Source organism: Pseudomonas sp., from assembly GCF_002796985.1.
Taxonomy (GTDB): domain Bacteria; phylum Pseudomonadota; class Gammaproteobacteria; order Pseudomonadales; family Pseudomonadaceae; genus Pseudomonas.
Genome location: NZ_PEKX01000002.1, coordinates 111,181 through 340,221, shown reverse-complemented (window position 1 = coordinate 340,221; position 229,041 = coordinate 111,181). Strand labels below are relative to the sequence as shown.

Sequence of the window (229,041 nt, the reverse complement as noted above, 5' to 3'; positions counted from 1 at the left end):
ATGGCCACGTAGTCGTCGCTACGGTGGCTCATTTCCATGACCGACAGACCCTTGCCCTGCCAATCCAGCAGTTCGGCGCGGGCGCGCTCCAGCACAGCGGTGGGAAGCGCCGCGGGACCGGCGCAGAAGTTAAAGGCTCGCTTGCTCACATCCACTCTCGCTTTCAGTCTTCGCTGGCCTGCGGGGCTTCTTCCGCCGCAGCTTCGCCTGCTTCTGGGTTCTCGTCAGACACTTCGCCTTCGACGCTCTCGCCTTCGATGACGTCTTCTTCCACGACGGTAGGTTCCTGCACCCGCTCCAGGCCCACGACGGTCTCGTCGGCGGCCAGCTTGATGAGGATTACGCCCTGGGTGTTACGACCGGCGCCACGGACTTCGTCGACACGGGTACGTACCAGGGTGCCCTGGTCGGAAATCAGCATGATCTCCTCACCGTCCAGCACCTGGATGGCGCCTACCAGGTTGCCGTTACGCTCGTTGATCACCATGGCGATCACGCCCTGGCCACCACGACCGCGACGCGGGTAATCGGCCAGCGGCGTGCGCTTGCCGTAACCGCGCTCGGAGGCGCTGAGGATCTGCGCTTCGCGGCACTCGGGGATCAGCATGGAGATGATGCGCTGGCCTTCGACCAGGCGCATGCCGCGCACGCCACGGGCGTTACGGCCCATGATGCGCACCTTGCTTTCCTTGAAGCGGATCACCTTGCCGGCGTTGGAGAACATCATCACGTCCTTCGAGCCGTCGGTGATGGCGGCGGCGATCAGCGAATCGCCCTCTTCCAGCTTCAGGGCGATCAGGCCGTTGGAGCGCGGCTTGGTGAACTGGATCAGCGGAGTCTTCTTCACGGTGCCTTTCATGGTGGCCATGAAGATGTACGCGCCGGTCGGCTCGTCCTGGCTGAAGTCAGCGTCGTCGCCCTCTTCGGCCTCTTCGGCTTCCACCACTTCGGCGACCTGCTCGGCGACCACGTCGTCGTCATCGCCGTCTTCACCGGCGAACTGGGCGCGCACGGCTTCCAGGTCGATCTGCAGCATCGCGGTGATGCGCTCGCCCTCGTCCAGCGGCAGCAGGTTGACCAGCGGACGGCCACGGGCGGTGCGCGAAGCTTCCGGGATCTCGAAGGTACGCAGCCAGTAGACCTTGCCCTTGCTGGAGAACAGCAGCAGGGTGGCGTGGCTGTTGGCGACCAGCAGGTGTTCGATGTAGTCCTCGTCCTTCACGCCACTGGCCGACTTGCCCTTGCCACCGCGACGCTGGGCCTCGTAGGCGGCCAGCGGCTGGGACTTGGCGTAGCCGCCGTGGGAGATGGTCACCACGCGCTCTTCTTCGGTGATCAGGTCGGCGATGGTCAGGTCCATCTGCGACGCGACGATCTCGGTGCGGCGCGCATCGCCGAACTCGGCCTTGACCTTCTCCAGCTCCTCGCGGATGACTTCCATCAGGCGCTCGGGGCTGGTGAGGATACGGATCAGCTCGCCGATCAGGGTGAGGATTTCCTGGTACTCGGACAGGAGCTTCTCGTGCTCCAGGCCGGTCAGGCGGTGCAGGCGCAGTTCCAGGATGGCCTGGGCCTGCTCGGGCGACAGGAAGTACTTGCCGTCACGCAGGCCATACTGCGGGTCCAGGTCTTCCGGACGGCAGGCGTCGGCGCCAGCGCGTTCGACCATCGCTTCCACGGCGCTGGATTCCCAGCCGGTGGCAATCAGGCGTTCCTTGGCTTCCGCCGGGGTCGGCGAGCTCTTGATCAGCTCGATCACCGGGTCGATGTTCGACAGGGCGACGGCCTGGCCTTCGAGGATGTGGCCGCGCTCGCGAGCCTTGCGCAGCTCGTAGACGGTCCGGCGAGTCACCACTTCACGGCGGTGGCGGACGAAGACTTCGAGCATGTCCTTGAGGTTCATCGTGCGCGGCTGGCCATCGACCAGGGCCACCACGTTGATACCGAAGACGCTCTGCAGCTGGGTCTGGGCGTAGAGGTTGTTGAGGACGACTTCGCCCACTTCGCCGCGACGCAGCTCGATGACCACGCGCATGCCGTCCTTGTCGGACTCGTCGCGCAGCTCGGTGATGCCTTCGATCTTCTTCTCTTTCACCAGCTCGGCGATCTTCTCGATCAGACGAGCCTTGTTCAGCTGATAAGGCAGCTCGGTGATGATGATCTGCTGGCGATTGCCGCCTTTCTCCATGTCCTCGATGGTGGCACGGGCACGGATATAGATGCGGCCACGACCGGTGCGATAGGCCTCGATGATGCCCGCACGGCCGTTGATGATGCCTGCGGTCGGGAAGTCCGGACCGGGGATGTACTGCATCAGGTCGTCGATGGACAGCTCGGGGTTGTCCATCAGCGCCAGGCAGCCGTCGATCACCTCGGTGAGGTTATGCGGCGGAATGTTGGTCGCCATGCCCACGGCGATACCGCTGGAACCGTTGACCAGCAGGTTCGGGATCTTGGTCGGCATGACCGCCGGGATCTGCTCGGTGCCGTCGTAGTTGGGCACCCAGTCGACGGTTTCCTTGTCCAGGTCCGCCAGCAGCTCATGGGCCAGCTTGGACATGCGCACTTCGGTGTATCGCATGGCCGCGGCGTTGTCGCCGTCCACCGAACCGAAGTTGCCCTGGCCGTCGACCAGCATGTAGCGCAGCGAGAAGGGCTGGGCCATGCGGACGATGGTGTCGTACACCGCGGTGTCGCCGTGCGGGTGGTACTTACCGATCACGTCACCGACCACACGGGCGGATTTCTTGTAGGGCTTGTTCCAGTCGTTGCCCAGCTCGCTCATGGCGTACAGGACGCGGCGATGCACGGGCTTCAAGCCGTCGCGCGCATCGGGCAGGGCACGACCGACGATCACGCTCATGGCGTAATCGAGGTAGGACTGTCGGAGTTCGTCTTCGATGTTGACCGGGAGGATTTCTTTGGCCAGTTCGCCCATGAGAAGCCTGGTTCCTTTTTCAAATGGGACTCCGCCACGCTCGTCCTGAGCCCGGCGGAGCGCGGTGCGCCATCAAAGCGCCACCGACTCTCTACAAATCAACGACTTGGACGTTGATCCGCGATGCTGTGGGGGCCGAAAAAATGCCCCATCAAGAACCGTCGGAGCTTACCACAAGCCAGGGTCAAACCCTACCCTCGCCCAAGCCCCTCGATGAATTGCTGCAGGCCCCGTCAATGCAGGCGTTTGCGGCTCATCAACTGGGCCATGCGCTCGGTATCCGGGCGCTCGACAACGCCGCGCTCGGTCACGATGGCGTCGATCAGGTCGGCAGGGGTCACATCGAACACCGGATTGAAGGTTTCGACGTCAGCCGCAATACGTTTGCCGCCGATTTCCAGGAGTTCGCGACCGTCACGCTCTTCGATCGGGATGTCCTCGCCGCTCTCCAGGCCCATGTCGATGGTCGAACTGGGCGCCACCACCATGAAGCGCACGCCGTGGTGCATGGCGGTGACTGCCAACTGGTAGGTGCCGATCTTGTTGGCCACGTCGCCATTGGCGGTGATGCGGTCAGCGCCAACGATGACCCAGGTAATGCTCTGAGTCTTCATCAGGTGCGCTGCAGCGGCATCCACGTTGAGCGTCACCGGCACACCTTCGTTGGCCAGCTCCCAGGCAGTCAGGCGGGCACCCTGCAGCCAGGGGCGGGTCTCGTCGGCGTAGACGCGCTCGATCAGCCCTTCCAGGTGCGCTGCTCGCAGCACGCCCAGCGCAGTGCCAAAGCCACCGGTGGCCAAGGCGCCGGTGTTGCAGTGGGTGAGGATCTTCTGCGGGCCGCCATGGTGTTTGCGAATCAGATCCACGCCCAACTGGGCCATGGTCAGGTTCGCCTCACGGTCACTTTCGTGGATCGCCACGGCCTCGGCTTCCAGCAGCGGCAGCGGGTTGTCACCCGGTTTCAGACGCTCCAGGCGGTCGCGCATGCGATTTAGCGCCCAGAACAGGTTGACCGCGGTCGGACGCGACTCGGCCAACACGGTGAAGTCTTCCTCCAGCGCCGCACGCCAGTCACCGCCAGCCGCCACGCGGGCGCGCAAGCCCAGCACCAGGCCATAGGCAGCAGCAATGCCGATGGCGGGCGCACCGCGCACGACCATCTGGCGAATGGCGTCGGCTACGCCTTCGGCGGTTTCGTAGGACAGCCAGGTTTCCTCCAGCGGCAGCAGGCGCTGGTCCAGCAGTCGGAGTGTGCCCTTGCGCCAATCAATGGCCGTGACCCGTTCGGCCGCCAACAGTCGCTCACGCATGGAACACCTCTTCATCTCAATGGAATCGCGGGCCGCTCCGGCACCACGGAAATCCCCCCGAAACCCGGGGAAACGGCCGAGTATACCGAGCCTGAAGCCCTGGTGCTCGGCTATACTCCGGCCCTTTATCAACGCGCCCAGGATGCGCTTCATGCCGACCGAAAAAGCCCCGCTCGACCTGCTGCTCTTCCCCACCTGGATCGTCCCCGTGGAGCCCGCCGGCGTCGTCCTGCGCGATCACGGCCTGGGCATCCGCGACGGCCGCATCGCCCTGCTCGCGCCACGCACCGAAGCGCTGCGCCACCCGGCCACGGAAACCCGCGAACTGCCGGGCATGCTGCTCTCCCCCGGCCTGATCAACGCCCACGGCCACGCGGCGATGAGCCTGTTCCGCGGCCTGGCGGACGACCTGGCGCTGATGACCTGGCTGCAGGAACACATCTGGCCGGCGGAAGCCAAGTGGGTTGGCGAGGACTTCGTCCGCGACGGCACCGAGCTGGCGATTGCTGAGCAGCTCAAGGGCGGCATCACCTGTTTCTCGGACATGTACTTCTTCCCGCAGGTCGCCTGCGAGGTGGTGCACAAGACTGGCGTACGCGCGCAGATCAGCGTGCCCGTACTCGACTTCCCGGTACCCGGCTCGCGCGACGCCGACGAGGCGATCCGCCAGGGCCTGGCGCTGCGCGACGACCTCAAGCACCACCCGCGCGTCAAGGTGGCCTTCGGCCCGCACGCCCCCTACACGGTCAGCGACGACAAGCTGGAAAACATTCTGATGCTCGCCGAGGAACTGGATGCCGGCATCCACATGCACGTCCACGAGACCGCCTTCGAGGTCCAGCAGGCGCTGGAGAAGCACGGCGAGCGACCTCTGGCGCGCCTGCATCGCCTCGGCCTGCTCGGCCCGCGCTTCCAGGCCGTGCACATGACCCAGGTAAATGACGAGGACCTGGCGATGTTGGTGGAGACCAACAGCTCGGTGGTGCACTGCCCCGAATCCAACCTCAAGCTGGCCAGTGGCTTCTGCCCGGTGGAACGGCTGTGGCAAGCCGGCGTCAACGTCGCCATCGGCACCGATGGCGCGGCCAGCAACAATGACCTGGACCTGCTCGGCGAAACCCGTACTGCCGCGCTGCTGGCCAAGGCCGTTGCCGGCCAGGCCACCGCACTGGACGCCCACCGCGCCCTGCGCATGGCCACCCTGAACGGCGCCCGCGCACTGGGCATGGAGCAGGAAACCGGCAGCCTGGAACTGGGCAAAGCCGCCGACCTGACCGCTTTCGACCTCTCCGGCCTGGCCCAGCAGCCGGTCTACGAACCAGTTTCCCAGCTCATCTACGCCAGCGGCCGCGACTGCGTGCGCCACGTATGGGTCGGCGGTAAACAACTGCTGGACGACGGCAAGCTCACCCGACTGGACGAAGAGCGCCTGATCGCCGTGGCTGGCGAGTGGGGCCGCAAGATCGCTGGAGCCTGAGCTCACGCCTGGAAGAGCCCCATCCCCAGCCCTCTCCCTGAAAGGAGAGGGTTAGGGAGAGGGCACCACCCAGCGCCGATGCGCCCATGCCACCGCCGGCCGCATCAGATTCACGACCGACTGCTCCCGCATCCAGCTGACAAGCCGCAGCTGCGACAATCCGTCATGCCGCGCCCCATCCATCCCTCGAAGCTGGCATCATAGTCAGTCTTCGTTTCTAGCTTTCACAAATAGGGACACCATGAGCAACGTCGACCACGCCGAGATCGCCAAATTCGAGGCCCTCGCCCACCGCTGGTGGGACCGCGAAAGCGAGTTCAAGCCCCTGCACGACATCAACCCGCTGCGGGTCAACTGGATCGACGAGCGCGTCAGCCTCGCCGGCAAAAAAGTGCTCGACGTCGGTTGCGGCGGCGGCATTCTCAGCGAAGCCATGGCCCAGCGCGGCGCCACCGTCACCGGTATCGACATGGGCGAAGCGCCCCTGGCGGTCGCCCGGCTGCACCAGCTGGAGTCCGGCGTACCGGTGGAATACCGCCGCATCACCGCCGAAGAGCTGGCCGAGGAAATGCCCGAGCAGTTCGACGTGGTGACCTGCCTGGAGATGCTCGAACACGTCCCGGACCCGGCCTCGGTGATCCGCGCCTGCTACAAGATGGTCAAGCCCGGCGGCCAGGTGTTCTTCTCCACCATCAACCGCAACCCGAAGGCCTACCTGTTCGCCATCGTCGGTGCGGAATACGTGATGCGCCTGCTGCCGCGCGGCACCCACGACTTCAAGAAGTTCATCCGCCCCTCCGAGCTGGGCGCCTGGTCGCGCGACGCCGGCCTGGCAGTCAAGGACATCATCGGCCTGACCTACAACCCGCTGACCAAGCACTACAAGCTGGCCGACGACGTCGACGTCAACTACATGATCCAGACCCTGCGCGAGGAGTGAATCGCATGCTCAGAGCGGTTCTCTTCGACATGGACGGCACGCTGCTGGACACCGCGCCAGACTTCATCGCCGTGTGCCAGGCGATGCTCGCCGCCCATGGGCGCGCGCCGATCGATGACCAGCGCATCCAGGATGTGGTCTCCGGTGGCGCCCGCGCCATGGTTGCCGCGACCTTCGACATGGACCCGGAAGCCCCCGGCTTCGAGGCCTTGCGCCAGGAGTTCCTCGACCGCTACCAGGAGCATTGCGCCGTCTTCACCCGCCCGTACGACGGCATGGCCGAGCTGCTGGAAAGCATCGAGCAGTCGCGCCTGATCTGGGGCGTGGTGACCAACAAGCCGGTGCGTTTCGCCGCGCCGATCATGCAGCAGCTCGGCCTGGCCGAGCGCTCCGCCGTGCTGGTCTGCCCGGACCATGTGAGCAAAAGCAAGCCGGACCCGGAAATGCTCCTGCTGGCCTGCAGCCAGCTGAAGGTCGATCCGTCCGAAGTGCTGTTCATCGGTGACGACCTGCGCGACATCGAGTCGGGCCGCGCCGCCGGGACCAAGACCGCAGCCGTGCGCTACGGCTACATCCACCCGGACGACAACCCTGCGCACTGGGGCGCCGACGTCATCGTCGATGCACCCCGCGACCTGCTCGCCGTCCTCGACCGCGCCCTCTGCTCCTGCTGAGCCAAATTCCCGGGAGCCCGTCGCGCTGACGGGCTCCGCCAAGGAGAAACCATGTTCGACTATTCCGCCCGCCCCGACCTGCTCAAGGGCCGCGTGATCCTGGTGACTGGCGCCGGCCGCGGTATCGGCCGGGCCGCCTCGCTCGCCTTTGCCGCCCACGGCGCCACCGTGCTGTTGCTGGGCAAGACCGAGGACTACCTCAACGAGGTCTACGACCTGATCGTTGCCGCCGGCCACCCGCAACCGGTGGTGATTCCGCTGAACCTGGAAACCACCCTGCCGCACCAGTACGACGAGCTGGCTGCCACCATCGAAACGGAGTTCGGCAAGCTCGACGGCCTGCTGCACAACGCCTCGATCCTCGGCCTGCGCTCGCCCATCGAGCAGATCTCCACCGACAACTTCACCCGCGTCATGCAGGTGAACGTCAACGCCATGTTCAGCCTCACCCACACCCTGCTGCCGCTGCTCAAGCTCTCCGAGGACGCCTCGGTGGTCTTCACCTCCAGCAGTGTCGGCCGCAAGGGCCGCGCCTACTGGGGCGCCTACGCGGTGTCGAAGTTCGCCACCGAAGGCCTGATGCAGGTGCTGGCCGACGAGTGCGAGGACATCACCAGCGTGCGCGCCAACAGCGTCAACCCCGGCGCCACCCGCACCGCCATGCGCGCCCACGCCTACCCTGGCGAGAACGCCTTCAACAACCCGCAGCCCGAGGAGATCATGCCGGTCTACCTGTATCTGATGGGCCCGGACAGCAAAGGCGTGAACGGCCAGGCCTTCAACGCCCAGGACTGACTTCCCCCCCCGAAGACTCGGTACCGGCGTACCAGCGGCGTCGCCCTGCAGCCCAGCAACGACGCCGCTTCACGCCAATTTTCCGGCTCCCTCCCGCACACCACTCGGGCAAAGTGCCACTATTTCGCCAGACTTCTGGCGAAACCTTTATCCCCTCGGGAACCCTGACCACCATCGGTCGGTCAATACGGCGTCTTTTCAGGCCTTTCCGCGCCCTGGCACGGAAATCGCTCTGTCCCTGCAAACGCCGTATGAATGGTCACCGCCATGGTTCCTCCCAAGCCCTCCAACACCATCGATTTCGATGCAGCCAAGCTCCAGCGCGCGGCCAGCCAGGACACTCGCACACCCTCGCGGCGTCCGCTGGACCTGCTGGAGCTACGCCAGCAACTGAACCTGCAATTGCAGGTAAGCCTGGAGGCCGACCGCATCCTCGCGGTGTTCTTCCGCGAGATCCAGCAGATGCTGCCGGTGGAGTATCTGGTTTATTACCATGCCGGCGCCGATCTGCGCCTGGAGTTCGGCGAAGCGGCCAAGCACTGCGTCGACTACCGCCTGACCCACGCCAGCGAATATCTTGGCGAGATCAGCTTCCGCCGCACCCAGCGCTTCGCCGAGGCCGAGCTGGCGCAGCTGGAATCGCTGATGGCCTGCCTGCTCTACCCGCTGCGCAACGCCCTGCTCTACCGCGCCGCCGTGCAGTCCGCGCTGCGCGACGCATTGACCGGCACCGGCAATCGTATCGCCATGGACCAGACCCTGGGCCGCGAAGTCGAGGTAGCGCGGCGCCATCTGCAGCCACTGTCGATCCTCATGCTCGACCTTGACCACTTCAAGCGGATCAACGACGAGCACGGCCACAGCGTCGGTGACGACGCCCTGCGTGCCGTGGCCAAGACGCTGAAGAACAGCCTGCGCAACGTCGACATGGTGTTCCGTTTTGGTGGCGAGGAGTTCCTCGTGCTGCTCTCCAACACGCCCGACTGCGCCGCCGTGCAGGTGGGCGAACGGCTTCGCAGTGCCGTGGAGGAACTGGACCTGGCCGCCGACGGCAAGCACTTGCCGCTGTCCATCAGCCTGGGCTGCGCAACGCTCAATGGCGGCGAGTCGGTGGACGATCTGCTGCGCCGCGCCGACAACGCCCTCTATGAAGCCAAGCGCGACGGCCGCAACCGGCTGGCCTGCGCCAGCTGATTCAGCGGCTGCCGCTCCTACGCCCTGCCCCTCTCGCCGGCGAGCACAGTCTCTGTAGGAGCGAGCTTGCTCGCGAACGGATTTCCCGGCTGCTCTAGCGTCAAGCGGGTTCACGAGCAAGCTCGCTCCTACAAAAATACCGGACAATAAAAAAGGGCTCCGAGGAGCCCTTTTTCATTTACCGCTGACGCTTAGCGCTTGAAGCCCGGACGCATGCCGTCGCCGGCAGCCTGCGGACGGCGCTTGACCAGCGGCTTGCGGGCGGGCTTGCCCGGACGCTCAGCCAGGGGAGCACCTTTCTCACGAGCTGGACGGTCGCTCGGCGCCTTGCGCGGAGCACGGCTGTCGGCGGAATCGCCACGCGGGCCACGGGCCGGGCGATCAGCACCATCGCGCGGAGCGCGCGCCGGACGATCACCACCCGCATCACGCGGTTTGCGCGGTGCGCGGCTGTCAGCGCCTTCGCTGCGCGGGCCACGGGCCGGACGATCAGCGCCGTCGCGCGGAGCACGAGCCGGACGATCACCACCGGCGTCACGCGGCTTGCGCGGAGCGCGACTGTCAGCGGAATCCCCACGCGGGGCGCGTGCCGGGCGGTCACCTGCATCGCGCGGAGCGCGGGCCGGACGCTCGCCAGCACCATCACGGGAATGGCGCGGAGCACGGCTGTCAGCGGAGTCGCCACGCGGAGCGCGAGCCGGACGCTCGTCGGAATCACGCGGGCCACGAGCCGGGCGCTCGCCCGCTGCCGGACGCGGAGCACGCTGCGGACGCTCGCCACCTTCGGCGCGCTCGGTGCGGGTACGCGAGCCACGGCCCGGACGCTCGCTGGGCGCCAGCTTCTTGCCGAGCTTGCGCTCCTGGCGCTCGACCTTTTCCTTGGTCTTGGTGGAAACCGCAGGCAGCGCAACCGGCGTCAGGCCGACCTCTTCGCTGAGGATGTCCAGCTCGCGCTGGCCCATCTCGCGGTAGCGACCCATGGTCAGCTCGGAGGTCAGGAATACCGGACCAAAGCGCACGCGTTTCAGGCGGCTGACCACCACGCCCTGGGATTCCCACAGGCGACGAACCTCGCGGTTACGGCCTTCCATCACCACCACGTGGTACCAGTGGTTGAAGCCTTCGCCACCGGGCGCTTCCTGGATGTCGCTGAACTTGGCCAGGCCGTCTTCGAGCATCACGCCAGCTTTCAGGCGCTCGATCATCTCTTCGTCGACTTCGCCACGCACGCGCACGGCGTACTCGCGGTCCATCTCGTAGGACGGGTGCATCAGGCGGTTGGCCAGTTCACCGTCGGTGGTGAACATCAGCAGGCCGGTGGTGTTGATGTCCAGGCGGCCGACGTTGATCCAGCGGCCGCTGCGCAGGCGCGGCAGGCGATCGAACACGGTCGGACGGCCTTCCGGATCATCGCGGGTGCAGACTTCGCCTTCAGGCTTGTTGTAGATCAGCACGCGACGGACGTGTTCTTCGATCTTCTCGCGCTTGAGCAGACGGTCGTCGACGGCGATGGCGTCGCGGTCGCCCACGCGCTGGCCAAGGGTGGCGACTGCGCCATTGACCTTGACGCGGCCTTCTTCGATCCAGGCTTCGACGTCACGGCGCGAGCCGACGCCCATGCGTGCGAGGACTTTCTGCAGTTTCTCGCCGGCCGGGGCTGGGGTAAGTTCTTCAAGGTTTTCGTGCGTGTCGGTCATCTGGGCACCTCCCGGTGTGGCATGCAACGAATAAAAAAGGTCGCGCATCATACGCGCTCACGGTCGACAAAGCACCGTCCGCAGTCGGGAAAGACTAGCCGACTTACAGGGGGAATGAAGCCATGCAGCACGAAGACGACTTCACCGGCGCCAAACTGGCGCTGTTCCATGCCGGACAACTGGTGGTCTACAAGCGCGACGAAAAGGCCGGTATCCCCTACCCCGGCTGCTGGGACTTCCCCGGCGGCGGCCGTGAAGGCGGCGAAACGCCGGCGCAATGCGCGCTGCGCGAGCTGGAGGAAGAGTTCTCTCTGCGCCTGGACGAGCAGCGCATCGAATGGAAACGCCGCTACCCCGCCACCCACGGCCCGGCGCCCTGGGCCTGGTTCCTGGTGGCGCGGCTGGAGCAGGCCGAGTTCGAGGCCATCCGCTTCGGCGACGAAGGCCAGTACTGGCGCCTGATGCGCGTCAGCGAGTACCTCGCCCACGAGCAGGCGGTGGATTACCTGCAGGAACGCCTGCGGCATTTCCTCGCAGGGCGGCTGGACATCGCCTGAATCCGCGCCAGCGGCCGCTGATCCGTATTTGCGTGGCCTATCTGAATCTGTTTCCTGCTCCCGCATTTTCCTAGATTGCCCGCTCACCGGAGCGCGCCGGATTTGCAGTCCATCGTGCGTCCGGACGTTCTGTCACAAGCGGGAATCCAGCATGAACACGAAAAGCACGGAGCAGGCGTACAACTACAAGGTGGTCCGCCAGTTCGCCATCATGACGGTAGTCTGGGGAGTCGTCGGCATGGCCATGGGGGTACTGATCGCCTCCCAACTGGTCTGGCCACAACTGAACCTGGACCTGCCATGGACCAGTTTCGGACGCCTGCGTCCGCTGCACACCAGCCTGGTGATCTTCGCCTTCGGTGGCTGCGCGCTGTTTGCCACCAGCTATTACACGGTGCAGCGCACCTGCCAGACGCGGCTGTTCTCCGACAGCCTTGCCGCCTTCACCTTCTGGGGCTGGCAGGCGCTGATCGTGGTGATGATGATCACGCTGCCGCTGGGCTATACCACCACCAAGGAATACGCCGAGATCGAATTCACCGGCGCGGTGTGGATGGCCATCGTCTGGGTTGCTTACGCCGTGGTGTTCTTCGGCACGCTGATGAAGCGCAAGACGCCGCACATCTACGTAGGCAACTGGTTCTTCGCCGCCTTCATCCTGGTCACGGCGATGCTGCACATCGTCAACCACCTGGCCATCCCGGTGGGCTGGTTCAAGTCCTACCCGGTGTACTCCGGCGCCACCGACGCCATGGTGCAGTGGTGGTACGGGCACAACGCGGTGGGCTTCTTCCTCACCACCGGTTTCCTCGGGATGATGTATTACTTCGTGCCCAAGCAGGCCGGGCGCCCGGTGTACTCCTACCGGCTGTCCATCGTGCACTTCTGGGCGCTGATCACCCTGTACATCTGGGCCGGCCCGCACCACCTGCACTACACCGCCCTGCCCGACTGGGCGCAGAGCCTGGGCATGGTGATGTCGCTGATTCTCCTGGCACCCAGCTGGGGCGGAATGATCAACGGCATGATGACGCTCTCCGGCGCCTGGCATAAGTTGCGCACCGACCCGATCCTGCGCTTCCTCGTGGTCTCCCTGGCGTTCTACGGCATGTCGACCTTCGAGGGCCCGATGATGGCGATCAAGACCGTCAACGCCCTGTCTCACTACACTGACTGGACCATCGGCCACGTCCACGCCGGCGCACTGGGCTGGGTGGCGATGATTTCCATTGGCTCGCTCTACCACCTGATCCCCAAGGTCTTCGGTCGCGAACAGATGCACAGCATCGGCTTGATCAACGCGCACTTCTGGCTGGCCACCATCGGCACGGTCCTCTATATCGCCTCGATGTGGGTCAACGGCATCACCCAGGGCCTGATGTGGCGCGCCATCAATGCCGACGGCACGCTCACCTACTCCTTCGTCGAAGCGCTGCAGGCCAGCCACCCCGGCTTCGTGGTGCGCATGGCTGGCGGGCTGATGTTCCTCAGCGGCATGTTGCTGATGGCCTGGAACACCTGGGCGACCGTGCGCCAGGCACGGCCGGAAGCCCTTCGCGTCGCCGAGCGGATGGCCTGAGATGACGCTGTGGCTGGGGCTGGTCGGCCTGCTGGCACTGTACTTCGGCGTCAGCTGGAGCTTGCGGGCGCACCGTGAGCGCGGCATCGAAGAGGCCAGCATGTTGCCTTTCGCCGATGACGAAGAGGTCGCCCGGCGCATGGAAAAGGCCACCGGGCGCAGCCGCACTGGCTGCGCCTGCCCCGGCCGTTGCCACGGCGACTGCGAGCATTGGCGCGACTGGCAGCCCTAGCGCGCCACCTCGGACGCGCACCTGCGACAGAGCGCCGCATCACCTTCGTCAATTTTCATTAGCAAGCACATCAATTTCCCGGCGGGCGCCCTGAAGCGGAATATCACTTCCGTGCCCCGCCACCTGATGGACGCCTGCAGCATCGTCCGCTGTCCTGTCTGGACCCCAGGACAGACATCATCGATGCCAGTGCTCCCCGGTGGGGCTTTCAAACCCATTCAAGAGCCCCTGAGCGGGCTCTTTACCGAGGAAACAAAGAATGAAGCTTGCCTCTGTCGTGTCGGCTGTCATCTCCAGCCTCGCTCCGATGGCTTTTGCCCAGGACGCCATCAAGAACCCCGGTGCCGAACTGCCGGTCACCGAATACCACTACGGCATGTCCCTGGACGTCGACAAGGTGCTGCACCGCACCGACAACTCGGGCAAGGTGGGCGTCGTGCCGGCATTCATGGTCTACCAGGATCACAACGGCGAGACCCACAAGGTTCGCTTCCTCGAATGGGGCGGCAGCACCAGCCAGGGTTGAGCCTCAACGAACATCGCCCTCCGGCCGTCTTGGCCAAACCCCGCGAGCCTGTGGTGGCGGTCGGGGGGCGATCCTGATTTCCCGCCGGGACGAAAACCGGCCTCACCCTGCAGGAGCGAGCCTGCTCGCGAACCAGCCTCACTGCAGGATTCGTTCGCGAGCAAGCTCGCTCCTACGAAAAGCCTTCAGCACCCAGGCCCTAAAAAAAACGCGCCAATCGGCGCGTTTTTTCATGCAGCGAAAACTCAGATTTCCACCTGCGTCCCCAGCTCGATCACCCGGTTCAGCGGCAAGTTGAAGTAGCGCAGGTTGCCGTTGGCATTCTTCAGCAGGAACGCGAACAGCGCCTCGCGCCAGCGCGCCATGCCAATCAGCTTGGACGGGATCACCGTCTCGCGACTGAGGAAGTAGGTGGTGCGCATCGGGCTGAAATCCAGCTCGTTGAGGTGGCACAGCTTGAGTGCCTGCGGAATGTCCGGGTCCTCGATGAAACCGAAGTGCAGCACCACACGGAAGAAGCCCTCGCCGTAGGCGTCCACCTCGAAGCGGCGGTCCTGCGACACGCGCGGGCTGTCTTCGTTGACCACGGTGAGCAGCACGACCTGCTCATGCAACACCTGGTTGTGCAGCAGGTTGTGTAACAGCGCATGGGGCACAGCGTCGGTGCGGGCAGTGAGGAACACGGCTGTGCCCTGCACGCGGTGCGGCGGCTGCGAACGGATGCTGGAGATGAACAGCGGCAGCGGCAGCGAACCCTCGTCCAGACGGTCCACCAGCAACTGGCGACCACGCTTCCAGGTGGTCATCAGGATGAACAGGCCGATACCGGCGATGACCGGGAAGGCGCCACCCTGGATAACCTTGGGCAGGTTGGCGGCGAAGAACAGGGTGTCCACCAGCAGCATCATCAGGAAGAACGGAATCGCCACCCACAGCGGCCACTTCCACAGCAGCCAGATCACCACGCCCATCAACAGGGTGGTCATCAGCATGGTGCCGGTCACCGCCACGCCGTAGGCCGAGGCCAGGGCGGCAGAGGATTCGAAGCCCAGGACCAGCAGCACCACGCCAACCATCAGCGCCCAGTTCACCCCGGGGATGTAGATCTGCCCCTGCTCGTGGCTGGAGGTGTGCTGGATCGACATGCGTGGCACATAGCCGAGCTGAATCGCCTGGCGGGTCAGCGAGAAGGCACCGGAAATCACCGCCTGCGACGCGATCACGGTGGCCGCGGTGGACAGTGCCACCAGCGGCACCAGCGCCCAGCTCGGTGCGGTCAGGTAGAAGGGATTACGCGCGGCCTCGGCATTGACCAGGATGGTCGCGCCCTGGCCGAAGTAGTTCAGCACCAGCGCCGGCAGCACCAGAGCAAACCAGGCTCGGGCAATAGGCTTGCGACCAAAGTGCCCCATGTCGGCATACAGCGCCTCGGCACCGGTCAGCGCCAGCACGGTGGCGCCGAGAATGGCCACGCCGATACCCGGATGGGAAACGAAGAAGTTGAAGGCCCAGGCCGGGTTCATCGCTTTCAGCACTTCAGGCTGCTGTGCCACGCCATAGATGCCCAGCGCCGCCAGGGCCAGGAACCAGGCCACCATGATCGGCCCGAAGAGAATGCCGATGCGCGCCGTGCCGTGCTTCTGGATCAGGAACAGCCCCACCAGCACGATCAACGACAGCGGTACCACCCAGTGTTCCAGGCCGTCGAAGGCGATCTCCAGCCCCTCGATGGCCGAAAGGACCGAAATCGCCGGAGTGATCATGCTGTCGCCATAGAACAGCGCCGCCCCGATCAGACCGGCCACCACCATGAACGCCTGCAACCGGCGGCGCCCGCTGGCCGCGCGACGGGCCAGCGCGGACAGCGCCATCACCCCACCCTCGCCCTGGTTGTCGGCGCGCAGCACGAAGATCACGTACTTGATCGACACCACCCAGATCAGCGACCAGAAGATCAGCGAGAGCACGCCGAGCACACCGTCGTGGTTGGCCTGCACGCCATAACCGCCGATGAAGACTTCCTTGAGGGTGTACAGCGGGCTGGTGCCGATATCGCCGTAGCACACGCCCACGGCGCCGATCATCAGGCCGACGGCGGAGCTGGAATGGGGCTGTTCATGCTCAACGGTGCCGGCGCTTGCATCGGACATGTAACAAAATTCCTCAAAAAAATTCGGCGCATCCTGCTCCGAGCCATTCGTCGATGCAAGGGCCGGGTGCGAAGGTTCTGAATGACTATAGAGCCTGTTGCCCACAATTACCGGGCAAACAGGGCGGTACGGCGGCCTGCGACAGGTTGTCCCAGAGAGGCTGGTCAAGTGCGCGGGACGCCGCTAGAATTGCGCACTTTTTGATCAGAGGCGCCGCCAGCGCGCCCTTCGAGGTTAGCCGCACATGTCCACCGCCACACCCAAAGTCGGTTTCGTCAGCCTGGGTTGCCCTAAAGCCACGGTCGATTCCGAACGCATCCTCACCCAACTGCGCATGGAAGGGTACGAAATCGTCCCCACCTACCAGGACGCGGACGTGGTGGTGGTGAACACCTGCGGCTTCATCGACAGCGCCAAGGCCGAGTCCCTGGACGCCATCGGCGAAGCCCTCGCCGAGAATGGCAAGGTGATCGTCACCGGCTGCATGGGCGTTGCCGAAGACAGCATCCGTGACGTGCACCCCAGCGTGCTGGCCGTGACCGGCCCGCAGCAGTACGAGCAGGTGGTCAATGCCGTCCACGAGGTGATCCCGCCCAAGGCCGAGCACAACCCGCTGATCGACCTGGTACCGCCGCAGGGCATCAAGCTGACCCCGCGCCACTACGCCTACCTGAAGATTTCCGAAGGCTGCAACCACAGCTGCAGCTTCTGCATCATCCCGTCCATGCGCGGCAAGCTGGTCAGCCGCCCGGTCGGCGACGTGCTCAGCGAAGCCCAGCGCCTGGTCAAGGCCGGCGTGAAGGAGCTGCTGGTCATCTCCCAGGACACCAGCGCCTACGGCGTGGACCTGAAGTACAAGCTGGACTTCTGGGACGGCCAGCCGGTGAAGACCCGCATGCTGGAGCTGTGCCAGGCACTTTCCTCGATGGGCGTGTGGGTACGCCTGCACTACGTCTACCCGTACCCCAACGTCGACGACGTGATCCCGCTGATGGCCGAGGGCAAGCTGCTGCCCTACCTGGACATCCCCTTCCAGCACGCCAGCCCGAAAGTGCTCAAGTCCATGAAGCGCCCCGCCTTCGAGGACAAGACCCTGGCGCGCATCAAGAACTGGCGCGAGATCTGCCCCGAGCTGACCATCCGCTCCACCTTCATCGTCGGCTTCCCCGGCGAGACCGAGGAAGACTTCCAGTACCTGCTCGACTGGCTGACCGAAGCCCAGCTCGACCGCGTCGGCTGCTTCCAGTACTCCCCGGTGGACGGTGCGCCGGCCAACGACCTGGGCCTGGACGTGGTGCCGGACGACGTCAAGCAGGACCGTTGGGAGCGCTTCATGGCGCACCAGCAGGCAATTTCCGCCGCCCGCCTGCAACTGAAGATCGGCAAGGAAATCGACGTGCTGATCGATGAAGTGGACGATGAAGGCGCGGTCGGCCGTTCCTACGCCGATGCCCCGGAAATCGACGGCGCCGTGTACATCGACAGCTTCGACGTGAAGCCGGGCGACAAGGTGCGCGTACGCATCACCGACGCCGACGAGTACGACCTCTGGGCCGAACTGGTCTGATCCGCAAAAGCCCCGCTGAAGCGGGGCTTTTCATTTCAATGGAACGAACATGACCAACAACGACGTACTGCGCAGCCTGCGCTACCTGCTGGACATTCGCGATGCCCAGGTGGCCGAGATCACCGCGCTGGCTGGCTTCAACGTCAGTGTCGAGGAAATCGGCGCCTTCCTCGCCCGCGACGACGAGCCGGACTTCAAGCCGTGCAGCGACCGCGTGCTGGCGCACTTCCTCGACGGCCTGATCATCCACCGCCGTGGCCGCGACGAATCGCGCCCGCTGCCGCCGGTGGAACTGCCGCTGACCAACAACATCACCCTGAAGAAGCTGCGTGTCGCCTTCGAGCTGCGCGATGACGACATCCTCGCGATCCTCGACAGCGTCAGCTTCATCGTCACCAAGACCGAGCTGGGCGCGCTGTTCCGCAAACCCGGCCACAACAACTACCGCCCCTGCGGTGACCAGTTGCTGCGCAACTTCCTCAAGGGCCTGACCCAGCGCCAGCAGCGCTGAGGCCAACGTGCTCTATCACCTGGCCGCCGACGCCGTCGTCCTGCTGCACCTGGGGTTCATCCTCTTCGTGCTGCTCGGCGGCCTGCTGGTGCTGCGCTGGCCACGCCTGGCCTGGCTGCACGCACCGGCGGTGGCCTGGGGCATGGCGGTGGAATTCCTCCACCTCTACTGCCCGCTGACGCCGCTGGAAAACCACTTCCGCACCCTGGCCGGCGACAACGGCTACAGCGGCGGCTTCATCGAGCACTACCTGATCCCGTTGATCTACCCCGCCGGCCTGACCGAGGCGACCCAGATCGTCCTCGGCCTGGTGGTAGTAGCGGTCAATCTGCCGCCGTACCTGCTACTGCTGCGCCGGGCTCTGCGTTCGAGCTGAGCGCCTGCGGCGTATTCAGCGGCAGATAGGCCAGGCTGGCCTCCTTGTTCTTCGAGTGCCCGAGGCGCTGGCCGTTGTTGGCACGGGACTCGATTACCTGGTGATCCTTCGTCAACCAGCTCAGTGGCCGCTCACGTTCATGGGTTTCCTGGGAAATGATGACGGTGCGTGCCGGGTCCCAGTCTTCACCGGTGTGCTGGCGCAGCCAGGTGAACAGCGTGGCGCTGTCCTCCTGTGGATAACCCCCATGGATATAGAGGAACGGATGCGCCTGGCGTGCACCTTTCTGCTCCAGGTAGATCGGCATGCGCGCGTCTTCATCGCCGAGGATCAGTACTCGCCATTGCGACCAGGGCGCGCTTTGCTCCGCCGCTGCGCGCACCTCCCTGGCGAAGACCGGAATCCCCCCGCCGCCATTGCTCCACGGGTAGGCCACACCGAGAACCAGCAGCATCAGCACGGCGCCTGCGCCAATCGCGCGCGGCCAGGCGCGCCCCAGCCCGGCGAGCCCACGCTCATGCCGCGACTCCACCACCCACCACGCCGCCAGCAACTGCGCGAACGGCACCAGTGGCAGCACGTAGTAGCTGCGCCGGCCGCCACTGGCGGTGAAGAACGCAAACAGCAGCACCAGCGCCCAGACCAGCCAGCGCGCGTTGGGCTCCAACTGCTTCCAGCGGCGCGCGGCGAACCACAGGCCGATGATCCACAACGGCGCCCAGGGCAGCGTGTAAGCCGGCAGGTAAAGCAGGTAGGTGTAGATCGGCCCCTTATGGTCGAACGGCTCGAAGAAGCGCACCACGTTCTCGCGGAACACCAGCGCCAGCCCGCTCTCGCCATAGCTGGGCTGACCATAGAAGTGCGACAGCACGAACGGAATCGAATAGGCCGCGCCGGCGACGACCAGCGCCGCCAGCAGCCGCAGGTTCAGATGCCGGCGCCAGCGCCCGGCGCTGAACAGATGCGGCAGCAGAACCAGCACGGGCAAGACGAAACCGATCAGCCCCTTGCACAGCGAAGTCAGCGAAAGAATCAGGCAAAAGCCCAGGTAGCTCGAAAAGCGCGTGTCTTCCGGATCACGCCAGTACCAGGCCAGCGCCGCCAGCACGCCGAACACCGTGAGCATGTCCGCCGTCGCCACCCGCGCCCAGAACAGGAAGTAGAAGGTGGTCGCCAGCAACCAGCCGGCCAGCAGCCCCGTGCCCTTGCGCAGCAGACGCTCGCCCAGCCACCAGATCAGCCAGACGCTGCCAAACCCGGCCAGCACGGTGCTCGCCCGCAGTGTCCAGTGGTTAAGGCCGAACAGGCTGGCCGGCGCGGTGATCAGCCAATAGGACAGCAGTGGCTTGTCGTAGTACGCAGACCCGCGCAGGTAGGGGTCGAAGTAGTCACCCGACTGCAGCATCTGCAACGAGATATCCGCCCAACGCACCTCCGGCCCCCACACCTCCCGAGCCCACAAACCGCACAGCAAAAGCACCGCCGTGGCACCCAGCAACAGCGCCAATGCCTTCCGATCACGACTCCAATCCCGCATCACCTGCCCTCGGGCCGACCAAAGATGCGCGGACACTAGGGGATGCCCGGTTATGCGGTGGTTAAGGAATTGCCGGAATTTCGTAATGCGTATCCATTTGCCAACTGGATAGTGCTCGGAGCGCCTAAGCGATCCCGCTAGGGTAAGGCGAAACCCCAGCCAGGAGAGGCTCATGCACCCGTACTTTTCCCTCGCCGGACGGACCGCCCTGGTCACCGGCGGCACCCGTGGCATCGGCCGGATGATTGCCCAGGGCCTGCTCGAAGCCGGCGCAAAAGTGATCATCTGCGCCCGCGATGGCACCGCCTGCGCCGACACCGCCGCCGAACTGTCGCAGTACGGCGAGTGCATCGGCCTGCCGGCCAACCTCGCCACCGAGGAAGGCGCACGCGCCCTGGCCAGCGAATTGAACGAACGCCTGGACCACCTCGACATCCTGGTGAACAACGCCGGCACCACCTGGGGTGCGCCGCTGGAGAGCTACCCCGCCGCCGGCTGGGAAAAGGTCATGCAGCTCAACGTCACCGCCGTGTTCAGCTGCATCCAGCAACTGCTGCCGCTGCTGAAGAAAGGCGGCAGCGCGCAGAACCCCGCGCGGGTGATCAACATCGGCTCGGTAGCCGGCGTCACCTCCCACGGCGAGAACGCCTACGCCTACGGCCCGAGCAAGGCCGCGCTGCACCAGTTATCGCGCATGCTCGCCCGTGAACTGGTGAAAGACCACATCAACGTCAACGTCATCGCTCCCGGCCGCTTCCCCAGCAAGATGACCCGGCACATCGCCAACGACGAGCAGGCCATGGCCGAGGACACCGCCGTCATCCCCATGCGCCGCTGGGGTCGCGAGGAAGAGATGTCCGCCCTGGCGATCAGCCTGGCGAGTACCGCCGGCGCCTACATGACCGGCAACATCATCCCCATCGACGGCGGCTTCCACCTCGGCTGAACCTGTCCGAAAGCCGCTGCGAGGGGAATCGGGTACCATGGCGGCCCCTGCAACAGCCCATGCCGCCATGTCCCATACCGTCTCGCCGATCGGCCACGTCCGCTCCTGCTTCAAGGAGAAGTTCGCCATCCCGCGCCAGCCGCAACTGGCTCCGGCCGCGACCGGCGTACTGGAACTGCTGCCGCCGTTCGACACCGGCGAAGCAGTGGCAGGCCTGGAGCAGGTCAGCCACGTCTGGCTGATTTTCCTCTTCCACCAGGCGCTGGAAGACAAGCCGCGGCTGAAGGTGCGCCCGCCGCGCCTGGGCGGCAACCAGTCGATGGGCGTGTTCGCCACCCGCGCCACGCACCGGCCCAATGGCCTCGGCCAGTCCGTGGTGAAACTGGACAAGGTCGAGCCCGGCCGCCTCTGGCTGTCCGGCATTGACCTGCTGGACGGCACCCCGGTCATCGACATCAAGCCCTACGTGCCCTACGCGGACATCGTCACGGACGCGCGCAACGCTATAGCCGATGCACCGCCCGCTCCCATCGCCGTGCACTGGAGCGACGACGCCCTGCGTCAGGCCCACGAACACGGCCTGCGCCTCGGCCAGCCGGTGCGCGAACTGGTCGAGCAGTGCCTTGCCCAGGACCCACGCCCGGCCTACCAGAAGCCGCCACCCGAACGCCGCTATGGCGTGCGCCTGTGGGATCTCGACGTGCACTGGCACTACCCCGCCGACGGCGAAATCCGCGTGCTGGACCTGCAACGCACCGCCGACTGAGCCTGCGTCAATCCACCGGATTGAGAGCGATCACATCGCTCTCGAAGCACTCCTGCTCCACGATCAGCGGCTCCACCAGCGGTCGGCTGTCGCGGAAGTGCGCGGTTTGCGTGTGCGCCTCGTAGGCCGCGTCGTCGCGGTAAATCTCGTAGAGGTAGATCACGTCCGGATCGAGGCGATCCTGAGACACATCGAAGACCAGGCAACCGGGCTCACTGGACACGGAAGCGGCGGCATTGGCCTTGATGGCGTGGAGGAAATCCTCGGCGCTGCCGGGTTTCACGCGGGTCTTGATGAACAGGCTGTACACAGGACGTTCCTTTTGTTTTAAATTTGAAAATAAATTGTATACAAAAAAGGAACCGTGTTCATGTCCGATCTCCCTGCCCGCCCCGGCCGCCTCAACGGCCTGCGCCACCTCGCCCTGCTGGTACCGAACCTCGAGGAGTGCGAGCGCTTCTACGTCGACGTGCTCGGCATGGAAGTACTCAACCGCGCCAACGAAGACCTGGTCTACCTCACCTGCGGCAATGACAACCTCTCCCTGGGCCGTGGCTTCGGCGCCGCCAACGGCCTGCAGACCCTGGACCACTACGGTTTCATCGTCGACAGCGTGGAAGAGCTGGAAGCCTGGTACCAGTACTTCAAGGCACACGGCGTCACCCTGCTCGACCGCCCCTTCGACCATGGCGACGGCGCGCGCAGCTTCCATCTGCTCGACCCGGCGGGGAACAAGGTGCAGCCGCTGTATCACCCCGCAGTTTCCGGCCAACGCCTGGCGTGAGGCATCGGTAGGAGCGAGCTTGCTCGCGAACAGAGCAGCACCGTGCCTTGCAGGTTCGCGAGCAAGCTCGCTCCTACAAAAACACCGCACAATTAAAAACGCCGCGATTCCAAAGGAATCGCGGCGTTCTTTCGACTGAAAGGTCGGACGCTGCTGACTTCTCGGCTTACTTCTCGACGAAAGCCCGCTCGATCAGGTAATCGCCCGGCTCGCCCATGCGCGGGGAAATCTGCAGGCCGAAGCCGTTCAGCACTTCGCTGGTTTCGTCCAGCATGCTCGGGCTACCGCAGATCATCGCGCGGTCGTCCTGGGGGTTCATCGGCGGCAGGCCGATGTCGGCGAACAGCTTGCCGCTGCGCATCAGGTCGGTCTGGCGGCCCATGCTGTGGAACTCTTCACGGGTGACCAGCGGGCAATAGATCAGCTTCTCTTTCACCATGTCGCCGAAGTACTCGTGCTCCGGCAGGACCTTAGTGATGAAGTCCGCGTAGGCCAGCTCGCTGACCCAGCGTACGCCGTGGACCAGGATGACCTTCTCGAAGCGCTCGTAGACTTCCGGGTCCTGGATGACCGAGAGGAACGGCGCCATGCCGGTGCCGGTGCTCAGCAGGTACAGGTGCCGGCCGGGCTTGAGGTCGTCCAGCACCAGCGTGCCGGTGGGCTTGCGGCTGACCATCAGCTCGTCGCCTTCCTTCAGGTGCTGCAGACGCGAAGTCAGCGGGCCGTCCGGGACCTTGATGCTGAAGAACTCCAGGTGCTCTTCGTAGTTCGGGCTGGCGATGCTGTACGCGCGCATCAGCGGACGACCGTTGACTTCCAGGCCGATCATCACGAACTGACCGGTCTTGAAGCGCAGCCCCGGGTTACGGGTGGTCTTGAAGCTGAAGAGGGTGTCGTTCCAGTGGTGCACGCTGAGAACGCGCTCGGTGTACAGGTTGCTCATCAAGGACTCCTAGGAGAAACGTGGCGCACCCCAGCAAATCCCGGACGTAGCGCAATTGCGCGACATTTTATAGGCGGCGACAATATCCGCAAAATAAATTATCTGGATATTGCTAATCCAAAACGCAGATAAGGCCGCCCAGTCGCCGCGAAAGGATACCGTCAGGCCCTTCCTACGCCGGGATGACGAAATGTCGCGCAGCCTTTTTCGGAGACCCTCTGAATGAAATTCACCCTGCGCCAGCTCGAAGTCTTCGTCGCCGTCGCCCAGCAGGAAAGCGTCTCCCGCGCCGCCGAAGGCCTGTCCATGTCGCAGTCGGCGACCAGCACCGCGCTGGGCGAGCTGGAGCGGCAGTTCGACTGCAAGCTGTTCGACCGCTCCGGCAAGCGCCTGACCCTCAATGCCCTGGGTCGCCAGATGCTGCCCCAGGCGGTAGCCCTGCTCGACCGCGGCAGCGAAATCGAGAACATGCTCAACGGCAAGAGCGCGTTCGGCTCGCTCGACCTGGGCGCCACCCTGACCATCGGCAACTACCTGGCAACCTTGCTGATCGGCACCTTCATGCAGCGCCAGCCGGACTGCCGGGTGCGCCTGCATGTGCACAACACCGCCCACGTGGTGCAACGCGTGGCGCACTACGAGCTGGACCTGGGCCTGATCGAAGGCGACTGCCAACACCCGGACATCGAGGTGCAGCCGTGGATGGAAGACGAACTGGTGGTGTTCTGCGCGCCGCAGCACCCGCTGGCTCGTGATGGCCGCGCGAGCCTGGAGCGGTTGACGGAGGAAGCGTGGATTTTGCGCGAGCAGGGCTCAGGCACGCGCCTGACCTTCGACCAGGCCATGCGGCACCACGTCGAGCCGCTGAACGTGCGGCTGGAGCTGGAACACACCGAGGCGATCAAGCGCGCGGTGGAATCGGGACTGGGGATCGGCTGCATCTCGCGCCTGGCCCTGCGCGACGCCTTCCGCCGTGGCAGCCTGGTCCCGGTGGAGACTCCGGACCTGGACCTGCGCCGGCAGTTCTATTTCATCTGGCACCGGCAGAAATACCAGACCGCCACCATGCGCGAATTCCTGGAATTGTGCCGCAGCGAAACGGCCGGGGTGACGCGCAGCGACGATATCGTCCTGCCGATGATTCCCTGAGATGCGCCTTTCGTAGGAGCGAGCTTGCTCGCGAACATCGCCATCCCGATATAGCCGGCATGAAGCGTTCGCGAGCAAGCTCGCTCCTACAGAATTCAACCCAGCAGGACGCCCGCCCAGGTCACGGTGATGATGGTCAGCGCCACGAACTGCGCGGCGCTGCCCATGTCCTTGGCGTTCTTCGACAGCGGGTGGCGCTCCAGGGAAACCCGGTCCACCACCGCCTCGATGGCAGAGTTGAGCAGCTCGACGATCAGCGCCAGCAGGCACACGGCGATCAGCAGCGCACGCTCGCCACGGGTCACGTCGCAGAAGAACGACAGCGGGATCAGGATGACGTTGATCAGCACCAGCTGGCGGAAGGCCGCTTCACCCTTGAAGGCGGCGGCGAAGCCGGCCAGCGAATAGCCGGCGGCGTTGAAGATGCGTTTCAGGCCGGTCTGGCCCTTGAAGGGGGAAGCGGACACGTATGAATCTCACTGGCAAAGGTCGCCGCACTCTATACCAGCGATCGTTAAAAAGGGGTCATGGCGATTACAGAATGTGACAGCTGATAGCCGGGCAGTAACAGCCTCAGACCCCAGGCACCGACTCCATTTGCGCCAGCAGCAGCGCCGCCTGGGTACGCGTGCGCACGTTCAGCTTGCGGAAGATCGCGGTGACGTGCGCCTTCACCGTGGCTTCGGAAACGCTCAGCTCGTAAGCGATCTGCTTGTTCAGCAAACCTTCGCAGACCATCGTCAGCACCCGGAACTGCTGCGGCGTAAGGCTCGCCAGGCCCGCGCTGGCTGCGCGCACTTCGTCGCTCATCTCGGTCACCGCGTCCACTTGCGGCGGCCACCAGACGTCGCCATCGAGCACCGAGCGCACGGCCTGCTGCAGCACGCTCAGTTCACTGGACTTGGGGATGAAACCGCTGGCGCCGAACTCGCGGGAGCGCTGCACCACCGCAGCGTCCTCCTGGGCCGAGACCATCACCACCGGAATCTGCGGATACTGCCCGCGCAACAGCACCAGGCCGGAGAAACCGTATGCACCGGGCATGTTCAGGTCCAGCAGCACGAGGTCCCAGTCCGCCTTCTCGTTCAGGCGCGTCTCCAACTCCGCGATACTCGCCGCTTCCGACAGTCGCGCCTCGGGGCCAAGACCGATGGTCAGGGCCTGGTGCAGGGCACTGCGGAACAGCGGGTGATCGTCAGCGATCAGGATCTCGTAGGAAGCCATGAATTTTCCTTGAAGGCCGCGCCGAAGTCCCGCCGTGGATAACAGCCAGACTTGCGCAGGAAAGGTCGGTGCAGGGTTGGAGCACTGCTTCAGGCATTGTACGCAAAGACTACCCCCGGTGTCCGCGCGAATACATCGCCCAACGGTACTTACACCGTGGCCTGAAAGCCCCTGCCGCTGTGCCCGCCGACACACCGCTCCCCTTTCCAAAGGCCTGGCGTTACGGCAGAGTTCCGCTTTTTTTCCTGCCCGTTACGAGAACAAGATGAAAAGCCATGCGCTGCGCGCCGATCTCCTGATGCTGTTCACCGCGATGATTTGGGGGGTTTCCTTCGTCGCGCAACGCCTCGGGATGGATGCCATCGGTCCCTTCCTCTATACCGGCCTGCGCTTCACCCTTGGCGCCGTGGCACTGCTGCCGCTGCTGGCCTGGTCGAGCAAGCGCGGCGCCCAGCCGTTCAACCGTGGCCTGATCCTCGCGGGCCTGGCCATCGGCACCGCGCTGACCGTGGGGATCAACCTGCAACAGGTCGGCCTGATGTTCACCAGCGTGACCAATTCCGGCTTCATCACCGGCCTCTACGTCATCATCGTGCCGCTGCTCGGCCTGCTGATCGGCCACCGCGCCGGCATGGGCACCTGGCTGGGCGCGGCGCTGGCCGTGACCGGCATGGCGATGCTGAGTATCGGCCCGGGCTTCCACGTTGCCTCCGGTGACTGGCTGCAACTGACCGGTGCCTTCGTCTGGGGTGGCCATGTGCTGCTGGTGGGCCTGTTCGCCAGCCGCTACGACCCGATCCGCCTGGCCTTCCTGCAGTTCGTCACTTGCGCGGTGGTGAGCATGATCCTGGCGTTTGTCTTCGAGGAGATTCACTGGGACGCCATCGTCCAGGCCGGCCCCGCCCTGCTCTACGGCGGCCTGTTCGGCGTCGCCACCGGCTTCACCCTGCAGGTCATCGCTCAGAAGCACGCCATCGCCTCCCACGCAGCGATCATCCTCTCGCTGGAAGCCGTATTTGCCGCCATCGCCGGCGCGCTGTTCCTCAACGAAACCCTGCATGTACGCGGCTACTTCGGCTGCGCGCTGATGCTCGCCGGCATGCTGGTGGCGCAGCTGTGGCCGAAGAAAGCCGTGGCCACGGCGGCCTGACCGCCTTCGCTTCTAAAGCGATGCTGTTCGCGAGCAAGGGCTGGGCGCCCCCTCGGTCCTACAAAAAGCACTCCCGGCTGACGACGACATTTCGCCGAACGCCACTCCTGTAGGAGCGAGCTGGCTCGCGAACCGAGTGCCTCCGGGGCTGCCGGGGTCGCATTCGTAGGATGGCGTGGAGCGCAGCGATACCCATCGGTCCTGGCATCAGCAGCATCGGTATCGCCTGGGCTCCACCCATCCTACGGGTTAGCTCAGCGCTCCTACAATTCAGCTCTGATTTCCGGCAGGCCGAAAAGAATCGACCGACAGACGCGCACGCGCCGACCTGTCACCCTCCCTCGCTTTTCCTGAATCTGTTTCCTAAGCGCGGATCGCTCCGTAAGACCTGGGACAGGCAATTGGGAAGCGCCCGACCCAGCGTCGGCGTTGCGGTCCTACAAGCCCTTTGCTTAGCGTTTTCTCCGCCACGGAACAGCCGTGGCCAGGTGTGGAAACCTGAGTTAAAGCGCAATGCCGTAACAGAGAAAGTCCGGCCCGTTGTTCCAGGCCGGACGGCCTCTGGCTGTCTATGGCGGATCGTGCGAGGCGGGCTTCGGCCCGGCCGGTCTTTTGCGCTTTGACCCGGTTTTCCACCCTTGCACGGTCCGCCTCCCCTTCCCTCGTTCGGGCGGCGGTTCTTGATCTGTACAAGGAGAAACCGCATGAACCCTTCGTTTGAGTTCCCGGCCAACACTGGCCTGCAGTGCCAAACCTTCCAGCGCTTCGACCGCACCCTGCGCGGCCTGATGATCGACCGTCAGGCCTGGTTCTCCGCCCGTGATCTGGCGCGGCTGACCAATTGCGACGTGAGCGGCCGCACCACCCGCAAGCTCGACGCCGATCAGTTCCGCTGGGAACGGCTGGCCGGCGGCCGGGAAGACGAATTGCTGGTCAGCGAAAGCGGCCTCTACACCCTGCTGCTGGTGTATTTCTACCACCCGGAAAACCGCAACCTGCGGCAGTGGCTGAGCAACGAGGTAGTGCCGGCACTGCGCGATGCGCAGTTGCTCTCGGGAGGCGGTCCACGCCAGACCATGCGTGATGTGCAGGGTTACCCACTGGCCGTACTGGAATGGCAAGGCGCCGTCTGGTTGCGCTTCGCTGACACGGCGCGGTTGCTGGAACAGAGCCGCTCTTCGTAGGAGCAACTGTCTTCTTCTGAAAGTCCGTGCCTGGCATTTCCCTCTCCCTACCCCTGGCTGCGCGCCCTGCTCCGAAGGGAGAGGGGAATTCCAGGCACAAGGCTCCAAAAAAGAAGACCGTTGCTTCTTTCAGGTGGGCACTGGCGGTCTGATTTATCGCTGGGTAAAGGGCATCAACGCCTGATGCGCTGGGCTCTGCTCGTCCAGCGGCTGCTGGCGCTTGGAGCCCAGGTAGCGTTCGCTGAACACGTCCAGGTAAGCATCCAGCGCATCACCGGCGCGGCGGTCGCCGGCAAGGCCGAGGCAGAGTGCGGCGACTTCGGCAGTGCACAGGTGCTCGTCGAACTTCGAGCGGCGCAGGCGGTAGCGCGACAGGGCGTCGGGGGTGATGCTCAGCACCGGGAAACGGTCCAGGTAGGGGCTTTTGCGGAACATCTTGCGCGCCTCGTTCCAGGTGGCGTCGAGCAGGATGAACAGCGGTCGCTTGCCGTCCTGCGGTTCCACCGTGGTGACCACGCGCTCTGGCTGGACGAACTCACCGGGGAACACCACATAAGGCTGCCACTGAGGATCATCGAGCAGCGCCAGCAGCGCCGGGTCGACCTCGATGCGCGACCAGCCGAAGGCCCAGGTCTCGGGCACCGTCTCGGCGATCAGCCAGCCGGTATTGCTCGGTTTGAGCGGCTCGGTGTCGAACATCACCAGGCACATCGCCGCGTCGGACTCGACCTGCGGGCGCAGGCTGCACATGCAGTAGTTCGGCCGCAGACGGCAGCCTGGGCAGCGCGGCGAGCGCGAGCCACGGGCGAAGAACGGCTTGATGCAACGGGCCAGGCGCTCATCGCGCAGGCGGGCGACGGCGTGGCTCATGCGCTGGCCACTGGGGTGCGGGAGATCGGACGGGACATCGAAAGCTCGAACAGGACGACGGTTGCGGACCGCCGATTGTACCAGAGCGCTTGTAGGCGACGACCAGCCAAGGGACTGTCACCCCGACGAGGGCAAAAAGCGCGTCCGATGGCTGCTGCACTTGCCGCTCCATCCTTTGACGGGGTTGGCCGCCTGGCGGCGCACCCCGTGGCCTGCGGTAATAGCGTCTCGGCATGCGGGCCGTTTTAAGGGACAATAAGCGGCTTGAATGACCGTCGAACCCGGAAGGCTCGCCACGGTCGAATCGGCACCATTGTCTGGAGATGCCCATGCTGCGCCTCACCGCCCTCGCCCTCTGCCTCGTCATTCCCGTCGCGCACGCCGCGTCGAAGAAGGACTTCGAACTGACCCAGACCCTGGAAAAGGTCGCCAAGGAAAGCAGTGAAGGCACCCCGCGCGCGATCAACGAGGACATTCTCGACCAGGGCTACACCGTGGAAGGTCCGCAGTTGATCAACCACCTGAGTGTCCGCGCCAGCCATGCCGAGCGCATGCGCGAGAACCCGGACAGCGTGCGCAGCCAACTGGGCGACAGCGTGTGCAGCAACACCGCCTACCGCCAACTGCTGGCCGAGGGTGCGATCCTCACTTACAGCTTCACCGAGTACAAGACCAACGCTCCGGTCGCCACCGAGCGTTTCGACGCCGGCAGTTGCAAGATCAAGCTGAAGAAGTAAGCCGCCGCGATGCTCGACAAGGAACAGTTGCTGAAGATCGCGCGCACGCCGATGCCCTTCGGCAAGTACCAGGGCCGCATGCTGGTGGACCTGCCGGACGAGTACCTGCTGTGGTTCTACAAGAAGGGCCAGTTCCCGCCCGGTGAACTGGGCCGGCTGATGCAACTGACCCTGGAACTGAAGATCGACGGCCTCGACGGCCTGATCAAGCCGCTCAAGCGCTGAGCCCCGCGCAACCGCCCTGCGGCGGCTGCGCCAGCGCTCATCAGCGCAGCACGGACGGGCTTTCCTTGCCCGCCACCGCTGCCGCTTCGTCCACCGCGAGCAAGGCGCTGCGCGGCACGTCCAGCAACCGCGCGCAGGCCGCCAGCACATGGGCCCAACTGCAACGGTTGGCGAACAGCATGCCCGCCTCGTCCAGCGTCCCTCCCTGGTTGCGATAGCCCAGCACCGCCGTCTTCAACGCGTCCGGCAGGATCGGCCAGAGGTGCCCGCGCGCCACTTCCGGGCGCATGTGGGTGAGCAGCACGCGGCGCTGGTAATGGTCAGGGAACAGGCGCATGGCCACGGACTCGTCAGCCAGGGACTGCAGCTCCCAGTTATCGCGCGGCGCGCGGAAGCGTCCCGGCTCCTGCAGGTACACCAACCGGTAGGGATAGCCGGCTTCTTCCAGCCGCAGCGCGGCGCGACGCATCTCGGCCAGTTGGTAACTGCCATTGGCAATCAGCAGCAGCGGCTCGGCGCCGGGGTGCTCATCCATCAGGATCGCGCCATCCCGCGCCAGTTGCTCGGCCTGGGCCTGGTTGAACACCACCGGACGCTCGCGCTTGGGCGCCACGATGCAGGCCAGTTGTCCTCGACTGCGATAGATCTCCGGCAACAGCGCCAGAAGGCTGTTGTGGTCGGCGGGGAAGATCACCCGCACCATGTCGCTCATCTCGCCCAGCAGCGCTTCGCAGAAGGTGGTGTCCTGGTGGGACTGCTGGTTCTTGCCGTTTTCCCAGGTGTGCGAAGTCGCCACCAGCGGCCAGCCGAGCCATCCTGCCGGGCGCCCGGCCTCCTTCTGTTGGCGAGCGAAGATCAGTGTCTGGCGCACCGCACCGAGCATCTTCACGCAGAAGGCTTCGTAGCTGGCCACCAGGTTCAGTCCGCCCTGGTTGGCCAGGCAGGCGGAAACCACTGCCTCTTCGTTGAGCGCCGTGATGATCCGCCCATCCACGGCCTCCAGATCGCTTTCCGGCTCGCTCACCCGGTGCCGCAGCGCCTTGAGCACGCCGCCCAGGCGGTTGCTCGCCAGCTCATCCGGGTTGCCGACTCGGGCACGGAGGTCCGGGTTGGCAGCGCACAGGTCGACATAGAAGCGATCCAACGCCGCCATCGGCGAGCATTCGTCATTGCGGTAGTGCAGCGGCGGAATCGACGGTTCGATGGGCCGACGCACCGCCAGCGGGTTATCCCGCTCCAGCAGCCGGCCGCTGCGTGAATCGGCGAACAGACGGCACGCTTCGGCAAGCTCGTCGGGTTCGACCCAAAGCGGCGCCGCGTGCTGGTTGAACAGCTCGCGCGCAGTGGCATCCTCACTGGGGTTACCCGGCAGCGGCAGGTTGTGCGCGGCGTTGCTACCGGCACCGTAGAAGCCGTAGCCCTTTGTCGTCTCGGCAATGCCATAGGGGATCGGCAGCGGATAGCGCAGGATGCCGCGCTCCTTCTCATCGACGCGGTGTTGCAGGCGCTCTTCCATTTCCCACAGCGCACAGACGAAGGCCGCCGGGTCACGCCCATCGAAACTGATCGGGTCGAAGCCACAACGCCGCAGGTGGAGCTTGAAGCCCTCCAGCCCTTCATGAGTGCCCAGGTCGGTGCGCTGCTCGATGCGCCGACCATTGGCGATCATCACCGGCAGCGCCGTGCCGCAATCCTCGGCGCGCCACCAGCGGGGGATCCAGTCACTACCGCGCTGTTCCTCGGCAGCGCCGTCGGAGAGAAAGGCCACCAGGGTCTCGCCTGGCAGCGGCATGTGCGCGTACATCAGCTCGGCGAAACCGAGGTACCCGCCTTCGGCAATGCCGCCGGCCGTGTGCGGGTTGACGTGGCTGCCCAGCGGCACAGCGACCTTGCCGTCTGGCCCCTGGGCATAGCTGTAGAAATCCTGCACCAGCCGATCCAGTCCGGCCTCGCCGTTTCCGTAGGCTGCGGCCTGTTCCGGATGCAGGTTGCCGGTGAGTACGTTGAGTGCGTCGATCGCCGCCACGCAGTGCCCCTGCCCCATCAGCCAGCCACGGGTCTTGCCGCTCAGGGCATTCAGCGCGAGGTAACCGGCGTAGGCGGGCACCATGTTCAGTGCACCGCCCGTGTGACCCTCGGGCTGCGCCTTGAAGTCCTCGGCCTGCAAGGGCGCGCCATCGAGGCGAACCCGCCTGGCGTAGGTCATGTGGGCCACCAGCCAGAGGCCGGCGCAAGTCAGGCGATCCAGCGCGCTGAACAGCCGATAGACACTGGCCAGATCGGGCTGCAAGCCGTACTGAACCCATTGATGAGCGACACGAAAGACCGCCGCCTGGGTCTGCACGCTATGCTGAAGCGGACCACGGCCCAGCAGCCAACGGGCATATTCCGGCTCGGCTGCCGCATGGGCGGCAAGTTCCTCGGGGCTTGGCAGGATTTGTGGCATGTCGGCTCTCCCTTGGCTTTCGGGGAAAGTCTAGGTCGCCACAGATCGGACGGGCGCTGACATGTATCAACGAGTGCCCCAACCATTCGGGCAAGTCTGAAAGAGAATTCCGACAAGGAGACAACATGGCGCTTCTCACCTTCATCGGCGCGATCCAGGAGGTCACCGGTTCCTGTTACCTGCTGGAAACCCGCGACGGCGTCCGCGTGCTGCTCGAATGCGGGATGCGCCAAGGGCGCAGCGGCAACAAGGGCACCCGCGAGAACGAGACCAGCAACCGTACGCCCTTCTCCTTCGATCCGAAGGAACTGGATGCCGTCGTCCTGTCCCACGCCCACCTGGACCACAGCGGCCTGCTGCCGCGCCTGGCGAAGGAAGGCTACAAGGGGCCGATCTACGCCACCGAATCCTGCTGCGACCTGCTGGAACTGATGCTGATGGACTCGGCGCACATCCAGGAGAAGGATGCCGAGTGGGAGAACAAGTGGCGCGCACGCCTGGGCAAGCCGCCGGTGAAGCCGCTGTACAACGTCGAGGACGCCTCGCGCGCGCTGAACCAGCGCCGCCGCGTCAGCTATGGCAGCACGGTGGATGTGGCGCGTGGCATCCGCGTGACCTTCCACAACGCCGGGCACATCCTCGGCTCGGCCATCGTCGAACTGGAAATCCATGAGTTCGGCTCGACCCGCCGCCTGGTGTTCTCCGGCGACCTGGGCAGCACCTGCTCACCGCTGATGCGCACACCGACACCACTGACCCGCGCCGACGTAGTGCTGCTGGAATCCACCTACGGCGACCGCGATCACCGCGATGCCAACGACACCCTGCTGGAACTGGCCGGCATCCTCCAGCGTGCGCAGAACGAGGGCGGCAACGTGCTGATCCCGTCTTTCGCCGTGGGCCGCACCCAGGACCTGATCTACTACCTCGGCCGCTTCTACCAGGAAGGTCGGCTACCACAGCAGGTGGTCTACCTCGACAGCCCCATGGCCGCGCAAGCGAACAACATCTACCTGCAGCACATCGGCGAGATCGCCGACGTCGACCGCGAATACATGCGCGGCACCGGCACCTCCAAGGTCGGCGAGTGGCTGCCGATCCTGCGCACGACCCAGAGCGCCGACGAATCCATGGCGCTGAATCGCATCAAGAGCGGCGCCATCATCATCGCCGGCAGCGGTATGTGCACCGGCGGGCGTATCGTCCACCACCTCAAACACAACCTCTGGCGCGAGGAGTGCCATATCGTCTTCCCCGGCTTCCAGGCGAAGGGCACCCTGGGGCGCGCCATCGTCGACGGAGCCGAGACAGTGCGCATCCTGCGCCAGCGCATCAGTGTCAAGGCACAGATACACACCCTCGGGGGGTTCTCCGCTCACGCGGGACAATCACAATTAATTCAGTGGGTTGGCAACTTCGAGAACAAACCCGAGCTATACCTGATACATGGCGAGCGGGAAAAGATGGATGCACTCAAGGGGGCACTCCAGGATCGCCTGAACTGGACGGCCAACATTCCGGAGCCCGGAGACCGGATCGCCATTTGAACCGAGGCCTCACCGCTGTCACACCCCGCGTGCCAGACTGGGCAGGCCTCCTGCTGAACCCTGTGCGTGCGGCGAAGCGCCAATGCGTTACCGCCCGAAGTCACCTTGCGTGGCCGGCGCCGCCCATGGACAGGCGAACAGGGGTTGATGAACAAGGAGTATCAACACATGCCCTATGAGCCCGACGACTACCTCTCCAGACACTTCCAGACCAGCGGCACGGACCTGACGCAGAAGATCGAGGAACTGGCCGAACTCGCAGCCCCCGGCAACAGCCAGAACCTGCCGCTGTATCGCGAGATGCTGACCACCATCGCCCGCATGGCCCAAGCCGACCGCAATCGCTGGGACGCCAAGATCATGCTACAGACCTTGCGCGAAATGGAGCACGCCTTCAGCACCCTGGAGCAGTTCAAGCGTCGTCGCAAAGTCACCGTTTTTGGTTCGGCCCGCACCCCGGCCGACCATCCCGTCTATGCCCTGGCCCGCGAGCTGGGTGAAACCCTGGCCCGTTACGATCTGATGGTCATCACTGGCGCTGGGGGCGGCATCATGGCCGCCGCCCATGAAGGCGCCGGGCTGGAAAACAGCCTCGGCTTCAACATCACCCTGCCCTTCGAGCAACACGCCAACCCAATCGTGGACGGCACCAGCAACCTGCTGTCATTCCACTTCTTCTTCCTGCGCAAGCTGTTCTTCGTCAAGGAGGCTGATGCCCTGGTCCTCTGCCCCGGCGGCTTCGGCACGCTGGATGAAGCGCTGGAAGTACTCACCCTGATCCAGACCGGCAAGAGCCCGCTGGTGCCCGTCGTCCTGCTCGACCAGCCGGGCGGGCACTACTGGGATCACGCCCTGGAGTTCATCAAGGAACAACTGGAGGACAACGGCTACATCCTGCCCAGCGACATGAACCTGATGAAGCTGGTCCATTCAGCCGAGGAAGCCGTCGAGGAAATCGCCCAGTTCTACAGCAACTTCCACTCCAGCCGCTGGCTCAAGGACCGCTTCGTGATTCGCCTGAACCATCCGCTGAGCGCACGGGCGCTGCAGCTGCTGGAGCGCGAGTTCGGCAAGCTGTGCGTGACCGATGGTTTCCACCAGCAGCCCTACAGCGAGTCGGAACTGGACGAACCGGAGTTTTCCCATCTCACCCGCCTGGCCTTCGCCTTCAACGGTCGCGACCAAGGGCGTCTGCGCGAGCTGCTGGACTTCATCAACCAGCCGGAGAATTGGGAGCGCTGATTTTCCGAGGCCAAAAACGAACAAGGCACCCGCTTGGGTGCCTTGTTCGTTCAATCATCGGATCGTCGACCGCTCAGAAGCCGGCTGATGGCTTCCATCGAGTAGCCCCGGTAGCTCAGGAACCGCCCTTGTTGGGCTCGCTCACGGGCGTCCTGCGGTAGCCGGGCGAATTTACGGTGCCAGACCTCACGCAGGTTTGCGCTCCAGTCGACGCCCGACTCGCTCAGCGCACTGTCGATCTCGCCACGGGGCAAGCCACGCTGCGACAGCTCCTCACGAATCCGCATCGGACCGTAACCGGCCCGCGCACGGCTGGCGATATAGCTTTCCAGGTAGCGACTTTCATTGAGCAACCCCTCCTCGGCCAAGCGGTCGAGGACAGGGTCGATCAGGTCCTGCGTGGCACCGCGTTGCCGCAGCTTGCGCGAGAGCTCCGCCCGGCCATGCTCGCGTCTTGCCAGCAGGTCCATGGCGACCCGCCGCACCGCGACGGGGTTATCGAGCTCGACGGACATGACGATCAGAGGTCGACTTCAGCTTCTGCCTCGGCTTCCGCCGCAGCGAGCTCAGCCTTGGTCGGCGGCGTCTGCTTGGACAGCAGTTGGTCGCGGATGGCCTTGTCCAGCGTGGTGCAGACCTCAACGTTGTCCTCCAGGTACTTGGCGGCGTTGGCCTTGCCCTGACCGATCTTGCTGCCCTGATAGCTGTACCAGGCGCCGGACTTTTCGATCAGGCCCAACTGTACGCCCAGGTCAATGATCTCGCCGGTGCGGTAGATGCCGCGGCCGTACATGATCTGGAACTCGGCCTGACGGAACGGCGGAGCGACCTTGTTCTTCACGACCTTGACGCGGGTTTCGCTGCCGACCACCTCGTCGCCTTCCTTCACCGCGCCGGTACGACGGATGTCGAGACGAACGGAGGAGTAAAACTTCAGCGCGTTACCGCCGGTGGTGGTTTCCGGGTTGCCGAACATCACGCCGATCTTCATACGGATCTGGTTGATGAAGATAACCAGGCAGTTGGCGTTCTTGATGTTGCCGGTGATCTTGCGCAGCGCCTGGGACATCAGGCGGGCCTGCAGGCCGACGTGCTGGTCGCCCATCTCGCCTTCGATTTCGGCCTTGGGCACCAGGGCAGCCACGGAGTCGACGATGATCACGTCAACGGCGTTGGAGCGCACCAGCATGTCGGTGATTTCCAGGGCCTGTTCGCCGGTGTCCGGCTGGGAAACCAGCAGGTCGTCGACGTTGACGCCCAGCTTGCCGGCGTAGTCCGGGTCCAGCGCGTGCTCGGCGTCGACGAAGGCGCAAGTGGCGCCGACTTTCTGCGCCTGGGCGATGACCGACAGGGTCAGCGTGGTCTTACCCGAGGATTCCGGGCCGTAGATCTCGACGATACGGCCGCGCGGTAGACCGCCGATACCCAGCGCGATGTCCAGGCCCAGCGAGCCGGTGGAGATGGCGGGAATAGCCTGGCGCTCATGGTCGCCCATGCGCATGACCGCGCCTTTGCCGAATTGGCGTTCGATCTGTCCCAGGGCCGCGGCCAGGGCGCGCTTCTTGTTGTCGTCCATTGAAGTCCTCGCGAAGTCAGGCGGCCGGGCGGCCACGAACAACTGTATAAGTAGCCAGTATTATTCCACAGGGCAAGCCGCTCGCCTACCCCTGAATCGGATTTTCCCCGTCCGCCAGTCGCAACAGCCCTTCCAGAGCGGTCGCTACCGTCTGCCGGCGCACGGCCTCCCGATCACCGGCATACAGACGGCGTTCGCTGAACACCTGTTCGCCTTTCCTCCATGCCAGCCAGACGGTGCCCACCGGCTTCTCGGCAGAACCGCCATCAGGCCCGGCAATACCGCTGACCGCTACGGCAATATCCGCCCCACTGCGCGGCAAAGCGCCGGCAACCATGGCTTCGACCACCTCCCGGCTCACGGCGCCGACCTTCGCGAATAACTCTGTCGGCACATCCAACTGACGAGTCTTCTGGCTGTTGGAGTAGGTGACATAGCCCGCCTCGAACCATGCGGAGCTGCCGGAAATGCGGGTGATCGCCTCGGCGATGCCGCCACCGGTGCAGGATTCGGCGGTAGTGACGCGCAATTTGTTAGCCGCCAACCGCCCTCCAAGTCGGGTGGCCAGTTCGGTGATGGATTGCTCGGTAATAAAGGAATCGGTGTCGGGCACAGTGCGCTCCGGGGTTAAAGAAGGCCAGGCGGATACCGTACACTAGGCGCTTTTGCATGTTGAAGCCGGACAGCCAGAAGCCATGAGTCAGAGCGACCTTTCCGCCCACACCCCCATGATGCAGCAGTATTGGCGGCTGAAGAACCAGCACCCGGACCAACTGATGTTCTACCGCATGGGCGACTTCTATGAGCTGTTCTACGAGGACGCCAAGAAAGCCGCCAAGCTGCTGGATATCACTCTGACCGCGCGCGGCCAGTCCGCCGGCAACTCCATTCCCATGGCGGGTATCCCGTTTCACTCCGCCGAGGGCTACCTCGCCAAACTGGTGAAGCTCGGTGAGTCAGTGGTGATCTGTGAGCAGATCGGCGACCCGGCCACCAGCAAGGGCCCCGTCGACCGCCAGGTGGTGCGCATCCTTACCCCCGGCACTGTCAGCGACGAAGCGCTGCTCGACGAACGCCGCGACAACCTGATCGCCGCCGTACTGGGCGATGAGCGCCTGTTTGGCCTGGCCGTGCTGGATATCACCAGCGGCCGTTTCAACGTCCAGGAAATAAAAGGCTGGGAGACCCTGCTGGCCGAACTGGAGCGCCTGAATCCCGCCGAGCTGCTGATTCCCGATGACTGGCCCCAGGGCCTGCCGGCGGAAAAGCGCCGTGGAGCACACCGCCGCGCGCCCTGGGACTTCGATCGTGACTCGGCGAAGAAAGGCCTGTGCCAGCAGTTCGGCGTGCAGGACCTCAAGGGCTTCGGCTGCCAGGAACTGACCCTGGCCATCGGTGCCGCGGGCTGCCTGCTGACCTACGCCAAGGAAACCCAGCGCACCGCCCTGCCGCACCTGCGCAGCCTGCGTCACGAGCGCATCGACGACACGGTGATCCTCGATGGCGCCAGCCGCCGCAACCTGGAACTGGACACCAACCTCGCGGGCGGGCGCGACAACACACTGCAGTCGGTAGTCGACCGTTGCCAGACTGCCATGGGCAGCCGCCTGCTGACCCGCTGGCTGAACCGCCCGCTGCGTGACCGCACCGTGCTCGAGGCGCGCCAGGAGTCGATCGCCTGCCTGCTGGAACGTTACCGTTTCGAAACCCTCCAGCCGCAGCTGAAGGAAATCGGCGATGTGGAGCGCATCCTCGCGCGTATCGGCCTGCGCAATGCCCGCCCGCGCGACCTCGCCCGCCTGCGCGACGCCCTCGCCGCCCTGCCGGAACTGCAGAGTGGCATGACCGAGCTGGAAGCCCCGCACCTGGGCGAACTGGCCGTCAGCATCCGCACCTATCCGGAACTGGCCGACCTGCTGGCCCGCGCGGTGATCGAGAACCCGCCGGCCGTTATCCGTGATGGTGGCGTCATCGCCCGCGGCTACGATGCCGAGCTGGACGAGCTGCAGATGCTCAGCGAGAACGCCGGCCAGTACCTGATGGACCTGGAGACTCGCGAAAAGGCCCGAACCGGCCTGCCGAACCTGAAGGTCGGCTACAACCGCATCCACGGCTACTACATCGAACTGCCGCGTGTGCAGGCCGAACAGGCCCCCGCCGACTACATCCGCCGCCAGACCCTGAAAGGCGCCGAGCGCTTCATCACGCCGGAACTGAAAGCCTTCGAAGACAAGGCACTGTCGGCCCAGAGCCGTGCCCTGGCCCGCGAGAAGCAGCTCTACGAAGAACTGCTGGAACTGCTGATCGGCCAGTTGGCGCCGCTGCAGGACACCGCTGCCGCCCTGGCAGAACTGGACGTGCTGTCCAACCTCGCCGAGCGTGCACTGAACCTAGACCTGAACCGCCCGCGTTTCGTCGAAGAGTCCGGCATTCTCATCGAGCAGGGTCGCCACCCGGTGGTCGAGCAGGTGCTGGATACGCCCTTCGTCGCCAACGACCTGAACCTCGACGAAGACACCCGCATGCTGGTGATTACCGGTCCGAACATGGGCGGTAAATCGACCTATATGCGGCAAACAGCGCTGATTGTGCTGCTAGCCCACATCGGCAGCTTCGTCCCGGCGGCACGTTGTGAACTGTCCTTGGTGGACCGTATCTTCACCCGTATCGGCTCCTCCGACGACCTCGCCGGCGGCCGCTCCACCTTCATGGTGGAGATGAGCGAAACCGCGAATATCCTGCACAACGCCAGCGACCGCAGCCTGGTACTGATGGACGAAGTGGGCCGCGGCACCAGCACCTTCGACGGCCTGTCGCTGGCCTGGTCCGCTGCCGAACACCTGGCCAAACTGCGCGCCTTTACCCTGTTCGCCACTCACTATTTCGAGCTGACCGTGCTGCCCGAAAGTGAGCCGGCAGTGGCCAACGTGCACCTGAACGCCACCGAACACAACGAGCGCATCGTGTTTCTGCACCACGTGCTGCCCGGCCCGGCCAGCCAAAGTTATGGCCTCGCGGTTGCACAACTGGCCGGTGTACCGGGTGCGGTAATTCAGCGCGCCCGCGAGCATCTGTCGCGCCTGGAAACCACCAGCCTGCCTCATGAAGCACCGCGCTCGACCGACCCGAAAAGCCCGGCGCCACTGCAAAGCGACCTCTTCGCCAGCCTGCCGCACCCGATCGTCGAAGAGCTGATGCGTGTCAGCCCCGATGACCTGACACCGCGTCAAGCTCTCGAATTGTTATATGCATGGAAGATGCGAGTCTGACGGACCGCAAGACAAGCTGATAGAATCGCGCGCGCTTAGCCGCCCGTCTGAGGAGAAAATTAGAAATGACCTTCGTCGTCACCGACAACTGCATCAAGTGCAAATACACCGACTGCGTGGAAGTATGCCCGGTGGACTGCTTCTACGAAGGCCCGAACTTCCTGGTGATCCACCCGGATGAGTGCATCGACTGCGCCCTGTGCGAACCGGAGTGCCCGGCACAGGCGATCTTCTCCGAGGACGAAGTCCCGGATGGCATGCAGGAGTTCACCGAGTTGAACAAGGATCTGGCTGACGTCTGGCCGAATATCACCGAGAAGAAGGACTCCCTGCCGGACGCTGAAGAGTGGGACGGCAAGCCGAACAAGATGCAGTACCTGGAGCGCTGATCTCCATTGTCAAAATAAGAAAGGCCCGCTTCATGCGGGCCTTTCTGTATCTGCTACGGCACTTTTCTGCAGGCAAAAAAAGGGGCGGGATAACCCGCCCACTCTTTCTTCCCTTCTTCATCATCCTGATGAACCGCATCCTGCGGGAGTCCTGACCGACATCCTTACCGGCCTGCGCCTTTCCGTGTACGCAGGAGTGATATTACCCACTGCCCCAAATCCGGCAACTGGGTCAGTTCCGCGCACCTATCTCTTTCGGCATCTTGCGTTGCAATTAAAATCCTTTAAAAACATAAAGATATGATCAGGCGACGTTGAGGCTGGCGGCATTTCAAGCTGAACACTCACACACCTTGTAAGTGAATGCTTACATCGCGACGCATAAAAAAGCCCGGAATCATCCGGGCTTCTTTGTGGTCGACCTGAGCATTACTGGAACAGTGCGTCACTCGACAGGCCGTTCTTTTCGAGGATCTCGCGCAAGCGCTTGAGGGCCTCGACCTGGATCTGCCGAACCCGCTCACGGGTCAGGCCGATTTCCTGGCCAACTTCCTCCAGGGTGCTGCTTTCATGGCCGCGCAGACCGAAGCGGCGAATCACCACCTCACGCTGCTTGTCAGTCAGTTCCGACAGCCATAGATCAATGCTCTCGCTGAGGTCGTCATCCTGCAGCAGTTCACAAGGATCGGTCGGACGATCGTCAGTCAAGGTATCAAGCAGCGTCTTGTCCGAATCCGGGCCGAGGGAGACATCCACCGAAGTGACCCGCTCGTTCAGACCAAGCATCCGCTTGACCTCTGCCACCGGCTTCTCGAGCAGGTTGGCGATTTCCTCGGGCGACGGCTCGTGGTCCAGCTTCTGGGTCAGCTCACGAGCTGCCCGCAGGTAGACGTTGAGTTCCTTCACCACATGGATCGGCAAACGAATGGTGCGGGTCTGGTTCATGATGGCCCGCTCGATGGTCTGGCGAATCCACCAGGTTGCGTAAGTGGAGAAGCGGAAGCCGCGCTCGGGGTCGAACTTCTCCACCGCGCGAATCAACCCGAGGTTGCCCTCTTCGATCAGGTCGAGCAGGGAAAGACCGCGGTTGACGTAACGTCGCGCGATCTTCACCACCAGACGCAGGTTACTTTCGATCATTCGGCGGCGACCGGCCGGGTCGCCCTTCTGCGCGAGGCGCGCAAAATGGACTTCCTCTTCCGGCGTCAGGAGCGGCGAGAAACCAATTTCATTCAGATACAACTGAGTCGCGTCGAGCGCGCGGCTGTAGTCGATGTGCTTGTGTTGCTTGAGAGAGGAGCGTGAGGTGGCTTTAGGAGTGACTCGAAGCGATACCTGCTCTTCGGCAAATGACTCTTCGAGGATGATGCCAGGCTCCAGCAGGAGCACTTCATCATCGACGTCAAACTCCGGCCCTTCTTTTTTAAGTGCCATGTCGTTATCCCTTGCTGAGTTCGACAACAAGCCCAGGTGCGTCCTTATCCTTAGGACACCTAGGCCCGCTCACCCACGCAGGGGAACAGCTACCGTCAACGACTTGGCAGGTATTGCAGCGGATCTACAGGTTTACCCTGGCGGCGAATCTCAAAGTGCAGCTTCACCCGGTCAGTCCCTGTGGAGCCCATCTCGGCAATGTTCTGCCCGACTTTGACCTGTTGCCCTTCCCGCACCAGCAGCCTGCGGTTGTGACCGTAGGCGCTTACGTAGGTATCGCTGTGCTTGATGATCACGAGTTCGCCGTAGCCCCGCAAACCACTACCGGCGTACACCACCGTGCCATTAGACGCAGCCAGGACAGGCTGGCCCAATTGCCCGCCTATATCAATCCCTTTATTCAAACTGCCGTTTGATGCAAAACGCCCAATCAGAGTGCCGTTGGTCGGCCATATCCAGCCCCCCGGAGCCCCCCCTGCGACTGCCGGAGTTCCGCCACTGACGGGCGGCTGCGAGGGAGTCGTGACGGTAGGGGTGGTCGGTTTGCTGGCGGTCGCGGACGTAGATGTCGGTTTGTTGACAACAACTGGAGCGACAGACGTTGTATTTTTTGCGACGGACGGCGCTGAAGTCGAGCCACCGTCAAAGCGGATGATCTGGCCGGGGCGAATGGTGTACGGGGCGGAGATGTTGTTGCGCGCGGCCAGGGCTTTCCAGTCCCAGCCGTAGCGGAAGGCGATGGAGTACAGCGTGTCGCCGCGACGCACCAGATACTGCCCGCTGGTGACAGCCGACCTCTGCTGGGCGTTGCGGTCCACCACGGTCGTGGTGCTGCGCGAGGTGGAAGAACAGGCCGCCAGCAGAGAGCAAACGGCAATGGCCATTACGACATGGCCCAGGCCCGTGATCCAGTTCCGTTGACACAGGGTCGCTGTCAAGCTCACCCATCCCCCTTATCCATGAATTGACATCCAGCCTCACTGGCCGGCAGTAACCGCCACCTTGACCGGCTTGCTCTCAGCCTAGCGGACCATTGAGCAGCGGGACGAAGCGTACGGAGTCCAGCACCTGGCGCTGGAAGCCATGCTCGGTGCGGACGATCAGCATCAGTTGCTGCACCTCGCCGCCACCGACCGGAATCACCAGCCGCCCCCCGAGCGCCAACTGGTCCAGCAATGCTTGTGGGACCTCGGCCGCTGCCGCGGTGACGATGATGCCGTTGTAAGGCGCAAGGGCTGGCCAGCCTTCCCAGCCATCGCCCCAACGAAAGACAACATTTCTCAGGTTTAGCTCCGCAAGTCGCTCCTTGGCGCGATCCTGCAAGGCCTGTATGCGCTCGACGGAGAATACCCGCTCCACCAGTTGTGACAGCACGGCGGTCTGGTAGCCGGAGCCGGTGCCGATCTCCAGCACCTTGTCCAGCGGGCCTGCGGCCAGCAGCAACTCGGTCATCCGAGCCACCATGAAGGGCTGCGAGATGGTCTGGTTGTGTCCGATGGGCAGTGCGGTGTCTTCGTAGGCGCGGTGCGACAGCGCCTCGTCGACGAACAGGTGGCGCGGTGTACGACGGATCACTTCCAGCACGTGGGCGTTGGACAGGCCCTCTTCGTACAGACGCTGGATCAGCCGCTCACGGGTGCGCTGGGAGGTCATGCCGATTCCGCCGCGCCGCGACAATTCATTGGCCATGGTCGAGCCCTCCGAGCCAGTCGCCAAGGACATTGAACGCCTCCCGGTAGGTCCGGTCCATCTGCAATGGCGTGATGGACACGTACCCCTGCATCACCGCGTGGAAATCGGTGCCCTCGCCGCCATCCTCGGCATCGCCGGCAGCCGCGATCCAGTAGCCTTCCTTGCCGCGCGGGTTGACCACCTTGACCGGCGGCTTGGCGCGGGCGCGATGGCCCAGGCGGGTCAGCTGGATGCCTTTGATGCGCTCCAGTGGCAGGTTGGGGATGTTCACGTTGAGCACGGTGCGCGGTGGCAGGTCGAGCTTCCCGTGGGACTCCACCAGCAGACGGGCAAAGTGCATGGCCGCCGGCAGGTTGTCGGTCAGGCGCGAGCACAGTGAGAAGGCGAAGGCCGGCCGGGCCAGGAAGCGCCCTTCCAAAGCGGCTGCCACGGTGCCGGAATAGAGCACGTCGTCGCCCAGGTTGGCGCCGAGGTTGATGCCCGACACGACCATCTCCGGCACTTCTTCGAGCAGGCCATTGAGGCCCAGGTGCACGCAGTCGGTCGGGGTGCCGTTGAGGCTGATGAAACCATTGCCCAGGCGATGGGGGTGCAGCGGCCGATCCAGCGTCAGCGAACTACTCGCTCCGCTACGATCGGCTTCCGGGGCGATCACGATGCAGTCCGCATAATCGGACAGCGCGTCGTGAAGCGCGGCGATACCGGGTGCAGTGACCCCGTCGTCGTTGGCAATCAATATGCGCATGGGCTTTCCGTCTGCCCTGCCGGCACGAGGTCGATCAGCTCGCGCACTACCACGGTGGCGAAGCAGCCAGCCGGCAGGACGAATTCCAGTTGCAGAATGTCAGAGGCGGGATAATGCCATGTAAGGCCCGGGATGGGGAGGCGCAGAATGCGCCGTTCGTGCGCCATGTCCGCACTGGCGAGCCACTGGCAAAGCGCCAGCTCGGTCTGCTGCACGCTGCTTTCGATCTCTCCGGGCTGGTTCGCCGCTGGTGAATCGCCCTCGCCCCACATCGGACCGGTGGGGTGCAGGTCGAGCGCGGCGAGGCGCGGGTCGGAGCATTCCGCTTCACCGGCGGGGAAGAAACTTCGGCTGTCCGTGAACGCCAGCAGGTCGCCGACCAACGCCTGGTTCCAGGTGCCTTCCGCCACACGGCGGGTCAGCACCTGGTTGAAGATGAAGCTGCGGGCCGCCGAGAGCATCCGTGAGCGCATGTTGCGATGTTCCGGCAGCTTGCCGCGCTCGGCGAAACCACGGGCGTCGAAGACGTTGCCGCCGTCATGACCGAAGCGCTGGGTGCCGAAGTAGTTCGGCACGCCATGGGCGACGATGGCTTTCAGGCGCGCTTCCAGCTGCTCACGATCCACCTGCAACTCGGTCAGGCGCAGGGTGAAGCCGTTGGCCGAATGAGCACCACGCTGCAGTTTGCGGCGATGGCGGTTACGTTCGAGGATGCGCAGGCTGTCGTCCTCGGCAGCGGCCAGGTCCGGATCGGACTTGCCCGGCAAGTGCAGGCTGAACCACTGACGGGTCAATGCCTGACGATCCTTGAGGCCGGCGTAGCTGATCATCTTCACCGGCACGCCGGCGGCACGGGCCAGCCGGCGAGCGGCTTCCTCGGTGTTCAGGCCGCGCTTCTCGACCCACAGCCAGAGGTGTTCGCCGTCACCGGAGAGCGGGATGTCCAGCACTTCGTCGACCTGGAAGTCTTCCGCTACAGCCTTGAGCACGGCGCTTCCGCAGGCGTCGCCATGGGCGCGCGGGCCCAGCAGTTCCAGCTCCGTCATGCGCGAACCAGCAGGGCGACGGCGTGGACCGCGATGCCCTCTCCACGGCCGGTGAAGCCGAGTTTCTCTGTGGTGGTGGCCTTGACGTTCACCTGGTCCAGTTCGACCTTCAGGTCGGCGGCGATGGTCTCGCGCATGCTCTGGATGTGCGGCGCCATCTTCGGAGCCTGGGCGATGATGGTGGTGTCGACGTTTTCCACCTTCCAGCCCTTGGCTTCCACCAGGCTCAGCACGTGACGCAGCAGCGCGCGGCTGTCGGCGCCCTTGAACTGCGGGTCGGTGTCGGGGAAGTGCTTGCCGATGTCGCCCAACGCGCAGGCGCCCAGCAGGGCATCGGCAAGCGCGTGCAGCAGCACGTCGCCGTCGGAGTGGGCGATGAGCCCGAACTGGTGGGGAATACGTACGCCGCCGAGGGTGATGAAGTCGCCCTCGCCGAAGCGGTGCACGTCGTAGCCATGTCCGATACGCATGAAAAAACGCCCTGTAGATGTCAGGGCGTCGATTCTACCGGATCACTGCACCAAGGGTGTCAGCCACAGAGCGCCGCGGCGTGGTGGCGCAGGTGATCTTCGATGAAGCTCGCAATGAAGTAGTAGCTGTGGTCGTAGCCGGGCTGCAGACGCAGTTCCAGCGGATGACCGACCGCCGCGGCCGCTTCGCGCAGGGCTTCGGGCTTGAGCTGCACGGCGAGGAAGTCGTCGCGCTCGCCCTGGTCCACCAGGATCGGCAGGCGCTCGCTGGCATTCGCCAGCAGTTCCACGGCATCCCACTCACGCCATGCCGCCGGGTCTTCACCCAGGAAGCGACCCAGTGCTTTCTGGCCCCAAGGGCAATCGCTGGGGTGGGTGATGGGCGCGAAGGCCGACAGCGACAGGTAGCGTCCCGGATTGCGCAGGGCGCAGATCAGCGCGCCATGGCCGCCCATGGAGTGCCCGCTGATGCCGCGCTTCTGGGATACCGGGAAGCTCGCTTCGATCAGCGCCGGCAGCTCCTGCACCACGTAGTCGTGCATGCGGTAGTGGCGCGCCCAGGGTTCCTGGGTGGCATTGACGTAGAAACCGGCGCCAAGGCCGAAATCCCACGCGCCGTCCGGGTCGCCCGGTACTTCCGGCCCACGTGGGCTGGTGTCCGGCGCGACGATCACGATCCCGAGTTCGGCAGCCATGCGCTGGGCGCCGGCCTTCTGCATGAAGTTCTCGTCGGTGCAGGTCAGGCCGGACAGCCAGTAGAGCACCGGCAGGCCTGCCTCGGGCTCGGCCTGAGGCGGCAGGTATACCGCGAAGACCATGTCGCAGCCAAGGATTGCGGAACGGTGGCGGTAGCGCTGGTGCCAGCCGCCAAAACTCTTCTGGCTGCTGATGAGTTCGATGGAATCCGTCATGGAGCCTCCTGTGAGGCCGGGCGCGAGGGGCACCCGGCGGTTCGATCAGTAATGGATGACGGAGCGGATGCTCTTGCCTTCGTGCATCAGGTCGAAAGCCTCGTTGATCTTCTCCAGGCCCATGGTGTGGGTGATGAAGGTATCCAGCGGGATTTCGCCCTTCTGCGCCTTTTCCACATAGCTCGGCAGTTCGGTGCGGCCCTTCACGCCACCAAAGGCGGAACCGCGCCAGACGCGACCGGTGACCAGCTGGAACGGACGAGTGCTGATTTCCTGGCCTGCGCCGGCGACGCCGATGATGGTGGATTCGCCCCAACCCTTGTGGCAGCACTCCAGCGCCGCACGCATCAGCTGGACGTTGCCCACGCACTCGAAGGAATAGTCGACGCCACCGTCGGTCATTTCGACGATGACTTCCTGAATTGGCTTCTGGTGGTCCTTCGGATTGACGAAGTCAGTGGCGCCCAACTCCTTGGCGATATCGAACTTGGCCGGGTTGATGTCCACCGCGATGATGCGCGAGGCCTTGGCCATCTTCGCGCCAATGATCGCCGCCAGGCCGATGCCGCCCAGGCCGAAGATGGCGACGGTGGCGCCCTCTTCCACCTTGGCGGTGTTCAGCACCGCGCCGATGCCGGTGGTGACGCCGCAACCGAGCAGGCAGACCTTCTCCAACGGCGCTTCCTCGGGGATCTTCGCCAGGGAGATTTCCGGCAGCACGGTGTACTCGGAGAAGGTCGAGCAGCCCATGTAGTGGAAGACCGGCTCGCCCTTGTAGGAGAAGCGGCTGGTGCCATCGGGCATCAGGCCCTTGCCCTGGGTGGCGCGCACGGCCTGGCAGAGGTTGGTCTTGCCGGATTTGCAGAATTTGCACTCGCGGCATTCGGCGGTGTAGAGCGGGATCACGTGGTCGCCCACTTTCAGCGAGGTCACGCCCTCGCCCACCGCTTCGACGATGCCACCACCTTCGTGACCCAGGATGCACGGGAACACGCCTTCGGAATCCTGCCCGGACAGGGTGTACGCGTCGGTGTGACAGACGCCGGTGGCAACGATGCGCACCAGCACTTCGCCCTTCTGCGGCGGCGCCACATCCACTTCGACGATTTCCAACGGCTGGTTGGGGGCGAAGGCGACGGCGGCACGGGACTTGATCATCGGGAAACTCCTGAACGAAGGAAACGACAACGCCCGCCTGGGGCGGACGGGTTCGGCGCGGCGGCCGAGAAACCGGGACGGGCCGGAGCCACGTCGGGGAGCGTTCGGGGCAGCGCGCCAAAAGCACGCCCCAAAGCCTTGGAAGTGTAGAAAACCCCGATTCGGGGAATAATCAGGCAATAATCAAAACATTATTGCCATACAGGGACAATCCAGATGCACCGCTGGGAAGGACTGGACGAGTTCGTCGCCGTCGCCGAAACCGGCCAATTCACGGCCGCCGCCGAACGCCTGGGCGTGTCTTCGTCCCATGTCAGCCGCCAGGTTGCCCGCCTGGAGGAACGCTTACAGACGCGTCTGCTTTACCGCAGCACCCGCAAGGTGACCTTGAGCGAGGCCGGCCAGACATTTCTGCAACATTGCCGACGCCTGCAGGACGCTCGCGAGGAGGCGTTGCGGGCGGTGAGCGACCTGTCCGCCGAACCCAAGGGCCTGTTGCGCATGACCTGTGCAGTGGCCTACGGCGAGCGCTTCGTGGTCCCGCTGGTGAACGAGTTCATGGCGCAGTTTCCGCAACTGCGGGTGGAAATCGAGCTGTCCAACCGCCAGCTCGACCTGCTTCATGAAGGCTTCGACCTGGCGATCCGCCTCGGCCGCTTGAGCGACTCGCGGCTGGTGGCGACGCGCTTGGCGCCTCGGGTGATGTACCTCTGCGCGACGCCGGACTATCTCGCCCGCCATGGCACTCCGCAGAGCGTCGCCGAACTGGCGCAGCACAACTGCCTGGTTGGCAGCAGCGACCAGTGGAGTTTCCTTGAGGGTGGCCGGGAAACCCAGCACCGGGTCCAGGGCAACTGGCGCTGCAACAGCGGCCAGGCGGTGCTCGATGCAGCGCTACGCGGTTTCGGCCTTTGCCAGTTGCCGGATTACTACGTGCTGGAACACCTGCGCAGCGGCCGCCTGCTATCCCTGCTGGAAGCGCACCAGCCGCCCAACACCGGGGTCTGGGCGCTTTATCCACAACAACGCCACCTATCGCCCAAGGTGCGGCAACTGGTGGATCACCTGAAAGAAGGCCTACAGAATCTTCAGCCATCGCCGTTGCCCTGAAGCAAGCGACCGGAAGTCGCATTGGCTAGAATGGGCGGTTTCCCACCCTTCGGATCAAGGACGACGAGATGTCAGCCGTTTCTTCCTTCCGCGAGCGCTACCTGCTGCGCTTCTGGTCGCCACTGCCGACCCTGGTCGCCCTCGGCGTCATTTCGGCTTATTACTTCGCCATGACCGGCACCTTCTGGGCCGTCACCGGCGAGTTCACCCGCTGGGGCGGCCACGTGCTGTCCTGGTTCGGCCTGCAGCCCCAGGAATGGAGCTACTTCAAGATCATCGGCCTGCAAGGCACGCCACTGGATCGCATCGATGGCGTGATGATCATCGGCATGTTCCTCGGCGCGCTGGTCTGCGCACTCTGGGCCGGCAACGTCAGCCTGCGCTGGCCGACCAGCAAGCGCCGGCTGCTGCAGGGCCTGATCGGCGGGGTCATCGCCGGCTTCGGCGCACGCCTGGCAATGGGCTGCAACCTCGCCGCCTTCTTCACCGGCATCCCGATGTTCTCGGTACACGCCTGGGCCTTCATGTTCTCCACCGTGATCGGCGCCTGGTTCGGTGTGAAGATCAGCCTGCTGCCGTTCCTGCGCATTCCGCTGAAGGTCGGTGGCAGGGCCGCGGCCCTGCCGAGCGCCGATGCCCTCGCTCGCCGCGCCAAGCTGCAATGGCGCCTGGGCATGGGCGTGCTGGCCATCGCTGCGCTGTTCGCCGCCTGGCGTTTCGAGGTCTCGCTGGTGCTGGGCATGGCCTGCCTGTTCGGCCTGCTGTTCGGCGGCCTGATCGAGCGCGCGCAGATCTGCTTCACCAGCGCCGCCCGTGACCTCTGGACCACCGGCCGGACCCAGGCAGCACTGGGCATCCTGCTGGGCATGGCGGCCGCCTGCGTCGGCACCTTCGCGGCAATCCACAACGGCCTGCCACCGAAGATCTTCTGGATGGGCCCGAACGCCGTGATCGGCGGCGTGCTGTTCGGCATCGGCATCGTCCTGGCCGGCGGCTGCGAGACGGGCTGGATGTACCGCTCGATGGAAGGCCAGGTGCACTTCTGGGTGGTGGGTATCGGCAACGTGATCGGCGGCACTTTGGTCGCAGTTTACTGGGACCAGCTCGGCACCAGCCTCGCCCTGCCCTATCCCAAGCTCAACCTGCTGCAGGAGTTCGGCCCCGGCGGCGGCCTGCTGATTACCTTCGCCGGCCTCGCGCTGTGCATGCTGCTGGTCCAGCTCAACGCCCAAAGATTCACTCGTAAACGGAAACCGTCCGATGCCCGACACCAAGACGCCGACGCTGTCGCTTGATCTGCGCGGCGAACACTGCCCGTACAACGCCATCGCCACCCTGGAAACCCTGGAGACGCTCAAGCCTGGAGATCTGCTGGAGGTGATCACCGACTGCTCGCAGTCGGTGCATGGGATTCCGGAAGATACGAAGCGCCATGGCTATCACTGCCTGGCGGTGGAACAGCACGGGGCGCTGTTCCGCTTCCTGATCGAAGTGCCGTTGCTGGGCTGATGGAGCTTTCGTAGGAGCGGACTCCGTCCGCGATTGTTGTCCGTCGACACGTCCTCCAGCTGGGGGACGCCGATCGCGAATAAATCCGCTCCTACGACATCCCCAAACATCGGAGCCGGAATGCAAGCGCGATCGCGGGCATGGCAGGCCGCTACAGGGAGCTTCGTTTCAACCGCGAAGGATTAGTTCTTGGCGAAGTTGCGCTGCAGGCGCTGCAGGTCTTCCGGGGTGGTGACCTTGATGTTGTCCACTCGCCCTTCCACCATGCGCGGCGCATAACCCGCCCACTCCATGGCAGAAGCCTCGTCGGTGATGGCCGCGTCGGCCACCAGCGCATCGGCAAGCGCGCGGTGTAGCGCTCCGAGGCGGAACATCTGCGGGGTGTAGGCCTGCCAGACCACGCTGCGGTCGATGGTTTCGACTACGCGGCCGTCAGCGCCAACGCGCTTCAAGGTGTCCCGCGCGGGTACTCCAAGCAGGCCACCCACCGCGTCAAATTCCAATTCATCCAGCAAACGATCCAGGTCAGTGCGCGCCAGGTTCGGCCGGGCGGCGTCGTGCACCAGCACCCAGTCGTCGCTGCCTGCGCCCAACTCGGTCAGGCGCAGCAGGCCATTGAGTACGGAATCGGCGCGCTCGCGGCCACCTTCGGCACGCTGGATCAGCTCATTGGAAGCGCTAGGCAGCGTCGGCCACCACGGATCGTCGGCAGCCAGGCACACCACCAGACCCTTGAGCCGAGGATGGCCAAGGAAACAGTCAAGGGTGCGTTCGAGAATGCTGCGACCAGCAAGGTCGAGGTATTGCTTGGGTCGGTCGGCGCGCATCCGCGAGCCGATGCCGGCGGCCGGAATCACGGCCCAGAAGGCAGGAGTAGTCATTGCGCGAGCTGGTAGAGGGTTTCCTTGTCCTTGACCATGCCGAGTTCGTGGCGGGCACGTTCCTCGACGGTCTCGGTACCTTTCTTGAGCTCGGCGACTTCCGCCTCGAGGATGCGGTTACGCTCGAGCAAGCGCTCGTTCTCGCCCTGCTGGTCGGCGATCTGCTTCTGCAGGTCGCGCACCTGCGCCAGGCTGCCATCGCCAACCCACAGGCGATACTGCAGACCGGCCAATGCGAGGATCAGCACGACGAACAGCCAGTAAGGGCTACGTAACCTCAAACCTTCAGCTCCCTATACGCAAAGGGGTGGCTCCTGCCACCCCTTCACCGTACCAGACTAGGATCAGCCGCGGAATTCCGCGCGACCACGGTACGGCGCCTTGGCGCCCAGCTGCTCTTCGATGCGCAGCAGCTGGTTGTACTTGGAAACGCGGTCGGAGCGGCAGAGGGAGCCGGTCTTGATCTGACCAGCGGCAGTGCCGACGGCCAGGTCAGCGATGGTGCTGTCCTCGGTTTCGCCCGAACGGTGCGAGATGACGGCGGTGAAGCCGGCGGCCTTGGCCATCTGGATGGCTTCCAGGGTCTCGGTCAGCGAGCCGATCTGGTTGAACTTGATCAGGATCGAGTTACCGATCTGCTCGTCGATGCCGCGCTTGAGGATCTTGGTGTTGGTCACGAACAGGTCGTCACCGACCAGTTGCACCTTCTCGCCGATCTTGTCGGTCAGGACTTTCCAGCCAGCCCAGTCGGACTCGTCCATGCCGTCTTCGATGGAGATGATCGGGTAGCGCTGGGTCAGGCCGGCCAGGTAGTCGGCGAAACCTTCGGCGCTGAACACCTTGCCTTCGCCTTCGAGGTCGTACTGGCCGTCCTTGAAGAACTCGGAGGAGGCGCAATCCAGGGCCAGGGTGATGTCTTCGCCCAGCTTGTAGCCGGCGTTGGCGACGGCTTCGGCGATGGCGGCCAGGGCGTCTTCGTTGGAAGCCAGGTTCGGCGCGAAGCCACCTTCGTCACCGACGGCGGTGTTCAGGCCACGGGCCTTCAGCACGGCTTTGAGGTGGTGGAAGATCTCGGCGCCCATGCGCAGCGCATCGGCGAAGTTCTTGGCGCCAACCGGCTGAACCATGAACTCCTGGATGTCGACGTTGTTATCGGCGTGCTCGCCGCCGTTGATGATGTTCATCATCGGAACCGGCATGGAGTACTGGCCCGGGGTGCCGTTCAGGTCGGCGATGTGCGCGTACAGCGGCACACCCTTGGCCTGAGCGGCAGCCTTGGCGGCAGCCAGGGAGACGGCGAGGATCGCGTTGGCGCCCAGCTTGCCTTTGTTCTCGGTGCCGTCGAGGTCGATCATCGCGTGATCCAGACCTTTCTGGTCAACCGCGTCCTTGCCCAGCAGCAGGTCGCGGATCGGGCCATTGATGTTGGCCACGGCTTTCAGCACGCCCTTGCCCAGGTAACGGCTCTTGTCGCCATCGCGCAGTTCGAGAGCCTCGCGGGAACCGGTGGATGCACCGGACGGGGCGCAAGCGCTGCCGACGATGCCGTTGTCCAGGATCACGTCCGCTTCAACGGTCGGGTTGCCGCGGGAGTCCAGGACCTCACGGCCCTTGATGTCGACGATCTTTGCCATTCTAGATAACACTCCGAAGATAGAGATACACGGGGCGGCTGGTGAGACTCAGGCAGTCTCGATGGTGGGGAAACTCTTGACCAGGTCGTCCAACTGCTTGAGCTGGGACAGGAAAGGCTCGAGCTTGTTCAGACGCAGAGCGCACGGACCGTCGCATTTGGCGTTCTCGGGGTCCGGATGGGCCTCCAGGAACAGGCCGGCGAGGCCCTGGCTCATGCCGGCCTTGGCCAGGTCGGTGACCTGGGCGCGACGGCCACCGGCGGAGTCGGCGCGGCCGCCCGGCATCTGCAGGGCGTGGGTCACGTCGAAGAACACCGGGTACTCGAACTGCTTCATGATGCCGAAGCCGAGCATGTCCACCACCAGGTTGTTGTACCCGAAGGAGGAGCCACGCTCGCAGAGGATCAGTTGGTCGTTACCCGCTTCCTCGCACTTGCGCAGGATGTGTTTCATCTCCTGCGGCGCGAGGAACTGGGCTTTCTTGATGTTGATCACCGCTTTGGTCTGGGCCATGGCCACGACCAGGTCGGTCTGCCGGGACAGGAAGGCCGGCAGCTGGATGATGTCGCAGACCTCGGCCACCGGGGCGGCTTGGTAAGGCTCGTGCACGTCGGTGATGACCGGCACATTGAAGGTCTTCTTGATTTCTTCGAAGATCTTCAGCCCTTCTTCCATGCCCGGACCACGATACGAAGTGATCGAGGAACGGTTGGCCTTGTCGAAGCTGGCCTTGAATACGTAGGGGATGCCGAGCTTTTCGGTAACCTTCACGTACTCTTCACAGACCTGCATCGCCAGGTCGCGCGACTCCAGCACGTTCATGCCACCAAACAGCACGAACGGCAGGTCGTTGCCGATCTGGATATCACCGACGCGGATGATCTTCTGGGTCATGTTCAGGCTTTCCCGGCTTGCTTCAGGGCAGCGTTGACGAAGCCGCTGAACAGCGGGTGACCATCACGCGGGGTGGAAGTGAATTCCGGGTGGAACTGGCAGGCCACGAACCACGGGTGGTCCGGCGCTTCCACGACTTCCACCAGCGCGCCGTCGCCGGAGCGGCCGGAAATCTTCAGGCCAGCGGCTTCCAGTTGCGGACGCAGGTTGTTGTTCACTTCGTAACGGTGACGGTGACGCTCGACGATCACTTCCTTGCCGTAGCAGTCGTGCACCAGGGTGCCGGCGGACAGCAGGCATTCCTGGGCGCCCAGGCGCATGGTGCCGCCCAGGTCGGAAGCCTCGGTGCGCACTTCAGTGGCGCCGGTGGCGTCCTGCCATTCGGTGATCAGGCCGACGACCGGGTGGCCGCTGGACTTGTCGAACTCGGTGGAGTTGGCATCGGTCCAGCCCAGCACGTTGCGGGCGAATTCGATGACGGCCACCTGCATCCCCAAGCAGATGCCCAGGTACGGAACCTTGTTCTCACGGGCGTACTGCACGGCGGTGATCTTGCCTTCCACGCCGCGCAGGCCGAAGCCGCCCGGAACCAGGATGGCGTCGGCGCCTTCGAGCAGGCTGGTGCCCTGCTGCTCGATGTCCTCGGAGTCGATGTAGCGCAGGTTGACCTTGGTCCGACTCTGGATGCCGGCATGGGTCATGGCTTCGATCAGCGACTTGTAGGCGTCGAGCAGTTCCATGTACTTGCCGACCATGGCGATGGTGACTTCACGCTCGGGATTGAGCTTGGCGTCGACCACCCGGTCCCACTCGGACAGGTCAGCCGGGCCGCACTCCAGGCCGAAGCGCTCGACGACGAAGTCATCGACGCCCTGGGCGTGCAGCACGGACGGAATGCGATAGATGGTGTCGACGTCTTCCAGCGAAATGACCGCGCGCTCTTCCACGTTGGTGAAGAGGGCAATCTTGCGGCGGGAGGAAATGTCCACCGGGTGATCGGAGCGGCAGACCAGGATGTCCGGCTGCAGGCCGATGGAGCGCAGTTCCTTGACCGAGTGCTGGGTCGGCTTGGTCTTGGTCTCGCCAGCAGTGGCGATGTACGGGACCAGCGTCAGGTGCATCAGCATGGCGCGGCGCGAACCGATCTCCACGCGCAGCTGGCGGATGGCCTCGAGGAAGGGTTGCGACTCGATGTCACCGACGGTACCGCCGACTTCCACCAGGGCCACGTCGGCATCGCCGGCGCCCTTGATGATGCGACGCTTGATCTCGTCGGTAATGTGCGGGATGACCTGCACGGTGGCACCCAGATAATCACCACGGCGCTCCTTGCGGAGCACGTCCATGTAGACGCGGCCGGTGGTGAAGTTGTTGTTCTGAGTCATCGTGGTACGAACGAAACGCTCGTAGTGGCCCAGATCGAGGTCGGTCTCGGCACCGTCGTGGGTGACGAACACCTCACCGTGCTGGAACGGGCTCATGGTGCCCGGATCGACGTTGATGTAGGGGTCCAGCTTGAGCATCGTGATCTTCAGGCCACGCGCTTCCAGAATGGCAGCCAAGGAAGCCGAGGCGATGCCTTTCCCCAATGAAGAAACAACACCACCCGTGACGAAGATGTAGCGCGTCATGAAAAGCCCTGAATGTCAGCGTTTAGGCGGCTCGGCCGCCGGGGGAGCGAAGGTGTCGGGTACAAGACCCGGCTCACGACTTCGTCGTGAAAATAGCGAACTCCCACTGATTCGAAGGCGAATCAACAGGAGCGGTACAAGACGGGAGCGTAGTCTACCGGAAAGCCGCTATCAGCTCAAACCCGAGTCATTCGTCGGAGGTGTCCAACGCAGGGTCCAACCCTGCCCCGACTCCACGCGCAGGTCCGGTAGCAGCGCCACACCGAGCAGTTCGTCGGCTCGCCAGAGCAGTGGCAGACGAGCGCGCAGAAAAGCCGGAATAGCGGCTTCGTTGAGCAGACGCTTGAGGTCGCGACGACCACGACCAGGCAACACCATGACCTCCCCCCCCTGCCGGTGACGGATTTCCAGCGGCCCGTTCGGCGGCGTCCCTTCGAATCGCAACGAACCGTTGCTCGGCAGTGAAAGCGACTGCGAGGGGTCGTGCCAGGTCTGATTCGTCGGTACGAAACCGAGCCAGGGACTGGCCAGCCACCAGAGCCGACCGTGGGCGCGGCGCAACTCACCATCGGCGAGACGCCAGATCGGTTCGGCGTCTTCGCGGGCGTCGCGCAGGTCCTGCCAGCCGGCCCAGTGCGCGCTGTCAGGCAAACGGGCCAGCGGAGCAAGCCAGTGGCGCAACGCATTGCGCTGGCGTGGCTCGCTCAGTTCCGCCAGCGCGGCGACGGCCAGCGAGGGCAATTGCATACCGATGTATTCGTTGCGCGCACCGGTGGAAATCAGGTCGTTCTGCGCCAGCTCGCCCAGCAGCCCATCGGCTTCCGCCAGGTGCGCGGCGCTGCGGGTGATGGTTTCGACGGCCGAGGGCCAGCGCTGGACGATGCCCGGCAGCACCCGGTTGCGCAGGTAGTTGCGGTCGTAATCGTCGCTGGCATTGGATGGGTCTTCCACCCAGCTCAACCCATGGCTGCGGGCGTACCGCTCCAGCTCTTCGCGATCGAACCCCAGCAACGGGCGCAGCAGCATTCCAGCGCCCAGCCGACGACTGGCAGCCATTCCAGACAGACCTCGCACCCCGGCACCTCGGAACAGCCGGAACAGCACGGTTTCCGCCTGATCGTCACGATGCTGGCCAGTCAGCAGGCAATCGCCCTCCCCCAGCGACGCGGTGAAAGCCGCATACCGGGCCTCACGCGCCGCGCGCTCAAGGCTGGCGCCGCCATCGACTTGCACGCGTGCGACCTGCAACGGCACACCAAGGACATTGCAGAAACGCTGGCAATGCTCCGGCCAGCCATCAGCAACGGCCTGCAGACCGTGGTGCACATGGATAGCAGAGAGGGGCGGCAAGGCTTCGCGGCGCGCGAGCTGCGCCAGGAGATGCAGGAGAACGGTGGAGTCCAGCCCGCCAGAGAAGGCCACACGCCAACCCGGCGCAGTGCGCCACGGAAGGAGAAAGCTCAGCAGTCGAGATTCGAATTCAGCAGACATGGCGCAGATCGGCGGGATCGGGGACGAGGCAAGGATACCTCGTCCGCCGAAGGCGTCGATCAGGCGACGCCGTAGCTCATCAGGCGCTCGTAACGGCGCGCCAGGAGCTCTTCGCTGCTCAGTTGGTTCAGCGTGTCGAGCTGGCCGAGCAGGGACTTGCGGATGGTCTCGGCCATCGCGGCCGGATCGCGGTGGGCGCTGCCCAGCGGCTCGGGGATGACGTTGTCGACGATACCCAAGTCCTTCAGGCGGTTGGCGGTAATGCCCATGGCCTCGGCCGCTTCCGGCGCCTTCTCGGCGGTACGCCAGAGAATCGAGGCGCAACCTTCGGGCGAGATCACCGCGTAGGTGGAGTACTGCAGCATGTTCAGTTGGTCGCACACGCCGATGGCCAGTGCGCCGCCGGAGCCACCCTCGCCGATCACGGTGGCGATGATCGGGGTCTTCAGGCGCGCCATGACACGCAGGTTCCAGGCGATGGCTTCGCTCTGGCCCCGTTCTTCGGCGTCGATACCCGGATAGGCACCGGGGGTGTCGATGAAGGTCAGGATCGGCATTTTGAAGCGTTCGGCCATTTCCATCAGGCGGCAGGCCTTGCGGTAGCCTTCCGGACGCGGCATGCCGAAGTTGCGGCGAACCTTCTCGCGCACTTCGCGGCCTTTCTGGTGGCCGATGATCATCACCGGCTGGTCTTCCAGGCGAGCAACGCCACCAACGATGGCGGCGTCGTCGGAGAAGTGACGGTCACCGTGCAGCTCTTCGAACTCGGTGAAGATGTGCTCGATGTAATCCAGGGTGTAGGGACGACGCGGATGGCGCGCAAGCTGGGCGATCTGCCAGCTGGACAGGTTGCCGAAGATGTTCTCGGTCAGCGCCTTGCTCTTCTCCTGCAGACGGGAGATTTCGTCGGTGATGTTCAGGGCGTTGTCGTTACCGACAAGTCGCAGCTCTTCGATCTTGGCGTGCAGGTCGGCGATGGGCTGTTCGAAATCGAGAAAATTCGGGTTCATGGGCTATCCGTCGTTCTGTTGGCGGCTGGGCCTGGTCCGTAGGCGCCCTACCTTACGGTATCGGGCGCCAAGGGTCGAGACTGGCGGGTGGGCGGCCTTGGGCCACCGACCTCACTAGCGGTAGTTCAGGAAGACGTTGTCGCGGCCGAACTGGTCACGCAGCGCTTGAATCAGGTTGTCTGCCGGGTCGATCCGCCACTGCTCGCCAAACTGCAGCAAGGCGCGCGCCTGCTCGCCACTGTAGTCGACGGTGACCGGGCAACTGCCACGGTGACGAGTACACAGATCGGCCAGCCAGCGCAGGCGGTCGCCCTTGAGCGCATCGGCATGCACGCGCACGCGCAGGCTTTCCGCCAGCGAGGTACGGGCCTCTTCCAGGCCCATCACGCGCTTGGCGCGCAGACGCAGGCCGCCGGAGAAATCGTCCTGGCTGACTTCACCCTCGATCACCACCAGAGAATCGGTTTGCAATAGCGCCTGGTTGGCGGCAAAGGCTTCGGCGAACAGCGAGGCTTCGATACGGCCGGAACGGTCGTCCAGCGTCACGAAGCCCATCTTGTCGCCGCGCTTGTTCTTCATCACCCGCAGGTTGACGATCAGGCCGGCGACGGTCTGGGTGTCCCGCGCAGGCTTGAGCTCGACGATGCGCTGGCGGGCAAAACGTCGCACTTCGCCTTCGTACTCGTCGATCGGGTGACCGGTCAGGTACAGGCCGAGCGTGTCTTTCTCACCCTTCAGGCGCTCCTTGAGGTTGAGCTCCTTGACCTTGCGGTGGTTGGCATAGACGTCGGCCTCGGGCTCGGCGAAGACGCCACCGAACAGGTCCATGTGGCCGCTATCGTGGCTGCGCGAGGTCTGCTCGGCTGCCTTCACGGCCTCTTCCATGGACGCCAGCAGCACGGCGCGGTTGATGTCGACGTGGGCGTGGTAGGCCTTCTGCTCTTCATGGAAATGCGGGCCGAGACGATCCAGCGCGCCCGCGCGGATCAGCGCCTCCAGGGTGCGCTTGTTGACGCGCTTGAGGTCGATGCGGTCGCAGAAGTCGAACAGGGTCTTGAACGGCCCGCCCTCGTTACGGCATTCGGTGATGGCTTCCACCGGGCCTTCGCCGACGCCCTTGATCGCGCCCAGGCCATAAACGATCTGATTGTCTTCGTCGACGGTGAAGCGGAACTCGGAGTTGTTCACGTCCGGCGCCAGGATGCGCAGCTTCATGTGGCGGCACTCTTCGATGAGCGTCACCACCTTGTCGGTGTTCTGCATATCCGCGGTGAGTACCGCGGCCATGAACGGCGACTTCCAGTGGGTCTTCAGCCAGGCGGTCTGGTAGGAGACCAGGCCATAGGCGGCCGAGTGCGACTTGTTGAAGCCATAGCCGGCGAATTTTTCCACCAGGTCGAAGATGTTGCCGGAGAGGTTTTCGTCGATGCCGTTGTTGGAACAGCCCTCGATGAAGCCGCCGCGCTGCTTGGCCATTTCCTCGGGCTTCTTCTTACCCATGGCTCGACGCAGCATGTCCGCGCCACCGAGACTGTAGCCCGCCATCACCTGGGCGATCTGCATTACCTGTTCCTGGTACAGGATGATGCCGTAGGTGGGCTTGAGCACGGGCTCGAGGCCGGGATACTGGTAATCCGGATGCGGGTAGGAGATTTCCTCACGACCGTGCTTGCGGTTGATGAAGTCGTCCACCATGCCCGACTGCAGCGGGCCGGGACGGAACAGCGCCACCAGTGCGATGAGGTCTTCCAGGCAGTCAGGCTTGAGCTTCTTGATCAGCTCTTTCATGCCGCGCGATTCAAGCTGGAAGACTGCGGTGGTTTCCGCCTTCTGCAGCAGGTCGTAGGTCTTCTTGTCGTCCAGCGGGATGCGGTCGATATCGACCAGATCGGTCTCGCCGGCCTTCTTCTGGATGCGATGGATGATCTCCATCGCCCATTTGATGATGGTCAGGGTACGCAGGCCGAGGAAGTCGAACTTCACCAGGCCGGCCGCCTCCACGTCGTCCTTGTCGAACTGGGTCACCAGGCCGGCACCCTCTTCGTCGCAGGCGATGGGGGCGAAGTCGGTCAGCTTGGTCGGCGCAATCACCACACCACCGGCGTGCTTGCCGGTACCACGGGTGACACCTTCCAGCTTGAGGGCCATGTCCCAGATTTCCTGGGCTTCCTCGTCGGTCTTGAGGAAGTCGCGGAGCATCTCTTCCTGCTCGAAGGCCTTCTCCAGGGTCATGCCCACTTCGAAGGGGATCATCTTCGACAGTTTATCGGCCAGGCCGTAGGACTTGCCCTGCACCCGCGCCACGTCGCGTACCACCGCCTTGGCGGCCATCGAGCCGAAGGTGATGATCTGGCTCACCGCGTTGCGGCCGTAGGCGCCCGCCACGTAGTCGATCACGCGGTCGCGGCCTTCCATGCAGAAGTCGACGTCGAAGTCGGGCATGGAAATACGTTCGGGGTTCAAGAAGCGTTCGAACAGCAGATCATAGGCCAGCGGGTCGAGGTCGGTGATCTTCAGCACGTAGGCGACCAGCGAGCCGGCACCCGAACCCCGGCCCGGGCCTACCGGCACGCCGTTGTTCTTGGCCCACTTGATGAAGTCCATCACGATCAGGAAGTAGCCGGGGAAACCCATCTGGATGATGGTGCCCAGCTCGAACTCCAGCCGATCGATATAGGTCTGCCGCTTCTCTTCGTAGTCGGGCGTGGTGTCCTTCGGCCAGAGCACCGCGAGGCGCTCTTCCAGGCCCTCGTAGGAGACATGGCGCAGGTACTGGTTGATGTCCATGTCGTCGTAGGGAATCGGGAAGTTGGGCAGGAAGTACTTGCCCAGCTGCACATCGATGTTGCAGCGCTTGGCGATCTCGACGGAGTTTTCCAGTGCCTCGGGAATATCGCTGAACAGCTCGGCCATTTCCGCCGGGCTCTTCAGGTACTGCTGATCGGAATAGGAGCGTGAGCGGCGCGGGTCGTCCAGCGCGCGGCCCTCACCAATGCATACGCGGGTCTCGTGGGCTTCGAAGTCCGCTTCCTTGATAAAGCGCACGTCGTTGGTCGCCACCAGCGGCGCACCGCTGCGCTGGGACAGGGCCACGGCAGCATGCACGTGCTCTTCGTCGTTGACGCGACTTGTGCGCTGGATATCCAGGTAGAAACGGTCCGGGAAAACCTCCAGCCACTCGGCCAGCAGCGAGTCTGCCAGGGCGTCGTCACCTGCCAGCAGTGCCATGCCGATCTCGCCTTCCTTGGAGCCGGACAGCGCGATCAGGCCTTCGGCGGCCTGCTTGACCCAGTCGCGCTCGATGATGATCTCGCCATTGCGCTGACCGTCCTGCCAGCCGCGGGATATCAGTTCAGTGAGGTTGCGGTAGCCCTTGGCACTCATCGCCAGCAGTGTCAGGCGGGTCAGCGGGCCGTCCTCGTCGCGGTTGGCCAGCCAGATATCCGCGCCGCAGATCGGCTTGATGCCGCCACCCATGGCGGTTTTGTAGAATTTCACCAGCGAGCACATGTTGCTCAGGTCGGTCACCGCCACCGCCGGCATACCTGCCCCGCCGACCGCCTTGATCAGCGGCTTGACCCGTACCAGGCCGTCGACCAGGGAGAATTCGGTGTGCAGACGCAGGTGAACGAAGGTGGCGGTCATGGTGGTCCTTGGCAAACGCAAAAAACGGCAAGCCCCGGATTGTACCGGGGCTGTCGGCAAAGCTACAGGGAACAATGGGCCAGCCGTCGTGCCGGCGGATTCAGGTCACCGACGGGCCGCTGACCGAGAAGAATTCCAGAGCAATAACAGGGTGTTACAGAATGCCGCCGGTACTTTCCAGGAGGGCGCGCACCGGACCGAAGGAACGCCGGTGAATGGGCGTCGGGCCCAGGCGTTTGAGTGCTTCGAGATGTACCGGAGTCGGGTACCCCTTGTGCCCACCAATGCCATAACCGGGATACAGCGCTTCCATTTCCTGCATCTCCCGGTCGCGGCTGACCTTGGCCAGGATCGACGCGGCGGCAATGGCCGGAACCTTGGCATCGCCTTGCACCACCGGTGCGGACGGAACCTGCAGTTTCGGGCAGCGATTGCCGTCGATCAGCGCGAGTTTCGGCGTGACGCTGAGGCCCTCCACCGCACGCTGCATGGCCAGCATGGTGGCATGAAGGATGTTCAACTGGTCGATCTCGTGTACGTCGGCACGCGCGATGCACCAAGCCAGGGCCTTCTCGCGGATCTCCTCGAACAGCGCCTCACGGCGCGCTTCGCTGAGCTTCTTCGAGTCGTTGAGTCCCTTGATCGGCCGCGCCGGATCAAGGATCACTGCGGCGGTGACCACCGGGCCGCAAAGCGGGCCGCGACCCACTTCATCGACGCCCGCGACCAGCTCTTCCACCAGGGTGAAATCCAGGCCCATCTGCATCAGCGTTTCTCCACCAGGGCGAGCACCGCGTCGGCGGCCTGCGCGGACGCATCCTGGCGCAGAGCACGGTGGATGGCGTCGAAGGATTGGGTTTGCACGCTGCCATCGTCCAGCAGCGGCAACAAGGTTGCGGCCAGCGACTCGGGCGTCGCCGCATCCTGGATCAGTTCCGGCACCAGCAGGCGGCCAGCCAGCAGGTTCGGCAGCGAGATATACGGGCTCTTCACCAGGTGCCTGAGGATGCGATAGGTCATCGGCGCCACCTTGTAGGCGACGACCATCGGCCGCTTGTACAGCAGCGCTTCCAGCGTGGCGGTACCGGAGGCGATCAGCACGGCATCGCAAGCGGCCAGGGCCTCGTGGGAAGCACCGTCGAGCAGTAGCACCGGCAGATCGCGGCCGGCGAGCATTTCTTCGACCTGCACACGACGCTCCGGGCTCGCGCACGGCAGTACGAAACGCAAGCCGGGGCGATCCTGAAGCAGGCGTTGGGCGGTATCGAGGAACAGTGCGCCGAGCTTGCCGACCTCCCCTCCCCGGCTGCCGGGCAGGAGTGCAACGACACTGGCATCCTGCGGCAAACCAAGGCGCTCGCGCGCACCGGCACGGTCGGCTTCCAGCGGAATGGTGTTGGCCAACGGATGACCGACGAAGCGCACCGGCACCGCGTGCTCTTCGTAGAAGCGCGCCTCGAAGGGGAACAGCGCAAGCATCAGGTCGCAGGCTTGCTTGATCTTCAGCACGCGCTTCTGCCGCCAGGCCCAGACGGAGGGGCTGACGTAGTGCACCGTGCGGATGCCCGCGCGGCGCAGCTTCAATTCGAGAGTCAGGTTGAAGTCCGGCGCATCGATGCCGATGAACACGTCCGGCTTGGCCGCGATCAGCATCTTCATCAGGTCCTTGCGCCGACGCAGCAGTTCGCGCAGGCGGCCAAGCACCTCGACCAGGCCCATGACGGCCAGACGCTCCATCGGGAAATGCGATGGCAGCCCTTCGGCCTGCATGCGCGGACCGCCGACACCGATGAACTCGATGTCAGGGTGGCGCTGCTTGAGCGCCTGCATGAGGCCGGAGCCGAGGATATCGCCGGACGCCTCGCCCGCGACCAGGGCGACGCGCAGCTTGCGTGCGGTCGGTTGCATAGTCAGCGGGTGATGCCGCGGGTGGAGCTCTGGATGGAGTCACGGAACACCGCGACCTCCGGGAACTGCTCGGAAGCATCGGCCAGTTCGGCCAGTGCCTCATCCACTGTCAACCCTTGGCGGTAGACCACCTTGTAGGCCCGGCGCAGCGCCTGGATCGACTCAGCGCTGAAACCACGACGGCGCAGGCCCTCGAAGTTCATGCTGCGGGCCTCGGCGGGGTTGCCGAAGACCGTCACGTAGGCCGGGACGTCCTTACCGATGGTGGTCCCCATGCCGGAGAACGCGTGGGCGCCAATACGGCAGAACTGATGCACCAGCGTGTAGCCGGAAAGAATCGCCCAGTCATCTACGTGAACATGGCCCGCCAGCGCGGTGTTGTTCACCAGGATGCAATGATTGCCGATCACACTGTCATGGCCGATGTGCACATAGGCCATGAGCAGGTTGTGGTCGCCAATGGTGGTTTCCGAGCGATCCTGAATGGTGCCACGATGGATAGTCACACCCTCGCGGATCACGTTGTGGTCGCCGATCACCAGGCGAGTCGGTTCGCCCTTGTACTTCAGGTCGGGAGTGTCCTCACCAACACTGGAGAACTGGAAAATCCGATTGTGCTTACCGATCTTCGTGGGGCCTTTGACCACCACGTGCGGACCGATCACCGTGCCTTCGCCGATCTCCACATCCGGCCCGACCATGGACCAGGGGCCCACTTCTACGTCGTCAGCCAGCTTTGCGCGCGGGTCGATGATGGCGCGAGGATCGATCAAACTCATAGTTTGCGTTCCGCACAGATGATTTCGGCCGAGCATACCGGCTTGTCATCGACGGTCGCATGGCAATCGAACTTCCAGATGCCGCGCTTGACGCTGAGGAACTGGGCATTGAGCTGCAGTTGATCGCCCGGCAGCACCGGCTGGCGGAAGCGCAGTTTGTCGGAACCGACGAAGTAATACAGGGTGCCGTCGGCCGGCTTCACGTCGAGCATCTTGAAGCCGAGGATACCGGCCGCCTGGGCCATGGCTTCGATGATCAGCACGCCCGGCATGATCGGATGCTGCGGGAAGTGGCCATTGAAGAACGGCTCGTTGATGCTGACATTCTTGTAGGCGCGAATGCGCTTGCCTTCGATGTCCAGCTCGACCACCCGATCCACCAGCAGGAAGGGGTAGCGATGAGGCAGGTATTCGCGAATCTCGTTGATGTCCATCATGTTCAGGGAAGCCTGTTCAGAAAAGGGAAACGCCATAAATGCGTGGATCACGCATCTGATGGAGCGTCTCCGCTTGGGGTCACGGCGGCCACGCGCTTTTCCAGCTGCTGCAGACGACGTGCCATGTCATCCAGCTGACGAATGCGCGCGGCGCTCTTCTTCCATTCAGCCGCGGGCTGCATGGCGGTACCGGACGAGTAGGAACCCGGTTCAGTGATCGAACGGGTCACCATGGTCATCCCGGTGACGAAGACGTTGTCGCAAATCTCGATGTGGCCCACCAGGCCCACACCACCGGCGAGCATGCAGTGCTTGCCGATCTTGGCGCTGCCAGAAATCCCGCAGCAACCGGCCATGGCGGTGTGATCGCCGATCTGCACGTTGTGGGCGATCATGATCTGGTTGTCCAGCTTCACGCCATTACCCACGAGAGTATCGGACAGTGCGCCACGGTCGATGGTGGTATTGGCGCCGATCTCGACGTCATCACCCAGGGTTACGCCGCCAATTTGCGCGATCTTCTGCCAGATACCCTTATGGTTGGCGAAACCGAAGCCCTCGCCTCCCAGCACGGCACCTGACTGGATCACCACGCGCTTACCGATACGGACGTCGTGGTAGAGCGTCACACGGGGTGCAAGCCAACCACCCTCGCCGATCACGCTGCGCGCGCCGACAAAGCAGTGGGCTCCCACGGTAACGCCTGCTCCGACCTGAGCACCCGCTGCGATCACGGCATAAGGACCGATACTGGCCGTCGCGTCGACTTGCGCACCTTCATCGACCACCGCGGTGGGATGAATACCGACCGGCGCCTTGGGCTTGCGGTCGAACTGGTGGGAAAGGCCGGCGTAAGCCAGATAGGGATTCGCCACGATCAGGGCGTTGCCGGTGTACCCCTCGGCATCGGCCGTAGTCAGCAGGACGGCACCTGCCCGGCTGTCAGCGAGGAATTTGCGGTACTGCGGATTCGCCAGGAAGGTAAGCTGACCGGGCTCGGCATCCTGCAGGGTAGCCAGGCCGTGAATCACCTGTACGGGATCTCCGCGCAACTCGGCATCGAGCTGCGCGGCCAGTTCGGCGAGGGTAAAGGACTGCTCGGTCATCATCAGCGCAGTTGGTTCATGCGCTCGATGACCTGGCGGGTGATGTCGTACTGCGGCTTCACGTCCACCACGGCACCACGCTCGACCACGAGATCATAACCACCTTTCTTGATGGTTTCCTCGACAGCCTGATCCAGCTTCGGTTTGAGCTTCTTCAGCATGTCGCGGTCAGCGACGGCCTTGGCTTCGTTCAGCTCCTTGGACTGGAACTGGAAGTCACGGGCCTTCTGCTTGAAGTCGCCCTCGGCCTTTTCACGCTCGGCGTTGGACATCTTGCTACCGCCATTGACCAGCTTGTCCTGCAGGGACTTGGCATCGCTTTCCAGGGCCTTGAGCTTGTTCAGCTGAGGGCCGAACTTCTTCTCGGCATCCACGGCGTACTGCTTGGCCGAATCGGACTCGAGGAGTGCCATCTGATAGTTGAGCACCGCGATCTTCATGTCGGCGAACGCGGGGCTCGCCGCCAGGGCTGCGGTAATCAGGACGAACTGGGTCAACTTACGCACGATGCACTCCTGCACAAAGCATGGTTGTCATTACAACGATACGGCCAAAGTTAGAAGGTCTGTCCCAGCGAGAACTGGAAGATCTGGGTTTCGGCGTTATCCGGCTTCTTGATCGGAGTCGCCAGGCTGAAGCTCAGCGGGCCGAGGGCGGTGATCCAGGTCAGGCCGACACCCGCGGACATGGCCATATCCTGGAACTTGACGCCATCGCAGCCCTGGGTGGTGGAGATCGGGCAATCGGTGTCGAACACGTTACCGATGTCATAGAACAGCACCGTACGCAGTTGGCGCTGGTCCTTCACGAAGGGCAACGGGAACAGCAACTCGGCACCACCGGTGATCAGGATGTTACCGCCGAAGGCTTGCGGATCCTGGTCCGGGTCGGTGTAGCGACCGTCGGCATCAGGACCGTCACCATTACTGCGCGCCTTGCTCGGAGTACTACGCGGACCCAGGGTGCTGTCCTTGAAGCCACGCACCGAGTTGAAGCCACCGGCGTAGTAGTTCTCGTAGAACGGCAGACGATCGGTGTCGCCGTAGGCGCCGCCGTAACCGAGTTCGGTATGGAAGCGCATGGTGTAGTTTTCGGTGAGCGGCGCGAAGATCTGGCCACGGTAATCGAGCTTGTAGAACGACAGGTCGCTACCCGGAATGGTGGATTCCAGCACCAGGCTCTGCGAGTGACCTCGGTTGGCCAGCACGCCCTTGTTCAGGGTCGATTCGGACCAGCCGATGGACGCCTTGAAGTTGGTGAAGCTGTCGCCTTCCTTCTCGATGAAGTCGAAGATCTCGTCAACGGTGTACGCGCCAGTGTCGATATCGTCGCGCTGCACGGTCAGGCCGTAGGTCAGGCGCGAGGTCTCGCTGATCGGGTAGCCGATGCTGACGCCAGCACCCAGACTGTTCACCGAGTAGCTGGAGACGTCGACGTCGAGCTCGTCGTAGTCGGTCTTGCGGTAGAAGGCGTTGTAACCCAGGCTCACGCCGTCAACAGTCCAGTAGGGGTCGACGAAGCCGAAGTTGTAGCGGGTCTGGTAGTCGGACTTGGTCAGGCCGATGCTGACCTTGTTACCGGTACCCAGGAAGTTGTTCTGGCTGATCGAGCCACCGAGGATCAGACCGGCGCTCTGGGCGAAGCCCACGCTCGCGGTGATCGAGCCGGACGGCTGCTCTTCCACGCTGTAGTTGACGTCGACCTGGTCATCGGTGCCCGGAACGGCCGGGGTTTCGACGTTGACTTCCTTGAAGTAGCCCAGGCGCTCGAGGCGCTGTTTGGACTGGTCGATCAGGTAAGTCGACGCCCAGCCACCTTCCATCTGGCGCATCTCGCGACGGAGTACTTCGTCCTCGGTCTTGGTGTTGCCACGGAAGTTGATGCGGTTGACGTACGCTCGCTTGCCCGGATCGACCACGTAGGTGATCGATACGGTCTTGTTCTCGTCGTTCGGCTCGGGAACGCCGTTGACGTTGGCGAAGGTGTAACCCTCGTTACCCAGGCGGCGGGTGATCAGGTCGGAGGTGGTGGTCATCACCTTGCGGGAGAACACCTGGCCCTTCTTCACCAGCAGGAGCTTCTTCACTTCGTCTTCCGGCACCTTCAGGTCGCCGGAGAGCTTCACGTCGCTGACGGTGTACTTCTCGCCTTCGTTGACGTTGACGGTGATGTAGACGTGTTTCTTGTCCGGGGTGATGGACACCTGGGTGGAGGCGATATCCATGTGGATGTAGCCGCGGTCCAGGTAGTAGGAACGCAGACGCTCCAAGTCACCGGAGAGTTTCTCGCGGGAGTACTTGTCGTCGTTCTTGAAGAAGGACAACCAGTTGGTGGTCTTCAGTTCGAACAGGTCGGTCAGGTCTTCTTCGGAGAAGACGGTGTTGCCCACCACGTTGACATGGGCGATGGCCGCCACAGTGCCTTCGTTGATGTTGATCTTCAGCGCGACGCGGTTGCGCGGCTGCGGCACCACCTCGGTTTCGATCTCGGCGGAGTAGCGGCCCTGGGCCACATACTGGCGTTGCAGTTCGTTGCGAACGCCCTCGAGGGTCGCGCGCTGGAAGATTTCGCCTTCGGACAGGCCCGACTGCTTCAGACCCTTCATCAGGTCTTCGGTGGTGATGGCCTTGTTGCCCTCGATCTCGATGCTGGAGATGGACGGACGCTCGACCACGTTGACGATCAGCACATTGCCATCACGGCTGAGCTGGATGTCCTGGAAGAAGCCGGTCTTGAACAGCGAGCGGGTCGCTTCGATCAAGCGGCGATCGTCGATCTGCTCGCCGACGTTCAGCGGCAGGGCCGCGAACACGCTACCGGCAGACACGCGCTGCAGACCGTTGACCCGGATATCGGAAACAGTGAAGGACTCGGCGTGAACCTGGGCGATCATCAGCGCGGAAAGGGCCGCGGGAAGCAGAAAGCGTTTCATGGAGTCCTTTTATTCCAACTGACAAATAGAGAATCTGCCGCAAGTGGCGGCAGATCCGAAATCCAATGGGCGGTTACAGTCGACTCAGATCGTTGACCAGGGCCAACAACATGACCCCGACTACCAGGCTGATGCCAATTTGCATCCCCCAAGCCTGGACCCGCTCCGACAATGGGCGACCTCGCACCCACTCGACCATGTAGAACAGCAGATGCCCGCCGTCGAGGACGGGAATCGGCAACAGGTTGAGAACCCCCAAGCTGATGCTCAGATAGGCGAGGAAATGCAGAAAATCCCCTACGCCGGACTGGGCTGAAGCGCCCGCCACTTTAGCAATGGTTATCGGCCCGCTCAAGTTTTTTACCGAGAGCTGCCCGAGCACCATTTTCTTTAGAGAATCCAGAGTTAGCAGGCTCATGGACCAGGTTCGGGAGAGCGCTTGCCCCACTGCGGCCACCGGTCCATAGCTCACTTCGCGAAGCATGTCCGCGGGCCATTGACCACCGGCGACACCCGCGCCCAGGTAGCCGGTGCGGGCCTTGCCCTCCCCCTTCGCCGCCAGGGTCAGGACCAGCTCCTCGTGCCGGCCGGCGCGCTCGATGCCCAGAGCGACCTTGGCTTCAGGCTTGGCTCGAACCCGCTCGACGACATTCTGCCAATCCGTGACCGCCTGACCATCCAGAGTGACGATCAGGTCACCAATCTGCAGGCCAGCTGCCTTGGCCGGACCTATTTCGTCCAGCTCGGCAATCACTGGCGCAACGGCGGGTCGCCAGGGCTGGATGCCCAGGCCACCGATAGGGTCGGGATTGTCCTCGTTCTTCAGCCAGGAACTGATGCGCACCTGGTGCACCGCTGGAACGCTGGAGCCCTGCTCCAGCACCGCGACACTCAACTCGCCAGTCTCACCAAGGCGACGTACCAACTGCAGGTTGACGCCACTCCAGCCATCGACGGCTTCGCCATCGACGGCCACGACCTCCTGGCCAGACGCCAGACCCGCTATGGCTGCCGGGCTGTTCGCCACCACAGAGCCGATGATCGGCTTGATCTGCTGGCTGCCCAGCATGGCCAGGACCCAGAAGAACAGGATAGCCAGCAGGAAGTTGGCAATCGGGCCAGCCGCCACGATGGCGATGCGCTGGAATACACTCTTGCGATTGAATGCACGGTCGAGCAACTCGGCGGGGACATCCCCCTCCCGCTCATCCAGCATCTTCACGTAACCGCCGAGAGGGATGGCGGCCACGACAAACTCGGTGCCCTGACGGTCATGCCAGCGCACCAGCGGGGTACCGAAGCCCACGGAGAAGCGCAGAACCTTCACCCCGCAGCGGCGGGCGACCCAGAAGTGTCCGAATTCGTGGAAAGTGACCAGTACGCCAAGGGCGACAATCAGTCCCACCACCATATAAAGGGCGCTCATCGCTACCTCCTCGGGCTCAACGCCCGCGCTCCTGCAACCACGCCTGCGCGGCGACGCGTGCGCACTGGTCGGCCGCCAGCACCGCCTCGAGCGATTCGACTGGCGTGCGCGTCTCGCGGTTCAGCACTTCGTCGATGATAACCGGGATATCCGTGAAGCGAATGCGTCGATCGAGGAATGCCGCGACCGCCACTTCGTTTGCTGCGTTGAGCATCGCCGGCACACTGCCCCCTGCCTCCGCGGCCTGACGCGCCAGGCGCAGACAGGGGAAGCGCTGCTCGTCGGGCGCACTGAAGTCCAGGCGACCGATGGCAAACAGATCCAGCGGTGAAACGCCGGAATCGATGCGCTGGGGCCACGCCAAAGCATGGGCGATAGGGGTGCGCATGTCCGGATTGCCCAACTGCGCCAGAACCGACCCATCCACGTAGTCCACCAGAGAGTGGATCACGCTCTGTGGATGGATCACTACCTCCACCTTCGACGGCGGTGCGTCGAACAACCAGCAGGCCTCGATCAACTCCAGGCCCTTGTTCATCATGCTGGCCGAATCGACGGAAATCTTCCGCCCCATCGACCAGTTAGGGTGCGCACAGGCCTGCTCGGGAGAAACCTCGGCCAGTTGCTCCAGCGGAGTCTCACGGAACGGGCCGCCCGAGGCGGTCAGCAGGATGCGCCGAACACCAACCGCCCCCAACCCACGGGCATAGTCCGCCGGCATGCACTGGAAGATCGCGTTGTGCTCACTGTCGATGGGTAGCAGTACGGCGCCACTGGCGCGCACGGCATCCATGAACAGCGCGCCGGACATCACCAGCGCCTCCTTGTTAGCCAACAGCACCCGCTTTCCTGCCTCGACGGCAGCCAGTGTGGGCTTTAGACCGGCGGCACCAACAATCGCGGCCATCACCGCATCCACTTCAGGATGTGCGGAAACCTCACAAAGGCCAGCCTCACCGACCAGCACACGGACCTCAAGACCGGCGCCATTCAGGCGATCCTGCAGAACCCGCGCCTGCTCGATCTCCGGCACCACCACGAAGCGCGGACGGTGACGCTGACTCAGCGCCTCCAGCTCAGCGAGGCGAGAATAGCCACTCAGAGCAAAAACACGATAACGATCCGGGTGACGACCGATGACATCAAGGGTGCTGAGACCAATCGAACCGGTCGCCCCCAGCACGGTAATCCACTGCGGATGAATCACGGCGCACCCCAGCCCACAGCCCAGAGCAGCGCGGTGAACACCGGAATCGCTGCGGTCAGGCTGTCGATGCGATCCAGCACACCACCATGGCCCGGCAGCAGGTTGCTGCTGTCCTTGAGGCCCGACTGACGCTTGAACATGCTTTCGGTCAGGTCACCAATGACCGACAGTGCCACCACGATGGCCGTGCATGGCAGCGCCAGCAGCAGTTCGCGGACCGTCCAGTCGCGATAGATGGAGACGGCGACGGTGATTGCCAGGCACAAAGCCATGCCACCGAAGAAGCCTTCCCAGCTCTTGCCCGGACTGACACGCGGAGCCAATTTGCGCTTGCCGAATGCCTTGCCGGAGAAATAGGCGCCGATGTCGGCAGCCCAGACCAGCACCATGACAGCCACGATCAGCCAGTTGGCCAGTGGCCACTGCTTGAGTAGCACCAGCCCCTGCCAGGCCGGTAGCAGGATCAGCAGTCCGATCAGCAGGCGCCGCCAGCGACCACCCCAGCTCGAAGCGCTATCGGGATAGGTCAGCACCATGACAATCGCCAAGGCCCACCAGAGCAGCGCCAGAACCAGCACGGCACCCGCCAGCTGCGGCAGCCAGGCCAATACCAACATCAGCGCGGCGACCACGGCAGCGTAGCCGACACGGGCGGACTGATCGTTGTAGCCCGCCAGACGCGCCCACTCCCAGGCACCGAGGCTGACCACAAGCCCGATGAACAGCGAGAACGCCGCACCATCGAGCAGGAAGAAACCACCCAGCGCGATCGGCAACAGGATCAGCGCCGTGATGATTCGTTGTTTCAACATGACGGGGGCGCCTCGGCCTCGACCTGCTCGCCGGTCTTGCCGAAACGGCGCTGACGAGAGGCGAAATCCAGCAACGCAGCCTGCATGGCTTCGTGCTTGAAGTCGGGCCAGTAGAGATCGGAGAAATACAGCTCGGCATACGCCAGCTGCCACAGAAGAAAGTTGCTGATGCGGTGCTCGCCGCCGGTGCGGATGCACAGATCGGGCAGCGGCTGGTCGCCAGTGGAGAGACAACCCTGGATCAGCTCCGGGGTGATTTCTTCTGCTGCCAGGTGCCCAGCCTGCACCTCACGGGCAAGACGCTGCGCCGCCTGGGTAATGTCCCACTGGCCGCCGTAATTGGCTGCCACCTGTAGCAGCATGCTCTTGCCATTGGCGGTCAGTGCCTCCGCCTCACGCATCGCCGCCTGCAATTCAGGGGCGAAGCGGCTGCGGTCGCCGATGATGCGCAAGCGAATGCCATTGGCGCTGAGCTTGCGCACCTCGCGGCGCAAGGCCATGAGGAACAGCTCCATCAGCGCACCGACCTCGTCGGCCGGGCGCTGCCAGTTCTCGCTGGAGAAGGCGAACAGCGTCAGCACTTCGACACCGGCTTCGGCACAGGTCTTGATCACCGCGCGGACGGCATCCACGCCGGCCTTATGCCCGGCAACGCCAGGCATCAGGCGCTTCTTCGCCCAGCGGTTGTTGCCGTCCATGATGACCGCCACGTGCCTGGGCACGGGCGTCACCTGCTTGGTCTTTTCCATGACGAGAGCCCGGCTGTCAGACAGCCATCAGGTCCGCTTCTTTGCCCTCGAGGGCTTTTTCGATCTCGGCGACGAACTTGTCGGTGATCTTCTGCACGTCATCACCAGCGCGACGCTCGTCGTCCTCGCTGATTTCCTTCTCTTTCTGCAGATCCTTCAGTTGAGCCAGGGCATCGCGACGGATGTTGCGCACGGAAACGCGGGCCTGCTCGGCTTCGGCGCGAGCCTGCTTGGTGAAGCCCTTGCGGGTTTCTTCGGTCAGGGCCGGCATCGGTACGCGGATGGTGGTACCGGCAGTCGCCGGATTCAGGCCCAGGTCGGAGGTCATGATGGCTTTCTCGACCGCCTGGATCATGCTCTTGTCGAAGACGCTCAGAGCCAAAGTACGGGAGTCTTCCACGGTGACGTTGGCGACCTGGCGCAGCGGCGTATCGGAGCCGTAGTAGGACACCATCACGCTATCCAGGATGCTCGGGTGCGCACGGCCGGTACGAATCTTGGCAAAGGCATGCCCCAGGGCTTCCAGGGTTTTGCCCATACGCTCCTGCGCGTCCTTCTTGATCTCGTTGATCATCTCAATCCTCCTCGATCAGGGTGCCTTCGGCACCACCTACAACAATATTCAGCAGCGCGCCGGGCTTGTTCATGTTGAACACCCGCAGCGGCATTTTCTGGTCCCGGCACAGGCAGATGGCGGTGAGGTCCATCACACCCAGCTTGCGATCGAGCACTTCATCGTACGTCAGACGCTCGAATTTCTCGGCATTCGGGTCCTTGAACGGGTCGGCAGTGTACACGCCGTCCACCTTGGTCGCCTTGAGTACTACGTCAGCATCTATTTCGATGGCGCGCAGGCAGGCGGCGGAATCGGTGGTGAAGAACGGGTTGCCGGTACCGGCGGAGAAGATCACCACTTCGCCACTCTTCAGGTGGCGCATGGCCTTGCGGCGGTCGTAGTGATCGGTCACGCCGACCATGGAAATGGCGGACATGACGATGGCGGTGATGTTGGAGCGCTCCAGGGCGTCACGCATGGCCAGGCCGTTCATCACGGTGGCGAGCATGCCCATGTGGTCGCCGGTGACGCGATCCATGCCGGCCGCGGACAGCGCCGCACCACGGAACAGGTTGCCACCACCGATCACCAGGCCGACCTGCACGCCGATACCGACGAGCTGGCCGATCTCCAGCGCCATGCGGTCCAGCACCTTGGGATCGATGCCGAACTCCTCGGAGCCCATCAGGGCTTCGCCGCTCAGTTTTAGAAGAATGCGTTTATAGCGAGGTTGACGAGCGCTCAGCTGCTGAGCCATGACCTTTTTCTCCTGCGGCGATTGAATGCTGTGCGCCTTGTGGGCGCTTGGCGGAAAGCTTGGACCAGCCAGCCTTACGGCGCCTTTAAACCCGCCTTGCGGGCCTGCGCCGTGGAAACCGCCCCTTTTGGTTTCCCCAGTTTGGCAAAGAGGCCGCGCGCGTTAGCGGGCAGCCTCTTGCGGGGCGACAGTCGTGAGACTGTCTATTACTGCTTGGAAGCGGCTACTTGAGCAGCAACCTCGGCAGCGAAGTCAGCTTCGACTTTCTCGATGCCTTCGCCTACTTCGAAACGAACGAAGGAGACGATTTCGGCGCCGGCTTTCTTGGCCAGATCACCAACCTTGACTTCCGGATCCTTGACGAAGGCTTGCTCGACCAGGCTGGCTTCGGCCAGGAACTTCGAGATACGGCCCTTGACCATGTTCTCGACGATGTTTTCCGGCTTGCCAGCGATCTTGTCGGCGTTCAGAGCGAGGAAGATTTCCTTCTCTTTGGCAACGGCTTCTTCGGAAACCTGCGACGGATCGAGGAACTGCGGGTTGCTGGCAGCGACGTGCATGGCGATGTCGCGAGCCAGTTCAGGATTGCCACCCTTCAGGGTAACCAGAACGCCGATGCGGTGGCCGTGCAGGTAGGCGCCAACCACGTCACCTTCGGTACGAGCCAGGCGACGGATGTTGACGTTCTCGCCGCACTTGGCAACCAGGGCTTCACGGGCCGGTTCCTGCTCTGCGATCAGCGGAGCAGCGTCGGTCAGCTTCTGCGCAACAGCCTTGTCCAGGCTGGCAGCGACGAAGTTCTTGAAGTCGTCCTGCAGGGCCAGGAAGTCGGTCTGCGAGTTGACTTCGATGATGGTGGCGGATTTGGCATCGTCAGCCACTTTGGCGGCGATGGCGCCTTCGGCGGCGATGTTGCCAGCCTTCTTGGCAGCCTTGATGGCGCCCGAAGCGCGCATATCGTCGATGGCCTTCTCGATATCGCCTTCAGCGGCGACCAGTGCCTTCTTGCACTCCATCATGCCCTGGCCGGTACGCTCACGCAGTTCCTTGACCAGTGCTGCAGTAATTTCTGCCATTTCGAAATCCTCTTGAGTTGCTCTCAAAACCAGATCGCCCGGATACCCGGGCGGAATTCTCGGGGTGGCAAAAAGGGGGCCTAGCCCCCTTCCTGCTCACCGTAGGACGTCTGGACGTCCTGGAATCAGCCTTCGGCGGATTCGGCCGGTGCTTCTTCGACGAACTCGTCAGCCGTCACGCCGCCGGCATTCTTGCCGCGCAGGACAGCTTCAGCCATCGAGCCCAGGTACAGCTGAACGGCGCGGATGGCGTCGTCGTTACCCGGGATAACATAGTCAACGCCGTCCGGGCTGCTGTTGGTATCGACGATGCCGATGACCGGGATGCCCAGCTTGTTGGCTTCGGTGATAGCAATGCGCTCGTGGTCAACGTCGACGACGAACAGAGCGTCCGGCAGGCCGCCCATGTCCTTGATACCACCCAGGCTGCGATCCAGTTTTTCCAGATCACGGGAGCGCATCAGAGCTTCTTTCTTGGTCAGCTTGGCGAAAGTACCGTCCTGGGACTGAACTTCCAGCTCGCGCAGACGCTTGATCGACTGACGGATGGTCTTGTAGTTGGTGAGCATGCCGCCCAGCCAACGGTGGTCGACGTACGGCATGCCGCAACGGGCAGCTTCTTCGCGAACGATCTTGCCGGCGGAACGCTTGGTGCCGACGAACAGGATCTTGTTCTTGCCCTGGGCCAGGCGCTCAACGAAGGTCAGGGCCTCGTTGAACATCGGCAGGGTTTTTTCGAGGTTGATGATGTGGATCTTGTTACGCGCGCCGAAAATGAACTTGCCCATTTTCGGGTTCCAGTAACGGGTCTGGTGGCCGAAGTGCACACCGGCCTTCAGCATATCGCGCATATTGACTTGGGACATGATAGTTCCTCGATAAGTCGGGTTAGGCCTCCATGCATCCCAACGGCCAACCCTCCGACTGTGTCGAAAGGCACCCAGGCCATCGTGTCGATGCATGTGTGGGTTAGTGCCCCGAAATGGCCGTAGCCTTCAGAGCGGGGCGCTTTATACCACAACCTTGACCGCAACGAAACCCGCACAGGCATCCACCGCCCTGCTCCGCGCTTAAAAGGCAGGGCGCGAATCTGATAGACTTGCGTATTCCTCTCATTACCCGCGCGTTCGCAGCGCCTCAAGAGAATTCGCATGACCGTCACCCTCAAGACGCCCGAAGACATCGAGAAAATGCGCGTCGCCGGCCGCCTGGCCGCCGAAGTGCTGGAAATGATCGGCGAACACGTCAAGCCCGGCGTCACCACCGACGAACTGGACCGCATCTGCCACGACTATATCGTCAACGTGCAGAAGGCCATTCCGGCGCCGCTGAACTACAAGGGCTTCCCCAAGTCCATCTGCACCTCGATCAACCATGTGGTTTGCCATGGCATTCCCAACGAGAAGCCGCTCAAGGAAGGTGACATCGTCAATATCGATGTCACCGTGATCAAGGACGGCTACCACGGCGACACCAGCAAGATGTTCTCGGTCGGCAAGACCCCGGAATGGGCGGATCGCCTCTGCCAGATCACCCAGGAATGCATGTACAAGGGCATCGACGTGGTCAAGCCGGGCGCTCGCCTGGGCGACATTGGCGAAGTGATCCAGAAGTACGCCGAGAAGAACGGCTTCTCCGTGGTGCGCGAGTACTGCGGCCACGGCATCGGCAAGGTCTTCCACGAGGAGCCCCAGGTGCTGCACTACGGCCGTGCCGGCACCGGCCTGGAACTCAAGGAAGGCATGATCTTCACCATCGAGCCGATGATCAACCAGGGCCGCCCGGAAACCCGCCTGCTGGGCGACGGCTGGACTGCCATCACCAAGGACCGCAAGCTGTCCGCGCAGTGGGAGCACACCGTGCTGGTCACCGCCGACGGCTACGAGATCCTGACCCTGCGCAACGACGAAAGCTTCCCGCGCACCTCCGCCTGACAAGCGGTTTGCAATCTCGCCGATGGCTGGGTAGAACATAGAAATCCCGGCCCGGCACAGCTGCCGGGCCTGGCGCCAAGCGCCCAGGCCCGACCGCCCTCTTGCCCCTGCCCTCCCCTAAGCCATTGATCAGGAAGGCCGCCATGCCGCAGGTGGATCCCGAGTTGTTCGACCGTGGGCAGTTCCAGGCGGAACTGGCCCTCAAATCCAGCCCTATCGCTGCCTTCAAGAAGGCCATTCGTCAGGCCAACGAAGTGCTCGACGCCCGCTTCAACGGCGGCCGCGACATTCGCCGGCTGATCGAGGACCGCGCCTGGGTCGTCGACCAGATCCTGCAGCAGGCCTGGAACCGCTTCGACTGGGGCGACGACGCCGATATCGCACTGGTCGCCGTGGGCGGCTATGGGCGCGGTGAATTGCACCCGCACTCGGACATCGACCTGCTGGTTCTGCTCGACAGCGAGGATCAGGAAAGCTTCCGCGAGCCCATCGAAGGCTTCCTCACCCTGCTCTGGGATATCGGCCTGGAAGTCGGCCAGAGCGTGCGCTCGGTGGCCGAGTGCGCCGAAGAGGCGCGCGCCGACCTCACCGTGGTCACCAACCTGATGGAATGCCGGACCATCTCCGGCCCGGACAGCCTGCGCCAGCGCATGCTCGCAGCCACCAGCGCAAAGCAGATGTGGCCCAGCGGCCAGTTCTACCTGGCCAAGCGCAAGGAACAGATTCACCGCCACACCAAATACAACGACACCGAGTACAACCTGGAGCCCAACGTGAAGGGCTCGCCCGGCGGCCTGCGCGATGTGCAGACGCTGCTCTGGGTTGCCCGCCGCCACTTCGGCAGCCTCAACCTGCACGCCCTGGTGCGCGAAGGCTTCCTGGTGGAGAGCGAGTGCGCGGTGCTGGCCTCCAGCCAGGAGTTCCTCTGGAAGGTCCGCTACGCCCTGCACATGCTCGCCGGCCGTGCCGAAGACCGCCTACTGTTCGACCACCAGCGACGTATCGCCGGATTGCTCGGCTACGAAGGCAATGACGCCAAGCTGGCCGTCGAGCGCTTCATGCAGAAGTACTACCGCGTAGTGATGGCCGTTTCCGAGCTGAACGACCTGATCATGCAGCACTTCGAAGAGGTGATCCTGCGTGCCGGCGAGAACGGCCAGATCCAGCCGCTCAACAGTCGCTTCCAACTGCGTGACGGCTACCTGGAAGTCACCCACGCCAACGTCTTCAAGCGCACGCCGTTCGCCCTCCTGGAAATCTTCGTGCTGCTGGCCCAGCACCCGGAAATCAAGGGCGTGCGTGCCGACACCATCCGCCTGCTGCGCGACAGCCGACATCTGATCGACGACGACTTCCGCCACGACATCCGCAACACCAGCCTGTTCATCGAGCTGTTCAAGTGCCAGGAAGGCATCCACCGCAACCTGCGGCGGATGAACCGCTACGGCATCCTCGGCCGATACCTGCCGGAGTTCGGCCTGATCGTCGGGCAGATGCAGCACGACCTGTTCCACATCTATACGGTCGACGCGCACACCCTCAACCTGATCAAGCACCTGCGCAAACTGCGCCGCCCCGACATGGCGGAGAAGTACCCGCTGGCCAGCAAGATCATGGAGCGCCTGCCCAAGCCGGAGCTGATCTATATCGCCGGCCTCTACCACGACATCGCCAAGGGCCGTGGCGGCGACCACTCGGAACTGGGCGCGGTGGACGCCGAGCACTTCTGCCAGCGTCACCAGCTGCCGCCGTGGGACACCAACCTGGTCTCCTGGCTGGTGCAGAACCACCTGATCATGTCCACCACGGCCCAGCGCAAGGACCTGTCCGACCCGCAGGTGATCTACGACTTCGCCCAGCTGATGGGCAACCAGACCTACCTGGACTACCTCTACGTACTCACCGTGGCCGACATCAACGCCACCAACCCGACGCTGTGGAACTCCTGGCGCGCCAGCCTGCTGCGCCAGCTCTACACCGAGACCAAGCGCGCGCTGCGCCGCGGCCTGGAGAACCCGGTCGACCGCGAAGAGCAGATTCGCCAGACCCAGAGCGCGGCCATCGACATTCTGGTGCGCGGCGGCATCGACCAGGACGACGCCGAGCAGCTCTGGAGCCAGCTGGGCGACGACTACTTCCTTCGCCATACCGCTGCCGACGTGGCCTGGCACACCGAAGCCATCCTCCAGCACCCGGACGACGGCACCCCACTGGTGCTGATCAAGGAAACCGCGCAGCGCGAATTCGAGGGCGGTACGCAAATCTTCATCTATGCCGGCGACCAGCACGACTTCTTCGCCGTGACCGTGGCCGCGATGGACCAGCTCAATCTGAACATTCAGGACGCGCGGATCATCACTTCCACGAGCCTCTTCACCCTCGACACCTACATAGTACTCGATGCTGATGGCGGCTCGATCGGCAACAATCCCGCCCGAGTCGCTGAAATTCGCGAAGGACTGGTCAACGCCCTGAAGGACCCGGACGAGTACCCGACCATCATTCAGCGCCGCGTACCGCGCCAGCTCAAGCACTTCGCCTTCGCCCCGCTGGTGACCATCTCCACCGACGCGGCCCGCCAGGTCAGCGTGCTGGAAGTCATCGCACCGGACCGCCCCGGCCTGCTGGCGCGTATCGGCGGGCTGTTCCTGGACTTCGACCTGTCGGTACAGAACGCCAAGATCGCCACCCTGGGCGAGCGCGTGGAGGACGTGTTCTTCGTCACCGATGCGCACAACCAGCCGCTCTCGGACCCGGAGCTGTGCAAGCGGATTCAAACCGCCCTGGTGGACATCCTCTCCGACGGCGGCCAGCAGACCATGCCGGTGCGTATCAGTATCTAGCCCGCTATTCAGTCAGAACCAGAACGAAAGAGCCTTGCCATGAACCCTGCCCTCGACTCGCTCCAGCCCTACCCCTTCGAGAAGCTCCGCGCCCTGCTGGCCGGCGCCCAGCCGCCGGCGGAGCTGAAGCCCATCGCGCTGTCCATCGGCGAGCCCAAGCACCGCTCGCCGGCCTTCGTCGCCCAGGCGCTGAGCGACAGCCTCGACCAGTTGGCCGTCTACCCGACCACCCTGGGCATCCCGGCCCTGCGCGAAGCCATCGCGGCCTGGTGCGAACGCCGCTTCAAGGTGCCGGCTGGCTGGCTGGACGCCGCGCGCCACGTGCTGCCGGTGAATGGCACCCGTGAAGCGCTGTTCGCCTTCACCCAGACCGTGGTTGACCGCAACGCCAACGGCCTGGTGATCAGCCCGAACCCCTTCTATCAGATCTACGAAGGCGCAGCCCTGCTCGCCGGCGCAGCGCCACACTACCTGCCCTGCCTGGAAGACAACGGCTTCAACCCGGACTTCGATGCCGTGCCGGCTGACATCTGGGCGCGCTGCCAGATTCTTTTCCTCTGCTCACCGGGCAACCCCACCGGCGCGCTGGTTCCCCTGACCGAACTGAAGAAGCTGATCGCCCTGGCCGACGAGCATGACTTCGTGATCGCCGCCGACGAGTGCTACAGCGAGCTGTACTTCGACGAGCAGAACCCGCCAGCCGGCCTGCTGACCGCCTGCGCCGAGCTGGGCCGCAGCGACTTCAAGCGTTGCGTGGTGTTCCACAGCCTGTCCAAGCGCTCCAACCTGCCGGGCCTGCGCTCGGGCTTCGTTGCCGGCGACGCCGACGTGCTGAAGAAATTCCTCCTGTACCGCACCTACCACGGCTGCGCCATGCCGGTTCAGACCCAACTGGCCAGCGTCGCTGCCTGGAAGGACGAGGACCACGTGCGCGCCAACCGCGACCTCTACCGCGAGAAGTTCGACGCCGTGCTGGACATCCTCGGCGGCGTGCTGGACGTGCAGCGCCCGGACGGCAGCTTCTACCTCTGGGCGAAAACCCCGGTCGCCGACACCGAGTTCTGTCGCGGCCTGTTCGACCAGCAGCATGTGACCGTGGTGCCGGGCTCCTACCTGTCCCGCGAAGTGAACGGCGACAACCCCGGCGCCAACCGCGTACGCATGGCGCTGGTGGCTCCGTTGGCGGAATGCGTGGAAGCCGCCGAGCGGATCAAGCGTTACGTGCAGAGCCTCTAAGCTCTTGCTTTCGTAGGGCGCATAACGCACCAGCGTTATCCGCCGCGCAGGTTCCGGCGGATAACCTGTTCCAGGTTATTCGCCCTACAACCTGACGCCTCCCTGTAGGAGCGAGCTTGCTCGCGAACCGAGCCGCCCGGGACCACCGGAGTCAAGCAGGTTCGCGAGCAAGCTCGCTCCTACGAAAGCAATCAAAGCCGGTTTACACCCAGCGCCCCGCCTTGCTGGTTACCCAGGCTTCCTGGTTATCCAGCTCTCCCAGCACTTCGCGCATGGTCTCGTCATCGATCTCATGCTCGCGGCGCATCCGGTACAGCTCCAACCGCTGCGCGCGCAGCGCCTTGATCCGTAGCGCCTGATCGGCCAATTCCAGGGCGCGGGCGCGCTCCCGGGCCTCCTTGCTGTCCGGCGCCGAATCCAGCTCGTGGCGATACTCGGCCATGAGCTTGGCCTTCATTTCAGCCAAACGCGCCGTCTCGTCTGCGTCACCGCTCTCGCTGGCGGGCAACCCCTCGCTTTCGAGCATGTGGATCGCCGCGGCCGCGGTCTTGCGCCAGACCGCCTGCACTTCCAGCTCGCGCTGATCGTTACTGGCCGCCGGCAGCCCGCGCAGCAGAATCGGCAGGCCAATCGTGGCGGCGAGCAGCGACACCAGGATCACCCCAGCGGCGATGAAAATGATCAGGTCACGCTGGGGGAACGCCGTCCCATCAAGCAGCAGCAGCGGCACCGAGAGCACACCCGCCAGCGTTACCGCCCCGCGTACCCCGCTCAGCGCCGAGATCGCCGACAGCCGCAGCACGGGCTCGCCCGGCTTGCCGCCCAGCTCGATGCCCCACCACTGCTCGAAACGCACGGATATCTTCCAGTAGCACCAGACCCAGCCGAAGCGCAGCGCCAGCAGCACCGCGAAAACCGCCAGCACGTAGAAGGTCAGCAGCGACGAGCGCCACATCACGTCGTCGGCATGGTGCGCCACGGACTTGACGATGTCCGGCAGCTGCAGCCCCAGCAGCAGGAACACTACGCCGTTAAAGGTGAATTCCAGCATCGACCACACGCTGCGATTGAGCAGACGGGTGTTGGTCTGCCGGGGCAGCAGGTCAACCCAGCTCTGCATCATGCCCGCCGCCACTGCCGCGAGGATGCCGGAAACCCCCAGTTCCTCAGCGATCATGTAGCAGGCGAAGGGCAACAGCAGCATCAGCACCACGTGGGTGGCCGGGTCATCCCAACCCCGGCGGATCATCCAGGCGCGGATGCGCCCCAGCAGCCAGCTGAGGAACACCCCACTGGCCAGGCCGCCGATGGCCACCAGCAGGAAGTTCAGGCTGGCGTCCATCAGCGAGAAGGTGCCGGTCAGGGCCGCCGCGATGGCGAACTTGAAAGCGACGAGGCCCGACGCATCGTTCATCAGCGCCTCGCCCTGCAACACGTACATCAGGCGCTTGGGCAGTCGATTCTGGGCGATGGCCGACACCGCCAGCGCATCGGTGGGCGACAGCACCGCCGCCAGGGCGAAGGCCGCCGCCCAGGGAATCTCCGGGATCAGCACATGGATGAACACGCCGCCACCGACCACGGTGAACAACACCAGGGCGAAGGCCAAAGTGAGGATCGGCCAGCGCATTTTCCAGAACTCGCCCTTGGGCATGCGCCAGCCATCGGCGAACAGCAGCGGCGGGATGAACAGGAACATGAACAGTTCCGGGTCCAGCCCCACATGCAACCCCAGGCTCGGCCACGCCAGTGCAGCGCCGGCAGCGATCTGGATCAGTGGCAAGGGCAGCGGAATCAGTTGCGCCGCGAGCCGGGTTCCCCCCACGACCAGCAGCAGGATGAGCACGGTGTAAACGGTTTGCATCGACGAACTCCCAGCACAGCTCTCCATTGAAGCACCGCAACGGGGGCCGGATCAGCCCCGCCTTGGGCAAAAAACTGTTGCAATCGACCAGCCTCCAGCCGGCGTCCCGCAAGGCTCTGGGAAATGGCATAATCCCGCGCCTGAAAAATGCATCGAAAAGGAGGAGCGCCCCGTGAGTGAGCGGACGCTGTATGGAATCAAGGCTTGCGACACCATGAAGAAGGCCCGTGTGTGGCTGGACGAGCATGGCGTCGACTACGCCTTCCACGACTACAAGAGTAGCGGCATCGACCGCGAACACCTGCGCCAGTGGTGCGCCGAACATGGTTGGGAAACCGTCCTGAACCGTGCCGGCACCACCTTCCGCAAGCTGGACGACGCGCAGAAGGCCGACCTCGACCAGGCCAAGGCCATCGAACTGATGGTCGCGCAGCCGTCGATGATCAAGCGTCCGGTGCTGGACTTGGGGAGTCGCACCCTGGTCGGCTTCAAGCCCGACGCCTACGCGGCCGCGCTGGCCTGAGCACCGCCACGATGAGCATCGCCTGGGCCCTGTTCCTCCCCGCCTGCTTCGCCCTGAACCTGGCGCCGGGACCGAACAACCTGCTGTCGCTGAACAACGCCGCACGCTTCGGCCTGCTGCGCGCCACGCTCGCGGGCGGCGGCCGGTTGATCGCCTTCGCCGGCATGCTGACCCTGGCCGCCTCCGGCCTGGCGCTGGTGCTGCAGGCCTCGGCCTGGTTGTTCCTGGCGATCAAGCTGGTGGGCGCCGGCTACCTGTTGTGGCTTGCCGTACAGCTGTGGCGCGCTCCGACCGCGAACCTGTCTGTGGATGGCACCCCGGTTGCCACCACCAGCCTGTGGCGCCTGGCCCGCCAGGAGTTCTGGGTCGCCGCCGGCAACCCCAAGGCAATCCTCATCTTCACCGCTTTCCTGCCGCAGTTCGTCGATCCGCGTCAGGCCGTGGGCGCGCAGTTCGCCCAACTCGGCACAGCCTTCCTGCTTCTGGAATGGCTGGCCATCGCCCTCTACGGGCTCGCTGGGGTCCGCCTCGGCAAGCTGCTCGCCGGCGCACGCGCCCGGCGCCTGTTCAACCGTGGTTGTGCCGCGCTGCTGGGCAGCGCCGGGCTGGGCCTGCTGCTCAGCCGCCGTCCGGCCTGACCGACATCATTCTTCGAGAAACTTTTTCAAGGAACCACCCACATGTCGAAATCCCTGTTCAGCCTGGCCTTCGGTGTCGGCACCCAGAACCGCCAGAGCAACTGGCTGGAAGTCTTCTACGCGCAGCCGCTGCTCAACCCCAGCGCCGAACTGGTCGCCGCCATCGCCCCGCTGCTTTCTTACGAAGGCGGCAACCAGGCGATCGCCTTCACTGCCCACCAGGCCTACCAGCTGGCTGATGCGGTAAAGACCATCGACGCCGCCCAGGCCGCCCTGCTCAATCGCCTGGCCGAGAGCCAGAAGCCGCTGGTCGCCACCCTGCTGGCCGAAGATGCCGCCCCCAGTTCCACCCCGGAGGCGTACCTCAAGCTGCACCTGCTCTCCCACCGCCTGGTCAAGCCGCACGGCCTGAACCTGACCGGCATCTTCCCGCTGCTGCCGAACGTGGCCTGGACCAACCAGGGCGCCATCGACCTGGCCGAACTGGCCGAGCTGCAACTGGAAGCGCGCCTGAAGGGCAAGCTGCTGGAAGTCTTCTCCGTCGACAAATTCCCCAAGATGACCGACTACGTGGTCCCGGCCGGCGTGCGTATCGCCGACACCGCCCGCGTCCGCCTCGGTGCCTACATCGGTGAAGGCACCACCGTGATGCACGAAGGCTTCGTCAACTTCAACGGCGGCACCGAAGGCCCGGGCATGATCGAAGGCCGCGTCTCCGCGGGCGTATTCGTCGGCAAAGGCTCGGACCTGGGCGGCGGCTGCTCCACCATGGGCACCCTGTCCGGTGGCGGCAACATCGTCATCAGCGTCGGCGAAGGCTGCCTGATCGGCGCCAACGCCGGCATCGGCATCCCGCTGGGCGACCGCAACATCGTCGAAGCCGGCCTGTATGTGACCGCTGGCACCAAGATCGCCGTGCTGGACGACCAGAATGCCCTGGTCAAAGTGGTCAAGGGCCGCGACCTGGCCGGCCAGGCCGACCTGCTGTTCCGCCGCAACTCCCAGACCGGCGCAGTCGAGTGCAAGACCAACAAGACCGCGATCGAACTGAACGAAGCGCTGCACGCGCACAACTAAGCTGAGCGCCCCGTTCACGCGGGGTTCGCACTAAGCTTTGAGAAGCGGGGGCTGCGGCCCCCGTTTTCCATTCCCGCAACCGGCCGCACGCCCATGTCCATTCCCTCGCCCTGGCGCACCGACTTCCCGGCCTTCGCCGCCTTCGAGGCCGAAGGCCAGACCTACCTCGACAGCGCCGCCACCGCGCAGAAACCGCGCGCCATGATCGACACCCTCACCGGCTACTACGCCAGCGGCGCCGCCAACGTGCACCGCGCCCAGCACCTGCCCGGCGAGCGCGCCACCCGCGCCTTCGAAGCGACCCGCACGCGGGCCGCCAACTGGCTCAATGGCGGCAGCCCGGCGCAGATCGTCTTCACCCGCGGTGCCACCGAGGCGCTGAACCTGCTGGCCTACGGGCTGGAAGGCCAGTTCCAGGCGGGCGACGAAATCGCCATCAGCGCCCTGGAACACCACGCTAACCTGTTGCCCTGGCAGCAACTGGCGCAGCGGCGCGGCCTGAAACTGGTCGTACTGCCGCTGGACGCCGACGGGCGTATCGACCTGAACCGCGCCGCCGGCCTGATCGGCCCGCGCACCCGCCTGCTCGCCGTCAGCCAGCTGTCCAATGTGCTCGGCACCTGGCAGCCGCTGGCGGAACTGCTGCAGATGGCCCGCCAACACGGCGCAATAAGCGTGGTGGATGGAGCGCAAGGCGTGGTGCACGGCCGGCACAACCTGTCGGCGCTGGGCTGCGACTTCTACGTCTGCTCCAGCCACAAGCTCTACGGCCCGGAAGGCCTCGGCCTGCTCTGGGGCCGCGCGGAAGCGCTGGAGCGCCTGGCGCACTGGCAGTTCGGCGGAGAGATGGTGCGCGTGGCGGATTACTTCGACGCACAGTTCCACAACGCCCCCATGGGCTTCGAGGCTGGCACGCCGCCCATCGGCCCGGTGATCGCCCTGGGTGCCACGCTGGAATGGCTGGCCGCGCAGGACAGCGCTGAAGTCAGCGCCCACGAGGACTTCCTCCACGCCCGCCTGCTGGCTGGCCTGCGCGCCCGTGACGGCGTGCGAGTGCTGGGCGAGCCGGAAGTGGCGCTGGCCAGCTTCGCGGTCGAGGGCGTGCATGTCTCCGATCTCGGCCACCTGCTCACCGAGCAGGGTATCGCCGTGCGTGCCGGGCACCACTGCGCCATGCCGCTGATGAAGACCCTGGATGTCGCTGGCGCGCTGCGCGTCTCCCTCGCCCTGTACAACGACGGCGCCGACCTTGAGCGCTTCTTCACTGCACTGGACAGCGCCCTGGAGCTGCTGCGATGAACCTGCCCGCCGCTGCCGCCGAGTCGCTGCAAACCTTCACCGCCTTGCAGGGTTGGGAGCAGCGCGCGCGCCTGCTGATGCAATGGGGCGAACGCCTGGAGCCGTTGAGCGAAGCCGAACTTGGCGATGAGCAGCGCGTGCAGGGCTGCGAGAGCAACGTCTGGCTGGTGGCGGATCAGCGTGACGGCCGCTGGCACTTCCGCGCCTACAGCGATGCGCGTCTGCTGCGCGGGTTGCTGGCTTTGCTGCTGGTGCGGGTGGATGGCTTGCCTGCCGACGAGCTGGCAGCCATCGATCTGCCGGGCTGGTTCGAGCAGTTGGGCCTGGGCCGGCAGTTGTCGCCGTCGCGCAGCAATGGGTTGAATGCCGTTCTGAAGCGCATGCAGGACTTGCTCACCGTCTGAGACGCTGGGCTGGGCGTAGGAGCGGACTCCGTCCGCGATAGCCCCCCATCGCGCCGGAGACCATCGCGGATAAATCCGCTCCTACAAAGGCGGTTAGCCCGCAGCGCGTTCCGAAGGTCGCCGCGCCCCGGCGACGATCTTGTCCACAGCCCGGGCCGCAGCCACCATGCCGAAGGTCGCAGTGACCATCATCACCGCGCCAAAGCCACCGGCGCAGTCCAACTTCACGCCTTCGCCGACGAAACTCTTGGACTGGCACACGCTGCCGTCCGGCTGGGGATAGCGCAGCTGTTCGGTGGAGAACACGCACTGCACGCTGTAATGGCGGCCCGGCGTGCGCGAGAAATTGTAGTCACGGCGCAGCGTGGAGCGGACTTTGGCGGCCAGCGGGTCGTTGAAAGTCTTGTTCAGGTCGGCGACCTGGATCTGCGTCGGGTCCACCTGACCGCCAGCACCGCCAGTGGTGATGATCTGCAGCTTGCGGCGCTTGCACCAGGCGATCAGCGCAGCCTTGGCGGCGACGCTGTCGATGCAGTCGATCACGCAGTCCAGTTCGGGAGTGATGTAGTCGGCCATGGTCTCGCGGGTGACGAAATCGGCGACAGCGTGTACGACGATGCCCGGGTTGATCGCCTTCAGACGCTCGGCCATGACCTCGACCTTGGGCTTGCCCACGGCACCCTGGATGGCGTGCACCTGGCGATTGGTGTTGGTCACGCAGACGTCGTCCAGGTCGAACAGGGAAATCTCGCCCACGCCGCTGCGCGCCAGGGCCTCGGCCGCCCAGGAGCCCACGCCGCCGATCCCGACCACCGCCACATGGCTGGCCGCCAGCCGCTCCAGGCCCTCACGGCCGTATAGCCGCGCGATTCCGCCGAAACGCTGTTCATCCCATTGCATCGCCCACACCTCATCTCGAAACGGCCGGCATTCTATAACGGCCGGCCTCCTGTAACGACCGGGCCCCTATAACAATCGGCCTGGGCCCGCCTGCAACAAAGCCGGATTGCCGCAGTCTCAGTCACGCACCTACAGCACATTCTAAACTGTCGGAAAATGCCCACGGACGCCCACGCGGCGGACGGCGCCGGCAACCTGTACAGCCCCCGGAGTGCGGGGTAGGATGCGCCCCGACCGAGCCATCCCGTACAGAGATTAGCCCGGCCCCTCCCCGTTCCACCCTTTGGAACCCGATCGCACCATGCCTTCACGCAAGTTCGGCCTCAACCTGGTGGTGTTCGTCGCCCTCGCGGCACTCTTCACCGGCTTCTGGGCCCTCTATAACCGCCCTGTCAGCGTTCCTGCCTGGCCGGAAAGCATTTCCGGATTCTCCTTCTCGCCGTTCCGCCTGAACCAGAATCCGCAGAAGAACCAGTTCCCCAGCGACGACGAGATCCGTTCGGACCTGGAACTGGTGTCCAAAAACACCGACAACATCCGCACCTACTCGGTGAAGGGTTCGCTGGCCGATATCCCGCGCCTGGCCGAAGAGCTGGGCATGCGCGTCAGTCTCGGTATCTGGATCGGCCCGGACGAGGCCGAGAACGAAGCCGAGATCGAGCGCGGCATCGAAATCGCCAACAACTCGCGCAGCGTGGTGCGGGTCATTGTCGGCAACGAGGCGCTGTTCCGCCGCGAGGTCACGGTGGAGCAGATCACTGCCTACCTCGATCGCGTGCGCAAGGCGGTCAAGGTGCCGGTGACCACCGCCGAGCAGTGGCACATCTACGAGAAGTACCCGGAGCTGGCCAAGCACGTCGACCTGATCGCCGCGCACGTCCTGCCCTACTGGGAATACACACCGATGAACGACGCCGTGCCGTTCGTCCTCGAACGCGCCAAGGAGCTGCGTGCCAAGTTCCCGCGCAAGCCGCTGCTGCTGGCCGAAGTCGGCTGGCCGAGCAACGGCCGCATGCGTGGCGGCGCCGACGCCACCCAGGCGGACCAGGCCATTTACCTGCGTACACTGACCAATGCGCTGAACAAGAAGGGCTACAACTACTTCGTCGTCGAGGCCTTCGACCAGCCGTGGAAAGTCGGTGACGAAGGCTCCGTTGGCGCCTACTGGGGTGTCTACAACGCCCAGCGCCAGCCGAAGTTCAACTTCGACGGGCCGGTGGTGAACATCCCGCAGTGGCGCGCCCTGGCGGTTGCCTCGGTGGTGATGGCCCTGCTCGCGCTGACCCTGCTGATGATCGACGGCAGCGCCCTGCGCCAGCGCGGGCGGACCTTCCTCACCGTGGTCGCCTTCGCCGGTGGCTCGGTGCTGGTGTGGATCGCCTACGACTACAGCCAGCAATACAGCACCTGGTTCAGCATGACCGTCGGCGGCCTGCTGGGCATCGGCGCGCTGGGCGTGTTCATCGTCCTGCTCACCGAAGCCCACGAACTGGCCGAGACCGTCTGGGTGCGCAAGCGCCGCCGGCCGTTCGACCCGGTACTCACCGATACCGGCTACCGGCCCAAGGTCTCGGTGCACGTGCCCTGCTACAACGAGCCGCCGGAGATGCTGAAGAAGACCCTGGATGCCCTGTCCAGGCTCGATTACCCGGACTTCGAAGTCCTGATCATCGACAACAACACCAAGGACCCGGCGGTCTGGGAACCGGTGCGCGACTACTGCGAAGTGCTCGGCCCGCGCTTCCGCTTCTTCCACGTCGCGCCGCTGGCCGGCTTCAAGGGCGGGGCACTGAACTACATCCTGCCGCACACCGCGCCGGACGTCGAAGTCGTTGCGGTGATCGATGCCGACTACTGCGTCGAGCCGAACTGGCTCAAGCAGATGGTGCCGCACTTCTCCGATCCGAAGATCGCCGTGGTGCAGTCCCCGCAGGACTACTACGACGGCGAGGAGAACGTCTTCAAGAAGCTCTGCTACGCCGAGTACAAGGGCTTCTTCCATATCGGCATGGTCACCCGCAATGACCGCGACGCGATCATCCAGCACGGCACCATGACGATGATCCGCCGGACCGTGATGGATGAGCTCAAATGGGCCGACTGGACCATCTGCGAGGACGCCGAACTGGGCCTGCGGGTGTTCGAGAAGGGCTATTCGGCCGCGTACTCGCACCAGAGCTTCGGCAAGGGTCTGATGCCGGACACCTTCATCGACTACAAGAAGCAGCGCTTCCGCTGGGCCTACGGCGCCATCCAGATCATGAAGGGCCATGCCCGCGCTCTGTTCCAGGGCAAGGACAGCAAGCTCACCACCGGCCAGCGCTACCACTTCATCGCCGGGTGGCTGCCGTGGATCGCCGACGGCATGAACATCTTCTTCACCGTCGGCGCGCTGCTCTGGTCCTCGGCGATGATCATCGTGCCCAAGCGGGTCGACCCGCCGCTGCTGATCTTCGCCATCCCACCGCTGGCGCTGTTCTTCTTCAAGTTCGGCAAGATCATGTTCCTCTACCGCCGCGCCGTCGGCGTGGACCTGCTGCGCTCGTTCCAGGCGGCGGTGGCAGGCCTTGCGCTGTCGCACACCATCGCCAAGGCGGTGCTCTACGGGACATTCACCAAGACCATCCCGTTCTTCCGCACACCGAAGATGGCCTCCAACCACGGCATCCTGGTGGCGCTGGCCGAGGCGCGTGAGGAAGTGTTCATCATGCTCCTGCTGTGGGGCGCCGCCCTGGGCATCGTGCTGGTGCAGGGCGTGCCGAGCCGCGACATGCTGTTCTGGGTGGCGATGCTGCTGGTGCAGTCGCTGCCCTACCTCGCGGCCGTGATCATGGCGCTGTTGTCTTCGGCACCAGGGCCGCAGCCAGCCCCGGAACCGAGCCCGGCGACACCCGCGGCCTGACCATCCATCCGCAACCAAGAACGCCGGCCAATCGCCGGCGTTTTTGTTTTAAGATGGTCGCCTTTTTCCGTTCCACCCCAGGATGCCCCTTGATGCCCCTCTCGCCGACACTGGCCCTCGCCTGCGAGCTGATTCGCCGTCCCTCCGTTACACCGGTCGATGCCGACTGCCAGCAGATGATGATGCAACGCCTGGACGCCTGCGGCTTCGCCCTGGAGCCCATGCGCATCGAAGAGGTGGATAACTTCTGGGCCCTGCGCCAGGGCCGTGATGGCGCCAATGGCCCGGTACTGTGCTTCGCCGGCCATACCGATGTGGTCCCCACCGGCCCCGAGCAGGCCTGGCAGCACCAGCCGTTCGACGCCCTGATCGATGCCGACGGCATGCTCTGCGGCCGTGGCGCGGCGGACATGAAAGGCAGCCTGGCGTCGATGATCATCGCCACCGAGCGCTTCGTCGCTGACCACCCGGACCATCGCGGCAGCATCGCCTACCTGATCACCAGCGACGAGGAAGGCCCGGCCCATCACGGCACCAAGGCCGTGGTCGAGCGCCTCAAAGCGCGCAACGAGCGCCTGGACTGGTGCATCGTCGGCGAGCCGTCGAGTACCACCCTGGTCGGTGACATCGTCAAGAACGGCCGTCGCGGCTCCCTCGGCGCCACCCTCAGCGTGCGTGGCAAGCAAGGCCACGTGGCTTACCCTCACCTGGCGAAGAATCCGATCCACCTCGCCGCCCCAGCCCTGGCCGAACTCGCCGCCGAGCACTGGGACAACGGTAACGACTTCTTCCCGCCAACCAGCTTCCAGATCTCCAACATCAATGGCGGCACCGGCGCGACCAACGTGATCCCCGGCGAGCTGAAGGTGATCTTCAACTTCCGCTTCTCCACCGAGTCCACCGTGGAAGGCCTGCAGCAGCGCGTTGCGGCCATCCTCGACAAGCACGGCCTGGAGTGGCACATCGACTGGGCGCTGTCGGGCCTGCCGTTCCTCACCCAGCCGGGTGAGCTGCTCGATGGCGTGGCGGCCGCGATCCGCGCGGTGACCGGCCGCGAGACCACCCCGTCGACCTCCGGCGGCACCTCCGACGGCCGCTTCATCGCCACCCTGGGTACCCAGGTGGTCGAGCTCGGCCCGGTGAACGCCACCATCCACCAGGTGGACGAACGCGTGCTGGCCAGCGACCTCGATGTACTGACCGAAATCTATTACCAGACCCTGGTGCGACTGCTGGCATGAATGGACCGAACAAAGGCTTCTGCCTGGGCGCCGTGCAGCCCGATACCCCGCCGCCCGCGCCAGCCGCCGAGCGCCGCTACGCCCTGCGCGTGTACCAGATCGCCCAGCGCCGCCGCTCGCTGCCGACCGTGCTGCGCAACGACCTGCCGCAACCGCTGGGGCCGACTCAGGGGCTGCCGCAAGGGAAGAAATGATGCTGATCTGTCCGCTCTGCCGCGAGGCGCTGACCGACGTTGACAGCGGTGTCGCCTGCTCTGCCGGTCACCGCTTCGACCGCGCCCGCCAGGGTTACCTGAACCTGCTGCCAGTGCAGCACAAGAAGAGCCTCGATCCGGGCGACAACGCCGCCATGGTCGAGGCACGCCGGCACTTTCTCGGCGCCGGCCACTATGCACCGCTGGCGAAACGGCTGGCCGCACTGGCGGCTGAGCGCGCTCCGGGGCGCTGGCTGGATATCGGTTGTGGCGAGGGCTACTACACGGCGCAATTGGGCGAAGCCCTGCCCGATGCCGATGGCTATGCACTGGATATCTCTCGCGAAGCGGTCAAACGCGCCTGTAAACGCGCCCCGCAACTGACCTGGATGGTCGCCAGCATGGCCCGTGTGCCGCTGGCCGATGCCTCCTGCCAACTGCTGGCCAGCGTGTTCAGCCCGATCGACTGGAAGGAAGCGGCTCGCCTGCTCACTCCCGGTGGCGGCGTGCTGCGCCTGGGCCCGGCGCGCGACCACCTGCTGGAGCTGCGTCAGCGCCTGTACGATGAAGTGCGCGAGTACGTCGAGGACAAGCACCTCGCCGACCTGCCCGCAGATCTCAAGCTGGCACATACCGAACAACTGAGCTTCAAGCTGCCGCTGCACACCCGCGAAGCCCGCGAACACCTGCTGGCGATGACGCCCCACGGCTGGCGGGTCAACCCCGAACGGCGCGAGCGCATTCTCGCCGAGCCCTTCGAGGTGACGGTCGCGGTACGCTACGATTGGCTGCAACACCAAGAACCCTGACGAGGACGCCATGCGCCAACCGGATATCGAGATCTACATCAAGGATGCCGACCAGGCCGCCGTCAGCGCCTGGCTGGAAAAGGCCCTTGGCCCCTGCACCGCTTGGCACGCCCAGGGCGAAACCTTCAAGTGCACCGCCGGCAGCATTCCCGCCACTTGGTTGCCCAAGGCGGTGGGCAAGTGGAACAGCCTGTTCCTGGACAGCGGCAAGACCCCGTGGGAAGACGATATCGCCTGCGCCCGAGATGCCTGCGCCGCACTGGAAGTGGAAGTGCGCTGCGCGCCGGGCAGCTGGAGCGAGGATCAGGGCGAGGAAGACGCTGACCGCTGGCTGAAGGTGACCGCCGCAGGCGTCGAAGAGATCACCTGGCGCACGGGCTGAAACTTCGCTGGCGCACGGTGTTAGAAACAAAGGCCCGTCCATTGGACGGGCCTTTGTTTTCGGGGTGTCAGACCTTGGCGACGTCTTCCGCCTGGAGGCCTTTCTGACCCTGGATCACCGAGAACTCCACTTTCTGGCCTTCGACCAGGGAGCGGTGACCATCGCCACGAATGGCACGGTAGTGAACGAAAACGTCCGCACCGCTATCGCGTTGAATGAATCCATAACCTTTGGCGTCATTGAACCACTTGACGGTTCCGACCTCACGATCAGCCATTACCACACTCTCCAACTTGCCTATTATTTTTAGATAGCCCCCGGAAATGAGGACTTCGGCAGTCGCCGGCTGAACGCTTTCCTTATCGTCCAACCCGAGCCGAAAGGCACGCAGGAAGGAAATTCGAATAACGCCCAAGGGCGACAGCGCTCCCGAGTATATAAATCAAAAGTTACAGCTGAAAAGCACTTTTTCAATCACACCGTGGTGTTGTGACCAAACAGGCCAAAGTGCCATTTTTCGGGGCCTGCAGAGCCATTTTGGTGCTCGTTACCCTGCGTAACGAAAGTGTTTCGAACGTGGACCTTTTCTCACTTTCGCTCTTTTATCGCGGGTAGTTTCGTTCCCGCTCAATCGTTTTGCGCGATCTCCGGAAATGTCTTTCAGACGCTGCGAGAGTGCGCCCTACAATTCACCCGGCGGCATTATGCTCAATCATTCCCGCGTCGAATCGGCAGGCCGGCAATGCATTGGGAAAGAGAGATAAGGGGCGCAGCCGACTTCCACACCCTCGTTGTAATGCCAACAGCTGCGCACCATCAAAGAGCCACTGAAACAGCATTGGGTCGTAAGCCATCAGGGGCTGACCTGATACCCCCTACCCTGCAAACAGCCGCCATAGGCGCTGGTGCTGGCCTCGTTCTGGGTACGTCGGTCCTGCCGACGCTCCTGTCGCTGACGCGAAGCACCGACAACTCCCCCCGCGGCCGCCACCTCACCGGCGCGGTTCTGTCGATACTGCTGCTTGGCGTTATCGCCGGCGCGGTCATAAACCTCGTCATGCTGGCGGCCGCGCACCTCGGCACCCACGGCGCCCGCCGCCGCCCCGGCAGCAGCACCTTTCACCCGCCCACCGACATGGGGGCTGGAGGCACTCGTGCTACTCGCGGCAACGCTGTTGCAGTCAGCCATATCCTGCTGCATCTGCTGGCTGCTCTGGCCCTTCAGCGGGACCACGGTCTGGGCCTCGGCGGGCAGCACCGCCAACAGAGCGAGCAGGCAACCCCAGGTGAACGTACGCATCGCACACCTCCATAGAATGTCATTCCCCAAATGGCAGGATAGCCGCTGGCCACGCGGTGTCCGCCCGCTCCGACCAAGCGCTCGTGGCTTTGCTGGCGAAGCCTAATCCGGCAAACTAGCCGACCTGAGCAATCGCTCGTTTTACCTCTGCCAGCCATAGGGCCTGTATGCCTCGCTACCCGTTCCGCCGCTTCGGTTTTGGTGCCCTGCGCCGCCTGCTGTACCTCTGGGTGCGCTCGGAAACCATCAACCAGTCGGCCTTCAGCCTGAAGATCGACCGCAGCAAACCGGTCCTCTACGTCCTGCAACAACCCTCGGTGAGCGATCTCGCCGTGGTCGACACCGAATGCCGCAAAGCCGGCCTGCCGCGCCCGGTGATGCCGGTGGCAGTGGGAGAGTCCATCGAGCCAGCAGCCTTCTTCTACCTGACGCCGGAGCCCGATTGGCTGGGCCGCCACGACAAGCGCGGCGCGCCGCCGGCGCTGGTACGCATGCTCGGCGCCATTGGCCAGAACGGCATCGACGACGCGCAGATCATCCCGGTCAGCGTGTTCTGGGGCCAATCTCCGGATAGCGAGAAGAGCGCCTGGAAGCTCCTGTTCGCCGACAACTGGGCGGTTACCGGCCGCCTGCGCAAACTGGCGCGCATCCTCATCCTCGGCCGCAAGACCCGCGTGCAGTTCTCCGCGCCCATCCATCTGCGCGAACTGGTGGAACAGAACAAGGGACACGAGCGCACCCTGCGCATGGTCCAGCGCATCCTCCGCGTGCATTTCCGCAATCAGAAGACCGCAGTCATCGGCCCTGACCTTTCCCACCGCCGTACTCTGGTAAAGGGCCTGCTGCGCGCACCACTGGTGCGCCAGGCGATCCAGGAAGAATGCGACACCCAGAATATTCCGCAGGACAAGGCCGAAGCCGCCGCCCTGCGCTACGCCAACGAGATTGCCGCCGATGTCTCCTACCCGGTGATCCGCTTCCTCGAAGTGACCCTGACCTGGTTCTGGAACAAGCTCTACGAGGGAGTGAAGGTCAACCACATCGAGCGCGTGCAGGAAGTCGCCCAAGGCCACGAAATCGTCTACGTGCCCTGCCACCGTAGCCACATCGACTACCTGCTGCTGTCCTACCTGCTGTTCCGCAATGGCCTGACGCCGCCGCACATCGCCGCCGGCATCAACCTCAACATGCCGGTGGTGGGCTCGATCCTGCGCCGTGGCGGCGCGTTCTTCATGCGCCGCAGCTTCAAGGGCAATCAGCTGTACACCGCGGTATTCAACGAGTACCTGCACTCCCTGTTCAGCCGTGGCTTCTCCACCGAGTACTTCGTCGAAGGCGGCCGTTCCCGCACCGGGCGCATGCTGCACCCGCGCACCGGGATGCTGGCGATCACCCTGCGCAGCTTCCTGCGCGACTCGCGCCGGCCCATCGTCTTCGTTCCTGTGTACATCGGCTATGAGCGTGTACTCGAGGGCCGGACCTATCTGGGCGAACTGCGTGGAGCGGAGAAGAAAAAGGAATCGATCTTCGACATCTTCAAGGTCGTCGGTGCACTGAAGCAGCGCTTCGGCCAGGTCTGGGTGAACTTCGGCGAGCCGATCCACCTCGATCGTTTCCTCGACCAACAGCAGCCGGACTGGCGCCAGCAGGAGCTGGCTCCGGAATACCGCCCGGCCTGGCTGTCGGAAACCACCCACCACCTGGCCCGCGACGTCGCCCGCCACCTCAATGACGCCGCGGCGATCAACCCGGTGAACCTGGTGGCCCTGGCGCTGCTGTCCACTACCCGCCTGGCGCTGGACGAAACCGCCCTGGCGCGGGTGATCGACCTCTACCTCGACCTGCTGCGCAAGGTGCCCTACTCGCCCAGCGCCACGCTGCCCGAGGGCGACGGCCAGCAACTGATCGAGTACGTGAAGAGCATGAACCTGCTCAGCGAGCAGAAGGACGCTCTGGGCCGCATCTGCTACCTCGACGAGCAGAACGCGGTGCTGATGACCTACTACCGCAACAATGTGCTGCATATCTTCGCCCTGCCGGCGCTGATCGCCAGCTTCTTCCAGAACAGCGGGCGGATCAGCCGCGAGCAGTTGCTGCGCTATACCCGCGCGTTGTACCCGTACCTGCAGGCCGAGTTGTTCATCCGCTGGAGTCTGGAAGAGCTGGACGCCGTGGTCGATCAGTGGTTGCAGGCCATGGTGGCCAGCGAGCTGCTCAAGCAGGAGAACGACACCTTCATTCGCCCGCCGCCCAGCTCGCGCCAGTACGTGCTGCTGACCCTGCTGGCCCGCGCCATTGCGCAGACCCTGCAGCGCTTCTACATGTCCATCTCGCTGGTGCTCAACGCCGGGCAGAAGCAGCTCACCGCCGAGGAACTGGAAAACCTTTGCACCGTGATGGCCCAGCGCCTGTCGGTCCTGCACGGGCTCAACGCGCCGGAGTTCTTCGACAAGAGCCTGTTCCGCCACTTCATCCAGACCCTGCTCGACGAAGATGTGCTGCGCAAGGACGAGAGCGGCAAGCTGAGCTATCACCCACTGCTCGGCGAACTGGCTGAAGGCGCCGCCAAGCGGGTACTGCCGGCGGAGATTCGCCTGTCCATCCGCCAAGTCGCGCTCGATCGACCGCCCCAGGAAGAAGGCCCCACCACCGAACAGCCTCCCGCCAGCCAGGGCTAAGCTGGACCAGCCCCTGACGGCGGCTTGACGCCCCTGCACCGCGACCGATAGATTTCTGACGATCTACTCTTCGGTCGCGGTCAGGGACGCACTTCGTGTTCAACAGGATTCTGATCGTCTGCATCGGCAACATCTGCCGCAGCCCCATCGCTGAACACCTGCTGCGCGAATCCCTGCAGGGCAGCGACATCGCCGTGGCCTCTGCCGGGCTCAGTGCTCTGGTCGGCCACCCCATCGAAAGTACCGCCCTCGCGATCCTGCGCCGCCACGGGTACCATCCTCATCCTCACTCCGCCCGCCAGCTCACTCCCGAACTGGTCCACGAAGCCAACCTGGTGCTGGTCATGGAAGAATCGCAGATCCAGAGCGTGATCCGCCTGGCACCCGAGGCCCGCGGCAAGACCTTCCTGTTGGGCAAGTGGCAGACCGACCAGGAGATTCCTGACCCCTACCGCCAGGGACCGGAAGCCTTCGAGCGCGCCTATGCGCTGATCGAATCCACAGTCGCTCCGTGGACAGCCAGATTACGCAATCGCCGGTAATTTGACGAAAAAGAAAGATTCCTACAAAAGCGTCAAGAATCCTTACAAAGCGATGCTGAAAAAGGCTACCCTCTAGCCAAGAAAGGCCATATTCAGCTGTTTGGTCGCCCAGTTACGACAAGTAATTCTCCAGGGGCCCACATCGCTTTATGAAAATTCTGCACATCACCGAGTCCTTCGGCGGCGGCGTCACGTCGGCCATCAACTCCTACATCCTCAACTCCCAGCAGCATGAGCACTACCTGCTGGCCTCGGTGCGCAAGGGCGACACCACGGGAGAGGAAAGCCAGGGCCTGTTCAAGCACAGAGAACTGGTGCCCCGCCGCCTTTCCAGCCTGGCACGGGTGAAACCCTACATCGATCGCGTACAGCCGGACGTCATCCACCTGCACAGCACCTATGCCGGCGCGCTGATCCGTGCCCTGCCCTTCATCCCCGCGCAGAAGATCGTCTACACCCCCCACGGTTTTGCTTTCCTGCGCGGCGACCATCCGATGATGCTCAAGGCTTACCGGGCCATTGAATCGTTGCTGGCGCGACGGACCGCCGTGATCGCCGGTTGCGGCCTGGATGAACAACGCATCGCCGGGGAGTTGATCGAGCCGACGCACACACTGGGTCTGGTGAATGTCTGCGACGAACTGCCGGAAGTGCCGGCCGTCCGTAGCCTCACCAACAAGCCGGTCATCGGCATGGTCGGGCGTATCAGCCGGCAAAAGGGCCACGAGTATTTCCGCGCCCTGGCGGAGAGCTGCGCGGATGTGGCGCACTTCAAGTGGATCGGTGGCGGCGACGCCCAGGTCATGGCGGAAATGGTCCAGGCCGGCATCGAAGTCACCGGCTGGCGCCCGCGCGGAGAAGTCATTGCCCACATGAAAGGGCTCGACCTGTACTTCCACACCGCCGCGTGGGACGGCTTCCCCATCTCGGTACTGGAGGCGGCGAAGCTCGATTTACCAATTGCCTTGCGCAGCATCGGCCCCTTCACAACGGAAGGCCTGACGACACTCCAGAGCCTGGAGGACGCCAGCCGGGAGATAAACGCCTTCGCCAGGGGAGAGTCCGAGGCGCAATTACGTCTGCATCACAACGCCCACAGCATCCAGCAACTCCACTCAAAAGAGCATTTGCACAGCTCGCTCGACCAACTCTACTCGCGCTTCATGCCGGAGCAGACTGCCAACAAACTCGCTATCGGCTGATCCGCTGATGCCTCCCCCCTTGGGAGGCATCTTCCTCTGCTCCTGCCCGCTCTACTCCCGTCCCCTCCGCCCAGTCGGAACCGCGCTCCCCCCCTCCTGAACAGCACCAGAATTGTCCTCCTCTATCTGCCTTTTGAAGGGATTCCCTTTAACCCTCCTCAGAGAATTCCTAAACCCCTGAAACAGGGGGGGAAGCGCATTGAATCGCTCGGCTGCGAAGCTTAATTTTCGCGGCCCATAGGTAGCGATCAATCCATACAACGGTGGTCAGCGTGTTCAAGAACGTACTGGTTGTCTGTGCAGGCAACATTTGCCGCAGTCCGACAGGTGAGTACCTGCTCCAGCAGAATCTGGGCAGCTCCAGCATCAGAGTCCGCTCCGCCGGCCTCACCGCGCTGGTCGACCACCCGTTCGAAAGGAACGCACTCGCCACGCTGCAACGACATGGCCACCAGCCTCACGAACACCAGGCCCGCCAGCTGACGCCACACCTGCTGCAGTCAGCGGACCTGGTGCTGGTCATGGAGCAGCGCCAACTACGCAATGTCCTCCAGCTTTCGCCCGTCTCGCGTGGCAAGACCTACTTGCTGGGCAAGTGGCAGAACGAACGAGAAATACCTGACCCCTATCGGCAAGGCAGCGCTGCATTCGAGCACGCCTATGCCCTGATCGAAGAAAGCGCCCAGGCCTGGTCCCGTCGCCTTCACCCCCAACACTGAACTCCCCAAGAAGCCTATCCGTCATGTACCCACAAGCCCCCACCCTCCCGCCCGCAGTCGATGACGACGAAATCGACCTGCTCGGCCTGTTCGGCACCCTGCTCGATCACAAGTGGTGGATCGCCGGTATTACTGCCGGCTTCATGGTTGTGGGCGCCGCCTATGCGCTGCTGGCGCCACCGGCCTACCGGGCCAGCGCCACCCTCCAGGTGGAGCAGAAGAAGCCCGGTATTCCCGGCCTATCGGACATGAGCGACCTGCTGGGTGCACAGTCGCAAGCGGTCACCGAGATCCAACTGCTCACCTCGCGCGCCGTGATCGGAAAGGCCGTGGACACCCTCAAGCTGGATATCGATATCCAGCCGTCACTGTTCCCACTGATTGGCAACTTCCTGCATCGCCACTACAGCCCCGACCAGCCAGGCGATGTCGCCTCGCCCCTGCTGGGCATGAGCCGCTTCGCCTGGGGCGGCGAAACACTGAAGATTTTCCAGCTTGATGTACCCAGCGTACTGCTGGACAAGAAGCTGACGCTCATTGCTGGCGACAAGGGCCAGTTCAGCCTCGACAACCTGCTGGTAGAAGGTTTGGTAGGCCAGCCCCTCGAGCAGCACGGCGTAAAGGTTCAAGTCGAAACCCTGCGCGGCAACCCTGGCACACGCTTCAGCGTGACCCGCGAACGTCGGCTCAGCGCCATCCTCGACTACCAGCAGAGCCTGAACGTCAGCGAAACCGGCAAGGAATCCGGCATTCTCTCCCTGTCCCTGGATGACGAGCAGCCCGACCAGGCACTTGCTGTGCTGAACGCGATCAGCCAGCAATACGTCCTGCAGAACGTCGAGCGCGCCTCGGCCGAGGCGGCGTCCAGCCTGGAGTTCCTGCGCGGCCAATTGCCCGATGTGCGCCATGACCTCGAGCAAGCCGAAAACGCCCTGAGCAGCTACCAGTCCCGCGCCAAATCGGCGGACATCAGCCTGGAAACCAAGGCCCTTCTGGACCAGATCGTCGCCCTCGACACCAGCATCTCGCAGCTCAAACTCCAGCAAGCCGAGATGGACCACAAATTCACTCGCCAGCACCCGGCCTACCAGGCGTTGATGCGACAGATCGGTGAACTGACTGCGAAGCAGAACGGTCTCGCCAAACGAGTCGAGGTACTCCCGGAAACCCAGCAGGACCTACTACGCCTGACCCGCGACGTGCAGGTGAGCACCGCCATCTATACCCAACTGCTGAACAAGGCCCAGGAACTGGACGTCATGCGCGCCGGCTCCGTCGGCAACGTTCGCATCATCGACTCGGCGGATGTCGACACCACCAAGCCAGTCAAGCCGAAAAAGGCGCTGATCGTCGCCATCGCAACACTGCTCGGGCTATTCGCCGCTATCGCCTTGGTTCTGCTGCGCAAGGCACTCAATCGCGGTATTGAAAATCCGGAAGTCATCGAACAGCTCGGCTTGCCCGTCTATGCGTCCATTCCACACAGCGCGCTGCAGCAATCCGAAGAAAACCAGCGCAGCAAGGACAGCAAAAAGCACAAGGGCAGCATCGTTCCCGCCCCCTTGCTCGCGACCCGACACCCCACCGACCTGGCGGTCGAATCGATGCGCAGCCTGCGAACCAGCTTGCACTTCGCCATGCTGGAATCCGGTGACAACCGCCTGATGATCTCCGGCCCCAGCCCGGCGGTGGGTAAATCCTTCGTCAGCGCCAACCTCGCCGCCGTCATTGCCCAGGCCGGCCAACGCGTCCTGCTGATCGACGTCGACATGCGCAAGGGCTACCTGCACAAAGTACTGGGCGTACCGGAACAGAACGGCCTTTCCGATCTACTCGTACAACGCTGTGAATTCAGTAAGGCCGTCCGGCAGACCGAAGTGGAAAACCTCTGCTTCATTTCCCGAGGCCAGATCCCGCCCAACCCGTCGGAACTGCTGATGCACCCCAACTTCACCGACATGTTGGAGCGGGCCAGCAGCGAATTCGACCTGGTCATCCTCGACACCCCTCCCCTGCTCGCCGTCACCGATGCCGCCATCGTCGGCCGACAGGCTGGGACCAGCCTGATCGTTGCCCGCTTCGGCAAGAACGCCCCGCGGGAAATCGAACTGACTATCCGCCGCTTCGAGCAGAACGGCATTGAACTCAAAGGCGCCATTTTCAACGGTGTCGAACGGCGCGCCACCGATTACTACAGGGACGGAGCGTACACCTCCTACCAGTACGAATACCTGTCGGACAAGAGCTGACCGACACCGGAGGATAGATACCTCCCGGAGGAAACATGGACTCGACAACTGAGAAACATTGGTACCTGGTGCAGTGCAAACCCAAGCAGGACTTGCGTGCCCTCGAACATCTGCAGCATCAGGGCTATGAATGCCTGCTGCCGATGCACAAGTTCGAGCGCCTGAAAAAAGGACAATGGCGCATTCATGAAGAGCCCTTGTTTCCCGGTTACCTGTTTATCGAGCTGGATACATTGCAGGATAACTGGATGCCGATTCGCTCCACACGAGGAGTCAGTCAGATTGTCCGCTTCGGGGCGGATCCAGTACCAGTCCCGATAAATATTATCGAAAGAATACGCAATACGGCCTGCCCCATTGAACATGAACTTCAGCCAGGGGACAGAGTAATTGTGAACTGGGATGGTTCCCAGGGCATGGAGGCTATTTTCCTCACCAAGGACGGAACGGAGAGAGTGCTGATATTGCTGAGACTGCTACAGCGCGAGGTGAAAGTCAGCGCGCCACTTAAAGGATTATTAAGAGTTGGCTGAGCCTCTCTGAATACACCCACCAAGCCTCTAATACAAAAACCAGATGTACGTCTCAGGAGTTAACGAACAATCCTGGGGCGGTAGCGTGTCTTATTAAGGCCTAAAAGTCACGACAAGCAGATATCTGGTCAATATCCGCCAATCACGGCATAGCCGCCAGATCAAAAGCCTTCGGAACTTATTCTCTGCACAATAATTTTGTCGCAACCAAAGCTGCAGAGATCACAATCAACTTGCACGTATTAGATAGCTTCGCAGGAGCTGCATATGCCCATCAAAACGCTCTGTATTTTCGGCACACGCCCCGAAGCCATTAAAATGGCACCTTTGGCCTTGGCGTTGGCCGATGATGAAAGTTTCGACGCCAAAGTCTGTGTGACTGGGCAGCATCGTGAGATGTTGGATCAGGTCCTAGATCTTTTTGAAATCAAGCCGGACTTCGATCTAAACATCATGAAGCCCGGCCAGGATCTTACTGATATAACGACTGCCATCCTGCAAGGCATGAAGCACATCTTCAACTCATATAAACCGGATGTGGTACTCGTGCACGGTGACACCGCCACGACATTTGCCGCCAGCTTGGCCTGTTACTACCAACAGATTCCAGTAGCCCATATCGAGGCAGGCCTACGCACCGGGAATCTCTATTCGCCCTGGCCAGAAGAGGCAAACCGGAAACTTACCGGTGCTCTGGCCGATCTGCACTTCGCTCCGACCAGCACATCCAAAAACAATCTTGAGAGAGAAGGAATAGCGTCGGAATCCATCATCGTCACAGGCAACACCGTTATTGATGCCTTGCTCGATGTAGTGGCCAGACTTGACAGAGACACAGAACTTCAAGCCCAGGCAGCCAAGCCTTTTAAGCACCTTGACCTGAATCGAAAATTCATCCTCGTGACAGGCCACCGTCGGGAAAGCTTCGGCGATGGGTTCGAACGAATATGCCAAGCCCTAATGGAAGTAGCACAGCAACACCCTGAGATCGACATCATCTATCCCGTCCACCTCAACCCCAACGTCCGTGAACCCGTCAACCGACTGTTGGTCGGCATTCCCAACATCCATTTGATAGAGCCACTGGATTATCTGCCGTTCGTTTACCTGATGAGTCGCGCGCACATCATCCTCACGGACTCCGGTGGCATTCAGGAAGAAGCGCCCTCCCTTGGAAAGCCTGTCCTGGTTATGCGTGATACGACTGAGCGCCCAGAGGCAGTAACAGCCGGTACGGTCAAGCTAGTGGGCACCGACACCACGAACATCGTTCGCGCGCTCAACATCCTGCTGACCGATCCCAATGCCTACCGCGCCATGAGCTTTGCCCACAACCCCTATGGGGACGGCAATGCCTGCAGTCGAGTACTCGACACTCTGCGCACACGCCGATAAGCGGCCAACAGGCCGGACATCCCACCGCATCAACTTTTAATTTCGGTTCCATAGAAGGAAACAACCATGCATTACCAGACAATCTCGGTAGTAGGTCTGGGCTACATCGGCCTGCCGACCGCCGCCGTATTTGCCTCTCGGAAAAAAAGGGTCATTGGCATCGATGTGAATCAACTCGCCGTCGAGACCATCAACCGTGGTGAGATCCACATTGTCGAGCCCGATTTAGACAAAGTGGTACAGGCGGCAGTTAGTGGTGGATACTTGCGCGCAAGCATTACTCCGGAGCCAGCAGATGCATTTCTGGTTGCCGTCCCGACTCCTTTCAAGGGCCAACATGAACCTGATCTCAGCTACATCGAGTCAGCCAGCAGAGCCATTGCGCCAGTACTGAAGAAAGGCGACTTGGTCGTACTCGAATCCACGTCACCAGTGGGTGCCACTGAACAAATGGCCGCTTGGCTAGCCGAAGCGCGACCTGACCTGAGCTTCCCCCAGACACACGGGGAGGAGTCGGATATTCGCATTGCCCATTGCCCCGAGCGCGTCCTTCCGGGCCAAGTATTGCGAGAATTGGTAGAGAATGACCGTGTCATCGGTGGCATGACACCCAAGTGTTCAGATGCGGCAGTAGCACTTTACAAAATATTCGTCGAAGGAAAATGTATTGTTACCAATGCGCGCACCGCCGAAATGTGTAAGCTGACAGAGAACAGTTTTCGCGATGTAAATATCGCTTTCGCAAATGAGCTATCTATAATCTGCGACAAGTTGGATATAAATGTGTGGGAGCTTATTCAGCTCGCCAATCGGCATCCTCGCGTCAATATCCTCCAGCCGGGGCCTGGCGTAGGGGGGCACTGTATTGCTGTCGACCCTTGGTTCATAGTCAACAAAACTCCCGATCAAGCGAAATTGATACGCAATGCACGAGAAGTAAACGATAAAAAACCAGAATGGGTGATCGAAAAGGTAAAGGAAGCAGCATCTCAACTAGGCTCACCAAAAATCGCCTGTTTCGGCCTAGCCTTCAAAGCAAATATTGACGATCTACGCGAAAGCCCTGCACTAGGAATAGCCAAAAAACTTTCTGAGATTTTTCCAGGTGCGCTGATGGCGGTTGAGCCTAATATCAAGTCACTTCCAAAATCACTAGAGTCAAAAATTAGTCTTGTAGATGTAGATACCGCATTAAATATAGCAGAAATTGTAATCCTTCTGGTTGATCACGATGAATTCAAAACAATCAGAAAAGATAAGCTAGAAAGCTTGTCAATAATAGACACAAAAGGATTCTGGCAATAGATGAAAGCGCACAAATGCCGTTCTTCTGAAACAAACAGAACATAGCCATCACCTAAAACTTATAAACCTGGAATTCCGTGAGCCCCTTACGAAATATAATCAGTCGAGCCGAACCAGTATTTGCTACTGGGCTACCCGGGGCTCACAGAGTCATAATATTCTTTATAATTCAATCGTTTTTCAGCAGAGAGACTCTGGGATCCGTATCCTCCTGGCTATTTATTGCACAGATAGCCGGATTCTTTACTGCCATTGGTTGGTCCTCGCTAATTCTAGTAAGAATCCCCAAGTCAGCTTCAAGTAGAGTTGAGGCGCAAGAAACTGCCAATCTATCGTGGATGAGCATAATCTCACTGGCAATCACAGTATCTATAATTTTATTTACTGGAAAGATACTAAACGCACCACTGGATGCCGTATATATATCACTACTCCTAGGGGGGTGGACAACTTACCAAACAACTAGACACTATCTGATCGCCAAAAGAAAATACAAGAGAATTATCACCCTCGACCTAATTATCATCACATCCACCGCAATCTCATTATCAATAACAAAAAATACCTTCGGAATTATTTTCGCAATATCACTACCAATGTTTCTTGCAGGAATAGCAAATACCGGAATTATTTTATACAAGGAAAGAATTCGAACCATTACAATAAAATTTGAACCTAAAGGAATAGAGTTCGGCTTCACAAACTTTCTAAGCGGAGGAATTCCATTAAGTATAGTACCGCTCGCACTCCATTTTGACGATTCCAAAACTGCTGGAGCTATCGCCATATTTCTATCAATCTCAGCAATAGCAATACTAATTCCAAGAGCAATTTCTCTCCATCAAATATCTGAGATTTCAAGATCAATGGCGACTTCAGGAAATATAGAAACCTTGATTCCTCGCATGTCTCGCCACATCCTAATTAGCAATACATTAACCACAATATTAAACTCGCTCATGGCTATATATTTAATCACAACCAATGAAGAAGGACTGACTTACGCCCAAGCCGTAACGCTATTTATATTGGTAATCCAAAACTTCATAAGCACTCAATCACTTGTTGACTCAAACATCTTAATGTCGGCCGAACGCAGTCGCTTCATGCTAATAATGAACTTACCGCTCTCAACAGTATTTTTCTCCACAGCCGCGATACTTTACATAATAAAACCCCAGCATTCCCTGATAATCATCTGTTTCACAATGCTGCTGCTGACGATAACAAGATCGATAGCAACCCGGGCTTATGCAAGAAAAGAATTAAGAAACCTAACTCTGCTTAGCCATACTAAAAATTATCCCTGCCCGGTAATCAAGCCGCCAAGTTAAAGCACTACTAATAACACCCCCAACCAATCAATTGAAACAATGCTCTATTTTAAATTTTAAAAATGAAGACAGAGAACTCGTAAAGACAAGGTTCACAGACGCTCCAAAGCTTTCTGTTTCTGATCTATTCCCCACCGTCTTACTACGAAAAAACAATCAAAGGGAATTTAATCTAGACAACCTAAATAGATTGCATATATGAAAAACTTAATAATATTTCAAGATCAGAAGATAGCCTTACTAAAGATAGTGATAAGTATAATTTTTTTTATAGGGATAATACTATCCAGCAACTACCTAAGCTACAGAGACTCTGACAACTTAAAATACTTCATCCCATACATTGTCACACTAACTACAACTGCCTTCTTGATTTACGCGTCTATCTCTCACAAAGCGAAGAACCTCTTCATTATATTATGCGCGTCGCTTCCGGTATTGGTATGGGGAGGCAGCGTGCTAATCCCCTTGATTTCGAACTCCTACTGGCCAATAACATTTGTTATTCTCTTAATATTCTCTATCTTCAGGATCACATCTCCTAACAAACAGAATAGATTAGCAAAATCTGAACTTATATTTTGGATAGCACTATTTCTTTATTTCTGGGGCAGGGCTTTCATTTATTCAATGGAGTCTATAATAAACTCCAATTTTGACAGCTACATATTTATTAACTGGTGCCTTGCCCCATGTCTTTTCAGCATAATAATTTACAATATAAGAAAAAATAGAACCACTCACTTAGCCGGCGAAACCCTTTATTACTCTTTATCGTGCCTACTTGTGACAACCATAATAATTATGATTCTTGAAATGGTCACGCGCGGCCAAAATTTTGGTATTAATTTCTTGCTACATGGCGCAAACGGTGGCTATTCCAATACAGATGCCGATGTCACAGGAGGCCATGGAGAGCCACTTGTGCTTGGGATGTCGGCAGCGTTCGGCAGTATATTTGCATTACAAAAAAGCAAATACAAATTACTATTTTTTATGATATTGCTCACGATTTTTAGCATGTCATTAAGACCCATGCTAATAGCTATTATTATAATCATTACTCTAACCTTCTCCTCTACCAGTAAAAAAAATGCACTTCCCGCAATATCGGCCATGACAGTTTCTTTAATAATAGCGCTCACCTACAAGGACGTTCTGCTAGCAAAATTTATGGGTGTAGATTCTGCCTCAGCAACGCTTAATTATGGTGGAGGGGTGACCGTCGGATACAACATAGTCTTCTACTTTGAAAATTTACAGTGGGCTAATTACGTAGACCTAGATATAGATCCATGGATACAGATCCTTACAGCATTTCTAGTAGGTGGTAATGAAGGAATACCCTTCTTTGATAAAGGTTACGTATTACTACCATTTATCATTGGAATCACAAAAACCGTCTTAGCGACATTCTTGCTATATAACACATACAAAAATAGAAACTACAAGGCACTCCCCGCCCTATTTATATTCTTTCTATTGATATGTTATTTAGATCCATTCCAGTCTGTTTACAAGAGTAAACTAGATGTTATCCGACTAGGGTCTACACCTCGTGAGTCTCCTTCATACTTTTTCATTCTCTATACATGTGCGACATACTATTTGCTAGGCACAAAATCCCCTCTCCCAGAAAAAAGCAGCCTAAAGCAACTCGCCTTGGCTGTACTTAATAAATAACAACAACCTCGTGCATTCTGCCGAAATATCTTTCGGCGAAAAATGCCATCTTATTTGAAAGTACTATGCGCGCATCTACTGATATAGCACTTACGAAATTAACACTCAGACAAACTCAAATCCTTAGGCAGTGAACAAAATGTCCAGTCCATTTAAAAAGTGCAGCCTATTACTTATAAACAACGGACATCCCGACAGGCGAAATCCAGAATATGTTTCTTACATAAGAACTATAGGAGAGTGCTTAGAAGAATGTGGTTTCACCGTTAAATTCCTCTCATTCACAAAGCCTGCCAAGCTGTTCCACAAAATAAAGTCTTATATATTTTTGTGGCTAAAGATTATTGCATCAAAATATTCTGCACACGACATCATTTACATAAATCACGTCACTCACTGTTTTCCAGCAATATACTCCACGAAAAACAATAAAAATAAAATTATAATCCACTGGCACGGTGAAGACCTGTTACCAAACAACTGGGTATTAAAAAAACTCCTAACCACCATCCAAGGCAAACTCCGAGAGCTCACGCACATTGTGCCGTCCGAGTATTACAAGGGCATTCTAAATCATTCGCTATCAGTCCCGACTAATAAAATACATGTAAATCCAAGTGGCGGAGTAGAAACCAATATATTCTCACCCACAGACAACAAGCCCCTCCCTTACAACAAGCTTTCAATTGGTTATGCATCTAGCATTTCTAAAAGCAAAGGTTTTGATATTTTCTTAGCGGTTTCTCAGGCCTCGTGCGAGAGTCTAACCCAACGAAATGTACATACTGAGTTTCACTGTATAGATTACGGTCCCGAATCGAAAAAATACCTATCTACCCCTCCCCTAAGCTCCAATATAAGCGTACACAAGTGCTACGATAAGAAAGAGATTCATCTTTTCTATGAAAAAATTGATATCCTTCTATTCCCAACTAGACGAAAATCTGAAAGTTTGGGACTTGTTGCGCTTGAAGCCATGGCCTGCGGGGTTCCAGTTATCGCGCCAAACAAATTTGCAGCCCCTGAATATATATATCCAGGAGTATCTGGAGAATTATTTGAAGAATACTCCACATCTGAAGTATTGAAATGCATAGAGAAAATTCATGCCAACTACAACTCGTACTCAACACGAGAAGTGATTCTGGAAAAATACTCAAAGGAATCAACAGTTAAAAACTATAAAGAACTATTCGCAAAACTCAATAACACAAAAAGATCCTAACCATGACTTCTGAACTAGATATATGCTCGACCCTCCTAAGCGCTGCCGCTTCAGAAAATTTCTCAGGACACGACCCTTTTGACTCATTAAACAGCGAGTTACTACAATCCACTCCATTCCGTAGAAGCAAATGGGTGCGCCTATTCTGGATTCAGCTTGGAAAGCACTCACCTATTAATCTGCGCAAATTACTACTGGTGCCCAAGCAGCGAAACCCTAAAGGAATTGGGCTCTTTATATCTGGACTCATCGAGGATTACAAGCGCACTAAGGATATATCCTATTTATCGCAGGCGCGACAACTTTCCGAGTGGGTAATAGGTGCTCGCAGCGATTCCCATAAGTGGATTTACAGTTGTTGGGGGTACAATTTTGACTGGCAAGCCAGAGCATTTTACGTTCCAGCAGGAAAACCTAACATCATTACAACATGCTATGTAGCTCGCGGACTCTATGAGCTTGGCATACTAAGCAACAGCCCCAAACTAATTGATATCGCTCTGGATGCGGCGCGCTTTATTTCCAATGAACTCTACTCTACAGATGACGGTAGAGATTTCTTTGCTTATATTCCCGGCGAAAAGGCCCTAGTGCACAATGCCAGCTTATGGGGAGCTGCATGGTGCGCATTTGCTGGTCAGGCGCTAGGAGATTTGAATATGATCGAGCAAGCACTGCATATTGCACGTCAATCAACAAAAGATCAAAATACAGATGGCTCATGGGTATATGGCTCGCGACATCATCATCAGTTTATTGACGGATTCCACACCGGCTACAATCTAGAAGCATTGTGTTTCATTCGCGATACGCTACAAACATCTGAGTTCAATGAATGCATACGCAAAGGTTACTCGTATTATATCAATACTTTCATCGCACAGGATGGCACGGTTAATTACTACCACAACACCCTATACCCCATCGACATGCATAGTTACTCACAAGCGATCTTGACTCTACTCGAAGTAGGAGGAACTGCCATGGATCTTGCACTTTGCGAAAAAGTCGTCCGAAGTGCTATTGATAAGATGTACATTCCAGAAGCCGGAAGATTTATTTATCAAAAGACACGCTGGATCACCAATCGTATTAATTACACTCGCTGGACCCAAGCTTGGGCCTACTACTCTTTAGCTTTTTATAACCGTTACCGTGCCGAGATAGAACATGAAAAGAATTGATTTCCTAGGATGCCCGATGGATACGGCTAGCATGAGCGAAACAGTCGAGGCGGTTCGCGATGCAGTTATTTCCGATCGTTTCACGCAGCATGTAGTAGTCAACGTCGCAAAGTTAGTTAACATGCGTAAAGATGCCGAACTCAACGAGTCAGTTCGATGCTGTGACATAATAAACATTGATGGTATGGGTATAGTTCTTGGAGCACGTTTTCTTGGTTATGAGATTCCTGAGCGAGTTGCAGGGATCGACCTTTTCCACGAACTGCTCGCAATGAGTGAACACGAAGGATTTTCTGTATTCTTGCTGGGGGCCAAGCAGGACGTCGTGGAAGCCACAGTAGTGAAATCACAAGCACTCTTTCCCAATCTCAGAATTGCTGGATATCACCATGGTTACTTCTGGGAAGATGAGGCTAGCGTAGTTGATAAAATTCGAGCGTCCGGTGCAAAATTATTATTTGTTGCCATTACATCGCCTAACAAAGAGAATTTTATTAATCGCTGGAGAGATAAACTTGGCGTAATCTTTGTCATGGGGGTTGGAGGAACTTTTGATGTAGTATCAGGTAAAGTTAACCGTGCGCCGTATTGGATGCAGCGACATGGACTAGAGTGGTTATACAGGGTCATTCAAGAGCCGAGCCGGATGTGGAAACGCTATCTAATAACAAACACTATTTTTTCTTGGACATTAATTGTTGAACGCCTGCGCAGTGTAAATATACGATCCAAAAGCTCCCCGAAGAGCAAGCAACCCTAAATGCATGAAATTTTATCACCAGCAGTTATACGAATCTTCCACGCCTGACTCCATTCCCTTCCTCTCTATCAAGTTTAGACTCCACGGCCCAATTATTCTCTACAGATGCACTCCACTTCATATCATCCAAATCATAGAATCACTTATGCATGTCATGACCTAAATATTTCAAATTAAATATCTACCGCCAAGCTTCTCTTTCTCTCCAAAATAAATCCAGCGAATTAAATCGAATCCACAGCCAGAGTTACAGATTAAAAACCTCTCATGCGATTGAAATACATCTTCCTCAATTAAAACAAAGCCTTCGAAAAACAATCGAAAGGAATATTGCAATGAACAGTAGGGATCGCGGCATTCTCCGCCCCCATCAGGCCACCATTTCCATTCTTCAAAAGCTACTTGATCTCTGTATGATCTGTATCAGCTTGGATCTGGTTCTCGTTACTCAAAAAGCCCCATGGGATTATTCAGCGGTCATCGCGACTCTGTTCTCCCTAGTGATTTTCTATCTGCTCAGCGACTTCGGCCAGTTGTACACCTCCTGGCGGGGTGAGCGAACGCGCGAAGAATTGCGTAAGGTTGCCGGCGTCTGGGCGGTGAGTTTTGCCGGAGTGGCGGTAGCGGACTACCTCATCCCCGAGATCACCCTGGTCAATGGGATAGGGCAAGTGCAGTGGTTCTCGCTCGTGCTGATCGGCCTCTGCGGTTACCGCGTTCTGCTGCGCTCCGGCCTGCATGCACTCCGGCGTCGTGGCTTCAATACTCGCTCGGTGGCCATTGCAGGGGCTGGCTCGCTGGGTCAGCGCCTGGCAGCTAACATCGCCAGCGCTCCGTGGATGGGCTTGGAGCTCACCGGGTTCTACGATGATGCACGCCGCGAGCCGGTCAGCCTGGGCAAGGGGAAAGTAAAGCTGCCTGTTTCTGGTGATCTGGAGCAGCTGGTTGTGCAAGCACGCGCCGGCAAGCTGGATCGCGTCTACATCACCCTGCCCATGCGCAGCGAAGAGCGCATCAAGTGGCTGGTCGAGAAGCTGAGCGACACCACCGTATCTGTCCACATCATTCCCGACGTATTCGTCTTCAACCTGCTCCACGCCCGTACGCAAAATATCGATGGCATCCCCACCATCAGTATCTTCGACAGCCCGATGGTCGGCGCCAGCGCGCTGATCAAGCGCCTGGAAGACATCGTGCTGTCCACGCTGATCCTCTGCCTGATTGCGCTGCCCATGCTGTTGATCTCCGCTGCGGTGAAGTTCACTTCGCCAGGTCCGGTGTTCTTCCGTCAGAAACGTTATGGCATCGATGGCCGCTCCATCGAAGTCTGGAAGTTCCGCAGCATGCGGGTCATGGAAAACGGCGTAACAGTCATCCAGGCGACGCGCAATGACAGCCGCATCACCCCGGTGGGCGCCTTCCTGCGCCGTACTTCGCTGGATGAATTACCGCAGTTCATCAACGTACTGCTGGGCGATATGTCCATCGTCGGCCCGCGCCCGCACGCCATCGCCCACAACGAGGAGTACCGCGGGCAGATCAGCAGCTACATGCTGCGCCATAAAGTCAAGCCAGGGATCACAGGCTGGGCACAGGTGAACGGCTGGCGCGGGGAAACCGACACCCTGGAGAAGATGCAGAAGCGCGTGGAATACGACCTCGCCTACATCAACAACTGGTCGCTCTGGTGGGACCTGAAGATCGTTTTTCTCACGCTGTTCAAGGGTTTCGTTCACCAGAACGCCTATTAACGCCCTGCACACAAATACCGAATTTCCCCTGCAACAACACCATCCTTTTCCTACATCCCACCTCCATAGCGATTGCTAACCTGCGCCGCCTTCCAGCCCGCTTGATAAAGCGCACGGCTAGGGACTCGCCGCCTCCGATCAATATTCCACTCTTCTGGCCCAGCCCATGATCCGTCCATTGTCAGTTGCTATTGTTACCGCCCTCGTCTTGCAGGGCTGCATGTTCTCTCCCGGCCAGTACCTGGATACCGGGCGACTGCTGCACGAAGACTCGGCCGAATCCAGCCGCGTTCAACTGGTACAGATCACCCCTAAGCTGCTGTCGGTAGAGGGCGCGACACAGAGCACGGAGTCGATCCCAGCAGAGCTGACCAGCTTCTACCCCGAAAGCTATCGGATCGGAGCCGGCGACCTGCTCTACATCACCGTCTGGGACCACCCCGAGCTCACCTCCCCTGCCGGCCAACAGCAGCAGACCGACGCCAACGGGCGTCTGGTTCGCCCAGACGGCACGCTGTTCTATCCCTACATCGGCACCCTGAAGGTCGCCGGACGTACGATTGAAGACGTCCGCAAGACGATCAGCCAGGCGCTTTCCGCTTATGTAGAAGAGCCGCAGATCGACATCGCCGTTCTGCGTTTTGCCAGCCAGCGTGTGCTGCTCAATGGCGCCTTCGTCAAGGCTGGTCCGCAAGCGATCACCGCTACACCGCTGACCTTGATGGAGGCCATCGGCGCAGCCGAATTGGACACTACCAACGCAGACCTTTCCGGCCTGACGCTGAAGCGGGATAACCAGGTCTACCGCCTGAACCTGGACGCCTTGAACACTGCACAGGGATCGGACCTGTACAACCTCTACCTGAAAGACGGCGACCGCATCTACCTGCCCTACAACGACCGCAAGAAGGTCTACCTGATGGGCGAGGTCAACGCGCCGCGCGCCCTGACCTTCAAGACCCGAGAAATGAACCTGGCGGATGCCCTGGGCAGTGTGGGCGGTTTGAACCAGACCACCGCCGATGGCAAGGCGGTGTACGTCATCCGTGGCGTGGAAAACCTCGAGAAGGAGCCCGCCAAGGTGTTCCAGCTCGACGCCAATTCGCCCACCGCCTTCATCCTGGCCCAGCAGTTCCAGCTGCAACCGCAGGACGTCGTCTACGTCGGCCCGGCCGGCGTCACTCGTTGGAACCGTCTGATCAGCCAGTTGGTGCCCTCGGCCGGCATCGTTGGCACGGGTTCGACCGTCCAGCGCAACCTCAACAACAACTGATCCGTCATGAATGCCTTCCGCTTACTGGGGCTGATCGCGGCATCCGCGTCCTTGTGTGCCTGTAACCCGCTGATGCAGGGTTCCCTGAATACGCTGGGCGCCAGTCTGAATGGACCCGCTTCTTTGGAAGTGACCCAAGCCCAGGTCGATGCCCTGCCCTACTACCAGATTCAGGTCACCACCAAGTACGGCTCGGCGGTCATGGCCCTGGTGCGTGTCCAAGGCGATCTGCAGTACTGGCGCGCCTCATCGAACCAGTTGCTGCTGCTTCAGGATGGCATCGTGGTCCGCACTCTCGGCTTCCCTGACGACCTGCTGGGCACCCGGCTGACTGTTGATTCGCCCTTCCACAGTGGATTGCAGAGAGTCGTAAAAGGCCAGGCCAGCCAACGCTGGATCGACCTCGGGCCAGGCTATCAACTGGGCGTTCCGCTCAGCGGCAGCCTGGCCCCCGTCGGCATCGAGACTGTACGAATCCTGGATCAGGACCATGCCCTACTGCGAGTCGATGAACACCTGAGCTCGCCCATCAAGGGCATGTCCGCTTCCAACCGCTACTGGGTCGACCCCAACGACGGCTTTGTTCTGCAAAGCCGCCAGCAGGTTACCCCCAGCCTGAACGTCACCATTACCCAACTGCGCCCACTACGGAGGAAACCATGATCCTCCTCCGTCTATGCCTGCTCGCCGCCGGCCTGCTTGCCTTCGCTTGCGCCCAAGCGAATACCCGCATCGAAGTGCTGGGTGACCTGCCCGCCCCGGGAGAAAAGCAAATCGCCGAAGGGCTTCGCCTGGGCGACCTGCTGGCGCAACTGAAAGTTTCTCCCCAGAGTTACTGGCTCGGCGCCTCCTGGCAACGCCTGAGCCTGACGCAGGACCAACAGCGACTGAAAGCCGGGGTTCTGTTCGATCTGATCCAGCTGCAACGCCTCGCCCTGCTTCAGCAGAAGCCCGGCCTGGCGAGTGCGGCCCAACGACTGAACGAACAGGTGAGGCCGCTTCCCGTCACCGGCCGGCGAATCTACCCGCTTGATCCGCTCGCGGTGGAGCTGAACACCGCGCACTCCCCCAAACTCCAGGGGGGGGGATCGCCTGATCTTCCCGCCTCGCCCTGACAGCGTTCGCGTCACCGGTGCGGTATCGAGCGACTGCACCCTGCCGTTCACCGCGTTGCAGCAAGCCTATCGCTACACCCAGCAATGCCCGGCCCTGGCCGAGGCAGACCCGGATTACCTCTATCTGATCCAGCCCGACGGCAAGGTCACGCGTCTGGGCATCGCCCTGTGGAACCGCGAGGAAGCCCCCCCCCCGGCTCCCGGCGCGGTCCTGCTGGTACCCCTGGATGCCGCCGACATCGACGCCATCGTCCCGAACCTTAATCGCGAGCTGGCCGAGTTCATCGCCACTCAGCCTCTGCCAGCGGAGTTGCCATGAATCTTCGTCACGGCTTTTTCCTGCTGCTGGCAGGCGCCGGTCTTGCCGGTGCCGCTCCCCGCTATACCCAGAACGACTTCGGTGGCGTGGGCCTGTTGCAGACGCCCACGGCGCGAATGGCGCCGGCGGGTGAAATCAGTCTCAATGCCAACCGTACCGATCCGTACTCGCGCTACAGCTTTTCCTTGCAGCCTTTTGACTGGATGGAAAGCACCTTCCGTTACACCTCCATCAGCAACCGCAAGTACGGCTCGAAAGATCTCAGTGGTGATCAGAGCGCCAAGGACAAAGCCTTCGACGTCAAATTCCGCCTGCTGCAGGAAAGTCGCTGGACTCCAGAGATTGCGCTAGGCGGTCGCGATGTGGGCGGTACCGGCCTCTTTTCCAGCGAATATTTTGTCGGAAACAAGCGTGTAGGGGACCTGGATTTCAGCCTGGGACTCGCCTGGGGCTATATCGGTAATAGAGGAGAACTGGACAATCCTCTGGGCTGGATTGACGACCGATTCAAAACCCGCCCCGCACCAACGGGCACGGTCGATACAGCCGGCTCAGTCAATTCGAACTCCTACTTCCGAGGCCGCCCCTCCCTCTTCGGCGGCATCAACTGGCAGACTCCGTGGGCCCCCCTGTCCTTCAAGCTCGAATATGACGGCAACGACTACCAGCACGAGCCGCTGAGCAACAACCAGAAGCAGGACTCCCCCTTCAACATCGGCATGGTCTTCAAGGCCAGCGACGCTATTGACCTGCACGCCGCCTTCGAGCGCGGCAATACCGCCATGTTCGGCATCACCCTGCACACCAACTTCGCCTCTCGCACGGCACCGGCCAAAGTCAACGATCCTGCCCCTGAGCCATTGGCAGAGCGCGCTGCTGGGCGCAATGCGGACTCGGTGGATTGGGCAGATGTATCCCGCCGCGTCGAGCAGAATGCCGGCTACAAGGTCGAGCGCATCACGCGTAAAGATCAAGAAGTCGTGGTCTATGGCGAGCAGACCCGCTACCTGTATCCACCCGAAGCCGTCGGGCGTACCGCGCGCATTCTCGACAACAGCAGCGATGACAACGTCCGCTGGTTCACCGTCGTCGATACCAAGTACGGCCAACCGGTGGTTGAAACCAGCGTGCCGCGCAACGTGTTTCGTGACGTCGCCAACCAGGAACGCCCTCTGGAAGACCTGCGCCGCACCACCGAACAGAATGTGCCGCTGCCTCAGCATGAAGAGCTGCTCTATCAGCAGAAGCCTGATCCGTTCAGCTACAACGTCGGCCTGGGTTACAACCAGAGCATCGGTGGGCCGAACGACTTCCTGCTCTACCAGTTCACCGCCGACCTCGACAGTGAGTACCGCTTCTCGCCCAGCCTGTGGGCGAACGGCCTGCTCAGCGTCAACCTGTTCAACAACTTCGACAACTTCACCTACGACGCGCCGAGCAACCTGCCGCGCGTGCGGACCGATGTTCGCGAGTACATGACGACCTCCAACGTCATGCTGCAAAACTTCCAGCTGAACAAGACCGCACGGCTGGACCAGGACCTCTATGGCATGGTCTACGGCGGCTATCTGGAAAGCATGTATGCCGGCGTGGGCGGCGAATTGCTGTATCGCCCGATGAACGAAGACTGGGCGCTGGGCGCCAACCTCGACCTGGTTCGCCAGCGCGAGTTCGACCAGCACTTCGGCCTGCGCGACTATCAGGTGGCGACCGGGTTCGTCACGCTCTACTGGCAGACCGGCTTCCAGGACATTCTCGCCACTGCCAGCGCCGGCCGCTATCTGGCACGCGATTGGGGCGGCACCCTCGACCTGTCCCGCCAGTTCAGGAACGGCGTGCGCTTCGGCGCCTGGGTCACGCTGACCACCGCCGACAAGCAAGCCTACGGCGAAGGCAGCTTCGACAAGGGCATGTACGTGTCGATCCCCTTCGACGAGCTGATGAGCAGTTCCACCATGCGCCGGGCCAACTTGACCTGGGACCCGCTGACCCGCGACGGCGGTGCGCGACTCAGCCATTACTACTCGCTGTATGACCTCACCGATGGCCGCGATCAGGTCATGTTCCAGAACCTCTTCGGACGCATCGTGAAATAACTCGACGCTCACCCAGATCATGGCGCGGAAACCAAAGTCACCCACAATGGTCTGACGCGCCTGGATCCAAGGAGAGCTCCCTCATGAAAACCCTTCCCCTGCTGCTGATGACCGGCCTGCTCGCCGCCTGCAGTTCCACTTCCTCCGGCGACAAGGCCTCGCTCGACGGTGAAGTCTTCTACCTGCAGCGCAGCGCCCTGCCGCCTACGGCCCAGGTCACCGTCAGCCTGCAGGACGTCTCGCTGGCCGACGCTCCGGCCATCGACCTGGCCCAGCAGCAGCTGGAACCCGGCCGCCAGGTGCCGCTGGCGTTCCACCTGGATTACGACCACAACCAGGTCAAGCCGGGCCACAGCTACGCCGTCAGCGCTCGTATCGAAGCCAACGGTCAACTGCTGTTCATCACGACTGAACGCCACAGCGTCAAACTCGACGGCAGCGATCAGCAGCCGCTACGCGTCCGCGTCGACCCCGTGCGCTGATTCACCGCGCCGCCGGGTTTTCCCCGGCGGCCAACCTCCGTTAATCTCCCCCCTCCATTCTCCAAGTCAGCGGTCTTGAAAACCGTTGAGTTTCGTCCAAGGAAGTCTTGATGCTGCGATTCCCCGTTCTGCTGGCCGGCGCCCTGCTGTCCGTCAATGCCTTCGCCCTGTCCCTCTCCGACCTCAGCCAGAGCGACGCCACCGGCGGCCTGAAGGATGCGCTGACCCAGGGAGCACAGGTGGCCGTGAAGCAGCTCAGCCAGCCCGGCGGCTTCAGCAATGACCCGGCCGTACGCATCGAACTGCCCGGCAAGCTGGGCAAGGCTGCCAAGACCATGAAGCAGTTCGGCATGGGAGCCCAGGTCGACCAGCTCGAAGCGAGCATGAACAAGGCTGCCGAGGCCGCCATGCCGCAGGCCCAGGTGCTGCTGGTAGATGCCGTGAAGAAGATGAGCGTGACCGACGCCAAGGGCATCCTTCAGGGCGGCGACCACTCCGCCACCGACTACCTGAACCGCAGCAGCCGCGAGCAGTTGCGCGCCAAGTTCCTGCCAATCATCAAGCAGACCACTGATCAGGTTGGCGTGGCCAAGCAGTACAACGCCTTCGCCAGCCAGGCCGCCGCCTTTGGCGTAGTCGATGCGAAGAGCGCGAATATCGAGAACTACGTGACCGAGGAAGCGCTGGACGGTCTGTTCAAGCTCATCGCCGAGCAGGAGAAGACCATCCGCCAGAACCCGACCGCCGCCGCTACCGGGCTGGCGAAGAAGGTGTTCGGAGTGCTCTGATTGCCGCCCGAACGACAAAGAAAAGCCCGGCTACTGCCGGGCTTTTTTCTGTTCATGGAGATCAAGTACTAGCGATGCCCTCTCCCGTAGCACTCAACTCCGGTGCTGGATAGCGGCGGAAGCCTTCCAATCATTGATGGCTTGCAGTGCAAGCGGGTCATCGTCGAACCAGCCGTTCTGTGAAAGCCCCAGCTTCTCCTCAAGCAATACACAGATCGCCAACGCTGCGTTGGCGCGGTCTTCACGCGCTTCCCGGATGGTGTTTTCGATTTCTTTTCGCAGTTTCATGCTGTCCTGCCTTGGGCTTGGCCCACTGTCATGGGGAGGGCACGCGTGGCGCACCGGGTGCGGGCTGGGTGGCCGGTTACCGACCTTCCGCCTCTGTCAGCCTCCTTTTTATTCCTATTTCTATAGAGGATCTTTCTGATTCTTAACCAGAAATGCTTGAGAGGCACACCTGTGCGCAAAGTCTCGCCAGGGGCTTCCTACGCCATTTTAGGCCAGAGACGTACTGGACATTCACCACTTCGCACGAGATCGACACCGGAACGCTGTAGAGACCGCGAACGTGCAGTCCCTGCATGAGCAGCGGATTACAGGAGCGCGCCATGCGCGCGATCGCGGGCATGGCATGCTCCAATAGGCGAGCCGCGAGCGATGGGTATCGCTGCGCTCCACGTCATCCTACGTGTTGCCGCCGCGCTCCAGCACGCGGGCGGCGTCGCCGAAGCGCAGCCAGACGCTGCCTTGCCATTCCAGAACCGCCAGCGGGTAGCCCTGCACCTCACGCATAGCCTGACGTGGGCCATAACCGGCCGGCATCTGAGCATCACGCAAAGCCGGTACCACTTCGTTGCTCAGCCACTGTCGCAGGCTGCGGTTTTCCGGGTGGTAGAAGTACACCAGCAGCAGGGTGTAGAGGCCGCTTTCGCTGACCAGCAGTTGGTCCTCCGGACTGCCGGCCAAGCGTTCCCAGCGGTACTGATCGGGGTCGAGCTTGCGGGTAGTGCGGCCGCTCACATCGCAGTTGGTCAGGCGCGCCAGGTCACGGGCGGGGAACCAGGCCTGACGATCAATCATCAGGCCGCGCAAAAATCGATCGTAGCGCTGGAAGGTGTGGAAGCTCAGGCCGTTGTCGGCCGGGAACATCGTCGAAGGGTTCATGCGGTTTCTCCCTGTACAGCTGGAAAACCGCCATCCCGGAAAGGGAGGCGGACCGTGCAAGGGTGGAAGACCGGGCGTTTGGGACCAATATCCGGCCGGGCCGAAGCCCGCCTCACACGGTCCGCCATAGACAACCAGAGTCGGTCCGGCCTTCGAAAAGGCCGGACCATCCCTGCTACAGCAATACTCAAACGCTACAGGCTTCCACACCTGACCACGACTGTTCCGTGGCGGAGAGAACGCTAAGCAGTGGCCTTGTAGGACCGCAACGCCGTTGATGAGTCAGGCGGTTCCTGAATGAACGCCCCGCGCCTGACGGAGTGATCCGGGCTTGGGAACCGTGCTCAGGAAAGGACAGCGAGAGTGACAGGTCGAAGGGTTCTCGTCTGTCGGGTGATTCGCTTCAGAGGGTCGGACGGCGGATAACGCTGCGCGTAATTCGCCCTACACCGGAGGGCGGCACTGGCAGCAACCTGTAGGAGCGAGCTTGCTCGCGAACCCGCCCAACGCCGGATTCGCCGGGAAGCAAGTTCGCGAGCAAGCTCGCTCCTACAGAAAGCCGAAGAGCGGTCGTCAGGTCTCTTTCTTCACCCGGAACCAGGCCGCATAGAGCGCCGGCAGGAACAGCAGGGTCAGCGCCGTGGCAACGATCAGGCCGCCCATGATCGCCACCGCCATCGGGCCGAAGAACACGCTGCGCGACAGCGGGATCATCGCCAGCACGGCGGCCAGGGCGGTCAGCACGATGGGGCGGAAGCGCCGCACCGTGGCCTCGATGATGGCGTGCCAGGTGTTCATGCCGTGGGCGCGGTCCTGCTCGATCTGGTCCACCAGGATCACCGAGTTGCGCATGATCATCCCCGCCAGGGCGATGGTGCCGAGCATCGCGACGAAGCCGAAGGGCTTCTGGAAGATCAGCAGGAACAGCGTCACGCCGATCAGCCCCAGGGGCGCGGTGAGGAACACCATGATCATCCGCGAGAAGCTGCGCAGCTGGATCATCAGCAGGCTGAGCACCACCACGATGAACAGCGGCACGCCGGCGTTCACCGAGTTCTGGCCCTTGGCCGAATCCTCCACGGTGCCGCCGACGTCCAGCAGGTAGCCGTCGGGCAGCTCGGCGCGGATCGGGTCCAGCGTCGGCGATATCTGCTTCACCAACGTTGCCGGCAGCGAGTCGTCGTAGATGTCGGCGCGCACGGTCACGGTGGGCAGGCGGTTGCGCCGCCAGATGATGCCTTCCTCGAAGCCGTACTCCAGGGTCGCCACCTGTGACAGCGCCACGCTGCGGCCACTGCTGGTCTGCATCGACAGGCTCGGCAGCTGCGACAGGTCATGCCGGCCGCGCTCGTCGCCACGCAGGAGGATTTCGATCAGCTCGTTGTCTTCGCGGTAGTAACTGACGGTGGAACCGGTCAGCGAGCTCTGCAGGAACTGCGAGATGTCCGAGGTGCTTACACCCAGGGCGCGGGCGCGTTCCTGGTCGATGTCGAGGAAGATCGCCTTGCTCGGCTCCTCCCAGTCCAGGTGTACGTTCACCACGTGGGGGTTCTCGCGCATCTTGTCGGCGACCTTGCGCGCCAGCTCGCGGACTTCCGGGATGTGCTCGCCGGAAACGCGGAACTGCACCGGGTAGCCCACCGGCGGGCCGTTCTCCAGGCGACTGATGCGGGTGCGCAGGGTCGGGAAGTCTTCGTTCATGTGCTTAATCAGCCACTGACGAATCTCTTCGCGGGACTCCAGGCTCTTCGCCAACACTACGAACTGGGCGAAGCTTGCCGCCGGCAGTTGCTGGTCCAGCGGCAGGTAGAAGCGCGGCGAGCCGGTGCCGACGTAAGCCACGTAGTTGTCGATGCCCGGATGCTCGGCGAGCATTTTCTCCAGGCGCTTGACCTGCTCGGTGGTGGCGGTGAGCGAATCGCCTTCGGCCAGCTTCAGGTCCACCAGCAGTTCCAGGCGCGCCGATGGCGGGAAGAACTGCTGCGGCACCAGGCGGAACAGCATGATCGAGCCGATGAAGGCTGCAACTGTCAGCAGGATCACTGTCTTGCGGTAGCGCACGCACCACTCCACCACGCGGCGGAAGCGCTGGTAGAAAGGCGTGGAGTACGGGTCATGGCCCTTGTCGCTGCCTCCGTGTTTTTCCGCATGGCGCTTGGCGAGATCAGGCAGCAGCTTCTCGCCCAGGTAGGGCACGAAGACCACGGCGGCGATCCACGACACCACAAGCGCAATGGTCACCACCTGGAACAGCGAGCGGGTGTATTCACCGGTACCCGACTGCGCGGTGGCGATGGGCAGGAAGCCGGCGGCCGTGACGAGGGTGCCGGTGAGCATCGGGAAGGCCGTGCTGGTCCAGGCGTAACTCGCCGCCTTGAGCCGGTCGTAGCCCTGCTCCATCTTCACCGCCATCATCTCCACGGCGATGATGGCGTCGTCCACCAATAGCCCCAGCGCCAGCACCAGCGCGCCGAGGGAAATCTTGTGCAGGCCGATGCCGAAGTAGTACATGCAGGCGAAGGTCATCGCCAGCACCAGCGGGATCGACAGCGCCACCACCAGGCCGGTGCGCAGGCCGAGGGAGAAGAAGCTCACCAGCAGCACGATGATCAGCGCCTCGGCCAGCACGCGGACGAACTCGCCCACGCCTTCGCGCACGGCCGCCGGCTGGTCGGACACCTTGCGCAGCTCCATGCCTGCCGGCAGCGTCTGCTGCAGGCGTTCGAATTCGGCGTCGAGTTTCTTGCCCAGCACCAGGATGTCGCCGCCGTCTTTCATGGCCACGGCGATGCCGATGGCGTCCTCGCCCATGAAGCGCATGCGCGGAGCAGGCGGGTCGTTGAAGCCACGATGCACCTCGGCCACGTCGCCGATACGGAAGGTCCGGTCACCGACGCGGATCGGGAAGGAACGGATGTCCTCCACCGAATCGAAACGCCCGGACACCCGCAGTTGCACGCGGTCAGTCGCCGTCTCGAAGAAGCCGGTGGCGGTCACCGCGTTCTGTTCTTCCAGCGCTTTCTGAACGGCGGCCAGCGGCAGGCCGAGGGTGGCGAGCTTGGTGTTGGACAGGTCGATCCAGATCTTCTCGTCCTGCAGGCCGATCAGTTCGACCTTGCCGACGTCCTTGATGCGTTGCAGTTGCAGTTGCAGGCGGTCGGCGTAGTCCTTGAGCACCGCGTAGTCGAAGCCCTTGCCCGACAGTGCGTAGATATTGCCGAAGGTGGTGCCGAATTCGTCGTTGAAGAACGGCCCCTGGATGCCCTGTGGCAGGGTGTAGCGGATGTCGTTGACCTTCTTGCGGATCTGGTACCAGAGCTCGGGAATGTCGCGGGAATGGAAGTCCTCGCGGGCGACGAAGGTCACCTGGGATTCACCGGGGCGGGAGAAGGAAATGATGCGGTCGAAGTCGCCGGTTTCCATCAGCTTCTTCTCGATGCGCTCGGTGACCTGGCGCGAGACTTCCTCAGCGGTCGCACCCGGCCAGTTGGTCTTCACCACCATGGCCTTGAAGGTGAACGGCGGGTCTTCGCTCTGCCCCAGCTTGGAATAGGACAGCGTGCCGACGATACCCAGCAGCAGCATGAGGTAGAGGACGATGGAGCGGTTGTGCAGCGCCCAGGCGGAGAGGTTGAATTGCATCGGGCGTTACTCCTTCGCCACCAGCTTGATCGACCGGTTCTCCCGGTCGACAGGCCGTACCTCCTGACCTTCACGCAGCACCTGTACACCCGCTGCCACCACCCAGTCGCCGTCCTTCAGGCCTTCGAGCACCGGCACGCGATCCTCGGCGTAAGGGCCAATGCGCACCAGGCGACGATGCAAGGTGGATGTCTTCGGATCGACCACCCAGACGAACGGCTGACCGGCTTCGGAAGTCAGTGCGGCGAGCGGCACGGCCAGTGGCACGGTGCCCTCGGCAAGGATGTAGACGCGCGCGCTCTGGCCCAGTTCGGCCGGCACCTTGGGGTCGTCGAAGGCGACTCGCGCGGCGAAGGTGCGCGATTGCGGATCGGCCGCTGGCGACAGCTCGCGGATCTTGCCGCTGAAGCGTTTGTCACGCTGCGACCAGAGTTCGACGCTCACCGCCTCGCCAACGCGGAAGCGCTCGAAAGCGTGCTCGGGGAAGCTGATCAGCACCTCGCGGTCGCCATCGGCGGCCAGGGTGAAAACGGTCTGGCCGGCGGCAACCACCTGCCCCACTTCAACCCGGCGGGTGGCGATCACGCCGTCCTGGGGCGAGCGCAGCACGGCGTAGCCGGCCTGGTTGCTGGCCACGTCGTATTCGGCACGTATCTGCTTCACCCGCGCCGCGCCGGCGCGGTAGGTGTTCTCGATGTTGTCGAACTGCGACTGGCTGACCAACTGGCGTTCCAGCAGGGTCTTGTAGCGGGTGTATTCGGAGCGCACGGTCTGCAGGTTGGCCTCGGCAGCAGCCACCTGGGCGCGCGTAGCTTCCAGTTGCAGGCGAACGTCTTCAGGATCGAGTTCCGCCAGGGGCTGGTCCTTCTTCACCCGCTCGCCGGTTTCCACCAGGCGCTTGCTGACCTTGCCACCGATGCGGAAGGCCAGTTCCGGCTCGTGGCGGGCATGCACTTCACCGGGATAGGCTTCGGTGATGTCCCGCGCCGGCTCCGGCTGCACCACGATAGCCGGGCGTATCGCAGGCTTGGGTGGCTCGCCGTTACCGCAGGCCGAAAGGGAAAGGATGAAGGCAGCAGGCAGCGCGACAGACAGAGCATGGCGGAACATGATGTGTGACCTTTCGCAAAACGCGGTTGGAATTCTTATACTCACCGGTATAGTAAAAATACAGAACCCATCAGTCCAGTATTAGAAATGTAAAGACATGTCACCATCGAACTCATCCAACGGACCAGGTCGCCCCAAGGATCCGGCCAAGCGCAAGGCCATTCTCGAGGCCGCCAAGGAGCTGTTCGTCCGCTACGGCTACGACGGCAGCAGCATGGAGGCCATTGCCGCCGAGGCCGGGGTGTCCAAGCTCACCGTGTACAGCCACTTCACGGACAAGGAGACGCTGTTCGTCGAAGCGGTGCAGGCCAAGTGCGCCGAGCGCATGCCCGAGCTGTTCGCCGAGCCGCCGGCCGATGCGCCGCTGGAAAGCCTTCTGCTGAACCTGGGCCGCGGCTTCAATCAGTTGATCAACAGCCCCGAGGCGATCGCCCTGAGCCGGCTGATGGTCGCCCAGGGCGCGGGCAACCCGCACCTCTCGCAACTGTTCTTCGAGGCCGGGCCGCAGCGTGTGCTGGACCAGATGGAGCGCCTGCTGGAGCAGGCTCGCCAGCAGGGCAAGATGAAGATGGACTGCCCGCGCCGGGCGGCCGAGCATTTCCTGATGCTGGTGCAGGGCTGCGTGCACTTCCGCCTGCTGATCGGCTGCGAGAATCCGCCGACCCCGGAGGAAGCCGAGGCGCATGTGCAGGAAGTGGTGGCGTTGTTCCTCAAGGCTTTCGCGCCCTGACCAGCTGCTTTTCGTAGGAGCGAGCTTGCTCGCGAACGGACCTCCCGGCCGCTCCGACGCTGGGCGGGTTCGCGAGCAAGCTCGCTCCGACAAGAGCCGCGCCGGATTCAACCGGTAGGTGCGGACTCCGTCCGCGATCATCTGCGCAGCGGGGCTGGATCGCGGGCGAAGTGCGCTCCTACGAAAAGCCTCCACTCGGCAGATGGATGCGTCAGCCCTTCAGGCTTTTCAGCGGATAGATGTCATAGCGGCTGGACTTGCCTTCCAGGCTGTAGCTGGGTTTGCCGCCCTCGATGATCGGCGCCTTGCGCGGACGCTTGACCACCACGCGGTGGCTGGCCAGTTTCAGTGCGGCTTGCAGTAGTGCCGGAGCGTCGAGGTCATCGCCCACCAGCGGGCGGAACAGGCGCATTTCCTTCTTCACCAGCGCACTCTTGTCGCGGTGCGGAAACATCGGGTCGAGGTAGATCACCTGCGGCGCCTCCCCTTCCCAGGCGGCCATGCGCTCGATGGCGTTGCCCTGCAACAGGCGCATGCGCGCGACGATGGCACCCACCTCGAAATCCCCTGCGGCACGAGCCAGCCCGTCTTCCAGCAGCGCGGCGATGATCGGCTGGCGCTCGGTCAGGTCCATCTCGCAACCCAGGGTCGCCAGTACGAAGGCGTCTTTGCCCAGGCCAGCGGTGGCGTCCAGCACATGGGGACGCACGCCCTGCTGGATGCCGACGGCTTTGGCGATCATTTGCCCGGCGCCGCCACCGAACTGCCGGCGATGCGCGGCGGACCCTTCGAGGAAATCCACCCGCACCGGGCCGGGCGAGTCCGGCCCCAGTTGCAGCAACTGCAAACCGTCGTCGCCCAGTTGCAGGGCGAAATCCGCATCCCCCTCGCCCATCGGCAGCCCGAGCCGCTGCGCCCACTGCTCGGCGGCGGCCTGCCAGGCTGGCGCCAGCGCCTGGACGACGATGCGCGGCGGGGTGAGGACTTCGGTCATGGCGGGGCGATCCTGGAAAAAACCGCGATTCTACCGCAGCGCATGGCCGGAGGGCTCGACGTCAGCCGCGGAACAACTGGTTGATCCGGTCGAACGGCATGGCGCCATGCAGGGGTTTCAGCTCGCCTTTGGCCAATGCCTCGGAAGCGCTGAAGAAGGCGCCATAGGCCGCCCGCGCCAGGCAGGAACCGACGCTGATGCGCTTCACACCGAGCTCGGCCAGCTCCTCCAGGCCAAGCTGCAGCGCCGGCGAGCCCACCAGCACGTTGACCGGGCGCGGCGCCACGGCGCTGACCACGGCGGCGATTTCCTCGCGGGTCTTCAGGCCTGGCGCGTAGAGCACGTCGGCACCGGCTTCGGCGAAGGCCACCAGGCGGCGGATGGTGTCGTCCAGGTCGACGCGACCGTGCAGGAAGTTCTCCGCCCGCGCCGCCAGGGTGAAGGTGAATGGCAGCGCTCGGGCAGCCTGCACGGCGGCGGTAACTCGCTCTACTGCCAGCTCCAGCGGGTAGATCGGCGCATCCGGGCGGCCGGTGGCGTCTTCGATGGAGCCGCCGACCAGCCCGCAGGCGGCGGCAAGACGGATGGTTTCTGCGCAGTCTTCCGCCGCATCGCCGTAGCCGTTCTCCAGATCGGCAGCGACCGGCAGCGGCGTCGCTTCAACTATCTCGCGCGCATTGGCCAGTGCTTCGTCACGACTCACCGCGCCTTCGGCGTCGCGCCGACCGAGGGCAAAGGCCAACCCCGCGCTGGTGGTCGCCAGGGCTACAAAGCCCAGGTGGGCGAGCATCTTTGCCGAGCCGGCATCCCAGGGGTTGGGCAGGACGAACAGGCCGTCGCGCTGGTGCAGCGCGCGAAAGGCTTCGCCGCGTTCCTGTTGGCTGCGCAAGGGTTGCGAGGTCATGGCTGTCTCCTGGCCGAACGAGGGAAGGAGCAGGTTAGTCCCCTCGCTCGTTGGGCGCCATGCACAGTTGCCGGCTCAGAGCAGGCCGAGCTGCTCCACTTCCGGCTTGGGCTCGAACAGCGACGGCAGCCCCGGCAGGCGCTCACGCAACAAGACGTGGAAGCGCTGCGCCTGTTCGGCCGCACGGTGGTTGTCCGGGGTATGGAGGAAGACGTAGGGCGTCAGGCCCTGCTCGATCCACTCGGCAACCTTGCCGATCCAGGGCCTGAGGTGGGCGAGATTGGCGTCCAGGTCCGGCCCGCCGATGAAGCGTACCTGCGGGCTGTCGCTGAAGGCCGCCGGGCGCACTGGCACCTTGGGCTTCTTCGACTGGGCATGGAGCACGGCCGGGTCGTCGGATTGCACGGAGAACAAAGCCCGCGAGTCCAGGCAGATGCGTTCGACGCCACGGTCCAGCAGCAGGCGGTTAAGCGCCCGCTCCTCGTCTCCCTTGGCGAAGAAGGCCGGGTGGCGCACTTCCACGGCGATGCGGCGCTCGGAGAAAGCCTCCAGCCAGGCGGCCAGCTCGCCCAGGCGATCCGGGCCGAAGCTGGCGGAAACCTGCAGCCACAGCGGCGCCACGCGCTTGCCCAGCGGTGCCAGCAGGTCGAGGAAGTCCTGGGTGTTTTCCAGCTGCCCGCGCAGGTCGCCTTCGTGGCTGATGTCACGGGGCAGTTTGGCGCAGAAGCGGAAAGTCTCCGGCATGGTCTGCGCCCAGCGCGCCAGGGTGTCGGCGCTGGGGCGGGCATAGAAGGTGGTGTTGCCTTCCACGGCATTGAACACCTGGGAGTAGAAACCCAGGGTGTCGGCGGGACGCAGGTCAGCGGGATAGAAAGTGCCGCGCCAGGCGGGCTCGTTCCAGGAGGGGCAGCCAAGGTAATACGGCAGTTGCATCAGGCGTAAAGGTCGAGACCGACGACTTCCTGGCCTTCGTACGGGCCGGCCATGCTGGCGGTGCTGGTGTATCTGGCCAGCGCCTGGGCCGCGCGGGAACTCAGCGGGCGCTGGTACTCGAGGTTATCGCGCAGGGTCGCCGGCACGCCGTAGCTGCTGGCGCTGGAGGATTCCACGCGACGTGCCTGGGGCTGCGAGTCGAGCCCCTGACTGGCCGAGGTCGGCGCGGGCTGTTCGCGGCGGGTCTCGACGTCACGCTGCACTTCCCGATACGGAGTGACCGCAGTGCCCGTACGGGAACCGCGCTCCGGTGTCTGGGAAAGGGAAGTGAAGCCGTCGATACGCATGGAAGAAACTCGGAGGGAATACGGTCACTCTAGCGAGCGGGCTCGACTGTGGTCAATTGGCACAGGTCAGGCTTTCTTGGGGGTCGCCACGTTATCGCGCAGGTACACCGGCTGGGCCTGCTCTGCGTCAACCGCCTCGCCGCGTGCCCAGGCGAATTCGGCCAGGGTCAGCAGGTCTTCGGAGTGCGGCAGCAGGCTGGCGTCGTGGGCGGCAACCTTCACCGCCAGGCGCTCCTCGAAGCCCCAGCCAGTACCGGAGCCGAACCACTCGCCCTGGGCATCACCCGGCAGTTCGACACGTTCGGGCGGCAGCACTGCCTCGGCTCCAGCCAGGCGCATTTCGCCCTGTTCCAGGCGGTAGCAGCCCCAGTACACCTCGTCCATGCGCGCATCGATGGCCGCAGCCACCTGATGGGCGCCGTGCTCGCGGTAGGCGCGCTGGGCCAGCACCGCCAGATCGGAGATGGGCAGCACCGGCTTCCGCAGAGCGAAGCCCAGGCCTTGCACCACACCGATGGCAATGCGCACGCCGGTGAACGCGCCCGGCCCACGACCGAAGGCGATGGCGTCCACGGCGGACAGCGCAATGCCGGCCTCGCCGAGGATGTCCTGCACCATGGGCAGCAGGCGCTGGGCGTGCAGGCGCGGGATCACCTCGTGGCGTACGAACCGGCGGCCGTCATGCAGCAGGGCGACGGAACAGGCTTCGGTCGAGGTATCCAGGGCCAGCAGCGTGGGCATGGTGTTTTCCATAGGACGTTAAGAACAGGGCGATAAAAAGGGTGGGCATTATAAACGCCAAAGGCCCGCGTGTGCGGGCCTTTGGCTGTGCTGAAGCAGGATCAGTTCAGGGCGCCGAGCACCTTGGCGGTGATCTGCTCAACCGAACCGACGCCTTCGACGCAGGTGTACTTCGGGGTGCCTTCGGCAGCGGCCAGCTTCTGGTAGAAGTCGACCAGCGGCTTGGTCTGCGAGTGGTAGACCGACAGGCGGTGACGCACGGTGGCTTCCTTGTCGTCTTCGCGCTGGATCAGCTCTTCACCGGTCTCGTCGTCCTTGCCTTCCACCTTCGGCGGATTGTGCTCGACGTGGTAGACGCGGCCCGAGGCCGGGTGCACGCGGCGACCGGCGATGCGGCCGACGATCTCTTCGTCTTCCACGGCGATCTCGACCACATGGTCGATGGAGACGCCCGCTTCCTTCATGGCCTCGGCCTGGGGAATGGTGCGCGGGAAGCCGTCGAACAGGAAGCCCTTGGCGCAATCGGGCTGAGCGATGCGCTCTTTGACCAGGTTGATGATCAGGTCATCGGAGACCAGACCGCCGGCGTCCATTACGCTCTTGGCCTGCAGGCCGAGCTCGGTGCCAGCCTTGACCGCTGCACGCAGCATGTCGCCGGTGGAAATCTGCGGAATGCCAAACTTCTCAGTGATGAAGCGAGCCTGGGTACCTTTGCCGGCACCGGGCGCCCCGAGCAGAATCACACGCATCGATATGCTCCTTAATACTTGTTAAGCGAAATCACGGATCCGCCTCGTGGGGCCAATCTCATCATGCTTGGAATGGCGCAGACCTGCGCCGAAAGGTTGACCAAGATACACAGCGCCCCACCACCACACAAGACGGCCACTGGGACGGCACAAGCCGATCCCGGGCCGTTCCGGCACCCGGGATCAGCCATCAAATTAATCTCATTTGGCCGCTCGGCAATCCACCTTTGGTGGGGGGTAGGAGTACTTCAGCCGGTGTTGCGCAAACCCGCCGCGATACCCGCCACCGTCACCAGCATGGCTTGCTCCAGACCGCCGCAGGCATCGCCCGTACAGCGTCGCGAGCGCGCCAGGAGCTCGGCCTGGAGCAGGTGCAGCGGGTCCAGGTAGGTATTGCGCACACCGATGGATTCGCGCGTCTCGGCGGCGTGCGCGAGCAGCTGCGATTGCCCTGTAAGCCCCAGCACCACTCGCACCGACTGCGACAATAGGTCGCGTAAATGCGCACCTAATGGTCGCAGTTCCGATTGCACCAGTCGCTCGTCGTAGAGTTGGGCGATCTCCCGGTCGGCCTTGGCCAGCACCATCTCCAGCATGTCGATGCGGGTGGTGAAGAACGGCCACTCCTTGCGCATCCGTCCCAGCAGCGCGCCTTCACCGCGCTCGATGGCCTTGAACAGGGCGTCTTCCCAGCCCAGCCAGGCCGGCAGCATCAGGCGTGTCTGGGTCCAGGCGAAGATCCAGGGGATCGCCCGCAGGCTTTCCACCCCGCCCTCGCGGCGCTTGGCCGGGCGGCTGCCCAGCGGCAGGCGGCCCAGTTCCTGCTCGGGCGTGGCCTCGCGGAAGTAGTCGACGAACTGCGGGTGCTCCCGCACCACCGCGCGATAGGCGAGCAAGCCATCCGTGGCCAGGCGGTCCATCTCTTCGCGCCAGGCCGGTTCCGGCACTGGCGGCGGCTGCAAGGTCGCCTCCAGCACGGCGGCCAGGTAAAGGTTGAGGTTCTGTTCGGCGATGTCCGGCAGGCCGAACTTGAAGCGGATCATCTCGCCCTGCTCGGTGGTGCGGAAGCGCCCCGCCACCGAGCCCGGCGGCTGCGAGAGAATCGCTGCGTGGGCCGGACCGCCGCCGCGGCCGACGGTGCCGCCACGGCCATGGAACAGCAGCAGCTCGACGCCGTGCTGACGGCAGATGTCCACCAGTGTTTCCTGCGCACGGTACTGCGCCCAGGCGGCGGCCAGGGTGCCGGCATCCTTGGCCGAGTCGGAGTAGCCGATCATCACTTCCTGCGGCCCAGCCAGGCCGGTGCGGTAGCTGTCCAGGCTGAGCAGGCGGTCGATACAGGGGCCGGCGTTGTCCAGGTCGTCGAGGGTCTCGAACAGCGGCACCACGCGTATCGGCCGTTCCAGCCCGCACTCCTTGAGCAGCAGTTGCACGGCCAGCACGTCGGACGGCTGCCCGGCCATGGAGATGACGTAGGAGCCCAGCGAGGCTGCGGGCGCCTGCGCCACCACGCGGCAGGTGGCGAGGGCTTCGGCGGTCTCGGGCGTCGGATCGTAGTTCGCGGGCAGCAGCGGCCGGCGGCTGGCGAGTTCTTCGAGAAGGAACTCCTGGCGCACGCTTTCGTCCCACTCGGCGTAGTTGCCCAGGCCCAGGTACTCGGTGATTTCGTCCATGGCCTTGGCGTGGCGCGTGGAGTCCTGGCGCACGTCCAGCCGCGCCAGGAACAGCCCGAAAGTGGCGGCACGACGCAACGTATCGAGCAGCGCGCCATCAGCGATCACGCCCATGCCGCAGGCCTGCAGCGAGCGATAGCAGAGCTGTAGCGGCTCCAGCAGTTCGCGATTGTCCTGCAGCACCTCGGCGCCGGGCTCCTCACCGCTGTGAATGGCGCGCTCGGCCCAGGCGCGAGTGGCACGCAGGCGTTCGCGCAGTTGCTTGAGCAGCGCGCGATACGGCTCGGCGAGGTCGCCGACTTCGCCGCGCAGCTCGTCGCTGGCCTGTTGCATGGAAAGGTCCGAGGCCAGGCTGTCCACGTCACGCAGGTAGAGATCGGCCGCCATCCAGCGCGCCAGCAGCAACACCTCGAGGGTAATGGCAGCGGTGACGTTGGGGTTGCCGTCGCGGTCGCCGCCCATCCACGAGGCGAAGCGGATCGGCGCGGCGCTCAGCGGCAGGCGCTCACCAAGACTTTCCTGCAGCGTGCGGTCAACGTGGCGGAGAAAGGCCGGCAGCGCGTGCCAGAGGGAATGCTCGATCACCGCGAAGCCCCACTTTGCTTCGTCCACCGGGGTTGGCCGGGTGCGGCGGATTTCGTCGGTGTGCCAGGCCTCGGCGATCAGCCGCTGGAGTTTTTCCTGCACCGCCTGGCGCTCTTCGGGCAGCAGGTCGGAGTGGTCGCCAGCGGCCAGCTGCGCGGCGATGGCGTCGTACTTCTGGATCAGCGTGCGACGCGCCACCTCGGTCGGGTGCGCGGTGAGCACCAGCTCGATCTCCAGGTCCGCCACCTGCCGCGCCAGGCCTTCCGCACTCAGGCCGGATTTGCTCAGGCGCGCCAGCAGTTCGCCCAGCACGCGGTTTTCGAAGGGCTCAGGCTCCTTGGGCGTACGCCGGCGGATGCGCTGGTACTGCTCGGCGATGTTGGCCAGGTTGAGGAACTGGTTGAAGGCGCGCGCCACCGGCAACAACTCGTCCTCACCCAGGCCGTCGAGGGTCGCGGTAAGTTGCTTGGCGCCTTCGGCGGAGCCGCGCCGGGCGGCCTTGGCGCCGGTACGGATCAACTCGATCTTGTCGAGGAATCTCTGCCCGTACTGGGCGCGGATGGTCTGCCCGAGCAGTTCGCCGAGCAGGTGAACGTCCTCGCGCAGGCGCGCATCGATATCCGGCATCACGGTCTCCTTGGTTTGAGAGTCCACTGCTTCAGTTTCACAGTGCCGCCGGCCGGGCCGGCAGGCAAGCGCTCGACGAACGCCCGCAATCCTGCTCGGACAACGTCTAGGCTGAAAGTTATCCCTACCAACGGGAAAACCTGCGGCGACCTCACGAGGGCCGACCGCCACGTAACGACCCTAGAGGTGAACATGAAAATCCGCGAGCTGGTACGCCATTGGGAAAAGAACGCCAGGGGGCGCATGACCAACCACCAGTACAGCATTCCGCTGGACGTCGAGACGGCCGCGCGTCTGGCCGCGCTGCATGACATGTACCCCAAGCGCAGCGTCGAGGAGCTGTTGGGGGAACTGGTCAACGCGGCGCTGGAGGAGCTGGAGGCGAGCTTCCCCTACGTACAGGGGCACAAGGTGGTGGCGCAGGACGAACAGGGCGACCCGATCTATGAAGACATCGGCCCCACGCCGCGCTTCCTGGCGCTGTCACGCAAGTACCTGCATGAGCTGACGGAGGCCGAGCACTCCTGAACGAAAACGCCCTGGCTCTCGCCGGGGCGCTGGGTTTCGCACTTGTAGGAGCGAGCTTGCTCGCGAACAGACTTACCGGCTAATCCGGCGTCGGGCGGGTTCGCGAGCAAGCTCGCTCCTACAAAGAGCCGGTCAGTGCCAACCGTGAACGTCTGGCATGGGCAACCAGTAGGGCGCATAACCTGGAACAGGTTATCCGCCGGCTACCCAATCGGCGGATAACGCTGGCGCGTTATCCGCCCTACGATCTGCTCCGGCGCTAGTCGGGTTCGCGAGCAAGCTCGCTCCTACGAAATGCGATCAATGCCGGCCATGGACGCCGGGCACATGCAAGTGCCCCGCCTCCGCGCAGGCCTCCGGGATCACCGAAGGCTCCGCCGGCTGCTCCAACTCCCGCAGGATGCCGCAATCCTCGCTGCTGCCCTCCCCCTGGCACTGCGCGCGCAGGTCGCGCAGTTGCTGGCTGAGGGATTGCAGCTCGGCGATGCGTACCTCGACATGGTGCAGGTGCTCGTCGATCAGCCGATTGGCGGTGCCGCAGTCGGATTCGGGGCGGTCGCGCAGGCCGAGGAGGATGCGGATTTCCTCCTGGGTCATGTCCAGCGACCGGCAATGACGGATGAACGACAGCCGCTCGACGTGGCTGGCATCGTATTGCCGGTAGTTGCCCTCGCTGCGCGACGGCGCCGGCAGCAGGCCTTCACGCTCGTAGTAGCGGATGGTTTCCACCGGGCAGCCGGTCAGTTTCGCCAGTTCACCGATCTTCATGTACGACTCCTCGCCAGCGGACGCTTGACTCTGTAGTTGCTACAGGGTGTGCAATCAGCAGCAACTCGTCAAACAGGAACGGACGACATGACTGCCAATCGCCAGGGCCCGATCATCCACGGTCCCGCCCAAGACCAGGAACACGGCGCTGCCGGCTGCTGCGGCTGCGACAAAGGCGCGCTGTTGCGCGCCCCGGCCGCCGAACCTGCTCCGCACAAGCATGACCATGATCACGATCACGATCACGATCACGGCGAGGATCGCAGCGCACTGGCGCAGGACGCCGCAACAGCCGCCAGCGGCGCGGCCAGCGGCGCGGCCAGCGGCGAACTGCGCTGGACCAGCCTGCGCATCGAGGCCATGGACTGCCCCACCGAGGAGCGCCTGCTACGCGACGCACTGGGCCGCGTACCGGAGGTGGAAGACCTCGACTTCAACCTGATGCAGCGCCTGCTGCGCGTGCAGCATCGCTTCGACAGCATCGAACCGTTGCAGAAGCTGGTGGCCTCCCTCGGCATGCAGGCCGAGCCGGTGGACGAGAATGCCCCGAGTTCCGCCGCGCCCGCCAAGCAGAAGCCCTGGTGGCCATTGGCGCTGGGCGCCGTTGCCGCCGCTGCGTCGGAGTTCTTCGAGTGGTTCGCCATCGGCCCGCAATGGCTGGTAGCCGCTCTGGCGGTAGCCGCCATCCTCGGCGCGGGGTTGCCGACCTACCGCAAGGGCTGGATCGCGCTGAAGAACCGCAACCTCAACATCAACGCGCTGATGAGCATCGCCGTGACCGGCGCCATGCTGATCGGCCAGTGGCCGGAAGCGGCCATGGTGGCAGTGCTGTTCGCCATCGCCGAACTGATCGAGGCCAAGTCGCTGGACCGCGCCCGCAATGCCATTCGCGGCCTGCTGCAACTGGCTCCGGAACAGGCCACGGTGCAGGTGGATGGGCAGTGGCGGGAAGTCTCGGCGAAAACCGTCGCCCTCGGCGCACGGGTGCGGGTACGCCCCGGTGAGCGCATCGCACTGGACGGCGAGGTGCTCGACGGCCGTTCCAGCGTCAACCAGGCGCCCATCACCGGCGAGAGCCTGCCGGTGGAGAAACAGGTCGGCGACACCCTGTTCGCCGGCACCATCAACGGCGAAAGCGCGCTGGAATACCGCGTCACCCGCGTGGCCGACGACAGCACCCTGGCGCGCATCATCCATGCCGTGGAAGAGGCCCAGGGCTCGCGTGCTCCGACCCAGCGCTTCGTCGACCAGTTCTCGCGCATCTACACCCCGGTGGTGTTCCTCATCGCCATCGCCACCGCGTTGCTGCCGCCGCTGTTCTTCGGCGGTGCCTGGCTGGACTGGGTCTACCGCGCGCTGGTGCTGCTGGTGATCGCCTGCCCCTGCGCCCTGGTGATCTCCACCCCGGTCACCATCGTCAGCGGCCTGTCGGCGGCGGCGCGCCTGGGCATCCTGATCAAGGGCGGCGTGTTCCTGGAGATGGGCCGTTCGCTGGAATGGATCGCCCTCGACAAGACCGGCACCCTCACCGAAGGCCGCCCGCGCCAGACCGACTTCACCGCCCTGCGGGAAACTGCCGCCGGCGACGTCCGCACCCTGGCCGCCAGCCTAGCCGCGCGCTCGGACCACCCGGTGTCGCACGCCGTGGCACAGGCCGCCGAGGCGGACAATCTCGCGCTGTACAGTGTCGGCGAACTGACCGCCCTGCCCGGCCGTGGCGTGAAAGGTGAGATCGACGGCCGTACCTACCACCTGGGCAACCATCGCCTGGTGGAAGAACTGCAGCTGTGCTCGAAGGAACTGGAGGCCCGCCTCGACGCCCTCGAACAGCAGGGCAAGACAGTGATCGTGCTGCTCGATGCCGAGGGCCCGCTGGCTCTGTTCGCCGTGGCCGACGGGGTCAAGCAGACCAGCCGTGATGCGGTTGCCCAGTTGCATGAACTGGGGGTGAAGACCCTGATGCTGACCGGCGACAACCCGCACACCGCCAACGCCATCGGCGCCCAGGTGGGTATCGACGAGGCGCTGGGCAACCTGCTGCCCGAAGACAAGTTGCGCGAAGTGAAGCGGCGCCAGGAAGGCGGCAAGCGTGTCGGCATGGTCGGCGACGGCATCAACGACGCCCCGGCCCTGGCCCGCGCCGACATCGGCTTCGCCATGGGTGCAGCGGGCACTGACACGGCCATCGAAACCGCCGGTGTCGCGCTGATGGACGACGACCTGCGCAAGCTGCCGTCCTTCATTCGCCTGTCGCGCCAGACCCACCGTGTGCTGATCCAGAACATCACGCTGGCGCTGGGCATCAAGGCGGTGTTCCTCGCCCTCACCCTGACCGGCGAAGGTACCCTGTGGATGGCGGTATTCGCCGACATGGGCGCCAGCCTGCTGGTGGTGTTCAACGGCCTGCGGCTACTGCGTTACCAGGGCTGATCACACCCGCCAGTGGAAAAATGCCCGCCTGCACGGCGGGCATTTTTTTGAACCCCCTGACAAAACCCCCAGTCCTCTAAACAGATAGCCCCCTAAATAGATGCTCGCTATCCGAACGGCAGAACGGCGCCGGAGAGCGGCACCTACTGATCCATCGGGATAGTGCGCCGCGGCTCTTCGTAGGAGCGAGCTTGCTCGCGAACCCATTGCCGCGCAGGAGTCTCCCTTAGGCGCCCCTCCGGGGTAGGAGAGGCCTACCGCCCGGAGGCGAGCCCTGGTTCGCGAGCAAGCTCGCTCCTACAAAAGCAGTCCCGTCGGTCAGGCGAGCAGGCGGCGGTAGAGCTCCGCCATCTGAGCCGAGAACGGCACCAACACCAATTCCCTCAGCGAACTCCCCTCGCCGCGCGGACGACGCAGCTCGTCCACTGCAACTTGCGCTGCCGCTTCGGCGGGATAGCCGTAGATACCGGTGCTGATGGCTGGAAAGGCGATGCTGGCGAGGCCTTGCGCCTCGGCCAGTTGCAGGCAGTGGCGATAACACTGGGCAAGCAGCTCGGGCTCGCCGTGCTCACCGCCGCGCCAGACCGGCCCGACGGTGTGGATGACAAAGCGCGCCGGCAGGCGGAAGCCGAGGGTGATCTTCGCCTGGCCGGTCTTGCAGCCACCCAGTGGGCGGCAGGCATGCACCAGGTCCGGGCCGGCGGCGCGGTGGATGGCGCCATCGACACCACCGCCGCCCAGCAGTGAGCTGTTGGCGGCGTTGACGATGGCGTCGACATCGAGACGGGTAATGTCGCCCTGCCAGACGCGGATGTCGGGATGGCTCATGTGGTCTCCTCCCTCGTTCCGCGACGGCGGGCTCGGGGTCACTTGATCTCTTGCGGTGTCTCGTCACCCAGGCAGCGCACGGCGCGCTTGCGGCCGTCGACCAGCACGCCGGTCAGGCCCTTCTGGGTCATGTCGAACATCACCAGCACGCCATCGATGCACTGCGCCTGCTGGTCGGCCGGGTCCAGGGAAAGCTTGGTGGCATCCTGGCCGGGGATGCTTTTCAGCATGGTGAACTGGGTCAGTTCCAGCGCGTCCTCGGGCTTGGCGAAGTGCAGGTAGCCGTAGTACCAGAGCGTGCCGACCGAAACGAAGATGGTGGCGATGACGGTGAGGATGTAAGAGATCGGGTTGCGGTCGTTCATGGGTTGCCTTGTTGTTTCGGGTCCGCCTGCGATTCCTGTGGCTTCGCCGGAGAGGGGGAGTTCGGGACTTCGGCCATCCGGCGCAAGCCGGTGAAGTGCTGCGGGTCGTCGAGGAAGCGCAGCATCACTTCACGCCACACGGGTTCACCGAAGGTTTCCACATGGTTGCCGCGGGTCGGCTGGAAGACCTTCGGTGGCGGCGCGGCCTTGTAGAGGCTCAGGCCGTTGTCCAGGGGCACAATGGTATCGTCGATGCTGTGGAAGAACAGCACGGGTGCGCCAGAAAGTCGCGGCACCGAACGGATCGCGCTATCACCATCGGGCACCAGCCAGGACAGCGGCACCTGCAGCGGCCAGGTCAGCCAACTGGTGCTCAGGGTGTACTGCGCCACGTCACGGTAGCTGGCCGGCACGCCGTCGAGCACCACTGCGTGCAGCCTTTGCTGCCGCTCCGGGTGCAGGCCGAGGTAATGCACGGCCATGGCGCCGCCCAGGCTCTGGCCGAGCAGGATCACTGGTTTGCCCTGTACCTCGGGCGCCTTGTCCAGCCAGGCAAACGCGGCGTCGATGTCCTGGTAGATCGCCGGCAGGCTCGGGCTGCCCTCGGAATGGCCGTAGCCACGGTAATCCACCATCAATACCTGGTAGCCCTGCTCCGGTAGCCAGTAAGTGCCGCCCAGATGCCAGGCCATGTTGCCGCCGTTGCCATGCAGGTGCAGCACGGTGCCCTTCACCGGGACGCCCGCCTTTGCCGGCAGCCACCAGCCGGCGAGCTTCACGCCGTCGGCGGTGGTCAGGGTGACATCGCGGTAGTCGAGCTTGGCGCGCGTCGGGGTGATCGCGACATCGTCGCTGGGGTAGAAGAACAGCGAGCTGCAGCCGCCGAGTGTAAAAAGCAGCGTGAGGGCGGCGGCCTTGAAACAGCAATTCAGCATGAGGTCGTCCTTGAAGGTAACCACCTTGTAGGAGCGAGCTTGCTCGCGAACCGCTCGCCGGCAACTTCGGCGCTGGGAGGGTTCGCGAGCAAGCTCGCTCCTACGAAGAGCCGCGCGGGCCGGGGTTAGAGGATATTGGCGTAGTCCGCCTCGATGCGGTCGAGGCTGAGGTGGTTGAGGAAGTTGGAGAAGCACATCCACGCCGACAGTGCGTTGAGATCGCGGAATTGCGGTGGCAAGTACTTGGGCGGCACCACCAGGCCCTCGTCCACCAGTTGGCGCAGGGTGCGCATGTCTTCCAGGGTGGCCTTGCCGCAGAACAGCAGCGGGATCTGCTCCAGCTTGCCCTTGCGCACGGCGAGCTGGATGTAGTTGTAGATCAGGATGAAGCCCTTCAGGTACGACAGGTCCTTGGTGAACGGCAGCCCGGAGGGCGTCGAACCGCGGAACACGCGGCTGGCGTTCTGGTAGCTGCTTTCCTGGCTGTATCCCTGCTCGCGGTAGAAGTGGAACACTTCGAGGAAATCCGCGCCCTCCTCGGCCATGTGGATGGCGCGGGTGCGGTTGGTGAGCTTGCGCAGGCGCGTCGGGTAGGAGGCGAAGGCAATCACTTCCATCAGGATCGCCAGGCCTTCCTGCGTCACGGTGGAAGACGGCGGGCCCTTGGCGAGGAAGGTGCAGATCGGCTGGTTGAGGCCGTTGAGTGTGGTGCCGACGTGCACCAGGCCCTCATGGACTTCCAGCGCGCGCACGTCGCGCTCGTTGAACATCGCGTCGGCGCGCACCTTGATGTAGTCGGCGCCAGCCGCAGCGTCGGCGACGATGCCGTCGGACTCGAAGACGCGGATGGTGTCCTCCTTGCCGTCGAACACCTTGTTCAGGCGTTCCTGCAGCATCTTCACCGCGTCGCTGGCGGTGAGGGTCTTGGGTTCATCCTTGAGGTCGCCACGGTCGGCGATGTTGTTCAGGTAATCCGAGAGCATCAGGCCGAGATCGGCCAGGGTCGGGTCGCCGGCATGGAAGGCGTCGGAAGCGGAGCCGTAGAGCTCCTGGGAGATCAGGCCGAAATCCTGGGTGCCGCGCGCTTCGAGCATGCGGATGACCATGCGGTATTCCTTGCACATGCGCCGCATGATCTGCCCGACCGGGTTGAACTGCCCCAGGTGACGGGTGATGTCGCGCTCGATGTTCTGGAATTCCTGCTTCTTCGCGCTGCTGTCGAAAGACAGCGGGCGGCCGTCGTAGTAGGCGCGGTCGACTTTGGGCGCGTGCTTGCCACGCCCTTTGAGAAAGTCGTCGCGGATGCCGTCGTCCCACTTGATGGCATCGAGCACGCGGATCGGCGTCTGCGCCTCGACGATACGGTCGGACAGGCCGCGGATGATCTGCTGGTACTCGTTGGGCGTGGACTTCTTGCGCCGTGGGGTCATTGCTTTTCTCCCGGGGTCACGCGCGAAAAGCGCAGCGCTTCGACGAACACATCGGAGTTGGCCGGATCGTTCAGGTAGGCGATCACCTGGGGCAACTGGCTGGTCACCAGAGCACCGGCGCCCTGCTCGGTGTCGACCTTCTCGCCCTTCAGCGCGCCTTCTTTCATGTCCTGCAAGATGTGCTCGACATCCAGGTTATAGATCACCAGTTCGTCCTTGTCGGTGATCTCGAAGCCGGCCAGGGCGAAATTGCCGCCCATGCTCTTCGGCAGGCCGGCGGAGAGGTACCAGCGCTTGCCGTGGTGGGCGACGGTGAAGCCGAAGTCTTCGACGCTGTCGGTGTTGTCCTTGCTGTCGACGTAGCTGAGAGCGCGGTAGAGGTTGGAGCCGGAACGGGTGACTTCGAGGAACTGCTCCTCGCCGTACTCGTCCACACGCGACCACTGGCCCAGCAGGTGAGCCGGTGCGGGCTCGTTGGCCGGAATCGGGTCCTTGAACGTCACCAGACAGCCACTGAGCAGGCAGATGCTCAACAGCAGCAGTGCACGCCAGACTTTCATCACGCCCTCCTTAGGTCCGAACGCCTGCTCATGCGATGCGCAGTGGCGTCCGAAGTTCCGACACGAAAACCCCGCCGGATGGCGGGGTTGGAATGCAGCAGCCGGAGCTACAGGCCCATCACCAGGTCGAGATAGCGGCTAAGGATGGCACGCATTTCCTCGATCTGCAGGCGGTCGGTGCCGTCCAGCAGGCCCTGATACTCCATCTGCAGGATGATGGCCGTCAACACCTTGGCATCCTGCTCGGGCTGCTTTGAGCCGAGCACTTCGAAGAAATGCACCACGCCCAGGGAGAGAATTTGCCGGTGGCGCTGCGCCAGATCGCTGAGGCTCGGGTTGAGCAGCGCTTCCTGGCGGAACGCCTGTTCGGCCAGCAGGTGCTCGCGGCGCTCGGTGAGCTGGACCTGCACGTACTTGATCGCCAGCTCGACGATATTCGCCGTCAGCTCGCGACGCGCCAGAGGGTCGTCCTGGGCGAGGCCGGCGGCCATGGCCTGGAGATCGCCCTCGACGCTGGACCAGAAGGTCGACAGGGCTTCGGCGCTGCGCTCGACGAAGAGCGCGAAGGTGTCGGTGATGAGGTCCTGGATGTCCTTGAAGTAGTAAGTGGTGGCCGATAGCGGCACACCGGCCTCGGCGGCGACGGCACGGTGGCGCACGGCGCGGACGCCATCGCGCACGATGATCCGCAGCGCGGCGTCGAGGATCGCCTGGCGGCGCTGTTCGCTGCCCTGGCGGCTGGCCTTGCGGCCCTGGTACTGGACACTTTCTGCGATGGCGCTGGCGACTTGCGCGGCGCTGTCTCGCGGGGACACTTGGGACACTGGCATTACCTCCGGCGGCGAGGCCTGATGGTGCATTGTTCGAGCTTTTCGGTGGGAAAACAATTGCCGCTGTGCGGCTGCGACACCGGCGCTGGAAGCAGGCCGCGAGGCAGAGCAGGCGGCGGGGTATCAGGCCTGGGTGTGAGACGTGCTACAGGGCTCTCAAGCCACGGCGCGAGGATGCATTTCGTCGGACGGAAAACCGCCGGATTCCGCGCCTACCACCAAACGTCGGGAACAACCCGTAGGAGCGAGCTTGCTCGCGAACGCAGTCCCCGGCAGCACGGGGCTGGTCGGTTCGCGAGCAAGCTCGCTCCTACGAAAAGCAGTCCGCTGCAGAAACGAAGAAGGCCGCCCAGAGGGCGGCCTTCTTCTGCCAGTTCCTGCGCTTACGCCTGCGGGCGCATGTGCGGGAACAGGATCACGTCGCGGATCGACGGCGAGTTGGTCAGCAGCATCACCAGGCGGTCGATGCCGATGCCTTCGCCGGCGGTGGGCGGCATGCCGTATTCGAGCGCGTTGACGAAGTCGGCGTCGAAGTGCATGGCCTCGTCGTCACCGGCGTCCTTCTCCTTGACCTGCAGCATGAAGCGCTCGGCCTGGTCTTCGGCGTCGTTGAGCTCGGAGTAGGCGTTGGCGATCTCGCGGCCACCGATGAACAGCTCGAAGCGGTCGGTGACGCTCGGGTCGTTGTCGTTGCGGCGCGCCAGCGGGGACACTTCGAACGGGTACTGGGTGATGAAGTGCGGCTGCTCCAGCTTGTGCTCGACCAGCTCTTCGAAAATCATCACCTGCAGCTTGCCCAGGCCTTCGTGGCCGAGGACCTTGGCGCCGGCCTTCTTGGCGATGGAGCGAGCCTTCTCGACGTCGGTCAGGTCAGCCGCGGTGAGTTCCGGGTTGTACTTGAGGATGGCGTCGAACACGGACAGGCGCACGAACGGCTCGCCGAAGTGGAAGACCTTGTCGCCGTACGGCACGTCGGTGCTGCCGAGCACAGCCTGGGCCAGCTCGCGGAACAGCTCCTCGGTCAGGTCCATGTTGTCTTCGTAGTCGGCGTAGGCCTGGTAGAACTCGAGCATGGTGAACTCGGGGTTGTGCCGGGTCGAGACGCCTTCGTTACGGAAGTTGCGGTTGATCTCGAAGACCTTCTCGAAGCCACCGACCACCAGGCGCTTGAGGTACAGCTCCGGGGCGATCCGCAGGAACATGGCCATGTCCAGCGCGTTGTGGTGGGTTTCGAAGGGCTTGGCCGCCGCGCCACCGGGGATGGTCTGCAGCATCGGGGTTTCCACTTCGAGGAAGCCGCGATCGGACAGGAAGCGACGGATGTGGGCGATGACCTGGGAACGCACGCGGAAGGTGTGGCGGGTTTCCTCGTTGACGATCAGGTCGACGTAGCGCTGGCGGTAGCGCTGCTCGGTGTCGGTCAGGCCGTGGTGCTTGTCCGGCAGCGGACGCAGCGACTTGGTCAGCAGGCGTACGCTGGTCATCTCGACGTACAGGTCGCCCTTGCCGGAACGGGCCAGGGTGCCTTCGGCGCCGATGATGTCGCCCAGGTCCCAGGTCTTGATCTCGGCCAGGGTCTCTTCGGGCAGGGTCTTGCGGTTCACGTAGGCCTGCAGACGGCCGCTGCTGTCCTGCAGGACGATGAAGGAGCCGCGGTTGAGCATGATGCGACCGGCAACCTTGACCGGGATGGCGGCTGCTTCGAGCTCTTCCTTGGTCGCGGTCTCGTACTGTTTCTGCAGGTCAGCGAAGTAGTTCTCGCGGCGGAAGTCGTTGGGGAAGGCAATGGCCTTGGCTTCACGCACGGCGGCAAGCTTTTCCTTGCGCAGGGCGATCAGTTTGTTTTCTTCCTGTTGCAGTTCGGTAGCGTCGAGTTGTTGGTCGCTCATGGTCGTCTATCTGCCTGGCGTCGGTTCGTTCAATTGGGAAATCTGTAGGAGCGAGCTTGCTCGCGAAGCTCTTCAATGGGTTCGCGAGCAAGGGCTAGGCGCCCCCTCGCTCCTACAAAAGCGGCTCTGCGTCAGAGCCCTTGTTTAAGGCTGGCTTCCAGATACTCGTTCAGGTCGCCGTCGAGCACCTTGTCGCAATCGCTGCGTTCCACGCCGGTACGCAGGTCCTTGATCCGCGACTGGTCGAGCACGTAGGAGCGGATCTGGTGGCCCCAGCCGATATCGGACTTGGTCTCTTCCAGCGCCTGCGAGGCGGCGTTGCGCTTCTGCATCTCCTGCTCGTACAACCGGGCCCGCAGCATCTTCATGGCGGTGTCCTTGTTGGCGTGCTGGGAGCGTTCGTTCTGGCACGCCACCACGGTGTTGGTCGGCACGTGGGTGATACGGACCGCCGAGTCGGTGGTGTTCACGTGCTGACCGCCCGCGCCGGAGGAGCGGTAGGTGTCGATGCGCAGGTCGGCCGGGTTGATCTCGATCTCGATGTTGTCGTCGATTTCCGGCGACACGAACACCGCGGTGAACGAGGTGTGGCGGCGGTTGCCGGAGTCGAACGGGCTCTTGCGCACCAGACGGTGCACGCCGATCTCGGTGCGCAGCCAACCGAAGGCGTACTCGCCCTTGATGTGCACGGTCGCGCCCTTGATGCCGGCGACTTCGCCTTCGGACAGCTCGACGATCTCGGCGCTGAAGCCGTTCTTGTCGGCCCAGCGCAGGTACATGCGCAGCAGCATGTTGGCCCAGTCCTGGGCCTCGGTGCCGCCGGAGCCGGCCTGGATGTCCAGGTAGGCGTTGTTGGGATCCATCTCACCGCTGAACATGCGGCGGAACTCGAGCTTCTCGAGGATCTCGCGCAGGCGCTGGACTTCGGTGTCGACGTCGGCGGCGGCCGCTTCGTCGTTCTCCTCGACCGCCATGTCGAGCAGGTCGCGGGAGTCGGCCAGACCGCCGGTGAGCTCGTCGAGGGTCTCGACGATCTGCGCCAGCATGGCGCGCTCGCGGCCCAGGTTCTGGGCGTATTCGGGCTTGTTCCAGACCGCCGGGTCTTCCAGCTCGCGGTTGACTTCGATCAGACGATCATGTTTCAGATCGTAGTCAAAGATACCCCCGAATCGAATGGGTACGGTCGGAGAGGTCCTTGATGCTGTTGAGGATCGGTTGGATTTCCATGGCGGGCATCTCTCACGGGTAAATGGCGTAGAAAAGCCGGCAAGTATACGTGATCTGTTGCCACCCTAAAAAGGTTTACGACAGATCGCCATCGCCCATCCGCGCCGCCTCCCCACTTGCTCAGCCAGCGATGGCCACCTGATTGCGACCACCGTGCTTGGCGTTGTAGAGCGCCTGGTCGGCAAGTTCGATGAGCTGGCGGCAGACCTGCCCGTTCTGCGGAATCAAGGTCGCCACGCCGACGCTGACAGTCAGCGGCGCCCCCGGAACGGGCAGCTCGTGGGCGATGTTGAGGTCCTGCACCGAGCGCCGCAGCTTCTCCGCCAGCAAGCGCGCGCCGCCGGGCGAAGTGTTGGGCAGGACCATGACGAACTCCTCGCCGCCGTAGCGCGCGGGCAGGTCCGAGGGGCGGCTGGCGTTGGCCCGCAGGGCTCCGGCGACCTGGCGCAACGCTTCGTCGCCCTGCACATGGCCGAAGGTGTCGTTGTAGGCCTTGAAGTGGTCCACGTCGACCAGCAGGATCGACAGCTGCGTCTGCTCGCGCACGCCGCGGCGCCACTCCATTTCCAGGTATTCGTCGAAATGTCGGCGGTTGGACAACCCGGTGAGTCCGTCGGAATTCATCAGCCGCTGCAGTACCAGGTTGGTCTCCAGCAACTGCTGCTGGCTCTCGCGCAGGGCACGATAGGCCTCGTCGCGCTGCAGCAGGGCGAGGTACGAGCGCGAGTGATAGCGCACGCGGGCGATCAGTTCGATGGCGTCAGGCAGCTTGACCAGGTAGTCGTTGGCGCCGGCCGCGAAGGCCGCGCTCTTCACGGCCGGGTCTTCCTTGGTCGACAGGACGATGATCGGCAGGCCACGGGTGGCCGGATTGGCGCGGTACTCGCGCACCAGCGCGAGACCGTCGACGCCGGGCATCACCAGATCCTGGAGGATCACCGTGGGCTTGATCTGGATCGCCAGGGCAACGGCCTGGTGCGGGTCGGAGCAGAAATGGAAGTCGATGCTGGGGTCGTCCGCCAACGCACGGCGCACGGCTTCGCCGATCATCGGCTGATCGTCCACCAGCAGCACCATCGCAGCGGAATCGCCTGGGATGTTCACGGGGTAGTCACTCTGATTTGAGTTCATGGAAACGGGGTTCATGGATTCAGCTCCGTGGCCTGCGCTCAGGCGCAGACCTCAGCGAGTCGTCGGGCAATCTCGCCCAGCGCGCGAATCTCCACCGCGGCGCCAATGGCCGCCGCCGCCTTGGGCATACCGTACACGGCACTGCTGTCCTGGTCCTGAGCCAGGGTCAGGAAGCCTCGATCGCGCATGTGTTTCAGGCCCTCGGCTCCGTCCCGGCCCATGCCGGTGAGCAGGACGCCAACGGCATCGCCCGCCCAGTACTCGACCACGCTGTCGAAGAACACGTCGATCGAGGGTCGGTAGATATGGCTGCTGGGCTCGGCGGTATACGCCAGTTCACCGCCCTTGAGCAGGCGGATATGGTGGTTGGTGCCGGCCAGCAGCACGCAGCCCGGCTGCGGCGGCTCGCCATGGCGCGCCAGGCGCACGGGAATCTTCGACTGGGTCGAGAGCCATTCGGCCATGCCGGCGGCAAAGACTTCGTCGACGTGCTGGACGACCACGATGGCCGCCGGGAAATCCGCCGGCAGACGGGCGAACAGGTCAGCCAGCGCCGCTGGGCCGCCGGCCGAGGAACCAATGGTGATCAGCTTGCGCGCACCGCTGCCCTTGCGCGCCGGCATCGTACTGATGGCCGGGCGACTGTCGTGCGGGGCATTCAGCCAGGCCAGGTTCTGCAGTTTGCGCAGCAGCGGGCGGGCTGCTTCGGCGGGGTCGCCGGCGCCCATCACCGGGGTGTTCACCGCGTCCACCGCGCCATTGCCCATGGCGTCGAACACGCGGCTCATGTTGCGTTCCAGGTCGACCGTGACGACGATGATCGCGCAGGGGCTCTGGGCCATGATCTGGCGCGTGGCCTCGACGCCATCCATGACCGGCATTAGCAGGTCCATCAGGATCACGTCAGGCTTGTGCGCGACGCACATCTCCAGCGCTTCGGCGCCGTTGGCGGCCACCCAGACAATACGGTGCGCCGGCTCGAAGGCCAGCGCCCGGCGCATCGCCTCCACTGCCAGGGGCATATCGTTGACTATCCCTATCTTCACCCGTGGGTTCCTCCGATCAGGTCGACCACCGCATCCAGCAGGGCCTCGTCGTGGAAACTGGCCTTGGCCAGATAATAGTCGGCGCCGGCATCCAGGCCGCGCCGACGGTCCTCTTCGCGGTCCTTGTAGGACACCACCATCACCGGCAGCGACTGCAGGCGGGTGTCGCGGCGGATCAGGGTCACCAGCTCGATACCGTCCATGCGCGGCATGTCGATGTCGGTGATGACCAGGTCGAAATGCTCCGAGCGCAGGGCGTTCCAGCCGTCCATGCCGTCCACCGCCACGGCGACATCATAGCCGCGCCCCAGCAGCAGCTTGCGTTCCAGCTCGCGCACGGTGAGCGAGTCGTCCACCACCAGCACACGCTTGCGCGCCGGGCCGGAAAGACGGCCAGTGGGGTCGATGCGTTCCAGGCGGCCGGTGGCCAGGAGCTTCTGCACCGAGCGCAACATGTCCTCGACGTCGAGAATCAGCACCGGCGTACCGTCGTCCAGCAGCGCGCCAGCCGACACGTCCTGCACCTTGCCCAGCCGGGCATCCAGCGGCACCACCACCAGGGTGCGCTCGCCGATGAATTTCTCCACCGCCACGCCGTAGGCGCTCTCCCGCTCGCGGATCACCACCACCGGGATCTCGTCCGCCGTAGCCTCGCCGTCCGGGCGTTGCAACAGCTGGCTGGCGGACACCAGGCCGACATGCCGACCCTCGTGCCAGAACTGCTGGCGGCCTTCGAGCTGGACGATCTCGTCCGGCGCCAGGCGGCGCATGCGCTCGATGTGCGCCAGCGGGAAGGCATAGGCCTCGCCACCGATGGTGACGACCAGACTGCGCACCACGGACAGCGTCAGCGGCACTTCCAGGTGAAAACGCGCGCCCTGCCCGCTCACCTGCTCCATGCGGATACCGCCGCGCAGCAGGCGCACCATGTGCTGCACGGCATCCAGGCCGACGCCGCGCCCGGACACCTCGGTGACCTGCTCGCGCATGCTGAAGCCGGGCAGGAACAGGAAGCTCAGCAGTTCTTCCTCGGTGAGGCGCGCCACGGTTTCTTCTGTGGATAACTGGCGACGCACGATCGCTGTGCGCAGGCGGTCGAGATCGACGCCTGCGCCGTCATCCTGCAGTTCCAGCATCAGCATGCCGGCATGGTGGCGGGCCAACAGCTGGATGCAGCCCTGCTCCGGCTTGCCAGCGCGCGCCCGCACATCAGCAGACTCTATGCCGTGGTCGACGGCGTTGCGCAGCAGGTGCGTGAGCGGCGCTTCGAGCTTTTCCAATACGTCGCGGTCGACCTGGGTGGTAGCACCCTGTACGTCCAGATGCACGCTCTTGCCCAACGAGCGACCGAGGTCGCGAACCATCCTCGCCTGTCCGGCCAGCATGTCGGAGAAAGGCCGCATACGGCAGGCCAACGCCGTGTCGTAGAGCGACTGCGCGCGCTGGCCGGCCTTGAAGCTGAATTCGTCCAGCTCGGCGATCTGCTCGCTGAGCAATTGCTGGCACTCGCCGACCAGGCGGCGCGCATCGGCCAGGTAGGCCTGCGCCTCGGCATCGAGGTTGGCTGTGCTGGCGGCATCCCGGGCCCCGTCGAGCACGCGGCTGGCGCTGGCCTGGACGCGCTTGAGGCGCTGCAGGGAATCGAGCAGCGGCTTGAGACGCTGGGATTCCACCAGCGACTTGCTGGAATAGTCGAGCAGCTGGTTCAGGCGCTCGGCAGTCACTCGCAGTACGCGCTCGCCGGCTTCGTCACTGTCGCTGGGGCGACGAGGCGGCGCGGGCTCGATGGCAGGAGCCGACGGGAACGCCGGCACCGACACGGGCTGTTCGACGACCGCCTTGGCGGGCTCGGGTGGTAGTGCAGCGGCTGGCGCGGGCGGTATTGGCGCCAGCCCGGAAACCAGCTCGTGCAGACGTTCGACCATCGCCGGCACGCCCTGTCGGGCCTGTTCGGCAAGCTCGGCCTGGGCGTCGGCGATGTGCAGCAGGATATCGGTGCCGGCCAACAGCGCATCGATGTGGCCGGGCGTCAGCAGCAAGCGGCTTTCCTGGGCGCCGACCAGGCAATCTTCCATTACGTGGGCGACCTGCACGCCGGCATCCAGGCCGACGATCCGCGCGGCGCCCTTGAGCGAGTGCGCGGCGCGCATGCAGGCTTCGAGCTGGTCGGCCTGGGTCGGGTTGCGCTCCAGCGCCATCAACCCCTGCACCAGCACCTGCGTCTGGGCCTCCGCCTCCAGGCGGAACAGCTCCAGCATCGACGCGTCCTTCATCTGATCCGGGGTCATGCAAGGCTCCGGGTAGCCGCGTCGAGCAGGGCATCCTGGTCGAGCAGGCGAATGCTGCGTTGGCGCCACTGCATCACGCCACGGGTGAAGCGGTCGTTGGCGGCATGGCTCTGGGATGCGGCTTCGACGATGGCCTTCTCGTCCAGTTCATGGATGCCGTCGACTTCGTCCACCGGCGAGATGATCGGCCCGCCGACCGCCGCGAGAATCAGCATTCTCGGTACGATCCGCGCGTCGTCACGAGCGACCGAGCGGCCATCGAGCCCGAGCAGTTCGCCCAGGGAAATGCAGGCCACCAGGGTACCGCGCACATTGGCGACGCCCAGCAACGCCGGCGAGCGCTGGTGCGGTAGCGAATGCACCACGCAGGCGGGAGCCACCTCGGAGAGGGCACGAGTGGGCAGGCCCAGCCATTCCTCGCCGAGGCGGAAGATCAGGTGTGGGCGGCCTTCTTCGACCTCCGCTGCGGCGGCCTCGACGGGAGCCGGCTCGGCGCCTGCGCTGCCCAGTGCGTAACGGTCCAGCAGGCTGATGGCGGCGGCGGCATGCACCGGGCAGTTGCGGCAATGGATGTGCTCGGCCAGTTGCGGGCAACTGCGGTCGCCGCGCACGCCGATGCGGTTCCAGCAGTCGTCCACCGGCGGCAGGCCACTGTCAAAAGAGGAGCTGTCGATGGAAGAAGCGTCACGTTCAACCATTGCGTTTCACTCCTCGTGCGGCGCGCTCCTGCAGGCGCCGGGCGCCGGCTGCATCGCCCTGGGCCGCGAGCAGTGCGGCCAGGTGTTGCAGGCTTTCCTGATGATCGGGTTGCAGATACAGCGCCTTGCGGTAGAAACCCTGGGCCTCGCTGCCCTGGCCCTGGGCATCGGCCAGCAGGCCGAGCCAGTAGAAGACTTCGGCGTCCGGGCCCTTCTCGGCCAACAAGGTTTCGCAGCTTCGACGCGCCTCGGCGGCCTGGCCGGAATTGGCCAGCCGGGCGATCTCCGCCAGCGCATTGCCGGCGGGTGCGACGGCTGGCTGCTCGGGCTTGGCAGCCAGGCGTGGGCGTGCTGGCGCAGGTTTTGGCGCAACGGGGCGAGGGATCGGGGCAGGCGCGGTCCAGTTCAGCGGTGCGGGTCGGCCCGGAGGCTCGTCGACACTCAGCGGGAAAGCGAAGGACTGCGGCACGCCCAGTGGGCGCAGGCCGACGCGTGACATCAGGCTGGCCTCGGCCGGGCCGATGAACAGCACGCCGTCGGGCCGCGCCAGACGGCGCAGCACGTCCACCACCTGTTCCTGGGTGGGCCGGTCGAAATAGATCAGCAGGTTGCGGCAGAACACGTAGTCATAAGGCGCTTCGCCGGCCAGCAAGCCAGGTGCCAGCAGGTTGCCGGAGCGGAAGCGGACCTTGCGGCGCACCGCCTCGGCGAGCTGGTAATCGTTGCCATCAGCGCTGAAGTAGCGGTCACGGAAGCCCACGTCGGCGCCACGGAAGGAGTTGCGCCCGTAGCGCCCCTCCTCCGCCCGCTCCAGCACGGCACGGCTGACGTCCAGCGCGTCGACCTGGAAGGCCGCCGGCGCCAGGCCCGCATCCAGCAGCGCCATGACGATGGAGTACGGCTCCTCGCCGGTGGAGCACGGCAGGCTGAGAATGCGCAGCGGCCGGGTGCCGGCCAACTCCAGCACGCGTCGGGAAGCAAGGTTCGCCAGCGCGCCGAAGGATTCGGGGTAACGGAAGAACCAGGTCTCCGGGACTATTACCGCCTCGATCAGCGCCTGCACTTCCTCGGCGGAGCCCTGCAGCAGCCTCCAGTAATGCTCGGCATTGCCAGCGCTGACCTTGTGGCTGCGCTGGCGCACCGCACGTTCGATCACCGCGTCGCCAACCGACTCGGCGTCGAGACCGATGCGTTCCTTGAGCAACTGGGCGAAGCGCGGATCGGTCATACCGGCTCGCTCCTGAGCGGCAACAGTCGCGCGCGGGCTTCGTCGCTGAGCAACTGGTCGACGCTCACACGTTGCAGCAGGCCCTGCTCGTCCTCCAGCACGGGGCCAAGGTAGCGGGCGCTGCCATTGTCCAGCTCGTAGTCGCGGAACGCCGCAGGGTCGCGGCGCAGGGTGTGGGTTGCCTGTTCGAGGATCAGCCCGAGCCACTGCTCCGGGCCCTGGCCATCGGTGCGATAGCGCACCAGCACCAGCCGCGTGCTGGTGCGAAGTGGCGCGCCGCGCCCGAAGGCCATCTGGCTCAAGTCGAGTATCGGCAACAGTTCACCACGGTGCGGAAACAGCCCGGCAACCCAGGCCGGCGCTTCCGGCACGCGCTTGAGCGCAGGCACCGGCAACACCTCGATGACGTCATGGACGTCCAGCGCATAGCGGTCCGCGCCCAGGCGGAACTGCAGGTACAGCCTGCCCGCCGCGGCGGCGTCAGACCTTGAAGCGGGAGACGCCATTGCGCAGTCCGTTGGCCACGAGGTTCAGCTCGTCGATGGCGAAGCTGGCCTGGCGCAGGGATTCCACGGTCTGCCCGGTGGCCTCGCCGAGCTGCACCAGCGCCTGGTTGATCTGCTCGGCGCCGGTGGCCTGGGCCTGCATGCCTTCGTTGACCATCAGCACGCGCGGCGCCAGCGCCTGCACTTGCTGGATGATCTGCGACAACTGCTCGCCGACCTGGCCGACTTCCGAGATGCCGCGACGCACCTCCTCGGAGAATTTGTCCATGCCCATCACGCCGGCGGACACGGCGGACTGGATCTCGCGGACCATCTGCTCGATGTCGTAGGTGGCCACGGCGGTCTGGTCGGCCAGGCGGCGCACCTCGGTAGCGACCACGGCGAAGCCACGGCCATACTCGCCGGCCTTCTCCGCCTCGATGGCGGCGTTGAGCGAGAGCAGGTTGGTCTGGTCGGCCACCTTGACGATGGTGGTGACCACCTGGTTGATGTTGCCGGCGCGCTCGTTGAGGATCGCCAGCTTGGCGTTGACCAGCTCGGCGGCACCCATCACGTGGTGCATGGTCTCTTCCATGCGCGCCAGGCCGAGCTGGCCGGAGCCGGCCAGGGTGGAAGTCTGTTCGGCGGCCGAGGACACCTCGGCCATGGTGCGCACCAGGTCGCGCGAGGTGGCGGCGATTTCCCGCGAGGTGGCGCCAATCTCGGTGGTAGTGGCGGCGGTTTCGGTGGCGGTGGCCTGTTGCTGCTTGGAGGTGGCGGCGATCTCGGTGACCGAGGTGGTCACCTGGATGGCCGAGCGCTGCGCCTGCGATACCAGGCCCTTGAGCTCTTCGGCCATGCCGTTGAAGCCGGTTTCGATCACCGCGAACTCGTCGTTGCGCTCCATGGCCAGGCGCGTGGTGAAGTCACCACTGCCCATGACCTGCAGGCCCTTCACCACCTGGCGTACCGGTTCGGTAATGGCACGCATGAGCAGCAGCCCGCAGATCGCCGCGGCAACAATGGCCAGCAGCAGCGAAATCAGCATGATCGCCTTGGCAGTGGCAACTTCGTCGACGATGTTCGACGCCGCCGCATCGGCGATTTCCTTGTTCAGCGAGATCAGTTGGTTGAGCGTCTTGCGGCCGCTGTCCCACATCGGTTCGAGGCGATCCAGCAGCAGGCGCCGGGCTCCCTCGCGGTCGGTGGTGTAGAGCTGCAGGACCTGCCCCAGCAGCGCATCGTATTCGTTCGCCTGCTGCTTGAAGTGGCCGAGAATTTCCTTATCGCGTGAATCGGTGACGGTCCGCTCGTAGAGCGCGATACGTTCGACCAGCACGTCGTGATTGGCGCGAAATTCCTGGCGGCGGGCCTCGTCGAGGGCTTTGCCGTCACTCAGGCCGACCAGCACCTGGGTCATCAGGATGCTGTCGGTCCAGGCCGAACGCACGGTGGTCAGGGCGTAAGTGCCGGGCATGGCGTCTTCACTGACCCGCTGCGTGCTGTGCTCCACCCGCAACAGGCGGGTGTAGGAAATCACGACCATCAGCAGCATGATCGCGACCACGACAGCAAAGCTGGCCAGGATGCGTTGGCGTAGTGTCCAGTTCTTCACAGCGTTCCCCAGAAGATGTATGGCGTGCCGACGGATGATGGATTCAGACGAGCAGTCGCGCGAATGTAAATTCCTACTAAATCCTCAGCAAGATAGGACATATAGTATCTGGAGACGCCTGAAGCTCCTCTCTTTATTCCAAAATTTTAGTACGACGGTTCCCCTCATTCTGACCGCCCCTTTTCGCCTTTTCGCCTTTTCGCCCATACCCGATGTTGAGCCTCTCCCTCGCCGCCCATGCGGGCCTCTTCCTCTCCGCCTTTGGCGCCGCCACCCTGCTGCCGCTGCAATCGGAGGCCGTGCTGATCGGCCTGCTGCTGGGCGGTCAGTACCCGTGGTGGTCGCTGCTGCTCGCGGCAAGCCTGGGCAACGTGCTGGGCTCACTGGTGAACTGGGCGCTGGGGCGCGGCATCGAGCGCTGGCATGGCAAGCGCTGGTTCCCGGTGAGCGATGCAGCGCTGGAAAAAGCCCAGCACCACTACCGGCGCTTCGGTAGTTGGTCGCTGCTGTTGAGCTGGGTGCCGGTGATCGGCGACCCGTTGACGCTGATCGCCGGCGTCATGCGCGAGCCGTTGTGGCGTTTCCTGCTGCTGGTCACCATCGCCAAGGTCGGCCGCTACGCGGTGCTGGCCTGGCTCACGCTCATCTGAATGCCCCCTTCCAAAAGCGGACAGAATTTTCGTCTGCCAGTCCTGTTTTGCCACTGCAGCAAAAAAATGGCGCCAAGTAATATCACTGCGCCATCACTGCATATGGCAGGGCCCAGCGCCCCACACAATGGATGAAGAAAAGGGAAATTCACGATGTTCAGAAGCATGAGTATTGGCCGCCGCGCGTCCCTGGGTTTCGCCGTCATGGGCTTGCTCCTGGTGTTTCTTGGGCTGTTCTCGCTGTACAAGCTCTCGACCCTGCGCGCCGCTTCCGAAGAGATCGACAACAACTGGCTGCTGAGCATCAACCACATGAACCAGCTGTCGGGTGACATCGCCCGTATCCGCCTGGAATCCATGCGCCTGCTGGTCAGCGACGACAACGCCGCGCGCCAGCGCAGCCTGGACCTGATCGCCGAGGCGCGGCAGGACAAGGACAAGGTGTTCGCCGACTATGCCCGACTGATCCTCAGCGCCGAGGAGCAGCAGCACACCGATGAGCTGCGCCAGGCGCTGGACAGCTATATCGGCCTTGTCGACCAACTGGTGGACAAGGTCCGGCAGAGCGATGACGAAGGCGCGCTGCACATTCTCAACGGCAGCATCGCCCAGCAAGGCGCGGAGCTGAACAAGCGCCTGACCGCGCTGATCGACCTCAACCGCCATGGCGCCGCAGCGGCTACCGACCGCGCCGTAGAGCAGTTCCAGAGCGGCCGAATGGTGGTCGGCGCAATCCTGCTGCTGAGCGTCGGCCTGACCCTGCTGCTGGCCTGGCAACTCACCCGCAGCATCGTCGTGCCGCTCAACCAGGCGCTGCGCGTGGCGCAAACCATCGCCAGCGGCGACCTCAGCCAGCGCTTCAGCGTCGAGGGCCGCGACGAGGCAGCACAACTGCTCAACGCCCTGGCGGACATGCAGAACAGCCTGCGCGAAACCATCCGAGGCATCGGCAACTCGGCCAGCCAACTGGCCTCGGCCGCCGAGGAAATGCACAGCGTGATGGAGCAAAGCAGCCACGCACTGCAGCAGCAGAGCGATCAGATCGAGATGGCCGCCACGGCCGTCAACCAGATGACCAGCGCCGTGGAGGAAGTGGCGAGCAACGCTGCCTCGACCTCCGCTGCCTCCCGCGAGGCCATCGACGCCGCACGCAGCGGTAGCGAGCGGGTCGACGAAACCTCCAACGCCATCGGTACTCTGGCCGGCGAAGTGGGCCAGGCCTCGCAGCAGGCGGAGACCCTGGCCAACCAGGCACAGGACATCGGCAAGGTACTGGAGGTGATCCGCAGCGTCGCCGAACAGACCAACCTGCTGGCGCTCAACGCCGCCATCGAAGCGGCCCGTGCCGGCGAGGCCGGGCGCGGCTTCGCGGTGGTCGCCGACGAAGTGCGCTCGCTGGCCCAGCGCACCCAGAGCTCGACCCGCGAGATCGAGGAACTGGTGTCCGCCATCCAGAACGGCAGCGACCGCACCGTCGCGGCCCTCCTCAGCAGCACCTCCCACGCCGAACGCACCGTCAGCCGCACCGGCGAGGCGGGCGCGTCGCTGCAGGTGATTCTGGAGCGCATGTCGCTGATCAACGAACGCAACCTGGTGATCGCCAGCGCCACCGAGGAACAGGCTCAGGTCGCCCGCGAGGTGGACCGCAACCTGCTGACCATTCGCGACCTGGCGACCCAGACCTCGGCCGGCGCCACCCAAACCAGCGCGGCGAGCCAGGAGCTGTCACGCCTGGCCGTGGGCCTGAACGGCATGGTGGCGCGCTTCGTGGTCTGACGGTCGCCGGCCCTACTCCTGTTTCGCCAGCGAAATTGCGAAACAGGAGCTGCTCGCAGGGAATTTTTCCGGCGTTTTCCTATCCAATGGCCATCATGGAACGCCACAGGGTGGATAGATGAAACTGTTGAAATTGTCGGCCGTGCTGGCCGCCGCCGCGCTGTTGAGCGCCTGCGGGGGCAACCAGGCCAAGGTCTGTGGTTCGGACGATGTGAAGAACCAGTTGGTGAAGATCTTCCTGTCGGGAGCGCTCTCCAGCCAGGCCGATGCGCTGAGCAAGGCCGAGTTGAAGGACGTGGCGATCATCGACAAGGACCCGGACAGTGGCGTGCTGGAATGCGTCGGCACCCTGACGGTACCGGTGGTCGGCCAGGTGGCCTCGGGCACCCTGAAATACCAGATCGCCCCGGCGGCCAAGTCCGAGCATGACTATCTGCTGCTGCTTGCCGATGGCCCGCTGGCGAACGCCTTCGCCAAGCGTATCCAGGGGATGATCCCGCAGCAGTGAGGGTTATCCACAGGCAATAAAAAACCGGCCCGTGTGGCCGGTTTTTTATTGGCGTGCTTTTCGTAGGAGCGAGCTTGCTCGCGAATGCCCCCGCTGCCGGCCGACGTTCGCGAGCAAGCTCGCTCCTGCAGGTTCAGGCCAAAGGCCCACCAGCCGATGGGTATCGCTGCGCTCCACGCCATCCTACGTGGATGCGGCAGTGTGATTTCGGTGTGGGTGGGGATTCTGATCGCGGACGGGTCCGCTCCTGCCAATGCCGAAACGACGGGCTCAGAACCCTTCCAGATCGATCAGCTCGCCTTCGAAGCGAATCGACCCACCCTCGGCATTCGCCTCGCCACCCTGGATCTCGCCGTAATAGGAAAGCCCGTTCTCCAGCGTCACGCAGACATGGGTCGGCTCTTCCGGCGCGTCCAGCTGACCTTTGAAGCTCACCTCGATCACGCCCTCTTCCGGCGCCGTCAGGGTCACCATCACGCGGGCGTTATCCACCGCTTCGGCCTCACGGCCCCAGTGCTCGGCGCTGACGGTCACGGTGGCGATTTCCTGTTTCATGCTCGAAGTGTCTCCAACAAGGCTCCGGCGCCAAGCGCGCCGGCAAGTGGCGCCAAGGATACCGCGCCCTGCATGCTGCTGAAACGCCGGCTTGTCGTTGCAGCCGCTTGCGGGAGAGGCCCAGGGGCAGGTGGCGGTTACCGCAAACGAAAAGGCCCGGCATCCCGCCGGGCCTTCTTCGTCTCAGCAACCGATCAATCCGCGTGGATATCGTTGTCCTTGGTCTCCTTCAGGAACAGCAGCGAGCACACCAGGCTCATGCCGGTGATCAGCACCGGGTACCACAGGCCGTAGAAGATATTCCCGGTGTACACCACCAGCGCGAACGAGATGGTCGGCAGCAGCCCGCCGAACCAGCCGTTGCCGATGTGGTACGGCAGCGACAGCGAGGTGTAGCGGATGCGTGTCGGGAACAGCTCGACCATCAGCGCCGCCAGCGGGCCGTAGCAGCAGGTGGCGATGAAGATCAGCGCGACGATGATCGCTACCACCATCGGCCGGTTCACCAGCGAGGAGTCGGCCACGGTCGGGTAGCCGGCGTCCTTCACCGCAGCGCCCAGCGCGGTGGCGTCGAAGCCCTCGATGCGCGTCGCGCCGACGGTCACCACCAGCTCGCTGCCAGCCGGTGCGGCTTCCGTGCTGTAGGGCACGCCCCCCTTCACCAGCAGGGTCTTGGCCTTGTCGCAGGCGCTGTCGAATTTGGCCTTGCCCACCGGGTCGAACTGGAAGGTGCAGGTAGCCGGGTCGGCCATCACGGTGACCGGTGCCTGGCGCGTGGCCTGGTCGATCTGCGGGTTGGCGTAGTGGGTCAGCGCCTTGAACAACGGGAAGTACAGCACCGTCGCCAGCAGCAGCCCGGTCACCAGCACCGGCTTGCGGCCGATCTTGTCCGACACCCAGCCGGCGACCACGAACAGCGGCGCACCGATCACCAGGGCAATGATCAGCAGCCCGTTGGACAGCGCCGGGTCTACCTTCAGCACCTGGGTGAGGAAGAACATCACGTAGAACTGTGCCGCGTAGAAGGTCACCGCCTGGCCGGCGTTGATGCTGAACAGCGCGACCAGGACGATCTTCAGGTTGCCCCAGTGGGTGAAGGATTCCTTGAGCGGCGACTTGCTCACCTTGCCCTCGGCCTTCATCTTCAGGAACGCCGGGGACTCGTGCATGGACAGGCGAATCCAGGTGGAGATGCCCAGCAGCACGATGGAAATCAGGAACGGCAGGCGCCAGCCCCAGGTCTCGAACTCATCGCCGGTCAGTTGGCGGCAACTCCAGATCACCAGTAGCGACAGCAGCAGGCCGACGGTGGCGGTGCACTGGATCCAGCTGGTGTAGGTGCCGCGCTTGTGGTCCGGCGCGTGTTCGGCGACATAGATCGCCGCCCCGCCGTATTCACCGCCCAGCGCCAGGCCTTGCAGCAGTCGCAACACGATGAGGATGATCGGCGCGGCCACGCCGATGGTGGCGTAGGCCGGTAGCAGGCCGACGGCGAAGGTCGACAGGCCCATCAGCAGGATGGTGACGAGGAAGGTGTACTTGCGCCCGATCATGTCCCCCAGGCGGCCGAACACCAGCGCGCCGAACGGGCGGACGAGGAAGCCGGCGGCAAACGCCAGCAGGGCGAAGATGAAGGCGGTGGTGTCGTTGACCCCGGCGAAGAACTGCTTGCTGATGACCGCTGCCAGCGATCCGTAGAGGAAGAAGTCGTACCACTCGAACACCGTGCCGAGCGACGAGGCGAAGATCACCTTGCGCTCTTCGCGGCGTGTCGAGACAGGCCGTGGGAAGGAACTGGACTGCGACACGCTGGTCACTGCTGGTTCGGTCATTGCGAGCACTCCTGCCCCTTGTGGGGGCTCTTATTGTTGTTGTCAGCCTCGACTGCCACGGTGGTCACACCGCGCGATACCGTTGATTTGCTGCTCCTGTGGGAGCGACTCTGTTCTACAACCCCGTAGGATGGCGTGGAGCGAAGCGATACCCATCGTTTTCCGCGCACCTACCGCTTGGGTATCGCTCCGCTCCACCCAGCCTACGAACCGTGGGAGACGGGATCGCCGTCATGCCACCGGAGTTTCCTCCGGTGTGCGCCCACTGGAAGGGATGACCTCCGCGCCACGCGCGGGTTCGCTCAAGATCATCTGCGCTGCCTTCTCTGCGATCACCAGCACTGGCGAACAACTGTTGCCGGAAGTCAGGCTGGGCATGATCGAAGCATCGGCGATGCGCAGACCGGGAATGCCGTGCACGCGCAACTGGCTGTCCACCACCGCCCCCTCGCCCTGCCCCATGCGGCAGGTGCCGGCCGGGTGGAAGATGGTGGTGCCGATCTCGGCGGCGGCGCGGTGCAGGTCTTCCTCGGTCTGGTAGTCCGGGCCGGGTTTGAACTCCACCGGCTGGTAACGCGCCAGCGCAGGCGCGGCAGCGATGCGGCGAGTCAGGCGGATGGCATCGGCCGCCACGCGCAGGTCTTGCGGGTGGCTCAGGTAGTTGGGCTGGATCACCGGCTTGTCGCGCGGGTCGAGCGAACGCAGGGTCACCGAGCCTCGGCTCAGCGGGCGCAAATCACAGACCGACGCGGTGAACGCCGGGAAGCTGTGCAGCGGCTCGCCGAAGCGCTCCAGCGACAGCGGCTGCACGTGGTATTCGAGGTTCGCCGAACGCTGGCTCGGGTCGGACCTGGCGAACGCCCCCAACTGGCTCGGCGCCATGGACAGCGGGCCGCTGCGCTTGAACAGGTACTCCAGGCCCATGCCCATCTTGCCCCACAGCGTCGAGGCGATCTGGTTCAGCGAAGGCGCGCCGTTCATGCGGTAGATCAGACGCAACTGCAGGTGGTCCTGCAGATTACCGCCGACCCCGGAAAGCTCATGACGCACGCCGATGCCATGTTTCTCCAGCAGGCCGCGCGGGCCGATGCCTGAACGTTGCAGCAGCACCGGCGTGTTGATCGCGCCGGCACAGAGGATCACCTCGCGCCTGGCCCACAACTCACGCCGCGCACCCTGCCAGTTCACCTCCAGCCCCACCGCACGGCCGTTTTCCAGCAGTACGCGGTTAGCCTCGACGTGGGCCAGCACAGTGAGATTGGGGCGTTTGGCGATAGGTCGCAGGAAGGCCTTCGACGCATTCCAGCGCACGCCGGAACGCTGGTTCACCTGGAAGTAGCCGCAGCCTTCGTTGTCGCCGCCGTTGAAGTCCTCCACCGAGCGCACGCCGGACTGCGCCGCCGCCTCGCGGAAGGCATCGAGGATCGTCCACGACAGCCGCTGCTTCTCCACTCGCCACTCGCCACCCGAGCCGTGCAGCGCGCTCGCCCCGGCGAAGTGGTCCTCCATCTTCATGAACAGCGGCAGCAGGTCGTTCCAGCCCCAGCCGGGATTGCCCTCGGCGGCCCAGCCGTCGTAGTCCAGCGCCTGGCCACGCATGTAGATCATGCCGTTGATCGAGGAGCAGCCGCCCAGGGTGCGCCCGCGTGGGTACTTGATCGCACGGCCGTTCAGGCCCGGCACCTGCTCGGTGTCGAAGCACCAGTCGGTGCGCGGGTTGCCGATGCAGTAGAGGTAGCCGACGGGGATGTGAATCCAGGGATAGTTGTCCGGGCCACCGGCTTCGAGCAGCAGCACGCGGTTGGCGGGGTCGGCGGACAGACGATTGGCCAGCAGGCAGCCGGCAGGGCCTGCGCCGACGATCAGGTAGTCATAAGCATCCAGTGCCTGGGGCATGGAGAAGTCCCTCGTCGTGCTTGTTCTTTTTATCTTGCGACCGAGCCTAGTCGTTCGTTCGTGATAAAAGAACAGTCGTTTGGAGTCAGCTGCTGTGCGTTTTCTAACAACAAGGACCGCCGAGATGTTCGACTGGAATGACCTGCGCTACTTCCTCGAGCTGCACCGCAGCGGCCGCCTGCTGACCACCGCCAAGCGCCTGGGCACCACCCATGCCACGGTGGCGCGGCATATCGAGAATATCGAGCGCGACCTCGGTACCCAGCTGTTCGCCCAGCATACCGGCGGCTACCAGTTGACCCCGGCCGGCCAGGCGCTGCTCAAGCACGCCGAGGCCATGGAGAACACCGCCCTGCTCGCCCAGGAGGAAATGAGCCAGGCCATCTCGCCACTGGGACAGGTGCGCATCGGCGTCACCGAAGGCCTGGGCACCATGTTCCTTGCCCCGCGCCTGGGCGAGCTGATGCGGCGCTACCCCGGCCTGGAGGTGGAACTGGTGTCGGTGCCGCGTTTTGTCAGCATCACCAACCGCGAAGCGGACATCGCCATCACCCTGGAACGCCCCAGCGCCGACCTGGTGATCAGCCGCCGCCTCACCAGCTATCGCCTGAGCCTGTTCAGCAGCCCCGCCTACCTGGAAAACGCCCCGCCCCTGCGCGACCGCGACGACCTCTGCAAGCATCCCTGGATCGGCTACGTCGACGACCTGCTGTTCAGCCAGGAACTGCTGTTCCACCACAGCTTCTGCCGCCACCCGCAGGTGGTGTTCCGCAGCACCAGCGTGGTCGCCCAGCAACAGGCCGCCCAGGCCGGCATCGGCATTGCCATCCTCCCGCAGTACATGGGCCTGAACGACCCGCTGCTGGTGCCGGTGTTGCCGGAGGAGTTCATCGAACGGGAGTACTGGATGTGCACGCGGCGCGAGCTGCACCGCTCCGTGCGCCTGCGTCTGGTGTGGGACTTTCTGCTGGAAGTTTGCGGGCGCGAACAGGGGATTCTGGTGGAAGGTAAAACCACGGCTCCGGCCTGAACCTGTAGGAGCGAGCTTGTTCGCGAACCTGAGCTCGCTGAACAAAGCAACCCAGGCGCCTCAACGCAAAGACGCACAATTGTATGAAACTTCCTTCAGAAACGGCCTGAGAGTCATACAAGCCATTCCCCGCCGAGCCGCCACCGATACCCGAGGCAGAACGGCGTGTTGAAACTGTGCGCTAACACCACTTGTTGAAATGGCACACCGAGAAAACAATTCCCCTCCCATCCCCGCCCGCTTCCACCCACTCGGCGCCCCGCCGGTTCTGTGCCCTGGCGCATGCTCCGCACATATTTCCGGCCTTTCGCCAAGCACCGCTCATTGCCGCCAACTGACTGCCATTTCGCCCCGTACGGTGAACTCCGCGCGTCCTCCAGAAATTAACGTCCCGCCCCTTTCAGGTTGCGTCAGGGCGTTCCGACACCGCTGAACGCGCATCTCCAAAACAACGAGAAACAACCGATGGCTCTTCATCGCAATGGGCGCAGGACGCTAGGGCTGGCTGTCGCCAGTACTCTGCTGGGCAGCGCCGGGCAATTCGCTCCCGCGGTCCACGCAGCAGGTTTCGTGGACGATTCGACTCTCACCGGCGGGCTCTACTACTGGCAGCGCGACCGTGATCGCAAGGACGTCTCGACCGGCGATTACGAGACCAACCTGAAGCACGCCACCGGCAACGCCAACCTGGACTTTTCCTCCGGTTATGCCGCCGACCTGATCGGCCTCGATCTCGCGGCCTTCACCGCCATCGAGTTCGCCGAAGACCACGACAGCGCACACCCGAACGAAATCGCCTTCTCCTCGAAGAACAAGACTTACGACGAGGACTTTTCAGGCGACAAGGGCGGCGTGAGCCTCTACAAGGCTGCAGCCAAGTTCAAGCTCGGCCCAGCCTGGGCGCGGGCGGGCTACATCCAGCCCAGCGGGCAGTCGCTGCTGGCCTCGCACTGGAGCTTCCTGCCCGGCACTTACCAGGGCGCGGAAGCCGGCGCGAACTTCGACTACGCCGACGCTGGCGCGCTGAGCTTCTCCTACCTGTGGGCGGACAAGTACAAGGCGCCGTGGCACACGGAGGTCGACAACTTCTACCGCAACGACCGCAAGACCCAGGTCGATTACCTGCACTCGCTGGGCGCCAAGTACGACTTCAAGAACAACCTCGTGCTCGAAGCAGCATTCGGCCAGGCCCAGGGCTACGTGGACCAGTACTTCGCCAAGAGTTCCTACCAGTTCGACCTGGCTGGCCGCCCACTGACCACCAGCTATCAGTTCTACGGCGCCCGCGACAAGGTGAACGACGGCGGCGTGAACGACCTCTACGACGGCCTGGCCTGGCTGCAGGCGGTGACCTTCGGCTACCGCCTCGGCCAGGTCGACCTGCGCCTGGAAGGCACCTATGTGAAGGCGGACGGCAACCAGGGCTTCTTCCTGCAGCGCATGACGCCGACCTACGCCTCGTCCAACGGCCGCCTGGACGTGTGGTGGGACAACCGCTCGGACTTCAACGCCAACGGCGAGAAAGCCCTCTATGCCGGCGCGCTCTACGACCTCGCCCGTTGGAACCTGCCCGGCTTCGCCGTGGGCGGCTCCTACGTCTACGCCTGGGACGCCAAGCCCAGCACCGCCCCGCAATACGACCAGAGCCAGCGCGTGATCGAAACCGCCTACAGCCTGGATGCGCTGTACACGGTGCAGAGCGGCCCGGCCAAGGGAACGCTGCTGAAGCTGCACTACACCCGCTACGACAACCATTCGGACAACCCGAGCTGGAGCAACGGCTACGGCAACATGTTCCAGGACGAACACGACCTGAAGTTCATGGTCATCGCGCCCTTCACCATCTTCTGAGCCAGCCGCCGAGAGAGCCCCCGAGCATGAAAAGACTCCTCCTGCTTGCCACCCTGGCCGCCGCGCTGAGCGGTTGCGCACAGCACGCAGAAACCACTGCCGATCCGAGACAGGCCTACCGCAACTGCATCGCCGGGGCCGAGGGCCAGGTGGACAAGGTGAAGGTTTGCCAATCGATGCTCCAGAGCCTGAAGCAGGACGAGCAGCACCGGGCCTTCGCCGAAAAGGAAAGCGTGCGCGTGCTGGATTACCAGCGCTGCCTCAACGCCGCGGAAACCGGCGTGGGCGAGAACGAACAGCCGGCCTGCCAGAAGATCTGGCAGGAAATTCGCAACCACTGATTCAGGATGAACAGCCCATGATCCGTTTGAACAGAACCTCGCTGGCCGCCGCCGTCGCGCTGGGCATGCTGGTATTCACCGGCGCCAGCCAGGCGGAGCAGAACACCGTCGACCAGTTGAGTCGCTTGAAAGTCGCGGTCACCGTGAAGGACAACCGTGCCGCGAACAGCGGCGTCGACTGCGCGGCGCTGGGCGCGGACTGGGCTTCGTGCAACCGCTGGAGCGTCACGCTGACCAGCGACGCGGCCATCCAGGGCAAGGACTGGGCGATCTACTTCCACAACCCGCGCCAGGTGCTGAAGACCCTGAACGACCAGTTCAAGGTGACCTTCGTCACCGGCGACCTGCACAAGATCGAACCGACGGAGAAGTTCGCCGGGTTCGCTGCCGGCCAGTCCGTGGAGATTCCTTTCATCGGCGAGTACTGGCAGCTGTTCGAAAGCGACATCATGCCCCGCTGGTACGCCACCGCCCCGGACGCCCAGGCGAAGGTCATCGCCAGCACCGACACCGAGGACCTGCGCCGCTTCGTCACACTGTTCAGCGGTGACCTGTGGAAGCGTACTGTGGACGATCACAACATCCTCATGGTGCCGACCAGTCGCTTCGAGAAGAACGCGGACGTGGCCCTCGTTCCAGCCAAGGACCTGCGCGGGCAGATCATCCCGACACCACAACAGGTGAAGGTACTGCATGAGGATGTCGACCTGAGCGCCGGGGTGAACCTGAACCTGGGTGTGCTCGACGAAGCGAGCGCCACTGCGGTGCAACAGCGTTTCACCCTGCTGGGCGTGAAGTCGGTGGCGAGTGGCTACCCGATCAGCACCTCCATCGCCACGGCCAGCTTCCAGGGCAAACAGGCGGTGAGCGGCGCCTATCAGCTGTTCATCGGCGCGAAAGGCACCCAAGTGCGCGGCTACGACCAGGCCGGTGTGTTCAACGGCTTGCAATCCATCCTCTCGCTGCTGCCCGCCGATGGCAGCGCAAAGATCGCCCAGCTGGAGGCGCAGGACGCACCGCGCTTCGCCTATCGCGGCGTCGAGCTGGATGTGGGACGCAACTTCCACAGCAAGTCGGCGGTCGAGCGTCTGCTGGACCAGATGGCCACCTACAAGCTGAACAAGTTCCACTTCCACCTGACCGACGACGAGGGCTGGCGCCTGGAGATTCCCGGCCTGCCGGAACTGACCGAAGTGGGTGCCAGGCGCTGCCACGATCTGACCGAGAAGACCTGCCTGCTGCCGCAGCTGGGCTCCGGCCCGACGGCCGACAACAACGGCAGCGGCTTCCTGACCCTCGCGGAGTACATCGACCTCGTCAAGTACGCCAAGGCCCGGCAGATCGAGGTGATCCCGGAAATCGACATGCCGGCCCATACCCGCGCTGCGGTGACCTCCATGGAGGTTCGCTACGACAACCTGCTCAAGGCCGGTGACGAGAAAGGCGCCAACGAATTCCGCCTGCTCGACCCGACCGACACATCCAACACCACCTCGGTGCAGTTCTACGACCGCCGCAGCTACCTGAACCCGTGCCTGGAGTCGTCCAAGCGCTTCGTCGACAAGGTCATCGAGGAAGTGGCCAGCATGCACGCCGAAGCCGGCCAGCCGCTGCAAACCTGGCACTTCGGCGGTGACGAGGCGAAGAACATCCGCCTTGGTGCGGGCTACCAGGGCAAGGGCGGCAAGATCGAACCGGGCAAGGGCATCATCGACCAGAGCATCGAGGACAAGCCCTGGGCGAAGTCGCAAGCCTGCCAGGCCCTGATCGCCAAGGGCGAAGTAGCCGACCTTGAGCACCTGCCCAGCCACTTCGCCATCGAGGTCAGCCAGATGGTCAAGCGCCACGGCATCGGTGGCATGCAGGCCTGGCAGGACGGCCTGAAAGACGCCAGGGACGCCAGGGCCTTCGCCACCCCACACGTCGCCGTGAACTTCTGGGACACCCTCTACTGGGGCGGCTTCGACACGGCCAACGACTGGGCGAACAAGGGCTACGAGGTGATCATCTCCAACCCCGACTACGTCTACCTGGACTTCCCCGCCGAAGTGAATCCGCAGGAAAACGGCTACTACTGGGGCACCCGCTACAGCGACGAGCGCAAGGTCTTCGGCTTCGCGCCGGACAACCTGCCGCAGAACGCCGAAACCTCGCTGGACCGCGACGGCAACCCCTTCACCGCGAAGAGCGACAAGCCCTGGCCTGGCGCGTACGGCCTGTCCGCCCAACTGTGGAGCGAAACCACGCGCACCGACGAGATGATGGAGTACAAGCTCTATCCGCGCCTGCTGAGCGTCGCCGAACGCGCCTGGCACCGCGCCGATTGGGAGCAGGACTACCAGGCCGGTCGCGAGTACAAGGGCGGCGAAACCCACTGGGTCGACGCCAAGAGCCTGCACGGCGACTGGCAACGCTTCGCCAACCTGATCGGCCAGCGTGAACTGGCGAAGCTGGACAAGGCCGGTGTCGGTTATCGCCTGCCAGTACCCGGAGCGAAGGTGGTCGATGGCAAGCTGGAAGCCAACACCGCCCTGCCCGGCCTGGGTATCGAGTACTCCGTCGACGGCGGACAGCACTGGCAGAGCTACGACGTTAAAACGCAGCCCAAGGTGAGCGCAGCGGTTCAGGTGCGCTCGGTCAGCCCGGATGGCAAGCGCCATAGCCGCGAGGAGCCGGTGGGGAACTGATCGACCGCGAACGCCCCGCAGCCAAGGTTGCGGGGCGTTCTGCCATGTACGGCACACTCCACCCACTGCCGTACCCGCAATTCCCGCGCATCGGCTGAAGTCGTCTCGGTCAGCGGAGACGCCAGCGACGGCAAAGTGGAACAGGCCTACAGCTTCAGGGATCCCTGACAGCCATTTCCGATTCATCCAAGGCGAGTTTTACCGAAGATATCCGGCGTCCCATTCCGGAGAATCTTCATGCGCCAGCGCCAACCCAGTCCGTCCCTGCAAAGCATCGTCGATGCGCTCAACGGCGGCGCCCTCGCCCGTGGCGAGACCCTGGCGCGGCAGTTGCTGCGTACGCAACCGCGCAACGCCGATGTACTGCATCTCTGCGGCGCGGCCTGTCTGATGCAGGACAAGGCGGCGCAGGCGCGTGAACTGTTCACGCGAGCCCTGATGCTGCGCAAGGACGGCACCTTCTACCTGAACCTGGCCCTGGCCGAGCGCGCCCTGAACGATGACCGCGCGGCGGAAGCGGCCTTCCGCAACTGCCTGAAGCTGCAGCCGGGCAACGCCAAGGCGGCGAACAACCTGGCGAACATCCTCAATCACCAACGCCAGTACGCTGAGGCCGAGCAGCTCTACCGCCAGGCCATCGCCAGTGAGCCGGGCTACGTGTTGGCCTACAAGAACCTGGCCAACCACCTGCGTGAACGCGGCTACAGCGAGGCGGCGATTGCGCTGGTGAACCAGGCGCTGCAGATCAGCCCCGACAACACCGACCTGCAGTTGGAACTGGCCCGTGCGCTGGAAAAGCGCAAGTGCTACGCCGAAGCCGCGCAGTGGTTCAGCAAGGCCCGGCACTGGGGCGACCTGCAATTCGTACTGCGCAATCTGGCGGACTGGCCGCGACTGGCGGAGGTGGATGCCGCGTTGCTGCAACAACTGCAAAACCCCACGCAGGAACGCACCACACCCTGGAGCCTGATCAACCTGCCCGCCCTCACTCCCGAGCTGCACCGCGACGCCGCGCGCCACTATGCCGAGTCCTGCTGGGCGGCGGAGCTGGCGGCTACGCCGCTGGCGGGGGAGCCCGCTACGGGCGAGCGCCTGCGCATCGGCTACCTGTCCAGCGACTTCTATGGCCACGCCACGATGCACCTGATGATGGGCGTGCTGGAGGCGCACGACAGCACGAAGGTGGACATCCAGCTATTCGACTACAGCCCTGAACGCGATGACCATTTCACCCGTCGCCTCGCCGCGACGGGCCTGCCGCGCCACGACCTGCGCGAGCTGTCCGACGAGGCGGCAGCGCGGCTGATCGCGGAGCAGCGCCTGCACATCCTGGTGGACCTGAAGGGCTACACCACCGGAGCGCGCCAGGGCATCACAGCCCTGCGCCCGGCGCCGGTGATCGTCAACTGGCTGGGTTATCCCGGCAGCCTGGGGCATCCGCGACTGGCGGATTACCTGATCGGTGACGCTACCGTGACGCCGCCCGCGCACGCCGAGCATTTCAGCGAGGCGCTGGCGCTGATGCCTCACAGCTACCAGCCCAATGACCGCGGCCGGCCATTGGGCGCCCCACCTAGCCGTGCCGAAGCGGGTTTACCGGAAAACGCCGTCGTGTTCTGCAGCTTCAACCAACTGCTCAAGCTCAATCCGGGCGAATTCGATCTCTGGTGTCGCCTGCTGCGGGAGGTTCCTGGCAGCGTACTCTGGCTGCTGGAGCCCGAAGCCGAAGAAGCCCGCGACAACCTGCGCCGGGAAGCGCTGGCGCGCGGAGTCGAGGCCGAGAGACTGGTGTTCGCCCCGCGCCTGAAGCAAGCGGAACATCTGGCCCGCCTGGCCCTGGCCGATCTGGCGCTGGACAGCTTCCCCTGCACCTCGCACACCACCGCCAGCGATGCGCTATGGGCGGGTGTGCCTCTGATGACGCGCCTCGGCGAAACCTTCACCAACCGCGTGGCCGGCAGCCTGCTCAAGGCCCACGGTTTCGATGAGCTGGTGGCGAAGGATGCACAGGACTATTTCGAACGCCTGAAGGCGCTGGCTCTCGACAAGGCCAAGCGTGATGAACTGCGCCAGCGGCTGGGCACCGCAAGAATGGAGTCGCCACTGTTCGATACAGCGCGCTTCACCCACGATCTGGAAGCCTTGTACCGGGCCATCTGGCAGCATCACTGCGATAGGCCGGAAGAACGCACCGCAGTCGTGACAACGCAGCAGTCGTAAGAGCAAGCGTGCTCGCGAAGCCGCCCGGCGGCACCGAACGGAAAATTTGTTCGCAAGCAAGCTCCTACAAAGAGCAGGCGGCCCGGCGTTACTCCGCGCAAGCCTGCTCGACGATCTCGGGTAGCGCACCTTGAGCGCGTCGGCAGCTTGCTGTTGTAGCGCAGCACGAAAACCTCGCCGACCACCTGGATCGAGCAACCGCTACTGCCATCGCCTGATATTGGCCTGCTCACTTCTCTCGAGCTGCGACTCACCCGAAAGAGCTAGGACGAATTCCGCCCCCATGAGAGACATGGGGTAACCACCCGCCTGAAACATCTAATTTAGAGCCTTTCCCTTACACCAGCATTGCTGAATACGAGCTGAACGAACATAACTTCCGACATGGGGATAGCGCTGCCCAAACGCCCCGCTGACAGGAAGTACAGCAATGAACGCTCCGGAACGATCGGACGCCCCACCCCCGCCCCCTTCACTCGATAGCGGCCTCGAATGTCTGGTCACCTTGGCGCGCTTCCACAGCATCGCCGCCAGTGCCGAGCAACTGCAACATGAGTTCTCCGATCATTCTTCCGTTTTCAATCGGGACCAGTTGATCCTTGCCGCCCGCAAGCTCGGCCTGAAAGCCAAAGCCGTGCAGACACGGCCCGAACGTTTGCCACAAACCCCGCTTCCGGCAATCGCCGAAGCTCGCGACGGGACCTTCTTCATCCTCGCCCGCGTCGACCAGGGCAAGGCGTTGGTCCATATCCCAGGCACTGAACGTCCACAGACGCTTTCGCTGGAGGAACTGACGGGGCGCTGGAACGGCACGCTGCTGTTGCTGCGCTCCCAAGCCTCTACAACCGGAGACCTGGCACGCTTCGATTTCACCTGGTTCATCCCGGCTATCGTCAAATACCGCAAGCTACTCGGCGAAGTGCTACTGGCATCTTTCTGCCTGCAACTGTTCGCGCTGCTCACACCACTGTTCTTCCAGGTAGTGATGGACAAGGTGTTGGTGCATCGCAGCCTGTCCACGCTCAACGTGCTGTGCATCGGCCTGCTGGCGATCATGATCTTCGAGAGCCTGCTCAGCGGCTTGCGCACCTATGTGTTCGCCCACACCGCCAGCCGCATCGATGTGGAGTTGGGCTCGCGCCTGTATCGCCACCTGATTGCGTTACCCCTGGCCTACTTCCATGCCCGTCGGGTAGGCGATTCTGTGGCACGGGTGCGCGAGCTGGAGAACATCCGCAGCTTTCTCACCGGCAACGCCGTGACCCTGGTGCTGGACCTGTTGTTCTGCGTGGTTTTCATTGCCGTCATGCTGGCTTACAGCGGCTGGCTGAGCCTGGTGGTGATTCTGTCGCTGCCACTGTATGTGCTGATTTCTCTGTTCATTACGCCGCCGCTACGCGCTCGCTTGCAGGAGAGCTTCAACCGGGGCGCGGAGAACCAGGCCTTCCTGGTCGAGTCGCTCAATGGCATCGATACGCTCAAGGCGCTGGCGGTCGAGCCGCAGTCCGCACGTCGCTGGGACAATCAGTTGGCCGCTTATGTGGCCGCCAGTTTTCGCACCCAGGTGCTGTCCACTCTGGCCAACGAAGGCGTTGGTCTGATCGGCAAGCTGGTCACGGTGGCCACACTCTGGCTCGGTGCGAGCCTGGTGATGGACGGGCAACTGTCGGTCGGCCAACTGATCGCCTTCAACATGTTGGCGGGACGTGTCGCCCAGCCAATCATGCGTCTGGCTCAGCTGTGGCCGAACTTCCAGCAGACGGCTGTCTCCATGCAACGCCTGGGAGACATTCTGAATACCCGCAGTGAGGCCGGCACCGGGCAACGCGGTTCGCTGCCACCGCTGCGCGGTCGCATCGAGTTCGACCAGGTGCACTTCCGCTACCGCAGCGATGGTTCGGAAGTCCTGCGCGGCATCAGCGTCGATATCCGCGCTGGCGAAGTCATCGGCATCGTCGGGCGCTCCGGCTCCGGCAAGAGCACCCTCACCCGCCTACTGCAACGTCTCTACGTGCCGGATCGTGGCCGGGTGCTGGTGGATGGCATGGACCTGGCGCTGGCCGAGGTGTCCTCGTTGCGCCGGCAGATCGGCGTGGTATTGCAGGAGAACATGCTGTTCAACCGCAGCATCCGCGAGAACATCGCCCTGGCCGACCCTGGCGTACCGCTGGAAGCGGTCATGCAGGCCGCGCAATTGGCCGGCGCCCATGAGTTCATCCTCGAACTGCCCGAGGGCTACGACACTGTGGTTGGCGAACATGGTGCATCGCTCTCCGGCGGCCAGCGCCAACGCATCGCCATCGCCCGCGCGCTGCTGGGCAACCCGCGCATCCTGATCTTCGACGAAGCCACCAGTGCGCTGGACTACGAGTCCGAACGCATCGTCCAGCAGAACATGCAACGCATCTGCCAGGGCCGCAGCGTGATCATCATCGCCCACCGACTTTCCGCCGTGCGCCAGGCCAATCGCATCCTGGTGATCGACCGCGGGCAGATCGTCGAGCAAGGCAGCCATGAGCAACTGCTGGCGCTGTCGTCGGGGCTGTATTCGCACCTTTACCATCTGCAGCAGCGCTGAAGGCCGGGAGCATCGAACATGAGCCAATCAGCAAGCCCCCGTCGCCAACTGGCCGAGCGTTACTGGCAGGTCTGGCGCCACGCCTGGCAACGGCGCAAGAGCATAACCCCGCCGCCGTGCCAGCCCCACGAAGTGCAGTTCCTCCCGGCGGCGCTTGCCCTGCAGGAAACCCCGCCGCACCCCGCGCCGCGTTATCTGCAATGGATCATCATGGCGTTTGCCGCGCTGACCCTGGTGTGGGCCTGCTTCGGCGAAGTCGATGTGGTGGCCACGGCCAGCGGCCGCATCGTGCCCAATGGCCACAGCAAGGTCATCCAGTCCCATGAGGTGGCCGTGGTCAAGGCCATCCATGTACGGGACGGTCAGGTGGTCAAAGCCGGCGATCTGCTGGTGGAATTGGATTCCGCGCAGACCGGCGCCGACGTCGAGCGCCTGAAAAGCGACCTGCTGGCCGCGCAGATCGATGCGGCCCGGGCACAGGCACTGCTGGATGCCATCGACAGCCGAAAGGTGCCCGGCTCCGTCGCGCCCTATCTGCCCCAGGCGCCACCGGCACAACAGCAGGCCGCCAATCAATGGCTGCAAGGCCAATTCGAAGAGTTGCGCAGCAGCCTGTCACAAAGCGACGCCCTGATTGCCCAACGCACTGTCGAAATCCACTCCGCCGAACAATCCGCCCGCAAGCTCGAACAGAGCCTGCCAATCACACGCCGCATCACCGCCGACTATGCCCGCCTCGCCGAAAAAGGACTGGTGCCCAAGCACCATTACCTGGGCAAGCAGCAGGAAGAATTGGCGCAGGAGCGCCAGCTCGGCGAAAACCTGAGTCGCGTTCAGGAACTCACCGCCTCGCGTCGGGAAGCTGAAGAACGACGCGCCACCCTCCTCGCCCAGACCCGCCGGCAAATGCTCGACCTGCGCCAGCAGTCCGAGCAGAAAAGCGCCGCCCTGCAGCAAGAACTGCACAAGGCAGAAAGTCGCGACAACCTGACCCGCCTGACCGCCCCCGTAGACGGCGCCGTTCAGCAACTGGCCGTGCATACCGTGGGGGGCGTCGTCACCGAAGCCCAACCCTTGATGGTGATCGTGCCCAGCGACCAGCCGGTGGAAGTCATCGCGCAACTGGAGAACAAGGACATCGGCTTCGTGCATCCCGGCCAGGACGTCACGGTCAAGGTCGACACCTTCAACTTCACCAAGTACGGAGTGCTCACCGGCAAGGTGCTGGACCTCTCTGACGACGCCATCGAAGACGACAAACACGGCCTGCTCTATGAGCTGCGTATTGAACTGCAACAGAACCATATCCGGGTCGGCAAACAAGATATGCCGCTGGCACCGGGCATGAGTGTGCGTGCGGAAATAAAGACAGACCAGCAAAGAGTGATCGATTACTTCCTGAGTCCACTCAAGCGGTATGTGGATGAAAGTTTGGAAGAGCGATAGACCGAAGCACTCCTCCTCGAAACTCAAGCTCCGAAGCACTGGAGCTTATCGATGTAACTCAAGGACAATCAACATGAGCAATAGCAATCAAGAGTACCAAAGCAATAGTAATGAACCGGCCGAAGACCAGCTTCCGGCATACTCCTTGATCTACAACGGCGGCGGAAACGGAATCAGTGGCAGTCGCGCGAATGTGCTGCAGTTCGATTTGAGTCAACGCAGCAACGTCGCCGGAATCGATAACCTACTATTCAGAGGGTCTGCCGGAATGAAATGGGGAACGGCCCTCAACCAAGGCGTCAACCTCACATTCAGCTTCTCATCTGCCAACTCGACGTACACTTCATGGGCCACACCTGGCTCTCAGCTGAGCATGACCTCTACGCAAATCACTGCGGCTCGCCAGGCAATGCAGGTGTACTCGAATATATCCAACCTCAGCTTCACCGAAGTAGCGGATACCTCAACCAGTGCAGGTGACATACGTTGGGGGCGCAGCTCCGACGCTAGCGTGGGTACTGCTTATGCGCGCTTCCCTAGCAACTCCGGTCCGGCAGGAGATATCTGGTTTGGCACAAAATACGACGACTTTTATCAAAACCCGGCGTTAGGCACTTACGGCTATCAAACCTTCCTGCATGAACTCGGCCATGCCATGGGTTTGATGCATCCACACGAAGGGTCCATTCCGACCGCACCTGGCCAGGACCAGCTCAAATACAGTGTCATGAGCTATCACAGCTTTGATGGTTCAAGCCTCAGCTTTGGCTACACAAACAACTTCTTCCCCTCCTCGCTCATGCTCAATGACATTGCCGCCATTCAATACTTGTATGGGGTCAACACTGGCTATCAGTCGGGGAACAACACCTATAGCTGGGCGGCCAACACCTCTGTCTTCGAAACCATTTACGACAGTGGCGGCATCGACACCATCGATGCAAGCAACCAAACACTGGGGGTAACCCTTAACCTGAACTCGGGCACTTGGTCGAGCATCGGCAAAGAGTTCCACAATGGCCAAACCTATGTTCGAGACTGCCTGACCATCGCTTATAGCAGCACCATCGAGAACGCTACGGGCTCGGCGTACAACGACACCCTGATCGGCAATTCCGTCGCCAACGTAATCAATGGAGGAGTTGGAGCCGATACCATGCGTGGCAATGGTGGCGATGATACTTACTACGTCGATAACACTGGCGACATAGTGGTCGAGAATGCCAACGAAGGTACCGATACAGTCTATGCCAGCATCAATTACACTCTTGCAGGCAACATTGAGAACCTGACACTTACCGGTGGCGCCATAAATGGAACCGGTAATTCGCTGGACAACATTCTGATTGGCAATACTTACGCCAACACACTGATCGGCGACGCCGGAAATGACACACTAGATGGCGATACAGGGAGCGACAGTCTTTACGGTGGATTGGGTGATGACACTTACATTGTCGACAATTTGGGGGACACTGTAAATGAGATCGCAGCCGAAGGTAACGACACTGTCAACGCCAGTGTGAATTTCACTCTAAGCAACAATGTCGAAAACCTTACTTTGACAGGGAGCGCAATCATTGGAACCGGAAATAAATCGAACAACATAATAACAGGAAACAACCTCAACAATTCTCTATACGGTGACGACGGCGACGACATACTAATTGGCGGGATCGGAGCCGACGCAATGTACGGTGGGCGAGGGAAGGATACCTATTATGTTGACAACATCAACGACAGTGTCAATGAAGACACTATAAGCGCAAATTACACAGAATTTGACACTGTATATTCATCAGTAAACTTCACACTATCCAACAACGTCGAATACCTGCATCTAACGGGCAACGCCATTCAAGGTAAAGGCAACAGCTTAAACAATAGAATTTTCGGAAACAATCTCGACAACATAATTTATGGTGAAGATGGAAATGATGAACTAACTGGATACGACGGCAACGACACCATATATGGTGGAGCAGGGAACGATCTTTTAATAGGAAACAAGGGCGACAACACTTACTCAGATACAGACACCCTGTATGGTGGCACTGGAGATGACCGCTACTATTTAACCAACATAAATGACCGTGTCGTAGAGTATGAAAACGAGGGAAATGACTGGATCATATCCTTCGTCAACCTCGACTTAAACAAATATCAGAACATTGAAACAGGGCAATTATTCGAGCACGCCACAACCATAACCGGGAATAATTTAAATAACACATTAATTGGAAACGGCAAAAACAACATACTTTCCGGCGGAGCCGGAAACGACATGCTTAAAAGCGAGCACGGAAACGATACTTACCTCTTCGGCAGAGGTTTCGACCGCGATACGATCATAGAAGCATGGAATGCAGGCACCCTCACACAGACAGATACGTTGCAATTTGGCAGCAGCATTTCCGCAGATCAACTCTGGCTTTCCAAAGATACGAACTCAGCCTATGGCCTATCAATAAAAATCATAGGAACCACCGACGAAGTGATCATCAGTGACTTCCTGGCACCCGTCAATGGCCGCACTATAGAGCAGTTCAAAACCAATGATGGGAAGACATTATTGGCCAACAATGTGGACAAACTGATCGATGCCATGGCCGCTTTCTCTCCGCCAGTTATAGGTCAAACCACCCTCCCTTCTAATTATCAGCAAGCACTATCACCTGTTATTGCAGCTGCTTGGGCCTGATAATTCAGGGCGGCGATCAAGTTATCGCCGCCTTGCCGCCTTAAACTTTTAGAGCTCACCGCAATGCCAAAAGTCAGTATTGTACTCCCCATATACAATGGCTCAGAACATTTATCCCTCTGCCTGGACTCACTGCTAGCACAAAGTTTCCGCGATTTTGAAATCATACTGATAGATGATGGATCAAAAGATAATAGCTGCGACATTTCAAAAAAATACCAAGCCCACGACAGTCGAATCAGGCACTTCGAAAACTCGACGAATCTCGGAACCGCCAGCACTACCAACATAGGCCACCGCCTAGCTCAAGGAAGCTATATCGCACATTCTGACCAAGATGATATTTCCGAGCCACAGCGTTTAGCGTTGCAGGTTGCGTTTCTCGATAATAATCCGGAGATTGCAATAATTAGTGGCTCACTAAAGAGTTTGGGAACCGAGGAAGAACATCTAATCAAAGCCCCTCTGAGTGATGATCAAATAAAATCAAACTTTCTTCCCGGAACGCATAACATAATCAATCCAACCGTAATGATTCGTCGCTCTTTCACCGAGTCCAATCAATTATATTTCGACCCAAACTTGCAAGGTACTGCCGACTACGGCTACTTCGTTCAAGCGATGCTCTGCGGGGCAAAATTCGCCAACTTGCCACAAGTTTTGCTTCGTTATCGCGTACATTCCACTCAGCAAACAAAAGGCAATAGCCGTATGGCTGCTGCGTTTCCAGTCGTACGTCAACGCGTCATGGCAGAGTTCTTTCCAGAATTATCGCTCAGGCAAATTCAAACAGTCGAACCTCTATTGCGCTGGACGTGGCCACCTGCTCTCGCCCGGCAAGACGTCGAAGCAGGTCTCGAATTGATTCCGCAACTAATGACCTACGAGATATCAAAGCACGGCGAAAGCCGAGAACAGCGCAATGGGTTCCTTCAGTCCTGTCAGAAACGTTGGAGCGGAGCTTTGGGGTAACAGAAAGGCGGCAATTGAGACTGGATAGAACAGGCCCCATGCACGTCAGCACGGGGCCGGTTCCAGTCGGCAACATGGGTCTTCTCGGCAGCCCCAGAGCCGCCAAAAATTAAGCCTGGAGGCATGCGCCCTACTCCGCGCGGGCCTTCTCGACCTTGTCGGAAGCGGACCACAGGCGATAGCGGACTTCGACGTCCTTCGGCGCGTAGATCACGATCGGCAGCTTGCTGTTGTAGCGCAGCACGAAGCCGTCACCGACCACCGGGACGAAATCCTTGCGAGTCTTGCCATCCGGGCAGGCCATCAGGGTGCTGGCCGGGCCACTGACCTGGTCCAGGCGATAGTAGGAGTAGCCCCAGCCTTCCAGGGTCTTCTCTTCCAGGGTGCCGCCCAGGCGCTGGCGGTTGCAGTCGACGGTCAGCGTCTTGCCGGCGAGGATCTCGACCTTGAAATTCTCTTCCTGCGCCTGCTTGGGCAGGTGGATGACCTGGCGCACGAAGCCGTCTTCGGCCTTGGGATAAGGGGCGACGTCTTCGAGCTTGGCGGCGTTGGCGAAGGTGGCGGTGGCGCTGAGCAGCAGCGCGGTGGGGAGGGTGAAACGTACGAACGGCATGAAGCCTCCTTGCAGGATTGAGGAACGAACGCACCGGGCGGGTGCGTTCGTCCGAGCCCTCTGACCGTCAAATGGTACGAATGCTCCTACAGTCCTGCGCTGACTGGTATCAAGCCATTTCACCGCCGGCCTTGGCTTGCTGTTCCAGGTGCGCCTGGAGCTCCGGGGCAAGGTTGAGGTTGTAGGCGAGCTCGTCCAGATAGGTGCGTTCGGCACCCTGCTGATCGTCCACCAGCATCACACTGACCAGATACATCTCGGCGGCCACGGCGGGATCGCCCTGAGCAGACTCGGCGACTTCAGCGGCGTCCAGCGGCTTGCGCACTTCGGCGTCGAGCCAGGCTTGCAGCTCGGGTTCACCGGTATGACGGGAAATTTCTGCCTGGATGGCCGCTTTCTCTTTCTCATCGATACGGCCATCAGCCTTGGCAGCGGCGATCAGGGCGCAAAGGATCGCATGGCTATGGGCCTCGGCATCCGGGCCATCGAGTTGGTCGACGGTCATCAGTGATTGCTGCGGCGCGCTGGCCGGCTGCTGGCGCTGCCAGTTCTGGTAGGCCTGGAAGGCCATCATGCCCAGTGAGGCGAGCATCGCGTAGTTGGTGCCGCCGCCGCTGGAGCGCCCCTGCGGCACGCCGCCAGCGCTGTTGCCGCCGAGCATTCCACCAAGCAGGCCGCCCAAACCGCCGAGGCCGCCACTGCTACCGCCGCCGAGGATCGAACCGAGGCCGCCGGCCCCGCCACCGCCCAGCAGGCCGCCAAGCAGGCCACCCAGGCTATCGGCGCCACCGCCGCCGCTCTGTTGTTGCGCCGACGCGCCTTGTCCGGCCCGCAGCAGTTGTTCCAGTAGACCTGCAGTATTCATGGATTGACCCTCGCCAGCCTGTGTGGCGCGCTTTACAGCGTCGCCTGCCTGTTGCAGCAATGAGTTCTGACCTGCCTTGAGCAGTTGTTCAAGAAGAGAACCAGCATTCATGAGATGACAACTCTCGCTATGCGTTGGGCAACGATAGTCCCGCCACACCGATGCGCCAGCGCCGTTCGCCGGGCCGGGTGCCTGGCGGGACACCCGGGGCGAAGCCTGCGGTCGCGAGAGACGGCGAGCCAGGCGATTGCCGCCTGGCGCCGACTTCAGTCACCTATTGCGAGGAAGGTCACGCGGGTACGGCGTCCAGCGCCTTCTGCGCCTGGGCTTCCAGCTCGACCTTGAGGCCGGCGTCGAGGCTCAGCTGGCGGGCCAGCTCGTCGAGGTAAGCGCGTTCCATGTAGCTGGTCTCGTCGACCATCAGGAGGCTGGCCAGGTACATCTCGGCAGCCATTTCCTCGCTGGTGGCGGCGCGGGCAACTTCAGCCGGATCCAGCGGTTTGGCCAGTTCGCGATCAAGCCAGCCCTGCAGTTCGAGGTCGCCGGTGAGCTTGGCGATCTCGCCATCGATCAGTTGGCGTTCGCGATCATCGATATGGCCGTCGGCTTTGGCGGCGGCAACGATAGCCCGCAGGATGGCGTGGCTGTGCTGCTCGGCTTGTGCCGGCGGCAGGCGGTCGACGGTCTGCGGTTCGCCGCGCGGGGCGCTGGCCTGCTTCTGCTGCCAGTTGCCGTAGGCCTTGTAGGCGAGCACGCCCAGCGCTGCTAGGCCGCCGTAGGTGACGACCTTGCCGCCGACCTTGCGCGCCTTCTTGCTGCCCATCAGCAGGCCCAGCGCGCCTGCGGCCAGGGCGCCGCCACCGGCGCCGGTGAGCAGGCTGCCCAGGTCGAGGCCGCCAGCCTTGCCGGACGAAGAAGATGACTGACCGCCGTCCTGCCGGGCGACGCCCTTGTTCTGCAGAAGGTCCTGGCCGGATTTGAGCAGTTGGTCGAGCAGGCCGCGTGTATTCATGGCGATCTCCACTTTGATCGAGGCAAAAAATCTGACCTCCGACTCTAGCTCGCAGGCGGATAACGGCGCAGCGACAGTGTGCTTCCGAATATTGCGGGCCTTTGCCGGCGGGTCCGCAGGGCAAATAGGCCGCTTTCATTCGATTAAAAAGAATGCTCCTATAGATTTTCGATAATCAACAATGAAAAGCGCCGAGAGCGGCTAGACAAGGCTCTAGATCGAGGCTCCGCGTGCCAGCGGCCAATCACCATGATGACGCTTCGCCAGATTCGCCATTTCATCGCCGTCGCCGAGACCGGCTCGATCTCCGCCGCCGCCCAGGCGGTGTTCATTTCCCAGTCCACCCTGACCCTCGCCATCCAGCAACTGGAAGAGGAGATCGGTGTGCGCCTGTTCGACCGCCACGCCAAGGGCATGACACTGACTCACCAGGGCCACCAGTTCCTGCGCCAGGCGCACCTGATCCTGGCGACGGTGGAGAACGCCAAGCGCAGCCTGCAGCAGAGCACCAACCAGGTGGCCGGCAGCCTGACCATCGGGGTGACCAGCCTGGTGGCGGGGTATTACCTGGCGGACCTGATCAACCGTTTCCAGCGCGCCTACCCTAACGTGCAGACCCGCGTGGTGGAGGACGAACGCCCGTACATTGAGCACCTGCTGGTGAGCGGCGAGATCGATGTCGGCGTGCTGATCCTCTCCAACCTGGAAGACCGCCACGCCCTGCAGACCGAGGTACTGACCCACTCGCCGCACCGCCTCTGGCTGCCAGCACAGCACCCGTTGCTGGAACGCGACAGCATCGGCCTGGCCGACGTGGCGGGCGAGCCATTGATCCAGTTGAACGCCGACGAGATGGGCCTGCACACCCAGCGCATCTGGTCGCGCGCCGGGCTGGTGCCGCAGGTAACGCTGCGCACCGCGTCCGTGGAAGCGGTGCGAAGCCTGGTGGCAGCGGGGCTGGGCCTGTCGATCCAGCCGGACATGACCTACCGCCCCTGGTCGCTGGAAGGCGACATCATCGAGGCTCGGCCGCTGGTGGATCTCTCCGAGCCGCTGGACGTCGGCCTGGCCTGGCGCCGTGGCACCGCGCGGCCGCCGCTGGTGGACCCGTTCCTCACCGTGGCGCGCGAACAGCCCAACGCGAAGAAACTGTCGATCTAAACGTAGGGCGCATAACCGCTTGCGGTTATCCGCCGACGGGGATCGCGGAGGCACCGATGGCGGATAACGCTTGTGGCGTTATGCGCCCTACGGGTTTGGCGCAACAACGGTGCCCGTTCGATTTAATCGAACGCCGCTTTCAGTAATTAGAATTTGTCGACCCCACGCCCGGACTCTAGTCTCTGCCTTCATACAAAGGGCCAGCTCCGGGTATCGCCCCCTCCGGAGCACGCATATGCCCACTGAAAACAAGACAGATAAAAGACGAGCTTCCAAGATGACCGGTGCAACCCTGCCTACCGCCCTGCTGATCGACGGCCAACTGGTCGCCGGCGAAGGCATCGCCGAGCCGATCATCAACCCGACCACGGGCGAAACCCTCATCAGCATCGCCGACGGCTCCCTGGATCAGGTCGAGCAGGCCATCGCTGCCGCGCATCGCGCCTTCCCCGCCTGGGCCCGCACCACACCCGCCCAGCGCGCTACCGCCCTGCTCGCCATCGCCGACGCCATCGAAAAGCATGGCAATGACCTCGCCCAGCTGGAATCGCTGAACTGCGGCAAGCCGCTGCACCTGGCGCGGCAGGACGACATTCCGGCCACCGCCGACGTGTTCCGCTTCTTCGCCGGCGCCGTGCGCTGCCAGCAGGGCCAGCTCGCTGGCGAATACGTGCCCGGCCACACCAGCATGGTGCGCCGCGACCCGGTCGGCGTAGTCGCCTCCATCGCGCCGTGGAACTACCCGCTGATGATGGCCGCGTGGAAGATCGCCCCCGCCCTGGCCGCCGGTAACACCCTGGTGTTCAAGCCGTCCGAACACACCCCGCTGAGCATCCTGGCGCTGGCCCCGGCACTGGCGGAAATCCTCCCGGCCGGCGTGATCAACATCGTCTGCGGCGGCGGCGAAGGCGTCGGCAGCCATCTGGTCAGCCATCCGAAGGTACGCATGGTGTCCCTCACCGGGGACATCGTCACCGGGCAGAAGATTCTCCAGGCCGCCTCGCGCACCCTGAAACGCACCCACCTGGAACTGGGCGGCAAGGCGCCGGTGATCGTCTGCAACGACGCCGACCTCGAAGCCGTGGTCCAGGGCGTGCGTACCCACGGCTACTACAACGCCGGGCAGGACTGCACCGCCGCCTGCCGCATCTACGCGCAGGCCGGTATCCATGACCGCCTCGTCGCCGAACTGGGCGACGCCGTGGCGAGCATCCGCTTTGCCCGCAAGCGTGACGCCGACAACGAGATCAGCCCGCTGATCAGTGCCCGCCAGCGCGACCGCGTGGCCAGCTTCGTCGAGCGCGCCCTCAGCCAGCCGCACATCGAACGCGTCACTGGCGCCGCGGTGCATTCCGGCCCCGGTTTCTACTACCAGCCGACCCTGCTGGCCGGCTGCAAGCAGCAGGACGAGATCGTCCAGCGCGAAGTGTTCGGCCCGGTGGTTTCCGTGACCCGCTTCGACCAGCTGGAACAGGCGGTGGACTGGGCCAACGAGTCCGAGTACGGCCTGGCCTCCTCGGTGTGGACGCAGAACCTCGACAAGGCCTTCCAGATCGCCAACCGCCTGCAATACGGCTGCACCTGGATCAACACCCATTTCATGCTCGCCAGCGAGATGCCCCACGGCGGGCTCAAGCGCTCGGGTTACGGCAAGGACCTGTCCAGCGACTCGCTGCAGGACTACAGCGTGGTGCGCCACATCATGGCGCGCCACGGCCAGCGACTGGATTGAACCACCCGGCGGGGGTCGCCCGCCGGTACACAAGAAAGTCCCCGCCGGAGCGGCACGCCCGCCCGTACAGAGGGACGTTGCTCGATTGAACTGCCCCACCAATAGAGACAACAACGAGAGGGAGACACCCGATGCGCAAGACTGCACTGCTCAGTGCCATCACCACCGCCCTGCTGGCCAGCGCCGGCGTCCAGGCCGCCGAAGCCCTGAAGGAAGTCGGCAAAGGCGAAGGCCGCCTGGACATCATCGCCTGGCCCGGCTACATCGAGCGCGGCCAGTCCGACAAGAGCTACGACTGGGTCAGCCAGTTCGAGAAGGACACCGGCTGCCAGGTCAACGTGAAGACCGCTGCCACCTCCGACGAGATGGTCAGCCTGATGGCCAAGGGCGGCTACGACCTGGTCACCGCCTCGGGCGACGCCTCCCTGCGCCTGATCTATGGCAAGCGCGTGCAGCCGATCGACCCGTCGCTGATCCCCAACTGGAAGAACATCGACCCGCGCCTGAAGGACGCCGCCTGGTACGTGGTCAACGGCAAGACCTACGGCGCGCCGTATCAGTGGGGCCCGAACCTGCTGATGTACAACACCAAGGTCTTCCCCACCGCGCCGGACAGCTGGAAAGTCGTGTTCGAAGCGCAGAACCTGCCGGACGGCAAGCCGAACAAGGGCCGCGTGCAGGCCTACGACGGCCCGATCTACGTCGCCGACGCCGCGCTGTACCTGAAGGCCACCCAGCCGGAGCTGGGCATCACCGATCCGTACCAGCTCGACGAGAAGCAGTACGCCGCCGTAGTCGAACTGCTGCGCAAGCAGCATGACCTGATCCACCGCTACTGGCACGACACCACCGTGCAGATGAGCGACTTCAAGAACGAAGGCGTCGCCGCGTCCAGCGCCTGGCCGTACCAGGCCAACGCCCTGAAGGCCGAAGGTCAGCCGATCGCCACCGTGTTCCCGAAAGAGGGCGTCACCGGCTGGGCCGACACCACCATGCTGCACGCCGAAGCCCAGCACCCCAGCTGCGCCTACAAGTGGCTGAACTGGTCGCTGGAGCCCAAGGTCCAGGGCGACGTGGCGGCCTGGTTCGGCTCCGTGCCGGCCGTGCCCGAAGGCTGCAAGGCCAGCACCCTGCTGGGCGGCGAAGGCTGCGCCACCAACGGCTACAACCAGTTCGACAAGATCGCGTTCTGGAAAACCCCGGTGGCCGACGGCGGCAAGTTCGTGCCGTACAGCCGCTGGACCCAGGACTACATCGGGATCATGGGCGGCCGTTAAGGCCTAGAGCGTTCGCGAGCAAGGGCTAGGCGCCCCCCTCGTTCCTACAGGGAGTCCGGCTCTTCGTAGGAGCGAGCTTGCTCGCGAACCCGCCCCGTGCGCCTCGCCATGCCGGCGAGCGCCACGACATCCATCCGATTGCACCGATTCACCCGTATCTCAGATTCACGGGCAGGGCTTCCCTACGCCGGATTCCTGCCCCTTGGAGCGTGCACCATGACCACCCCCGCTGTTCAATTCACCCAGGTCTCCCGCCAGTTCGGCGACGTCAAGGCCGTTGACCGGGTGTCCATCGACATCAAGGACGGCGAGTTCTTCTCCATGCTCGGCCCGTCGGGCTCGGGCAAGACCACCTGCCTGCGCCTGATCGCCGGCTTCGAGCAACCCAGCGCAGGCTCCATCCGCATCCATGGCGAGGAGGCCGCCGGCCTGCCGCCCTACCAGCGTGACGTCAACACGGTGTTCCAGGACTACGCGCTGTTCCCGCACATGAGCGTGCTGGAGAACGTCGCCTACGGCCTGAAGGTGAAAGGCGTCGGCAAGGCCGAGCGCCTGAAGCGCGCCGAAGAAGCCCTCGGCATGGTTGCCCTGGGCGGCTATGGCGTGCGCAAGCCGGTGCAGCTCTCCGGCGGCCAGCGCCAACGCGTCGCCCTGGCCCGCGCCCTGGTGAATCGCCCGCGCGTGCTGCTGCTGGACGAACCGCTCGGCGCCCTCGACCTCAAGCTGCGCGAGCAGATGCAGAGCGAGCTGAAGAAGCTGCAGCGCCAGTTGGGCATCACCTTCATCTTCGTCACCCACGACCAGAGCGAAGCGCTGTCCATGTCCGACCGCGTCGCGGTGTTCAACAAGGGCCGCATCGAGCAGGTCGACACCCCGCGCAACCTCTACATGAAGCCGGCGACGCCGTTCGTGGCGGAATTCGTCGGCACCTCCAACGTGCTGCGCGGCGACCTCGCCCAGGGCCTGACCGGCAACGCCCAGCCCTTCTCCATCCGCCCCGAGCACATCAGCTTCGCCTTTGGTGAGCGCAGCGCCTCGGACATCGAGATCAGCGGCCTGCTGCACGACATCCAGTACCAGGGCGCGGCGACCCGCTACGAGATCCGTCTCGACAACGGCCAGAACCTCTGCCTCAGCCAGGCCAACAGCCAGTGGGCCGACATCGACCACGCCCACCAGCCGGGCCAGCGCGTGACCGCCCGCTGGGCACGCGAGGCGATGGTGGTGCTGAACGAGGGCGCGTGACATGGAACTGACGATGAATGCAGCGGCGCCTGCGGCCAATAATGGCCTGCTGCGCCGGCTGTCCAGCCTGCTCTACCGCAAGCCGACGCTGTACCTCTCGCTGCTGCTGATCCCGCCGCTGCTGTGGTTCGGCGCGATCTACCTGGGCTCGCTGCTGACGCTGCTGTGGCAGGGCTTCTACACCTTCGACGACTTCACCATGACGGTGACGCCGGACCTGACCTGGGCCAACTTCGGCTCGCTGTTCAGCGGTTCCAACTTCGACATCATCCAGCGCACCGTGCTGATGGCAGTCGCGGTGTCCATTGGCAGCGGCGCGGTGGCCTTCCCCATCGCCTACTACATGGCGCGCTACACCACTGGCAAGACCAAGGCGTTCTTCTACATCGCCGTGATGATGCCGATGTGGGCCAGCTACATCGTCAAGGCCTACGCCTGGACCCTGCTGCTGGCCAAGGGTGGCGTCGCCATGTGGTTCGTCCAGCACCTGAGCCTCGAACCCTTGCTGAACCTGCTGCTGGGCATTCCGGGCGTCGGTGGCAACACCCTCTCCACCTCCAGCTTCGGGCGCTTCCTGGTGTTCGTGTACATCTGGCTGCCGTTCATGATCCTGCCGATCCAGGCCTCCCTGGAACGCCTGCCGCCGTCGCTGCTGCAAGCCTCGGCCGACCTCGGTGCGCACCCGCGGCAGACCTTCCTGCAGGTGATCCTGCCGCTGTCGATCCCCGGCATCGCCGCCGGCTCGATCTTCACCTTCAGCCTGACCCTGGGCGACTTCATCGTGCCGCAGCTGGTGGGCCCGCCGGGCTACTTCATCGGCAGCATGGTCTACGCCCAGCAGGGCGCGATCGGCAACATGCCGATGGCCGCCGCCTTCACCCTGGTGCCCATCGTGCTGATCGCCGTGTACCTGTCCATCGTCAAACGCCTGGGGGCCTTCGATGCACTCTGACAAAGCATCCTGGGGGCTGAAAGCGGCCGCCTGGGGCGGGCTGGTGTTCCTGCACTTCCCGATCCTGATCATCTTCCTGTACGCCTTCAACACCGAGGATGCGGCCTTCAGCTTCCCGCCCAAAGGCTTCACCCTGCACTGGTTCAGCGTCGCCTTCGCGCGCCAGGACGTGCTGGAATCCATCGAGCTGTCGGTGAAGATCGCCAGCGTCGCCACGCTGATCGCCATGCTCCTGGGCACCCTGGCCGCGGCCGCGCTGTACCGTCGCGACTTCTTCGGCAAGGAAGGCATCTCGCTGATGCTGATCCTGCCGATCGCCCTGCCCGGCATCATCACCGGCATCGCGCTGCTGTCGGCGTTCAAGACCCTCGGCATCGAGCCGGGCTTCCTGACCATCGTCATCGGCCACGCGACCTTCTGCGTGGTGATCGTCTACAACAACGTCATCGCGCGTTTCCGCCGCACCTCGCACAGCCTTATCGAGGCCTCGATGGACCTGGGCGCCGACGGCTGGCAGACCTTCCGCTACGTGATCCTGCCCAACCTCGGCTCGGCGCTGCTGGCGGGCGGCATGCTGGCGTTCGCGCTGTCCTTCGACGAGATCATCGTCACCACCTTCACCGCCGGCCATGAACGCACCCTGCCGATCTGGCTGCTCAACCAGCTGGGCCGCCCGCGCGACGTGCCGGTGACCAACGTGGTGGCGATGCTGGTGATGATCGTGACCATGCTGCCGATCCTCGGCGCCTACTACCTGACCAAGGGTGGCGAAGGCGTGGCGGGGAGCGGCAAGTAAGCCAACAGAACCCCTCAGGCCCGCCGGCCCCCAAAAATCCGGCAGGCCCCTAAAAAGAACCACCCCAACCGAATTTGCACCACGCTCCTGAACAAGAGGACTCAACCATGCAAACCAATCTGCTGATCAACGGCCAACTGGTCGCTGGCGAAGGCGAGAAGCTCGCCGTCCTGAACCCGTCGCTGGGCACCACCCTGGTGGAAATCGCCGAAGCCACCCCGGCCCAGGTCGACGCCGCCGTGCTGGCCGCCGACGCCGCCTTCGACAGCTGGTCGCAGACCGCGCCGAAGGATCGCTCGCTGCTCCTGCTGGCACTGGCTGACGCCATCGACGCCAACGCCGAGGAACTGGCCCGCCTGGAATCCAACAACTGCGGCAAGCCCTACTCCGCCGCGCTGAACGACGAACTGCCGGCCGTCGCCGATGTGTTCCGCTTCTTCGCCGGCGCCTGCCGCGTGATGCAAGGCTCCGCCGCCGGTGAATACCTGCCGGGCCACACCTCGATGATCCGCCGCGACCCGGTAGGCGTGGTCGCCTCCATCGCGCCGTGGAACTACCCGCTGATGATGGTCGCGTGGAAACTCGGCCCGGCTCTGGCCGCCGGCAACACCGTGGTGCTCAAGCCCTCCGAACAGACCCCGCTGACCGCCCTGCGCCTGGCCGAACTGATGGCCGGCATCTTCCCCGCCGGCGTGGTCAACCTGGTCTTCGGCCGCGGCCCGAGCGTTGGCGAACCGCTGACCACCCACCCGAAAGTGCGCATGGTCTCCCTGACCGGTTCGGTCGCCACCGGCAGCCGCATCATTGCCGGCACCGCCGACACCGTGAAGCGCATGCACATGGAACTGGGCGGCAAGGCCCCGGTGCTGATCTTCGACGACGCCGACATCGACGCCGCCGTGGAAGGCATCCGCACCTTCGGCTTCTACAACGCCGGCCAGGATTGCACCGCCGCCTGCCGCATCTACGCGCAGAAAGGCATCTACGCCAAGTTCGTGCAGAAGCTCGGCGAAGCGGTGGCCAGCATCCAGTACGGCGAGCAGGACGACCCGAACACCGAGCTGGGCCCGGTCATCACCGAGCAGCACCTGGAGCGTGTCATCGGCTTCGTCGAGCGCGCCCGCCAGGTGCCGCACATCGAAGTGGTCACCGGTGGCAAGCGTGCCGACCGTGCGGGCTTCTTCTTCGAGCCGACCGTGCTCGCCGGCGCCCGCCAGGACGACGAAGTGGTCCGCCGCGAAATCTTCGGCCCGGTGGTTTCGGTCACCGAGTTCGACGACGAAGCGCAGGCGCTGGCCTGGGCCAACGACTCCGACTACGGCCTGGCCTCCTCGGTGTGGACCCGCGACATCGGCCGCGCCCATCGCCTGTCCGCCCGCCTGCAATACGGCTGCACCTGGGTCAATACGCACTTCATGCTGACCACCGAAATGCCCCACGGCGGCATGAAGCTGTCGGGCTACGGCAAGGACATGTCCATGTACGGCCTGGAAGACTACACAGCGATCCGCCACGTGATGATCAAGCATTAAGCAGTAACCCGTCGGGCCCTCACACGAGGGCCCGATGCTTTACGGCGCCCCGCTCGACCGGGACCGCCGCGCGGCCACGCATGCCGCACTCCCTTCTGGATGGAAGGGCAAAACCATGACAGCCCGTGCCCCGGGCCATCACCTTGCAAGGACTTCCCATGACCATCACCCGCCGCGACTTCCTCAACGGCGTTGCCCTCACCATCGGCGCGGGCCTCACCCCGCTGCAACTTCTCCAGGCAGCCCCCTCCGGCCGCTACTACCCGCCCGCCCTCACCGGCCTGCGCGGCAGCCATCCCGGCGCGTTCGAGGTCGCGCACCAGATGGGCTGGGAGAAAAAGGTGTTCAACACCGATGGCCTGACGATCGAGGAGCAGTACGACCTGGTGGTGGTCGGCGGCGGCATTAGCGGCCTGTCCGCGGCCTGGTTCTACCGGCAGAAGCATCCCAAGGCGCGCGTACTGATCATCGAGAACCACGACGACTTCGGCGGCCACGCCAAGCGCAACGAATTCCAGGCCGGCGGCCGGATGATCCTCGGCTACGGCGGCAGCGAAGCCTTCCAGTCGCCCAAGCACCTGTACAGCGACACGGTCAACAACCTGCTCAAGCAGCTCAACGTCGACGTGGACCGTTTCGAGACGGCCTTCGACCGTGACTTCTACCCGAACCTGGGTCTGTCGCGCGGCGTGTTCTTCGACAAGGCCGGCTTCGGCGAAGCGAAGATGGTGTCCGGCGACCCGACGCCCATGGTGGCCGACGACATCGCCCCGGAAAAACTCAACGCCCGCAGCTGGCGCGCGTTCATCTCCGACTTCCCGCTGCCCGAGGCCGACCGCCAGGCGCTGATCGACCTGCACGAAGCGCCGAAGGACTACCTCGCCGGCAAGACCCGCGAAGAGAAGGAAGCGCACCTGGCCAAGACCAGCTACCAGGATTTCCTGCGCAAGGACGTTGGCCTGAGCGAAGCCGCCACCCGCTACTTCCTCAGCCGCACCAACGACTTCTCGGCGCTGAGCATCGACGCCGTCCCCGCCGACTCGGCCTACTCCGTGGGCTTCCCCGGTTTCGCCGCCATGGACCTGTCGCCCATCAGCGAGGAAGCCAAGGCGGAGATGGAGGAGCCGTACATCTACCACTTCCCCGACGGCAACGCCTCGCTAGCGCGACTGCTGGTGCGCGGCCTGATTCCGGGCGTGGCGCCGGGCAAGGACATGAACGACATCGTCCTGGCCACCTTCGACTACGCCAAGCTGGACCAGCCGAACAACGCGGTGCGCCTGCGCCTGAACAGCACCGCCGTGAGCGTGAAAAACCGCGACGGTGGCGTGGATGTCGGCTACAGCCGCGCCGGCGCCCTGCACCGCGTGCGCGCCAAACACTGCGTACTGGCCTGCTACAACATGATCATCCCCTACATCCTGCGCGACCTCTCCGCCGAGCAGAGCCACGCCCTGGCGCAGAACGTGAAGTTCCCGCTTGTGTACACCAAGGTGGTGATCCGCAACTGGCAGAGCTTCATGAAGCTGGGCGTGCACGAGATCTACGCACCGAGCCAACCGTACAGCCGCGTGAAGCTGGACTACCCGGTGGACATCGGCGGCTACAGCCACCCGCGCGACCCGAACCAGCCCATCGGCCTGCACATGGTCTACGTGCCCACCAGCCCCAACGCCGGCATGGACGCGCGTACCCAGGCCCGCGTCGGCCGCGGCAAGCTCTACGGCATGAGCTTCGAGTACATGGAAGGCATGCTCCGCGACCAGCTGCAGGCCATGCTCGGCCCGGCCGGCTTCGACCATCAGAAGGACATCCAGGCGATCACCATCAACCGTTGGTCGCACGGCTATTCGTACTTCTCCAACAGCCTCTTCGATGATGAGGAAGAGAGCGAAAAACTGATGAACCTGGCTCGCACCCAGGTCGGCAACGTCACCATCGCCAACTCCGATGCCGCCTGGGACGCCTATGCCCACGCGGCCATCGACGAAGCCTGGCGCGCGGTGGGCGAACTGGCCTGATCCATCCGGCGCCACGCCTGGCGTGGCGCCACTGAAAGCGGCCGTCCGGCCGACAACCCGCGGGCACGCCCGCAACGGAGGCAAGCATGCGTCACCTCGTCAGAGCGTTTTACCTGCTGTCGCTGTTCACCTTTGCCAGCCTCGTACAGGCTGCAGAGTCGCCCAAACAGATCGTCGATGCCTACATGGCCGCGTGGAACGCCCACGATGCCGAGAAGGCCGCCGGCTACCTGGCCCAGGATGCGGAGTATTTCGACGTCACCGTCGGCACCCCGCAGAAAGGCCGCGATGCCGCGCGCGACAATGTGATCAAGGTGTTCGTGGGCGCCGTTCCGGACCTGAAGTGGAAGATGAACGGCAAGCCGATCGTCGACAAGGACGGCATCGCCTTCCAGTGGACCTTCAGCGGCACCAACACCGGCGCCTGGGATGCCCAGACCCCGGCGACCAACAAGCCGCTGTCGTTCGACGGTGTGAGCTACGTGAAGATCAAGGACGGCAAGATCGTCTACCAGGGCGACTACTACGACGCCCTCGGCCTGCACAAGCAGCTCGGCTGGTAAGCGACATCCGGTAGCGCCTTTGTAGGATGGGTGGAGCGCAGCGATACCCATGATGCGCACACAAGGAGCGACGGGTATCGCTGCGCTCCACCCCATCCTACGACCTGCGCCTCGCCACAGATCCGCCTCTCGGGGTGCGTCTGACACAAGAAGAAAACGATCCCTCGCCTACCCCTGCCCCCATCCGCCACAGCAGTGTCCCAGCCATGCCAACCACACTCGAACCACGGCCCGCCAAGGCCGAAGACAGCTCCGGCACCCGCTCCACCATCGACCAGGTCAAGCAACTGATCGCCGACCTCAACGTGCGCTGGACGCAGATCAGCAAGGTCTCCGAAGTCATCAAGCAGATCGCCCGGAACACCAACCTGGTAGCCCTCAACGCCGCCATCGAAGCCGCCCGCGCCGGGGAAAGCGGGCGCGGCTTCGCGGTGGTCGCCGATGAAGTGCGCCGTCTGGCCACCCAGTCGGCCAACGCCACCGCCGACATCAGCAACGTCGTCGCCTCGATCAAGAACGAAAGCGCCCGCGCCCTGGCCGACGTCGAACAGGCCGAGCACTCCAGCCTGCTGGACACCGCCCGCGTGGTGCTGGCCAGCGAGACCCAGCGCCTGGAGGCACGCTTTGCCGTGATGGCCACTGCGCTCTACGGCCTGAAGCATTTCATCCTTGGCATGAAGAGCCGCCACTTCGGTCCGCAGCGTGAGCAGATCGACGCCGTGATGCACGAATACCTGACCCGCAATCCCGAGTTGCTGGCCTTCGCCTGCGCTTGCGAGCCCAACGCCTTCGACGGCCGCGACAGCGAATTCATCAACGCACCGGGGCACGACGCCAGTGGCCGCCTCATGGCCTACTGGCACCGCGGCAGCGGCGTGGCCCAGCGCGAATGCCTGGTCGGCTACGACAAGGCTGACGGCAGCGGCGACTGGTACCAGATCCCCCGCAACAAGGGCCGCGACGTGTTCATGGAGCCCTATGAATACAGCGTCGGCGGCAGCACCGTGCTGATGACCTCGTTCATGTCGCCCATGCTCGCCAACGGCCGCTTCCTCGGCATCCTCGGCGCCGACTACACCCTGCACCAGTTGCAGGAAAGCCTCGGCAAGCTGACGCCGATGGGCAACGGCCAGTACGCGCTGCTCTCCAATGCCGGCGTCTACGTCACCCACCCCGACGCCAGGCGTCTGGGCGACAAGGCCGGCGAACTGCCGTCCGAAGCACGCAGCGCCATCGCCCAGGGGCGCAGCTGGGAACAGGTGAAGGGTCGACAAGTACAACTGCTGCAACCCATCCGCGTGGGCGACAGCGATGCGCCCTGGGCGCTGATGATGAGCTTCGAGCTGGCGCAGACCGGCGAGTGATTCCAGTGCCGTGACGCTGCGCGTCGTTCGCGAGCAAGCTCGCTCCTACAACATGGACTCCAAAGCTGCCTGTAGGAGCGAGCTTGCTCGCGAACCCTGGCTCGACCTACTCCCGGTGGGGCAGCTCGGTGATATGGATTTCCGTCACCAGCGCCGGCTTCACCAGCGGCGTGCGCGACAGCAGCGGGCAGAAGCGCGACAGCGCGCCGATCAGCTCCCACTGGGTATCCAGGGATTTCGCCAGCACATCCACATCCGCCAGCACCCGCTGGCCCACGCGCTGCAGGTGCGGATCGGGGCTATGGCCGAGTTCCACCGACAACTGGGTGATCAGCGTGCTGAGGTTGGACATGTTGCGGGTGGCGAGGGCGAGGATATTCGCCAACAGGGCGATTTCCGATTGCGGGATGACAGCAGGCGTTGCGGAAGCGTCCATGCGTGCTCCAGTGGTGTGATGGCGGTGCTCTGACGGAGTCGTTGCGCAATCCTTGCGCGAGCGCCGGAGAGTAGCATCACAGCGCCATTGTGCGACAGATATCACATTTCATTTCTTTTCCTGACCTGCCAGTCACGCGCCCGGGCGGCACGCCGGAAATCCCGCAAAGCGCGACCTGATACTCAAATCCCCGCCCAGGCAACGGAATCCATCGAGCGCATTTGAGTCGTGGAAATTGGCTTCCTATGATCCGCGGCCATTTTTCAAACTTTGAATTCCTGCTTCTCGTCACTCGCGCTAATCCGCTGTCGGCACGAGTCCGGGGGAATTTCCTGCTTCACCTCCTTGAAGATGCAGCCGATGGAACCGACCGCAAACTCCCCCGCCCCCCGGACACCGCCGAGTACTCCGCGTGCCGATTCAGCGCCCGTCGAGCCGTTGAGTTCCTGGGACGGCCCGGGGACCGCCTATACCGTGATGCTGCGCCCCGCGGCTCCCTCACCGGCCACCGCTCTACCCCCCCTCCAGGCTGACCAGCAGGAACCGGACATCCCCATGCCGGCAACTAGGCTCCCGCTTCCGAAACCCGTGGCAAAGCCCTCGGCGAACTGGCCGCTGATCGGCGGAGCGGTGCTCAGCACACTGCTCACCGCGCTGCTGATAGCGCTGTGGAAACTCTGGGCAATCGACTACGTGGTCGACCTCCCGGCAGATCGCAAGACGAGTGCCCAGCCGCACGCAGAAGCGCCGCGCACCGATAGCCGGGAAGAAAGCAGTATGAGCGTCACACAGGAGCCCATGGACGACGAGCCGATACTGCCTCCGTCCTCCGCCCCCGTGTTGGAAGAACTACCCGACCCAGTTGATTACGACCCTCAGCTCTCGGCCGAAACCGACGCCACCAGGCAAGCGCCACTCGCCACGCAAAGCGTAAAAAAAACGGCGCCTACACCTGCGCCTGCAACCGGCCTGACACCAGCACCGGCGTTACCGCAGCAGCACGCGGAACACCAGCAGCCGATACCCACTTCACCTGCCCTCGCGGCGCAGACGGTACGCCCGGTGCCCTCCGACCCCGTGACCGTCATCGGCAGTAAACCGGCGAGCCCGGCCAAACCTCGCAGCGCGCCAACGCCTGCCACGGTCGGCAGCCTTATCGTCGCCGTCCAGCCGTGGGCCGAGATCTGGGTCGACGGCAGAAAGCGCGGCATCAGCCCGCCGCTGTTCAAGCTGCAATTGCCGCCCGGCCTCTACACGGTCGAGCTGCGCAACCCCGACCTGCCCAGCTACAGCCAGAAGGTGCAGATATCCACAGGACAGTCGGTGACGCTGCGGCACAGTTTCCAGTGAGTACCGGCAGGCCCCTTTTTCACGTACGGACAGCCCCATGAAGACTCTGCACACGCTTTCGGCATCGCTGCTGGTCGCCATCCTGGCGCTGGCCTCAGGCTGCAGGAGCCACCTCGAAGCGCCGCCAGCACCACCCGCAGACGACACCCAGGCCAACGCCGAGAGCACCTTCGCCGAAGGCCTGCGGCTGTATGAGGCAGGGCACTACTACCTGGCCGAAGAACACTTCCTCTCGCCAGCCCTGTGGGCTGGCGATACCCAGGTGCAGCTGCAGGCGCTCAAGTACCTGGCGTTCAGCTACTGCGTGACCGAGCGACCGATCCAGTGCCGCTTTGCCTTCGACCGCGCCCTGCAGATCGATCCAACCTTCCACCTGGGAACGGCTGAAGCGAGCCATCCCCTCTGGGGGCCGGTTTTCGTCCTGGCGGCGCGCCGTTGAACCTCTCCCCCGATCGCGAGGCCCCCATGTCGTTCATTCACCGGCTGCGCTGTTACTGCCTGGCGCTTCCTCTGCTGGCTGTATTGCCGCTCGCCCACGCCGACACCTATGAAAGCCTGAGCGACGCCGTCGAGAGCCTCTGGAGTCGCGAGCAGGTTTCCACTGCCCTGCTTGGCTCAAGCTTCACCCGCGAAGATTCGAAGGCCGGCACCGAGTACCGTACCGAAGCGAAGAACGCGCCGGTCTATCTGCAAACCGCTGGGGAATCCGCCTGGGTGGTGATCGGCAAAAAGCGCTTCGACGCCGTCGCTACACCCTGGGGCAACTTCCCCCGGCTGGACCTGCGCAACGCCCGCCTGCTGGAAATCAACCTGCCGAACAGGCACTACCAGGTGCTGGCCAGCACCGGCGCCGGTCTCTTCGGCGTCGGCGACTGGCAGCGCTATGGTTTTCTCCATGTGATCGACGTCAGCACGCCGTCCGCGCCGACCTATTACCCGCTCTACACCGACGCCGACCTGGGAGAGCACGCGCTGGGGCGCCTGCCTGATTCTCCACGGCTCAACTATGCACGCCTGGTGCCTACCAGCCGCAGCAAGGCCGGAGAGATCGACGCTTATGAAGTCTCGCTCTACGCCCTCGGCCACAAAGGCCCGGAACGCGTACTCAGGGAAGGTACTCCGCTGGCCTACCTGCTCAAGCACAAGGACGACGCCTGGGTCATCGACAACGTGGAGCACACGCCCGTGACGACGGCGCGGGACGAAGAACATCGCACCTTCACCACCCCGCTGCGTCCCGCGCTGTTCTCGGTGAAGGAAAACGGCCAGCCGTGAGCCGCCGCCGGTGCGGCGGCTGCGCTCTCACTGGTTGGGGGGGAAAGCTGCGGATCACGCGTTGGTGGCCTGCGTGACCCGCTCCAGCGTCAGACCTGCCCGTACGCCTTGCGCTTGGGCGTGCCGCGTTGCGCGGCGCGCAGGTACTGCGCCGGCCAGGGCACCGGTTGGCCGCCCAGCTCGTCGGCGGCGTGCAGCGGCCAGTAAGGATCACGCAACAGCTCGCGGGCCAGCAGGATCAGGTCAGCCTGCCCGGTACGCAGGATGTGCTCGGCCTGCACCGGTTCGGTAATCATCCCCACGGTGCCGCTGGCGACGCCCGCTTCCTTGCGCACCCGCTCGGCGAACTGCGTCTGGTAGCCAGGCCCCACCGGAATCTCGGCGTTCACCGCGGTCCCCCCGGAGGACACATCGATCAGGTCCACCCCCAGGTCTTTCAGGCGGCGCGCCAGCTCCACCGTCTCGTCGGGGTTCCAGCCGTCTTCCACCCAGTCGGTGGCGGACAGACGGACGAACAGCGGCAGCTCCTGCGGCCAGACCGCGCGCACGGCTTCGGTGACTTCCAGGAGGAAGCGGATGCGGTTCTCGAAGCAGGTGCCGTACTGGTCGCGGCGCTGGTTGGAGAGCGGCGAAAGGAACTGGTGCAGCAGGTAGCCGTGCGCTGCGTGCACTTCAGCGATCTTGAAGCCGGCGGCCAGGGCGCGCTCGGCGCCACGCACGAACTGATGCTTGATGGTCGCCATCTGCTCTTCGCTGAGGGCGATGGGCACGGTGTGCTGCGGGTCGAAGGCGATGGCCGAGGGTGCCACCGGCGTCCAGCCGCCCTCGCTGATCGGCACCGAACCGTGCTTGCCCAGCCAGGGTGCCCAGGTGCTGGCCTTGCGGCCGGCGTGGGCCAGTTGCACGCCGGCCACCGCGCCCTGGGACTCGATGAAACGGGTGATACGCCGCAGTGGCTCGACCTGCTCGTCATTCCAGATGCCCAGGTCCTCGGCGCTGATCCGCCCTTCCGGGGCGACCGCCGTGGCCTCGACTATCACCAGGCCGGCGCCGCCGACGGCGCGGCTGCCCAGGTGTACCAGGTGCCAGTCGTTGGCCATGCCGTCCTGGGCAGAGTACTGGCACATGGGGGATACGGCGATGCGGTTGGACAGAGTCAGCTGGCGCAGGGTCAGGGGCTCGAACAAGTGGCTCATGATGGCACTCCCTCTCTGGTCTTCAGATCTTGTCCTACAACTGTAGACCCGGATCGCCTAAGGATAGGTCCCGATGATCGGTGGAAGGCCGTTCCGCTGCCGTGAGACTGGCCTCGGAGCCTCCTTGCAGGAGCGCGCCATGCGCGCGATCACGGGCATGACCTGCTGCGCCGTGGCTGTCCTCTCCCTTCGGAGCGGGGCGCGCAGCCAGGGCCCGGGGAGGGAAACCCTTGGTACGGACATTCAGAGGAAGACGGCTCCTGCGCCAGGGAGCCCCGATACAGACTCAACGCGGCGCGATATGCGCCACCATCAGTTGCACCGTCTCGTTGCCGCGGAATTCGTTGACATCCAGCTTGTAGGCCACTTCCGCCCAGCGCACGGTGGGGTTGGGCCAGATTTCGCGGTCGATATTGAAGGCGATGGCGTCCAGTTGCAGCGAGCCGCACTCGGTCTTCAGCACCAGTTTCAGGTGACGCTCGCCCACCACGCGCTGCTGGACGATCTGGAAGATGCCGTGGAACAGCGGCTCGGGGAAATGCTGGCCCCAGGGCCCGGCCTGGCGCAGGGCGCGGGCCAGTTCCAGGTGGAACTCCTCGGCACCCAGCTGGCCATCGGAGAGCAGTCGGCCGGTGAGGTCTTCCTCGTCCAGCTGACGGCGCACTTCGGCATCGAAAGCAGCGGCGAAGGCACCGAAGTTTTCCTGTGGCAATGACAGGCCGGCGGCCATGGCGTGGCCGCCGAACTTGCTGATCAGCCCCGTGTGGCGAGCGGCTACGGCGTCCAGTGCGTCGCGGATATGGAAGCCCGGCACCGAACGCGCAGAGCCCTTGAGCGTGCCGTCGCCAGCATCGGCAAAGGCGATGGTCGGGCGGTGGTAACGCTCCTTCAGACGCGAGGCGAGGATGCCGATCACGCCCTGGTGCCATTCCGGGTCGAACAGGCACAGGCCGAAAGGCATCTCCTCGACCGGCAATTCCTTGAGCTGGGCCAGCGCCTCACGCTGCATGCCCTGCTCGATGGCCTTGCGGTCCTGGTTGAGCTGGTCGAGCTGCACCGCCATGTCGCGGGCAACGCTTTCGTCCTCGCAGAGCAGCAGCTCGATGCCGAGGGACATGTCGTCCAGGCGGCCGGCGGCGTTCAGGCGCGGGCCAAGGATGAAGCCAAGATCGGTGGAGGTGATCCGCCGGCAATCACGCCCGGCGACTTCCAGCAGCGCCCGCAAGCCTGGACGGGCACGGCCGGCACGGATGCGCGCGAGGCCCTGGTGCACCAGGATGCGGTTGTTGGCGTCCAGCGGCACCACGTCGGCGACGCTACCCAGCGACACCAGGTCGAGCAGTTCGGCAAGGTTGGGCTCGGCGATGCCGCGTGCAGCGAACCAGCCGCGCTCGCGCAGGCGGGCACGCAGCGCGAGCATCACGTAGAAGATCACGCCGACACCGGCCATGGCCTTGCTGGGGAAGTCGCAGCCGGGCTGGTTCGGGTTGACGATGGCGTCGGCGGCGGGCAGCTCGTGCCCGGGCAGGTGGTGGTCGGTGACCAGCACGCGCAGGCCGGCAGCCTTGGCGGCGGCCACGCCTTCGATGCTGGAGATGCCGTTGTCCACAGTCACCAGCAGTTCCGGGCGCTTTTCCTGCGCCACGGCCACGATCTCCGGGGTCAGGCCGTAGCCATATTCGAAGCGGTTGGGGACCAGGTAGTCGACCCAGGCCGCGCCGAGCATGCGCAGCGCCAGCACACCGACGCTGCTGGCGGTGGCGCCGTCGGCATCGAAGTCGCCGACGTAGAGAATCCGCTGGCCTTTCTCCAGTGCATCGACCAGCAGTTCCACCGCCGCGTCCACGCCCTTGAGCTGCTGGTACGGGATCAGCCGCGCCAGCCCCTTGTCCAGCTCGGCGGCGCTCTGCACACCACGGGCGGCGTAGAGGCGGGTCAGCAGAGGCGGCAGGTCGCCCAGGTTGGGCAGGGTTTCGGGGAGGGGGCGGGATTCGATGCGCATCAGGATTCCAACTGTTCCTTTTCTACAGAGTCTTGCGCCTTGCGAGCTGGAGCACGGCAAGGCGCGAACAGGCGTGGGCCGCGGAGTTTGCTGCAGCTAATGAGCAGGCCCGCGCCTGTTCGCAACGCAGCCGGGCCGACGCGCAGCTAGCGCAAATTAGCGCTCGCCCATCAGCCATTCCACTTGCAGCTCGTGCTGGCCACGGTCGTCGGTGACGAAAATAGTCCCTTCACTGATCATCACGGTCCAGTTGATCGAGCGTGGCAGATCGCGGGAGACCTCCTCCAGCGCCTCCTGAGGCATGGCGACGACGTTGAGGTTCTTCAGGTGACGCACGCTGTCGAGGACCTTGGTGGTCCACACGCGCAGGTTGCCGTAGGCGACCAGGGTCAGCTTCTCGCAGCGGCGCGAGCACCAGGTCAGGCGGTCGGCGTCAGGCTGGCCGACTTCGATCCAGTGCAGCACGCGGTCGTCCAGGCTCTTTTCCCAGAGCGAGGGTTCTTCCACGTCCGACAGACCACGTCCGAAAGCCAACTGCTCGTTGTACCAGATGACGTAGGCGAGCAGGCGCACCGCCAGGCGCTCCTCGGTTTCCGAGGGATGACGGGCGACGGTGAAGCGCAGGGTCTCGTAGACCCCACGGTCGAGGTCGGTCAGGCTGATATCGGCTTTGTAGGGCGTGGCGGACTGGGCCATGGGGGTTCCCGGCGATTTTTCGAAGGCGGCAAGTCTACCGCGAAAGCACGGGCTTGGTGGCTCAGCTGCGCGGACGCCGGTCGGTTCCCGGCTCCGGCGCGGCCAGCTCGATGCGATTGCGGCCCTTGGCCTTGGCCGCGTAGAGCGCCTGGTCGGCCAGCGAAAGCAGGCGCATCAGGTCGTGCCCGGCCTCGCGGGTGGTGGCGATGCCGATGCTGACACTGAGCTGGCCCTCGGCCAAGAACGGCAGTTCGGCAAACTCACGGCGCACCCGCTCGGCCACCTGGCAGGCGCCCTCGGTGTCGGCGGCCACCAGCAGGCAGGCGAACTCTTCGCCGCCGATGCGGGAGAACTGGTCGTGCTTGCGCATCCGCGAAGCGGTGATGCGGCTGAACTCCACCAGCACGCGATCACCGGCAGGATGGCCGAAGGAGTCGTTGAGGCGCTTGAAGTTGTCCAGGTCACAGAGCAACAGCGAGGCCTGTTCGCCGCGCTCGGCGCACAGGCGCAGCAGGCGCTCGCCGGTCTCCATGAAGGCTCGCCGGTTGCCCACGCCGGTCAGCGGGTCGCTCAGGGCGGCGTTGCGGAACTGCAACTCGGCGCGCTCCTTGACCATCGCCAGAGTGGCGAAGGCAATGCCGATGGCGAACAGCATGGTCTCGAACAGCAGGAAGGTGAAGAAGGTCGAGCCCTGGCCGTTGGTAGTCACACTCTGGAACGGCATGCCCCGGTCCACCACCAGGCGCACGCCATAGACCAGCCCGTGGAGCAGCAGCAGCGCCAGGGTCGGACGCAACTCCACTTCCAGCCTCAGGCGGCTGCGCCAAAGTTCGGCCAGGGAGGCGAGGCAATAGAGGATGGTGATGAAGGTGCTGACCAGCACTCGCACAGCCAGGGAGTCATAGAACGCAGGGACCAGGCAGAGCACTGCCCAGAATGCCGCGCCCGCACCGATCAGCGGCCAGTTCGGCTTGCGCCCGGCAAACACGCGCATGGCCGTCCAGCTCGCGGCCGCGCTGAGGTGCAGGATGACGTTGCCCAGCACGATCGCGACCCAGTCCACACCCATGCCGCGCAGAGTGCCGAGGAACGTGCCGATGGCGCCGAGCAACAGCGCGGCGCTCATGTAGCCCAGGGTGGAATCGCGGCGGCCGCTGTGCCAGGCGAAAGCCATCAGCACCCCGACCAGGGTCAGCACGTAGAGGTCGACGACAACCAGCGTCGGCAGGTTCAACGTCATGCAGCCCCCTCACCACCCGTCTGCGTGCATTCGTCGGGGAATGCCGCCAGGTCAACGGGCTGTCGGGAAGAGAGCGAGCGCATCACGGTATACCTGTCCGATAACGGGCGAGCTGACGTAAGAAACATCCTTGAATGTCGCTACTCTACGCGCGCCCAAGGTCGGCGCAAAGCGCCGTTGCCAGACGTCTGCCCGGCGGCCTGTTCGAAGCGGCGCACAAGCGTTAGAGTCCGGCGATTCCCTTCAGATCGGACGGACCGATGAACAGCACCGCCAAACCCCTCGCCGGCCTCAAGGTCATCGAACTGGGCACCCTGATCGCCGGCCCCTTCGCCTCGCGCCTGTGCGCGGAATTCGGCGCCGAGGTGATCAAGGTCGAGTCGCCTGATGGCGGCGACCCACTGCGCAAGTGGCGCAAGCTGTATGAAGGCACCTCGCTGTGGTGGTTCGTGCAGGCGCGCAACAAGCGCTCGCTGACGCTGAATCTCAAGCACGAGTCCGGCCGCGAGGTGCTGAAGAAGCTGCTGGCCGAGGCCGATATCCTAATCGAGAACTTCCGCCCCGGCGTACTGGAGAAGCTCGGCCTGGGCTGGGACGTGATTCACGCGCTGAACCCGAAGCTGGTGATGGTACGCCTGTCCGGTTTCGGCCAGAGCGGCCCGTACAAGGATCAACCAGGTTTCGGCGCGGTCGGCGAATCCATGGGCGGGCTGCGCTACATCACCGGCTTCGAGGACCGCCCGCCGGTGCGCACCGGCATCTCCATCGGCGACTCCATCGCGGCGCTGTGGGGGGTGATTGGCGCGCTGATGGCGCTGCGGCATCGCGAGGTGAACGGCGGCGCCGGGCAGGTAGTGGACGTGGCGCTCTACGAGGCGGTGTTCGCCATGATGGAATCCATGGTTCCGGAGTTCGACGTGTTCGGCTTCATCCGCGAACGCAGCGGCAACATCATGCCCGGCATCACGCCCTCCTCCGTGCACACCACGGCGGATGGCAAGCATGTGCAGATCGCCGCCAACGGCGACGCCATCTTCCGCCGCTTCATGAGCGCCATCGGCCGCCTCGACCTCGCCGAAGACCCGACCCTGGCCAGCAACGATGGCCGTGATGCGCGGCGCGACGAGTTGTACGGCATCATCGACCGCTGGGCGCGCTCAGAATCGCTGGATACCGTGCTGAAGGTACTCACCGAAGCCGAGGTGCCGGCCAGCCGCATCTTCTCCGCCGAGGACATGTTCACCGATCCGCAATTCCTTGCTCGGGAGATGTTCCTCTCGGCCAAGTTGCCGGACGGCAAGCCCTTCCGCATGCCCGGCATCGTTCCCAAACTCTCCGACACCCCTGGCAGCGCCGAGTGGATCGGGCCGAAGCTGGGCGAACATACGGACGAGGTGCTGGCCGGGCTGGGTTATGACGCGGCGGCCATTGCGGCGCTGCGCAAGGAGGGCGCGGTCTGATCTGTTGCTCTTCGTAGGAGCGGAGCTTCTCCGCGCAGTCCCGGCGCGGCCGGGACAGGAGCCGCTGGCCTGGCGGCCGGATCGCGGATAAATCCGCTCCTACAAATGTCGAACTCCTACATCCGTCGCAACGTATATCCCATTGACATATCCCGCCTGGAAACTAGCATGCCACCCATCAGCCACCTGAAGGGAGGTTCGTCATGGAACAAGGCTCCGTTTTCCAGAGCAATCGCAGCCAGGCCATCCGCCTCCCCAAAGCGGTGGCATTACCTGATGAAGTGAAACGCGTCGATGTGGTCGCCGTGGGGCGCACGCGCATCATTACCCCGGCTGGCGAGTCCTGGGATAGCTGGTTCGACGGCGACAATGTCTCCGCCGACTTCATGAGCGAGCGGGAACAGCCTGCCGATCAGGAGCGCGAGGGTTTCTGATGCTGAAGTACTTGCTGGATACCAACATCTGCATCTTCACCATCAAGAACAAACCCGAAGCCGTGCGCGAGGCCTTCAACCGCCATCACGGTCAGCTCTGCATCAGTTCGGTGACCTTGATGGAGTTGATTAACGGCGCAGAGAAGTCCTCGGCACCGGAAAGCAACCTCGCGGTTGTGGAAGGGTTCGCTGCCCGGCTGGAGGTTCTTTCCTACGACTCCGGCGCCGCTGCACACACCGGTCAGTTGCGCGCCGAACTGGCGAAAGTCGGAAAACCCATTGGCCCCTACGACCAGATGATTGCCGGACACGCTCGCTCCCTGGGCCTGATCCTGGTCAGCAATCACCTGCGCGAGTTCGAGCGCGTGCCAGGGCTACGCATCGAGGATTGGGTCTCGGCGTAGGCCTCAGCCCGCTTCCTGCTCCGGCTCTTCGGTCTGGGCAATGAACTCCAGCATCTTCTCGCTGCCGTCCAGCAGGTCGGCATGGATCGCCTCGCGGGCCGCGGCGCCGTTGCGTTCGCGCAGGGCGCGCAGAACATCCCAGTGGTGCTCGATGGCCATGCGTTCGCTGAAGTCGGCGTAGGCCTGGGCAATCAGCGGGCCGGTACGCATCCACAGGCTGTCGAGGAAGGCGCGCAGCAAGGGCATGCCGGCGATATCGGCGAGGGCGAAGTGGAAGGCCTGGTTGAGCTTGAGCGCTGACGCCATGTCCTCGGCGTGGATTGCGTCGAGGTTCTCGCGGATATTGGCTTCCAGTTCGTCGAGCTGTTTATCACTGGCCCTCGAGGCGGCGGTCTCGGCAGCCAGGCCTTCGAGCGCCACACGGATGCTGCGGATCTCCAGGTACTGCTCGCGGGTGAGCAGCGGCACGCGGATGTCCCGCGGGGTCTTGAGCACCAGCGCCTGTTCCTTGGCCAGCTGCAGGATGGCATCGCGCACCGGGGTCACACTGGTGCCCAGTTGCTGCGCCAGGTCTCGGATGCGCAGGCGGTCGTCCGGCTTGAAACGGCCGGTGACCAGCGCCTCGCGCAGCAGCGCGTAGACGCCGCTGCCCAAGTAGGAGTGTTTCAGGCCATCGATCGGGTAGTTCATCGCTTTCTCATCGCGTGCTGCGGCATTTCCGGCGCGCATGATGCGGACTGAGCGCGCGCGATGCCAGCGGGATCACACATGCTGGCCGCCGTTGACGTGGATTTCCGCGCCATTCACGTAAGACGCGCCACTGGTGCAGAGGAAGTGGATCAACGAGGCGACCTCCTCCGGCTTGCCCAGGCGGTGCATGGGAATGTCGCGCTCGACGATCAGTTCGGTACCCGACGACAGGATCGCCGTGTCGATCTCCCCCGGCGCAATGGCATTGACGCGCACACCGTGCGGGCCGAAATCATGGGCCATCTCGCGGGTCAGCGCCGCGAGCGCAGCTTTCGAGCAGGCGTAGGCGGCGCCAGCAAACGGGTGCACACGGGAGCCGGCGATAGAGGTGACGTTGATCACCGAGCCCTTGGCCGCCTTCAGTTCGTCGAACAGCCCGCGCGCCAGCAGCGCAGTGGAGAACAGGTTGACGTTGAACACCTTGAGCCAGGTGCCGTAGTCGCTGCCCAGCACGCCCAGGCGCTCGCCTTCCGGCCCCTTGGGCGAGATGCCAGCGTTGTTCACCAGCGCATGCAGCGAGCCGCCGAGCTTCTCGCGGATCATCGGCAGGCTGGCCTGCACGCTGTCGATGTCCTCCAGGTCCAGGTGGATGTGGTTGATCAGCCCTTCGGCCCAGGGGCATTCGGCGCTCCAGTCCTGGCGCGAGGCGGTGAACACGCGCCAGCCGGCGGCGTTGAAGTGCTTCACCGTGGCATGGCCGATGCCGCGGCTGGCGCCGGTGAGCAACAGGGTGCGGGTCTGGTTCATGGTGCTTCCCTCTCTATGCTGAGCCACTAATCCGAGCCGCAATCTTGAGCGCGCGATCGGTGGGTGTCCGTGAAGCGATGGCGCCAATAAAAACATGATGCATCATGTTTTGGAAGGTGTTTTAATCGGCCCAGCTTGGTCCTACAACCAGCTGCCCGAACAACAACAAGAAACGGAGCACTTTCCCATGAACGACCTCACCAGTTCCGCCCGTTCCTCTCCCTGATTTCCGAGGGCAGGCAATCGGCCTTTCAGCTCGGGCCGACGCCGAGCCCCACTCTTGAAGCTGCCCTCTTATTCATGGGCCGGATTGGCCCGCTCAGGAGTCATCGCATGTTCAAGAAAGCCGTAGCACTGATGATGTTGGCCGGCGGCGCCGCCCAGCTCCATGCCGAAACGCTCACCGTGGTGTCCTTCGGTGGCGATAACAAGGTGGCCCAGGAAAAGGCCTTCTACAAACCCTTCGAGCAGCAGGCCAAGGTCACCGTCCAGGGCGCCGAGTACAACGGCGAGATGGCCAAGATCAAGGTCATGGCCGACACCGGCAAAACCAGCTGGGACGTGGTCGAGGTGGAATCCCCGGAACTGATGCGCGGCTGCAGCGAAGGTCTGTTCGAGCAGCTCGACTGGTCGAAGCTGGGCAAGCGCGAGGACTTCCTCGACGCCGCCGTGAGCGACTGCGGCGTGGGCATCTTCATCTGGTCCACGGTGCTCACCTACGACGCCAAGAAGCTCGCCAGCGCGCCGACCGGCTGGGCCGACTTCTGGGACGTGAAGAAGTACCCGGGCAAACGCGGCCTGCGCCGTGGCGCCAAGTTCACCCTGGAGTTCGCCCTGGAAGCCGACGGTGTGAAGCAGGCTGACCTGTACAAGGTACTGAGCACCAAGGAAGGCGTGGACCGCGCGTTCAAGAAACTCGACCAGATCAAGCCGTACATCCAGTGGTGGGAAGCCGGCGCACAACCGCTGCAGTGGCTGGCCGCCGGAGACGTGGTGATGACCAGCGCCTACAACGGCCGCGTCGCCACCGCGCAGAAGGAAGGCCGCGACTTCGCCATCCAGTGGAACGGCAGCATCTACGACCTGGACCACTGGGCCATCGTCAAGGGCAGCCCGAAGAAGGAACTTTCCGAGCAGTTCATCGCGCTGGCCAACAAGCCTGAGCACCAGAAGGTCTTCGCCGAGAACATTCCGTACGGCCCGACCAACAAGAACACCATCCCGCTGATCGATGCGGCCATCGCGCCGAAGCTGCCCACCGCGCCGCAGAACCTGGAGAACGCGCGCGCCATGGACACCGAGTTCTGGATCGACCACGGCGAGGAGCTGGAAACACGCTTCAACGCCTGGGCGAGCAAGTAAGCCGATGACGCCTGCCCGGCCCCGCGCCGGGCAGGCAAACCTGCCTCACCCAAGCCCCCCGAACCCGCATGACCGCCGTACCCGCAATACCCCGCTGAACCCTGTGGGACCCGTTACCCCTGCTGGAGATGTACCCGTGCCCCTCAATACCGCTCCCGTCCACGACCACCTGCTGGAAGCGGCCCCCGCCCAGGTGAGCGACGCCCAGGCCGCCGCCATCGCCGAGGAGTACTTCGGCCAGCGCGGTACGCTGCACCGCCTCGCCGGTGAACGCGACCTGAACTTCCACATCGCCCACGGCCATGGCGACGACCGCCTGCTGAAGCTTTCTCACCCGCTGGAAGACCCGCAGGTGGTGGACTTCCAGACCCGTGCCCTGCTCCGCGTCGAAGCCGAAGATCCGACCCTGGCAGTACAGCGCGTGTATCCCGCGCTGAACGGCGAACACCAGATTCCTCTGGTCGTCGACGGTCAGCCGATGATTGCCCGGCTGTTCTCCTTCGTCGACGGCGTTCCGCTGCACCGTGTGCCGCAACGCAGCCGCGCCCTGCGCGAAAATCTTGGCGATGATCTGGCCCGCCTGGGACTGGCGCTAAAGGGGTTCGAGCACCCGGCCACAGCCGGCCACGAACTGCTCTGGGACCTCAAGCACGCCTCGCGTCTACGCAACCTGCTGACCTACATCGACGACCGCGACCAGCGCGCGCTGGTCGAGCGTTTCCTCGACAACTTCGAGCGCCACGCCCTGCCCCGTCAAGCGACCCTACGCGCGCAAGTCATCCACAACGACCTCAACCCGCACAACGTCATCGTCGACGCGCAGCACCCCGACCAGGTGCGCAACATCCTCGACTTCGGCGACATGGTTCACGCGCCACTGATCAACGACCTCGGCGTTGCCGCCGCCTACCAGGTGGGCGAGCCCGACGCGCCGCTGGCCACCGCCTGCGAGATGATCGCCGCCTACCACCGGCGCTGCCCGCTGCTGGCCGAGGAACAGGAAATCCTCGCCGACCTGATCGCCACGCGGCTGATCATGACCCTGAGCATCACCGCCTGGCGCGCCAGCCTGCACCCCGAGAACCGCGACTACATCCTGCGCAACACCCGCCACGCCTGGCAGAGCCTGCAAGGCCTGGCCGGCCTCAGCCGGGAGCAGGCGCAGGAGCAGATCGTCGCCGCCTGCAACCACACTCGCGCGAATCAACAGGAGCCCCGCCCATGACCATGCCCAACGGATTCAGCGCCGCCGACGCGCAGCGCCTGAGCGAACAGGAGCGCAGCCTGATCGAGCGCCGCGCGCGGCTGCTCGGCCCGGCCTACCGGCTGTTTTACGAACGCCCGCTGCACACCGTGCGCGGCGAAGGTGTATGGCTCTACGACAACCAGGGCAACCGCTACCTCGACGCTTACAACAACGTCGCCTCCATCGGCCACTGCCACCCGCGCGTGGTGAAGGCCATCGCCAGCCAGGCGGCGGTGCTGAACACCCACACCCGCTACCTGCAGGAAGGCATCCTCGACTACGCCGAAGACCTGCTCTCCACCTTCCCCGCCGGCCTGGATCAGGTGATGTTCACCTGCACCGGCAGCGAGGCCAACGACCTCGCCTTGCGCATCGCCCGCCAATACACCGGCGGCACCGGGGTAATCATCACTCGCTTCGCCTACCACGGCGTCACCGGCACCATTTCCGAGTTGTCGCCGTCTCTCGGCTCCGGCATCGCCCTCCCCGCCCACGCCCGCACCGTGATTGCGCCGGACGCCTACCGGCTGGGCGCGGAAAACGTCGGCAAGCTGTTCGCCGATGACGTGCGCGCCGCCATCGCCGACCTGCGCGCCCACGGCATCAAACCCGCCGCGCTGCTGCTGGACGGCATCTTCGCCAGCGACGGCGTGCTGGCCGATCCGGCCGGCTTCCTCGCCGAAGCGGTGAAGGTCGCCCAGGACGAAGGCCTGCTCTACATCGCCGACGAAGTGCAGAGCGGCTTCGCCCGCACCGGCGACGCCATGTGGGGCTTCCAGCGCCACGGCGTGCAACCGGACCTGGTCACCCTCGGCAAGCCCATGGGCAACGGCCAGCCCATCGCCGGCGTGGTGGTGCGCCCGGAAATTCTCGAAAGCTTCGGCCGCGAGGTGCGCTACTTCAACACCTTCGGCGGCAACCCGGTGTCCTGCGCGGCGGCCCAGGCGGTGCTCGACGTGATCCGCGACGAAAAACTGCAGGAGCGCTCCCAGCACATCGGTGCCTTCCTCGCCGACGGCATCCGTCAGCTGGCCTCCCGCCATGAACTGATCGGCGACGTACGCGGCGCGGGCCTGTTCCTCGGCGTCGAACTGGTCACCGACCGCGCCTCGAAGTCACCCGCCGCCAACCAGACCCGCCAGGTGGTCAATGGCATGCGCGAGCGTGGCGTGCTGATCAGTGCGGCCGGCCCGCTGGAGAATATCCTGAAGATCCGCCCGCTGCTGGCCTTCGAGCAGGAGCACGCCGAGCTGTTCATCGACTGCCTGGACAAGGCACTGAAGGACGTTACCGCCTGACATTTTTGTCTTTCAGAAATGACGCGGGCCGCGATGAACACTCATCGCGGCCCGTTTCGTTTTTGCAGGGGGAAGAGTCAGAAGCGTACGCCAACGTTGACCATGGCCGCCGCATTACCCAATACCACCAGTTCGGCACCGACCGGGCCGAAGTGGGCGCCGACCGAAGGGATGATCGCCGGAGCCACGCCGTAACGGTTCAGCGGAATCTTGTTGCGGTACTCGCCGCGATAGCCCTGCAGCGCGCCGCCGGTCACCTTCGCGTAGAACGGCGTGCCTTCCCAGTCGTAGCGCTTGCCGGCGTAGACGTAATTGGAACGCTGGCTGAAGGAGTTCTTGAAGGTCGCGCCACCCCAGACCAGGCCATCGGCGCGGTTGCGTTCCAGGCCGATCAGTTCTTGGTGGTTGTTGTGGTCCGGGTCGTTACTCCAGTGGGTGGTATAGACGCTGGTCTGCAGGTACCAGAAGCCCCCGTCGTCGGCCATGGCGGTGCCACAGCCGAGCAGGATCAGCGCGGCAATCAGCAGGCGGCGCATGGTGCGTCCTCCGCTCAGATGGTGACGCGGCTGGCGCCGTTCACGCTCATGATGCGCACGCGATCACCAATGCGGAACTGCTGGTTGGCGTCCACCGCCTGGACATAGGCGCGGGTGCCGCCGTCATCCTCGCGGACCACGATCTCCACGCCCTGGGTACGGGTGATGCCCTCTTCGACCGCCGAGCCCGCCGCGCCACCAGCGACGCCGCCGAGGATGGTGGTGATGGCCTTGCCGCGACCGCCACCGATGGAGTTGCCAGCGATACCGCCAACCGCCGCGCCGGCCAGGGTGCCGATGGGGGTCTTGGTGCCTTCGATTTGCACCGGGCGCAGGGATTCGATGGTGCCCATGCGCACGCTCTGCACGGCGCGGGCGTCAGCACGGGAGTAGGAAGAACCCGACAGGTTGGAAGCGCAGCCGCTCAGCAGAGCGGCGCTGGCAAACAGGGCAGTCAGAAGCAGAGTGGGACGGTTCATGGTGGTGTCCTCGGAAGGCTCTCAAAAGTGATGGAGAAAGCCTAACGATCGGTCCCTGAACTCCCCCTGAACCCTCCCTGTACCATCGCTGAACGAAGCTGAACGAAATGTCTGTCAGCTCTCCAGGGCAATCAGCTGCATCCGGCTGCGCTCGAACCAGCGCAGCAGGTAGTCCGCCAGCAGTTGCGTGCGGCGCGGCAGGCGGCTCTGGTACGGGTGGATGAGGAACACCGGTTGGGTTCGGGTCTGGTAGTCGCGCAGCAGCCAGACGAGGCTGCCTTCAGCCAGTTCCTGCTGAATCATGTAGGACGGCAGCCGGCTGATCCCGGCGCCGGCCAGTGCCGCCTTCTTCAGCAGGGTGTAGTGGTTGCTCGCCAGCAGACCGCCCACCGTCACCCGGAACAGTTCGTGGTGACGCTGGTAGAGCCACACGTCGCTGTCCTGATAGTGGGTGTTCTGCAGGCAGGAGTGCCGAGCCAACTCCGCCGGCGTCTCGGGCAAACCGTGCTCTGCGAGGTAGCCCGGCGTTGCGCAGGTGAACTCCTGCAGGGCGAACAGCGGCCGGGCCACCAGCCGCTCGTCCACTGCCAGGCTGCCGGAACGGATAGCCAGGTCGAAGCCATCGGCTACCAGGTCACGACGCTCATTGGACAGGTCCAGCTCCAGGCGGATGTCCGGGTACTGGCGGGAAAACTCCATCAGCCAGGCATCGAAGAAGGTCTCGCCCAGCGACACCGGCACGCTCAGCCGGACCTTGCCCTGCGCCTCCTCCTGCAACGCCAGCACCGCCTGCCGTGCCCGCACGGCCTGAGCGTTGAGTGCCTGAGCCTCGGGCAACAGCGCGGCGCCCGCAGCGGTCGGCGACAGGCGCCTTGTGGTGCGGTGCACCAGGGTCGCGCCCAGCGCCTGCTCCAGCGCCGCAATTCGCTTGGACAGCTGGCCCTTGCTGCAACCAAGCCTCTCCGCAGCGCAGGTAAAGCTGCCGCATTCGAGCAACACAGCGAAGGCGGAAAGGTCTTGCAGGTCGCCGGCAATTGTTTCCATATAAAAACCAAAGGTTATCGATTAGACGGATTATCAAAACACAAAGCCACTCTAGACTGAATTCACTTCAGCCAAACCACCCCCCAACCTCTGAGTGGAGAGCCCCATGAAAATCATCCTGATCGGCGCCAGCGGCACCCTCGGCCAGGCCGTCGCCAACGAACTGGCCCCGCGCCACGAGATCATCCGTGTCGGCCGCAGCAGCGGCGACTTCCGTGTCGACATCACCGACAGCGCCTCGATCCGCGCGCTGTTCGAACAGGTCGGTGGGTTCGACGCGCTGATCAGCGCTGCCGGCAAGGTGCACTTCGGCGCACTGGCGGAAATGGGCGAGGCGGAAATGGCGGTCGGCCTGAAGGACAAGCTGATGGGCCAGGTGAACCTGGTGCTGATCGGCAGCCAGTACGCCAACGACGGCGCCTCCTTCACCCTCACCACCGGCATCCTCAGCGAGCAGCCTATTGTGCTGGGCAGCTCCGCCAGCCTGGTCAACGGCGCGGTGGAAGGCTTCGTGCGCAGCGCCGCCCTGGAACTGCCGCGCGGCCAGCGGATCAACGCGGTGAGCCCGAACGTGCTGGTGGAATCGATGGAGGGCTACGCGCCGTTCTTCCGAGGCTTCAAGCCGGTACCGGCCGCCGACGCCGCGCTGGGCTTCGCCCGTAGCGTGGAAGGCAAGCAAAGTGGGCAGGTGTACAAGATCTGGTGACCTACGATTCTGGTGACGTTTCGGCGCCGCCTCGGTTCGCGAGCAAGCTCGCTCCTACGAAAAGCATTGCGTCACGCTGGGCCCTGTAGGAGCGAGCTTGCTCGCGAACCATCGCCTACTCGGTCTTGCCGGCGTAGCAAACGGGCGAGCTGCCCTCGCCCTGCTTCTCCAGTTCATCTTCCAGAAACTCCGCCAGCACCTGGGCGTTGTTGTGCTCCTCGTCCTTGGCCGCATAGAGCAGCGTCAACGTGCCCTTGCGCGCCAGGTCGAGCAAGCCCATCCAGTGTTCCGGGTGAGCATTCAGCTCGCTGTGATAAGCCTTGCGGAAATCCTCGAACAGGCTCGGATCGTGGTGGAAGCGCTGGCGCAGTTCATTGGACGGCGACGCCTCCTTGGCCCACTGTTCCATGTGCAGGTCTTCCTTGCGAATCCCCCGTGGCCACAGGCGGTCCACCAGCACCCGCTGGCCATCTTCCTGCGCCGCCGGTTCGTAGGCACGCTTGCAACGAATCATCCGAAATCCTCCTCGTCCGTGGCATTACCCTTGAGATGACCGGCTGCGCTGGGTAACGTGGGCCCACTTTCGAGGGAGCCCGTTCCATGCGATCCAGCCGTTTCATTCTCTTCAGCCTGCTACCCCTGTTCGCCGCCTGCCAGGTATGGACGCCGAACAAGACCGATCTTAACGCCTCCACCCGCCTGCAGGGCGAACTGAGCCGGCTGGACGGCAAGCTGGTGTTCCGCAGCTGCACCGAGCAGCGCCGCTTCAGCATCGAGGACACCGGCAACACCGGCCTGCCCCGCGATGCGCTGGAGATGTTCAACGACGGCGCCACGTCGCTGTACGCCGACCTGCGCGGCAGCTTCAGCGGCAGCAGCGCCCAGGGCACCGACGGCAAGCTGGAAGTCGCCAAGGTCTATCGCCTGCAGAACGAAGGCTCGGGTTGCGACGACCCGAACTTCAAGCGCGCAGTGGTGCGCGCCCACGGCAACGAACCAGGCTGGAGCGTGCTGGTGAACAGCCAGGGCATGCTGATCGAGCAGCCGGGCAAGAAATCCCAGGCGCTGCCCTACATCGCCGAAGGCGTACCTGACGGCAGCACCAGCTATTCCAGCGAGGCCAACGGCGAGAAGGTCGAGTTGTGGGTCGCCCCGGCACGCTGCCAGGACAGCATGAGCGGCGCCCTGAGCAACCTCTCCGCCGAACTGCGCCTGGACGACAAGGTCATGCGCGGTTGTGCGTATCCGGGTGGCTCCAGCGGCGATTGATCGCCCCCGCACAGGACCTCCAGACAACGTAGGAGCGGACTCCGTCCGCGATGGGTATCCGGCGCGATTCGGGCCAATCGCGGACAAAGTCCGCTCCTACGCCCCCTGTTAGACCGTAGGGCGGCCTTTAGACCAGCAGCCCCGCGGAGTTCAGCCGCGCCTTGAGCACGGCGAATTCCTCGTCGTACTCCCAGTACGCCAGCCGGCCGTCGCTGGCGGTCACCAGCACGTACTTCTCGCTGATCGACTGGATGCGCTCGACGCGCACCAGCTTCTCGACGAAGTCCGGATCGGAGACCTGCTCGATCACCTCGCGGTTCTGCTCGTCATAGCCATGCATGATGAACGCCGCGCGCACCTTCAGGCTGATGAAGCTCATGCTGATCCTCCCTGGACGGCCGCATCGGCGGCGTGCAAGGCGTGAAGCGCGGTGGTGTCGAACAGCGGCACCGAGGCGTCCGCCGGACCGACCAGCAGGGAGATCTCAGTGCAGCCGAGGATCACCGCCTCGGCGCCCTGCTCCACCAGCGCGGCGATGATGCGCCGGTACTCTTCGCGCGACTCCTCGCGAATCCGTCCCAGGCAGAGCTCCTCGTAGATGATCCGGTGCACCACCTGGCGGTCGGCTTCGTTCGGCGTCAGTACCTTCAGCCCGAACCTGTCCACCAGGCGATCCTTGTAGAAGGCCTGCTCCATGGTGAAGCGTGTGCCCAGCAGGCCGACCGTGGAAACGCCCGCCGCGCGGATCGCCTCGGCGGTCGGGTCGGCGATGTGCAGCAGCGGGATATCCACCGCCGCCTCGATGGCCGGCGCCACCTTGTGCATGGTGTTGGTACAGAGCACGAGGAAATCCGCACCCGCCGCCTTGAGCGAACGGGCCGCGTCAGCCAGCAAACGCCCTGCAGCATCCCAGTCGCCGACGTGCTGCAGACGCTCGATCTCGTGGAAGTCCACGCTGTAAAGCGCGAGCTTCGCCGAATGCAGGCCGCCCAGGCGTTCCTTGATGCGTTCGTTGATCTGCCGGTAGTAGGGAATGGTCGACTCCCAGCTCATGCCGCCGATCAGGCCGATGGTCTTCATGCTTCCCTCCACAGGAATCACTCCAGTCCGATACAGGGCAGATCGTCGGGCAACGCCGCGCCATGCTCGGCGCACTGGCGCACGGCCTCGATCAGCGGATCGAGGTCGAAGCCCTGGGAGATCAGCCACAGCGGGTTGTAGTAGGTCGTTTCGTAGCGCTCGCCGCTGTCGCAGAGGATCGCCACCACCGAGCCACTTTCACGCCGCGCCACCATCTGCCGCGCCACCAGCAGCGCACCGATCAGGTTGGTACCGCTGGAGCCGCCCACATGGCGGCCCAGGCGCTGGGCCAGGTAATGCATGGCCGCCAGGGAGAGGTCATCGGGCACCTTGCAGCAGGCGTCGAGCACGTTGGGCAGGAAGGAGGCCTCCACGCGCGGGCGACCGATTCCTTCGATACGCGAGCCGTAGCTCAGGGTCAGGTCGCGGTCGCCGGTTTTATAGGAGTCGAAGAACACCGAGCGCTCGGCGTCGGCGCAGAGCACGCGGGTTTCGTGTCGGCGATAGCGGGCGAAGCGCCCCAGGGTCGCCAGAGTGCCGCCGGTGCCGGGGCTGGAGACCAGCCAGGACGGTTCGGGGAAGCGCTCATGGCGCATCTGCTGGAAGATCGACTCGGCGATGTTGTTGTTCGCCCGCCAGTCGGTGGCGCGCTCAGCGTAGGTGAACTGGTCCATGAAGTGGCCGCCGGTTTCCCTGGCCAGGCGCTCGGACTCCGCGTAGATCTGCGTCGGGTCCTCCACCAGGTGGCTCTGGCCGCCATAGAAGGCGATCTGCGCGATCTTCTCCTTCGAGGTGCTGGCCGGCACCACGGCAATGAACGGCAGGCCGAGCAGCCGCGCGAAATACGCCTCGGAGATCGCCGTCGAACCGCTGGACGCCTCGATTACCGGAGCGCCTGGTTTCAGCCAGCCGTTGCACAGCGCGTAGAGGAACAGCGAGCGTGCCAGGCGGTGCTTGAGGCTGCCGGTGGGGTGGCTCGACTCATCCTTGAAGTACAGGTCCACACCCGGCAGGCCGGGCATGTCCAGGGGGATCAGGTGGGTATCGGCGCTGCGCTGGAAATCCGCTTCGATGATGCGGATCGCCTCGCGGGTCCAGTTGCGTTCCTGGGCGGACATGTCGTGTTCTCCTGGCAGGGCAATCGATTCAGTAGGTTCAGTCCAGCACACCGGCGGGCGCTGTGGGCGGCGCGCTGCGCCACTGGCTGAGGGCGACGCCGACGAAGACCAGCCCGGCCGCCAGCGCCTGCTGGCCGCTGAGCAGTTCGTCGAGGAACATCGCCGCGAAAATCAGGGTGAACACCGGGATCAGGTTGATGAAGCCAGTCGCCTGGCTCGCCGGCAGGCGGCTGACGCCGAAGTTGTACAAGCCATAGGCACCCACGGTCACCACGCTACCCAGGTAGATCAGCGCGAACCAGCCGCTCGGGCCAGGCGCCGACGGCAGCCCGGAAGTGCCCAACGCCAGCGGCAGGAAGAACACCGAGCCGATGAACGCCTGCATGGCGGTCAGGATGAAGGGCGAGTAGCGCGCCGACAGGTGCTTGAGCAACAGGGTGTAGCCGGTGGCGCAGAGCATCGCCAGCAGCTCGTAGAAATTGCCCAGCAGCGGGTTGGGCGCATGGCGGTCCGGCTCGCTGGCCAGGGTCAGCCAGAGCGAGCCGAGCACCGCCAGACCAAAGCCCAGCCAGGTGTTGCAGGCGATCTTTTCCTGCAGCAGGAAGTACGCGCCGACAGCCACCAGCAGCGGCAGCAACGCCGTGATCATGCCGGCCTGCGCGGCGCTGGTCTGCTGCAGCGCCAGGGACTCGAAGATGAAATACAGACAGGGCTCGCAGGCGGCCAGCGCCAGCAGCCACTTCCAGTCGCCAGGGCGGTAGTCGATGCGGCCGCGCCAGCGCCAGGCGGCGAGGAAGATCAGGCTGCCCAGGGCCATACGGGCGAAGATCACCCACATGGCCGGCATTTCCTGGAAGGCGAACTTCAGCGCGATGAAGGAACTGCCCCAGAGCGCCATGGCCAGCACCAGGCACGCGAGGGCGAACGGCCGGGATTGCTGCACGGGACGCTCCAGTCAAAAGGTCCCCGGAGTATAGGAGGCACGCACCGGCGGCCGACAGGTACAGAATCGTGGGGAAACTGTATGGGCCGGATTCGAACTGCAGGAGCGAGCTTGCTCGCGAACAAACTCACCGGCGGCTCCGGCGCCAGGGCGGTTCGCGAGCAAGCTCGCTCCTACGAAGAGCAACACCGCTCTGGCTCTGAAAGGCTTCCAGAAAAACACCCGCACGCGCCGAATGCCCCGTTCAGGAGGCCTCGTTGAATTGGAGTTTCAGGGGTTGAGCGACATGGATGTCGCGAGAGCGGCGATGGGCCAGGGATGGCCCTTCGCCGGGGGACGCCTAGTTCGTGCCCCTGAAACTTCAATTCAACGAGGGAATTTTTCGCCTAAGCGAAAAACCGGATGTCCGGGGCAAGCCTTTTGGTTACTTTTTGGGGGGCGGCCTTCCGTCGTTTGGAAAAGTAACTCGCCCGAGGGGGCGAAACGAGAAGCCCACGCGCACGCCGAAGCGACGCAGAACACCCAATCCAGAAGCATCGCCAACAAGACTCCAAATCAGTCCCAGGGCTTACCCTTGGTCCCCCGCTCCACCGGCACGCGCTGCTGCATCGCCGCCTTGGCCAGCAGGTGCGCACTGACCGGCGCAGTGATGAACAGGAACACGGTGATCAGCACTTCATGCAGGCTGACACCCTCACCGTGGGTGCTGAAGTACAGCAGCGAAGCCAGCACCACGCCGCCCACGCCCAGGGTCGAAGCCTTGGTCGGTGCGTGCAGGCGCGTATAGAAATCCGGCAACCGGTACAGGCCGATGGCGCCGAGCAGAGCGAACAGGCTCCCCGCCAGCAACAGCAGGCAAACCAGCGCTTCGACGATCATTTCGCCATTCATTCGATGATGTCTCCACGCAGCAGGAACTTGCACAGCGCCACGGTGCTGACGAAGCCCATCACCGCGATCAGCAGCGCCGCCTCGAAGTACAGGCCGCTGCCCTTCCAGATGCCGAACAGCACGATCAGCGCGATGGCTTCCACCGACAGGGTGTCCAGCGCGAGGATGCGGTCCGCCACCGACGGCCCGCGAATCAGCCGCGCCACGGTGAGCAACACGGCGATGCCCAGCAGCGCCAGGCAGATCGGAATCACGATGCCGAGCATGCGAACACCTCCTTCAGCGGCGCCTCGTAGCGCGCCTTGATGTCCGCCACCAGCGCCTGCGGGTCCGGCACGTCGATGCCGTGGACCAGCAGCGTGCGGCGGTCGGCGGAGAGGTCGGCGGAACAGGTGCCCGGTGTCAGGGTGATGACGCTGGCAAGAATGCTGATGGCCAGGTCATCGGTGAGCTCCAGGGGAATCTCGACGAAGCCCGGTTGCAGGTTCGCCTTCGGCCCCAGCACCAGCCTGGCGACCTGCAGGTTGGCCACGACGATGTCGTAGAGCACCAGGCCGATGAAGCGCAGCAACAGCCCCGGCCGCTGGATGCGCGGGGCAGCCAGCAGCAGGTTGCGGCACAGCAGCGGGATCGTCAGGCCGAGGAACGCGCCGAGCAGCCAGTGGCCAAGGGAGAAATCGTTGACCAGCAACAGCCAGCTCAGCAGCAGCACGCCACTGAGCAGCGGGTGCGGAAGGATGCGCCGGATCATGCGCCACCTCCCAGCAGGATCGCCTGGCGGTAGAGCCCGGCGTCGAGCAACTGCGCGGCGGTGGCCTGTGCGTAAGTGATCAGCGGACGTGCCGCGATCACCATCAACAGCGCGCCGGCGAGCAGCCCGAAGGTCGCCAGCATCTTCACCGGCTCGCGGTTGGCGCTACCCAGCACGCTCAGGCCAGTACGCCAGAACAGTGTGCTGCCCGCGCGACTCAGCGCAACGATAGTCACTAGCCCGCTGGCCAACACCACGCTCCACAGCGCGATGGCCTCGCTGCCCCCACTCACCGAGCGCAACAGCATCAGCTTGCCGAGGAAGCCCGAAAAGGGCGGCAGGCCGGCGACCGCGATAGCGCCGAAGAAGAACGCGCCGCCCAGCAGATGGGGTTGCAGCAGCGCCGGTCCCTGTACCAGACGGCCGCCCTTCTCGCCGCGTTGGCGGGCGATCAGGTCGGCCAGCAGGAACAGCCCACCGGCCACCCAGATGCTGTGCAACAGGTAGTAGAGCGCGGCGGACAGCGCCGCCGGCGTGCCCAGCGCGATGGCTGCCAACAGCGTCCCGGCCGAGACCACCACCAGGTACGACAGCAGGCCCTGCAGCGTGGTCGCCGCCAACGCACCCAGCGCACCGGCGACTATCCCGGCCAGCGCCAGCGGCCACAGCCAGGCTTGCGCCAGGTTCGCCAGTTCGCCGGCCTGCTCGCCGAAGATCAGCGTGTAGACCCGCAGGATCGAATAGATACCGACCTTGGTCATGATCGAGAACAGCGCCGCCACCGGTGCGCTCGCCTCGGCATAGGCCCTGGGCAGCCAGAAATACAGCGGCAGCAGCGCGGCCTTGAGGCCAAACACCACCAGCAGCAACAGCGCTGCCGCGCGCACCAGCGGTGCCTGCTCTGCACTCAACTGCGCCACGCGCTCGGCCATGTGCGCCATGTTCAGGGTGCCGGTGATGCCGTAGAGCGTACCCACCGCGAGGAGGAAGAACGCCGAGCCGACGAGGTTGAGCACCACGTAGTGCACACCCGCGCGCACCCGCCCTGCCCCGCCGCCATGCAGCAGCAGCGCGTAGGAGGCGATCAGCAGGATCTCGAAGAACACGAAGAGGTTGAACAGGTCGCCGGTGAGGAACGCACCGTTCAGGCCCAGCAGCTGGAACTGGAACAATGCATGGAAGCGCTTGCCGCGCTTGTCGTCGCCACACACCGCGTAGATCAGCGCCAGGCTGGCGAGCAACGCGGTGCCAGCAATCATCAGCGCGCTGAGGCGATCCAGCACCAGGATGATGCCGAATGGCGGCTGCCAGTTACCCAGCGCGTAGAACTGGATCGTGCCGCTGTCGGCCTGCTGCAGCAGCACGGCGGAAAGCGGCAGCAGCGCCAGGGTCGCGAGCAGCGACAGGCCACGCTGCAGACGTTCTCCCACGAGCAGCAGCGCACAACCGGCGAACAGCGGAAGCAGGACAGGAAGAATCAGCCAGTGGTTCATCGGCTTTCACCCCCTTCGCCGCCATCGACATGATCGCCGCCGGTTTCCGCCAGCCCACGCAGGGCCAGCACGATGACGAAGGCCGTCATGGCGAAGCCGATGACGATGGCGGTCAGTACCAGCGCCTGGGGGATCGGGTCACCGGCGTTGGCGACCTGGCCGATCACCGCCGGGTCGCCGGCCAGCCGGCCCATGGCGAAGAGGAACAGGTTGACCGCGTACGACAGCAGGGTCAGCCCCAGCACCACCGGGAAGGTACGTGCGCGCAGCAGCAGATACACGCCGCTGGCGGTCAGCAGGCCGAGGGCGATGGCGAACAGCGCTTCCATCAGTGCGCCTCCTTGGACAACGGCTCGGGAGGTGCGGTGAGTGAACCCAGGCCCGAGAGGATCAGTAGCGTCGCGCCGACCACGGTGAAGTACACCCCGAGATCGAAAAGCATGGCGGTGGCCAGTTCGATATCGCCCACCAGCGGAATGTGGAAGTGGCCGAACGCCGAAGTGAGGAACGGGAAGCCGAAGAACCAGGCGCCCAGCCCGGTCAGCCCGGCGATCAGCACGCCGAGGCCGGCAAGGCGGCTGTAGTCCAGCGGCAGGCGCGTGCTCACCCAGCGGCCGCCACAGGCGATGTACTGGAGGATCAGCGCCACCGAAGTGATCAGCCCGGCAATGAAGCCGCCACCCGGCAGGTTGTGCCCGCGCAGGAAGATGAACACCGAGACCAGCAGCGCCAGCGGCAGCAGCAGGCGCGACAGCGTGGCGAGGATCGGCGGGAAGCGGTCTTTCGCCCAGGCGCGGCCTTCGTCGTCACTCTCGCGGCGCAGCAGGCGCAGGCCGTCGAGCAGCGCAAAGATGCCGACCGCGGCAATCGCCAGTACGGTGATCTCGCCAAGGGTATCGAAGCCACGGAAGTCCACCAGGATCACGTTCACCACGTTGTGACCGCCGCCACCGGAGACGCTGTTCTCCAGGTAATACCCGGCGATGCTGTCGTAGGGACGGGTGAGCACCGCGTAGGTCAGCAGCGTGACCATCACGCCAGCGCCGATGGCGATCAGGAAGTCGCGTAGACGGCGCAGGCTGCTGGAAGACTTCGGCGTGCGTGCCGGCAAGTAGTAGAGCGCCAGCATCAGCAGGACCATGGTCACCACCTCTACCGACAGTTGCGTGAGCGCGAGGTCAGGTGCGGCGAAGCGGGCGAAGGCCAGCGCCACCAGCAACCCGGCGATGCTGAGGATCACCAGCGCGGTCAGGCGCTGGCGATGGAACCAGACGGTGAGCGGCCCGGCGATGGCGAGCAGGACCAGACCCAGCGCGGTGATGCCATCCAGCGGCGTCTGCGCCCGATCACCGGCAATGCCCGGCAGCGGCGCGAGGCCGGCGAACACCACCACCACGGCGGCCAGCACCAGCAGCATGGCATAGCGCTGCAGCGAGCCATTCTCCAGATAATCGGTGACACGCACGGCGAAACGCACCACACGCTGCACCTGCTGCTCGAACACCAGTTTGGCGTCCATTGCCGGCAGCCCGGCGTACCAGTCGAACAGCGGCTTGCGCAGGACATAGAGCAGCACGCCACCCGCGGTGGCGAAAAAGCTCATCACCAGCGGCGCGTTGAAGCCATGCCAGATCGCCAGGCTGTACTCGGGCAGCGCGCCGTTCAGGCTCGACGCGGCGGCGCCGGCCAGCAGCGGGCCGACGGTCAGCGACGGCAGCACGCCCACCAGCAGGCAGATCAGCACGAGAATTTCCACCGGCACCTTCATATAGCGCGGCGGCTCGTGGGGATTCGGGTTCGGCAGGTTGATCGGCTCGCCGTTGAAGAACACGTCGTGGATGAAGCGCACCGAGTAGCTCACCGAGAACAGCGCGCCCACGGTCGCCAGCGCCGGAATCAGCCAGTTGAAGCTGCCCATCATGTTCTGCGCCAGCGTCTCGCCGAAGAACATCTCCTTGCTGAGGAAGCCGTTGAGCAGCGGCACGCCGGCCATGGACGCCGAGGCAACCATCGCCAGCACGGCGGTGTGTGGCATGTACTTCCACATGCCATTGATGCGGCGCATGTCGCGGCTGCCGGTCTCGTGATCGATGATCCCGGCGGCCATGAACAGCGAGGCCTTGAAGGTGGCGTGGTTGATGATGTGGAAGATCGCCGCGACGTTGGCCATGGGCGAATCCAGGCCGAACAGCAGGGTGATCAGGCCCAGGTGGCTGATGGTCGAGTAGGCCAGCAGGCCCTTGAGGTCGTTCTGGAACAGCGCCATGAAGGCGCCCATCAGCAGGGTCGCGAGACCGGTCAGGCTGACCAGGTAGAACCACAGGTCGTTGCCCGACAGCAGCGGGTACAGGCGCGCCAGCAGGAACACGCCGGCCTTCACCATGGTTGCCGAGTGCAGGTAGGCCGATACCGGTGTCGGCGCCGCCATCGCGTGAGGCAGCCAGAAATGGAACGGGAACTGCGCGGACTTGGTGAACACACCCAGCAGCACCAGGCACAGCGCCAGCGGGAACAGCGGGCTAGCCTGCAGCACCTCGCGGGCGCCGAGCACCGTGGAGAGTTCGAAGCTGCCGACCACATGGCCGATCAGCAGGATGCCGGCGAGCAGCGCCAGGCCGCCGCCACCGGTGACCGCCAGGGACATGCGCGCGCCCTTGCGGGCATCCGAGCGATGGCCCCAGAAGCCGATCAGCAGGAACGACGACAGGCTGGTCAGCTCCCAGAACACCAGCATCAGCAGCAGGTTTTCGCTGAGCACCACACCGAGCATGGCGCCCATGAACAGCAGCAGGAAGGCGAAGAAGCGCCCCGCTGGCTCCTTCTCGGACAGGTAATAGCGGGCGTAGAGGATCACCAGCAGGCCGATGCCGAGGATCAGCAGGGCGAACAGGAAGCCCAGGCCGTCCAGGCGCAGGCTGAGATTCAGGCCCAGCTCCGGCAGCCAGTCCAGGCGCTGGACCTGCGCTTCGGCACCCAGTACCGAGCGCTGGCCCATCAGCAGGATCAAGCCCAGCAGTGGCACCAACCCGGTGGCGGCGGCGCAGGCGGTACGGCCGAAACGCTCGGCCAGCAGCGGCAGCAATACCCCGAAGAAAGGCAGCGCGATGATCAGCGCCAACGTCATGACCCACTCCTTTTCACCGCAGGACGGCGTACAGACAGGCAACCCCGCGCACAGGCGATCGGCTTGCAAAGGCGACGATTATCCATATCTATCGATTCTGCGTCATGGATTGAATTATTACGAAAATGCAAGCTTGAGCCGCGCCCGACTTGAGCTACGGCGAATTTTCCGGTCCCCCAAACGATAGCGCGCGACAGTCGATCCGACTGTCGCGCGCTGGTTTTCGCTGGCTGCCAAGAACCGGGCAGCCGGTGGCCGGTCAGTGAGCGACGCGGCTGGTACCGTTGACGGTGAGGATGCGCACGCGCTCGCCAACGCGGAACACGGCGCCTTCGTCGACCTGCTGAACGTAGGCGCGGGTGCTGCCATCGTCTTCGCGAACGGTGATTTCCACGCCCTGGGTACGGGTCAGGCCTTCTTCGGTCGCTGCACCGAGCAGGCCACCCGCCACAGCACCGATGATGGCGGTGACATAGCTCCCCTTGCCGCCACCGATGGCGCTGCCGCCGATACCGCCAACGGCGGCGCCGGCAACGGAGCCGATCGGGGTCTTGGTGCCTTCGATCTTCACCGGGCGCAGGGCCTGGATGGTACCCATGCGAACGTTCTGCACGGTACGTGCTTCTTCGCGGGTGTAGGTGTCGCCGGTCAGGCTGGACTGGCAACCGCCGAGGGTCATGGCCAGGGCGGCGAAAGTCACGGCGATCAGGGCAGTTTTACGCATTAGGGAACCTCCGAGTAGGGCTACGACTATTAGACTCCGACGGCAGCCCGCCTGTCACGCCAGGTCATGAAACAGCTGATCTCGATTCAGCTTTCGTACAGTTTGTGCCATATCCGCCGAAAACGCCTGCCGTGGCGCAGTTTTTCGTAGCGGAAGATCGGTTAGGCTGACGGCCGCACAAGGAGCTGCACGAATGGACTACTTCATCATCATCGTCGTCACCACCGCCGCCGGGCTGTATTTCCACTGGTGGATCTACTGGCGCATCCGCCGCTGGATGGACCGCGACCTGGCGCTGTCGCTGGCCGGCGATGACCCGCACAAGCGCAGCTACCTGCTCGAACGCCTGGCCGATGCCAAGCGCCAGAAGGTGAAGCGCCGCGACCTGCCCGACTGGCTGCAGCGCGCCGCCGACGACTACCGCGCGGCCTGAGCCAGCGACCAGAAACGCGCCAGGGCCTCGGCGCGGTTTTCCAACTCCTGCGCTGCCCGTGCGCAGGCATCGGCCAGGGTGATCGGCCCCGGCGCCAGGCTGAAGGCCGCCTCGATGCCGACCTCACGCAACTCGGCCAGTCCCTCGCCGACGCTGCCCGCCAGGGCAATCACTGGCACACCTGCACGACGGGCGACATGAGCCACACCCACCGGCGTCTTGCCGTGCAGGCTCTGGCCATCCAGTCGCCCTTCCCCGGTAATCACCAGTGAGGCGCCGGCCAGCGCCGGCTCCAGTTCCGACAGCTCAGCGATCAGTTCGATGCCCGGACGGAAGCGCGCCTTGAGGAAAGCCCGGCAGGCGAAGCCCAGACCACCCGCCGCACCGACACCGGGGAACAGGCTGTGATCCTGCCCGAGGGCCAGTGCAGCGATTTCGGCGAAGCGCTTGAGCGCGGCATCCAGCTGCTGCACCTGCGCCGGATTTGCTCCCTTCTGCGGGCCAAACACGGCTGAAGCGCCCTGCGGGCCGCACAGGGGATTGTTCACGTCGGCGGCCACTTCGACCTCGACATCGCTCAGCCGCGGGTCAAAGTTCGACAGGTCGATCCGTTCCAGCTCCGCGAGTTGTGCGCCGCCGGCGCCCAGCTCCTGGCCGTGGCCATCGAGGAAACTCGCGCCCAGCGCCTGCAACAGGCCGAGCCCGGCATCGTTGGTAGCGCTGCCGCCCAGGCCGATGATGACTTTCTTCGCGCCGGCATCCAGCGCTGCGCGGATCAACTCTCCGGTGCCACGGCTGGTGGTACGGGTGGCGTCGCGCTGGCCTTCGGGCACCCAATGCAGGCCGCTGGCGGCCGCCATCTCGATCACCGCCGTAGCGTCTTCCAGCCAGCCCCAATGGGCGATTACCGGTTGCTCCAGCGGGCCGCAAACTGCCAGCTCGCGGCGCTCCCCTGGTCGCGCCGCCAGCACGGCGTCCACCGTGCCTTCACCGCCATCGGCCATGGGCCGCAGCAGGGTTTCGTCGCCAGGCCGCGCGCGCAGCCAGCCACGGGAAATGGCCTCGGCGACCTCGGGGGCAGAGAGGCTTTCCTTGAAGGAGTCGGGGGCGATGACGACTTTCATGGGGCAGGTCCGTTGTGCGGGAGGATGGAGGGCATCCTACACCGCAGCACGGTTCTCTCGATGTGCGTAGGAGCGGACTCTGTCCGCGATTGGTCCGATTCGCGACGGAAACCATCGCGGACAGAGTCCGCTCCTACGCCACGCTCAATTTCTGGACAGGCTCAGGGCGCCAGTCGCTCGCGCACCCAGGCGCCATTCTCGTTGCGGAAATTCAGGCGGTCGTGCAGGCGGCTCGGGCGACCCTGCCAGAACTCGATGCGGCTCGGCAGCAGGCGGAAGCCGCCCCAGAAGTCCGGGCAGGTGGGCGCCGTGTCGGCGAAACGCTGTTCGGTTTCGGCGAGCAACTGCTCCAGCTCGCCACGGCCGTCGATCACCCGGCTCTGCGGCGATGCCCAGGCGCCCAGGCGGCTGCCCAGCGGGCGCACGCGGTAATAGGCGGCGGACTCTTCCGGGGACACCTTCTCGACCTGTCCCTCGATGCGCACCTGACGCTCAAGTGCCGGCCAGAAGAAGGTCATGGCTGCGCGCGGGTTTTCCCCGAGCTGCTGGCCCTTGGCGCTGTCGTAGTTGCTGAAGAAGGTGAAACCGCGCTCGTCCAGCCCCTTGAGCAGGAGCACACGGCAGTGCGGCTGGCCATCGGCGTCCGCCGTGGCGAGCATCATCGCGTTGGGTTCGACCGGCAGTTGCTCGGTCTTCACCGCGTCCTCGAACCACTGGTTGAACAAGCTGAACGGCTCGGCGGGCGCCTGGGCCTCGGTCAGTCCGTCACGGGTGTATTCGCGGCGCATATCGGCCAGGGTCTGAGCCATCGGAAATCTCCTGCAGAAGAAGCCCGTAAGCTTATCCAGACTTGCGCCGTCGCGCTTGATCCACGACAAACGTCATTCCGCGCGGAACGACGTTTGTCGCGCACAGGATCAGTTGGCCTTGGCCAGCGCCAGCAGGCTGGTGCGCTGGGTCAGCAGCACTTCGACGCGGCGGTTCAGCGCGCGACCTTCGGCGCTGGCGTTATCGGCACGCGGCAGGCTGGAGCCAACACCCTTCAGGCGCAGGCGATCGGCGCCCAGGCCGCTGAGACGGAAGATCGAGGACACCGCCTGGGCACGCTGCAGGCTGACCTTGTCGTTGAGCGCCTTGTCGCCAGAGCTGTCGCTGTGGCCGAGCACCAGCACGCCGCTTTCCGGGTCGTTCTGCAGCATCTTCGCCACATTGCCCAGCGGTGCCAGGGTGATCGGCAGCAGCAGTTCAGGGCGCTTGGGGTTGAAGGAACCTTCCACCGGCGCGATCAGCACCAGGGCGTTCTCGCGGCGCTCGACGCTGAACTTGCTGCCGGCGACCGCGGCGCGCAGGGACTTCTCGTGCTGGTCCAGCCATTCCTTGCTGACCTTGACGTCCTGCGGTTTGGCAGCCTTATCGGCACCCGGCTTGCTCTCGCTCACACCGAACGGCCACCACCAGTGGCCACCGGGCTGCTGGCTGCCGGCGGCGGCGACCTTGGCGGCTTCGACGGGTTTTTTCTCTGGCACGGGAGCCGCGGCGTTCACTTCCTCGTCGCCGCCGAAGGGCCACCACCAGTGGCCGCTGCCGGGTTTGACGGCCGCCGCAGCGCTTTCCGTGGTGTTCGCCGAGTCCTTGGCCTGATCCTGAGACTGGAACTGGCTGCAGGCGGAAAGACCGACGCACAGCGCAAGGGTGGAGACTTTCAGCGAATTCGAGAACAGCGGGGTCATGGGAGCGATTCCATAGGGCCGAACATGAAGGGAGGCTGGGGGCAACCGGCAGACAGCCGCGCCCCAACTTCAGCAATCAGCTTAAAAGTTGAGCATAACTTACTCAGTTGGAACGAGATTTTAATCCCGAACTGACGAGCGGCAGCTGAACCAAACCTGTCCGGCCACCGGGATAAGCAGACGCCCTTTCGAAGGCCTAGCGGGGGGAAGGTTCCTCCCGCTCGTCGCTACAGGCAGTCGCCGGCGAGGCGCGCCAGGCGCTGCGCGCGCGGGTCCATCAGCACGTAGGGGCCGAGGGTGTTGACGACGAAACCCAGCGCCAGCTCGCGCTCGGGGTCGGCGAAACCAATGGAGCCGCCGGCTCCCGGATGCCCGAAGGCTTGCGGGCCGAGGCCGTAGGTGGCGTTGGCGACACTGGGCTGGTCGAGCATGGTGCCCAGGCCGAAGCGGGTGCTGGTCAGCAGCGTGCGGTCGTCACCCTGCGCGTGCTCACGGGTGAGTTCGGCCAGCAGCGCTTCGTCCAGCAACTTGCCCTGCAGCAGACCACTGTAGAAGCCGGCCAGCGAGCGTGCATTGCCGTGGCCGTTCGCCGCCGGCTGCGACATGCGCCGCCATTCCGGCTTGTTGGTGCTGGTGAGCACCGAGGGCGGATTGGTGAAAGCTCGGGTAGAAAGCGCGGCGGCGTCGGTCATCATGGTGCGTAGCAGACGTTGTGCGGCGGCATCACCCAGATTGCCCTTGCCGCGAGCGATGTGCGCAACACGATGGAACTCGGCGTCATCCAGGCCGATATGGAAATCCAGCCCCAAGGGTTTGGCCGTGCGCTCGACGATGGCCGCGCCCGGCTCGCGCCCATCGACTCGGCGGATCACTTCACCAATCAACCAGCCATAGGTGATGGGCGCGTAGCCGTGCTCGGCACCCGGCGTCCACCAGGGTGTTTCGGCGGCCAGCGCCGCGGTCATGGTCGGCCAGTCATACAGCGCTTCGGGCGCCAGCGGCTCGCGGATCGCTGGCAAGCCCGCGCGGTGGCACAGGAGTTGGCGCACGGTGATGTTCTGCTTGCCGGCCTGCTCGAACTCCGGCCAGTAGCGCGCCACCGGAGCGTCCAGGTCCAGGCGGCCCTCGCCCACCAGTTGCAGCGCAGCGACGGCGGCGAAGGTCTTGGTGCAGGAGAACAGGTTGAGCAGCGTGTCGGCCTGCCAGTCCTGGCCCGGATCCTTGCCCGCGCTGCCGGCCCAGAGATCGACCACGGTCTCGCCGCCGATCTGAATGCACAGCGCGGCGCCGCGTTCCTGCGGGTCTTCGAACAGCGCACTGAAAGCATCGGCAACGGGGGTGAAGCGCGGATCGCAGTGGCCGTTCAGGGTCATCTCAAACTCCAGAAATGCACATACTCAGGGGCGGAAAGTGCGGAAGACACCATTCTTTCAGCGCTCACCGCCCCTGGGAACCCTGCCGAAGGCAGGGTGTGGCTTCACGAATGACGGATCATTGCTCCGAGGCCTGTTCCTCGTCGTCGCTGTCGTCAGAGGCCGGCGCGGGTTTCGGCTGCGGCTCCGGCGCCACCTTGGCGGCAGCTCGGGCCTGCTCGTCGATCCCCTTGAGCGTCTGCTGGTTGGCCTTGCGCACGGCGTCGACGAAGCCGGTGAACGGCAGGTCGGTGATGCCGACCAGGCCGATGTGGCCGTTCTCGCCGTCGAGCAGGCGCCCGCTCACCGGCTGGTCGAGGTACTGGAACCAGTGCGCGCCGACGATGTTCGGCTGTTTCGCCGCCTCGGCGAGGAAACGCTGGTAGGCCTCGCCGCGCTGCTGCTCGTTGTAGACCTCGGCGACGCCGCCCCAGAACGGCCCACGGTCACGGGAGCCGAAGTGGAACTCGGTAATCAGCACCGGCTTGTCCAGGCTGCGCACGTAGTTGGCGTCGAAGCCCTGCTGCGGCAGCGGCACGTACAGGTTGAAGCTGATGACGTCGCAATACTGCGCGCAGGAAGCCAGCGCTTCCGGCGTGCTGACGGCGAAGCGCGGACCGAGCAGCAGGTGATTCGGCGCGTGCCACTTCAACGAGTCTTTCAGGGTCTTGAAATACTGGTCGGCGTACAGGCGCAGGAAGGCGCTGTAATCCTGGGCGATCGCCGGGTGTGCCTCGCTCGGAATCGGCGCCTGGTAGCCCGGCGCATCGAGGTCTTCCCAGGAGCCCAGTTGTACACCCCAGGCTTCGGCCAGTTGCTCATGCTCCTGGTACTTGTCCTTGAGCTGCTTGATGAAGGCGCGCTTGGCCGGGCTGTCGGTGGACAGTTTCAGCGCGCCGAAGGCCAGTGCGTAATGGCCTTGCGCATCGCTACTGCGGCCCGCCCAGGCCAGTTCGTTGTCGGCGTAGTAACCCAGCAGCCAGGCGTCCTCGCGGTGGTCGCGGGCGGCGATGGCGATGGCGCGTTCAGCGGCCATGGCGAAGCGCGGGTCGAACGGGTCGGGCATGGCGCCCCACCAGTCATAACCGGTGCTGACCGTGGCGTAGTCGCCACTGATGGACAGGGGCACGCTGTAGGGCAGGCGCGGATCGTCGGCGAAGGCCGGATCGCTCCAGTCGCCCAGGGTGTTGAAGCCCCAGGAGCCGAGGCGCTGCACGGTGCGCTCACGCCACGCGGCAGCGGCGGCGTCAGCGCTCAGGCCGCCGTCGGCGCGGAAGCGGTTGGCGGCATAGAAGTCGAACCAGCGGCCGTTGCCGAAAGCGCGGCCCTGCTGGGCGCCGACACCGCTGCGGTCGTCACTCTGACCGTAGAAGGCGGCCAGCGGCTCGTCCTCTTTCGGCAGGCCGGTGAACATGTACTCACGGCCCTCCACGTAGGTCTGGCTACTGTCGGCATTCACCGCGTTGACGCCCATGGACCAGAACGAGTGCCCTTCCGGCGTCACCAGCCACCAACGGCCGTTGCGTTTCTCGGTGCGGAAGAAGCCGGTACCCTCGAAGGCAGGGCCATCCAGCAGACCGCCGAAGGCATCGCGACCGGGCGCCGGCTGCCACTTCTTCAGATGCTCGCCTTCGGCCTTCCAGGCACTGGCCAGTTGCTCGGGGCTCTTCACCTTCTCCGGCCAGTCGCTGCGGGTGGACTGGCCGAAGCCATCGACGATGCCGGTGTAGGCCTTGTGGTATTCGTCATTGCCGGCGCGGGTGCCGAAGCGGCCGACGAGGATGTCCTGCGCCGCCTTGGGTGAGGTCAGGAACAGCTTCACCGCGCCGACCTGGCTGCGGTTCAGCTCGCCGCTGACCTTGCTCGCCAGCAGCAGGCGCTGGCCATCCTGGGTGACGGGCATGGGCACGCCGGCACGCATGCCGAAGTCTTCCGGCGCG

At 63.6% G+C, this 229,041-nt stretch carries 206 protein-coding genes and 2 pseudogenes (2 of these 208 cut by a window edge); 98 read left to right on the top strand and 110 right to left on the bottom strand.

The window, feature by feature from the left end:
- The 3 genes from serC to mtnA all read right to left on the bottom strand — a co-directional run.
- Positions 1-149, bottom strand: the 5' portion of a protein-coding gene (gene serC, locus CTR55_RS01970; protein ID WP_296283862.1) for a 3-phosphoserine/phosphohydroxythreonine transaminase. Its footprint begins 937 nt before the window's first position; only the first 149 of its 1,086 coding nucleotides appear in the window; it begins with the start codon at positions 147-149; its stop codon lies off the left edge, out of view.
- A gap of 14 nt (positions 150-163) precedes the next feature.
- Complete coding sequence (gyrA, locus tag CTR55_RS01965; RefSeq protein WP_296283861.1) at positions 164-2,938, bottom strand: DNA gyrase subunit A; 2,775 nt, start codon at positions 2,936-2,938, stop codon at positions 164-166.
- A 233-nt stretch (positions 2,939-3,171) separates the two neighbouring features.
- Positions 3,172-4,248, bottom strand: coding sequence for an S-methyl-5-thioribose-1-phosphate isomerase (gene mtnA / locus CTR55_RS01960; protein ID WP_296283860.1), 1,077 nt, complete (start codon positions 4,246-4,248; stop codon positions 3,172-3,174).
- Between the two features lie 151 nt (positions 4,249-4,399).
- Here mtnA and CTR55_RS01955 point away from each other — a divergent pair, with 151 nt between their 5' ends.
- The 5 genes from CTR55_RS01955 to CTR55_RS01935 all read left to right on the top strand — a co-directional run bounded on the left by CTR55_RS01955 (position 4,400) and on the right by CTR55_RS01935 (position 9,328).
- Positions 4,400-5,725 (top strand): TRZ/ATZ family hydrolase, encoded by a 1,326-nt coding sequence (locus CTR55_RS01955; protein ID WP_296283859.1) that lies wholly within the window; start codon positions 4,400-4,402, stop codon positions 5,723-5,725.
- 241 nt (positions 5,726-5,966) lie between these two features.
- Complete coding sequence (ubiG, locus tag CTR55_RS01950) at positions 5,967-6,665, top strand: bifunctional 2-polyprenyl-6-hydroxyphenol methylase/3-demethylubiquinol 3-O-methyltransferase UbiG (RefSeq protein WP_296283858.1); 699 nt, start codon at positions 5,967-5,969, stop codon at positions 6,663-6,665.
- Positions 6,662-7,339: an N-acetylmuramic acid 6-phosphate phosphatase MupP gene (gene mupP, locus CTR55_RS01945; protein ID WP_296283857.1), complete on the top strand. Its 678-nt coding sequence runs from the start codon at positions 6,662-6,664 to the stop codon at positions 7,337-7,339. The genes ubiG and mupP overlap by 4 nt, the downstream gene beginning before the upstream one ends.
- A gap of 51 nt (positions 7,340-7,390) precedes the next feature.
- A complete protein-coding gene (locus tag CTR55_RS01940; RefSeq protein WP_296283856.1) occupies positions 7,391-8,134 on the top strand; it encodes a YciK family oxidoreductase in 744 nt (247 codons plus the stop codon).
- A gap of 267 nt (positions 8,135-8,401) precedes the next feature.
- Positions 8,402-9,328, top strand: coding sequence for a GGDEF domain-containing protein (locus CTR55_RS01935; protein WP_296283855.1), 927 nt, complete (start codon positions 8,402-8,404; stop codon positions 9,326-9,328).
- Positions 9,329-9,843: 515 nt separating this feature from the next.
- Here the strand turns inward: CTR55_RS01935 and rluB are convergent.
- A pseudogene (gene rluB, locus CTR55_RS01930) lies at positions 9,844-11,025 on the bottom strand (23S rRNA pseudouridine(2605) synthase RluB); the annotation flags it as partial.
- 122 nt (positions 11,026-11,147) lie between these two features.
- On the opposite strand from rluB, the gene CTR55_RS01925 reads away from it, so the two are divergent.
- From CTR55_RS01925 to CTR55_RS01910, 4 genes are all read left to right on the top strand, one after another.
- On the top strand, positions 11,148-11,582 hold the full coding sequence (locus CTR55_RS01925) for an NUDIX hydrolase (protein ID WP_296283854.1): 435 nt from the start codon (positions 11,148-11,150) through the stop codon (positions 11,580-11,582).
- Positions 11,583-11,733: 151 nt separating this feature from the next.
- Positions 11,734-13,161 carry a cytochrome-c oxidase, cbb3-type subunit I gene (gene ccoN, locus CTR55_RS01920; protein ID WP_296283853.1) on the top strand — a complete coding sequence of 476 codons (1,428 nt, stop codon included), beginning with the start codon at positions 11,734-11,736 and terminating at the stop codon, positions 13,159-13,161.
- A gap of 1 nt (position 13,162) precedes the next feature.
- A complete protein-coding gene (locus CTR55_RS01915; RefSeq protein ID WP_296283852.1) occupies positions 13,163-13,393 on the top strand; it encodes a cbb3-type cytochrome c oxidase subunit 3 in 231 nt (76 codons plus the stop codon).
- A gap of 259 nt (positions 13,394-13,652) precedes the next feature.
- Positions 13,653-13,919, top strand: coding sequence for a DUF2790 domain-containing protein (locus CTR55_RS01910; protein WP_296283851.1), 267 nt, complete (start codon positions 13,653-13,655; stop codon positions 13,917-13,919).
- A gap of 245 nt (positions 13,920-14,164) precedes the next feature.
- On the opposite strand, the gene CTR55_RS01905 is transcribed toward CTR55_RS01910, so the two are convergent.
- Positions 14,165-16,069 (bottom strand): potassium transporter Kup, encoded by a 1,905-nt coding sequence (locus tag CTR55_RS01905; protein WP_296283850.1) that lies wholly within the window; start codon positions 16,067-16,069, stop codon positions 14,165-14,167.
- Positions 16,070-16,313: 244 nt separating this feature from the next.
- On the opposite strand from CTR55_RS01905, the gene rimO reads away from it, so the two are divergent.
- Genes rimO through CTR55_RS01890 form a run of 3 tightly spaced genes read left to right on the top strand, consistent with a single transcriptional unit; the run spans position 16,314 to position 18,523 of the window.
- The gene (gene rimO, locus CTR55_RS01900) at positions 16,314-17,636 is read left to right on the top strand and encodes a 30S ribosomal protein S12 methylthiotransferase RimO (RefSeq protein WP_296283849.1); all 1,323 of its coding nucleotides are present in this window, start codon (positions 16,314-16,316) and stop codon (positions 17,634-17,636) included.
- Between the two features lie 49 nt (positions 17,637-17,685).
- Positions 17,686-18,147 (top strand): DUF1456 family protein, encoded by a 462-nt coding sequence (locus tag CTR55_RS01895; protein ID WP_296283848.1) that lies wholly within the window; start codon positions 17,686-17,688, stop codon positions 18,145-18,147.
- Between the two features lie 7 nt (positions 18,148-18,154).
- Positions 18,155-18,523 carry a DUF2784 domain-containing protein gene (locus tag CTR55_RS01890; protein WP_296283847.1) on the top strand — a complete coding sequence of 123 codons (369 nt, stop codon included), beginning with the start codon at positions 18,155-18,157 and terminating at the stop codon, positions 18,521-18,523.
- Here the strand turns inward: CTR55_RS01890 and CTR55_RS01885 are convergent.
- Positions 18,471-20,060 (bottom strand): glycosyltransferase family 39 protein, encoded by a 1,590-nt coding sequence (locus tag CTR55_RS01885; protein WP_296283846.1) that lies wholly within the window; start codon positions 20,058-20,060, stop codon positions 18,471-18,473. The two genes, CTR55_RS01890 and CTR55_RS01885, sit on opposite strands and share 53 nt — an antisense overlap.
- 172 nt (positions 20,061-20,232) lie before the next feature.
- Here CTR55_RS01885 and CTR55_RS01880 point away from each other — a divergent pair, with 172 nt between their 5' ends.
- Together CTR55_RS01880 and tsaA are read left to right on the top strand one after the other, a co-directional pair.
- Positions 20,233-21,006, top strand: a complete 774-nt coding sequence (locus tag CTR55_RS01880) for an SDR family oxidoreductase (protein WP_296283845.1) — start codon at positions 20,233-20,235, stop codon at positions 21,004-21,006.
- A 67-nt stretch (positions 21,007-21,073) separates the two neighbouring features.
- Positions 21,074-21,772: a tRNA (N6-threonylcarbamoyladenosine(37)-N6)-methyltransferase TrmO gene (gene tsaA, locus CTR55_RS01875; protein ID WP_296283964.1), complete on the top strand. Its 699-nt coding sequence runs from the start codon at positions 21,074-21,076 to the stop codon at positions 21,770-21,772.
- 7 nt (positions 21,773-21,779) lie between these two features.
- On the opposite strand, the gene CTR55_RS01870 is transcribed toward tsaA, so the two are convergent.
- Positions 21,780-22,082, bottom strand: a complete 303-nt coding sequence (locus CTR55_RS01870; protein ID WP_138212700.1) for a putative quinol monooxygenase — start codon at positions 22,080-22,082, stop codon at positions 21,780-21,782.
- Between the two features lie 60 nt (positions 22,083-22,142).
- Here CTR55_RS01870 and CTR55_RS01865 point away from each other — a divergent pair, with 60 nt between their 5' ends.
- Positions 22,143-22,556, top strand: a complete 414-nt coding sequence (locus tag CTR55_RS01865; protein ID WP_296283844.1) for a VOC family protein — start codon at positions 22,143-22,145, stop codon at positions 22,554-22,556.
- 166 nt (positions 22,557-22,722) lie between these two features.
- Here CTR55_RS01865 and fpr read toward each other — a convergent pair whose 3' ends face one another.
- Positions 22,723-23,499: a ferredoxin-NADP reductase gene (fpr, locus tag CTR55_RS01860; protein WP_192431880.1), complete on the bottom strand. Its 777-nt coding sequence runs from the start codon at positions 23,497-23,499 to the stop codon at positions 22,723-22,725.
- Positions 23,500-23,721: 222 nt separating this feature from the next.
- Here fpr and CTR55_RS01855 point away from each other — a divergent pair, with 222 nt between their 5' ends.
- Positions 23,722-24,648 (top strand): LysR family transcriptional regulator, encoded by a 927-nt coding sequence (locus CTR55_RS01855; protein ID WP_296283843.1) that lies wholly within the window; start codon positions 23,722-23,724, stop codon positions 24,646-24,648.
- 95 nt (positions 24,649-24,743) lie between these two features.
- Here CTR55_RS01855 and CTR55_RS01850 read toward each other — a convergent pair whose 3' ends face one another.
- Positions 24,744-25,115, bottom strand: coding sequence for a diacylglycerol kinase (locus CTR55_RS01850; RefSeq protein ID WP_296283842.1), 372 nt, complete (start codon positions 25,113-25,115; stop codon positions 24,744-24,746).
- A 106-nt stretch (positions 25,116-25,221) separates the two neighbouring features.
- The gene (erdR, locus tag CTR55_RS01845; protein ID WP_296283841.1) at positions 25,222-25,872 is read right to left on the bottom strand and encodes a response regulator transcription factor ErdR; all 651 of its coding nucleotides are present in this window, start codon (positions 25,870-25,872) and stop codon (positions 25,222-25,224) included.
- Positions 25,873-26,137: 265 nt separating this feature from the next.
- Here erdR and CTR55_RS01840 point away from each other — a divergent pair, with 265 nt between their 5' ends.
- Both CTR55_RS01840 and CTR55_RS01835 read left to right on the top strand, forming a co-directional pair.
- A complete protein-coding gene (locus CTR55_RS01840; protein ID WP_296283840.1) occupies positions 26,138-27,022 on the top strand; it encodes a DMT family transporter in 885 nt (294 codons plus the stop codon).
- Positions 27,023-27,726: 704 nt separating this feature from the next.
- Complete coding sequence (locus CTR55_RS01835; protein WP_296283839.1) at positions 27,727-28,206, top strand: Bro-N domain-containing protein; 480 nt, start codon at positions 27,727-27,729, stop codon at positions 28,204-28,206.
- Between the two features lie 153 nt (positions 28,207-28,359).
- On the opposite strand, the gene CTR55_RS01830 is transcribed toward CTR55_RS01835, so the two are convergent.
- Positions 28,360-29,076 (bottom strand): tRNA-uridine aminocarboxypropyltransferase, encoded by a 717-nt coding sequence (locus tag CTR55_RS01830; protein WP_296283838.1) that lies wholly within the window; start codon positions 29,074-29,076, stop codon positions 28,360-28,362.
- A gap of 329 nt (positions 29,077-29,405) precedes the next feature.
- Here CTR55_RS01830 and CTR55_RS01825 point away from each other — a divergent pair, with 329 nt between their 5' ends.
- Positions 29,406-29,813: a quorum-sensing-regulated virulence factor family protein gene (locus CTR55_RS01825; protein WP_296283837.1), complete on the top strand. Its 408-nt coding sequence runs from the start codon at positions 29,406-29,408 to the stop codon at positions 29,811-29,813.
- Between the two features lie 9 nt (positions 29,814-29,822).
- A complete protein-coding gene (locus CTR55_RS01820) occupies positions 29,823-30,038 on the top strand; it encodes a DUF3820 family protein (protein WP_017518005.1) in 216 nt (71 codons plus the stop codon).
- A gap of 40 nt (positions 30,039-30,078) precedes the next feature.
- Here CTR55_RS01820 and CTR55_RS01815 read toward each other — a convergent pair whose 3' ends face one another.
- A complete protein-coding gene (locus CTR55_RS01815) occupies positions 30,079-32,484 on the bottom strand; it encodes a xylulose 5-phosphate 3-epimerase (protein WP_296283836.1) in 2,406 nt (801 codons plus the stop codon).
- Between the two features lie 125 nt (positions 32,485-32,609).
- Between CTR55_RS01815 and CTR55_RS01810 the strand changes: the two genes are divergently transcribed.
- Positions 32,610-34,031 carry an MBL fold metallo-hydrolase gene (locus CTR55_RS01810; RefSeq protein ID WP_296283835.1) on the top strand — a complete coding sequence of 474 codons (1,422 nt, stop codon included), beginning with the start codon at positions 32,610-32,612 and terminating at the stop codon, positions 34,029-34,031.
- Positions 34,032-34,199: 168 nt separating this feature from the next.
- Positions 34,200-35,273 (top strand): TIGR00730 family Rossman fold protein, encoded by a 1,074-nt coding sequence (locus CTR55_RS01805; RefSeq protein WP_296283834.1) that lies wholly within the window; start codon positions 34,200-34,202, stop codon positions 35,271-35,273.
- Positions 35,274-35,323: 50 nt separating this feature from the next.
- Here the strand turns inward: CTR55_RS01805 and recX are convergent, their stop codons facing one another.
- The 3 genes from recX to CTR55_RS01790 all read right to left on the bottom strand — a co-directional run bounded on the left by recX (position 35,324) and on the right by CTR55_RS01790 (position 37,462).
- Positions 35,324-35,788, bottom strand: coding sequence for a recombination regulator RecX (gene recX / locus CTR55_RS01800; RefSeq protein ID WP_296283833.1), 465 nt, complete (start codon positions 35,786-35,788; stop codon positions 35,324-35,326).
- A gap of 5 nt (positions 35,789-35,793) precedes the next feature.
- Positions 35,794-36,849 carry a recombinase RecA gene (gene recA, locus CTR55_RS01795; protein ID WP_296283832.1) on the bottom strand — a complete coding sequence of 352 codons (1,056 nt, stop codon included), beginning with the start codon at positions 36,847-36,849 and terminating at the stop codon, positions 35,794-35,796.
- Positions 36,850-36,934: 85 nt separating this feature from the next.
- Complete coding sequence (locus tag CTR55_RS01790) at positions 36,935-37,462, bottom strand: CinA family protein (RefSeq protein WP_296283831.1); 528 nt, start codon at positions 37,460-37,462, stop codon at positions 36,935-36,937.
- An 82-nt stretch (positions 37,463-37,544) separates the two neighbouring features.
- Here CTR55_RS01790 and mutS point away from each other — a divergent pair, with 82 nt between their 5' ends.
- Together mutS and fdxA are read left to right on the top strand one after the other, a co-directional pair.
- A complete protein-coding gene (gene mutS / locus CTR55_RS01785) occupies positions 37,545-40,118 on the top strand; it encodes a DNA mismatch repair protein MutS (protein WP_296283830.1) in 2,574 nt (857 codons plus the stop codon).
- Positions 40,119-40,183: 65 nt separating this feature from the next.
- Positions 40,184-40,507: a ferredoxin FdxA gene (fdxA, locus tag CTR55_RS01780; RefSeq protein WP_296283829.1), complete on the top strand. Its 324-nt coding sequence runs from the start codon at positions 40,184-40,186 to the stop codon at positions 40,505-40,507.
- Positions 40,508-40,936: 429 nt separating this feature from the next.
- Here fdxA and rpoS read toward each other — a convergent pair whose 3' ends face one another.
- The 8 genes from rpoS to CTR55_RS01740 form a co-directional block, all read right to left on the bottom strand.
- Positions 40,937-41,941 carry an RNA polymerase sigma factor RpoS gene (rpoS, locus tag CTR55_RS01775; protein ID WP_296283963.1) on the bottom strand — a complete coding sequence of 335 codons (1,005 nt, stop codon included), beginning with the start codon at positions 41,939-41,941 and terminating at the stop codon, positions 40,937-40,939.
- A gap of 95 nt (positions 41,942-42,036) precedes the next feature.
- Complete coding sequence (locus tag CTR55_RS01770; protein WP_296283828.1) at positions 42,037-42,825, bottom strand: peptidoglycan DD-metalloendopeptidase family protein; 789 nt, start codon at positions 42,823-42,825, stop codon at positions 42,037-42,039.
- 133 nt (positions 42,826-42,958) lie between these two features.
- Positions 42,959-43,594 (bottom strand): protein-L-isoaspartate(D-aspartate) O-methyltransferase, encoded by a 636-nt coding sequence (locus tag CTR55_RS01765; protein WP_296283962.1) that lies wholly within the window; start codon positions 43,592-43,594, stop codon positions 42,959-42,961.
- Between the two features lie 25 nt (positions 43,595-43,619).
- On the bottom strand, positions 43,620-44,378 hold the full coding sequence (gene surE / locus CTR55_RS01760) for a 5'/3'-nucleotidase SurE (protein WP_296283827.1): 759 nt from the start codon (positions 44,376-44,378) through the stop codon (positions 43,620-43,622).
- Positions 44,366-45,424: a tRNA pseudouridine(13) synthase TruD gene (gene truD / locus CTR55_RS01755; protein WP_296283826.1), complete on the bottom strand. Its 1,059-nt coding sequence runs from the start codon at positions 45,422-45,424 to the stop codon at positions 44,366-44,368. Before truD ends, surE begins: the two co-directional genes overlap by 13 nt.
- Positions 45,421-45,894, bottom strand: a complete 474-nt coding sequence (gene ispF, locus CTR55_RS01750) for a 2-C-methyl-D-erythritol 2,4-cyclodiphosphate synthase (RefSeq protein ID WP_296283825.1) — start codon at positions 45,892-45,894, stop codon at positions 45,421-45,423. The genes truD and ispF overlap by 4 nt, the downstream gene beginning before the upstream one ends.
- A gap of 59 nt (positions 45,895-45,953) precedes the next feature.
- On the bottom strand, positions 45,954-46,805 hold the full coding sequence (gene fghA, locus CTR55_RS01745) for an S-formylglutathione hydrolase (RefSeq protein ID WP_296283824.1): 852 nt from the start codon (positions 46,803-46,805) through the stop codon (positions 45,954-45,956).
- A gap of 45 nt (positions 46,806-46,850) precedes the next feature.
- Positions 46,851-47,963: an S-(hydroxymethyl)glutathione dehydrogenase/class III alcohol dehydrogenase gene (locus CTR55_RS01740; protein ID WP_296283823.1), complete on the bottom strand. Its 1,113-nt coding sequence runs from the start codon at positions 47,961-47,963 to the stop codon at positions 46,851-46,853.
- Positions 47,964-48,179: 216 nt separating this feature from the next.
- Here CTR55_RS01740 and CTR55_RS01735 point away from each other — a divergent pair, with 216 nt between their 5' ends.
- From CTR55_RS01735 to yedF, 3 genes are all read left to right on the top strand, one after another.
- Positions 48,180-49,073 (top strand): LysR substrate-binding domain-containing protein, encoded by an 894-nt coding sequence (locus tag CTR55_RS01735; protein WP_296283822.1) that lies wholly within the window; start codon positions 48,180-48,182, stop codon positions 49,071-49,073.
- A 68-nt stretch (positions 49,074-49,141) separates the two neighbouring features.
- Positions 49,142-50,368, top strand: coding sequence for a selenium metabolism membrane protein YedE/FdhT (gene yedE / locus CTR55_RS01730; RefSeq protein ID WP_296283821.1), 1,227 nt, complete (start codon positions 49,142-49,144; stop codon positions 50,366-50,368).
- A complete protein-coding gene (gene yedF, locus CTR55_RS01725) occupies positions 50,334-50,582 on the top strand; it encodes a sulfurtransferase-like selenium metabolism protein YedF (protein ID WP_081517905.1) in 249 nt (82 codons plus the stop codon). Before yedE ends, yedF begins: the two co-directional genes overlap by 35 nt.
- A 182-nt stretch (positions 50,583-50,764) precedes the next feature.
- On the opposite strand, the gene ispD is transcribed toward yedF, so the two are convergent.
- From ispD to rpsB, 23 genes are all read right to left on the bottom strand, one after another.
- Positions 50,765-51,463 carry a 2-C-methyl-D-erythritol 4-phosphate cytidylyltransferase gene (gene ispD / locus CTR55_RS01720; protein ID WP_296283820.1) on the bottom strand — a complete coding sequence of 233 codons (699 nt, stop codon included), beginning with the start codon at positions 51,461-51,463 and terminating at the stop codon, positions 50,765-50,767.
- The gene (ftsB, locus tag CTR55_RS01715) at positions 51,460-51,744 is read right to left on the bottom strand and encodes a cell division protein FtsB (RefSeq protein ID WP_017521200.1); all 285 of its coding nucleotides are present in this window, start codon (positions 51,742-51,744) and stop codon (positions 51,460-51,462) included. The genes ispD and ftsB overlap by 4 nt, the downstream gene beginning before the upstream one ends.
- Before the next feature lie 63 nt (positions 51,745-51,807).
- Entirely contained in the window at positions 51,808-53,097 is a 1,290-nt protein-coding gene (gene eno, locus CTR55_RS01710; protein WP_296283819.1) for a phosphopyruvate hydratase, read from the bottom strand.
- A 48-nt stretch (positions 53,098-53,145) separates the two neighbouring features.
- Positions 53,146-53,991: a 3-deoxy-8-phosphooctulonate synthase gene (gene kdsA, locus CTR55_RS01705; protein WP_138212681.1), complete on the bottom strand. Its 846-nt coding sequence runs from the start codon at positions 53,989-53,991 to the stop codon at positions 53,146-53,148.
- Positions 53,992-53,993: 2 nt separating this feature from the next.
- The gene (locus tag CTR55_RS01700; protein ID WP_296283818.1) at positions 53,994-55,622 is read right to left on the bottom strand and encodes a CTP synthase; all 1,629 of its coding nucleotides are present in this window, start codon (positions 55,620-55,622) and stop codon (positions 53,994-53,996) included.
- Between the two features lie 171 nt (positions 55,623-55,793).
- Entirely contained in the window at positions 55,794-57,113 is a 1,320-nt protein-coding gene (gene tilS, locus CTR55_RS01695) for a tRNA lysidine(34) synthetase TilS (RefSeq protein ID WP_296283817.1), read from the bottom strand.
- A 59-nt stretch (positions 57,114-57,172) separates the two neighbouring features.
- Positions 57,173-58,123, bottom strand: a complete 951-nt coding sequence (gene accA, locus CTR55_RS01690; RefSeq protein ID WP_045210016.1) for an acetyl-CoA carboxylase carboxyl transferase subunit alpha — start codon at positions 58,121-58,123, stop codon at positions 57,173-57,175.
- Between the two features lie 114 nt (positions 58,124-58,237).
- The gene (dnaE, locus tag CTR55_RS01685; RefSeq protein WP_296283816.1) at positions 58,238-61,768 is read right to left on the bottom strand and encodes a DNA polymerase III subunit alpha; all 3,531 of its coding nucleotides are present in this window, start codon (positions 61,766-61,768) and stop codon (positions 58,238-58,240) included.
- Positions 61,769-61,922: 154 nt separating this feature from the next.
- On the bottom strand, positions 61,923-62,534 hold the full coding sequence (rnhB, locus tag CTR55_RS01680) for a ribonuclease HII (RefSeq protein WP_296283815.1): 612 nt from the start codon (positions 62,532-62,534) through the stop codon (positions 61,923-61,925).
- On the bottom strand, positions 62,534-63,676 hold the full coding sequence (gene lpxB, locus CTR55_RS01675) for a lipid-A-disaccharide synthase (protein ID WP_296283814.1): 1,143 nt from the start codon (positions 63,674-63,676) through the stop codon (positions 62,534-62,536). The genes rnhB and lpxB overlap by 1 nt, the downstream gene beginning before the upstream one ends.
- 2 nt (positions 63,677-63,678) lie before the next feature.
- Positions 63,679-64,455, bottom strand: coding sequence for an acyl-ACP--UDP-N-acetylglucosamine O-acyltransferase (lpxA, locus tag CTR55_RS01670; RefSeq protein WP_296283813.1), 777 nt, complete (start codon positions 64,453-64,455; stop codon positions 63,679-63,681).
- The gene (gene fabZ, locus CTR55_RS01665) at positions 64,452-64,892 is read right to left on the bottom strand and encodes a 3-hydroxyacyl-ACP dehydratase FabZ (RefSeq protein WP_081517895.1); all 441 of its coding nucleotides are present in this window, start codon (positions 64,890-64,892) and stop codon (positions 64,452-64,454) included. Before fabZ ends, lpxA begins: the two co-directional genes overlap by 4 nt.
- Positions 64,893-64,939: 47 nt before the next feature.
- Entirely contained in the window at positions 64,940-66,001 is a 1,062-nt protein-coding gene (gene lpxD, locus CTR55_RS01660) for a UDP-3-O-(3-hydroxymyristoyl)glucosamine N-acyltransferase (protein WP_296283812.1), read from the bottom strand.
- Positions 66,001-66,504: an OmpH family outer membrane protein gene (locus tag CTR55_RS01655; protein WP_296283811.1), complete on the bottom strand. Its 504-nt coding sequence runs from the start codon at positions 66,502-66,504 to the stop codon at positions 66,001-66,003. Before CTR55_RS01655 ends, lpxD begins: the two co-directional genes overlap by 1 nt.
- A gap of 50 nt (positions 66,505-66,554) precedes the next feature.
- Positions 66,555-68,930, bottom strand: a complete 2,376-nt coding sequence (gene bamA / locus CTR55_RS01650) for an outer membrane protein assembly factor BamA (protein WP_296283810.1) — start codon at positions 68,928-68,930, stop codon at positions 66,555-66,557.
- A gap of 73 nt (positions 68,931-69,003) precedes the next feature.
- Positions 69,004-70,356: an RIP metalloprotease RseP gene (gene rseP, locus CTR55_RS01645; protein WP_296283809.1), complete on the bottom strand. Its 1,353-nt coding sequence runs from the start codon at positions 70,354-70,356 to the stop codon at positions 69,004-69,006.
- 16 nt (positions 70,357-70,372) lie between these two features.
- Entirely contained in the window at positions 70,373-71,563 is a 1,191-nt protein-coding gene (gene ispC, locus CTR55_RS01640; protein ID WP_296283808.1) for a 1-deoxy-D-xylulose-5-phosphate reductoisomerase, read from the bottom strand.
- Positions 71,560-72,375, bottom strand: coding sequence for a phosphatidate cytidylyltransferase (locus tag CTR55_RS01635; protein ID WP_296283807.1), 816 nt, complete (start codon positions 72,373-72,375; stop codon positions 71,560-71,562). Before CTR55_RS01635 ends, ispC begins: the two co-directional genes overlap by 4 nt.
- The gene (gene uppS, locus CTR55_RS01630) at positions 72,369-73,124 is read right to left on the bottom strand and encodes a polyprenyl diphosphate synthase (RefSeq protein WP_296283806.1); all 756 of its coding nucleotides are present in this window, start codon (positions 73,122-73,124) and stop codon (positions 72,369-72,371) included. Before uppS ends, CTR55_RS01635 begins: the two co-directional genes overlap by 7 nt.
- Before the next feature lie 16 nt (positions 73,125-73,140).
- Positions 73,141-73,698 carry a ribosome recycling factor gene (gene frr / locus CTR55_RS01625; RefSeq protein WP_296283805.1) on the bottom strand — a complete coding sequence of 186 codons (558 nt, stop codon included), beginning with the start codon at positions 73,696-73,698 and terminating at the stop codon, positions 73,141-73,143.
- Between the two features lies 1 nt (position 73,699).
- Positions 73,700-74,437: a UMP kinase gene (pyrH, locus tag CTR55_RS01620; RefSeq protein WP_017521181.1), complete on the bottom strand. Its 738-nt coding sequence runs from the start codon at positions 74,435-74,437 to the stop codon at positions 73,700-73,702.
- Positions 74,438-74,643: 206 nt separating this feature from the next.
- The gene (tsf, locus tag CTR55_RS01615; RefSeq protein WP_296283804.1) at positions 74,644-75,513 is read right to left on the bottom strand and encodes a translation elongation factor Ts; all 870 of its coding nucleotides are present in this window, start codon (positions 75,511-75,513) and stop codon (positions 74,644-74,646) included.
- A 125-nt stretch (positions 75,514-75,638) separates the two neighbouring features.
- The gene (gene rpsB, locus CTR55_RS01610) at positions 75,639-76,379 is read right to left on the bottom strand and encodes a 30S ribosomal protein S2 (protein ID WP_296283803.1); all 741 of its coding nucleotides are present in this window, start codon (positions 76,377-76,379) and stop codon (positions 75,639-75,641) included.
- Between the two features lie 285 nt (positions 76,380-76,664).
- Between rpsB and map the strand changes: the two genes are divergently transcribed.
- From map to dapC, 3 genes are all read left to right on the top strand, one after another.
- On the top strand, positions 76,665-77,447 hold the full coding sequence (gene map / locus CTR55_RS01605; protein ID WP_296283802.1) for a type I methionyl aminopeptidase: 783 nt from the start codon (positions 76,665-76,667) through the stop codon (positions 77,445-77,447).
- 143 nt (positions 77,448-77,590) lie between these two features.
- Complete coding sequence (locus CTR55_RS01600) at positions 77,591-80,290, top strand: [protein-PII] uridylyltransferase (RefSeq protein ID WP_296283801.1); 2,700 nt, start codon at positions 77,591-77,593, stop codon at positions 80,288-80,290.
- A gap of 39 nt (positions 80,291-80,329) precedes the next feature.
- The gene (gene dapC / locus CTR55_RS01595) at positions 80,330-81,526 is read left to right on the top strand and encodes a succinyldiaminopimelate transaminase (protein ID WP_296283800.1); all 1,197 of its coding nucleotides are present in this window, start codon (positions 80,330-80,332) and stop codon (positions 81,524-81,526) included.
- A 202-nt stretch (positions 81,527-81,728) separates the two neighbouring features.
- On the opposite strand, the gene CTR55_RS01590 is transcribed toward dapC, so the two are convergent.
- Complete coding sequence (locus CTR55_RS01590) at positions 81,729-83,390, bottom strand: Na+/H+ antiporter (RefSeq protein ID WP_296283799.1); 1,662 nt, start codon at positions 83,388-83,390, stop codon at positions 81,729-81,731.
- Between the two features lie 172 nt (positions 83,391-83,562).
- On the opposite strand from CTR55_RS01590, the gene CTR55_RS01585 reads away from it, so the two are divergent.
- From CTR55_RS01585 to CTR55_RS01565, 5 genes are all read left to right on the top strand, one after another.
- Entirely contained in the window at positions 83,563-83,913 is a 351-nt protein-coding gene (locus tag CTR55_RS01585) for an ArsC family reductase (protein ID WP_296283798.1), read from the top strand.
- An 11-nt stretch (positions 83,914-83,924) separates the two neighbouring features.
- Positions 83,925-84,551 carry a LysE family translocator gene (locus CTR55_RS01580; RefSeq protein ID WP_296283797.1) on the top strand — a complete coding sequence of 209 codons (627 nt, stop codon included), beginning with the start codon at positions 83,925-83,927 and terminating at the stop codon, positions 84,549-84,551.
- Between the two features lie 42 nt (positions 84,552-84,593).
- Entirely contained in the window at positions 84,594-85,628 is a 1,035-nt protein-coding gene (gene dapD, locus CTR55_RS01575; RefSeq protein WP_296283796.1) for a 2,3,4,5-tetrahydropyridine-2,6-dicarboxylate N-succinyltransferase, read from the top strand.
- 93 nt (positions 85,629-85,721) lie between these two features.
- The gene (locus CTR55_RS01570; RefSeq protein ID WP_296283795.1) at positions 85,722-86,927 is read left to right on the top strand and encodes a cysteine desulfurase; all 1,206 of its coding nucleotides are present in this window, start codon (positions 85,722-85,724) and stop codon (positions 86,925-86,927) included.
- The gene (locus tag CTR55_RS01565; RefSeq protein WP_296283794.1) at positions 86,924-87,331 is read left to right on the top strand and encodes a SufE family protein; all 408 of its coding nucleotides are present in this window, start codon (positions 86,924-86,926) and stop codon (positions 87,329-87,331) included. Before CTR55_RS01570 ends, CTR55_RS01565 begins: the two co-directional genes overlap by 4 nt.
- 93 nt (positions 87,332-87,424) lie before the next feature.
- On the opposite strand, the gene tcdA is transcribed toward CTR55_RS01565, so the two are convergent.
- Positions 87,425-88,231 carry a tRNA cyclic N6-threonylcarbamoyladenosine(37) synthase TcdA gene (tcdA, locus tag CTR55_RS01560; RefSeq protein ID WP_296283793.1) on the bottom strand — a complete coding sequence of 269 codons (807 nt, stop codon included), beginning with the start codon at positions 88,229-88,231 and terminating at the stop codon, positions 87,425-87,427.
- Positions 88,232-88,532: 301 nt separating this feature from the next.
- Here tcdA and CTR55_RS01555 point away from each other — a divergent pair, with 301 nt between their 5' ends.
- From CTR55_RS01555 to CTR55_RS01535, 5 genes are all read left to right on the top strand, one after another.
- Positions 88,533-91,133 carry a glycosyltransferase gene (locus tag CTR55_RS01555; RefSeq protein ID WP_296283792.1) on the top strand — a complete coding sequence of 867 codons (2,601 nt, stop codon included), beginning with the start codon at positions 88,533-88,535 and terminating at the stop codon, positions 91,131-91,133.
- 92 nt (positions 91,134-91,225) lie between these two features.
- Positions 91,226-92,374, top strand: a complete 1,149-nt coding sequence (gene dapE / locus CTR55_RS01550; protein WP_296283791.1) for a succinyl-diaminopimelate desuccinylase — start codon at positions 91,226-91,228, stop codon at positions 92,372-92,374.
- Positions 92,371-92,568, top strand: a complete 198-nt coding sequence (locus CTR55_RS01545; protein WP_296283790.1) for a hypothetical protein — start codon at positions 92,371-92,373, stop codon at positions 92,566-92,568. The genes dapE and CTR55_RS01545 overlap by 4 nt, the downstream gene beginning before the upstream one ends.
- The gene (locus CTR55_RS01540) at positions 92,568-93,377 is read left to right on the top strand and encodes a putative RNA methyltransferase (protein WP_296283789.1); all 810 of its coding nucleotides are present in this window, start codon (positions 92,568-92,570) and stop codon (positions 93,375-93,377) included. Before CTR55_RS01545 ends, CTR55_RS01540 begins: the two co-directional genes overlap by 1 nt.
- A 10-nt stretch (positions 93,378-93,387) precedes the next feature.
- Positions 93,388-93,759 (top strand): hypothetical protein, encoded by a 372-nt coding sequence (locus tag CTR55_RS01535; protein ID WP_296283788.1) that lies wholly within the window; start codon positions 93,388-93,390, stop codon positions 93,757-93,759.
- Positions 93,760-93,826: 67 nt separating this feature from the next.
- Here CTR55_RS01535 and CTR55_RS01530 read toward each other — a convergent pair whose 3' ends face one another.
- A complete protein-coding gene (locus CTR55_RS01530; protein WP_296283787.1) occupies positions 93,827-94,036 on the bottom strand; it encodes a cold-shock protein in 210 nt (69 codons plus the stop codon).
- A 576-nt stretch (positions 94,037-94,612) separates the two neighbouring features.
- Positions 94,613-95,059 carry a YMGG-like glycine zipper-containing protein gene (locus tag CTR55_RS01525; RefSeq protein ID WP_296283786.1) on the bottom strand — a complete coding sequence of 149 codons (447 nt, stop codon included), beginning with the start codon at positions 95,057-95,059 and terminating at the stop codon, positions 94,613-94,615.
- A gap of 167 nt (positions 95,060-95,226) precedes the next feature.
- Between CTR55_RS01525 and plsB the strand changes: the two genes are divergently transcribed.
- From plsB to CTR55_RS01420, 21 genes are all read left to right on the top strand, one after another.
- Positions 95,227-97,737: a glycerol-3-phosphate 1-O-acyltransferase PlsB gene (gene plsB / locus CTR55_RS01520; RefSeq protein WP_296283785.1), complete on the top strand. Its 2,511-nt coding sequence runs from the start codon at positions 95,227-95,229 to the stop codon at positions 97,735-97,737.
- Between the two features lie 95 nt (positions 97,738-97,832).
- Complete coding sequence (locus tag CTR55_RS01515; RefSeq protein ID WP_296283784.1) at positions 97,833-98,279, top strand: low molecular weight protein-tyrosine-phosphatase; 447 nt, start codon at positions 97,833-97,835, stop codon at positions 98,277-98,279.
- 149 nt (positions 98,280-98,428) lie between these two features.
- Entirely contained in the window at positions 98,429-99,481 is a 1,053-nt protein-coding gene (locus CTR55_RS01510) for a glycosyltransferase family 4 protein (RefSeq protein ID WP_296283783.1), read from the top strand.
- A 272-nt stretch (positions 99,482-99,753) separates the two neighbouring features.
- Positions 99,754-100,200, top strand: a complete 447-nt coding sequence (locus CTR55_RS01505; protein WP_296283782.1) for a low molecular weight protein-tyrosine-phosphatase — start codon at positions 99,754-99,756, stop codon at positions 100,198-100,200.
- Positions 100,201-100,223: 23 nt separating this feature from the next.
- On the top strand, positions 100,224-102,449 hold the full coding sequence (locus CTR55_RS01500; RefSeq protein WP_296283781.1) for a polysaccharide biosynthesis tyrosine autokinase: 2,226 nt from the start codon (positions 100,224-100,226) through the stop codon (positions 102,447-102,449).
- Positions 102,450-102,484: 35 nt separating this feature from the next.
- Positions 102,485-102,982 carry a transcription/translation regulatory transformer protein RfaH gene (gene rfaH / locus CTR55_RS01495; protein ID WP_296283780.1) on the top strand — a complete coding sequence of 166 codons (498 nt, stop codon included), beginning with the start codon at positions 102,485-102,487 and terminating at the stop codon, positions 102,980-102,982.
- Positions 102,983-103,249: 267 nt separating this feature from the next.
- Positions 103,250-104,377, top strand: coding sequence for a UDP-N-acetylglucosamine 2-epimerase (non-hydrolyzing) (gene wecB / locus CTR55_RS01490; RefSeq protein ID WP_296283779.1), 1,128 nt, complete (start codon positions 103,250-103,252; stop codon positions 104,375-104,377).
- Between the two features lie 66 nt (positions 104,378-104,443).
- Positions 104,444-105,682 carry a UDP-N-acetyl-D-mannosamine dehydrogenase gene (wecC, locus tag CTR55_RS01485; RefSeq protein ID WP_296283778.1) on the top strand — a complete coding sequence of 413 codons (1,239 nt, stop codon included), beginning with the start codon at positions 104,444-104,446 and terminating at the stop codon, positions 105,680-105,682.
- Positions 105,683-105,759: 77 nt separating this feature from the next.
- On the top strand, positions 105,760-107,016 hold the full coding sequence (locus tag CTR55_RS01480; protein WP_296283777.1) for a hypothetical protein: 1,257 nt from the start codon (positions 105,760-105,762) through the stop codon (positions 107,014-107,016).
- Positions 107,017-107,472: 456 nt separating this feature from the next.
- Positions 107,473-108,699, top strand: a complete 1,227-nt coding sequence (locus CTR55_RS01475) for a hypothetical protein (protein WP_296283776.1) — start codon at positions 107,473-107,475, stop codon at positions 108,697-108,699.
- Positions 108,700-108,838: 139 nt separating this feature from the next.
- On the top strand, positions 108,839-109,924 hold the full coding sequence (locus tag CTR55_RS01470; RefSeq protein ID WP_296283775.1) for a glycosyltransferase family 4 protein: 1,086 nt from the start codon (positions 108,839-108,841) through the stop codon (positions 109,922-109,924).
- A gap of 2 nt (positions 109,925-109,926) precedes the next feature.
- Positions 109,927-111,108 carry a hypothetical protein gene (locus CTR55_RS01465; RefSeq protein ID WP_296283774.1) on the top strand — a complete coding sequence of 394 codons (1,182 nt, stop codon included), beginning with the start codon at positions 109,927-109,929 and terminating at the stop codon, positions 111,106-111,108.
- On the top strand, positions 111,095-111,868 hold the full coding sequence (locus CTR55_RS01460) for a WecB/TagA/CpsF family glycosyltransferase (protein ID WP_296283773.1): 774 nt from the start codon (positions 111,095-111,097) through the stop codon (positions 111,866-111,868). Before CTR55_RS01465 ends, CTR55_RS01460 begins: the two co-directional genes overlap by 14 nt.
- Before the next feature lie 335 nt (positions 111,869-112,203).
- Positions 112,204-113,619, top strand: a complete 1,416-nt coding sequence (locus CTR55_RS01455) for an undecaprenyl-phosphate glucose phosphotransferase (RefSeq protein WP_296283772.1) — start codon at positions 112,204-112,206, stop codon at positions 113,617-113,619.
- A gap of 166 nt (positions 113,620-113,785) precedes the next feature.
- Positions 113,786-114,892, top strand: a complete 1,107-nt coding sequence (locus CTR55_RS01450; protein WP_296283771.1) for a polysaccharide biosynthesis/export family protein — start codon at positions 113,786-113,788, stop codon at positions 114,890-114,892.
- A 6-nt stretch (positions 114,893-114,898) separates the two neighbouring features.
- Entirely contained in the window at positions 114,899-115,555 is a 657-nt protein-coding gene (locus CTR55_RS01445) for a YjbF family lipoprotein (protein ID WP_296283770.1), read from the top strand.
- Positions 115,552-116,007, top strand: a complete 456-nt coding sequence (locus tag CTR55_RS01440; RefSeq protein WP_296283769.1) for a capsule biosynthesis GfcC D2 domain-containing protein — start codon at positions 115,552-115,554, stop codon at positions 116,005-116,007. Before CTR55_RS01445 ends, CTR55_RS01440 begins: the two co-directional genes overlap by 4 nt.
- 55 nt (positions 116,008-116,062) lie before the next feature.
- Positions 116,063-116,326, top strand: coding sequence for a capsule biosynthesis GfcC family protein (locus CTR55_RS01435; protein ID WP_363710399.1), 264 nt, complete (start codon positions 116,063-116,065; stop codon positions 116,324-116,326).
- The gene (locus tag CTR55_RS01430; protein WP_296283768.1) at positions 116,323-118,422 is read left to right on the top strand and encodes a YjbH domain-containing protein; all 2,100 of its coding nucleotides are present in this window, start codon (positions 116,323-116,325) and stop codon (positions 118,420-118,422) included. The genes CTR55_RS01435 and CTR55_RS01430 overlap by 4 nt, the downstream gene beginning before the upstream one ends.
- An 83-nt stretch (positions 118,423-118,505) precedes the next feature.
- Positions 118,506-118,904 (top strand): YbaY family lipoprotein, encoded by a 399-nt coding sequence (locus tag CTR55_RS01425; protein ID WP_296283767.1) that lies wholly within the window; start codon positions 118,506-118,508, stop codon positions 118,902-118,904.
- A 110-nt stretch (positions 118,905-119,014) separates the two neighbouring features.
- Positions 119,015-119,692: a DUF4197 domain-containing protein gene (locus CTR55_RS01420; RefSeq protein ID WP_296283766.1), complete on the top strand. Its 678-nt coding sequence runs from the start codon at positions 119,015-119,017 to the stop codon at positions 119,690-119,692.
- A gap of 93 nt (positions 119,693-119,785) precedes the next feature.
- On the opposite strand, the gene CTR55_RS01415 is transcribed toward CTR55_RS01420, so the two are convergent.
- The 4 genes from CTR55_RS01415 to CTR55_RS01400 all read right to left on the bottom strand — a co-directional run bounded on the left by CTR55_RS01415 (position 119,786) and on the right by CTR55_RS01400 (position 125,608).
- Positions 119,786-119,980, bottom strand: coding sequence for a hypothetical protein (locus CTR55_RS01415; protein WP_296283765.1), 195 nt, complete (start codon positions 119,978-119,980; stop codon positions 119,786-119,788).
- 396 nt (positions 119,981-120,376) lie between these two features.
- On the bottom strand, positions 120,377-120,856 hold the full coding sequence (locus CTR55_RS01410) for a Bro-N domain-containing protein (protein WP_296283764.1): 480 nt from the start codon (positions 120,854-120,856) through the stop codon (positions 120,377-120,379).
- 573 nt (positions 120,857-121,429) lie between these two features.
- Positions 121,430-124,498 carry an efflux RND transporter permease subunit gene (locus CTR55_RS01405; protein ID WP_296283763.1) on the bottom strand — a complete coding sequence of 1,023 codons (3,069 nt, stop codon included), beginning with the start codon at positions 124,496-124,498 and terminating at the stop codon, positions 121,430-121,432.
- Between the two features lie 6 nt (positions 124,499-124,504).
- The gene (locus CTR55_RS01400) at positions 124,505-125,608 is read right to left on the bottom strand and encodes an efflux RND transporter periplasmic adaptor subunit (protein WP_296283762.1); all 1,104 of its coding nucleotides are present in this window, start codon (positions 125,606-125,608) and stop codon (positions 124,505-124,507) included.
- Between the two features lie 97 nt (positions 125,609-125,705).
- On the opposite strand from CTR55_RS01400, the gene CTR55_RS01395 reads away from it, so the two are divergent.
- Positions 125,706-126,338 (top strand): TetR/AcrR family transcriptional regulator, encoded by a 633-nt coding sequence (locus tag CTR55_RS01395; protein WP_296283761.1) that lies wholly within the window; start codon positions 125,706-125,708, stop codon positions 126,336-126,338.
- A gap of 211 nt (positions 126,339-126,549) precedes the next feature.
- Here the strand turns inward: CTR55_RS01395 and CTR55_RS01390 are convergent, their stop codons facing one another.
- The 7 genes from CTR55_RS01390 to ppc all read right to left on the bottom strand — a co-directional run bounded on the left by CTR55_RS01390 (position 126,550) and on the right by ppc (position 133,891).
- Entirely contained in the window at positions 126,550-127,332 is a 783-nt protein-coding gene (locus CTR55_RS01390; protein ID WP_296283760.1) for a class I SAM-dependent methyltransferase, read from the bottom strand.
- Between the two features lie 61 nt (positions 127,333-127,393).
- Positions 127,394-128,221, bottom strand: coding sequence for an isocitrate lyase/phosphoenolpyruvate mutase family protein (locus CTR55_RS01385; RefSeq protein ID WP_296283960.1), 828 nt, complete (start codon positions 128,219-128,221; stop codon positions 127,394-127,396).
- A 90-nt stretch (positions 128,222-128,311) separates the two neighbouring features.
- Entirely contained in the window at positions 128,312-129,172 is an 861-nt protein-coding gene (locus CTR55_RS01380) for a DUF72 domain-containing protein (RefSeq protein ID WP_296283959.1), read from the bottom strand.
- A complete protein-coding gene (locus CTR55_RS01375; RefSeq protein ID WP_296283759.1) occupies positions 129,169-129,516 on the bottom strand; it encodes a hypothetical protein in 348 nt (115 codons plus the stop codon). Before CTR55_RS01375 ends, CTR55_RS01380 begins: the two co-directional genes overlap by 4 nt.
- Before the next feature lie 66 nt (positions 129,517-129,582).
- The gene (gene tsaB / locus CTR55_RS01370; protein ID WP_296283758.1) at positions 129,583-130,257 is read right to left on the bottom strand and encodes a tRNA (adenosine(37)-N6)-threonylcarbamoyltransferase complex dimerization subunit type 1 TsaB; all 675 of its coding nucleotides are present in this window, start codon (positions 130,255-130,257) and stop codon (positions 129,583-129,585) included.
- Between the two features lie 101 nt (positions 130,258-130,358).
- Positions 130,359-131,006 (bottom strand): adenylate kinase, encoded by a 648-nt coding sequence (gene adk / locus CTR55_RS01365; RefSeq protein WP_296283757.1) that lies wholly within the window; start codon positions 131,004-131,006, stop codon positions 130,359-130,361.
- 248 nt (positions 131,007-131,254) lie between these two features.
- Complete coding sequence (ppc, locus tag CTR55_RS01360) at positions 131,255-133,891, bottom strand: phosphoenolpyruvate carboxylase (protein ID WP_296283756.1); 2,637 nt, start codon at positions 133,889-133,891, stop codon at positions 131,255-131,257.
- 192 nt (positions 133,892-134,083) lie between these two features.
- Here ppc and CTR55_RS01355 point away from each other — a divergent pair, with 192 nt between their 5' ends.
- A complete protein-coding gene (locus CTR55_RS01355) occupies positions 134,084-134,419 on the top strand; it encodes a pilin assembly protein (RefSeq protein ID WP_296283755.1) in 336 nt (111 codons plus the stop codon).
- 300 nt (positions 134,420-134,719) lie between these two features.
- On the opposite strand, the gene cadR is transcribed toward CTR55_RS01355, so the two are convergent.
- The gene (gene cadR, locus CTR55_RS01350; protein WP_088417911.1) at positions 134,720-135,187 is read right to left on the bottom strand and encodes a Cd(II)/Pb(II)-responsive transcriptional regulator; all 468 of its coding nucleotides are present in this window, start codon (positions 135,185-135,187) and stop codon (positions 134,720-134,722) included.
- 87 nt (positions 135,188-135,274) lie between these two features.
- Here cadR and CTR55_RS01345 point away from each other — a divergent pair, with 87 nt between their 5' ends.
- Complete coding sequence (locus CTR55_RS01345; RefSeq protein WP_296283754.1) at positions 135,275-137,617, top strand: heavy metal translocating P-type ATPase; 2,343 nt, start codon at positions 135,275-135,277, stop codon at positions 137,615-137,617.
- A 318-nt stretch (positions 137,618-137,935) separates the two neighbouring features.
- On the opposite strand, the gene CTR55_RS01340 is transcribed toward CTR55_RS01345, so the two are convergent.
- The 15 genes from CTR55_RS01340 to CTR55_RS01270 form a co-directional block, all read right to left on the bottom strand.
- Positions 137,936-138,445 (bottom strand): O-acetyl-ADP-ribose deacetylase, encoded by a 510-nt coding sequence (locus CTR55_RS01340; protein WP_296283753.1) that lies wholly within the window; start codon positions 138,443-138,445, stop codon positions 137,936-137,938.
- 38 nt (positions 138,446-138,483) lie between these two features.
- Positions 138,484-138,810: a hypothetical protein gene (locus tag CTR55_RS01335; protein WP_296283752.1), complete on the bottom strand. Its 327-nt coding sequence runs from the start codon at positions 138,808-138,810 to the stop codon at positions 138,484-138,486.
- Positions 138,807-139,745: an alpha/beta hydrolase gene (locus CTR55_RS01330; protein WP_296283751.1), complete on the bottom strand. Its 939-nt coding sequence runs from the start codon at positions 139,743-139,745 to the stop codon at positions 138,807-138,809. The genes CTR55_RS01335 and CTR55_RS01330 overlap by 4 nt, the downstream gene beginning before the upstream one ends.
- A gap of 125 nt (positions 139,746-139,870) precedes the next feature.
- Positions 139,871-141,175, bottom strand: a complete 1,305-nt coding sequence (locus CTR55_RS01325) for a flavohemoglobin expression-modulating QEGLA motif protein (RefSeq protein ID WP_296283750.1) — start codon at positions 141,173-141,175, stop codon at positions 139,871-139,873.
- Positions 141,172-141,735 carry a hypothetical protein gene (locus CTR55_RS01320; protein WP_296283749.1) on the bottom strand — a complete coding sequence of 188 codons (564 nt, stop codon included), beginning with the start codon at positions 141,733-141,735 and terminating at the stop codon, positions 141,172-141,174. The genes CTR55_RS01325 and CTR55_RS01320 overlap by 4 nt, the downstream gene beginning before the upstream one ends.
- A 107-nt stretch (positions 141,736-141,842) precedes the next feature.
- Entirely contained in the window at positions 141,843-142,559 is a 717-nt protein-coding gene (locus CTR55_RS01315; RefSeq protein ID WP_296283748.1) for a TetR family transcriptional regulator, read from the bottom strand.
- Between the two features lie 389 nt (positions 142,560-142,948).
- The gene (lysS, locus tag CTR55_RS01310; RefSeq protein ID WP_296283747.1) at positions 142,949-144,454 is read right to left on the bottom strand and encodes a lysine--tRNA ligase; all 1,506 of its coding nucleotides are present in this window, start codon (positions 144,452-144,454) and stop codon (positions 142,949-142,951) included.
- 131 nt (positions 144,455-144,585) lie between these two features.
- A protein-coding gene (gene prfB, locus CTR55_RS01305; RefSeq protein WP_296283746.1) for a peptide chain release factor 2 occupies positions 144,586-145,681 on the bottom strand; the annotation gives its coding sequence in 2 pieces (ribosomal slippage) (positions 144,586-145,608 and positions 145,610-145,681; 1,095 coding nt in all).
- Between the two features lie 120 nt (positions 145,682-145,801).
- Positions 145,802-146,812: a PleD family two-component system response regulator gene (locus tag CTR55_RS01300; RefSeq protein ID WP_296283958.1), complete on the bottom strand. Its 1,011-nt coding sequence runs from the start codon at positions 146,810-146,812 to the stop codon at positions 145,802-145,804.
- A 38-nt stretch (positions 146,813-146,850) separates the two neighbouring features.
- Complete coding sequence (locus CTR55_RS01295) at positions 146,851-147,858, bottom strand: chemotaxis response regulator protein-glutamate methylesterase (protein ID WP_296283745.1); 1,008 nt, start codon at positions 147,856-147,858, stop codon at positions 146,851-146,853.
- The gene (locus CTR55_RS01290) at positions 147,855-150,146 is read right to left on the bottom strand and encodes a hybrid sensor histidine kinase/response regulator (RefSeq protein WP_296283744.1); all 2,292 of its coding nucleotides are present in this window, start codon (positions 150,144-150,146) and stop codon (positions 147,855-147,857) included. The genes CTR55_RS01295 and CTR55_RS01290 overlap by 4 nt, the downstream gene beginning before the upstream one ends.
- Positions 150,143-150,844 carry a chemotaxis protein CheW gene (locus CTR55_RS01285; protein ID WP_296283743.1) on the bottom strand — a complete coding sequence of 234 codons (702 nt, stop codon included), beginning with the start codon at positions 150,842-150,844 and terminating at the stop codon, positions 150,143-150,145. Before CTR55_RS01285 ends, CTR55_RS01290 begins: the two co-directional genes overlap by 4 nt.
- Entirely contained in the window at positions 150,837-152,072 is a 1,236-nt protein-coding gene (locus CTR55_RS01280) for a protein-glutamate O-methyltransferase CheR (protein ID WP_296283742.1), read from the bottom strand. The genes CTR55_RS01285 and CTR55_RS01280 overlap by 8 nt, the downstream gene beginning before the upstream one ends.
- Positions 152,069-152,578 (bottom strand): chemotaxis protein CheW, encoded by a 510-nt coding sequence (locus CTR55_RS01275; RefSeq protein ID WP_296283741.1) that lies wholly within the window; start codon positions 152,576-152,578, stop codon positions 152,069-152,071. The genes CTR55_RS01280 and CTR55_RS01275 overlap by 4 nt, the downstream gene beginning before the upstream one ends.
- The gene (locus tag CTR55_RS01270) at positions 152,553-154,172 is read right to left on the bottom strand and encodes a methyl-accepting chemotaxis protein (RefSeq protein WP_296283740.1); all 1,620 of its coding nucleotides are present in this window, start codon (positions 154,170-154,172) and stop codon (positions 152,553-152,555) included. Before CTR55_RS01270 ends, CTR55_RS01275 begins: the two co-directional genes overlap by 26 nt.
- Positions 154,173-154,384: 212 nt before the next feature.
- On the opposite strand from CTR55_RS01270, the gene CTR55_RS01265 reads away from it, so the two are divergent.
- The 3 genes from CTR55_RS01265 to CTR55_RS01255 all read left to right on the top strand — a co-directional run bounded on the left by CTR55_RS01265 (position 154,385) and on the right by CTR55_RS01255 (position 157,106).
- Positions 154,385-154,822, top strand: a complete 438-nt coding sequence (locus CTR55_RS01265; protein ID WP_296283739.1) for a YqaA family protein — start codon at positions 154,385-154,387, stop codon at positions 154,820-154,822.
- 153 nt (positions 154,823-154,975) lie between these two features.
- Positions 154,976-156,598 carry a methyl-accepting chemotaxis protein gene (locus CTR55_RS01260; RefSeq protein WP_296283738.1) on the top strand — a complete coding sequence of 541 codons (1,623 nt, stop codon included), beginning with the start codon at positions 154,976-154,978 and terminating at the stop codon, positions 156,596-156,598.
- Between the two features lie 118 nt (positions 156,599-156,716).
- Complete coding sequence (locus CTR55_RS01255; RefSeq protein WP_296283737.1) at positions 156,717-157,106, top strand: hypothetical protein; 390 nt, start codon at positions 156,717-156,719, stop codon at positions 157,104-157,106.
- 270 nt (positions 157,107-157,376) lie between these two features.
- On the opposite strand, the gene CTR55_RS01250 is transcribed toward CTR55_RS01255, so the two are convergent.
- The 3 genes from CTR55_RS01250 to CTR55_RS01240 form a co-directional block, all read right to left on the bottom strand.
- Complete coding sequence (locus CTR55_RS01250; RefSeq protein WP_296283736.1) at positions 157,377-157,661, bottom strand: hypothetical protein; 285 nt, start codon at positions 157,659-157,661, stop codon at positions 157,377-157,379.
- A 194-nt stretch (positions 157,662-157,855) separates the two neighbouring features.
- Positions 157,856-159,493, bottom strand: a complete 1,638-nt coding sequence (locus CTR55_RS01245) for an MFS transporter (RefSeq protein WP_296283735.1) — start codon at positions 159,491-159,493, stop codon at positions 157,856-157,858.
- Positions 159,494-159,724: 231 nt separating this feature from the next.
- Positions 159,725-161,389, bottom strand: a complete 1,665-nt coding sequence (locus CTR55_RS01240; RefSeq protein ID WP_296283734.1) for a GMC family oxidoreductase N-terminal domain-containing protein — start codon at positions 161,387-161,389, stop codon at positions 159,725-159,727.
- Positions 161,390-161,513: 124 nt separating this feature from the next.
- On the opposite strand from CTR55_RS01240, the gene CTR55_RS01235 reads away from it, so the two are divergent.
- The 9 genes and pseudogenes from CTR55_RS01235 (at position 161,514) to CTR55_RS01195 (ending at position 177,215) form a co-directional block, all read left to right on the top strand.
- Positions 161,514-162,419, top strand: coding sequence for a LysR family transcriptional regulator (locus CTR55_RS01235; RefSeq protein ID WP_296283733.1), 906 nt, complete (start codon positions 161,514-161,516; stop codon positions 162,417-162,419).
- A 558-nt stretch (positions 162,420-162,977) separates the two neighbouring features.
- A pseudogene (locus tag CTR55_RS01230) lies at positions 162,978-164,270 on the top strand (OprD family outer membrane porin); the annotation flags it as partial.
- 26 nt (positions 164,271-164,296) lie between these two features.
- Positions 164,297-164,611, top strand: coding sequence for a ChiQ/YbfN family lipoprotein (gene chiQ / locus CTR55_RS01225; protein WP_296283732.1), 315 nt, complete (start codon positions 164,297-164,299; stop codon positions 164,609-164,611).
- 17 nt (positions 164,612-164,628) lie between these two features.
- The gene (locus CTR55_RS01220; RefSeq protein WP_296283731.1) at positions 164,629-167,298 is read left to right on the top strand and encodes a family 20 glycosylhydrolase; all 2,670 of its coding nucleotides are present in this window, start codon (positions 164,629-164,631) and stop codon (positions 167,296-167,298) included.
- A gap of 237 nt (positions 167,299-167,535) precedes the next feature.
- On the top strand, positions 167,536-169,518 hold the full coding sequence (locus CTR55_RS01215) for a tetratricopeptide repeat protein (RefSeq protein WP_296283730.1): 1,983 nt from the start codon (positions 167,536-167,538) through the stop codon (positions 169,516-169,518).
- Between the two features lie 430 nt (positions 169,519-169,948).
- Positions 169,949-172,096: a type I secretion system permease/ATPase gene (locus CTR55_RS01210; protein WP_296283729.1), complete on the top strand. Its 2,148-nt coding sequence runs from the start codon at positions 169,949-169,951 to the stop codon at positions 172,094-172,096.
- An 18-nt stretch (positions 172,097-172,114) separates the two neighbouring features.
- A complete protein-coding gene (locus CTR55_RS01205) occupies positions 172,115-173,542 on the top strand; it encodes an HlyD family type I secretion periplasmic adaptor subunit (protein ID WP_296283728.1) in 1,428 nt (475 codons plus the stop codon).
- A gap of 73 nt (positions 173,543-173,615) precedes the next feature.
- The gene (locus CTR55_RS01200) at positions 173,616-176,243 is read left to right on the top strand and encodes a matrixin family metalloprotease (RefSeq protein ID WP_296283727.1); all 2,628 of its coding nucleotides are present in this window, start codon (positions 173,616-173,618) and stop codon (positions 176,241-176,243) included.
- A 63-nt stretch (positions 176,244-176,306) separates the two neighbouring features.
- Positions 176,307-177,215: a glycosyltransferase family A protein gene (locus tag CTR55_RS01195; RefSeq protein ID WP_296283726.1), complete on the top strand. Its 909-nt coding sequence runs from the start codon at positions 176,307-176,309 to the stop codon at positions 177,213-177,215.
- A 130-nt stretch (positions 177,216-177,345) separates the two neighbouring features.
- Here the strand turns inward: CTR55_RS01195 and eco are convergent, their stop codons facing one another.
- The 3 genes from eco to CTR55_RS01180 all read right to left on the bottom strand — a co-directional run bounded on the left by eco (position 177,346) and on the right by CTR55_RS01180 (position 179,705).
- The gene (gene eco, locus CTR55_RS01190; protein ID WP_296283725.1) at positions 177,346-177,828 is read right to left on the bottom strand and encodes a serine protease inhibitor ecotin; all 483 of its coding nucleotides are present in this window, start codon (positions 177,826-177,828) and stop codon (positions 177,346-177,348) included.
- 109 nt (positions 177,829-177,937) lie between these two features.
- Positions 177,938-178,693 (bottom strand): tellurite resistance TerB family protein, encoded by a 756-nt coding sequence (locus CTR55_RS01185; RefSeq protein WP_296283724.1) that lies wholly within the window; start codon positions 178,691-178,693, stop codon positions 177,938-177,940.
- A 289-nt stretch (positions 178,694-178,982) separates the two neighbouring features.
- Positions 178,983-179,705, bottom strand: coding sequence for a tellurite resistance TerB family protein (locus tag CTR55_RS01180; protein WP_296283723.1), 723 nt, complete (start codon positions 179,703-179,705; stop codon positions 178,983-178,985).
- A 249-nt stretch (positions 179,706-179,954) separates the two neighbouring features.
- Here CTR55_RS01180 and CTR55_RS01175 point away from each other — a divergent pair, with 249 nt between their 5' ends.
- The 10 genes from CTR55_RS01175 to CTR55_RS27355 all read left to right on the top strand — a co-directional run bounded on the left by CTR55_RS01175 (position 179,955) and on the right by CTR55_RS27355 (position 192,348).
- Positions 179,955-180,866, top strand: a complete 912-nt coding sequence (locus CTR55_RS01175) for a LysR family transcriptional regulator (protein WP_296283722.1) — start codon at positions 179,955-179,957, stop codon at positions 180,864-180,866.
- Positions 180,867-181,101: 235 nt separating this feature from the next.
- A complete protein-coding gene (locus CTR55_RS01170; protein WP_296283721.1) occupies positions 181,102-182,598 on the top strand; it encodes a gamma-aminobutyraldehyde dehydrogenase in 1,497 nt (498 codons plus the stop codon).
- 131 nt (positions 182,599-182,729) lie between these two features.
- Entirely contained in the window at positions 182,730-183,875 is a 1,146-nt protein-coding gene (gene ydcS, locus CTR55_RS01165) for a putative ABC transporter substrate-binding protein YdcS (RefSeq protein WP_296283720.1), read from the top strand.
- Positions 183,876-184,091: 216 nt separating this feature from the next.
- Entirely contained in the window at positions 184,092-185,120 is a 1,029-nt protein-coding gene (locus tag CTR55_RS01160; protein WP_296283719.1) for an ABC transporter ATP-binding protein, read from the top strand.
- A 13-nt stretch (positions 185,121-185,133) separates the two neighbouring features.
- The gene (locus CTR55_RS01155; RefSeq protein WP_296283957.1) at positions 185,134-186,072 is read left to right on the top strand and encodes an ABC transporter permease; all 939 of its coding nucleotides are present in this window, start codon (positions 185,134-185,136) and stop codon (positions 186,070-186,072) included.
- Positions 186,062-186,868 (top strand): ABC transporter permease, encoded by an 807-nt coding sequence (locus CTR55_RS01150; RefSeq protein ID WP_296283718.1) that lies wholly within the window; start codon positions 186,062-186,064, stop codon positions 186,866-186,868. Before CTR55_RS01155 ends, CTR55_RS01150 begins: the two co-directional genes overlap by 11 nt.
- A gap of 107 nt (positions 186,869-186,975) precedes the next feature.
- On the top strand, positions 186,976-188,400 hold the full coding sequence (locus CTR55_RS01145; protein WP_296283717.1) for a gamma-aminobutyraldehyde dehydrogenase: 1,425 nt from the start codon (positions 186,976-186,978) through the stop codon (positions 188,398-188,400).
- Between the two features lie 158 nt (positions 188,401-188,558).
- A complete protein-coding gene (locus tag CTR55_RS01140; protein WP_296283716.1) occupies positions 188,559-190,421 on the top strand; it encodes an FAD/NAD(P)-binding protein in 1,863 nt (620 codons plus the stop codon).
- Between the two features lie 86 nt (positions 190,422-190,507).
- Positions 190,508-190,984 (top strand): ester cyclase, encoded by a 477-nt coding sequence (locus CTR55_RS01135; RefSeq protein ID WP_296283715.1) that lies wholly within the window; start codon positions 190,508-190,510, stop codon positions 190,982-190,984.
- A 206-nt stretch (positions 190,985-191,190) separates the two neighbouring features.
- Positions 191,191-192,348 carry a methyl-accepting chemotaxis protein gene (locus CTR55_RS27355; RefSeq protein WP_363710383.1) on the top strand — a complete coding sequence of 386 codons (1,158 nt, stop codon included), beginning with the start codon at positions 191,191-191,193 and terminating at the stop codon, positions 192,346-192,348.
- A 106-nt stretch (positions 192,349-192,454) separates the two neighbouring features.
- Here CTR55_RS27355 and CTR55_RS01125 read toward each other — a convergent pair whose 3' ends face one another.
- Positions 192,455-192,784, bottom strand: coding sequence for a hypothetical protein (locus tag CTR55_RS01125; protein WP_296283714.1), 330 nt, complete (start codon positions 192,782-192,784; stop codon positions 192,455-192,457).
- Positions 192,785-193,372: 588 nt separating this feature from the next.
- Between CTR55_RS01125 and CTR55_RS01120 the strand changes: the two genes are divergently transcribed.
- The 3 genes from CTR55_RS01120 to CTR55_RS01110 are packed head-to-tail and all read left to right on the top strand — an operon-like array spanning position 193,373 to position 195,409.
- Positions 193,373-194,134 carry a hypothetical protein gene (locus CTR55_RS01120; RefSeq protein WP_296283713.1) on the top strand — a complete coding sequence of 254 codons (762 nt, stop codon included), beginning with the start codon at positions 193,373-193,375 and terminating at the stop codon, positions 194,132-194,134.
- 37 nt (positions 194,135-194,171) lie between these two features.
- The gene (locus CTR55_RS01115; RefSeq protein ID WP_296283712.1) at positions 194,172-194,573 is read left to right on the top strand and encodes a TssQ family T6SS-associated lipoprotein; all 402 of its coding nucleotides are present in this window, start codon (positions 194,172-194,174) and stop codon (positions 194,571-194,573) included.
- A 26-nt stretch (positions 194,574-194,599) separates the two neighbouring features.
- Positions 194,600-195,409, top strand: a complete 810-nt coding sequence (locus CTR55_RS01110) for a hypothetical protein (RefSeq protein ID WP_296283711.1) — start codon at positions 194,600-194,602, stop codon at positions 195,407-195,409.
- A gap of 89 nt (positions 195,410-195,498) precedes the next feature.
- On the opposite strand, the gene CTR55_RS01105 is transcribed toward CTR55_RS01110, so the two are convergent.
- The 4 genes from CTR55_RS01105 to CTR55_RS01090 all read right to left on the bottom strand — a co-directional run bounded on the left by CTR55_RS01105 (position 195,499) and on the right by CTR55_RS01090 (position 200,543).
- Positions 195,499-196,605, bottom strand: a complete 1,107-nt coding sequence (locus CTR55_RS01105) for an NADH:flavin oxidoreductase/NADH oxidase (protein ID WP_296283710.1) — start codon at positions 196,603-196,605, stop codon at positions 195,499-195,501.
- Positions 196,606-196,891: 286 nt separating this feature from the next.
- A complete protein-coding gene (gene recJ / locus CTR55_RS01100; protein ID WP_296283709.1) occupies positions 196,892-198,607 on the bottom strand; it encodes a single-stranded-DNA-specific exonuclease RecJ in 1,716 nt (571 codons plus the stop codon).
- 156 nt (positions 198,608-198,763) lie between these two features.
- Positions 198,764-199,303 (bottom strand): YaeQ family protein, encoded by a 540-nt coding sequence (locus CTR55_RS01095; protein ID WP_296283708.1) that lies wholly within the window; start codon positions 199,301-199,303, stop codon positions 198,764-198,766.
- Between the two features lie 61 nt (positions 199,304-199,364).
- Positions 199,365-200,543 carry a GGDEF domain-containing protein gene (locus CTR55_RS01090; RefSeq protein WP_296283707.1) on the bottom strand — a complete coding sequence of 393 codons (1,179 nt, stop codon included), beginning with the start codon at positions 200,541-200,543 and terminating at the stop codon, positions 199,365-199,367.
- A 260-nt stretch (positions 200,544-200,803) separates the two neighbouring features.
- Between CTR55_RS01090 and CTR55_RS01085 the strand changes: the two genes are divergently transcribed.
- From CTR55_RS01085 to vapC, 3 genes are all read left to right on the top strand, one after another.
- Positions 200,804-202,003, top strand: coding sequence for a CaiB/BaiF CoA-transferase family protein (locus CTR55_RS01085; RefSeq protein WP_296283706.1), 1,200 nt, complete (start codon positions 200,804-200,806; stop codon positions 202,001-202,003).
- 203 nt (positions 202,004-202,206) lie between these two features.
- Entirely contained in the window at positions 202,207-202,437 is a 231-nt protein-coding gene (gene vapB, locus CTR55_RS01080; protein ID WP_296283705.1) for a type II toxin-antitoxin system VapB family antitoxin, read from the top strand.
- Positions 202,437-202,841, top strand: coding sequence for a tRNA(fMet)-specific endonuclease VapC (gene vapC / locus CTR55_RS01075; RefSeq protein WP_296283704.1), 405 nt, complete (start codon positions 202,437-202,439; stop codon positions 202,839-202,841). The genes vapB and vapC overlap by 1 nt, the downstream gene beginning before the upstream one ends.
- Before the next feature lie 3 nt (positions 202,842-202,844).
- On the opposite strand, the gene CTR55_RS01070 is transcribed toward vapC, so the two are convergent.
- A complete protein-coding gene (locus CTR55_RS01070; RefSeq protein ID WP_296283703.1) occupies positions 202,845-203,531 on the bottom strand; it encodes a GntR family transcriptional regulator in 687 nt (228 codons plus the stop codon).
- Positions 203,532-203,603: 72 nt separating this feature from the next.
- Positions 203,604-204,338 carry an SDR family oxidoreductase gene (locus tag CTR55_RS01065; RefSeq protein WP_045209895.1) on the bottom strand — a complete coding sequence of 245 codons (735 nt, stop codon included), beginning with the start codon at positions 204,336-204,338 and terminating at the stop codon, positions 203,604-203,606.
- A 333-nt stretch (positions 204,339-204,671) separates the two neighbouring features.
- Between CTR55_RS01065 and CTR55_RS01060 the strand changes: the two genes are divergently transcribed.
- The 3 genes from CTR55_RS01060 (at position 204,672) to CTR55_RS01050 (ending at position 208,244) form a co-directional block, all read left to right on the top strand.
- A complete protein-coding gene (locus CTR55_RS01060; RefSeq protein ID WP_296283702.1) occupies positions 204,672-205,700 on the top strand; it encodes an ABC transporter substrate-binding protein in 1,029 nt (342 codons plus the stop codon).
- Positions 205,701-205,836: 136 nt separating this feature from the next.
- A complete protein-coding gene (locus CTR55_RS01055; protein ID WP_296283701.1) occupies positions 205,837-206,925 on the top strand; it encodes a phosphotransferase in 1,089 nt (362 codons plus the stop codon).
- Positions 206,922-208,244, top strand: coding sequence for an aspartate aminotransferase family protein (locus CTR55_RS01050; RefSeq protein ID WP_296283700.1), 1,323 nt, complete (start codon positions 206,922-206,924; stop codon positions 208,242-208,244). The genes CTR55_RS01055 and CTR55_RS01050 overlap by 4 nt, the downstream gene beginning before the upstream one ends.
- Before the next feature lie 77 nt (positions 208,245-208,321).
- Here CTR55_RS01050 and CTR55_RS01045 read toward each other — a convergent pair whose 3' ends face one another.
- From CTR55_RS01045 to CTR55_RS01035, 3 genes are all read right to left on the bottom strand, one after another.
- Positions 208,322-208,780 (bottom strand): sn-glycerol-3-phosphate transporter, encoded by a 459-nt coding sequence (locus tag CTR55_RS01045; protein ID WP_296283699.1) that lies wholly within the window; start codon positions 208,778-208,780, stop codon positions 208,322-208,324.
- Between the two features lie 14 nt (positions 208,781-208,794).
- The gene (locus tag CTR55_RS01040; protein ID WP_296283698.1) at positions 208,795-209,259 is read right to left on the bottom strand and encodes a glycine zipper 2TM domain-containing protein; all 465 of its coding nucleotides are present in this window, start codon (positions 209,257-209,259) and stop codon (positions 208,795-208,797) included.
- 114 nt (positions 209,260-209,373) lie between these two features.
- A complete protein-coding gene (locus CTR55_RS01035; RefSeq protein WP_296283697.1) occupies positions 209,374-210,303 on the bottom strand; it encodes a LysR family transcriptional regulator in 930 nt (309 codons plus the stop codon).
- 106 nt (positions 210,304-210,409) lie between these two features.
- Between CTR55_RS01035 and CTR55_RS01030 the strand changes: the two genes are divergently transcribed.
- Positions 210,410-211,009 carry a short chain dehydrogenase gene (locus tag CTR55_RS01030; protein WP_296283696.1) on the top strand — a complete coding sequence of 200 codons (600 nt, stop codon included), beginning with the start codon at positions 210,410-210,412 and terminating at the stop codon, positions 211,007-211,009.
- 115 nt (positions 211,010-211,124) lie between these two features.
- Here CTR55_RS01030 and CTR55_RS01025 read toward each other — a convergent pair whose 3' ends face one another.
- Positions 211,125-211,523 carry a DUF488 domain-containing protein gene (locus CTR55_RS01025; protein WP_296283695.1) on the bottom strand — a complete coding sequence of 133 codons (399 nt, stop codon included), beginning with the start codon at positions 211,521-211,523 and terminating at the stop codon, positions 211,125-211,127.
- An 86-nt stretch (positions 211,524-211,609) separates the two neighbouring features.
- On the opposite strand from CTR55_RS01025, the gene CTR55_RS01020 reads away from it, so the two are divergent.
- Entirely contained in the window at positions 211,610-212,278 is a 669-nt protein-coding gene (locus CTR55_RS01020; protein WP_296283694.1) for a hypothetical protein, read from the top strand.
- Positions 212,279-212,405: 127 nt separating this feature from the next.
- On the opposite strand, the gene CTR55_RS01015 is transcribed toward CTR55_RS01020, so the two are convergent.
- From CTR55_RS01015 to CTR55_RS00965, 11 genes are all read right to left on the bottom strand, one after another.
- Positions 212,406-212,657: a hypothetical protein gene (locus tag CTR55_RS01015; RefSeq protein ID WP_296283693.1), complete on the bottom strand. Its 252-nt coding sequence runs from the start codon at positions 212,655-212,657 to the stop codon at positions 212,406-212,408.
- On the bottom strand, positions 212,654-213,358 hold the full coding sequence (locus CTR55_RS01010; RefSeq protein ID WP_296283692.1) for an aspartate/glutamate racemase family protein: 705 nt from the start codon (positions 213,356-213,358) through the stop codon (positions 212,654-212,656). The genes CTR55_RS01015 and CTR55_RS01010 overlap by 4 nt, the downstream gene beginning before the upstream one ends.
- A 17-nt stretch (positions 213,359-213,375) precedes the next feature.
- Positions 213,376-214,476, bottom strand: coding sequence for a PLP-dependent cysteine synthase family protein (locus CTR55_RS01005; protein WP_296283691.1), 1,101 nt, complete (start codon positions 214,474-214,476; stop codon positions 213,376-213,378).
- Between the two features lie 37 nt (positions 214,477-214,513).
- Positions 214,514-215,419: a DMT family transporter gene (locus CTR55_RS01000; protein WP_296283690.1), complete on the bottom strand. Its 906-nt coding sequence runs from the start codon at positions 215,417-215,419 to the stop codon at positions 214,514-214,516.
- 555 nt (positions 215,420-215,974) lie between these two features.
- Positions 215,975-216,310: a Na+/H+ antiporter subunit G gene (locus CTR55_RS00995; protein ID WP_296283689.1), complete on the bottom strand. Its 336-nt coding sequence runs from the start codon at positions 216,308-216,310 to the stop codon at positions 215,975-215,977.
- Positions 216,307-216,576, bottom strand: a complete 270-nt coding sequence (locus CTR55_RS00990) for a K+/H+ antiporter subunit F (protein ID WP_138520768.1) — start codon at positions 216,574-216,576, stop codon at positions 216,307-216,309. Before CTR55_RS00990 ends, CTR55_RS00995 begins: the two co-directional genes overlap by 4 nt.
- On the bottom strand, positions 216,561-217,061 hold the full coding sequence (locus CTR55_RS00985) for a Na+/H+ antiporter subunit E (protein WP_296283688.1): 501 nt from the start codon (positions 217,059-217,061) through the stop codon (positions 216,561-216,563). The genes CTR55_RS00990 and CTR55_RS00985 overlap by 16 nt, the downstream gene beginning before the upstream one ends.
- On the bottom strand, positions 217,058-218,554 hold the full coding sequence (locus CTR55_RS00980) for a monovalent cation/H+ antiporter subunit D (protein WP_296283687.1): 1,497 nt from the start codon (positions 218,552-218,554) through the stop codon (positions 217,058-217,060). Before CTR55_RS00980 ends, CTR55_RS00985 begins: the two co-directional genes overlap by 4 nt.
- Positions 218,551-218,883 (bottom strand): Na+/H+ antiporter subunit C, encoded by a 333-nt coding sequence (locus tag CTR55_RS00975; RefSeq protein ID WP_296283686.1) that lies wholly within the window; start codon positions 218,881-218,883, stop codon positions 218,551-218,553. Before CTR55_RS00975 ends, CTR55_RS00980 begins: the two co-directional genes overlap by 4 nt.
- Positions 218,883-221,678, bottom strand: coding sequence for a monovalent cation/H+ antiporter subunit A (locus CTR55_RS00970; protein WP_296283685.1), 2,796 nt, complete (start codon positions 221,676-221,678; stop codon positions 218,883-218,885). Before CTR55_RS00970 ends, CTR55_RS00975 begins: the two co-directional genes overlap by 1 nt.
- A 259-nt stretch (positions 221,679-221,937) precedes the next feature.
- The gene (locus tag CTR55_RS00965) at positions 221,938-222,402 is read right to left on the bottom strand and encodes a glycine zipper 2TM domain-containing protein (protein ID WP_045209875.1); all 465 of its coding nucleotides are present in this window, start codon (positions 222,400-222,402) and stop codon (positions 221,938-221,940) included.
- 193 nt (positions 222,403-222,595) lie between these two features.
- Between CTR55_RS00965 and CTR55_RS00960 the strand changes: the two genes are divergently transcribed.
- Positions 222,596-222,835, top strand: a complete 240-nt coding sequence (locus tag CTR55_RS00960) for a hypothetical protein (RefSeq protein ID WP_296283684.1) — start codon at positions 222,596-222,598, stop codon at positions 222,833-222,835.
- Here the strand turns inward: CTR55_RS00960 and CTR55_RS00955 are convergent.
- The 5 genes from CTR55_RS00955 to CTR55_RS00935 all read right to left on the bottom strand — a co-directional run.
- On the bottom strand, positions 222,820-223,959 hold the full coding sequence (locus CTR55_RS00955; protein ID WP_296283683.1) for a glycerate kinase: 1,140 nt from the start codon (positions 223,957-223,959) through the stop codon (positions 222,820-222,822). The genes CTR55_RS00960 and CTR55_RS00955 overlap by 16 nt on opposite strands.
- A gap of 161 nt (positions 223,960-224,120) precedes the next feature.
- The gene (pdxH, locus tag CTR55_RS00950) at positions 224,121-224,768 is read right to left on the bottom strand and encodes a pyridoxamine 5'-phosphate oxidase (RefSeq protein ID WP_296283682.1); all 648 of its coding nucleotides are present in this window, start codon (positions 224,766-224,768) and stop codon (positions 224,121-224,123) included.
- Between the two features lie 108 nt (positions 224,769-224,876).
- Positions 224,877-225,689: an OmpA family protein gene (locus CTR55_RS00945; RefSeq protein WP_296283681.1), complete on the bottom strand. Its 813-nt coding sequence runs from the start codon at positions 225,687-225,689 to the stop codon at positions 224,877-224,879.
- A 227-nt stretch (positions 225,690-225,916) separates the two neighbouring features.
- Complete coding sequence (locus CTR55_RS00940; protein WP_296283680.1) at positions 225,917-227,062, bottom strand: serine hydrolase domain-containing protein; 1,146 nt, start codon at positions 227,060-227,062, stop codon at positions 225,917-225,919.
- A gap of 118 nt (positions 227,063-227,180) precedes the next feature.
- Positions 227,181-229,041: the 3' portion of a beta-galactosidase gene (locus CTR55_RS00935; RefSeq protein ID WP_296283679.1), read on the bottom strand. Its footprint extends 422 nt past the window's final position; only the last 1,861 of its 2,283 coding nucleotides appear in the window; its start codon lies off the right edge, out of view; it ends in the stop codon at positions 227,181-227,183.

What these genes read in the sequence shown, in the direction of transcription:
- CTR55_RS01040 (WP_296283698.1), bottom strand. Translation starts at nt 209,259, where the DNA reads ATGAACCGTCCCACTCTGCTTCTGACTGCCCTGTTTGCCAGCGCCGCT.
- fabZ (WP_081517895.1), bottom strand. Translation starts at nt 64,892, where the DNA reads ATGATGGACATCAACGAGATTCGCGAATACCTGCCTCATCGCTACCCC.
- frr (WP_296283805.1), bottom strand. Translation starts at nt 73,698, where the DNA reads ATGATCAACGAGATCAAGAAGGACGCGCAGGAGCGTATGGGCAAAACC.
- CTR55_RS01170 (WP_296283721.1), top strand. Translation starts at nt 181,102, where the DNA reads ATGCCCACTGAAAACAAGACAGATAAAAGACGAGCTTCCAAGATGACC.
- CTR55_RS00965 (WP_045209875.1), bottom strand. Translation starts at nt 222,402, where the DNA reads ATGCGTAAAACTGCCCTGATCGCCGTGACTTTCGCCGCCCTGGCCATG.
- CTR55_RS01895 (WP_296283848.1), top strand. Translation starts at nt 17,686, where the DNA reads ATGACCAACAACGACGTACTGCGCAGCCTGCGCTACCTGCTGGACATT.
- CTR55_RS01590 (WP_296283799.1), bottom strand. Translation starts at nt 83,390, where the DNA reads ATGCAAACCGTTTACACCGTGCTCATCCTGCTGCTGGTCGTGGGGGGA.
- mutS (WP_296283830.1), top strand. Translation starts at nt 37,545, where the DNA reads ATGAGTCAGAGCGACCTTTCCGCCCACACCCCCATGATGCAGCAGTAT.
- CTR55_RS01245 (WP_296283735.1), bottom strand. Translation starts at nt 159,493, where the DNA reads ATGACCGAACCAGCAGTGACCAGCGTGTCGCAGTCCAGTTCCTTCCCA.
- ubiG (WP_296283858.1), top strand. Translation starts at nt 5,967, where the DNA reads ATGAGCAACGTCGACCACGCCGAGATCGCCAAATTCGAGGCCCTCGCC.
- CTR55_RS01300 (WP_296283958.1), bottom strand. Translation starts at nt 146,812, where the DNA reads ATGAACTCAAATCAGAGTGACTACCCCGTGAACATCCCAGGCGATTCC.
- dapC (WP_296283800.1), top strand. Translation starts at nt 80,330, where the DNA reads ATGAACCCTGCCCTCGACTCGCTCCAGCCCTACCCCTTCGAGAAGCTC.
- CTR55_RS01140 (WP_296283716.1), top strand. Translation starts at nt 188,559, where the DNA reads ATGACCATCACCCGCCGCGACTTCCTCAACGGCGTTGCCCTCACCATC.
- CTR55_RS01205 (WP_296283728.1), top strand. Translation starts at nt 172,115, where the DNA reads ATGAGCCAATCAGCAAGCCCCCGTCGCCAACTGGCCGAGCGTTACTGG.
- CTR55_RS01510 (WP_296283783.1), top strand. Translation starts at nt 98,429, where the DNA reads ATGAAAATTCTGCACATCACCGAGTCCTTCGGCGGCGGCGTCACGTCG.
- CTR55_RS01060 (WP_296283702.1), top strand. Translation starts at nt 204,672, where the DNA reads ATGTTCAAGAAAGCCGTAGCACTGATGATGTTGGCCGGCGGCGCCGCC.
- CTR55_RS01570 (WP_296283795.1), top strand. Translation starts at nt 85,722, where the DNA reads ATGTCCATTCCCTCGCCCTGGCGCACCGACTTCCCGGCCTTCGCCGCC.
- fpr (WP_192431880.1), bottom strand. Translation starts at nt 23,499, where the DNA reads ATGAGCAACCTGTACACCGAGCGCGTTCTCAGCGTGCACCACTGGAAC.
- CTR55_RS01525 (WP_296283786.1), bottom strand. Translation starts at nt 95,059, where the DNA reads ATGCGTACGTTCACCTGGGGTTGCCTGCTCGCTCTGTTGGCGGTGCTG.
- CTR55_RS01115 (WP_296283712.1), top strand. Translation starts at nt 194,172, where the DNA reads ATGAAGACTCTGCACACGCTTTCGGCATCGCTGCTGGTCGCCATCCTG.
- CTR55_RS01050 (WP_296283700.1), top strand. Translation starts at nt 206,922, where the DNA reads ATGACCATGCCCAACGGATTCAGCGCCGCCGACGCGCAGCGCCTGAGC.
- CTR55_RS01820 (WP_017518005.1), top strand. Translation starts at nt 29,823, where the DNA reads ATGCTCGACAAGGAACAGTTGCTGAAGATCGCGCGCACGCCGATGCCC.
- plsB (WP_296283785.1), top strand. Translation starts at nt 95,227, where the DNA reads ATGCCTCGCTACCCGTTCCGCCGCTTCGGTTTTGGTGCCCTGCGCCGC.
- CTR55_RS01095 (WP_296283708.1), bottom strand. Translation starts at nt 199,303, where the DNA reads ATGGCCCAGTCCGCCACGCCCTACAAAGCCGATATCAGCCTGACCGAC.
- CTR55_RS01240 (WP_296283734.1), bottom strand. Translation starts at nt 161,389, where the DNA reads ATGCCCCAGGCACTGGATGCTTATGACTACCTGATCGTCGGCGCAGGC.
- CTR55_RS01840 (WP_296283840.1), top strand. Translation starts at nt 26,138, where the DNA reads ATGAAAAGCCATGCGCTGCGCGCCGATCTCCTGATGCTGTTCACCGCG.
- CTR55_RS01035 (WP_296283697.1), bottom strand. Translation starts at nt 210,303, where the DNA reads ATGGAAACAATTGCCGGCGACCTGCAAGACCTTTCCGCCTTCGCTGTG.
- CTR55_RS01555 (WP_296283792.1), top strand. Translation starts at nt 88,533, where the DNA reads ATGCCTTCACGCAAGTTCGGCCTCAACCTGGTGGTGTTCGTCGCCCTC.
- CTR55_RS01135 (WP_296283715.1), top strand. Translation starts at nt 190,508, where the DNA reads ATGCGTCACCTCGTCAGAGCGTTTTACCTGCTGTCGCTGTTCACCTTT.
- CTR55_RS01185 (WP_296283724.1), bottom strand. Translation starts at nt 178,693, where the DNA reads ATGAATACTGCAGGTCTACTGGAACAACTGCTGCGGGCCGGACAAGGC.
- uppS (WP_296283806.1), bottom strand. Translation starts at nt 73,124, where the DNA reads ATGGAAAAGACCAAGCAGGTGACGCCCGTGCCCAGGCACGTGGCGGTC.
- rpsB (WP_296283803.1), bottom strand. Translation starts at nt 76,379, where the DNA reads ATGTCCCAAGTCAATATGCGCGATATGCTGAAGGCCGGTGTGCACTTC.
- CTR55_RS01065 (WP_045209895.1), bottom strand. Translation starts at nt 204,338, where the DNA reads ATGAACCAGACCCGCACCCTGTTGCTCACCGGCGCCAGCCGCGGCATC.
- ccoN (WP_296283853.1), top strand. Translation starts at nt 11,734, where the DNA reads ATGAACACGAAAAGCACGGAGCAGGCGTACAACTACAAGGTGGTCCGC.
- CTR55_RS01260 (WP_296283738.1), top strand. Translation starts at nt 154,976, where the DNA reads ATGTTCAGAAGCATGAGTATTGGCCGCCGCGCGTCCCTGGGTTTCGCC.
- pyrH (WP_017521181.1), bottom strand. Translation starts at nt 74,437, where the DNA reads ATGGCTCAGCAGCTGAGCGCTCGTCAACCTCGCTATAAACGCATTCTT.
- ispF (WP_296283825.1), bottom strand. Translation starts at nt 45,894, where the DNA reads ATGCGTATCGGACATGGCTACGACGTGCACCGCTTCGGCGAGGGCGAC.
- CTR55_RS01335 (WP_296283752.1), bottom strand. Translation starts at nt 138,810, where the DNA reads ATGAACGACCGCAACCCGATCTCTTACATCCTCACCGTCATCGCCACC.
- CTR55_RS01070 (WP_296283703.1), bottom strand. Translation starts at nt 203,531, where the DNA reads ATGAACTACCCGATCGATGGCCTGAAACACTCCTACTTGGGCAGCGGC.
- ispD (WP_296283820.1), bottom strand. Translation starts at nt 51,463, where the DNA reads ATGACTACTCCTGCCTTCTGGGCCGTGATTCCGGCCGCCGGCATCGGC.
- adk (WP_296283757.1), bottom strand. Translation starts at nt 131,006, where the DNA reads ATGCGTGTGATTCTGCTCGGGGCGCCCGGTGCCGGCAAAGGTACCCAG.
- CTR55_RS01280 (WP_296283742.1), bottom strand. Translation starts at nt 152,072, where the DNA reads ATGACCGATCCGCGCTTCGCCCAGTTGCTCAAGGAACGCATCGGTCTC.
- CTR55_RS00960 (WP_296283684.1), top strand. Translation starts at nt 222,596, where the DNA reads ATGGACTACTTCATCATCATCGTCGTCACCACCGCCGCCGGGCTGTAT.
- CTR55_RS01235 (WP_296283733.1), top strand. Translation starts at nt 161,514, where the DNA reads ATGTTCGACTGGAATGACCTGCGCTACTTCCTCGAGCTGCACCGCAGC.
- fghA (WP_296283824.1), bottom strand. Translation starts at nt 46,805, where the DNA reads ATGACGGATTCCATCGAACTCATCAGCAGCCAGAAGAGTTTTGGCGGC.
- CTR55_RS01905 (WP_296283850.1), bottom strand. Translation starts at nt 16,069, where the DNA reads ATGTCCGATGCAAGCGCCGGCACCGTTGAGCATGAACAGCCCCATTCC.
- CTR55_RS01940 (WP_296283856.1), top strand. Translation starts at nt 7,391, where the DNA reads ATGTTCGACTATTCCGCCCGCCCCGACCTGCTCAAGGGCCGCGTGATC.
- CTR55_RS01815 (WP_296283836.1), bottom strand. Translation starts at nt 32,484, where the DNA reads ATGCCACAAATCCTGCCAAGCCCCGAGGAACTTGCCGCCCATGCGGCA.
- CTR55_RS01405 (WP_296283763.1), bottom strand. Translation starts at nt 124,498, where the DNA reads ATGCAATTCAACCTCTCCGCCTGGGCGCTGCACAACCGCTCCATCGTC.
- CTR55_RS00940 (WP_296283680.1), bottom strand. Translation starts at nt 227,062, where the DNA reads ATGACCCTGAACGGCCACTGCGATCCGCGCTTCACCCCCGTTGCCGAT.
- yedE (WP_296283821.1), top strand. Translation starts at nt 49,142, where the DNA reads ATGTCAGCCGTTTCTTCCTTCCGCGAGCGCTACCTGCTGCGCTTCTGG.
- tsaB (WP_296283758.1), bottom strand. Translation starts at nt 130,257, where the DNA reads ATGCCCACGCTGCTGGCCCTGGATACCTCGACCGAAGCCTGTTCCGTC.
- CTR55_RS01325 (WP_296283750.1), bottom strand. Translation starts at nt 141,175, where the DNA reads ATGACCCCACGGCGCAAGAAGTCCACGCCCAACGAGTACCAGCAGATC.
- CTR55_RS01275 (WP_296283741.1), bottom strand. Translation starts at nt 152,578, where the DNA reads ATGGCGTCTCCCGCTTCAAGGTCTGACGCCGCCGCGGCGGGCAGGCTG.
- eco (WP_296283725.1), bottom strand. Translation starts at nt 177,828, where the DNA reads ATGCCGTTCGTACGTTTCACCCTCCCCACCGCGCTGCTGCTCAGCGCC.
- pdxH (WP_296283682.1), bottom strand. Translation starts at nt 224,768, where the DNA reads ATGGCTCAGACCCTGGCCGATATGCGCCGCGAATACACCCGTGACGGA.
- CTR55_RS01935 (WP_296283855.1), top strand. Translation starts at nt 8,402, where the DNA reads ATGGTTCCTCCCAAGCCCTCCAACACCATCGATTTCGATGCAGCCAAG.
- CTR55_RS27355 (WP_363710383.1), top strand. Translation starts at nt 191,191, where the DNA reads ATGCCAACCACACTCGAACCACGGCCCGCCAAGGCCGAAGACAGCTCC.
- CTR55_RS01465 (WP_296283774.1), top strand. Translation starts at nt 109,927, where the DNA reads ATGACTTCTGAACTAGATATATGCTCGACCCTCCTAAGCGCTGCCGCT.
- CTR55_RS01830 (WP_296283838.1), bottom strand. Translation starts at nt 29,076, where the DNA reads ATGAGCCACGCCGTCGCCCGCCTGCGCGATGAGCGCCTGGCCCGTTGC.
- CTR55_RS01340 (WP_296283753.1), bottom strand. Translation starts at nt 138,445, where the DNA reads ATGAGCCATCCCGACATCCGCGTCTGGCAGGGCGACATTACCCGTCTC.
- CTR55_RS01005 (WP_296283691.1), bottom strand. Translation starts at nt 214,476, where the DNA reads ATGTCCGCCCAGGAACGCAACTGGACCCGCGAGGCGATCCGCATCATC.
- recA (WP_296283832.1), bottom strand. Translation starts at nt 36,849, where the DNA reads ATGGACGACAACAAGAAGCGCGCCCTGGCCGCGGCCCTGGGACAGATC.
- CTR55_RS01105 (WP_296283710.1), bottom strand. Translation starts at nt 196,605, where the DNA reads ATGAGCCACTTGTTCGAGCCCCTGACCCTGCGCCAGCTGACTCTGTCC.
- CTR55_RS01320 (WP_296283749.1), bottom strand. Translation starts at nt 141,735, where the DNA reads ATGAAAGTCTGGCGTGCACTGCTGCTGTTGAGCATCTGCCTGCTCAGT.
- tilS (WP_296283817.1), bottom strand. Translation starts at nt 57,113, where the DNA reads ATGTCTGCTGAATTCGAATCTCGACTGCTGAGCTTTCTCCTTCCGTGG.
- dapE (WP_296283791.1), top strand. Translation starts at nt 91,226, where the DNA reads ATGCCCCTCTCGCCGACACTGGCCCTCGCCTGCGAGCTGATTCGCCGT.
- CTR55_RS01180 (WP_296283723.1), bottom strand. Translation starts at nt 179,705, where the DNA reads ATGAATACACGCGGCCTGCTCGACCAACTGCTCAAATCCGGCCAGGAC.
- dapD (WP_296283796.1), top strand. Translation starts at nt 84,594, where the DNA reads ATGTCGAAATCCCTGTTCAGCCTGGCCTTCGGTGTCGGCACCCAGAAC.
- CTR55_RS01565 (WP_296283794.1), top strand. Translation starts at nt 86,924, where the DNA reads ATGAACCTGCCCGCCGCTGCCGCCGAGTCGCTGCAAACCTTCACCGCC.
- rnhB (WP_296283815.1), bottom strand. Translation starts at nt 62,534, where the DNA reads ATGCAGATGGGCCTGGATTTCACCCTGGTGGAAGAGCTGGTCGCGGGC.
- CTR55_RS01700 (WP_296283818.1), bottom strand. Translation starts at nt 55,622, where the DNA reads ATGACGCGCTACATCTTCGTCACGGGTGGTGTTGTTTCTTCATTGGGG.
- CTR55_RS01535 (WP_296283788.1), top strand. Translation starts at nt 93,388, where the DNA reads ATGCGCCAACCGGATATCGAGATCTACATCAAGGATGCCGACCAGGCC.
- CTR55_RS01330 (WP_296283751.1), bottom strand. Translation starts at nt 139,745, where the DNA reads ATGCTGAATTGCTGTTTCAAGGCCGCCGCCCTCACGCTGCTTTTTACA.
- CTR55_RS01255 (WP_296283737.1), top strand. Translation starts at nt 156,717, where the DNA reads ATGAAACTGTTGAAATTGTCGGCCGTGCTGGCCGCCGCCGCGCTGTTG.
- CTR55_RS01865 (WP_296283844.1), top strand. Translation starts at nt 22,143, where the DNA reads ATGTCCGATCTCCCTGCCCGCCCCGGCCGCCTCAACGGCCTGCGCCAC.
- cadR (WP_088417911.1), bottom strand. Translation starts at nt 135,187, where the DNA reads ATGAAGATCGGTGAACTGGCGAAACTGACCGGCTGCCCGGTGGAAACC.
- CTR55_RS01175 (WP_296283722.1), top strand. Translation starts at nt 179,955, where the DNA reads ATGATGACGCTTCGCCAGATTCGCCATTTCATCGCCGTCGCCGAGACC.
- CTR55_RS00945 (WP_296283681.1), bottom strand. Translation starts at nt 225,689, where the DNA reads ATGACCCCGCTGTTCTCGAATTCGCTGAAAGTCTCCACCCTTGCGCTG.
- CTR55_RS01470 (WP_296283775.1), top strand. Translation starts at nt 108,839, where the DNA reads ATGTCCAGTCCATTTAAAAAGTGCAGCCTATTACTTATAAACAACGGA.
- CTR55_RS01290 (WP_296283744.1), bottom strand. Translation starts at nt 150,146, where the DNA reads ATGACCCCGGATCAGATGAAGGACGCGTCGATGCTGGAGCTGTTCCGC.
- CTR55_RS01265 (WP_296283739.1), top strand. Translation starts at nt 154,385, where the DNA reads ATGTTGAGCCTCTCCCTCGCCGCCCATGCGGGCCTCTTCCTCTCCGCC.
- tsf (WP_296283804.1), bottom strand. Translation starts at nt 75,513, where the DNA reads ATGGCAGAAATTACTGCAGCACTGGTCAAGGAACTGCGTGAGCGTACC.
- CTR55_RS01425 (WP_296283767.1), top strand. Translation starts at nt 118,506, where the DNA reads ATGAAAACCCTTCCCCTGCTGCTGATGACCGGCCTGCTCGCCGCCTGC.
- CTR55_RS01910 (WP_296283851.1), top strand. Translation starts at nt 13,653, where the DNA reads ATGAAGCTTGCCTCTGTCGTGTCGGCTGTCATCTCCAGCCTCGCTCCG.
- CTR55_RS01635 (WP_296283807.1), bottom strand. Translation starts at nt 72,375, where the DNA reads ATGTTGAAACAACGAATCATCACGGCGCTGATCCTGTTGCCGATCGCG.
- gyrA (WP_296283861.1), bottom strand. Translation starts at nt 2,938, where the DNA reads ATGGGCGAACTGGCCAAAGAAATCCTCCCGGTCAACATCGAAGACGAA.
- CTR55_RS01025 (WP_296283695.1), bottom strand. Translation starts at nt 211,523, where the DNA reads ATGATTCGTTGCAAGCGTGCCTACGAACCGGCGGCGCAGGAAGATGGC.
- CTR55_RS00990 (WP_138520768.1), bottom strand. Translation starts at nt 216,576, where the DNA reads ATGCTCGGCATCGTGATTCCGATCTGCCTGGCGCTGCTGGGCATCGCC.
- CTR55_RS01090 (WP_296283707.1), bottom strand. Translation starts at nt 200,543, where the DNA reads ATGACGTTGAACCTGCCGACGCTGGTTGTCGTCGACCTCTACGTGCTG.
- CTR55_RS01580 (WP_296283797.1), top strand. Translation starts at nt 83,925, where the DNA reads ATGAGCATCGCCTGGGCCCTGTTCCTCCCCGCCTGCTTCGCCCTGAAC.
- CTR55_RS01915 (WP_296283852.1), top strand. Translation starts at nt 13,163, where the DNA reads ATGACGCTGTGGCTGGGGCTGGTCGGCCTGCTGGCACTGTACTTCGGC.
- lpxA (WP_296283813.1), bottom strand. Translation starts at nt 64,455, where the DNA reads ATGAGTTTGATCGATCCTCGCGCCATCATCGACCCGCGCGCAAAGCTG.
- CTR55_RS01835 (WP_296283839.1), top strand. Translation starts at nt 27,727, where the DNA reads ATGAACCCTTCGTTTGAGTTCCCGGCCAACACTGGCCTGCAGTGCCAA.
- CTR55_RS01200 (WP_296283727.1), top strand. Translation starts at nt 173,616, where the DNA reads ATGAGCAATAGCAATCAAGAGTACCAAAGCAATAGTAATGAACCGGCC.
- ppc (WP_296283756.1), bottom strand. Translation starts at nt 133,891, where the DNA reads ATGCCGGATATCGATGCGCGCCTGCGCGAGGACGTTCACCTGCTCGGC.
- tsaA (WP_296283964.1), top strand. Translation starts at nt 21,074, where the DNA reads ATGTCCCATACCGTCTCGCCGATCGGCCACGTCCGCTCCTGCTTCAAG.
- CTR55_RS01030 (WP_296283696.1), top strand. Translation starts at nt 210,410, where the DNA reads ATGAAAATCATCCTGATCGGCGCCAGCGGCACCCTCGGCCAGGCCGTC.
- CTR55_RS01825 (WP_296283837.1), top strand. Translation starts at nt 29,406, where the DNA reads ATGCTGCGCCTCACCGCCCTCGCCCTCTGCCTCGTCATTCCCGTCGCG.
- CTR55_RS01020 (WP_296283694.1), top strand. Translation starts at nt 211,610, where the DNA reads ATGCGATCCAGCCGTTTCATTCTCTTCAGCCTGCTACCCCTGTTCGCC.
- rfaH (WP_296283780.1), top strand. Translation starts at nt 102,485, where the DNA reads ATGGACTCGACAACTGAGAAACATTGGTACCTGGTGCAGTGCAAACCC.
- CTR55_RS00985 (WP_296283688.1), bottom strand. Translation starts at nt 217,061, where the DNA reads ATGATCCGGCGCATCCTTCCGCACCCGCTGCTCAGTGGCGTGCTGCTG.
- CTR55_RS01195 (WP_296283726.1), top strand. Translation starts at nt 176,307, where the DNA reads ATGCCAAAAGTCAGTATTGTACTCCCCATATACAATGGCTCAGAACAT.
- surE (WP_296283827.1), bottom strand. Translation starts at nt 44,378, where the DNA reads ATGCGCATATTGATTGCCAACGACGACGGGGTCACTGCACCCGGTATC.
- CTR55_RS01400 (WP_296283762.1), bottom strand. Translation starts at nt 125,608, where the DNA reads ATGTTCCGCCATGCTCTGTCTGTCGCGCTGCCTGCTGCCTTCATCCTT.
- rseP (WP_296283809.1), bottom strand. Translation starts at nt 70,356, where the DNA reads ATGAGCGCCCTTTATATGGTGGTGGGACTGATTGTCGCCCTTGGCGTA.
- wecC (WP_296283778.1), top strand. Translation starts at nt 104,444, where the DNA reads ATGCATTACCAGACAATCTCGGTAGTAGGTCTGGGCTACATCGGCCTG.
- yedF (WP_081517905.1), top strand. Translation starts at nt 50,334, where the DNA reads ATGCCCGACACCAAGACGCCGACGCTGTCGCTTGATCTGCGCGGCGAA.
- CTR55_RS01285 (WP_296283743.1), bottom strand. Translation starts at nt 150,844, where the DNA reads ATGGTTGAACGTGACGCTTCTTCCATCGACAGCTCCTCTTTTGACAGT.
- map (WP_296283802.1), top strand. Translation starts at nt 76,665, where the DNA reads ATGACCGTCACCCTCAAGACGCCCGAAGACATCGAGAAAATGCGCGTC.
- CTR55_RS01210 (WP_296283729.1), top strand. Translation starts at nt 169,949, where the DNA reads ATGAACGCTCCGGAACGATCGGACGCCCCACCCCCGCCCCCTTCACTC.
- CTR55_RS01430 (WP_296283768.1), top strand. Translation starts at nt 116,323, where the DNA reads ATGAATCTTCGTCACGGCTTTTTCCTGCTGCTGGCAGGCGCCGGTCTT.
- CTR55_RS00995 (WP_296283689.1), bottom strand. Translation starts at nt 216,310, where the DNA reads ATGAATGGCGAAATGATCGTCGAAGCGCTGGTTTGCCTGCTGTTGCTG.
- CTR55_RS01375 (WP_296283759.1), bottom strand. Translation starts at nt 129,516, where the DNA reads ATGCGTATCGACGGCTTCACTTCCCTTTCCCAGACACCGGAGCGCGGT.
- erdR (WP_296283841.1), bottom strand. Translation starts at nt 25,872, where the DNA reads ATGGCTTCCTACGAGATCCTGATCGCTGACGATCACCCGCTGTTCCGC.
- tcdA (WP_296283793.1), bottom strand. Translation starts at nt 88,231, where the DNA reads ATGCAATGGGATGAACAGCGTTTCGGCGGAATCGCGCGGCTATACGGC.
- recJ (WP_296283709.1), bottom strand. Translation starts at nt 198,607, where the DNA reads ATGCGCATCGAATCCCGCCCCCTCCCCGAAACCCTGCCCAACCTGGGC.
- CTR55_RS01770 (WP_296283828.1), bottom strand. Translation starts at nt 42,825, where the DNA reads ATGGCCATTGCCGTTTGCTCTCTGCTGGCGGCCTGTTCTTCCACCTCG.
- fdxA (WP_296283829.1), top strand. Translation starts at nt 40,184, where the DNA reads ATGACCTTCGTCGTCACCGACAACTGCATCAAGTGCAAATACACCGAC.
- CTR55_RS01355 (WP_296283755.1), top strand. Translation starts at nt 134,084, where the DNA reads ATGAAAATCCGCGAGCTGGTACGCCATTGGGAAAAGAACGCCAGGGGG.
- CTR55_RS01155 (WP_296283957.1), top strand. Translation starts at nt 185,134, where the DNA reads ATGAATGCAGCGGCGCCTGCGGCCAATAATGGCCTGCTGCGCCGGCTG.
- CTR55_RS01885 (WP_296283846.1), bottom strand. Translation starts at nt 20,060, where the DNA reads ATGCGGGATTGGAGTCGTGATCGGAAGGCATTGGCGCTGTTGCTGGGT.
- mtnA (WP_296283860.1), bottom strand. Translation starts at nt 4,248, where the DNA reads ATGCGTGAGCGACTGTTGGCGGCCGAACGGGTCACGGCCATTGATTGG.
- CTR55_RS01855 (WP_296283843.1), top strand. Translation starts at nt 23,722, where the DNA reads ATGAAATTCACCCTGCGCCAGCTCGAAGTCTTCGTCGCCGTCGCCCAG.
- CTR55_RS00970 (WP_296283685.1), bottom strand. Translation starts at nt 221,678, where the DNA reads ATGACGTTGGCGCTGATCATCGCGCTGCCTTTCTTCGGGGTATTGCTG.
- CTR55_RS01250 (WP_296283736.1), bottom strand. Translation starts at nt 157,661, where the DNA reads ATGAAACAGGAAATCGCCACCGTGACCGTCAGCGCCGAGCACTGGGGC.
- CTR55_RS01215 (WP_296283730.1), top strand. Translation starts at nt 167,536, where the DNA reads ATGCGCCAGCGCCAACCCAGTCCGTCCCTGCAAAGCATCGTCGATGCG.
- lysS (WP_296283747.1), bottom strand. Translation starts at nt 144,454, where the DNA reads ATGAGCGACCAACAACTCGACGCTACCGAACTGCAACAGGAAGAAAAC.
- CTR55_RS01445 (WP_296283770.1), top strand. Translation starts at nt 114,899, where the DNA reads ATGAATGCCTTCCGCTTACTGGGGCTGATCGCGGCATCCGCGTCCTTG.
- CTR55_RS01735 (WP_296283822.1), top strand. Translation starts at nt 48,180, where the DNA reads ATGCACCGCTGGGAAGGACTGGACGAGTTCGTCGCCGTCGCCGAAACC.
- CTR55_RS01125 (WP_296283714.1), bottom strand. Translation starts at nt 192,784, where the DNA reads ATGGACGCTTCCGCAACGCCTGCTGTCATCCCGCAATCGGAAATCGCC.
- CTR55_RS01925 (WP_296283854.1), top strand. Translation starts at nt 11,148, where the DNA reads ATGCAGCACGAAGACGACTTCACCGGCGCCAAACTGGCGCTGTTCCAT.
- CTR55_RS01150 (WP_296283718.1), top strand. Translation starts at nt 186,062, where the DNA reads ATGCACTCTGACAAAGCATCCTGGGGGCTGAAAGCGGCCGCCTGGGGC.
- wecB (WP_296283779.1), top strand. Translation starts at nt 103,250, where the DNA reads ATGCCCATCAAAACGCTCTGTATTTTCGGCACACGCCCCGAAGCCATT.
- CTR55_RS01450 (WP_296283771.1), top strand. Translation starts at nt 113,786, where the DNA reads ATGATCCGTCCATTGTCAGTTGCTATTGTTACCGCCCTCGTCTTGCAG.
- lpxB (WP_296283814.1), bottom strand. Translation starts at nt 63,676, where the DNA reads ATGCAACCGACCGCACGCAAGCTGCGCGTCGCCCTGGTCGCGGGCGAG.
- CTR55_RS01600 (WP_296283801.1), top strand. Translation starts at nt 77,591, where the DNA reads ATGCCGCAGGTGGATCCCGAGTTGTTCGACCGTGGGCAGTTCCAGGCG.
- kdsA (WP_138212681.1), bottom strand. Translation starts at nt 53,991, where the DNA reads ATGACCCAGAAGATCATCCGCGTCGGTGATATCCAGATCGGCAACGAC.
- ydcS (WP_296283720.1), top strand. Translation starts at nt 182,730, where the DNA reads ATGCGCAAGACTGCACTGCTCAGTGCCATCACCACCGCCCTGCTGGCC.
- CTR55_RS01440 (WP_296283769.1), top strand. Translation starts at nt 115,552, where the DNA reads ATGATCCTCCTCCGTCTATGCCTGCTCGCCGCCGGCCTGCTTGCCTTC.
- CTR55_RS01390 (WP_296283760.1), bottom strand. Translation starts at nt 127,332, where the DNA reads ATGACCGAAGTCCTCACCCCGCCGCGCATCGTCGTCCAGGCGCTGGCG.
- CTR55_RS01145 (WP_296283717.1), top strand. Translation starts at nt 186,976, where the DNA reads ATGCAAACCAATCTGCTGATCAACGGCCAACTGGTCGCTGGCGAAGGC.
- CTR55_RS01420 (WP_296283766.1), top strand. Translation starts at nt 119,015, where the DNA reads ATGCTGCGATTCCCCGTTCTGCTGGCCGGCGCCCTGCTGTCCGTCAAT.
- CTR55_RS00980 (WP_296283687.1), bottom strand. Translation starts at nt 218,554, where the DNA reads ATGAACCACTGGCTGATTCTTCCTGTCCTGCTTCCGCTGTTCGCCGGT.
- CTR55_RS01110 (WP_296283711.1), top strand. Translation starts at nt 194,600, where the DNA reads ATGTCGTTCATTCACCGGCTGCGCTGTTACTGCCTGGCGCTTCCTCTG.
- CTR55_RS01765 (WP_296283962.1), bottom strand. Translation starts at nt 43,594, where the DNA reads ATGACCTCCCAGCGCACCCGTGAGCGGCTGATCCAGCGTCTGTACGAA.
- CTR55_RS01160 (WP_296283719.1), top strand. Translation starts at nt 184,092, where the DNA reads ATGACCACCCCCGCTGTTCAATTCACCCAGGTCTCCCGCCAGTTCGGC.
- dnaE (WP_296283816.1), bottom strand. Translation starts at nt 61,768, where the DNA reads ATGACCGCCACCTTCGTTCACCTGCGTCTGCACACCGAATTCTCCCTG.
- CTR55_RS01345 (WP_296283754.1), top strand. Translation starts at nt 135,275, where the DNA reads ATGACTGCCAATCGCCAGGGCCCGATCATCCACGGTCCCGCCCAAGAC.
- vapC (WP_296283704.1), top strand. Translation starts at nt 202,437, where the DNA reads ATGCTGAAGTACTTGCTGGATACCAACATCTGCATCTTCACCATCAAG.
- rimO (WP_296283849.1), top strand. Translation starts at nt 16,314, where the DNA reads ATGTCCACCGCCACACCCAAAGTCGGTTTCGTCAGCCTGGGTTGCCCT.
- CTR55_RS01455 (WP_296283772.1), top strand. Translation starts at nt 112,204, where the DNA reads ATGAACAGTAGGGATCGCGGCATTCTCCGCCCCCATCAGGCCACCATT.
- CTR55_RS01015 (WP_296283693.1), bottom strand. Translation starts at nt 212,657, where the DNA reads ATGAGCTTCATCAGCCTGAAGGTGCGCGCGGCGTTCATCATGCATGGC.
- CTR55_RS01220 (WP_296283731.1), top strand. Translation starts at nt 164,629, where the DNA reads ATGATCCGTTTGAACAGAACCTCGCTGGCCGCCGCCGTCGCGCTGGGC.
- CTR55_RS01545 (WP_296283790.1), top strand. Translation starts at nt 92,371, where the DNA reads ATGAATGGACCGAACAAAGGCTTCTGCCTGGGCGCCGTGCAGCCCGAT.
- CTR55_RS01085 (WP_296283706.1), top strand. Translation starts at nt 200,804, where the DNA reads ATGAACAGCACCGCCAAACCCCTCGCCGGCCTCAAGGTCATCGAACTG.
- CTR55_RS01540 (WP_296283789.1), top strand. Translation starts at nt 92,568, where the DNA reads ATGCTGATCTGTCCGCTCTGCCGCGAGGCGCTGACCGACGTTGACAGC.
- truD (WP_296283826.1), bottom strand. Translation starts at nt 45,424, where the DNA reads ATGACGGAGCTGGAACTGCTGGGCCCGCGCGCCCATGGCGACGCCTGC.
- bamA (WP_296283810.1), bottom strand. Translation starts at nt 68,930, where the DNA reads ATGAAACGCTTTCTGCTTCCCGCGGCCCTTTCCGCGCTGATGATCGCC.
- CTR55_RS01460 (WP_296283773.1), top strand. Translation starts at nt 111,095, where the DNA reads ATGAAAAGAATTGATTTCCTAGGATGCCCGATGGATACGGCTAGCATG.
- CTR55_RS01415 (WP_296283765.1), bottom strand. Translation starts at nt 119,980, where the DNA reads ATGAAACTGCGAAAAGAAATCGAAAACACCATCCGGGAAGCGCGTGAA.
- CTR55_RS01810 (WP_296283835.1), top strand. Translation starts at nt 32,610, where the DNA reads ATGGCGCTTCTCACCTTCATCGGCGCGATCCAGGAGGTCACCGGTTCC.
- recX (WP_296283833.1), bottom strand. Translation starts at nt 35,788, where the DNA reads ATGTCCGTCGAGCTCGATAACCCCGTCGCGGTGCGGCGGGTCGCCATG.
- rpoS (WP_296283963.1), bottom strand. Translation starts at nt 41,941, where the DNA reads ATGGCACTTAAAAAAGAAGGGCCGGAGTTTGACGTCGATGATGAAGTG.
- accA (WP_045210016.1), bottom strand. Translation starts at nt 58,123, where the DNA reads ATGAACCCGAATTTTCTCGATTTCGAACAGCCCATCGCCGACCTGCAC.
- CTR55_RS01740 (WP_296283823.1), bottom strand. Translation starts at nt 47,963, where the DNA reads ATGATCAAGTCCCGTGCCGCCGTCGCCTTCGCCCCCAACCAGCCGTTG.
- CTR55_RS01045 (WP_296283699.1), bottom strand. Translation starts at nt 208,780, where the DNA reads ATGCGCCGCCTGCTGATTGCCGCGCTGATCCTGCTCGGCTGTGGCACC.
- CTR55_RS01500 (WP_296283781.1), top strand. Translation starts at nt 100,224, where the DNA reads ATGTACCCACAAGCCCCCACCCTCCCGCCCGCAGTCGATGACGACGAA.
- chiQ (WP_296283732.1), top strand. Translation starts at nt 164,297, where the DNA reads ATGAAAAGACTCCTCCTGCTTGCCACCCTGGCCGCCGCGCTGAGCGGT.
- vapB (WP_296283705.1), top strand. Translation starts at nt 202,207, where the DNA reads ATGGAACAAGGCTCCGTTTTCCAGAGCAATCGCAGCCAGGCCATCCGC.
- CTR55_RS01530 (WP_296283787.1), bottom strand. Translation starts at nt 94,036, where the DNA reads ATGGCTGATCGTGAGGTCGGAACCGTCAAGTGGTTCAATGACGCCAAA.
- CTR55_RS01010 (WP_296283692.1), bottom strand. Translation starts at nt 213,358, where the DNA reads ATGAAGACCATCGGCCTGATCGGCGGCATGAGCTGGGAGTCGACCATT.
- CTR55_RS01410 (WP_296283764.1), bottom strand. Translation starts at nt 120,856, where the DNA reads ATGAACCCTTCGACGATGTTCCCGGCCGACAACGGCCTGAGCTTCCAC.
- CTR55_RS01880 (WP_296283845.1), top strand. Translation starts at nt 20,233, where the DNA reads ATGCACCCGTACTTTTCCCTCGCCGGACGGACCGCCCTGGTCACCGGC.
- CTR55_RS01955 (WP_296283859.1), top strand. Translation starts at nt 4,400, where the DNA reads ATGCCGACCGAAAAAGCCCCGCTCGACCTGCTGCTCTTCCCCACCTGG.
- lpxD (WP_296283812.1), bottom strand. Translation starts at nt 66,001, where the DNA reads ATGATGACCGAGCAGTCCTTTACCCTCGCCGAACTGGCCGCGCAGCTC.
- CTR55_RS01395 (WP_296283761.1), top strand. Translation starts at nt 125,706, where the DNA reads ATGTCACCATCGAACTCATCCAACGGACCAGGTCGCCCCAAGGATCCG.
- CTR55_RS00955 (WP_296283683.1), bottom strand. Translation starts at nt 223,959, where the DNA reads ATGAAAGTCGTCATCGCCCCCGACTCCTTCAAGGAAAGCCTCTCTGCC.
- eno (WP_296283819.1), bottom strand. Translation starts at nt 53,097, where the DNA reads ATGGCAAAGATCGTCGACATCAAGGGCCGTGAGGTCCTGGACTCCCGC.
- CTR55_RS01805 (WP_296283834.1), top strand. Translation starts at nt 34,200, where the DNA reads ATGCCCTATGAGCCCGACGACTACCTCTCCAGACACTTCCAGACCAGC.
- CTR55_RS00975 (WP_296283686.1), bottom strand. Translation starts at nt 218,883, where the DNA reads ATGGAAGCGCTGTTCGCCATCGCCCTCGGCCTGCTGACCGCCAGCGGC.